197 protein-coding genes, 12 tRNA genes, 1 pseudogene and 1 riboswitch (1 of these 211 only partly in view) are annotated in these 230686 nt (G+C 45.2%); of the genes and pseudogenes, 84 read left to right on the forward strand and 126 right to left on the reverse strand.

The features are described from left to right. A protein-coding gene (locus MJ595_RS18535; protein ID WP_263322541.1) for a tRNA isopentenyl-2-thiomethyl-A-37 hydroxylase MiaE crosses the window boundary here: on the reverse strand, positions 1 to 431 show its 5' portion. 181 nt of this gene lie to the left of the window's left edge; the window shows 431 of its 612 coding nt (coding positions 1-431); the start codon lies at positions 429 to 431; its stop codon lies off the left edge, out of view. Positions 432 to 657: 226 nt separating this feature from the next. Between MJ595_RS18535 and MJ595_RS18540 the strand changes: the two genes are divergently transcribed. The 5 genes from MJ595_RS18540 to MJ595_RS18560 all read left to right on the forward strand — a co-directional run bounded on the left by MJ595_RS18540 (position 658) and on the right by MJ595_RS18560 (position 8749). Next, positions 658 to 1518, forward strand: a complete 861-nt coding sequence (locus MJ595_RS18540) for a universal stress protein (RefSeq protein WP_263079541.1) — start codon at positions 658 to 660, stop codon at positions 1516 to 1518. A gap of 478 nt (positions 1519 to 1996) precedes the next feature. After that, positions 1997 to 4279 carry a type I secretion system permease/ATPase gene (locus MJ595_RS18545; RefSeq protein WP_263079542.1) on the forward strand — a complete coding sequence of 761 codons (2283 nt, stop codon included), beginning with the start codon at positions 1997 to 1999 and terminating at the stop codon, positions 4277 to 4279. Between the two features lie 102 nt (positions 4280 to 4381). Next, complete coding sequence (locus MJ595_RS18550) at positions 4382 to 5671, forward strand: HlyD family type I secretion periplasmic adaptor subunit (RefSeq protein ID WP_263079543.1); 1290 nt, start codon at positions 4382 to 4384, stop codon at positions 5669 to 5671. Between the two features lie 312 nt (positions 5672 to 5983). After that, a complete protein-coding gene (locus tag MJ595_RS18555; protein WP_263079544.1) occupies positions 5984 to 8401 on the forward strand; it encodes a hypothetical protein in 2418 nt (805 codons plus the stop codon). Positions 8402 to 8476: 75 nt separating this feature from the next. Then, positions 8477 to 8749, forward strand: a complete 273-nt coding sequence (locus MJ595_RS18560; RefSeq protein WP_263079545.1) for an HU family DNA-binding protein — start codon at positions 8477 to 8479, stop codon at positions 8747 to 8749. Positions 8750 to 8827: 78 nt separating this feature from the next. Here the strand turns inward: MJ595_RS18560 and MJ595_RS18565 are convergent, their stop codons facing one another. Continuing rightward, positions 8828 to 9157: a helix-turn-helix domain-containing protein gene (locus tag MJ595_RS18565; RefSeq protein WP_263079546.1), complete on the reverse strand. Its 330-nt coding sequence runs from the start codon at positions 9155 to 9157 to the stop codon at positions 8828 to 8830. A gap of 376 nt (positions 9158 to 9533) precedes the next feature. Between MJ595_RS18565 and gltS the strand changes: the two genes are divergently transcribed. Then, on the forward strand, positions 9534 to 10736 hold the full coding sequence (gene gltS, locus MJ595_RS18570; RefSeq protein WP_263079547.1) for a sodium/glutamate symporter: 1203 nt from the start codon (positions 9534 to 9536) through the stop codon (positions 10734 to 10736). On the opposite strand, the gene MJ595_RS18575 is transcribed toward gltS, so the two are convergent. The 7 genes from MJ595_RS18575 to MJ595_RS18605 all read right to left on the reverse strand — a co-directional run bounded on the left by MJ595_RS18575 (position 10720) and on the right by MJ595_RS18605 (position 18456). After that, positions 10720 to 11229, reverse strand: a complete 510-nt coding sequence (locus MJ595_RS18575; RefSeq protein ID WP_263079549.1) for a GtrA family protein — start codon at positions 11227 to 11229, stop codon at positions 10720 to 10722. The two genes, gltS and MJ595_RS18575, sit on opposite strands and share 17 nt — an antisense overlap. A 44-nt stretch (positions 11230 to 11273) precedes the next feature. After that, positions 11274 to 12740, reverse strand: coding sequence for a glycosyltransferase family 39 protein (locus MJ595_RS18580; protein ID WP_263079550.1), 1467 nt, complete (start codon positions 12738 to 12740; stop codon positions 11274 to 11276). Positions 12741 to 12817: 77 nt separating this feature from the next. After that, on the reverse strand, positions 12818 to 14062 hold the full coding sequence (locus MJ595_RS18585) for a NupC/NupG family nucleoside CNT transporter (protein WP_263079551.1): 1245 nt from the start codon (positions 14060 to 14062) through the stop codon (positions 12818 to 12820). 364 nt (positions 14063 to 14426) lie between these two features. After that, on the reverse strand, positions 14427 to 15329 hold the full coding sequence (gene mmsB / locus MJ595_RS18590) for a 3-hydroxyisobutyrate dehydrogenase (RefSeq protein ID WP_263079552.1): 903 nt from the start codon (positions 15327 to 15329) through the stop codon (positions 14427 to 14429). 15 nt (positions 15330 to 15344) lie between these two features. After that, positions 15345 to 16121: an enoyl-CoA hydratase gene (locus MJ595_RS18595; RefSeq protein ID WP_263079554.1), complete on the reverse strand. Its 777-nt coding sequence runs from the start codon at positions 16119 to 16121 to the stop codon at positions 15345 to 15347. After that, positions 16121 to 17278 carry an acyl-CoA dehydrogenase family protein gene (locus MJ595_RS18600; protein ID WP_263079555.1) on the reverse strand — a complete coding sequence of 386 codons (1158 nt, stop codon included), beginning with the start codon at positions 17276 to 17278 and terminating at the stop codon, positions 16121 to 16123. Before MJ595_RS18600 ends, MJ595_RS18595 begins: the two co-directional genes overlap by 1 nt. Positions 17279 to 17280: 2 nt before the next feature. Continuing rightward, a complete protein-coding gene (locus MJ595_RS18605) occupies positions 17281 to 18456 on the reverse strand; it encodes a thiolase family protein (protein WP_263079556.1) in 1176 nt (391 codons plus the stop codon). Positions 18457 to 18798: 342 nt separating this feature from the next. Here MJ595_RS18605 and MJ595_RS18610 point away from each other — a divergent pair, with 342 nt between their 5' ends. Together MJ595_RS18610 and MJ595_RS18615 are read left to right on the forward strand one after the other, a co-directional pair. Next, entirely contained in the window at positions 18799 to 20067 is a 1269-nt protein-coding gene (locus MJ595_RS18610; protein WP_263079558.1) for an aromatic amino acid transporter, read from the forward strand. A 241-nt stretch (positions 20068 to 20308) separates the two neighbouring features. After that, entirely contained in the window at positions 20309 to 21817 is a 1509-nt protein-coding gene (locus MJ595_RS18615) for a peptide MFS transporter (protein WP_263079559.1), read from the forward strand. Between the two features lie 36 nt (positions 21818 to 21853). On the opposite strand, the gene MJ595_RS18620 is transcribed toward MJ595_RS18615, so the two are convergent. Continuing rightward, positions 21854 to 22252: a phosphoribosyltransferase family protein gene (locus tag MJ595_RS18620; protein ID WP_263079560.1), complete on the reverse strand. Its 399-nt coding sequence runs from the start codon at positions 22250 to 22252 to the stop codon at positions 21854 to 21856. 275 nt (positions 22253 to 22527) lie between these two features. On the opposite strand from MJ595_RS18620, the gene MJ595_RS18625 reads away from it, so the two are divergent. From MJ595_RS18625 to MJ595_RS18645, 5 genes are all read left to right on the forward strand, one after another. Continuing rightward, entirely contained in the window at positions 22528 to 23853 is a 1326-nt protein-coding gene (locus MJ595_RS18625; RefSeq protein ID WP_263078492.1) for a transposase, read from the forward strand. Between the two features lie 298 nt (positions 23854 to 24151). Beyond that, a complete protein-coding gene (locus MJ595_RS18630) occupies positions 24152 to 24316 on the forward strand; it encodes a hypothetical protein (protein ID WP_263079561.1) in 165 nt (54 codons plus the stop codon). 137 nt (positions 24317 to 24453) lie between these two features. Further along, positions 24454 to 24927, forward strand: a complete 474-nt coding sequence (locus MJ595_RS18635) for a helix-turn-helix domain-containing protein (protein ID WP_263078037.1) — start codon at positions 24454 to 24456, stop codon at positions 24925 to 24927. Beyond that, a complete protein-coding gene (locus tag MJ595_RS18640) occupies positions 24849 to 25502 on the forward strand; it encodes an IS630 family transposase (RefSeq protein ID WP_263322427.1) in 654 nt (217 codons plus the stop codon). Before MJ595_RS18635 ends, MJ595_RS18640 begins: the two co-directional genes overlap by 79 nt. Before the next feature lie 125 nt (positions 25503 to 25627). Continuing rightward, on the forward strand, positions 25628 to 26032 hold the full coding sequence (locus MJ595_RS18645; RefSeq protein WP_263079562.1) for a hypothetical protein: 405 nt from the start codon (positions 25628 to 25630) through the stop codon (positions 26030 to 26032). A 75-nt stretch (positions 26033 to 26107) separates the two neighbouring features. On the opposite strand, the gene MJ595_RS18650 is transcribed toward MJ595_RS18645, so the two are convergent. From MJ595_RS18650 to MJ595_RS18675, 6 genes are read right to left on the reverse strand one after another with little or no spacing between them, the layout of a single operon-like run. After that, the gene (locus MJ595_RS18650; RefSeq protein ID WP_263079563.1) at positions 26108 to 27361 is read right to left on the reverse strand and encodes a beta-ketoacyl-ACP synthase; all 1254 of its coding nucleotides are present in this window, start codon (positions 27359 to 27361) and stop codon (positions 26108 to 26110) included. After that, positions 27361 to 28101 (reverse strand): 3-oxoacyl-ACP reductase FabG, encoded by a 741-nt coding sequence (gene fabG, locus MJ595_RS18655; protein ID WP_263322542.1) that lies wholly within the window; start codon positions 28099 to 28101, stop codon positions 27361 to 27363. The genes MJ595_RS18650 and fabG overlap by 1 nt, the downstream gene beginning before the upstream one ends. A 2-nt stretch (positions 28102 to 28103) precedes the next feature. Further along, positions 28104 to 28571 carry a hypothetical protein gene (locus tag MJ595_RS18660; protein WP_263079564.1) on the reverse strand — a complete coding sequence of 156 codons (468 nt, stop codon included), beginning with the start codon at positions 28569 to 28571 and terminating at the stop codon, positions 28104 to 28106. Beyond that, complete coding sequence (locus MJ595_RS18665; protein WP_263079566.1) at positions 28568 to 29752, reverse strand: beta-ketoacyl-[acyl-carrier-protein] synthase family protein; 1185 nt, start codon at positions 29750 to 29752, stop codon at positions 28568 to 28570. Before MJ595_RS18665 ends, MJ595_RS18660 begins: the two co-directional genes overlap by 4 nt. Next, entirely contained in the window at positions 29749 to 30372 is a 624-nt protein-coding gene (locus MJ595_RS18670) for a DUF3261 domain-containing protein (RefSeq protein WP_263079568.1), read from the reverse strand. The genes MJ595_RS18665 and MJ595_RS18670 overlap by 4 nt, the downstream gene beginning before the upstream one ends. Beyond that, entirely contained in the window at positions 30369 to 32651 is a 2283-nt protein-coding gene (locus tag MJ595_RS18675; protein ID WP_263079569.1) for an MMPL family transporter, read from the reverse strand. The genes MJ595_RS18670 and MJ595_RS18675 overlap by 4 nt, the downstream gene beginning before the upstream one ends. A 329-nt stretch (positions 32652 to 32980) precedes the next feature. Here MJ595_RS18675 and MJ595_RS18680 point away from each other — a divergent pair, with 329 nt between their 5' ends. Together MJ595_RS18680 and MJ595_RS18685 are read left to right on the forward strand one after the other, a co-directional pair. After that, complete coding sequence (locus MJ595_RS18680) at positions 32981 to 33154, forward strand: hypothetical protein (RefSeq protein WP_263079572.1); 174 nt, start codon at positions 32981 to 32983, stop codon at positions 33152 to 33154. 39 nt (positions 33155 to 33193) lie between these two features. Then, positions 33194 to 33373 carry a hypothetical protein gene (locus tag MJ595_RS18685; RefSeq protein WP_263079573.1) on the forward strand — a complete coding sequence of 60 codons (180 nt, stop codon included), beginning with the start codon at positions 33194 to 33196 and terminating at the stop codon, positions 33371 to 33373. Between the two features lie 51 nt (positions 33374 to 33424). Here the strand turns inward: MJ595_RS18685 and MJ595_RS18690 are convergent, their stop codons facing one another. The 12 genes from MJ595_RS18690 to MJ595_RS18745 form a co-directional block, all read right to left on the reverse strand. Then, a complete protein-coding gene (locus MJ595_RS18690) occupies positions 33425 to 34090 on the reverse strand; it encodes an outer membrane lipoprotein carrier protein LolA (RefSeq protein ID WP_263079576.1) in 666 nt (221 codons plus the stop codon). Then, positions 34081 to 34500 carry an acyl-CoA thioesterase gene (locus tag MJ595_RS18695; protein WP_263079581.1) on the reverse strand — a complete coding sequence of 140 codons (420 nt, stop codon included), beginning with the start codon at positions 34498 to 34500 and terminating at the stop codon, positions 34081 to 34083. Before MJ595_RS18695 ends, MJ595_RS18690 begins: the two co-directional genes overlap by 10 nt. Positions 34501 to 34507: 7 nt before the next feature. Beyond that, entirely contained in the window at positions 34508 to 36031 is a 1524-nt protein-coding gene (locus MJ595_RS18700) for an aromatic amino acid ammonia-lyase (protein ID WP_263322543.1), read from the reverse strand. A 504-nt stretch (positions 36032 to 36535) separates the two neighbouring features. Continuing rightward, positions 36536 to 38212: a glycosyltransferase family 2 protein gene (locus MJ595_RS18705; RefSeq protein ID WP_263079582.1), complete on the reverse strand. Its 1677-nt coding sequence runs from the start codon at positions 38210 to 38212 to the stop codon at positions 36536 to 36538. Continuing rightward, on the reverse strand, positions 38209 to 38553 hold the full coding sequence (locus MJ595_RS18710; protein ID WP_263079583.1) for a hypothetical protein: 345 nt from the start codon (positions 38551 to 38553) through the stop codon (positions 38209 to 38211). The genes MJ595_RS18705 and MJ595_RS18710 overlap by 4 nt, the downstream gene beginning before the upstream one ends. Next, a complete protein-coding gene (locus MJ595_RS18715; RefSeq protein WP_263079584.1) occupies positions 38546 to 40000 on the reverse strand; it encodes an acyl--CoA ligase in 1455 nt (484 codons plus the stop codon). Before MJ595_RS18715 ends, MJ595_RS18710 begins: the two co-directional genes overlap by 8 nt. Beyond that, a complete protein-coding gene (locus tag MJ595_RS18720) occupies positions 39982 to 40581 on the reverse strand; it encodes a hypothetical protein (RefSeq protein WP_263079585.1) in 600 nt (199 codons plus the stop codon). The genes MJ595_RS18715 and MJ595_RS18720 overlap by 19 nt, the downstream gene beginning before the upstream one ends. Further along, positions 40578 to 40826, reverse strand: a complete 249-nt coding sequence (locus MJ595_RS18725; RefSeq protein ID WP_263322544.1) for an acyl carrier protein — start codon at positions 40824 to 40826, stop codon at positions 40578 to 40580. The genes MJ595_RS18720 and MJ595_RS18725 overlap by 4 nt, the downstream gene beginning before the upstream one ends. A 23-nt stretch (positions 40827 to 40849) precedes the next feature. After that, positions 40850 to 41104 carry a phosphopantetheine-binding protein gene (locus MJ595_RS18730; RefSeq protein WP_263079586.1) on the reverse strand — a complete coding sequence of 85 codons (255 nt, stop codon included), beginning with the start codon at positions 41102 to 41104 and terminating at the stop codon, positions 40850 to 40852. A 2-nt stretch (positions 41105 to 41106) separates the two neighbouring features. After that, positions 41107 to 41913: a 1-acyl-sn-glycerol-3-phosphate acyltransferase gene (locus MJ595_RS18735; RefSeq protein WP_263079587.1), complete on the reverse strand. Its 807-nt coding sequence runs from the start codon at positions 41911 to 41913 to the stop codon at positions 41107 to 41109. A 5-nt stretch (positions 41914 to 41918) separates the two neighbouring features. After that, a complete protein-coding gene (locus MJ595_RS18740) occupies positions 41919 to 42644 on the reverse strand; it encodes a beta-ketoacyl synthase chain length factor (RefSeq protein WP_263079588.1) in 726 nt (241 codons plus the stop codon). 19 nt (positions 42645 to 42663) lie between these two features. Beyond that, positions 42664 to 43713, reverse strand: a complete 1050-nt coding sequence (locus MJ595_RS18745; protein WP_263079589.1) for a methyltransferase — start codon at positions 43711 to 43713, stop codon at positions 42664 to 42666. Between the two features lie 313 nt (positions 43714 to 44026). Between MJ595_RS18745 and MJ595_RS18750 the strand changes: the two genes are divergently transcribed. Both MJ595_RS18750 and MJ595_RS18755 read left to right on the forward strand, forming a co-directional pair. Further along, positions 44027 to 44866 carry a lysophospholipase gene (locus MJ595_RS18750; protein WP_263079590.1) on the forward strand — a complete coding sequence of 280 codons (840 nt, stop codon included), beginning with the start codon at positions 44027 to 44029 and terminating at the stop codon, positions 44864 to 44866. A gap of 33 nt (positions 44867 to 44899) precedes the next feature. Next, the gene (locus tag MJ595_RS18755; RefSeq protein WP_263079591.1) at positions 44900 to 45757 is read left to right on the forward strand and encodes a phytanoyl-CoA dioxygenase family protein; all 858 of its coding nucleotides are present in this window, start codon (positions 44900 to 44902) and stop codon (positions 45755 to 45757) included. Positions 45758 to 45902: 145 nt separating this feature from the next. Here MJ595_RS18755 and MJ595_RS18760 read toward each other — a convergent pair whose 3' ends face one another. The 3 genes from MJ595_RS18760 to MJ595_RS18770 form a co-directional block, all read right to left on the reverse strand. Then, complete coding sequence (locus MJ595_RS18760) at positions 45903 to 47921, reverse strand: hypothetical protein (RefSeq protein ID WP_263079592.1); 2019 nt, start codon at positions 47919 to 47921, stop codon at positions 45903 to 45905. Between the two features lie 506 nt (positions 47922 to 48427). After that, positions 48428 to 49645 (reverse strand): beta-ketoacyl-ACP synthase, encoded by a 1218-nt coding sequence (locus MJ595_RS18765; protein ID WP_263079593.1) that lies wholly within the window; start codon positions 49643 to 49645, stop codon positions 48428 to 48430. 165 nt (positions 49646 to 49810) lie between these two features. After that, positions 49811 to 49887: transfer RNA gene (locus MJ595_RS18770), tRNA-Val, on the reverse strand. A 410-nt stretch (positions 49888 to 50297) separates the two neighbouring features. Between MJ595_RS18770 and ppk2 the strand changes: the two genes are divergently transcribed. Further along, the gene (ppk2, locus tag MJ595_RS18775; RefSeq protein WP_263079595.1) at positions 50298 to 51134 is read left to right on the forward strand and encodes a polyphosphate kinase 2; all 837 of its coding nucleotides are present in this window, start codon (positions 50298 to 50300) and stop codon (positions 51132 to 51134) included. Between the two features lie 162 nt (positions 51135 to 51296). Here the strand turns inward: ppk2 and uvrB are convergent, their stop codons facing one another. Continuing rightward, complete coding sequence (gene uvrB / locus MJ595_RS18780) at positions 51297 to 53309, reverse strand: excinuclease ABC subunit UvrB (RefSeq protein ID WP_263079596.1); 2013 nt, start codon at positions 53307 to 53309, stop codon at positions 51297 to 51299. A 222-nt stretch (positions 53310 to 53531) separates the two neighbouring features. Between uvrB and MJ595_RS18785 the strand changes: the two genes are divergently transcribed. Further along, positions 53532 to 54680, forward strand: a complete 1149-nt coding sequence (locus MJ595_RS18785; protein WP_263079597.1) for a pyridoxal phosphate-dependent aminotransferase — start codon at positions 53532 to 53534, stop codon at positions 54678 to 54680. Between the two features lie 294 nt (positions 54681 to 54974). Here the strand turns inward: MJ595_RS18785 and MJ595_RS18790 are convergent, their stop codons facing one another. The 23 genes from MJ595_RS18790 to MJ595_RS18900 form a co-directional block, all read right to left on the reverse strand. Next, positions 54975 to 55700, reverse strand: coding sequence for an outer membrane beta-barrel protein (locus tag MJ595_RS18790; RefSeq protein WP_263079599.1), 726 nt, complete (start codon positions 55698 to 55700; stop codon positions 54975 to 54977). 285 nt (positions 55701 to 55985) lie between these two features. Beyond that, on the reverse strand, positions 55986 to 57146 hold the full coding sequence (locus tag MJ595_RS18795) for a hypothetical protein (RefSeq protein ID WP_263079600.1): 1161 nt from the start codon (positions 57144 to 57146) through the stop codon (positions 55986 to 55988). Positions 57147 to 57297: 151 nt separating this feature from the next. Further along, positions 57298 to 58272 (reverse strand): ATP-binding protein, encoded by a 975-nt coding sequence (locus MJ595_RS18800; protein ID WP_263079602.1) that lies wholly within the window; start codon positions 58270 to 58272, stop codon positions 57298 to 57300. Further along, positions 58269 to 59153, reverse strand: coding sequence for a HAMP domain-containing histidine kinase (locus MJ595_RS18805; protein WP_263079603.1), 885 nt, complete (start codon positions 59151 to 59153; stop codon positions 58269 to 58271). Before MJ595_RS18805 ends, MJ595_RS18800 begins: the two co-directional genes overlap by 4 nt. A gap of 14 nt (positions 59154 to 59167) precedes the next feature. Further along, on the reverse strand, positions 59168 to 59719 hold the full coding sequence (locus MJ595_RS18810) for a heme NO-binding domain-containing protein (RefSeq protein WP_263079604.1): 552 nt from the start codon (positions 59717 to 59719) through the stop codon (positions 59168 to 59170). A gap of 179 nt (positions 59720 to 59898) precedes the next feature. Next, on the reverse strand, positions 59899 to 60099 hold the full coding sequence (locus MJ595_RS18815) for a hypothetical protein (RefSeq protein WP_263079605.1): 201 nt from the start codon (positions 60097 to 60099) through the stop codon (positions 59899 to 59901). Positions 60100 to 60216: 117 nt separating this feature from the next. Further along, positions 60217 to 60498, reverse strand: a complete 282-nt coding sequence (locus MJ595_RS18820) for a ComEA family DNA-binding protein (protein WP_263079606.1) — start codon at positions 60496 to 60498, stop codon at positions 60217 to 60219. 211 nt (positions 60499 to 60709) lie between these two features. Then, positions 60710 to 62692 carry a polysaccharide biosynthesis protein gene (locus MJ595_RS18825; RefSeq protein WP_263322545.1) on the reverse strand — a complete coding sequence of 661 codons (1983 nt, stop codon included), beginning with the start codon at positions 62690 to 62692 and terminating at the stop codon, positions 60710 to 60712. 127 nt (positions 62693 to 62819) lie between these two features. Continuing rightward, entirely contained in the window at positions 62820 to 63368 is a 549-nt protein-coding gene (locus MJ595_RS18830; protein ID WP_263079607.1) for a sugar transferase, read from the reverse strand. Positions 63369 to 63376: 8 nt separating this feature from the next. Then, positions 63377 to 64333, reverse strand: coding sequence for an NAD-dependent epimerase/dehydratase family protein (locus MJ595_RS18835; RefSeq protein WP_263079608.1), 957 nt, complete (start codon positions 64331 to 64333; stop codon positions 63377 to 63379). 334 nt (positions 64334 to 64667) lie between these two features. Continuing rightward, a complete protein-coding gene (locus tag MJ595_RS18840; RefSeq protein ID WP_263079609.1) occupies positions 64668 to 65888 on the reverse strand; it encodes a glycosyltransferase family 4 protein in 1221 nt (406 codons plus the stop codon). A gap of 196 nt (positions 65889 to 66084) precedes the next feature. After that, on the reverse strand, positions 66085 to 67974 hold the full coding sequence (locus MJ595_RS18845) for a hypothetical protein (protein WP_263079610.1): 1890 nt from the start codon (positions 67972 to 67974) through the stop codon (positions 66085 to 66087). Between the two features lie 545 nt (positions 67975 to 68519). Further along, the gene (locus MJ595_RS18850) at positions 68520 to 69668 is read right to left on the reverse strand and encodes a hypothetical protein (RefSeq protein ID WP_263079611.1); all 1149 of its coding nucleotides are present in this window, start codon (positions 69666 to 69668) and stop codon (positions 68520 to 68522) included. 543 nt (positions 69669 to 70211) lie between these two features. Continuing rightward, positions 70212 to 71534: an oligosaccharide repeat unit polymerase gene (locus tag MJ595_RS18855; RefSeq protein WP_263079612.1), complete on the reverse strand. Its 1323-nt coding sequence runs from the start codon at positions 71532 to 71534 to the stop codon at positions 70212 to 70214. Next, on the reverse strand, positions 71531 to 72889 hold the full coding sequence (locus MJ595_RS18860; RefSeq protein WP_263079613.1) for a polysaccharide deacetylase family protein: 1359 nt from the start codon (positions 72887 to 72889) through the stop codon (positions 71531 to 71533). Before MJ595_RS18860 ends, MJ595_RS18855 begins: the two co-directional genes overlap by 4 nt. A gap of 6 nt (positions 72890 to 72895) precedes the next feature. Then, positions 72896 to 73849: a GNAT family N-acetyltransferase gene (locus MJ595_RS18865; RefSeq protein WP_263079615.1), complete on the reverse strand. Its 954-nt coding sequence runs from the start codon at positions 73847 to 73849 to the stop codon at positions 72896 to 72898. 32 nt (positions 73850 to 73881) lie between these two features. Further along, entirely contained in the window at positions 73882 to 74835 is a 954-nt protein-coding gene (locus MJ595_RS18870) for a sulfotransferase (RefSeq protein ID WP_263079616.1), read from the reverse strand. Beyond that, positions 74822 to 76075 (reverse strand): oligosaccharide flippase family protein, encoded by a 1254-nt coding sequence (locus MJ595_RS18875; protein ID WP_263079617.1) that lies wholly within the window; start codon positions 76073 to 76075, stop codon positions 74822 to 74824. The genes MJ595_RS18870 and MJ595_RS18875 overlap by 14 nt, the downstream gene beginning before the upstream one ends. Positions 76076 to 76816: 741 nt before the next feature. Next, positions 76817 to 77911: a DegT/DnrJ/EryC1/StrS family aminotransferase gene (locus tag MJ595_RS18880; RefSeq protein ID WP_263079618.1), complete on the reverse strand. Its 1095-nt coding sequence runs from the start codon at positions 77909 to 77911 to the stop codon at positions 76817 to 76819. 22 nt (positions 77912 to 77933) lie between these two features. Next, a complete protein-coding gene (locus MJ595_RS18885) occupies positions 77934 to 78638 on the reverse strand; it encodes a formyltransferase family protein (protein ID WP_263079619.1) in 705 nt (234 codons plus the stop codon). Between the two features lies 1 nt (position 78639). Beyond that, entirely contained in the window at positions 78640 to 79689 is a 1050-nt protein-coding gene (locus tag MJ595_RS18890; protein WP_263079622.1) for a Gfo/Idh/MocA family oxidoreductase, read from the reverse strand. Positions 79690 to 79699: 10 nt separating this feature from the next. After that, positions 79700 to 81013 carry a nucleotide sugar dehydrogenase gene (locus MJ595_RS18895; protein WP_263079624.1) on the reverse strand — a complete coding sequence of 438 codons (1314 nt, stop codon included), beginning with the start codon at positions 81011 to 81013 and terminating at the stop codon, positions 79700 to 79702. 13 nt (positions 81014 to 81026) lie between these two features. After that, positions 81027 to 81269 (reverse strand): hypothetical protein, encoded by a 243-nt coding sequence (locus MJ595_RS18900; protein WP_263079626.1) that lies wholly within the window; start codon positions 81267 to 81269, stop codon positions 81027 to 81029. A gap of 19 nt (positions 81270 to 81288) precedes the next feature. Here MJ595_RS18900 and MJ595_RS18905 point away from each other — a divergent pair, with 19 nt between their 5' ends. Next, on the forward strand, positions 81289 to 82614 hold the full coding sequence (locus MJ595_RS18905; RefSeq protein ID WP_263078492.1) for a transposase: 1326 nt from the start codon (positions 81289 to 81291) through the stop codon (positions 82612 to 82614). 100 nt (positions 82615 to 82714) lie between these two features. On the opposite strand, the gene MJ595_RS18910 is transcribed toward MJ595_RS18905, so the two are convergent. The 13 genes from MJ595_RS18910 to gyrA all read right to left on the reverse strand — a co-directional run bounded on the left by MJ595_RS18910 (position 82715) and on the right by gyrA (position 101898). Further along, positions 82715 to 83956, reverse strand: a complete 1242-nt coding sequence (locus tag MJ595_RS18910) for a Wzz/FepE/Etk N-terminal domain-containing protein (protein WP_263079627.1) — start codon at positions 83954 to 83956, stop codon at positions 82715 to 82717. A gap of 469 nt (positions 83957 to 84425) precedes the next feature. Beyond that, a complete protein-coding gene (gene lapB, locus MJ595_RS18915) occupies positions 84426 to 85598 on the reverse strand; it encodes a lipopolysaccharide assembly protein LapB (protein ID WP_263079629.1) in 1173 nt (390 codons plus the stop codon). After that, on the reverse strand, positions 85591 to 85917 hold the full coding sequence (locus tag MJ595_RS18920) for a lipopolysaccharide assembly protein LapA domain-containing protein (protein WP_263079630.1): 327 nt from the start codon (positions 85915 to 85917) through the stop codon (positions 85591 to 85593). The genes lapB and MJ595_RS18920 overlap by 8 nt, the downstream gene beginning before the upstream one ends. Positions 85918 to 85989: 72 nt before the next feature. After that, on the reverse strand, positions 85990 to 86280 hold the full coding sequence (gene ihfB, locus MJ595_RS18925) for an integration host factor subunit beta (RefSeq protein ID WP_263079631.1): 291 nt from the start codon (positions 86278 to 86280) through the stop codon (positions 85990 to 85992). A 314-nt stretch (positions 86281 to 86594) separates the two neighbouring features. Further along, the gene (gene rpsA / locus MJ595_RS18930) at positions 86595 to 88271 is read right to left on the reverse strand and encodes a 30S ribosomal protein S1 (protein ID WP_263079632.1); all 1677 of its coding nucleotides are present in this window, start codon (positions 88269 to 88271) and stop codon (positions 86595 to 86597) included. Between the two features lie 168 nt (positions 88272 to 88439). Next, on the reverse strand, positions 88440 to 89129 hold the full coding sequence (gene cmk / locus MJ595_RS18935) for a (d)CMP kinase (RefSeq protein WP_263079633.1): 690 nt from the start codon (positions 89127 to 89129) through the stop codon (positions 88440 to 88442). Next, positions 89126 to 91366 (reverse strand): bifunctional prephenate dehydrogenase/3-phosphoshikimate 1-carboxyvinyltransferase, encoded by a 2241-nt coding sequence (locus MJ595_RS18940; RefSeq protein WP_263079635.1) that lies wholly within the window; start codon positions 91364 to 91366, stop codon positions 89126 to 89128. The genes cmk and MJ595_RS18940 overlap by 4 nt, the downstream gene beginning before the upstream one ends. After that, complete coding sequence (gene hisC / locus MJ595_RS18945) at positions 91367 to 92470, reverse strand: histidinol-phosphate transaminase (RefSeq protein WP_263079638.1); 1104 nt, start codon at positions 92468 to 92470, stop codon at positions 91367 to 91369. A 20-nt stretch (positions 92471 to 92490) separates the two neighbouring features. After that, on the reverse strand, positions 92491 to 93600 hold the full coding sequence (pheA, locus tag MJ595_RS18950) for a prephenate dehydratase (RefSeq protein ID WP_263322546.1): 1110 nt from the start codon (positions 93598 to 93600) through the stop codon (positions 92491 to 92493). A 104-nt stretch (positions 93601 to 93704) separates the two neighbouring features. Beyond that, positions 93705 to 94823 (reverse strand): 3-phosphoserine/phosphohydroxythreonine transaminase, encoded by a 1119-nt coding sequence (serC, locus tag MJ595_RS18955; protein WP_263079639.1) that lies wholly within the window; start codon positions 94821 to 94823, stop codon positions 93705 to 93707. Positions 94824 to 95051: 228 nt separating this feature from the next. Beyond that, positions 95052 to 96950, reverse strand: coding sequence for an F-box/WD repeat-containing protein (locus MJ595_RS18960; protein WP_263079640.1), 1899 nt, complete (start codon positions 96948 to 96950; stop codon positions 95052 to 95054). Beyond that, a complete protein-coding gene (locus tag MJ595_RS18965) occupies positions 96910 to 98883 on the reverse strand; it encodes an ankyrin repeat domain-containing protein (RefSeq protein WP_263079641.1) in 1974 nt (657 codons plus the stop codon). The genes MJ595_RS18960 and MJ595_RS18965 overlap by 41 nt, the downstream gene beginning before the upstream one ends. A 456-nt stretch (positions 98884 to 99339) precedes the next feature. Further along, a complete protein-coding gene (gyrA, locus tag MJ595_RS18970; RefSeq protein ID WP_263079642.1) occupies positions 99340 to 101898 on the reverse strand; it encodes a DNA gyrase subunit A in 2559 nt (852 codons plus the stop codon). A gap of 333 nt (positions 101899 to 102231) precedes the next feature. Here gyrA and ubiG point away from each other — a divergent pair, with 333 nt between their 5' ends. The 3 genes from ubiG to MJ595_RS18985 all read left to right on the forward strand — a co-directional run bounded on the left by ubiG (position 102232) and on the right by MJ595_RS18985 (position 104520). Beyond that, complete coding sequence (ubiG, locus tag MJ595_RS18975; RefSeq protein WP_263079643.1) at positions 102232 to 102957, forward strand: bifunctional 2-polyprenyl-6-hydroxyphenol methylase/3-demethylubiquinol 3-O-methyltransferase UbiG; 726 nt, start codon at positions 102232 to 102234, stop codon at positions 102955 to 102957. 20 nt (positions 102958 to 102977) lie between these two features. Then, positions 102978 to 103685 carry an HAD-IA family hydrolase gene (locus MJ595_RS18980; RefSeq protein ID WP_263079644.1) on the forward strand — a complete coding sequence of 236 codons (708 nt, stop codon included), beginning with the start codon at positions 102978 to 102980 and terminating at the stop codon, positions 103683 to 103685. Positions 103686 to 103776: 91 nt separating this feature from the next. Continuing rightward, positions 103777 to 104520, forward strand: coding sequence for a YciK family oxidoreductase (locus tag MJ595_RS18985; protein WP_263079645.1), 744 nt, complete (start codon positions 103777 to 103779; stop codon positions 104518 to 104520). A gap of 49 nt (positions 104521 to 104569) precedes the next feature. Here the strand turns inward: MJ595_RS18985 and MJ595_RS18990 are convergent. The 5 genes from MJ595_RS18990 to MJ595_RS19010 form a co-directional block, all read right to left on the reverse strand. Then, a tRNA-Arg gene (locus tag MJ595_RS18990) sits at positions 104570 to 104646 on the reverse strand. A 19-nt stretch (positions 104647 to 104665) separates the two neighbouring features. Continuing rightward, a tRNA-Ser gene (locus MJ595_RS18995) sits at positions 104666 to 104758 on the reverse strand. Positions 104759 to 104794: 36 nt separating this feature from the next. Beyond that, positions 104795 to 104871, reverse strand: a tRNA-Arg gene (locus MJ595_RS19000). 13 nt (positions 104872 to 104884) lie between these two features. Continuing rightward, positions 104885 to 104961: transfer RNA gene (locus MJ595_RS19005), tRNA-Arg, on the reverse strand. A gap of 141 nt (positions 104962 to 105102) precedes the next feature. Next, positions 105103 to 109245 carry an autotransporter outer membrane beta-barrel domain-containing protein gene (locus MJ595_RS19010; protein ID WP_263079646.1) on the reverse strand — a complete coding sequence of 1381 codons (4143 nt, stop codon included), beginning with the start codon at positions 109243 to 109245 and terminating at the stop codon, positions 105103 to 105105. A 235-nt stretch (positions 109246 to 109480) separates the two neighbouring features. On the opposite strand from MJ595_RS19010, the gene MJ595_RS19015 reads away from it, so the two are divergent. Beyond that, positions 109481 to 110386, forward strand: coding sequence for a hypothetical protein (locus tag MJ595_RS19015; protein ID WP_263079647.1), 906 nt, complete (start codon positions 109481 to 109483; stop codon positions 110384 to 110386). A gap of 248 nt (positions 110387 to 110634) precedes the next feature. Here the strand turns inward: MJ595_RS19015 and MJ595_RS19020 are convergent. The 10 genes from MJ595_RS19020 to MJ595_RS19065 form a co-directional block, all read right to left on the reverse strand. Continuing rightward, positions 110635 to 110711, reverse strand: a tRNA-Arg gene (locus MJ595_RS19020). A gap of 19 nt (positions 110712 to 110730) precedes the next feature. Beyond that, a tRNA-Ser gene (locus MJ595_RS19025) sits at positions 110731 to 110823 on the reverse strand. A gap of 496 nt (positions 110824 to 111319) precedes the next feature. Next, positions 111320 to 111523, reverse strand: a complete 204-nt coding sequence (csrA, locus tag MJ595_RS19030; protein WP_263079648.1) for a carbon storage regulator CsrA — start codon at positions 111521 to 111523, stop codon at positions 111320 to 111322. Positions 111524 to 111987: 464 nt separating this feature from the next. Next, positions 111988 to 113229 carry an aspartate kinase gene (locus MJ595_RS19035; RefSeq protein ID WP_263079649.1) on the reverse strand — a complete coding sequence of 414 codons (1242 nt, stop codon included), beginning with the start codon at positions 113227 to 113229 and terminating at the stop codon, positions 111988 to 111990. A gap of 221 nt (positions 113230 to 113450) precedes the next feature. Next, entirely contained in the window at positions 113451 to 116078 is a 2628-nt protein-coding gene (alaS, locus tag MJ595_RS19040) for an alanine--tRNA ligase (RefSeq protein ID WP_263079650.1), read from the reverse strand. A gap of 40 nt (positions 116079 to 116118) precedes the next feature. After that, positions 116119 to 117006, reverse strand: coding sequence for an NAD(P)-dependent oxidoreductase (locus tag MJ595_RS19045; RefSeq protein ID WP_263079651.1), 888 nt, complete (start codon positions 117004 to 117006; stop codon positions 116119 to 116121). A gap of 68 nt (positions 117007 to 117074) precedes the next feature. Next, the gene (recA, locus tag MJ595_RS19050) at positions 117075 to 118124 is read right to left on the reverse strand and encodes a recombinase RecA (RefSeq protein WP_263079652.1); all 1050 of its coding nucleotides are present in this window, start codon (positions 118122 to 118124) and stop codon (positions 117075 to 117077) included. A gap of 81 nt (positions 118125 to 118205) precedes the next feature. Further along, positions 118206 to 118706 (reverse strand): CinA family protein, encoded by a 501-nt coding sequence (locus MJ595_RS19055; RefSeq protein ID WP_263079654.1) that lies wholly within the window; start codon positions 118704 to 118706, stop codon positions 118206 to 118208. Positions 118707 to 118741: 35 nt separating this feature from the next. Further along, positions 118742 to 119383: a hypothetical protein gene (locus tag MJ595_RS19060; RefSeq protein ID WP_263079656.1), complete on the reverse strand. Its 642-nt coding sequence runs from the start codon at positions 119381 to 119383 to the stop codon at positions 118742 to 118744. Positions 119384 to 119485: 102 nt separating this feature from the next. Beyond that, a complete protein-coding gene (locus tag MJ595_RS19065) occupies positions 119486 to 119665 on the reverse strand; it encodes a hypothetical protein (RefSeq protein WP_263079657.1) in 180 nt (59 codons plus the stop codon). 78 nt (positions 119666 to 119743) lie between these two features. Here MJ595_RS19065 and recJ point away from each other — a divergent pair, with 78 nt between their 5' ends. The 5 genes from recJ (at position 119744) to MJ595_RS19090 (ending at position 125320) form a co-directional block, all read left to right on the forward strand. Next, positions 119744 to 121489 (forward strand): single-stranded-DNA-specific exonuclease RecJ, encoded by a 1746-nt coding sequence (recJ, locus tag MJ595_RS19070; RefSeq protein WP_263079658.1) that lies wholly within the window; start codon positions 119744 to 119746, stop codon positions 121487 to 121489. 336 nt (positions 121490 to 121825) lie between these two features. Continuing rightward, entirely contained in the window at positions 121826 to 124156 is a 2331-nt protein-coding gene (locus MJ595_RS19075) for a TonB-dependent hemoglobin/transferrin/lactoferrin family receptor (RefSeq protein ID WP_263079659.1), read from the forward strand. A gap of 68 nt (positions 124157 to 124224) precedes the next feature. After that, the gene (locus tag MJ595_RS19080; RefSeq protein WP_263079660.1) at positions 124225 to 124485 is read left to right on the forward strand and encodes a hypothetical protein; all 261 of its coding nucleotides are present in this window, start codon (positions 124225 to 124227) and stop codon (positions 124483 to 124485) included. Continuing rightward, positions 124482 to 124856 carry a nitrous oxide-stimulated promoter family protein gene (locus tag MJ595_RS19085; protein WP_263079662.1) on the forward strand — a complete coding sequence of 125 codons (375 nt, stop codon included), beginning with the start codon at positions 124482 to 124484 and terminating at the stop codon, positions 124854 to 124856. Before MJ595_RS19080 ends, MJ595_RS19085 begins: the two co-directional genes overlap by 4 nt. Positions 124857 to 124954: 98 nt before the next feature. Then, positions 124955 to 125320, forward strand: coding sequence for a YbaN family protein (locus MJ595_RS19090; protein WP_263079663.1), 366 nt, complete (start codon positions 124955 to 124957; stop codon positions 125318 to 125320). A 17-nt stretch (positions 125321 to 125337) separates the two neighbouring features. Here the strand turns inward: MJ595_RS19090 and cysG are convergent, their stop codons facing one another. From cysG to asrA, 4 genes are all read right to left on the reverse strand, one after another. Next, positions 125338 to 126747, reverse strand: a complete 1410-nt coding sequence (gene cysG, locus MJ595_RS19095; protein WP_263322547.1) for a siroheme synthase CysG — start codon at positions 126745 to 126747, stop codon at positions 125338 to 125340. A gap of 76 nt (positions 126748 to 126823) precedes the next feature. Next, a complete protein-coding gene (asrC, locus tag MJ595_RS19100) occupies positions 126824 to 127843 on the reverse strand; it encodes a sulfite reductase subunit C (protein ID WP_263079664.1) in 1020 nt (339 codons plus the stop codon). 12 nt (positions 127844 to 127855) lie between these two features. After that, a complete protein-coding gene (asrB, locus tag MJ595_RS19105) occupies positions 127856 to 128704 on the reverse strand; it encodes an anaerobic sulfite reductase subunit AsrB (RefSeq protein ID WP_263079665.1) in 849 nt (282 codons plus the stop codon). Then, entirely contained in the window at positions 128697 to 129734 is a 1038-nt protein-coding gene (asrA, locus tag MJ595_RS19110) for an anaerobic sulfite reductase subunit AsrA (RefSeq protein WP_263079666.1), read from the reverse strand. Before asrA ends, asrB begins: the two co-directional genes overlap by 8 nt. Before the next feature lie 379 nt (positions 129735 to 130113). Between asrA and MJ595_RS19115 the strand changes: the two genes are divergently transcribed. After that, entirely contained in the window at positions 130114 to 131289 is a 1176-nt protein-coding gene (locus MJ595_RS19115) for a hypothetical protein (RefSeq protein WP_263079667.1), read from the forward strand. A gap of 206 nt (positions 131290 to 131495) precedes the next feature. Here the strand turns inward: MJ595_RS19115 and MJ595_RS19120 are convergent, their stop codons facing one another. Then, complete coding sequence (locus tag MJ595_RS19120) at positions 131496 to 131657, reverse strand: DUF4156 domain-containing protein (protein WP_263079668.1); 162 nt, start codon at positions 131655 to 131657, stop codon at positions 131496 to 131498. A gap of 48 nt (positions 131658 to 131705) precedes the next feature. Further along, entirely contained in the window at positions 131706 to 133025 is a 1320-nt protein-coding gene (locus tag MJ595_RS19125; RefSeq protein WP_263079669.1) for a hypothetical protein, read from the reverse strand. 159 nt (positions 133026 to 133184) lie between these two features. Between MJ595_RS19125 and MJ595_RS19130 the strand changes: the two genes are divergently transcribed. Next, positions 133185 to 133820 carry a paraquat-inducible protein A gene (locus MJ595_RS19130; protein ID WP_263079670.1) on the forward strand — a complete coding sequence of 212 codons (636 nt, stop codon included), beginning with the start codon at positions 133185 to 133187 and terminating at the stop codon, positions 133818 to 133820. Here MJ595_RS19130 and MJ595_RS19135 read toward each other — a convergent pair. After that, entirely contained in the window at positions 133768 to 134160 is a 393-nt protein-coding gene (locus MJ595_RS19135) for a DUF2721 domain-containing protein (protein ID WP_263079672.1), read from the reverse strand. The two genes, MJ595_RS19130 and MJ595_RS19135, sit on opposite strands and share 53 nt — an antisense overlap. Positions 134161 to 134223: 63 nt before the next feature. Further along, entirely contained in the window at positions 134224 to 135339 is a 1116-nt protein-coding gene (dinB, locus tag MJ595_RS19140) for a DNA polymerase IV (protein WP_263322548.1), read from the reverse strand. Positions 135340 to 135418: 79 nt separating this feature from the next. Here dinB and MJ595_RS19145 point away from each other — a divergent pair, with 79 nt between their 5' ends. The 14 genes from MJ595_RS19145 to MJ595_RS19210 all read left to right on the forward strand — a co-directional run bounded on the left by MJ595_RS19145 (position 135419) and on the right by MJ595_RS19210 (position 146193). After that, positions 135419 to 136030 carry a 1-acyl-sn-glycerol-3-phosphate acyltransferase gene (locus MJ595_RS19145; protein ID WP_263079674.1) on the forward strand — a complete coding sequence of 204 codons (612 nt, stop codon included), beginning with the start codon at positions 135419 to 135421 and terminating at the stop codon, positions 136028 to 136030. Positions 136031 to 136065: 35 nt separating this feature from the next. Next, on the forward strand, positions 136066 to 136746 hold the full coding sequence (locus MJ595_RS19150) for a response regulator transcription factor (RefSeq protein WP_263079675.1): 681 nt from the start codon (positions 136066 to 136068) through the stop codon (positions 136744 to 136746). A gap of 704 nt (positions 136747 to 137450) precedes the next feature. Continuing rightward, positions 137451 to 139403, forward strand: coding sequence for an acetate--CoA ligase (gene acs / locus MJ595_RS19155; RefSeq protein WP_263079676.1), 1953 nt, complete (start codon positions 137451 to 137453; stop codon positions 139401 to 139403). Between the two features lie 267 nt (positions 139404 to 139670). Further along, a tRNA-Met gene (locus MJ595_RS19160) sits at positions 139671 to 139747 on the forward strand. Between the two features lie 57 nt (positions 139748 to 139804). Next, a tRNA-Met gene (locus MJ595_RS19165) sits at positions 139805 to 139881 on the forward strand. A 57-nt stretch (positions 139882 to 139938) separates the two neighbouring features. Continuing rightward, positions 139939 to 140015, forward strand: a tRNA-Met gene (locus tag MJ595_RS19170). A 57-nt stretch (positions 140016 to 140072) separates the two neighbouring features. After that, positions 140073 to 140149, forward strand: a tRNA-Met gene (locus MJ595_RS19175). A gap of 57 nt (positions 140150 to 140206) precedes the next feature. After that, a tRNA-Met gene (locus MJ595_RS19180) sits at positions 140207 to 140283 on the forward strand. Positions 140284 to 140333: 50 nt separating this feature from the next. After that, positions 140334 to 141218, forward strand: coding sequence for a patatin family protein (locus MJ595_RS19185; protein ID WP_263079677.1), 885 nt, complete (start codon positions 140334 to 140336; stop codon positions 141216 to 141218). 267 nt (positions 141219 to 141485) lie between these two features. Further along, complete coding sequence (locus MJ595_RS19190; RefSeq protein ID WP_263079678.1) at positions 141486 to 141962, forward strand: hypothetical protein; 477 nt, start codon at positions 141486 to 141488, stop codon at positions 141960 to 141962. 49 nt (positions 141963 to 142011) lie between these two features. After that, entirely contained in the window at positions 142012 to 143487 is a 1476-nt protein-coding gene (locus MJ595_RS19195; protein WP_263079044.1) for a hypothetical protein, read from the forward strand. Between the two features lie 2 nt (positions 143488 to 143489). Beyond that, positions 143490 to 144641: a hypothetical protein gene (locus MJ595_RS19200; RefSeq protein WP_263079679.1), complete on the forward strand. Its 1152-nt coding sequence runs from the start codon at positions 143490 to 143492 to the stop codon at positions 144639 to 144641. A gap of 222 nt (positions 144642 to 144863) precedes the next feature. Continuing rightward, positions 144864 to 145442 carry a DJ-1/PfpI family protein gene (locus tag MJ595_RS19205; protein ID WP_263079680.1) on the forward strand — a complete coding sequence of 193 codons (579 nt, stop codon included), beginning with the start codon at positions 144864 to 144866 and terminating at the stop codon, positions 145440 to 145442. Between the two features lie 349 nt (positions 145443 to 145791). Next, on the forward strand, positions 145792 to 146193 hold the full coding sequence (locus tag MJ595_RS19210) for a hypothetical protein (RefSeq protein WP_263079681.1): 402 nt from the start codon (positions 145792 to 145794) through the stop codon (positions 146191 to 146193). A gap of 136 nt (positions 146194 to 146329) precedes the next feature. Here the strand turns inward: MJ595_RS19210 and MJ595_RS19215 are convergent, their stop codons facing one another. Continuing rightward, the gene (locus MJ595_RS19215) at positions 146330 to 148027 is read right to left on the reverse strand and encodes an AMP-binding protein (RefSeq protein ID WP_263079682.1); all 1698 of its coding nucleotides are present in this window, start codon (positions 148025 to 148027) and stop codon (positions 146330 to 146332) included. Positions 148028 to 148639: 612 nt separating this feature from the next. Here MJ595_RS19215 and sctD point away from each other — a divergent pair. From sctD to MJ595_RS19235, 4 genes are all read left to right on the forward strand, one after another. Next, a complete protein-coding gene (sctD, locus tag MJ595_RS19220; RefSeq protein WP_263079683.1) occupies positions 148640 to 150145 on the forward strand; it encodes a type III secretion system inner membrane ring subunit SctD in 1506 nt (501 codons plus the stop codon). Next, the gene (locus MJ595_RS19225; RefSeq protein ID WP_263079685.1) at positions 150120 to 150392 is read left to right on the forward strand and encodes a hypothetical protein; all 273 of its coding nucleotides are present in this window, start codon (positions 150120 to 150122) and stop codon (positions 150390 to 150392) included. The genes sctD and MJ595_RS19225 overlap by 26 nt, the downstream gene beginning before the upstream one ends. Before the next feature lie 59 nt (positions 150393 to 150451). Then, entirely contained in the window at positions 150452 to 150730 is a 279-nt protein-coding gene (locus MJ595_RS19230; protein ID WP_263079687.1) for an EscF/YscF/HrpA family type III secretion system needle major subunit, read from the forward strand. Between the two features lie 80 nt (positions 150731 to 150810). Further along, on the forward strand, positions 150811 to 151170 hold the full coding sequence (locus MJ595_RS19235; protein WP_263079688.1) for a hypothetical protein: 360 nt from the start codon (positions 150811 to 150813) through the stop codon (positions 151168 to 151170). Between the two features lie 72 nt (positions 151171 to 151242). On the opposite strand, the gene MJ595_RS19240 is transcribed toward MJ595_RS19235, so the two are convergent. Together MJ595_RS19240 and MJ595_RS19245 are read right to left on the reverse strand one after the other, a co-directional pair. After that, the gene (locus tag MJ595_RS19240; protein ID WP_263079689.1) at positions 151243 to 154692 is read right to left on the reverse strand and encodes a DUF4135 domain-containing protein; all 3450 of its coding nucleotides are present in this window, start codon (positions 154690 to 154692) and stop codon (positions 151243 to 151245) included. Between the two features lie 110 nt (positions 154693 to 154802). Then, positions 154803 to 155495: a hypothetical protein gene (locus MJ595_RS19245; RefSeq protein ID WP_263079690.1), complete on the reverse strand. Its 693-nt coding sequence runs from the start codon at positions 155493 to 155495 to the stop codon at positions 154803 to 154805. Positions 155496 to 155655: 160 nt separating this feature from the next. Here MJ595_RS19245 and MJ595_RS19250 point away from each other — a divergent pair, with 160 nt between their 5' ends. Genes MJ595_RS19250 through MJ595_RS19265 form a run of 4 tightly spaced genes read left to right on the forward strand, consistent with a single transcriptional unit; the run spans position 155656 to position 157782 of the window. Then, positions 155656 to 156129, forward strand: coding sequence for a helix-turn-helix domain-containing protein (locus MJ595_RS19250; RefSeq protein WP_263078037.1), 474 nt, complete (start codon positions 155656 to 155658; stop codon positions 156127 to 156129). After that, positions 156051 to 156704, forward strand: a complete 654-nt coding sequence (locus MJ595_RS19255; RefSeq protein WP_263322427.1) for an IS630 family transposase — start codon at positions 156051 to 156053, stop codon at positions 156702 to 156704. Before MJ595_RS19250 ends, MJ595_RS19255 begins: the two co-directional genes overlap by 79 nt. A gap of 29 nt (positions 156705 to 156733) precedes the next feature. Beyond that, positions 156734 to 157207 carry a helix-turn-helix domain-containing protein gene (locus MJ595_RS19260; RefSeq protein WP_263078037.1) on the forward strand — a complete coding sequence of 158 codons (474 nt, stop codon included), beginning with the start codon at positions 156734 to 156736 and terminating at the stop codon, positions 157205 to 157207. After that, positions 157129 to 157782: an IS630 family transposase gene (locus MJ595_RS19265; protein WP_263322427.1), complete on the forward strand. Its 654-nt coding sequence runs from the start codon at positions 157129 to 157131 to the stop codon at positions 157780 to 157782. Before MJ595_RS19260 ends, MJ595_RS19265 begins: the two co-directional genes overlap by 79 nt. Before the next feature lie 431 nt (positions 157783 to 158213). Here MJ595_RS19265 and MJ595_RS19270 read toward each other — a convergent pair whose 3' ends face one another. Further along, positions 158214 to 158642 carry a CesT family type III secretion system chaperone gene (locus MJ595_RS19270; RefSeq protein WP_263079691.1) on the reverse strand — a complete coding sequence of 143 codons (429 nt, stop codon included), beginning with the start codon at positions 158640 to 158642 and terminating at the stop codon, positions 158214 to 158216. 74 nt (positions 158643 to 158716) lie between these two features. Next, positions 158717 to 160315 carry a Na+/H+ antiporter NhaC family protein gene (locus MJ595_RS19275; protein ID WP_263079692.1) on the reverse strand — a complete coding sequence of 533 codons (1599 nt, stop codon included), beginning with the start codon at positions 160313 to 160315 and terminating at the stop codon, positions 158717 to 158719. A gap of 135 nt (positions 160316 to 160450) precedes the next feature. After that, positions 160451 to 160623, reverse strand: a riboswitch (Lysine riboswitch). Between the two features lie 158 nt (positions 160624 to 160781). Between MJ595_RS19275 and MJ595_RS19280 the strand changes: the two genes are divergently transcribed. Genes MJ595_RS19280 through MJ595_RS19290 form a run of 3 tightly spaced genes read left to right on the forward strand, consistent with a single transcriptional unit; the run spans position 160782 to position 164033 of the window. Beyond that, on the forward strand, positions 160782 to 160940 hold the full coding sequence (locus tag MJ595_RS19280; protein WP_263079694.1) for a hypothetical protein: 159 nt from the start codon (positions 160782 to 160784) through the stop codon (positions 160938 to 160940). A gap of 13 nt (positions 160941 to 160953) precedes the next feature. Then, the gene (locus MJ595_RS19285; protein ID WP_263079695.1) at positions 160954 to 162762 is read left to right on the forward strand and encodes a sulfatase-like hydrolase/transferase; all 1809 of its coding nucleotides are present in this window, start codon (positions 160954 to 160956) and stop codon (positions 162760 to 162762) included. Between the two features lie 47 nt (positions 162763 to 162809). After that, the gene (locus tag MJ595_RS19290) at positions 162810 to 164033 is read left to right on the forward strand and encodes an anaerobic sulfatase maturase (RefSeq protein WP_263079696.1); all 1224 of its coding nucleotides are present in this window, start codon (positions 162810 to 162812) and stop codon (positions 164031 to 164033) included. Positions 164034 to 164127: 94 nt separating this feature from the next. On the opposite strand, the gene guaA is transcribed toward MJ595_RS19290, so the two are convergent. Continuing rightward, positions 164128 to 165705, reverse strand: a complete 1578-nt coding sequence (gene guaA / locus MJ595_RS19295) for a glutamine-hydrolyzing GMP synthase (RefSeq protein WP_263079697.1) — start codon at positions 165703 to 165705, stop codon at positions 164128 to 164130. Positions 165706 to 165873: 168 nt separating this feature from the next. After that, positions 165874 to 167343 (reverse strand): IMP dehydrogenase, encoded by a 1470-nt coding sequence (gene guaB, locus MJ595_RS19300; RefSeq protein WP_263079698.1) that lies wholly within the window; start codon positions 167341 to 167343, stop codon positions 165874 to 165876. Between the two features lie 219 nt (positions 167344 to 167562). Here guaB and xseA point away from each other — a divergent pair, with 219 nt between their 5' ends. Next, positions 167563 to 168861 (forward strand): exodeoxyribonuclease VII large subunit, encoded by a 1299-nt coding sequence (gene xseA / locus MJ595_RS19305; protein ID WP_263079699.1) that lies wholly within the window; start codon positions 167563 to 167565, stop codon positions 168859 to 168861. 18 nt (positions 168862 to 168879) lie between these two features. Beyond that, a complete protein-coding gene (gene elyC, locus MJ595_RS19310; RefSeq protein ID WP_263079700.1) occupies positions 168880 to 169644 on the forward strand; it encodes an envelope biogenesis factor ElyC in 765 nt (254 codons plus the stop codon). Positions 169645 to 170078: 434 nt separating this feature from the next. Here the strand turns inward: elyC and MJ595_RS19315 are convergent, their stop codons facing one another. Next, positions 170079 to 171548, reverse strand: a complete 1470-nt coding sequence (locus MJ595_RS19315; RefSeq protein ID WP_263079701.1) for a hypothetical protein — start codon at positions 171546 to 171548, stop codon at positions 170079 to 170081. 299 nt (positions 171549 to 171847) lie between these two features. Further along, positions 171848 to 172132, reverse strand: a complete 285-nt coding sequence (locus MJ595_RS19320) for a hypothetical protein (RefSeq protein WP_263079703.1) — start codon at positions 172130 to 172132, stop codon at positions 171848 to 171850. A 114-nt stretch (positions 172133 to 172246) separates the two neighbouring features. Here MJ595_RS19320 and MJ595_RS19325 point away from each other — a divergent pair, with 114 nt between their 5' ends. Next, positions 172247 to 172987, forward strand: coding sequence for a glutathione S-transferase N-terminal domain-containing protein (locus MJ595_RS19325; protein WP_263079705.1), 741 nt, complete (start codon positions 172247 to 172249; stop codon positions 172985 to 172987). A gap of 15 nt (positions 172988 to 173002) precedes the next feature. Continuing rightward, complete coding sequence (locus MJ595_RS19330) at positions 173003 to 173914, forward strand: rhodanese-related sulfurtransferase (protein ID WP_263079706.1); 912 nt, start codon at positions 173003 to 173005, stop codon at positions 173912 to 173914. Between the two features lie 58 nt (positions 173915 to 173972). Here MJ595_RS19330 and MJ595_RS19335 read toward each other — a convergent pair whose 3' ends face one another. Then, on the reverse strand, positions 173973 to 175400 hold the full coding sequence (locus MJ595_RS19335; RefSeq protein WP_263079707.1) for a hypothetical protein: 1428 nt from the start codon (positions 175398 to 175400) through the stop codon (positions 173973 to 173975). Between the two features lie 387 nt (positions 175401 to 175787). Between MJ595_RS19335 and MJ595_RS19340 the strand changes: the two genes are divergently transcribed. Further along, positions 175788 to 177125 carry a dicarboxylate/amino acid:cation symporter gene (locus MJ595_RS19340; RefSeq protein WP_263079708.1) on the forward strand — a complete coding sequence of 446 codons (1338 nt, stop codon included), beginning with the start codon at positions 175788 to 175790 and terminating at the stop codon, positions 177123 to 177125. Between the two features lie 62 nt (positions 177126 to 177187). Here MJ595_RS19340 and MJ595_RS19345 read toward each other — a convergent pair whose 3' ends face one another. From MJ595_RS19345 to MJ595_RS19360, 4 genes are all read right to left on the reverse strand, one after another. Continuing rightward, positions 177188 to 179239, reverse strand: a complete 2052-nt coding sequence (locus MJ595_RS19345) for a hypothetical protein (protein ID WP_263079709.1) — start codon at positions 179237 to 179239, stop codon at positions 177188 to 177190. Between the two features lie 637 nt (positions 179240 to 179876). After that, on the reverse strand, positions 179877 to 180437 hold the full coding sequence (locus MJ595_RS19350) for a cytochrome b/b6 domain-containing protein (RefSeq protein ID WP_263079710.1): 561 nt from the start codon (positions 180435 to 180437) through the stop codon (positions 179877 to 179879). Positions 180438 to 180734: 297 nt separating this feature from the next. Then, the gene (locus tag MJ595_RS19355; protein WP_263079711.1) at positions 180735 to 180956 is read right to left on the reverse strand and encodes a hypothetical protein; all 222 of its coding nucleotides are present in this window, start codon (positions 180954 to 180956) and stop codon (positions 180735 to 180737) included. 17 nt (positions 180957 to 180973) lie between these two features. After that, positions 180974 to 181366: an RHS repeat-associated core domain-containing protein gene (locus MJ595_RS19360; RefSeq protein WP_263079712.1), complete on the reverse strand. Its 393-nt coding sequence runs from the start codon at positions 181364 to 181366 to the stop codon at positions 180974 to 180976. A gap of 106 nt (positions 181367 to 181472) precedes the next feature. On the opposite strand from MJ595_RS19360, the pseudogene MJ595_RS19365 reads away from it, so the two are divergent. Beyond that, positions 181473 to 181691, forward strand: a pseudogene (locus tag MJ595_RS19365) (IS481 family transposase); the annotation flags it as partial. A gap of 11 nt (positions 181692 to 181702) precedes the next feature. On the opposite strand, the gene MJ595_RS19370 reads toward MJ595_RS19365, so the two are convergent. The 3 genes from MJ595_RS19370 to MJ595_RS19380 all read right to left on the reverse strand — a co-directional run bounded on the left by MJ595_RS19370 (position 181703) and on the right by MJ595_RS19380 (position 185470). Beyond that, positions 181703 to 182269 (reverse strand): hypothetical protein, encoded by a 567-nt coding sequence (locus MJ595_RS19370; protein ID WP_263079713.1) that lies wholly within the window; start codon positions 182267 to 182269, stop codon positions 181703 to 181705. A 71-nt stretch (positions 182270 to 182340) separates the two neighbouring features. After that, entirely contained in the window at positions 182341 to 183588 is a 1248-nt protein-coding gene (locus MJ595_RS19375; protein WP_263079714.1) for a hypothetical protein, read from the reverse strand. A gap of 544 nt (positions 183589 to 184132) precedes the next feature. Then, complete coding sequence (locus MJ595_RS19380; protein WP_263078015.1) at positions 184133 to 185470, reverse strand: IS1380 family transposase; 1338 nt, start codon at positions 185468 to 185470, stop codon at positions 184133 to 184135. Positions 185471 to 186191: 721 nt separating this feature from the next. On the opposite strand from MJ595_RS19380, the gene MJ595_RS19385 reads away from it, so the two are divergent. The 3 genes from MJ595_RS19385 (at position 186192) to MJ595_RS19395 (ending at position 188242) form a co-directional block, all read left to right on the forward strand. Continuing rightward, positions 186192 to 186665: a helix-turn-helix domain-containing protein gene (locus tag MJ595_RS19385; RefSeq protein ID WP_263078037.1), complete on the forward strand. Its 474-nt coding sequence runs from the start codon at positions 186192 to 186194 to the stop codon at positions 186663 to 186665. Further along, positions 186587 to 187240: an IS630 family transposase gene (locus MJ595_RS19390; RefSeq protein ID WP_263322427.1), complete on the forward strand. Its 654-nt coding sequence runs from the start codon at positions 186587 to 186589 to the stop codon at positions 187238 to 187240. Before MJ595_RS19385 ends, MJ595_RS19390 begins: the two co-directional genes overlap by 79 nt. Positions 187241 to 187447: 207 nt before the next feature. Next, a complete protein-coding gene (locus MJ595_RS19395; RefSeq protein ID WP_263079716.1) occupies positions 187448 to 188242 on the forward strand; it encodes an NPP1 family protein in 795 nt (264 codons plus the stop codon). A gap of 95 nt (positions 188243 to 188337) precedes the next feature. On the opposite strand, the gene MJ595_RS19400 is transcribed toward MJ595_RS19395, so the two are convergent. Next, positions 188338 to 189399 (reverse strand): LysR family transcriptional regulator, encoded by a 1062-nt coding sequence (locus MJ595_RS19400; protein ID WP_263079717.1) that lies wholly within the window; start codon positions 189397 to 189399, stop codon positions 188338 to 188340. Between the two features lie 676 nt (positions 189400 to 190075). On the opposite strand from MJ595_RS19400, the gene gspC reads away from it, so the two are divergent. The 13 genes from gspC (at position 190076) to MJ595_RS19465 (ending at position 205211) form a co-directional block, all read left to right on the forward strand. Beyond that, a complete protein-coding gene (gene gspC, locus MJ595_RS19405) occupies positions 190076 to 190963 on the forward strand; it encodes a type II secretion system protein GspC (protein WP_263079718.1) in 888 nt (295 codons plus the stop codon). Then, positions 190960 to 193122 carry a type II secretion system secretin GspD gene (gene gspD / locus MJ595_RS19410; protein ID WP_263079720.1) on the forward strand — a complete coding sequence of 721 codons (2163 nt, stop codon included), beginning with the start codon at positions 190960 to 190962 and terminating at the stop codon, positions 193120 to 193122. Before gspC ends, gspD begins: the two co-directional genes overlap by 4 nt. Next, positions 193100 to 194596 carry a type II secretion system ATPase GspE gene (gene gspE / locus MJ595_RS19415; RefSeq protein ID WP_263079721.1) on the forward strand — a complete coding sequence of 499 codons (1497 nt, stop codon included), beginning with the start codon at positions 193100 to 193102 and terminating at the stop codon, positions 194594 to 194596. The genes gspD and gspE overlap by 23 nt, the downstream gene beginning before the upstream one ends. A gap of 2 nt (positions 194597 to 194598) precedes the next feature. Beyond that, positions 194599 to 195825, forward strand: coding sequence for a type II secretion system inner membrane protein GspF (gene gspF, locus MJ595_RS19420; RefSeq protein WP_263079722.1), 1227 nt, complete (start codon positions 194599 to 194601; stop codon positions 195823 to 195825). A gap of 197 nt (positions 195826 to 196022) precedes the next feature. Further along, entirely contained in the window at positions 196023 to 196460 is a 438-nt protein-coding gene (gene gspG / locus MJ595_RS19425; RefSeq protein WP_263079723.1) for a type II secretion system major pseudopilin GspG, read from the forward strand. Between the two features lie 8 nt (positions 196461 to 196468). After that, complete coding sequence (gene gspH / locus MJ595_RS19430) at positions 196469 to 197056, forward strand: type II secretion system minor pseudopilin GspH (protein ID WP_263079725.1); 588 nt, start codon at positions 196469 to 196471, stop codon at positions 197054 to 197056. Next, positions 197053 to 197430: a type II secretion system minor pseudopilin GspI gene (gspI, locus tag MJ595_RS19435; protein WP_263079726.1), complete on the forward strand. Its 378-nt coding sequence runs from the start codon at positions 197053 to 197055 to the stop codon at positions 197428 to 197430. The genes gspH and gspI overlap by 4 nt, the downstream gene beginning before the upstream one ends. Further along, on the forward strand, positions 197430 to 198080 hold the full coding sequence (gspJ, locus tag MJ595_RS19440) for a type II secretion system minor pseudopilin GspJ (protein WP_263079727.1): 651 nt from the start codon (positions 197430 to 197432) through the stop codon (positions 198078 to 198080). The genes gspI and gspJ overlap by 1 nt, the downstream gene beginning before the upstream one ends. Continuing rightward, positions 198077 to 199045, forward strand: coding sequence for a type II secretion system minor pseudopilin GspK (gene gspK, locus MJ595_RS19445; protein ID WP_263079728.1), 969 nt, complete (start codon positions 198077 to 198079; stop codon positions 199043 to 199045). Before gspJ ends, gspK begins: the two co-directional genes overlap by 4 nt. Further along, positions 199042 to 200286: a type II secretion system protein GspL gene (gene gspL / locus MJ595_RS19450; RefSeq protein ID WP_263079729.1), complete on the forward strand. Its 1245-nt coding sequence runs from the start codon at positions 199042 to 199044 to the stop codon at positions 200284 to 200286. The genes gspK and gspL overlap by 4 nt, the downstream gene beginning before the upstream one ends. Beyond that, a complete protein-coding gene (locus tag MJ595_RS19455; protein WP_263079731.1) occupies positions 200283 to 200789 on the forward strand; it encodes a type II secretion system protein M in 507 nt (168 codons plus the stop codon). Before gspL ends, MJ595_RS19455 begins: the two co-directional genes overlap by 4 nt. A 107-nt stretch (positions 200790 to 200896) precedes the next feature. Next, a complete protein-coding gene (locus tag MJ595_RS19460; protein ID WP_263079732.1) occupies positions 200897 to 201673 on the forward strand; it encodes a type II secretion system protein N in 777 nt (258 codons plus the stop codon). 97 nt (positions 201674 to 201770) lie between these two features. Beyond that, the gene (locus tag MJ595_RS19465) at positions 201771 to 205211 is read left to right on the forward strand and encodes an NADAR domain-containing protein (RefSeq protein ID WP_263079733.1); all 3441 of its coding nucleotides are present in this window, start codon (positions 201771 to 201773) and stop codon (positions 205209 to 205211) included. A 71-nt stretch (positions 205212 to 205282) separates the two neighbouring features. On the opposite strand, the gene MJ595_RS19470 is transcribed toward MJ595_RS19465, so the two are convergent. From MJ595_RS19470 to MJ595_RS19480, 3 genes are all read right to left on the reverse strand, one after another. Beyond that, positions 205283 to 207964 carry a M14 family zinc carboxypeptidase gene (locus MJ595_RS19470; RefSeq protein WP_263079734.1) on the reverse strand — a complete coding sequence of 894 codons (2682 nt, stop codon included), beginning with the start codon at positions 207962 to 207964 and terminating at the stop codon, positions 205283 to 205285. Between the two features lie 523 nt (positions 207965 to 208487). Next, on the reverse strand, positions 208488 to 209993 hold the full coding sequence (locus tag MJ595_RS19475; RefSeq protein ID WP_263079735.1) for a hypothetical protein: 1506 nt from the start codon (positions 209991 to 209993) through the stop codon (positions 208488 to 208490). Then, a complete protein-coding gene (locus MJ595_RS19480) occupies positions 209980 to 210939 on the reverse strand; it encodes an ATP-grasp domain-containing protein (protein ID WP_263079736.1) in 960 nt (319 codons plus the stop codon). Before MJ595_RS19480 ends, MJ595_RS19475 begins: the two co-directional genes overlap by 14 nt. Before the next feature lie 661 nt (positions 210940 to 211600). Between MJ595_RS19480 and MJ595_RS19485 the strand changes: the two genes are divergently transcribed. Next, positions 211601 to 212689 carry a M20 family metallopeptidase gene (locus tag MJ595_RS19485; RefSeq protein ID WP_263079738.1) on the forward strand — a complete coding sequence of 363 codons (1089 nt, stop codon included), beginning with the start codon at positions 211601 to 211603 and terminating at the stop codon, positions 212687 to 212689. A gap of 212 nt (positions 212690 to 212901) precedes the next feature. Here the strand turns inward: MJ595_RS19485 and MJ595_RS19490 are convergent, their stop codons facing one another. From MJ595_RS19490 to MJ595_RS19510, 5 genes are all read right to left on the reverse strand, one after another. Further along, positions 212902 to 214161, reverse strand: coding sequence for an O-succinylhomoserine sulfhydrylase (locus MJ595_RS19490; protein WP_263079740.1), 1260 nt, complete (start codon positions 214159 to 214161; stop codon positions 212902 to 212904). A gap of 236 nt (positions 214162 to 214397) precedes the next feature. Next, on the reverse strand, positions 214398 to 215909 hold the full coding sequence (gene purF, locus MJ595_RS19495) for an amidophosphoribosyltransferase (protein WP_263079741.1): 1512 nt from the start codon (positions 215907 to 215909) through the stop codon (positions 214398 to 214400). 260 nt (positions 215910 to 216169) lie between these two features. Continuing rightward, entirely contained in the window at positions 216170 to 216688 is a 519-nt protein-coding gene (locus tag MJ595_RS19500; RefSeq protein ID WP_263079742.1) for a CvpA family protein, read from the reverse strand. Between the two features lie 301 nt (positions 216689 to 216989). After that, positions 216990 to 217955, reverse strand: a complete 966-nt coding sequence (locus MJ595_RS19505; RefSeq protein ID WP_263079743.1) for a KpsF/GutQ family sugar-phosphate isomerase — start codon at positions 217953 to 217955, stop codon at positions 216990 to 216992. A gap of 140 nt (positions 217956 to 218095) precedes the next feature. Then, on the reverse strand, positions 218096 to 218551 hold the full coding sequence (locus tag MJ595_RS19510) for a YaiI/YqxD family protein (RefSeq protein ID WP_263079744.1): 456 nt from the start codon (positions 218549 to 218551) through the stop codon (positions 218096 to 218098). Positions 218552 to 219020: 469 nt separating this feature from the next. Here MJ595_RS19510 and MJ595_RS19515 point away from each other — a divergent pair, with 469 nt between their 5' ends. The 5 genes from MJ595_RS19515 to MJ595_RS19535 all read left to right on the forward strand — a co-directional run bounded on the left by MJ595_RS19515 (position 219021) and on the right by MJ595_RS19535 (position 223799). Beyond that, positions 219021 to 219398 (forward strand): hypothetical protein, encoded by a 378-nt coding sequence (locus MJ595_RS19515; RefSeq protein WP_263079745.1) that lies wholly within the window; start codon positions 219021 to 219023, stop codon positions 219396 to 219398. Between the two features lie 102 nt (positions 219399 to 219500). Beyond that, complete coding sequence (locus MJ595_RS19520) at positions 219501 to 220835, forward strand: transposase (RefSeq protein WP_263078000.1); 1335 nt, start codon at positions 219501 to 219503, stop codon at positions 220833 to 220835. Positions 220836 to 220947: 112 nt separating this feature from the next. Then, positions 220948 to 221841: a hypothetical protein gene (locus MJ595_RS19525; RefSeq protein ID WP_263079746.1), complete on the forward strand. Its 894-nt coding sequence runs from the start codon at positions 220948 to 220950 to the stop codon at positions 221839 to 221841. A gap of 103 nt (positions 221842 to 221944) precedes the next feature. Further along, entirely contained in the window at positions 221945 to 223282 is a 1338-nt protein-coding gene (locus tag MJ595_RS19530) for an IS1380 family transposase (protein WP_263078015.1), read from the forward strand. Between the two features lie 232 nt (positions 223283 to 223514). After that, on the forward strand, positions 223515 to 223799 hold the full coding sequence (locus MJ595_RS19535; RefSeq protein ID WP_263079747.1) for a hypothetical protein: 285 nt from the start codon (positions 223515 to 223517) through the stop codon (positions 223797 to 223799). A 117-nt stretch (positions 223800 to 223916) separates the two neighbouring features. Here the strand turns inward: MJ595_RS19535 and MJ595_RS19540 are convergent, their stop codons facing one another. The 9 genes from MJ595_RS19540 to MJ595_RS19580 form a co-directional block, all read right to left on the reverse strand. Then, positions 223917 to 224411, reverse strand: a complete 495-nt coding sequence (locus MJ595_RS19540) for a gamma-glutamylcyclotransferase (RefSeq protein WP_263079748.1) — start codon at positions 224409 to 224411, stop codon at positions 223917 to 223919. A 44-nt stretch (positions 224412 to 224455) separates the two neighbouring features. After that, entirely contained in the window at positions 224456 to 224848 is a 393-nt protein-coding gene (locus tag MJ595_RS19545) for an MAPEG family protein (protein WP_263079749.1), read from the reverse strand. A gap of 19 nt (positions 224849 to 224867) precedes the next feature. After that, complete coding sequence (locus MJ595_RS19550; RefSeq protein WP_263079750.1) at positions 224868 to 226205, reverse strand: esterase; 1338 nt, start codon at positions 226203 to 226205, stop codon at positions 224868 to 224870. A 46-nt stretch (positions 226206 to 226251) separates the two neighbouring features. After that, on the reverse strand, positions 226252 to 227001 hold the full coding sequence (locus MJ595_RS19555) for a DUF4824 family protein (protein ID WP_263079751.1): 750 nt from the start codon (positions 226999 to 227001) through the stop codon (positions 226252 to 226254). Continuing rightward, a complete protein-coding gene (locus MJ595_RS19560; RefSeq protein WP_263079752.1) occupies positions 226998 to 228080 on the reverse strand; it encodes a DUF2157 domain-containing protein in 1083 nt (360 codons plus the stop codon). Before MJ595_RS19560 ends, MJ595_RS19555 begins: the two co-directional genes overlap by 4 nt. 8 nt (positions 228081 to 228088) lie before the next feature. Continuing rightward, positions 228089 to 228922 carry an SDR family oxidoreductase gene (locus MJ595_RS19565; protein WP_263079754.1) on the reverse strand — a complete coding sequence of 278 codons (834 nt, stop codon included), beginning with the start codon at positions 228920 to 228922 and terminating at the stop codon, positions 228089 to 228091. A 192-nt stretch (positions 228923 to 229114) separates the two neighbouring features. Beyond that, a complete protein-coding gene (locus MJ595_RS19570; protein WP_263079755.1) occupies positions 229115 to 229891 on the reverse strand; it encodes a YwqG family protein in 777 nt (258 codons plus the stop codon). A 12-nt stretch (positions 229892 to 229903) separates the two neighbouring features. Then, entirely contained in the window at positions 229904 to 230332 is a 429-nt protein-coding gene (locus MJ595_RS19575) for a DUF2809 domain-containing protein (RefSeq protein WP_263079756.1), read from the reverse strand. Continuing rightward, complete coding sequence (locus MJ595_RS19580) at positions 230322 to 230675, reverse strand: hypothetical protein (protein WP_263079758.1); 354 nt, start codon at positions 230673 to 230675, stop codon at positions 230322 to 230324. The genes MJ595_RS19575 and MJ595_RS19580 overlap by 11 nt, the downstream gene beginning before the upstream one ends. Between the last annotated feature and the right edge of the window lie 11 nt (positions 230676 to 230686).

Genomic DNA, 230686 nt, shown 5'->3' on the forward strand with positions numbered 1-230686 from the left:
AATTTTTGCAGCTCTGCATCCAGATAAGGAGCCAGGGCATGAAAGCGCTCGCAGGAGCGTGCCTCAATAAATGCCCCAATAATCAGGGTATCCACCAGTCGGGCAGGTTCATGGGTTCTGGCGGTCTGACGCAACCGGGAGGCATAGCGGGAAGCGCTGACAGGGCGGTAGAGAACTCCCCTTTTGGTCATCAGCGCCAACACCTGCTCAAAATGACGCAGCTCTTCCCGGGCCAGCCTTGACATTTTGTTCAGCAAATCACTGTTATCGATATAACGAAACATTAAATTTAGTGCTGTTGCGGCTGCTTTTTTCTCACAGTTGGCATGATCTATCAGCAGAATTTCGGGATGTTCCAGGGCACTACCCAGCCATGCCTGCGGTGTCCGGCAGGGTAAAAAATCCAGTAATTCTTTCGGCAGATCAGCCATTTCAGAATTTCTCACGGTGGAGAACTCAACACAAACTTCCTTCATTAACAACATTCTCTTTGGAAGGATTTAGAAACTGTTCGAAAAACAGTCTCTTCCGGATTGTCCATAAGCATAAGAAAACTCAAAGCAGGCCAAAAACTTGACCCATATCAAATAGCACTTTTGTTACATGTTGCATCATTATTTTACACCTTCACTACATATAACAACAGAAGGCATAAATATGTGGAAATTTACTGATATCTTGGTGGTTCTTGATACCCGAAAAGAACAGCAAATGTCTGTCAATCGTGCCTTACAGGTAGCACAGACCACCGGTGCACAGCTGCATGTATTAGCGCCCAACCCTAATGCCACCACTGAATCCTGGGAAAAACTGAAAGCCATTACTGCCCCTCTCAAACAAGCAGGCCTGACCGTTAACCTTCATGAAACCTGGCATAGAAGTATCAATGAAACCATTATTCATGTCAGACAGATGGAAGGCTGTCAGCTGGTCATAAAAGACGCAAAGCCCGAAGGCATGCTAGCACAAACCTTTGGAACGCCAAAAGACTGGAGTCTTCTACGTCAGTGCGAAGTCCCGGTGTTATTGGTCAAACATGACCATTCCTGGGAACAGGCTGCCATGATTGCTGCAGTCAACGCTGACCAGGATGACTACCAGCATATCCAGCTCAACCAGGCCATCCTCGATTATGCGGGCTGCTTTGCCCGTCAGTTTTCTTCAGAACTGCACCTGGCTTCTGCTTATCCAACCGTTCGATTACCCTTCCAGGACAAAGGCAATGGCATCACAGCTGACCAAAGCTATAAGGCAACCTGTCTTCACTATGCCAGGGACTACCCGATCCTGGAACATCACATTCATGTTGAGCCCGGTTCAGCGGAAGCCTTGATCCCCCATCTCGTAAAAACCCAAAAGGCCCGGCTATTGATTATGGGAACCCACGCCCGGACCGGTATCAGCGCACTGGCAATTGGCAATACTGCCGAGCAGCTGATATCAGAGGTGGATACCGATATGCTTATTCTTCAGCCAAGAGACCATATGCCACCACTGGAAGAGGAACTGGGGAGATAATAGTGAGCAAGCCGTGACTTGACTGAGTGAGCGCAAGGCACGATCCAGGAGCTGGCGCTTAACGGATAGAGCGTTTGATGCTTTATCCGTGGATCTTTAGTTACAGGGTGCCACTCTATTTTCCCCTTACCTTATTTCCACAAGACCTCCACATCTCCCGTTTTAATTCAAAACCTACTAGGGGCTGTTGACGTTTGATCAACAATTTTGACTTCGGATATCCCTTCTCTGTCCTTCTCTGTGATTGATCATTAAATAAAAAGGTCGTCAAACTTGCACTATCGCCATCACCGTCTAAATTTCTTTCAATTACACCATCTCTTAGAACCACTTATCTATTAATGTGGTTTTGAATATCTGCACAGAGTAAAAACAGGAATGAGTGAATAAAAAGTCAGTTTTACAAAGTAAGCCAAATGACTATTTCACGATAGAACTGACCTTTTCCATTATCTGCGGATTTAAAGTCATGCTATGAGTGGCACGAACTGCAATCCCGCCAATTGATACTGGCGATACAGGCAAAGCACACCACAGGATTATCCCTGTTGATTTTTATAAGAATTCAGGGAAAACAAAGGATATTCCAAAGGCAATGAATGATGAAGTGATAACCCCGGCAGACTATCCTGCCTGGGAGGAAGAAGAGCAATCCAGTCATACAGATGAACGGGGCCTCCATTTTTGTCCCCTGCTCGACAGCCTGGTAGCCATCTGTAAACATTTCCGGATAGCAACAACCCGGAGCAAGCTCTCTGCCGGGCTTCCCCTGGAAGAGGGCAGGATGACCCCTGCCCTCTTCCTGAAAGCAGCCGGTCGGGCTGGCCTCTCTGCACGAATACTGAAAACCCCTCTGGAAGACCTGAGTCCCTTAGTGCTACCTGTCGTTCTTATTCTGAAAGATAACAAGGCCTGTATTATCACATCCATTGACAAGGTAAAAGGCCAGGCCCGCATCATATCGCCTGAGGCAGGAGACGGCTCAGAAGATGTCAATTGGGACGACCTTGCCGACCATTATTCAGGAAAGGCCATCTATATAAAGAAAAAACATCTTTATGATGAGCGCAGTGAAGAAACACTAAATCTTGGCTCCAGGCACTGGTTCTGGGGAACCCTGCTCCGCTCCTCCCTCATCTATCGGGACGTCCTGATTGCTTCATTTGCCATCAATTTATTTATCATTATTTCACCCCTGTTTGTCATGAATGTCTATGACAGGGTAATACCCAATAATGCCATGGAAACCCTTTGGGCACTGGCAATTGGTGGAAGTATTGCCTATATCCTGGATTTCCTGCTGAAAACTGTCCGCTGTCACTTTATTGATTTGGCAGGTAAAAAATCGGATATCCTGTTATCTGCCCGGCTGTTTGAGCAATCCATGGGCATTGAAATGGCACACCGCCCGGTGTCAGTGGGTTCCTTTGCCAAACACCTCCAGGAATTTGACCATATCAGGGAGTTTATTACCTCATCGACCGTGAGTACATTGGTAGACCTTCCTTTCAGCCTGCTCATTCTTGTGGTTATTGCCTGGCTTACAGGGCCTGTTGCCTGGATAATCGTCGGAGCCATGGCTATTTTAATTCTTTACAGCCTGGCCATACAGCCCGGCCTGAAAGAAGCCATCGAAAACACCCAGCAGGCTGGTGCTCAAAAACATGCCACACTGGTGGAAATGCTAATAGGCATTGAAGCAGTGAAAGCCCAAAGCGCTGAAGGCGAACAACAAGCCAAATGGGAAAGGCTCTGTGGTCATATTGCGCAGTGGGAAATCCGGTCAAGACGACTGACCAACACCGCCGCCAATCTTTCCGGCTTCCTGATCCAGTTTACGACAATTGCCGTAGTGGTCTATGGAGCCTACAGAATTGCAGACCAGCAACTCTCCATGGGTGGGTTGATTGCAACCGTTCTGTTAGCAGGTCGATGCCTTGCCCCCATTGCCCAGCTCTCCAGTCTGGCCACCCGCTTCTATCAGGCAAAATCTGCTTTCAAAGCCCTTGAGCATGTGGTCAGGCTACCGCAGGAACGGTTAAGTCATGATAGCACCATTACAACCCCGAACTGCACAAACAATATTGCCATAAGCAGTGTTAACTTTACCTACCCCAACCAGCCGGCCCAGGCGCTCAACAGCATTTCCCTTGAAATCAGGGCAGGGGAAAAAGTAGCCATTATTGGTAAGATGGGTTCAGGAAAAAGCACCTTGATCAAACTGCTGATGCGCTTTTACAGACCTGATTCTGGCCACCTCCGCATTGATGGCATTGATATCCAGCAAATCTCCCCTCACGAATTACGACAAGGAATAGGCTACCTGCCTCAAGACCCGGCACTTTTCTTTGGTTCCGTAAGAGACAATATTGCTTTTGGCCGAGGCTATATCGAAGACGCTGAAATTTTGTCTGCCGCCCGGATTGCAGGGGTTACAGAGTTCACTGACCTCCACCCCATGGGACTGCAAATGCATGTGGCTGAAAGGGGAGCCAACCTTTCTGGAGGACAGCAACAGGCCATTGCCATTGCCAGAACCCTGGTCACTCACCCCAACCTGCTGTTACTGGATGAGCCCTGCAGCTCCATGGACACCTTGACAGAACAAGCTGTCCGGCAGCGCCTTATGGCCATTGGCAAAGATAAAACCGTCATTATGACAACCCACCGTTACTCCATGTTGGAAATGGTTGACAGACTCATTGTCCTGGAAGGTGGGCAGATCATTGCTGACGGCCCCAAAGAGCAAGTATTGAGTTAAGGAGATATACCCTTGAATTTCTTCAGCACAATACGCAACCCGTTTTACAAACTAAAAAACTATTTCGAAAAAAGAGCGTTATCGAAAAAAACGCTGAATTATATGCCTGATACCAGTGCTGCCATCCTTATGCAGACTCCCACTGGAGGCAGGGCACTTATTTATCTCTCAGTACTGACAATCGTTGCTTTTATTATCTGGGCTTACTTTGCCAGGATCGATGTCAGAATCCAGGGTTCCGGAAAAGTCATTCCCGTCTCCCGGGTTCAACTGATCCAGAACCTGGAGGGCGGTATTATCTCTGATATTCTGGTCACAGAGGGCGATCAGGTTAATAAATCCCAGCCATTAATGAAACTGGATAATACCTTATTCCAGTCCAGCTACAAGGAGCATGAAGCAGAACACAGAAGCCTGGTAGCTGCCAGTCAACGCCTTACCGCCGAGATCAACAACATTCCTCTGGTCTTTTCCCACGAGCCCCCAATTCCTCCTGAAGACCAGCAAAAAGAACAGGCGCTGTTTGAAAACCGTCAGGCATCCCTGAAAGCAGAACAGGCCATTGCCCATGAACAGGTCAACCAGGCACGGCAACAGCTGAAAGAACTGCAGTCAAAGGAAACCTATTTATCCCATAATCTAAGCCTTGCCAGCAAAGAGCTTGAGCTAACCCGTCCCCTGCGTCAGGAAGGCGCTGTCTCTGAAGTTGACCTCCTCAGGCTGGAGCAAGGCGTCAGCCACCTGCGAGGAGACCTGGAAGCCACCAGGCTGGCCATCCCCCGCCTTCAATCCTCCATAGAGGAAGCCGAAAAACGCGAGCAGGACGTTACCCTGAAGTTTCAGCAAAAGGCCATCAGTGATCACAAAGCCGTACTATTAAGAATTGCCCAGATTAATGAAATCATGACGGCTCACCGTGACCGGGTCAATCGAACAACTGTCCGCTCGCCGGTCAAGGGCACCGTAAAAAAAGTGCACTTTAATACACTGGGTGGCGTTGCCCCACCGGGAAGGGAGCTGATGGAAATTGTTCCGTATCAGGATCAGCTGCTGATTGAAGCCAGGATCCAGCCCAAGGACATCGCTTTTCTAAGACCGGGCCTTCCCGCCGTTGTTAAGATATCCGCCTATGATTTCGCCATCTATGGAAGTCTGAAGGGGGTTGTAGAGCATATCAGTGCCGATACAATCCAGGAGGAGGGTATAAAAGGAGCACAAAGCTATTACCTGGTACGTATCAGGACAGAAAAAAATCACTTGGGAAACCAGGATAAGCCGATCATACCTGGTATGGTTACGACCGTTGATATTATCACCAACAAACGATCAATACTGGCCTCTATCTGCAAGCCTGTACTAAAAGGTAAGGAGCAAGCTTTACGGGAAAGATAAATTAACTCTCTCATCAAAAAAGATTGGGCTGGTATTGGAAAAAAACAACCAGAAAATTATCCTTTCTTTTTTACATTAGTAATTTTTCAACTATATAAATCTTTTGGGCTAATATAGTTATCACTCGAAGCTTGTGAAAAGCTGAACGAAAATACTAAATACTAAAGAAACGGTTAAATTAGAAATAGCAGTGTTTTTATTTAGCTAACAACCGATCAAGTAGTTGGCAAAATTAAAAATCAACCCTTAGTGCAATAGCTAACAATATGCCCGGTTGATTTGATCACCCTATGACGTTAAGAGGTATTGAACATGGCGACCTTAGCCGAAATTCTTCAGCAATCACCAGCAGAGACTAACTTAAAGCAGTTTTTCAGTGTCGATAATACCGGCAATCAAGTTTTTACTAAAGGGGGAGCTCTAACAGCTGCTGCACAGGCTGAGGTGGTAACTAGTTTAGCCGCTAAAGCCGATGGTAACCCTGCTTCTTCTGTATTTGAGAATCTCCATAAAAAAGCAGTTGAAGCATGTAAAATAGGTGATCCTGAAATCTCTTTTACAAAGGAATCATTGACTGCAAAGTCAAAGGTAGTAGCAGATGAGGACAGCGATGGTAATGACACCCTTTACACCGTTATTACACATAAAGACACACCAGATAAACCTATAGCAGCAGTTCTTCTAACTAAGCAGGGAGGCCAGTCCCTGTTAGTCTTTGGTGTCACAAATAAGGAATATCCTGGCAAATTAGCTGAAGTCGCCGCTACTGAAGCTGGTAAACCTCGTGTGGAGGTATTGAATGAGTGCATCATCGACGTTGCATCAGATCCACAAGGACTGCAACTTCTTAAGAAAATGGAGGAATCGGGTAATCTAAAAGCTTCTTTAGATATCCCCCCTCCTGAAAAAGGCGAAGATACTACTGCTCCCGGGAAGCCTGGAAAAGTCGAAGATACTGCTGCTCCCGGGAAACCTGGCAAAGTCGAAGATACTGCTGCTCCCGGGAAACCTGGAAAAGTCGAAGATACTGCTGCTCCCGGGAAACCTGGAAAAGTCGAAGATACTGCTGCTCCCGGGAAACCTGGAAAAGTCGAAGAAACTGCTGCTCCCGGGAAGCCTGGCAAAGTCGAAGAAACTGCTGCTCCCGGGAAACCTGGCAAAGTCGAAGAAACTGCTGCTCCCGGGAAACCTGGCAAAGTCGAAGAAACTGCTGCTCCCGGGAAACCTGGCAAAGTCGAAGAAACTGCTGCTCCCGGGAAACCTGGCAAAGTCGAAGAAACTGCTGCTCCCAGCAGGCCAGATAGTGAGGTAAGCTATAAAGAAAAATTAGAAAAACTAACAAAAAAATATGAAACGGAAAACAAGCTTAACCCGAAAGCTGCAAAAGCGGCAGCTGAAGCAGACCTTGAAGGAGAAAAGGAATCACCCCAGCCTGAACCTCCCAAACCACCTAAAATCTCCGTAGAGATAAAAAAACCACTGCATCTGGAAGACGATAACGATACTGTTCAATGGCTTAATAAAGCCTTATCAGATAAATCATCAGATGCTTCTGGCGATTTAGCAATCACATTATTAACGCCTGAAACCACGCTCAAAGATGCTCAAGGGATCTGTAAGTGGTTAAGTGATAGAGGGCGTTTAAAATTATTCGAAAATGTAGATGAACCAGAAGCCACTAAGCAACTATTGAAAGACTTAGATTCTGTAAAAGCAAACCTTCAAAAAGCACCAGAGGCAACAAAAACTTTAGTGCAATGCTTTGGTCCCGAAGAGTTATTAAAAGACTACAACGACCAGGGAACACTCACGGAATCTGAAACCCTGACAGTCAAAGTACTACAAATGGGAACAGACCAGCTTGGAAAATTTACTCCTGCCCAAGTGCAAGAAAGTCTGGAGTTAACCAAAAAGCTTGTTAGCGAACTCCATAGTGAAGAGGGCGTACTTCAACAGGCAATGACACTTCAGTACAAGGCTCCGCAGCAGGTTACATTATCGAATTTGCTTCAAGACCTAGGAACCAAGCATCATACCCCCGATGCATTAGCCATCAAAAACCTGATATCCCAGCCTCCTAAGGATAGCTCTACATTAAGAGCAAAGTCTGGAACAAAATCTTTGCTAGAGGCTAATAAAGAGGAATCATGGATGGAAGTTAAGTTCCCCCAGGATTCCTATGTACATATCAACGTTAAATTTATACATTTGGTTATGGAGCCAGCAAAAGCAATCACAGAGGGTCAGGCCACTGTACACACAACCAAACTCTCCTCTGAACAGGCAGGTGCATTACAAAGCTTACTAGGTGCACTTAAACAGCAAGCTGGACAAAGTGAATTAAAAGATACGAAATGCGTTTCATCAATGAAAGTGGCAGCAGCTGTTGATATGAAGCCCGGTAAAAATATTTTCTTTACAGAAGATACAACAAAAGCACCTGATGTCGCGCTCCATTTAAAAGTCGAAAACCCCAAGGCCACTTCTGTCATGATGAAGGGCAAGACCCAAACGGATCTGGATCCGCAGGATCCGGGCAAAACACAAGAGAACGCCTTCCATGCCCTCATGGCTAAAACCCAAGAGGGAGAAACCACAGCCATTATACAGGGCGGCGCAAAGTCTCCTGTTCCTGTTGACCTTATGGATTATGGTTATAACCCAATACCCCATGCCACAAGTAACACGGCTTCTGAAGTCTTTGCAGTAGGTACGGTAGCAACAGCCTAATGACATTGTAACAACACGGGAAAACCATTGGTTTTCCCGTGCCTACCTCTCCTTTTCCATAAAAGTGTAATTCCCATGAACAAAAAAGAGCTGGTTGAGCAGATTGCCGAGTTATCCGGCCTTTCGCGCAACAAGGCAGAACTGGTGGTCAACGCCTTTGTCAATAATACCCAAAACACCCTCGCCAGAGGTAATACCCTGCAGCTTATCGGCTTTGGCACTTTTTCCGTAGCCGACCGGGCTGCCAGAAAAGGGCGAAATCCACAAACAGGACAGGAAATCCATATTCCAGCCTGTAAGCTACCTCAATTCAAGGCGGGGAATAAGCTAAAAGATGCTGTTCGATAGGCAGACCAGGTAAGGATTACAGCGTTTTCAGGGAATTGTTGATGATGAGCGATGGGCAACTCTATTCTCTATTCCCTGTTACCCCATTGCCCTCATTACATTAAGAATGGCTCGCTTCTTCTTCAGGTTCATACGATTCAGTTCCCTGATGATTTCCCCATCCACTTCAGCGTCACACACAGTATCCACGGGTGTAGACAGGTATTGATTACCACGGCCGGTGGCAAGCCATTCAAAGGATACTTCCAGCAATTCTGCCATTTTCCTGAGATTGGCAAGGCTTGGACTACTCATTTCAGTTTCCCATTGTGCCAGCGCACTGCGGGAAACACCGATCAAATCTGCAAGAGCCTGCTGCGACAGTTTTTTTTCCTTGCGCGCCCGAAGTATTCTTGTGGTAAGGTTCATTTGCCCTTCTCAGCCCAAGCACCCCTGATGATTCTATCTATCGACGGAGTTAATCAAATCATAAGTCAATTTTCATTTCTCCTGCCCCTTTCTATTTGCTTTTTAACAGTGCTATCTTCTTAGTAATACCCTGTTAAGGTACTTGTTTCCATTGCTGTTTATAAAATGGCAAAAAAAGCTCTTGCAGAAGATATTTGGATTAATCATAAAGGCACTAAGAAACAGAGATTTATCAGAGGGCATTGCCATTATAAAAACTTCATACCTCTGTAGACAGCTAGCCATTAATAATGAATCAGGTTTACCAGGATGACAGCCTGGCTACCGTAAAAACAGTACTTTTCAAAAAGTATCAGCTCTATAAATAGGTCGCTCTATGACTCATATTTCGGGTATTTATCTGCTGTTCATGGCTCTAGTCATCCTGTTTTTAGGGCGATTTGTTACTTCTTACGTACCCTGGCTTAAACGCTGGCATATTCCCTCACCCGTGACAGGGGGGTTATTATGCAGTCTGTTGATCACCCTGGTTTCTTATTTCACTGCAACCCGCTTTAGCTTCGACCTTTATTTAAGGGATATTCTGTTACTCTGCTTTTTCAGTACCATTGGTCTTTCCGCCAGGATAAGGCTGCTCATTAGCGGTGGCAAAACCCTCACAACCCTGATGGTTATCGCTGTCCTGTTTCTAATTGTGCAGAATACCGCCGGCGTTGCCACTGCCCTGGCCCTTGGCAGTGACCCGATCCATGGCCTGCTGGCAGGAACCATCACCTTTGCAGGAGGTCATGGTACAGCCATCACCTGGGGTACGTTTCTTGAGGGAAAAGGCTATGAAGGCGCCATGGAGTTTGGCCTGATTGCAGCAACCCTCGGCCTGATCCTTGGTGGTCTGGTTGGTGGCCCGGTGGCTAGAAGGCTCATTCACCATTATCAACTCAGAGGGGATTCCCAAAAGAAGGTCACCACCCCCACCATTGAGCAAGAAAATCAGCCCGTCACTCTCAATGGCCGCCACTTACTATCCGCTATTTTTTGCATTTGCACCTGCATTATTGTTGGCCTTGCCATCCAGGACCAGTTAAAAGCGCTGGGGGTTGTTCTCCCGGACTTTGTCCCTGTCCTGTTTACCGGTATTTTAATCACCAACCTCTGTGATAGCTTCAAACTATCCATGAAGCAACCTGAACTCAATATGCTGGGTGATATCAGCCTGCAATTATTTATTGCCATGAGCCTGATGACCTTGAAGCTACACTATCTGGCCAGTGTTGCCGGTGTACTTATTGCAATCACTGTAGTTCAAGTCATTGTAATCATTCTCTTTGCCTGGTTTGTGGTTTTTCAGGCGGCTGGACGAAACTACGATAGCAGTATCATCACTGCCGGATTTATTGGTATGGGCTTGGGAGCTACCCCGGTTGGCATGGCGAATATGAATACACTGGCACACCGCTATGGCCCCTCCCCCAAAGCCTTTCTTGTGGTTCCGCTTATTGGTTCATTTTTTATTGATATAGCCAATGCACTGATTCTCAAGGGCTTTTTACTGCTACCTGTTTTCACCGCTGGCGGCTGAATATAAACAGTGAGGCAATGGTGAAATTAAACATCATCCCAGCGGCTACCCCGGCTACCAGTGCCAGCGGCTTATATTGGTAAAAAAAAGGGATGTAGGTTGTTAACAGATAATAGGTACCCCAATTGGGAACAAAACTGATAGTACACATACCCAGGTATTTCCCCCACTGAGGCACCTTTCTTGCCCTGGTGGCATCTGCGAAGGTAAAGACCCGGTTCCAAAACCAGTTCCAGGTGGCCGCCCCCCAATAGGAAGCTCCCCGGGCCAACAGGTGAGGCACACCAATCGCTGAGGCCAGCAGGGTATAAATGGCCATATCAATAACAAAACCACTGGCTCCCACCAACCCAAACTTAACGAACCGCTGGGCCAGTGACCACACCCCTGGCCATCGCTGCATAACATCAACAAGCCAACCCGGTTTCTGGCCATTAACCCCATTGGCTGGTGACTTATGCAAGGATCGGTTTGGCGGTAAATCGAAAGGCACCCGTAGCACTCCTGAAAAAAACGCCAAACCAGAGGTTAGCAGGGTTAGGGTTCTTCAACCATAGGCGTATCAGGTTGACAGGTGTAAAAATCAAAGGTATTGACTGTCACACCATCCATCTTACCTTTCTGCTGCTCAATATAGTGACACACCAGACCCCGTTTTCGATAAATGCCATTGACAGGGCGCTCCTCATTGTCGCGAATCAATATTCCCCGGCTGCTGTCACCGGCATCACCAAACCAGTAACTGAACTGTGAGTTTCTTCCTGATAATACCTGTACCGGCAATGGTTTGGCATACCAGGCAATGCGGCTGGCCCTGGACCAGTTTTCCAGCAGCAGTACCGGAGCTTGATCATTAACGGTATCCACGGTTACCAATAACTCTTTGGCCCGGTTTGCCGCCTGATCCCAGCCAACCAGATCCTTAACCGCAGCTTTCATAAAGGGAAACACCGATAAAGGCTGAATGGCTAAAAAACCAAAAATAAAAAGGATCAGTCCCATGGATAACAGGCTGGAAACCAGGGCCAGAATCTTCACCCATAATTTACCCCAGGCCTGACATAACCAATGCGCCGTAAGCGGTGTCAACAACGTCCAACCCAGAGCAGGCCAGTTAGGCAATAGTTCACCGTTGCCGGCAGACCAGCTGGTTACCAGTAAAAAAGGCCAGGCACTCCAGATCACCAGCCAGTCTGCGGTTTTTCCCCGGCGAAGGGCAAAAAGAGTGGCAACAATTCCAGCAACATAAGCCAGAATTGAATAACAGAGCATCTGCACAGCCTGCATGGCCAATGCATCTTTTAATTCCCAGGTACTGCCTGAAGCATGATCCAGCTGATAAGTAAAAGAGGCCCAGTCATGCTGACTGTTCCAGATCAACACCGGCGAAATCAACGCCAGGGCAATCATAGCCGCCAGCCAGGGAGCAGGCTGTCGAAGCCACTTCACCCCCTGCTGCTGACAAAGGAATATCACCAGGCCAAAGGGTAAAAAAACAGCGGTATATTTACTGAGCCCCGCCAGGCCATAGACAACTCCCAATAACAACCAGTCCTTCAGCCGGTTATATTGATTAATTGACAGTGTTAACTCAACAGCCAGCAATGCCAGAACGATCAGGGGCGCATCAGGTACCAGTCCCCAGCCCATCAACTGTAAAATTGGCGCCGTGTTAAGCAGAAAGACAGCCACTGCCGCTTGATGGCTATTACCACCAGGGAACAGTCTATTGGTTATACGAAAGACCAAAAAACTGGCAATGGCATAAAGGACAGCGGGCACTAATCGGACAGAAAACTCGCTGTAGCCCAGTGGCGCAACCACCATTTGTAGCCAGGCCACCATGGGGGGATGATCAAAATAACTTAAATCCGGATGCAGGGCATACAACGCATAATGGGCTTCATCCACTCCCAGGGGAACCAGCGGCGCAATCACCAGGTGAATCAGAAAAACCAGGGCAATCATTGACCAGGCCAGCAGCCCGGACCTTCTTAGATCCATTGAGAACTCCCTATAATAAAAAAAACCACGGTTATACTACCGTGGTTTTTACAAAAGAATCAGGATTCAATAATACGCTAGAGCGCCAGAAATAAGCCTGCAATAGTGGCACTCATTAGATTGGAAAGGGTGCCCGCAGCCACGGCCTTCATTCCCATCCTGGCAATATCAGCCCGGCGGTTTGGTGCCATCACAGCCAGCCCCCCTAACAAAATAGCCACTGACGACAGGTTGGCAAAACCACATAAGGCAAATGTAATAATCGCCTGCGTGTGCTCGGACAACACCTGCACACCCGCTGTTACTGCTTTTTCCGGGTCGACATAATTGACAAAATCCATAAACGCCACAAACTCATTAAGAATCAGTTTCTGACCAATAAAGCTGCCTGCGGTCATAGCCTCACTCCATGGCACACCAATCAAAAATGCCAGTGGGCTGAAGACAACGCCGAGTATGGCTTCCAGGGTTATGTCAGGCTGACCGAACCAGCCGCCCAGCCAACCGATAATACCGTTCAACATGGCAATCAGGGCAATAAAGGCCAACAGCATGGCACCCACATTGGCTGCCAGCTTTAGTCCGGCAGAAGCACCACCGGCAGCCGCATCAATCACATTGGCTGGCTTTTCATCACCTTCATCCTGTATATCGCTGTCATCAGGCGTTTCAGTTTCAGGCTTGATGATTTTTGCCATCAACAGGCCACCCGGTGCAGCCATAAAGCTGGCAGCAATCAGGTATTTCAGTTCAACTCCCATAGCGGCATAGCCTGCCAGAACAGAGCCAGCAACAGAAGCCAGTCCCCCCACCATTACAGCAAAAAGTTCAGATTGCGTCATTCGGCTGATATAGGGACGTACCACTAAAGGGGCTTCGGTTTGACCCACAAAAATATTAGCGGTTGCTGACAGGGATTCCGTACGACTGGTGCCTAGCAGTTTTTGCAATCCACCCCCCAAAATTGCAACCACTTTCTGCATAATGCCAAGATAATAAAGAACCGCTACCAGCGATGAAAAGAAAATAATTATTGGCAGCACATTAATTGCAAAGATAAACCCAACCTTGAAATGACCCAGGTCACCAAAAAGAAAGCCTATCCCCTCATTGGCATAATTAATAACATTGCTGACTGCATTAGATACATTACCCAATAATTCACGCCCTACTGGCACATAAAGAATAAATGCCCCCAGGCAGGCCTGTATCGCAAAAGCCCCTCCTACAGTCCTTAATCGAATGGCTTTACGGTTATCAGATAATAATACGGCTATAGCAAGCAGGGCCGTTACCCCCACGAGGCTCATCAGAATTTGCATGAGAAATAGCTACCTAAAGGATGATCTGCCACGCATTATACGTATACAAACGAAGATAAACAGAAAGTAGTTTCCGAACAGCACCTTTCTGTAACAATTTGTGACCCTGGTCATGCCAACTTTGACGCATACCCCATAGAAAAATCCGGACAGTAACTACCCGGACTCATTTTAAATAACACCAAGCATTCAGAATCATGCTTAATTGTTATCTCAGATTTTTACCAAACCGCTCTGTGTATAGTTCAGTTTTAATGTAAACGCCAAAATTAATGGTTTAGGGGCTGTTGAAGCGGGGGAATGGGGAACAGTATGAAGTCCCACTGAATAGTTTCCGCTACCTGCTCCCCAAAAAACAGGTCTTTTAATTTTGATCCTGGTTATTGGTGTACAGCTGATAAATACTGGAAAAATCCTGCTTAAACCCTGAGCTTTGTGCATGCAGTCGATAGAGATTTTCCGCCAGTGCCGACATCGGCACAGCGGTTTTACTATTGGCGGCAGTACCAAGTGCCAGCCCGAGATCCTTGGCCATCAACCCCACCATAAATCCTCCCTGATAGTTATTGCTGGCAGGCACCTTCTCCATGACTCCCGGCACAGGATTATATTTATCCAATACCCAGTTCCCCCCTGAACTGCTTTTCATAATATCTGACAGCACGGCGGGATCCAGGCCATTATCGATTCCCAGTTTCAAGGCTTCAGAAGTGCCCGTCATTAAAACTGCCAACAGCATATTGTTACAGATTTTAGCCAGCTGACCGGCACCGGGACCACCGGCATGAAAAACCGCCGAGCCCATAATCTCCAGATAGGATCGCGCCCTTGCCAGTGCCTCACCAGAACCACCCACCATAAAGGTTAAGGTTCCAGCGGCAGCCCCGGCAGTTCCACCGGATACCGGGGCATCAATCATATCAATCTTCTTTTCTGTCGCTGCCGCCGCAATTTTTTTGGCCACATCAGCTTCAATAGTGCTGCACTCAATCACCAAAGTACCTGCGGGAAGCACACTTAACAGGCCCTTGTCGCCCAGGTAAAGAGATGCAACCTGATGACCCGCTGGCAGCATACTAATAATGACATCAGCCCCATCAACAGCCTGCCGTACTGACTCCGCCGGGAAACCTCCCGCCTTCTGGTGTCTTATGATGGCCTCAGTCACCAAGTCATAACCGCAAACATCATAACCCGCTGCCACCAGGTTCCGAGCCATGGGTGCCCCCATATTACCCAACCCAATAAATGCAATTCTGGAGGTCATTTTCCCTATACCTTGCTAGTTATACATCCATTCTGGTTTACGTTTTTCCAGAAAAGCGGATACCCCTTCCTGCTGATTTTCCCCGGAAAACAACTTCACAAACATTTCACGCTCCAGGCCAAGGGCCGAACGAATAGGCATGTGTCTCCCCATTTGAATCAACCGTTTACAGGCTCGTAAGGCATCCGGGCTTTGCTCTGTGGTTTTTGCTGCCAGCTGTTTGGCTGAATCAAGACTCTCTCCCGTTTCTGTCAGGACATCCACCAACCCGATAGCCAATGCCTGCTCACCTCTCAGCTGCTCACCGCATAAAATCATACGCTTGGCCCACCCCTCTCCCACCAGCCAGGTAAGATTTTGTGTTCCCCCTGCACAGGGCAGTAAACCCACCGATGCTTCCGGCAATGCCAGTACCGCCTGTTTTTCTGCCACCCTCAGATCACAGGCCAGGGCAACTTCCAGACCACCGCCCATGGCATAGCCATTAATAGCCGCAACAGATAATCCGGAGAAGTCACTCAGGGCTTCAAAGGCTTCACCAAAGGCATCCGCCATAGCCCTGGCCTCCTGCTCCGAAACCTTATCGAAGCGGTTAAGATCTGCCCCGGCACTGAAAAATTTATGGGATGCAGAATGAATAACCAGTGCCGTTACCTGGCTGTTATTATTCAGCTCAATAACCGTATCCTTCAGGGCTTTCAGGTTCTCCAGAGTCCAGGTGTTGGCCGGTGGATTATCCAGAGTGATGATGGCGGTATGTTCAATAATTGTTATATGTAATGTGTCGGACATTATCCCAGCTCCGTAACATGCTCTGACAATAACCTTCTGGCAATAATCAGTCGCATAATTTCATTGGTACCTTCCAGGATCTGGTGAACCCGGGTATCCCTGACATAGCGCTCCAGCGGATATTCCCTGATATAGCCATTGCCACCATGAATCTGCAGGGCCTCATTGCAGACATTGAAACCCACATCCGTAGCCAAGCGCTTTGCCATGGCACAATAGGCCGTTGCTTCCGGATGCTGCCCATCCAGTTTGAAAGCAGCCAGCCGAACCAGTTGTCGGGCAGCCACCAGTTCCGTATTCATATCTGCCAGCTTGAACTGAAGCGCCTGAAATTCTGATAATGAACGGCCAAACTGTCGCCGATCCAGCATATATTGGCGGGCAGTATTTAAGGCTTTTTGCGCGGTACCCAGGGAACAGCTGGCAATGTTTATCCGGCCTCCATCCAGACCTTTCATGGCAAGCCGAAAGCCTTCTCCCTCAGCTCCCAGCCGATTGCTATGGGGAATACAGACATTATCAAAAGACACTAGACGTGTAGGCTGGCAATTCCAGCCCATTTTCTCTTCTTTACGTCCGTAACTGATTCCCGGAAGGTCTGCCGGTACGGCAAAGGCAGAAATTCCTTTTGCCCCTTGCTCCCCTGTTCTTGCCATGACCACCAGCAAATCGGTACTACCTGCCCCGGAGATAAACATTTTTGCGCCATTTAAAAGATAAGTATCTTTTTCCCGCCGGGCCTTCGTTTTCAGCGAAGCGGCATCACTACCAGAACCGGGTTCCGTCAGGCAATAGGAAGCCAGTTTAGTACCCGTCGCAAGATCATTTCCCCAGGCCTGTCGGCATTCATTACCGGCGAACTCACCTATCATCCAACTGACCATATTATGGATGGTTAGATAGGCTGTGGTGGCCGTACATCCCATGGCCAGCTGTTCAAAAACCAGACTAGCATCCAGTCTTGACATGCCCAACCCACCAATAGCCTCATTAGTATATAAAGAACAAAGCCCCAGCTTGCCCGCAGCCTTAATAACATCAACAGGAAAAAACGCCTCCCGATCCCAGTCAGCGGCTCCGGGTTCAAGTTCCTGATCAGCAAACTGCCGGGCCAGGTTACAGAAAGCCCGCTGTTCTTCTGTAAGGTTAAAATCCATGGCTAAATCCTTTCAACTGCAATGGCTGTTGCCTCGCCACCACCAATGCATAAAGAGGCAATTCCCCGTTGCCCTCCAGATTGCTCAAGCGCATTCAGCAGGGTTACGATAATTCGGGCGCCACTGACCCCTAAGGGGTGTCCGAGAGCACAGGCACCACCATAAATATTGACCTTGTGATGACTTAAATTCAGTTCCTGCAGTGCTAGTAACGCAACCACTGCAAAGGCTTCATTAATTTCATAAAGGTCCACCCCGGCATGATCCCAACCCACCTGGTTAAGCAATCCATTGATGGCATGAATGGGAGCCAGGGTAAATTCGGCAGGTTCACCGGCATAACTGAAGTAGCCACAAATTCGGGCAAGAGGTGTGATGCCTGCTGCCATTGCTTCATCCTCACCCATGAGTAATAAAGCGGCAGCACCATCAGAGATAGAGCTGGAATTAGCTGCCGTTACCGAGCCTTTTTTATCAAATGCCGGCTTCAATCGGGAAATTTTTTCTGGCTGCGCTTTTTCAGGCTGCTCATCGGTCTTAATCGTACTTTTTTCTGTCTTAATAGCTACGATTTCATTATCTAGCAAACCACCGGCTTTAGCCTGCTTCACCCTGGACAGGGATTCCAGTGCATAAGCATCCATGGCTTCCCGGGTGATGCCATAATGCCTGGCCACCTGTTCTGCAAACACCCCCATTAACTGACCGCTATAGGCATCTTCCAAACCGTCTGTAAACATGTGGTCTTTTATGATCCCATGCCCCAGCCTTAAACCGCTTCGAAGCTTTTCCTGCAGGTAAGGGGCATTACTCATGCTCTCCATACCGCCAGCTAACACGCAATCCGCTTCACCGGTCATTAACTGGGCACAACCCAGCATCACAGCTTTCATCCCTGAACCACAGACTTTATTAATGGTTGTGGCCGGAGTTTGTACAGGTATCCCAGCCCTTATTGCCGTCTGGCGTGCCGGAGCCTGGCCACAACCTGCCGGCAATACACAGCCCATGATAGTTTCGGAAATATCGCCCGATGACAAACCGGCTTTGGCAAGGCATCCCTTGATGGATTCTGCACCTAACTGTGGTGATGAAAGGGAGGCAAGAGAACCCAAAAATGCCCCTATAGGCGTCCTGGCAGCAGAAACAATAACAATTTTCTGACAACGAAAAGACATTACTGGCTCTTATTTTTTATCTTATTTTTTACGACCATAACAAGCAGTCGTAATTTAGGCAAACAGGTTCTGCTGACATACGACCGCAGATACTCACGAATAACAATAGGATTTCACAGACAATGAGCTAGTGCAGGTAAGCGTGAATATCGATACAGCTATTGAATAAGTTCAAACATCCTTATGCATTCCCAGCGGGGAACGAGGCACTTACCTTGTATAAATATTAATACTTAGCGGCACTCGATATGCACCGTCACTCTAAAAATATAATTTATATATGCATTTATTTTCTTAAAATCAGTAGAATATACAGCATACCTGCAGCAATGGAGTAACAGTATGACCCTACAGCCAACAGTCGACGGAACGGCATCCCCTCCTGAAGACAAATCGTTGCCCAGTGTTTTCGGAGGGGCAATGATTATAGCCGGAACCAGTATTGGCGCTGGTATGTTTTCACTGCCCGTTATATCCGCAGGTATGTGGTTCGGTTATGGCATATTACTACTCTTATTTGCCTGGTACTGTATGTACAGCTCTGGCCTGATGTTACTGGAAACCAACCTGCACTTTGCCCATGGCAGCAGTTTTGATACCCATACCCGGGAAACCCTTGGTCACTGGGCCAGAATTGTTAATGGCCTGTCTGTCACCTTTGTTCTTTATATCCTCACTTACGCTTATGTATCAGGTGGCAGCTCTATCCTGGCTTATACCCTGGCTGAAACATTAGGCGTCAACTGGCCTCAATGGCTATGCGGCTTGGTATTTGGACTCACTTTAGCAGCGGTTGTATGCATTAGTACACGCTCCGTAGACCGAATCACTACCATCATGCTGGCAGTTATGGTGATCTGCTTTGCCATGGCCATGGTTACCATGATGGATTATGTCACACCAACGGCGCTCCTTCCGGCTGATAGTATCAGCTATTGGCCCTATACCTTTATGGCACTACCTTTTATGCTGACCTCATTTGGCTATCACGGCAATGTGCCTAGTCTGGTTAAGTATTATCAAGGGAATGCCCAGGCGGTTCGTCAAACCCTGTTGTATGGCAGCCTGATCGCCCTTGCCTGTTATATTCTCTGGCTGACCACTTCTCTGGGAGTGCTGGGCCGGGGTAACCTGCCAGCTATTATTGCCGCAGGGGGTAATATGGGAGTAGTCGTTGGAGCCATAGAGGCTGCAGTTAACAACGACAGCCTACAGACGGTACTGAAAACCTTCTCCAACATAGCGGTAGCCTCCTCTTTTCTTGGCGTAACCCTGGGATTGTTTGACTATATTGCAGATACCTTCAAGTTTCAGGATACAGCTTCCGGTCGGATAAAAACGGCACTGATCACCTTTACTCCACCCATAGCCTTGGGCATTATCTTTCCCGATGGATTTATCATGGCCATTGGCTTTGCCGCCATCGCTGCCACATTATTTGCTGTGATTATTCCGGCCCTGATGGTCATTGCAGCGCGTCGTAAGCTTGGCCCTACGACCTACCGTGTACCCGGAGGCTGGCCAAGGCTTATTATTGTAATTCTTTTCGGAGTCCTGGTTATTCTTTTTCATATTCTTTCCATAATGAAACTGTTACCTCAGTTTGGCTGATTTTCAAACAACAGCCCCTAGCACATCATTTCTTATTTCCTGGCTCTGTATGGGGTCAGGGTTACCTGTTGCAGCAGATCAATATTTCAGATTAGCGACTGTGGTAGTTTACCAATGCCCGTGCCGGATGCACCATGCATAAAACAAGAAATAGTTGTCTGTTTGTGGAATATCCAGGCCTGGTTAAAGCCGGCTCAGGCAAACCGCAACAATAAACCACAAATACCGCAAGGAGTAGTCTGTGCATACTTCCGGCCAACGTTTCCCGCTAACGGCGAAGGTACTGATCCTTCGTCAACTACTATGGGGGGCTGCATATTATGGTGTCTATGTCCTGCTCACCAAATATTTTCTTCTGGAGCTGAATTACAGTGAAGCAGACACCATTATGATGCTCGGAGCCTTTGGTGCTGTTGGCCCGGTATTTTCTGCGGTGGGCGGATTCGCTGCGGATCGCTTTATCGGATCCTTCAGGGCGGTATATATCGGCTATGTGATTTATGCCATCGGCTTCTTCCTGCTGGGTATTGGAGCCTCTACCCTGAATATTCCCGTAAGTATCTTCGCTATTGCCTTGATAGGCTATGCCAGGGGACTTTCCGCCACCAGTCCCACCGTACTCCTGGGACGATCATTTCCAGAGGATCAAAGGGAGGTCTTTCAGCAAGGCCTTACCATTAACTACTCCATTAATAATTTAGGTTCTTTTTCTGCACGGTATCTATTCCCTTTTATTGTGGTATATGCGGGATATCAGGGAAACTTTTTCATTTCCGGCTTATTAATGGTTATTAACCTGGTGCTGTTCTTTGTTTTCAGGAAACAACTGACGGCAGTGGGCAATAATATTGACCAGCAGCCTGTCAACCTGATGGTTTGGCTGGGTTTTACTGTAGCGTCCATGGCCATGCTGGCATTGGTTTATTGGATATTCGCCAACCTGGATGCAGGAAAATACCTGCTTTATAGCCTCGGCGGGCTGGCCATTGCCTATTTTATCTTTGAAATCACCCGGGCGACCACTGCCTACAAGTTCAAGATGTGTGGGGTACTCATAGCCATTTTCATTCTGATTACTTTCTATTTTTACTACGGTCAGATGAATACCTCTATGAATATCTATGCCATTAATCTGATGGACAATCAGATTTTTGGATTTATTCCCTTCAAACCAGAGTCCAATTCAGCCTTTAACCCCTTCTGGTGCTTCGTGATGGGCGGGCCAGTGATCTATACTTATGCCTGGCTGGAAAAAAAGGGGTTCTCTCCTTCCATTCCGACAAAATTCGCCATTGCCTTTGTTTTTACAGCCATCGCCTTTACCGTGCTATGGCTCTCCACCAGCCATGTGGGAGCCAATGGTAAGATTGCAGCGGAATGGATCATCTCCGTACATTTCTTCCAATCCATTGCCGAACTCATTGTAGGTGCTCTGGGAGCCGGCTTTATCTTTGAAATGGTGCCACGGCACTTATCCGCCTTTGCCATTGGCCTGCGCTCGGTTGCCCTGTCTCTCAGCGGCATTCTGGCGGCAGTTATTTCTACCCGTATAGCCTTGCCAAAAGACCAGGTACTGACTCAGGAGGTCATTGAGGGCGTTTACTCCAGTTACTTCTTTAATCTGGCTATGTTAGCCATTGTTATGGCGCTTATAACGCTGGTTCTTTCCAAGGTTATCAGCAAGCTCATCGCAAAAGGGGAAGCACTGGAAAAAGAAAGCAGTGTAAAGTCAGTGGCAACCGCCCACTAACAACCTCAACCAGGTAGCCTGTATTTACGGGCTACCTTATTCCCAGGGGAAAGGAATCCTGTACCCTAATTCCTGTAACATAAAATCAGGCTTAAACCCCGCATTCGCCAAAATATAAAGACAAGCCGTTTTAACTTCAGCACCCTGCGCCTTAAGATAGCCTTTTGCTTCATTCATGCGTATACCAGACTCTATCAAGTCAGTAACCAATAGCACCTTTTTTTCAGCCACACTTTCCAGGATTTTTGTTTCCAGTCTGGCGGCAACCCCATGATTACTCACAGTCAGTCCATATATATCATTAACAGATAAGGCACAGGCTAATAACTGGGCCGGAACCATTCCGCCAGGAACCAGGCTAACGATAATATCCGGCTGCCCTTCAATGCGTCTTGCCAATAAAGACATTTCTTCAACAAAATGTTGCCATATCATAAACAGGCCTTTTTATATAAAAATATTTTGAAAATTTTATTTTTAACTGTCTATTAAATATAAAATTCATTGAAAGAAGAGTTTGATACCCTCATAGCTAAAAGGGTAGAAGGCATTTTCCGGATTAACCATACCTGCTTACAAAGCAAATCGTTTTGTATATTTCAATAAACACGATTAATACTATTTACTCGACTTTAGAGTTACCAAAGAACAATAGTACGATTTTCATCTGAAATCGGTTAATAGCAACCATCTCCAAACAAAATACAAAGATGGTTGCTATGCTCACTTCAGATCATAAAGAGATCCTCCGGGAGCTTGCCTTATATACAACGTTTCTTGCTTCAGCGCTATCCCCAACAGCAGTACCTACGTTCTGCGAACTTCTTTTTGGCTGCATGCTATCCGGGCAAGGCTTTGTCACTCAGGCGCTGTTATCTATTAATAACTTTCAATGCGTATGGAGCAGTTACCACCATTGGCTCTCTCAAGGCAAGTGGCGGTGGAGGAGCCTCGCATGCCGGCTCATTCAGCTGGTATGCTCAAAAGTACCACGGGGTGAACTTATCAACATTGGTCTTGATGATTGGGTGGTGGAGCGTTTTTCTGACAAGGCTCCCGCTTGCCGAACCCATCACCAGCACAGTAAAAAAAGGAACCGGCCAACGTATATCTGGGGACAATGCTGGGTATCCCTGGCTGTTGTATTTGAGCGGGCTAAAGATGAAGTATTTACTGCCATCCCTGTGCTTTCCTTTCCATCTCCTGCTTCAGGCAATGCCAGTAAGCTAAAAATCGCTGTTGCCATGCTAAAAGTAGTGAGGCAAGAGGTGAAGGTGCAAGGACTGCGCTTGCTGACAGACTGTTGGTATATGAACTGGACGCTAATGCAACCCGTTCTGGAAATGGGCTATGAAGTAGTAGGGCAAATCCCGTTAAACCGGGCATTGTATGCCTTACCGTTGGAGTCCACTGCAAAAAAACGTGGGCGACCCAAAAAGTATGGCATCAAAATGACGCCCCCGGAAGTGGAGAAGCTACCGGAATATCAAACAACCGTAAGAATATACGGCAGATTTCGAAAGATACGTTATCGCACCCGGGTATGTCGGGCTCGCTTCCTGAAAGGCCGCAAGGTTCGGGTTGTCTGGGGTCGGTTTGAAAATGATAAAGGACTGACAGAAAGCCGTATATTCATTGCAACCAATACTGGACTTGAAGGTATAGACATCCTTCGTATTTATGCGAAAAGATGGCCGGTTGAACCCATGTTTCAGCAAATTAAACATTCATTTGGTTGCCGCCAGTTATGGCAGCAAAAGCTGAGAACTCTGTTGCGGTGGATGCATCTGAAGATGGCTGGATACGCATTATTGCAACTGTTGACCGTCTGTAAAAATCAAGCAAGCGTGGGCATTTCAAGGATTCCTTGGCGGGATCAGGATACAACCACCGCTGGCATGCTAAGATTTGCACTCGCAGGAATTATCCCCAGATTACCTATTCGTGAGGGCTGGAACCGATATAGCCAAAAATATGAGTTCAATTTTAATAGTTTGACTGACGGAATAGTCAAAGAAAAGAAAAAAGCGGCATAAATAGCGGCAACAACGCAATAATCAAGAATAATACCGAATCTGAAAAAACGTTTGGATGTATTTTTGCACACAATTTTTAAAATATAACCAAACGTTCATGTCATACTAACTCTAAAGTTAAGCTATTTATTTCATTAAATATTATCCTCTGTTTTCTTATTATTTGAACTAAAGTTTCTTAGTAGTGGTCGAGAATACTCATTCAGGCCAAGCCCACTGTCTTACCGATGTCATTTCAGGCAGTTAAAATACATAAGCACTTCATAAATAAAATAACCTTCGATAAGGATTCGATAACATGACCTCCCCTTCAGTCAAAATCCTGGCAGAAGCCCATATTGATGACAACGGGTTACTATTTCAATTACTGGAACACCCTGACAACCAGCGTTGGCTACAATGCCTTATTCTTGACATGAATACCGCCAGTGAGTGGTATTCCCTGAAGCTGGATAATAAGTAGGTCATAGTTTGGTTTCAAATAAACTGGATGTTCGGCCAGTACGAGAAATCTACTTCTTGATCTAACGATCAGATAGCTATTGAATGATACATTTACTCTATTATAAAGAGAGTACTGGTCTTTAAATCCCTCTCCCTATGAAGTACGTCACTACAATCACTGATGAAGCTGTTTTATTAACTTTGAAATTCGCCAAACACTACGGACCTCTGAGATGTATAAGGGAAAGAGCCCATAGCCTTTTATTGAGCAATCGTGGCTTTACCCTTGAGCAAATTGCCGAAATACTTGAAATTAGATATCAAACTGCTTCTCAGTGGATTGATGATTGGGAAGAATATGGTATTCGTGCCTTGTACAAGGGGCATGGTGGCGGTAGGCCGTGCATATATGACGAATCCGAAGTGCAACGCATAAAAGAATTAGTGGCTGAAGAGCCTCGTCGCTTATCGTATGTCAAATCCAAGATCGAGGATGAAACCGGTAAATCTTCATCAAAAATTACTCTGGCAAACATTGTAAAAAAGCAGGGCTGGTTTACAAAAGACTCCGTAAATCATGCAAACATAAACGGGACGAAGAGCAATTCCATGACTGTAAAACTGCTCTGAAAGATGCCCAGGAAGCCGAGAGCAAAGGGTTAATCAATTTATTTTATTTTGATGAGTCCGGCTTTACCCAGGAACCTTGTGTGCCATACGGTTGGCAGGAAAAAGGAAAGCAGCTCAGAATACCATCAGTCAAAAGTAAACGCATCAACGTACTGGGGTTTATGAACCGAAGCTGTGAGCTATTTCATTATCCTGTTGTGGGTTCAGTGAATAGCGATACGGTGATTGCGGCCTTTGATGACTTTGCAGAGAAAATGGCAGATGAAAAATACAGCTCAAATGATCGTTACACGGTAGTTATGGTGGATAATGCCAGCATTCACACCAGCAAAAAGTTTTGTGCCAGAATTGATGACTGGATGATTGAAAAGAAATTGCTGGTCTGCTTTCTGCCAACATATTCACCTGAGCTCAACCTGATTGAAATCCTGTGGAGGAAAATAAAGTATGAATGGCTCAACCTCTTGTCAATCAAGAGCTTTGCGGAATTTGAAAAAGAAGTTGAACGGGTGCTTTTTTCATTTGGAGAGGAGTATATGATCTCATTTTCTAATACTGTCCGACTGGATGGTTAAATTATTCGAAAGCAATCTATACACTACTTATTCCTTTTTCCGGCACACGATTTAAGCTTCAGTTTATCAAAAATCAGGATAATTTAGCCCAGACCAAGGAACTCACTGTAGGAGTATCAGAAATAATGAAAATAAAAACACTGGCTGCCACATTATGCCTGGGACTGGCCTTAACCGGATGCGCAAGGTTGCAGCCGGTCAATAATATAAACAATACCACCCCGGCAGCCCTGTCAGAGTATAAATTCAGTACCCATGACGTCGAACAGGCCATAGTCCGTGGTGTTACCCTCAAAGGCTGGACCATAGAAGAGTCCACTCCGGGGAAAATCGTAGCCAGGATTAATGTCAGGGGCAAGCATATGGCTAAAGTGGATATTGACTACAATCAGTCAGGTTATAGCATCAACTATAACGACAGCAACAATCTTCTCTTTAATGGAAGTGCCATTCACCGCAATTATAATAAATGGGTGGTTTTGCTGGATCGGACTATTCAGAGCGAACTGGTTAGCTTAAAAGACATCTAGTTTTTATACCCCCTGAAGCTGCTTGCTCCCTATTGATGCAAGCAGCTTTTCTATCTATTAATCCGCAAAAATGATTTACCTCCACCGCTTAAAAATCAGTGACGTATTCACACCGCCAAAAGCAAAGTTGTTAGACATCACGTACTCGTTCTGCATCTGACGCCCGGAACCCTGTATATAATCCAGCCGGGCACAGGCTTCATCAACATGATCCAGGTTCAGGGTTGGCATATACCAGTCATGGTTCATCATATGGACACAGGCCCAGGCTTCAATGGCACCACAAGCCCCCAGAGTATGACCAAGATAACTCTTCATACTACTGATAGGCATTCTTTCTCCAAATACCCCGTGAGTTGCAGCCGATTCGGCAATATCGCCTCTATCCGTGGCAGTGCCATGGGCATTGATATAACCAATAGCATCGCTTGATACCACAGCATCTTCCAGTGCCAGCTTCATGGCAACAGCCATGGTTTCCGCGGTGGGCTGGGTAATGTGGATGCCATCCATGTTGGTACCAAAGCCTACAACCTCAGCTAATACGGTAGCGCCCCGTGCCAAGGCATACTCGAGATCTTCCAGAATCAAAGTCCCGGCCCCTTCGCCAATCACCAGGCCATCGCGGTCCCGGTCGAAAGGTCTGGGTGTTTTGTCTGGCTGGTCATTGCGGGTACTGGTGGCAAACAGGGTATCAAAAACCGCTCCCTCAGTAATACACAGCTCCTCACCGCCACCCGCAATCATCACTGATTGTCGGCCATCGGCAATGGTTTCATAGGCCAGTCCGATGGCCTGACTGCCGGAGGTGCAGGCACTGCTGGTAGGGATCAATCGCCCCCGGATGCCAAAAAACAGGGCAATATTAACCGGGGCAGTATGGGGCATCATCTGAATATAACTATTGGCATTAATACCCCCAACCTCATTATTCTCCAGCAAATGACCAAAAGCCCGGATCGGGCCGGTGCTGCCAATAGACGAACCATAGGCAATACCGGTATGACCACCGGACAACACCGGATCACCCAGTAACCCTGATTGCTCCAGAGCCCGCTCGGTGGCCACAGTGGACATCAACGCCAGTCGCCCCATCCCCCTGATTTTTTTTCTGGGATAATGGGCTGGACGGAAAAAATTCATCACAGGCCCTGCCAGGGCAGTATTAAGACCTTCACATGCCTGCCAGGCAGGTATATGGCAAATCCCCGAACGACCGGCCTGCAAACTTTCAAATACTGAATCCCAGGTATCACCAATGGAGGTGATAGTTGACATGCCGGTGATGACAACCCGACGTTTGCCCGAGCCTTCCCTTGTAAAGCGCATTAAGCCAGCCCTCCATTGACGGAGATCACCTGTCGGGTAATATAGGCTGACTCAGCGGATAGCAGAAAGTTAACCAGCGCGGCTACTTCCTCAGGCTGGCCAGCACGCCTTGCCGGGATCATTCGGGTTATTTCCTCAACCGGAGTCTCTTCAATAATATCGGTTTCTATTAGCCCGGGAGCAACACAGTTAACGGTAATTTTGCGCTTGGCCAACTCCAGGGCGAGGGCTTTGGTGGCCCCTATAATGCCTGCTTTAGAGGCGCTGTAATTCACCTGACCACGGTTGCCTATCAGTCCGGAAACCGATGCCAGGGTTACAATTCTTCCTGGCTTTCTCCTGCGCACCATTGGCATCACCACTGGCTGAAGCACATTGTAGAAACCATCAAGATTGGTATGAACAACGGTATCCCAGTCTTCACCAGTCAATGCCGGAAAGGCATTATCCCGGGTAATGCCTGCATTACAGACCACACCATAATAAGCACCGTTGCTCTCAATATCTTCTTCCAGTTTTTTACGACACTGCTCCCGATCCGCAACATCACAGGCAATAAGCCTGCCCCGGCCGCCTTGTTCCCTGATTTGGGCCAGTGTCTCTTCAGCCTGATCCAGGCGGCTACGGCAATGAACAATCACCTCATAGCCCTCAGTTGCCAGGCGCATGGCAATGGCTTTGCCAATCCCTCTGCTGGAACCGGTTACCAGCACGCTTTTATCATGATGTTCTACTGCAATGGTCACAGCCTGCTAGCCTCCATAAAGTCTTCCAAATGTTCGGGCTGGTAGGTATTAATTGTCGCTGTAGCCAGGCTCACACCACCTTCCAGGCTAATTGAGCACTCAAAGGCACTCAAGCCATTATCCTGATACAGCTGCTGAACCCTGATACGGTAAATATGCCCGGTTTCAAACTGGTCAATTCCGATGGTGTATGCCCGGGTTCCCAATAAAAAACCGACGCTTATCGGCTCACCGGCACGCTGGGCCTGCACTCCGGCAAATGCCCCAATGGCCTGGGCCATATACTCCATTCCAACCCAGGAGGGTACACATCCATTGTCGTTGGCAAAAGGCTTGCCCACTGCTGGCCTCACCTCTGCTATAAGGTAATCACTGCCGCAATCAATAACAGAGTCAATCAGAATCATCGGGTGTTCATGGGGTAGCAGAGCCTCTGGGCTCAGATCAATATTCTGGCTATTCACTCGGCACACCTTCCCAATATCAAAGAGACATTACTACCACCAAAGGCGAATGAATTACTCATAATTACCGCTTTGTTTTCTGCCAATACATCACCTGGCACTGTAAACCGTAAATTCGGAAGTTCCGGATCAACCTGGCCATCCCAGTAATGAACCGGCAACTGCCGTTTTTCATTACAGGGTGATAACAATAACCAGCTTAAAGCGGCTTCTACCGCACCTGCTGCCCCCAGGGTATGCCCGGTGAATGGTTTCGTTGAGCTACATAAGAGACTCCTGCCAAGTAGTCGCTCAACGGCAAGGCTTTCCATGGCATCATTCAGAGGCGTTGCCGTGCCATGAAGGTTCAGGTACCCCATATCACCAGCTATCATACCTGCATCATTCAAGGCTCCCTTCATGGCTGCCACTGCTCCCCTGCCTTCCGGATGAGGGGCTGAAATATGCCAGGCATCGGAAGACTCCCCTACCCCCAATAAAGCAATATCCGCTGTTTCACGGGTCAGCGTAAATAATGCTGCACCTTCCCCCAGATTAATGCCATTACGATTGCTACTAAAAGGGTTACAAAGCTCTGCTGATACCGATTCCAGCGCAGAAAAACCATGAATGGTCAGTTGGCATAAGCTATCTACGCCCCCCACCACTAACGCATCACAGAGACCCGATTGAATCAGTCTTCGCCCGGCACTAAAGACCTTTCCACTGGATGAGCAGGCAGTTGAGAGCGTATAACAGGGACCTGTTATTCCAAAAGATTTTGCCAGAAAACCACTAGGGTCACCCATTTCCTGTATGCGATAGTGGTAATCTTCAGGAAACACCTGCCCCATTTGTCGCAGAGTCATGGCTGCCTCTGCCTCTAAGGTTCCCGAGGTACTGGTGCCAAGAACAACACCTATTCGCTCCGCACCATAACAGCTTTTCAGGCGTTCAATTTCCGGCGCAATCTGTGCCATTGCCGCACTCAGAAGCCGGTTATTTCTGCTATGACCACACCATACGTCTAGACCTTCATCGGGTACAACTCCCTGGTATGGGCATAATTCACTGCCCATGTCACCAGCGCTTACCCTGTCTATGGTTGAGCTTTCCAGCAGATTGCCCAGCACCTCCTGATGCCCTGCTCCCAAAGCACATATAATCCCCATGGATGAAATAAATAGTGCTGGCTCTCTCATAGCGGCTCCAGACTTAATAGGGTGATATCCAGTTCGTAATTCAGTGCTTCGTGACGGTACTTCACTGACTTTGGCCAGTGACCCAGGGTTCCACTATAGGTAACAGTCACCAATGGATCGTCATTTAAATACAGGGAACGGGCTTTGCCCGGTTTGTCTTCAAGGCGAAGGCCGGAATAAAGCTTCAGGTATGGCAATAGGTTGTCAACCTGGCCAAATGCCAGCAAAAAGTCGGAAATCAGATAGGCCGGTTTAATCCCGCCACCCAGTAACGGACTCACCTGACTGGTTAATACGCCACCGCGGTATTCTACCTGTAGCAACTGCTGCCCCATTGGCGTCACAGCAACTATCACCAGATCATCAGCCTTTTTTTCCAACTGAAAAATCATCTCAAACGAACGATCACCATAACGCCCCTTAACAGACTGAACAGCCGCGAATGATCCCTCTACCACACGGGCATGTGGTAATTTCCAGGCAACACTACGGGATAAATACACTTCAGGCGGTGTCACCGCCATGGTGACATCAGCTTTATTGACCGGCTTGATTTGCCAGCTCCTCCCGCAGCCTGACAGCAATAAAACACTTAAAACAATAGTCAGACAACCTTTCATTGGCGATTTTCACCGATAGCAAAGGGGGCAAGGATATAGCAGCCGGTAATACCCGTCAGGACAGTCAGGCCAAAGCCACTAATCGCTGCGGTATTGGAAAGCGCCAACAAACCAAACGACAATAGCGTAGTAATGGCGGATAGGGTTATGGCCATTAATGTATAGCGGTTTTCTCCCCCCGACTCTTTGAAAAACAAGGTATAGTCAATACCTATACCTAAAACCATTAACAAAGCCAGAATATGAAACAGGTTTATTGGCTGACCCAATACACCCAGCAGGGATAAAGTCATTAATCCCGCCAGCACTGGCGGCAATAATGCATCAATAGCACCAGCCAGTCCGTAACGGAAAAAAAGCACCACACCAATCAAGGCATACGCCACAACCAGCAACCAGGACATCAACACCCGATAGCGGCCAAACAACCCGGATGTTTCGCCTGTTTTATCGATCAGGACCACATTATCCAGTGAAGAAGTCACGCTGGCCGGGTTCCACTCAGGAGAAACACCGGCAAGCAGCACCGCTGAAAAATAATACCCCTCTACTTTCCCCAGCCATAAGTGACCATGGGTCTTTATTAAAGGGCCATCAAGCCAGGCCTGGGGGGACATAACATTTTCGGATACTTCCGCAAATACTTTCTGAGCCTGCCTGATAGCATCATCCGTTAAAGAGAGGTCTGCCATAAAGTCCGGCAGCTGGTTCCGAAATATATTCGCCAGCTTTTTATTATTCAGCTGCTGTTGATAGTGTGAAGGCAAAAACTCCGATACCGCCTGAAAACTTCTCAGGTTTCCACTGTCCACCTGTTTTGCAAGCAACCGTACCAGCTGTTCTTCGTTCCGGAGCAAGCTTTCAGGGTCTTTACCCTTTACCAGGAAAAACCGGTTTTCTGAAAAATCGCCCACTATATCCTGAAATGCCCTGTCAGCCGACACCTGTTCAGAAGAGCGGCTCTGTAATTGCCGGATATCATCATTGGCGGTTAGCAATAATAGACCCGAACAAAGCACAATCAGCGCGGCTACCATGTACCAGCGGTTTATGCCATGTAGAGGCTTCTGCCAAAAGGAAAGAATCTCATCAACCCAACCAGTAAGCCAGCCCTCTCCCGGGTAATCCCTTTTTTCATAACGGCCTCGTTTTATCAGCACTGGATATACCAGGATCACCGTAAGCCATGAAGCCATTAAACCAAAGGAAGAAAACAGTGCTACCTGTTTCAATCCGGGAAAAGGCGTTATCAGCATGGGGGCATAACCCAACAGGCTGGTAATAAGACCCAGGCTGATCCCTGGAAAAATATGCTTGAGGCCCCTTACTGGTGACCAGCGCCTGCCTTGACGGTTCCACTCAGTCAAGTAGTGAAACGAGTAATCAATGGAAACGCCTATCAAACTGGCTCCAAAGACCAGGGTAAAAATATGGACAGGCCCGGATAACCACACTGTTACCGTATACCCCACCAGTACTCCGGCCCCTATGGAAAGCAAACACAACAACAGGGGAGCCACTGAACGAAAGACCGTAACCATAAGTAGCAAGATGCCCAGCAGCGAGCCAAGCCCGATAGTACTGACTTCTTTTCGTGCTTCACTAGCCCCGGCACTGGCATGAAATATCATGCCACTGCGAATAACCTCTACCTGCCCTGGCTCTGTCGCTTTTATGATTGCCTGATTAATGGCATGGATCACCTTCTCCTGATTTTTCAGGGATAACACACTGCCGTGTAAAAGCCCGGTTATCAGAACGTAATAACGACCGTTCTGATGCACTTCAAGATAACCCTTATGGGCCTCTATATGAGCTCCACCTTTTGGCAAGGACTGCAGATACCTTTGCAAAACAAACAACGGGTCATTAATCAGCCGTTGACTACTCAGCAAGGTCGTAGGACTGGACAACCGTTGCCAGGCCCGATCTGTCAGGACACCACCGACTTCTTCTGCATCAAGTGACTGATCGCGGGGTTCCAGTAACTGATAGCGATAGGGATAATAAAAAGCCGCTACTTCTTCCAGCCAGCTTGGCTTTATCTTCGCCATTAATTGATCAAAATAACCACTGGATCGCAATTGGGACAATACTATTTCGACAGCCTGGTGCACCGAGTCCTCAGCATCCCCCCCTACCAGCAAGAACACTCTATTGCTGAAATGTCGTGAAAACTGTGCAGAAGCCATAGCTGTGGGCCGATCCAGCTCAGCCTTGGGCAACAGCTCAAACAGATCTGTTGCGATACGGGGTACGCCTTGCCAAACATTGATCAAAATGACAATAGCGGTCAGAAAGCACCATAATAGTAGCCCCCTTTTCCTGCCAATTACTCTGTTAACAACGGGTATGTTATCGGACGTCATAGCAGCCTTGTATAGAAAGCACTCAGCTCTGGGAATATATCTTGCGTAAAAAAGGTGCCCATGCTGGAACAGTGGTGGGAACCATTATCGGGGCTGGAATTGTAGCTTACTTCATTGATGATATTAACTGGTTTTGCTTCTGCGTTAAGACTTTTGTCTGAATACTGTAATTGAACACTTTGTGTATTAAAAAGTCTGATTTATTACAGGATAAAAATAGTTAACAAGGAGGTTTCCCCGTGAAAATCATTCAAAATATATCCCAAGCATTTGAAACCATAAAAGAAACCTGTAGCCAAAAGGCAGCAAGGTTTAAGGGCTGGGCTTGCGAGGTCAAAGACAACCTATGTAAATATGCTCGTAACCTAAGCCGTGAGGAAGCGATAGAAGGACAACCCATAAAAGCACGGTAGGTTGCAAAAATTGCATGTGGCTTCTATTTTGCCAGCTGCATGATTAATAAAATAAGAAGTAAGCTTTCAACTCACCATTTGCCAAGAGAAGTATCTGCCTCAAGATTTGAACTACCTGATGATATGGAAATATTATTAGATGATTCTGACAGAAATGGTTTCGTTGACATACCATTAGGTACTATTGTTATAAATAAAGACAGCGGTCCAGTTAACTAGAAAACACTCCATCTTAAGCAGGCATAGCTAATGCCTGCTTACCCTCTAATCCTACATAAACCAGGATAATTGCTCCACCGTTGCTGGCCGGTGACTTATTTCAATATCCTCAAAGGTAATATGGGTCGTGTCCCCTGCCGCACCATACAGGCTGGCCTGGTTAATATGATTCCCCTCGCCACTGATAACCACTGATTTTATCAACTCAGCCAATTTCTCATTGATCGGCTTTAACTGAATTACCCAGCCCTTAATAGTTCTATCACTGGTTACAAAAAAATACCGGGATAATAGCTCCATATCTCCTTTAAATAGCGCCGGCAGCAGCACTCCCATTCCGTCATAGGCCGTGCCCGTCGCCTTAAGCTCTTGAACTCCGTGGTCGGTGTACTGCTTTAATACACCTGGCATTAATACCATTTTTGACGATACCGGTTCATTCACTTCCCATAAGACACCACGATTCCGCACAGAAATAAAAAAACCTGAAGATTTCAGTGGACGACTAAATACCGGTAAGTTTTTTTCCTGCTGAAAATGGCCCTGCATCACCTCCACCGACTTGAAAGCGGAGAGAATGCCGCAGACATCATGCTGTAATATCTCTTCCTCTTGAGGTTTCTTTCCCTGTAAAGAGTAGGCTGTTGATGCCCCTGCCCCCAAAGCCAACAACAGAGTTCCCACAATGCACAGCTGTTTTGCACTGATTAGCCGCATATAGAACCTTCCACCTTTTCCCTTAAGGCAGCAGGGGAGACAAGCTGCAATTCGCCAGTATCAATAGAGACGGCCACCTGAATAGTTTGCCCTTTGGTCAGTTTCTCCCCGCTGGCCTGATCACAGATCAAATAATCCAGAACCAGGCGATTCTCATATTCTTTTACCGATGCCGTGACGCAAATATCCTGCCCAAACCGGGCGGGACGAACATACCTCACCTTTAAATCAACCACGGGCCAGACATATCCCGAAGCCCTCATTGCTTTGTAGTTATAGCGAATTTTATCCAGCAATGCACAGCGTGCCAGCTCAAAATATTTGACATAGTGTCCATGCCAGGCCACTTCCATCATATCCACATCATGAAAGGGAATATGAACTGCAACGGTTGCCGATAGTGTTGCCATGATTCCCTCAGTACAGTGTCCAGTGTTTTTTTCTAATGCCGGCAATATGTCGGCGAAGATCCGCTTCTAATGGACGGTCTTCATCAACAAATGCAAAATCGGCCATGATTCTTTCATGCTGCTTCAACAAGTCAGAATGAATACGGTCATGCTCCAGCTCCCCTGCACGCAACCGAAGCTCAAGTGCCTGATGGACGGCCAGTAAAGAAGCGGCCGCCACCTGTTCTGTTAATTCCAGCACTCTCAGACAGTCTCTGGCCGATATGGTGCCCATACTCACCTTATCCTGATTGTGGCACTCTGTTGAGCGAGAAAACACGCTCACTGGCATGGTATTTTTCAATGCTTCAGCGGTCCAGGCCGAGATGCCTATCTGTACTGCCTTAAAGCCATGGTTAATGGATGCCCGCTCCCCTGTGGCTCCTGAAAGATTGGCAGGCAACCCATTATTAAATTTGGTATCCATCAACTGCGCCATTTGCCGGTCCATCAAGTCAGCCAGGTTGGCCACCGCATTTTTCATGGAGTCCATGGCAAACCCGATATGTCCACCATAGAAATGCCCTCCGTGCAGGACATGCTCACCCTCGCCGTCAATGATTGGATTATCATTGGCGCTATTCAGCTCATTTTCAATAAAGCTTCTGAGCCAGGGCAGACTATCCTGCAACACCCCGATAATATGGGGTGCACACCGGATGGAATAACGGTCTTGCAGTCGGCTGGAGTTACGGGGTGCTGCTTTATGTTCCAGATCCCGGCGTATCCAGGAAGCAATTTCAATCTGTCCCGGATGGGGTTTTACCGCAAACAGCCGCTCATCGAAATGATTGGCATTACCCTTCATGGTGAGGGTCACCAAAGACGTGATTCTTGCACAGAGCCTGGCCAGGTATTCAGCCCTGTCATAAGCTTCACAGGCCAGCGCAGTCATAACCGCAGTGCCATTCATCAAGGCCAGCCCCTCTTTTGGCCTCAGTGTTAACGGTGTAATACCCAGCGTTTGATAAACCTCTGCCGTTTGACGAATATTGCCTTGATAATACACATCCCGTTCACCCACCAGCATGGCGCCAATATAGGATAAGGGGGTAAGGTCACCGCTGGCTCCCACCGAACCCTCTTCAGGGATTACGGGTAGAATACCAAGATTCATCAGTTCAACCATGCGCACCAGCAATTCCTCACTGACACCGGATACCCCCTGACAAAGGGAGTTCAGGCGAGTGGCCATCACGGCCCTGGACTGGCTTTCATCAAGGTATCGCCCCAGACCGCAGCCATGAAAACGGGTTAGGTGAAGTGGCAACTCATTGACCAATGCCTGGGGAACCCCGCGGGTACAGGAGTCACCATATCCGGTGGTCACGCCATAGATAACCCCATCCTCTGCAAGCAGCCGGTCGAGGAATTCTGATCCTTTCCTTATTTTTTCACGAAACCGGGAAGACTCATTTAACAGTAATGTCTTTTCTCCCGAGGCTACACTATTGATATTTTCAATAGTTAGTCTTTTTTCCCCAAGAATCACAATATCCAAACAGCCGCCTGTTTCAGTTGGATGAAGGTATCCAGTCATTCGCACACTCTATCCATTTTTACTTCAAGCAGCCCGGATTGAAGAAGGTCCGGTTTCTACAAAACATACTGCCAGTTAATTTCATTATTTGGTTTATATAGCTAAACTAATAATCTTTAATTGTGTCCAAGCATTGTTTTACTCATGCGATAGCGTATAAAAAACCATTCACGCCATATCATTGTCTCACCCTGCCTTTTTACGACAATGATGGTATACCCATATAGCAACGCGGAATCCCACAGTATTTTATTTAACCAAGGCACTATCCAATGCCAAAACAGCCAAGAATTACATATAAAGCAGCAAAGCCAGTGGGTTAAAACGCAAGGATGGTCAGCTAAACCAAAACTCGTTTGAAAACCGGATATTCCTGACTTGTGCATTAAGCGAAGCGATTACTAAAGCGCGCCCATCACAGCTCTATCAAATTGCGGTTCTCTAACTGGGCGCGGTTTAGTGCTTCTTCCAGAAATCAAAAAAGTTAAACCATTCCAGTGGCGATCGCCGGCAGGCCTCTTCCAGGGTATGTGCATAATCCTGTACCACTGCCTGTAGCCTTTGCAGCCGCTCTTTACGTGGCAGCCTGAGTGAATCCGCAAAAGGGGCAATTACCAGCGAGAAGCGACTATTACCACTACGGGTGCAAGACAGGGTAAACACAGGAGCCTTTAACAGGGAAGCCAATATAAAGGGGCCTCGGGGAAACCGGGCTTTCTCCCCAAGAAAGTCCGCTTCAATACAAGCGTCTTTATCCCCTTCCGGCAAACGATCGGCAGCAATAGCAACAATTTCACCCTGCTCAATCATTTCACTCAGCATCATTGAAGTATCCGGCCCAATTTCACTCACCTGGATCAGCCGGACAGCCACATCAGGGTTAATCTCGCCGAGCAACTTATTAAACATGGGAGCATGATGGGTATGCACCAGCACATTAACCCTCAGTTTCGGCCCGGTTTTTTTAAACTGGGTCAATGCCCGACATAACTCAACATTGCCATGGTGAGACACCAGCATCACCACACCTTGTCCCTGAGACAGCTTTTCATCCAATTCAGCTTGCCCTTCAATATCCAGCTGACTTAAGGGTATCTTGCCCAGCCAAGAGCCAAAACGCTCCGCAAGGGAGTGCCCAAAAGAGAGAAAATGCTGAAAGGATAAACGCCAGTCAGGACGCCTTGCAAAAGCCTCCGGGTAAACCCTGTAGAGTCTTTCCAGATACTCTGTAGATGCCTTGCGGGCTGTCCGTCCAGTGAGAAAAAAGTACAGCATCACCGGCCATAGCATCATACCAAACGCCTTGTGTCCTAATAAGCGATAAGTTCCCAAAAGAAAACGGATACCCAACTCGGAACCCCGCTCCTGGATATGAGACCAGTGTCGGGAGTCTCCCTTTGTGATATTTCGTTTTAACAGGGCTGGCAGCCGCCTTAACATACCAAAGCACAGACGGGCATGCAGTAGACTGATACGAACATTGTCTTTGAACGCATCAAAATGTGACAACCCATCCTCCGGGTATAGGATGCTCACCGGCACTGGCCTGACTTTTATTCCAGCCCAGTGCAGTCTGACTACGATTTCAATATCAAAATCCATCCGGCGGGTTAGATCCACCGTCCTGATCAAACCACAGGTACTGTCCAATGGATAAACCCTGAATCCCACCATTGCATCATGAATATCCCGGGACAGGGTTTCAATCCAAACCCAGAAGCGGGTAATCATTCGACCATAAAGTCTGGATTTCGGGGCACTGTTATCATACTCCGGCAGACCACTTATTAGCGCATGGGGGTGACTCTCTGCCTCAGCCAGCAAGGCAGGCAAGGCACCACAATCATGCTGGCCATCGGCATCCACTTGCACCGCATGACTAAAACCCGCCTCCTGCGCTCTCATTAAGCCTTCCATCACCGCTGCCCCTTTGCCCTGATTCCAGGAAAGTCGGTAAAGGCTTAAATAATCCTTTCCTGCTACCAGGGATTCCAGTATTTCTCTGGTCTCTGGCGCACTGCCATCGTCCACCAGGATGCAATGCAATTGATGATTATGCAGTGACTGAATCACCTGTGGGAGCTGCCGGTGGTGGTTGTAGACCGGAATAATTGCACAGGGATTAAAGCTCATTTCTGCCCCCGAAAAACGATCCGGCCAGAGGACATTCTTTTTTCATCACACTGGTAACTGAACTGGAGCTTACCATTAGCCTTTAGCTCCAGGGTCAACACCAAGTCCATGCCTGGCAAAATCAAATTTTGAAACTTAACCACTTCAAGCTTTTGAATGGTCTCAGGGGTTCCCAAATACTCACAGGCAAAATGGATGGCCCAATGGGTCTGTACCACACCGGGCAGTACCGGATTACCGGGAAAGTGACCTTTAAAATAGGCCAGTCCAGCAGGAATGGACAGCTGCATCACCACCCTGTCATCCTGCTTTTCGACACTTCTAATAACGGGTTTATGCATGCTGTTTTTCCACATTATCAAACAGGGTGGCCAACGCTTTACGCACGACTTTTCCCTGGCTGTTAACTGGCAGGCACTTTGGAAAACGCCACTTCCTGGGTAAGGTGACCGCTTCAAGATACTGACCCAAAACAGTCTTTAACTGCCTGGATAAGGCCAGTTTTCCCTGCTTCTGAAGAAAGTCCCTGCCATGATCGGTTAAAATCACCACAGCGCCCAACTGCCGTCTGTCTCGCTCTAACACCACCATTTCAGCAGATGCCACCAGCGGAGAGGTTTTCAGGTACTTGGCTATTTCTGTTAATGAGACCCGCTTGCCCTCAATTTTGACGATCAGATCTGCCCGGCCATGGAGCAAAAACCGGTTTTCATCCAGCAAAGAGGCCCGATCACCCATCACAAAACCTGCCGCCGGATCTTCCAGCCAAGGGCTATACACTTTTAGCCGGTCATTGCTGAGTATGGCGGTAACACCGTCAATGGGCGTCCAGGCATTCACATGTTGGCCATCCTTATTAAAATCCGGATTTTGCTGACGCCAGGCCACCCCGCCGGTCTCAGTACTACCCAACACCTCAACAGGATAATGACCAAAACATTGATGGACCTGTATGGCATGACCAGAGGCCAGCGGCGCACCTGATGAAAAAATAGTGGAGACCTGTTGTTGTATGACCTTCCAGTCCAGTTCCATCGGTAATCGACCCAGCTGGGCTGGCGAAGCAACAATAGCCACTTCAGGATAGTGCCTTATGGCCTTAAGCAGCTGTTCCGGATACTCAAACTGCCGTGTATCAATTATTCGCCCGGTTAATAAGGGCCACAACAAGCGAAATAACACACCATAGATATGCTGATGGGAAACACAAGAAAGGATGACTGAAGACCCAAGCAGGCTTCCCCACCGACTTTCCAAAGCAAGAATTTCGGCTTCCAGTTGATGCAGGGATTTTGTCACCGGTCTGGCATGGCCGCTGGAACCGGAAGTAAAGAAGACCAACTCTGACTGTTCAGTCTTCGGAAGGAACCCATTCAGGCAAGCACCCTTTGCTTCACTATTCCCGAACCCTAGAACAAAGCCCTCAAAGCCCTCTCCCTCACCATCCGTCAGCAGTGCCTGGCTATATTCACTGATTTCCTTTAGCGTTCCCGGTTTATCATTGGGTGGTAGTAGCACCCGCCTGCCAGCCATAATCAAAGCCAGCAGTCCGGTAAGGAATTGCCCTGAATCCCGGCAAGCCAGCACCCAATTTGTATGACCTGTACTCTGTATTTTCGAAGTCAGTTTATGGATGCTATGAATTAGATCGGTCCGGGAATAAACCCTTTCGCCATCCGCTAAAATTATTTTTTCCGATCCTTCCCTGCCCTCGACAGCCTTTACAAGGAATTGATGGATGGTTTGCCTGATAGAATCGCAGCCCATTGTTAAATCTTCAGCACCCACTTTCTATAGATCCATTCCAGTCCGAATAACAAACCCATCAAAATATAAGACAGAAAACCATTATAAAGCGCCCACAGTGACTGGTCGTCACTCATTGCCGTGTAAAAAGCCACCAGTCCATTTAGCAAAAAAAACAGGCACCAGACTATTGTGACCTTGCGGGTATACCGCACTCCTTGCTCTGGCAAGTCGCCCTCCATCAGTCGGGCAAAACACTCAATCATGCTGGGAGGCTTTATAATCGTCCAGCCAAAGGCCAGCAGTCCCGCCAAACTTACCAAACAAGGGTAAAACAACAAGGCACGGCTGCTATTAAATCCAAGTGTCGCCAGCGATAACAGTAATCCACCTGCTGCACCTGCCATAACCATGGGCTTTAAACACTGTAACTGCGCCCTTTGGGCATTGCTTTCCTTAAGGATCAACGCCAGCCTGATACCAAACAGCAGCAGTACAACCAGAGCCAGCGTCTTGATTGAAAACCATTTCAGCCCGAAAAAAACAACCACCGGATAACAGACCAATGCCGCCAACAAAATGACTTGCAGGATTCTTCCAGTTAATCTGTTAATACTGCTCAAGCGGCTTCCAGTAAGCTGTATGTGGCATCTACAACATCTGCAACCGTTCTTACGGCCTTAAATTCTTCCGGCTTGATTTTTTTGCCTGTCAATCCTTGCAGGGCAACCACCAGATCCACGGCATCAATACTATCCAGGTCAAGATCCTGATACAGTCTGGCATCAGGAGTGATCGCCCCAGGCTCAACTTCAAAATTATCCACCAGAATCTCTTTCAGGGCGGCCAGAATATCGTTTTTAGTCATCATGATTCATTCCTCCCTGTTAATCAGGCTGCCGCCTTAACAAATTCAGCCAGGCTATTGATAGAGGCAAAATGTTTTTTATTATCCCTGGAGTTAGCATCCAGCTTGACCTGATACTTCTTTTTAATGGCCACACCCAGTTCCAGGGCATCAATGGAGTCCAGTCCCAAACCATCAACAAACAGAGGCTCATCATCAACAATATCTGTCGGTGTCACATCTTCCAGATCCAGGGACGTAATAATCAGTTCTTTCAGTTCCTGCTTTAAAGTTTCCATTGTCAAAGGGTTTCCTTATTAAATTGCGATTCAAGAAATCGGGTTAACCGGCGCGAGCCAATGGCTGATACCATATGGTGTTGCTGCCATTGCTCCGTATCAAGCTGCTCACCAACATGCAAGCTAAAGACAAAAGGACGTTCAGGCACTTGATACCATTTATGGGATTTCGATAGCGTCGCCGGGGCACAATCAAGGTGTATCAGCCGTATTGGACACTTTGCCTGTAAAGCAACCCGGGCCACCCCACGCTGAAACCTGGGCGGCTTACCCGGTGTGGTCCGGGTACCCTCGGGAAAAATAATCAAGTTCCTACCCTGCTCAAGACTGGCACAGCAACGCTGTATTAAAACAGCCGGGTCTGATGAGTTACTGATATAGCCGGCAGCAGAAACAACCCCCTTGAGAAAAGGGTTATGCCAAAGCCCTTCTTTTACGACACAATCCACCTGTGGTAAATACGCCATGATGACCACCACATCAATGAGTGTCGGGTGGTTAGCAATAATTAACGAGCCTTTCTCATGGGTAAGCAGCTCAATGTTTTCCAGCCGGAGTTTCATAATCCCCAACCACTGCATCATTTTCAAAAAAGCCCGGAAATGAACGCTGATAACGCGTTGCATAAACTGTCGTCTTTTCTGTCCACAGGGAGTCAATAGTAAAATCAGTGGGAAAATCAAAAATGCCAGATCCAGGGATCCCAGGCCAAAAACCAAAAAACTGAATGCCGTTGCCAGGGTTCTCCAGCAGCGCTTCAGCCAACCATCCGGTTGAGCCTGTTGTGCCGGTAAAGATAAAAAAGCCATTAAATTTATTTAAACTGCAGAAGGCACTGTTTGCTTTCTCCAGTGATTACTCCAGACTGTTCAGTTAGCAAAGTGCGAACCAGGGTGGTTAGCTGAATATAGGTAGACTCTGCTTCAGAAAGACTGCCTATCCCTGAGGATATCTGCAACTGAAGCTGTGGTTCACTTCCCTGACTCAAAATCATTGCCAGTACCACCGGGTAGTCTTCTGCCAGTGCAAATGCCTGGTATACCTCGGGCATCTGATCCTCAAAAAAAACCAGTAATACACGCTCTTGTCCACTATTTAGTTGAGCGTATGCTTCTGTAAGGCCGGCAATAACCGTGTCAGCGCCTGCTGCAATGGCCGTGGACGGCTGCCGGTTATCGGTGTATATGGAAAATAATCCGGACGAGGCATTGTGCACAGACAGGCTAAAGTCAGTGGGAGAGGCATCTTCTCCAGAGCAGATATCCTGCAGTATTGTTGCCATTCGGCTGACCTCACCACGGCGGGAGGCAAAAATGGCTGGAATGGATACCACACCCTCAGCGCAACAACCTGCCACATCCAGAGTCATTTTACTGATCATACTGAGCCGCCTTCGCTGGCGTGGCTTCAACCATAAAAACTCAGGGGCAGCTGTTAAATCCGGCTGCCGCACACCTGTTATCAATGCCTGCCACTGCCGTTTTTCCCTAATATCGGGAACCCAGCCTTCCCAGCGTTCAACGCCCACCGTCAATTTCATATTAATAGTGTCTTTAAGGTCAGTCTTGGGCCAGCCTGCATTTCAACAGGCTATGGCAAAATCCAATATCATCCCGCTGTTGCTCAATAACCAGTCCCGCCTGCTTTATCAGAGTTCTTAACTCTCCAGCGCTATACATCCGGCTATTGCCATTGGCCAATGCGGTAAAATACAGTGAAGTGGCATTTAAGCTATAGGCCGCCGCTTCGTATTGCTGGCGACCCCAGAGAGTCTCCATAATGAAGAGCCGGGATGTCTTATACATAGCTTTGGCAGCACGACGCAGAATACTGACAATCTGCTCGGCAGAAAAGCAGTCAAGAAACTGGCTCATCCAAATAACATCTGCCTGACCCGGCCATTCAGCCTGCTCATCCAGCATATTAATGCCGTAGCAGGTAATGCGGTCTGAATAACCCGCCTGATGGATATTCTGGCCTGCTATTTCCAGCTGGTTAGGTAAATCCAGCAAAGTAATGCGGACATCTTTATTATACTCAGCACAGGCCAACGACCATTTACCGGTATTCCCGCCAATATCAAACAGTGTTGCAGGTTGGGTAGCAAAGACCTCCTTCAGGGCTTCAGGAAAAGCACCGTCCGAATAATAATGATCAAAGTCATACCAGCTTTTTCGTGCTTTTTCCGGCAAAACCGTTAATCCCTGATAGAGGTTTTCCCAATCACCAAACACTTTCAATCCAGCCGGCCTACCCTCTCTAATGGCTTCTTCCAGATAAAACATCGCTTGATAGCAAACATCATGGGTAAAGGCCATATTGATACGGGTCATTTCATCATTCAGCAGAAAATAGCCCACTTTAGTAAGGGTATATTTTTGGTCTTTCAAACAAACCAGACCCGCACTGAGTCCCATGGATAGCAGCACATCAATGCCATACTCCGAAAAACCTGTTTTCCGGGCTATGGTCTGCACATCCATACCCTCTGAATCAGCTGAGCTGACCTGCTTTAAAATACCCAGTTCACAGAGCAGTCTGGCTGCTTGAAACATAATGGGCGCATAAGCAATTTTCTGAGCTTCAGAGATGGCATCAACCGCAGACATCTCCTTTTCCTGGTCATACCAATTCAAAGACTACCCACTCCGGTCTCACTTCAAGACCTGTCACCATAATAAAGGAAGGACATGCATTCTAGCGGCCTGCTATTACCCTGTCACTACGAAAGATTAACCCACCACCCTTTTTTTATGAACCTGATATTACGGTAAAAAAAATAAACAGGAGCTAAACGAACATAGGCGTATATACTGAAGAAAAAATAACAATAACCGAAACAAAGAGGTTCTGGTCGTGAAATTACCAAGGACGCTCATTCAGCAAAAACCAAAAGCCGTAACGTTAATCCTATTGGCTCTTATGGGTTTATTTTTACTCACCGGCTGCAATTCCACCTGGTTTTACCGACCCAATGATAAAACCTACAAAGCCTTAAGTACTATCTCCCCTTACCCTCCCTATTTTGTTCAGTCCAGATCCGGTAATCGCCTCCATACCCTGCTAATTCCGGCACAAATAACATCCCCCAAAAAAAACACGTTAGTCATCCACTTTCATGGCAATGGGGCTAATATTACCTGGACATCACAACGCTATGGCTGGTTGACAGAGCATGGCTATGATTTGCTGGTTTTTGATTACTCTGGCTATGGCAAATCCAGCGGCAGGCCCACTCCCAAAACGACGGTTCAAGATGCCCAAACCCTGCTGGATCATGCTCTCGCCCTACAGAAAGCTCATGGCTGGAAAAACATTATCTTAATGGGGACTTCACTGGGAGGGACTGTCTTACTACAAGCCCTTAGCCAATATCCCACTGAAACGTCCTCCTTTGGACTGGTTTTTATTGATAGCAGTTTTTTAAGCTATAGTGATGTAGCTGCCGCAATGATTCGAAAAGGCTATGGTGGTTTCGCCTTTGACTGGATTGGCAGACTATTAATCAATGATCACCATGCGCCCATTAGACATATTCATCAAATACCCGACATTCCCATGATTGTTGCCCACTGTGAGGATGACCAGCTGATTGATAGTGAGCTGGGTCACGCCTTGTTTAAACAGCTTCCTGTCACCAGTAAACACTTCTGGCTCTTAAATGACTGCCAGCATGCCAAAGGGTTTACCAACAAACACCCGGATCACCAAAGAGAGCTGGTTATACTCTTTAACAGTATCAGGAACTCCTATCACCCTTGATTCAAACCAGAGCACTAGCTGGAGCATTTACCAATGAAACCATGGCTGTTATTTATTGCATTACTGCCAGGCTTGGCAGTGGGGGCAAAATACCCTTTAACGGATGAAGATCTGAAAACATATAGTAGAACAGGCTGCTTGCTTGTTGAGGGAGTATTTTCAGAAGATGAAATCAGCCCCATCAAAGAATTAGCATTGCAGATGCTGCAATACGGCTATCAAATAAGAGAAGAAAGTCACAATACTGAAAGGGCTGAAATCAGGCTTGATAGAAATGGCTCCCAGTTTGTGTATGATACAAACACATTGGTCATCAAACGTATTGTATGGGCTTGTGGTATGCATCCCGAGTTCAGGACTTTAGGCGCAGATAAAAAACTGAAAAACATGGTATTCCGGGTATTACAGACACACCATGCTCACCATTTAATTAACCAGCTACACCCCAAAATGCCTAATGATGGCGTGGAGTTTAAATTTCATCGAGACATTGAAAACAGGCGTAATTTCGACAAAGGATGGGCTGGCGAGAATATGCACAATGGCGGGTTTGTCCAAACCCTGACCGCGCTGGAAGCAATGGACGAATGGAATGGTGCCATTGAAGTTTACCCCGGCTCCCATAACGACAGCACTCCGCTTAAAAACCGGCCTGAGACACAAGATATAATAGCGGGAGAATTACAACAACAATACCCCCCGGAATTCGTTAGAATGCAACCCGGAGATGTCTTACTGTGTCACCCAAATCTGGCTCATCGAAGCCTTCCAAACCAATCCAACAACTCAAGACTACTATTTATTAACGGTTTTGCAGCCCAGGGAGCCCATCAGCCAGAAGTGAAATACCCCGGTGATGATAGTGGTTATCTGCTCAAGATATCAGAATAATCAAATCAACTACTGCAGCCAGCGTTTAAATATCAGTGAGGTATTCACTCCGCCAAAAGCAAAATTATTGGTCATCGCATAGTCTATATCCAATCTTTTCCCGAATATCTATATTCTGAATTCTGCCTGCTTTTTATGGGTTAAATTATTTTTTCCCCTTGCCAAAGCTGCTGAAGAAACCTTTTTGTTCTTTTGCTGCCAAAAAGCTATTTAATAACTCTCTCAAGGCATCTATTTCCTTCCTTAAATCACAGCCAAGACTCGCTTGGTTGCCCACCCTGTCATACAGCTCCTGAATTCTTTCACTGAACTCACCGCTTATATCAACAAAACTAAGGTTTTTCATCAATTTTACATTTTCTGCCTCAACAACAGCCAATCGCTTTTCTATATTGGAAGTACTGAGCTGATTAGCAACACTGGCAGCTTGCCCAGAGTGTGATGCTGTATCGGACGCTGATCTAGCAGATACCCCCATACTCAACAAGGTATTAACGGTTTCTGTGAGCATCTTAATTTCGCTATTGATGCCTGCCTGAGCGAGTTCTAACTGTTCCAGCCTTTCAGTTGTGTGGTCCAGCCTATCTGCCACATCCATGATCATCGTTGTTACTTCCTGATTATCTACAGCAGCAGTCCCTGTGGCAGGCGGGCTTGCCTCAATGTTTCTGCTATGCTCATTAGCCCGCATGTAAGTAAATAAATCCTGAACCTGCCCTGTTAAAATCTGAACCTGCCCCGTTAAAACCTGAACCTGTCCTAATAACTTGGCATTATCCTCTTTTAATACGCTACAGGCACAGCCTGAATGTTCATCAGGCTCTTTCTTCCGATATTTATTTTCTACACAAAACATCAGGATATCCCCGACTGCACCTTCCAGGCCAGCAGGTAAATCCGGACACTCCCCTACATGCTGAATAGCCATATCTGACATCAGTTCATTATAACAAAAGGGACATTGAGTTGGCTTTTTTTCACACAATACCTCATGAGAAAAAAGTTCCCTGCCTAACATTTCTTTCTGACAGTACTGGCATTGCTTCAATGCGTAGTCACACGTTTTTTCATGACGCTGCATCAGCATAAAGGCCATTTTTTCACCACAACCTTGATTAGTACAAAAAACCTCTCGATGAGCACATTCGTTTTTTATGTGAGAAAGCATACGCTGTAACTTAACGATATCCTGACAACCCTTTTCTTTATAGGGACAAAAAGCCTCCAATAAATCAATTAAGTTCCTGATAGCCGCTGGCGCTTTTTGAATACCTGTAACAACCTTTCTACATGTCATACAGTGATGCGGCTCAGTTTTTCTATCGCATGTCCGGCAATAAACATCTTCTCCGATTTTTTTCAGGTTATTATCAGATACTGCACCGCAGGCATGGCATACTTCTGTTTGCATTTGTTGTTCCAGGCATGCTCTGCACCCCAGGTGAGCCTCATCACATCCAACTAAACAACTGGCATTCTGGGAAAACCCAAAGCATATTTTACATTGCAAAGGTTCCAGGGAGTCAGATAAAACTAAAGTACAAACGTATTTCTTGCCATCATTATCTGATATTGTGCAAGTTTCCTCAGAGGGCTGCCTGGACTGCTGTTGTGCGCCAGCTTCACCCTCATCGTTACTTTCTACAGATGCCGAATGGCTGTTGGATACATTATTTCCACTATCCGGTAAAGGACAAGAAATCATCATGATATATTGTTGATGAGTCTGAAGTAGAGTCAGTATATACTTACCAATACCCTGAACAGATAAAATAGCGGTATCTGTGTTATTCACTTCACTGCCATCTTTCTCTTCAAAAGCTAAAAATAGCTCATCTCCCTGCTGGCTAAAAAAATATTGTGCCTGTCTGGCATCATAGTTCATCTGTTCACGCTCATTGTCACTGCCATCCTGATAGTGGTTGCCACTGTCTTCTGCTGACTTGTCAGAAAATAACTCATCCGCAATCATTGATTCATACAGTCGGTCTTCACCAATATCAGCCCTTGCCTTTCGCAACAATAACTGAAGCTGAACAACTGTTACCTGCAAAGTCTGCAAAGCTTCATACACTCCCTGCTGCTCTTGATGTGCCTTGCCATCGAGTCGCTCTGGGACTTGCGGTTCAATAATTATAGTTTCCTCTTTGCCTGTCGTATCCATAGAAAAAGCCTTTACGACTGTTGATACAAAGGGAAATAAAACCATGATAAAAAGTGCGCAAACGCATAAACAGGACCAAACACAGCGCATGCCTACCTCCTATAATTCATGTTTATTGTTAATAGGAATAGAACGCTAATTTAAACTAGCACTTACTGGTGAAATCGCGAGCAGTTTCCTTATGTTGTCCAGTACTCTTTCTCAGGCTAGACATTAAGGAACTGTCTCAAAATAGCTCCCATATTTGACTATGCTTGTTGTACGCTGATATCTGCTTTAGTGCTTTATCTTTTCAGTGTATTCATGGAATGATTATTCAGCTCAAATTAAAACACACATGCTTTGCTTCTACCTGTTTCTGAATGTAAGAGGCCATCGTCGATATGGTTGAAGCCAGTGAACTGGATCATGGCGCATACCCAGACTACTGAAGTGTGATTGTAAAATGGAACTACACAGCAGCACCCCAAACAGGATGAAATAGGGGAGTTATTTTCGGAAAAATCTTAATGTGACCAGCGCTTAAATATCAGTGAGGTATTCACTCCGCCAAAAGCAAAATTATTGGTCATCGCATAGTCTATATCCAACATTTTATGGTTATGCATAATATGCTGGATTCCACCACAGTCATCAGCCACTGACTCCAGGTTCAGTGTCGGTGCAACCCAGCCTTCATTTATCATATTGATGGTTAGCCAGGCCTCCAGCGCACCACAACCACCTAAGGTATGGCCTATGTGTCCCTTGGAGCTGGTCACTGGAACGCGGTTTGAAAAAACCTTCCGAATGGCCTGAGCTTCCGCCCTATCTCCCGCCGTTCCCGCAGCATGGGCATTAATATAGCCAATATTTTCCGGGGCAAGAGAAGCTGCAGAAAGCGCTTGTTTCATAACCAGGGCCATAATGTCACTATCAGGACGGGTAATATGGCTACCATCCATATTGGTGGCAAATCCTGCAACTTCGGCAATAATAGGTGCCTTACGGGCCAGGGCATGATCCAGGTCTTCCAGAATAAACGACGCAGCCCCTTCACCAACCACCAGACCATCCCGGAGACTATCAAAGGGCTTCACCGATTTATGGGGTGCTTTATGATTCAAGCTTGCAGAATAAAAGGAATCAAACACCGCCACCTGAGTGGGGCAAAGCGCCTCAGCACTACCTGCAATCATCCAGGGGGTAATACCCTGCTTAATCATTTCATAGGCATAACCCAGTGCTTGCCCACCGGATGCACAGGCCGCACTGGTAGGAATCATTCGTCCCTTGATACCAAAAAAAATGCTCAGATTGACCGCTGCTGTGTGGCTCATCATCTGAATATAGCCAGTGGGCGAAATACCTCTAGCCAGGTTATCTGATAATACCCGGCCAAATGGCACAAACTGTTCAGTGGCACCAATGGAAGAACCGTAGGCAATGCCAAGACGGGTATAATCACAATGGTCACCGCTAATACCACTGTCGGCCAGACTCTGCTCAGTGACCCGGGTTGCCATTAAAGACACCCGGCTCATTCCCCTGACTTTTTTCCGGGGATAATGGCTATGTTTAAACGTCACTGGAGCCGCTAAATAACAGTTAAGACCCTGGATGAATTTCCATTCATCCATAATAGCAACGCCACTGTTACCTGCCAGCAGGTTATCCCTGACCTCTCCCCAGTGATTCCCGATAGAGGTCAATGCTGACATTCCGGTAATAACGACACGTCTCACGGCATTCTTCCCATTACTTTGCGACGGTTTTCACCCGTGCTATTGGTGACGGGCAGCCAATAATATTAAATCAGGGGGTTGATGAGAAGGGGCTACCTTAACGACATATGATTGGATATTTTCATACCAAAAAAAAGCCCATCAATAATGATGGGCTTTAAAATTTGGTAGGCGGTACTGGAATCGAACCAGCGACCTCTACGATGTCAACGTAACGCTCTAACCAGCTGAGCTAACCGCCTGAAGATGCGGTGTATAATATCAACCCAGATCAAAAATGCAAGTCTCATATAGCCATAAAATGTATAAATAGGCTTTACAATACTTGTCACGTCCTTAGGGGCTGTTGATGTTTGATCGTGAGTTCAGTGGCTCGTAAAGCGGTTTTCCGCAATACCCAATGGGGCACACCGGGAGGACTGGCGCAGGCATAGTTATTCTACGTCAAGCCAGTCCAACGCAGTCGGAAAGCCGCTTTACGAGCCACCCGAAGGGCCAAAACCAGCGATTCCGTGCCGTCGTTGCAGTAGCTTGAAAGACATGAGTCTTCCTGCGCTACTGCGTCTAGCCACGAAACCGCTGGTTTTGGCTGAGCACACGAGCAAACATCAACAGCCCCTAAGCTACAGAAAAAACAAACCGGGAAATAATAATGGCCCATCTCCTTCATAGTTCCTCTCCAATACCCTCTCAAAACGCCACCTCCTTGAAAAAAAGCCATTCTGGCAAGCACAAAAAAGAAAGCAAAATGGCAGGCCCAGACTATGAACACCAAAAGAAGCTTCTACAGATAGAGCTACTGAAACTGCAAAAATGGGTAAAGGAAACAGGCCAGAAAATACTGATCCTGTTTGAAGGCCGGGATGCTGCCGGAAAAGGAGGCTCCATCAAGGCCTTGATGGAGCACCTGAATCCGAGGGGAGCAAGGGTCGTTGCACTGGAAAAGCCCAACAGCGAGGAACAGGGGCAGTGGTACTTCCAACGCTATATTAAACATTTGCCGTCTTGTGGTGAAATCGTGTTATTCGATCGATCCTGGTATAACCGGGCCGGGGTTGAAACAGTGATGAACTTTTGCACAGAGCAAGAACGACAGTTATTTTTCAAGCAAGTACCTGATCTTGAGCGTATGCTGGTGCAAAGCGATATTCACCTGTTCAAGCTCTGGTTATCCATTAGCCAGAAAGAACAGGCGCACCGATTAAAGAAACGTTACTTCGACCCACTAAAACAGTGGAAACTAAGTCCTATTGACCGGGCTGCCATAGATAAGTGGGATGACTATACTGCCGCCAAAGAAAACATGTTTCATCATACCAGCACGCAAAGTGTACCTTGGACGATTATCCACTCAGATGATAAAAAGCGGGCCCGAATTAATATTATGCGCTTCCTGTTGGATACTTTGGATTATCCTAATAAAGACAATGATGTAGTGTTAAAACCTGAACCCACTGTCGTGGAATTCGCACAAAAGCATCTTGATTAACCACGGAGGCACAGAGACACGGAGCTTTTTAATTTTCAAACAATCAATCTCCGTGCCTCTGTGCCTCTGTGGTTAATCAAAATAACTTTTGAACAGTCTCGGGGCGCTGGGAACGAGGTGGATATAGGGTTTCATCAGGCTAGGTACTAGCGCTTGGCAGCACTAGTGTTTTAACACCCTTTCCCTCAGGGATGAAATATCATCCCTGAGCTGGGCGGCCTGTTCAAATTCAAGGTTTCTGGCATGTTCCATCATTTTCTCCTCCAGCTCCCTGATTTGTTCAGCCATTTGCCCGGGTTTCATATCAACAGAGTATGCCCCTGACGGTTCCGCCACCCGCCTGCTCGTCTGTTTCCCTTTTTTCTTACCCGGCGTTACAGCCCCTTCCAAAATATCTGCCACGGATTTTTTGACACCTTTCGGGACAATACCATGCTGCTGGTTATAGGCTAACTGCTTTTCACGACGGCGTTCTGTTTCATCAATGGCTCTCTGCATAGAGCCTGTTATTTTATCGCCATATAAAATGGCGCGGCCATTAATATGTCGCGCCGCACGACCAATGGTCTGTATCAGTGAACGATCTGATCTCAGAAAGCCTTCCTTATCCGCATCCAGAATGGCCACCAGGGATACCTCAGGCATATCCAGCCCCTCCCTTAGCAGGTTAATACCCACCAGCACATCAAAAGCACCAATGCGTAAATCCCGGATAATTTCAACCCGTTCTACGGTATCAATATCCGAGTGCAAATAACGGACGCGAACCCCCTGCTCATTGAGGTATTCCGTCAAATCTTCTGCCATTCTTTTGGTGAGCACTGTCACCAATACCCGGTCACCTGTTGCAACTGTTTTATTGATCTCGGATAACAGATCATCCACCTGGGTAGAAGCAGGCCGCACTTCAAGACCTGGATCAACCAGGCCAGTGGGCCTGACCACCTGTTCCACTATCTGTCCCTGATGTTTCTTTTCATAATCACCCGGAGTTGCCGTAACAAAAACAGTCTGTGGCCGTTTATCTTCCCACTCCTCAAACTTCATAGGCCGGTTATCCAGTGCCGATGGCAGGCGAAAGCCATACTCCACCAGGGTTTCTTTGCGGGAACGATCTCCCCGGTACATACCACCAATCTGTGGTACCGTTACATGGGACTCATCAATCACCAACAAGGCATTATCAGGAATATAATCAAACAGTGTGGGAGGAGGTTCTCCAGGGGCATTACCCGACAGATAACGGGAATAGTTTTCAATACCTGTGCAATACCCCAGCTCCAGCATCATTTCGATATCAAAACGGGTTCGCTGCTCCAGTCGTTGCGCCTCCACCAGCTTATTATTTTCCCTAAGCGCCTGAAGTCGTTCAGACAACTCCCCCTTAATGGCCTCCACAGCATCCAGTATGGTTTGCCGCGGTGTTACATAGTGCGTTTTAGGGTATATGGTGACCCTTGGCAGGTCTCTCAACACCTCTCCGGTCAACGGGTCAAATGCGCTGATCTTCTCCAGCTCTTCATCAAAAAAATCCAGCCGGATCGCTTCACGCTCGGATTCCGCTGGAAAAATATCGATCACATCTCCTCGCACACGGTAGGTTGCCCGCCTTAATTCCGCATCATTACGGGTATATTGAAGCTCGGCCAGTCGCCTTAATAAGCTGCGCTGCTCCACCAGGTCTCCCCGATCCAGGTGCAGCATCATTTTTAAGTAGGATTTCGGATCCCCCAGACCATATATCGCAGAGACGGTTGCCACAATAATGGCATCATCCCGTTCCATCAGTGCCTTGGTGGCGGAGAGCCGCATCTGCTCAATATGCTCGTTAACTGAAGCATCCTTTTCTATGTAAGTATCTGAGGTGGGTACATAGGCTTCGGGTTGGTAGTAGTCGTAGTAGGAAACAAAATACTCCACGGCGTTATCGGGAAAGAATTCCTTAAATTCCCCATAAAGCTGGGCGGCCAGGGTTTTGTTATGGGCCATGATCACTGTGGGTCTTTGCAGCTGCTCAACCACATTAGCCACGGTAAAGGTTTTACCCGAACCTGTCACTCCCAGCAGTGTTTGGCATGCCAGCCCTGAATTCACGCCGGTTACCAGTTGTTTAATAGCCTCTGGCTGATCACCACTTGGCTTGAACCGGGATAAAACCCTGAATTGTCGTCCCATAAATTCTTTTACCTGCTCAACCTGTCGTCGCTGTTAACTACAGATTTGTGTATGATACCTATGGTTCTGCCACAGCCTGGTAGTAACCACTTATTAGAGCTTGCGGGTCCATTAGAGGCTATGAAAGCCAACCGCCTCTAACAGCAGAACCTATTATAATGACGTATTCCAAAGCAAGAAATGAGGAACACTGTGAGCGCTCATCCTTCCCAACGCGTACAGATGGTCAAGCCTTCCCCAACTCTGGCTGTAACTGCCCGGGCTGCCGAACTTCGAGCTGCCGGCCATGATATTATTGGTCTGGGCGTAGGAGAGCCAGACTTTGATACGCCAGAGCCTATTAAAGAAGCGGCCTGCCAGGCGATTGCTGCCGGACAAACCAAATATACCGCAGTGGATGGTACTCCCGAACTTAAGAAAGCCGTTATTGAAAAGTTTAAACGGGATAATAACCTGGACTATAGCCCTGGCCAGATTCTGGTTTCCAGCGGTGGCAAGCAGAGCTTTTTCAATCTGGCATTAGCCCTTTTGGATAAGGGGGATGAGGTGATAATTCCCGCACCTTACTGGGTATCCTATCCCGATATGGTGGTGATCGCTGAGGGCGTGCCAGTTATTGTTGAAACAGACCTGAGTTCCCGTTTTAAACTCACTCCGGAACAGCTGGATGCCGCCATTAATGACAAAACCAAACTCGTGGTTTTGAACAGCCCTTCCAATCCCACCGGTACAGCATATACCCGTGGAGAGCTGGAAGCCCTGGGCAAAGTGCTTTTAAAGTACCCTCACGTTATGGTAGCCACGGATGATATGTACGAACATATTCTCTGGAGCCATGAACCCTTCTGCAATATCCTGATGGCCTGCCCTGAACTTTATGAAAGGACTATAGTTCTAAATGGTGTTTCCAAAGCCTATGCCATGACCGGCTGGCGTATTGGTTATGCTGGCGGACCCGAGTGGCTGATCAAGAATATGAAAAAAATTCAGTCACAGAGCACCTCCAATCCCTGCTCTATCGCCCAGGCTGCTGCCGCTGAGGCCCTTTCCGGCTCCCAGGATTGTGTCGCCATCATGTCAGAGGCATTCAAAAAACGCCATGACTATGTGGTTAAGCGGTTAAGACAGTTACCCGGTGTTGATGTTGTTGAAAGTGACGGCACATTTTATTCATTTCCTGATTTCAGGAAGGCCATGAAAAAAGGCGGTTTTGAAAAAGATACAGACTTTGCAGAGATGTTGCTGGAAAAAGGCGTGGCACTGGTACCCGGTTCTGCTTTCGGCGCAGAGGGCTATCTCCGCCTTTCCTTTGCCACCAGTGAAGATATTCTGGAAAAAGCGCTGGATCGACTGGAACAGGCCTTGGCTTAAATGACCTGAAGATAGCAGAATCAGGCGCTGATTCTGCTGCCCACTTGAAATCAACTTATCTCTTGACTCAACACTTCATGTGGGCAACATCATCAAAAATAGATCGGGTCTTTGTACGGAATCCGAAGGTGAATATCCCAGCCCGGATGATACATGGGATGAGACTGCCTTCCATGGCCGGTGGCTGTACAATTCTGGCAACTGCTCCCTCTGCGTTGCTCTACCTCTATACAGGCAGTCGCCTGTACAGGATGATAATAGCATTGAGTCTATTCAGGCTTTCGCAACAGCCTGTTAGAACCTATAGGATACAGCGAAATACGCAGTCTGGGAGTTATCCATTTTCCATTCACCAAGCTCCTCAAATTCAAATTTGTTTTTATGCATCAGATACCGATAACCCAGTTCAATATCGAAATCTCCGGCCTGACCTAAAATACCTGCCTGGATCCCATAAGCAAAGGCAGTATTTGACTTAGAGTCATCAGTTCCAGGCACTGTCTCAATTCGACCTGCAGCAGAGGCTTTCATTTCTTTTTTTACCTCAGCCCAGTTAACACCTAATGTGCCGCCTATAAACGGTTTAACAGGTATCCCCAAACCATCACCAATATCAAATAGGTAATCCCCAGAAACCGTCAACTGCCGATTTGTAATTTTAGACTCAAACTCTAAATCTCCATCTCCATCTCCACTTGATACATGAAGCAAATTCTTAGACTCACTACCACTAAGCTGGTTAAGATTGATATAAACCCTGACATTTTCATCAAGGTAAGCACCAAAGCGAATACCGTATTGAATAGGATTTTTATATTTAAATTCAGAATCTTTTTCTTTTATACCAAGTGCTCTGGTTCGATCGTCTTCAACAAAATCAGCAGACTTTACCTTAAGCCAGGTCTTCCCCAGTTCACCCCCAACAAAATATTTCACATCACCATCCATCCAATCCGCCATAACTGGCGCAGATAGACCGGTGACCAAAGTGATGGCGACTGCTGCAAGATACTTGCTCATAGTTACTCCTCTATATTTAGCAGCTGGTTACTCATAACAAGCGTGTTCTGCCGGTTGACACTCTATTTTCTGCTAGTTCTACAGGCTGAAAAACTAAATAGTTGTTTGAGCGCTAAAGTATAGACAAGACTTTAGAAGTCGCTTGAAAAATTAAAAATAAATAGAAGATAGGTTGAAGGCGGTATGCATCTTTAGTGCTCAGTCCCCCCTGAGCTTTTTAGAAAACTGCAACCGTTCATAGCTGCATACCGTTCGAATTCAATGTGGCCCTGGCCACCTTCAGGATTAAACATTGCCGGTTTGACTGGTATGACATTGCAATTCAAAGGATGCCATCAGCTCGGCAGGAGACAATGTTTCAAAGCGGGTAAAATCCTGGGATTGCCATTCCTGGCGGGAAACCTTTACGGAGTATAATGATTCATCTCCAGAATGCCTTATGGTTTGGCCTGATTTTTTGTAGCTGGAAAAAATAATAGTCTTGACAGGAAGAGTCCTGAAAACCTCGCCTACCAAGCGTAATCCAATGCCATAAATATAATGCCTGTAGTTTTCCTTTCTCTCGGAAATGCTCAAATATTTTGACGTTAAGCTGAAGTCTTTTGCTGAAATTTCACACTCCATAGCGGGCAGCTCATCAGGTTCTGACAGCCATGTATCCAGGCAAATAGTGTCCAGGTTATCATCCACAGTCACCTGCACTGCCAGCGGGAGGGGCCAGTCCAGCTGATCCAGTGTGTGCTGCAGGAACTCCAGAGCATTAGCAGTATTTGCCAGACGATTATCCCAAAACTGGCGTTGCCGATATTCATGGTGATCAACCTGACGTTGCCAGGCGATCTGTTGGCACCAATAACTATTTCTTAATTTGTTATTTTCAATTTCTATTGCACGAACCTTCCAGGGAAACAATCGATCAAACCAACCTACAGGCTGATAAAGGGGTTCTTCGGGTTCAGATAGCTGCAATGGTTCATAATATTTTTTCCAATCCAGAGGGGTGTCTGGTAATGGAGTACCCCGATAAATTGTCAACATCCGCAAAAGTAAATGATTGCAATGCTGACATACCAGGTTAAGCAGATGAAGCAGTTCTCTGAAGTAGTTCTGCCTGATCCACTCCTCTTTTTCAGGCTGAACTACCTGCCCTTGGTAGTCTTGTATTCTTAACTGGCAGTTATGATCCATTACAATATTCACACCGGGATCTAAAGAAGAAAGCCCTTTTATTTCATGTTTAAATTTATTGACAATACCATTAAAGAATTCCAACTCACCCACATCACCATTCAATGAAAGACCGGCTGCAAAATGAGTCTCTAAATCACCACTTAGTAAGAGTATAAGCTTGTCATAAATATCAAATTTACTATCATCTTCTTTACTGGAAAAATCGAGTTCAATAGCAGATTTCAGTTTAACTGTACGATGAAAGTTAACACCCATAACAACCAATCCATTCTTATATTAATCCCTTATATCATTATATTATTTTTACCCAACAGGATAATCAACCAGTTAACACCCTTTTTCAAAAAAACAGTGAAGACCATATAGCATCAACGCATTAAGTTATTATTAAACTAATCACAACTGATTATGTTGCATTATTAAATATGGGCAGGTGAATAGAAAATTCTGAGCCACTCTCTGGAGTACTTTTTAAATTGATAATCCCCCCCATTAACTCTATTAACCTTTTGCAAAGAGACAGCCCTGTTCCTGTACCACCATGAGCACGCCCCATGCCACCCTCCACCTGGAGAAATGACTCAAAAATAATAGTATGGTTTTCTTCATTAATACCAATACCGGTATCCTTAATCTTTATTACCCACTGCTGACAGGGTTCGTGATCAACACTAATAGATAGCCCTATACTGCCCTGATCTGTAAATTTTAAGGCATTATCCAGCAATCCATCCAAAACCTGTATTAAACGCACGGCATCCGTATCAATACTTGCCGGTATACCTTCACCCAGCTCAAAGTTAAACGCCAGGCCTTTTTCTGCTGCCTTCTCCCGATAGCGTGAAACCAGTGAGTCGGTAATATCCTCCAGAGGAACAGTACCCTGGTGAATTTGCAGGCGTCCTGCCACCAGCTCAGACATATCGAGAATGGCATTGATCAAAGCCAGTAAATCCTCTGTATTACTTTTAATCAATAGTAACGAGTCTTTCTGGGAAGGTGTGGGTTCTTCACTACCGGCCCCCTCAATCAGCAAGTCGGTTAGAATCATTAGTGCATTAAGCGGTGTCCTTAACTCATGGGAAATTGACGTCAGAAATTCGTCTTTATAGCGATTGCTCTTTTCCAGATCCCTGGTTTTTTCTGCCAGCTCCCGCTTCTGGATCATCAGCTCTTTTCGCGATTGCTCCAGCATCACATTCTGAAATTCCAGATTTTTTGTCCGTTCCTGAATAGTCTGCTCCTGACTATGAGACAGTTCAAGCAACTCCTGATTACGCTGAAACAGCTCCCTGGTTTTTTCCTCTGCAATCCATTCTGCTTGCTTCCGCGCTTCCTTTTGCCTTCGCAGCCGCCTCTTCAACCTTGCTATTTCATTCATATTTTATCCCTGGGAATAGTCAGTACAAATTCAGCGCCCTCCTGGTCAGGCGAACCTTCTGCCAGATAAATATCTCCCCCCAGCAGTTCTGCCCGTTTTTTACACAGAGCCAGCCCCATTCCCAAACCACCGTATTGCCGACAGGCACTGCCATCCCCCTGGCGAAAGGGTTCAAATATATAGCTCTGATGGGCTTCTGAAATGCCGATGCCACTGTCTTTCACTTTAAATAGCCACTGACCATCAGGAGCGTCCGTTACATTCAGTGTCAATTGAACCTTTCCTTTCTCGGTAAATTTAATGGCATTATCCAGCAAGTCCCCCAGGGCACGTCTCAATTGTACCGGATCGGTTTCAATACTATCGGGAACTTCACCCCCTATATCACAGGTTAACTCAAGCTTTTTATCGCTTGCAGGCTTTTGATATTTATTCAGCAGCTCACTTATTATTGCTGTAACTGCCACCGTCTCCCGACCTGCAGTGAGGCTACCTGCGGTCAGCTCTGACATATCAAGAATCGCCTTAATCAAGGCCAGTAATTGGTTTGCACTGCCTTTGATGTATGCCAGTAACTCTTTCTGGGAGTCTGTGGGTTTATCATCCCCCTCACCCTCCAGTAAAAGCTCGGTAAAACTGATTTGCGCATTTAAGGGTGTTCTCAGCTCATGGGATAAGTTCGCCAGAAATTCATCCTTATAGCGATGACTCTGCTCAAGCTGCTTTGTTCTTTTGGCCAAAAGCGCTTTTTGAGCCTTTAAAACCTCATTATTTTTAAATAGCTCCCGGGTTTTCTCTTCAGTAATCGCCTCTGCTGTTTTCCTGGCCTTTTTCTCCCGCTCCAGGCGCTTTCTAAGGCGCAATACCTCATTTTCATCCATAGGAGCTGTCCCTATTAGCTGCTATGCCTTACTAGCACAAACCTGGCTTCCGTTCCGGGCCCGGCACCCGGTAAATCTTCTCTATCACAGGTGGTATTTTCTTTAAAGTGAGCAATGCAACCATTGATCAACCCTTCTGCAAGGTCAGCAAATGGACGGGTTGAGCGATAATGCATGGTCATATGCTGATCATCAGGTCTTTCACAGATTAAGGTGGGGAGTTCCGCATCAGGATAGAGTTTTCTGACTTCCAGGTGGATATAGCCATCGACTTTCTCCAGAAAATCCATTGCATAATCAATCCCCTGGAAGAACTCTGCATGCATTTCCACAAACCGGGAAAACAAATAATCCCCAAAGGCTTTAACTAAAACTGAAGCGTCGGTTTTGGTAACCCTACTCAAATGCCCCACTAACTCGATAATTTCATCATGGTCATAGGTTCCCAGAGAAGTATAACTCCCCCCGGACTTGAGGTTTGCCGCATCAAGAATTTCATCCGCAACCTCTTCAGAAAACTGGGCCTCCACCATTTCCATCAATTCAGTAAACACGATTCCTTTCATAGTTCCCTCATCAACTATTCGTTATCCATACTGATCAAAACAGCCTGGCTTAATTAAAGATTATCGACACCTAACTGATCCAGATCATTTATCCGTGTTAATTTTTAAAATATCACTCCATTGCGTAGTATAACAAGGGCTTAATAATCACATCGCTATCTCTTGCCTCCAGAGACCGGTCAATAACAAACACCATGATTAGAATCCCCCTGGATCTGAACAAAGAATGTCGCTGCCGGGTGCTGGATCAACCACTCATCAAGGGAAAGAGTATCCTGCAGATAATCTGCCGCAGGACTGGTAAATCCACAGGCGGCAGGACTCTGGTAGAAAGGGAGTGAATGGGCGGAAGCCCTGGAATCCATGATCTTCAAGGTCATGAGCTGATATTAAAATACTGTATTTATATACAGTCTATAACGTAGATCGTTTTCACGGTTTTTCCCAAAAAAAAACCAGCAACGAGTTGCTGGTTTTCTGGAGAGGTTGATTAACTATTACTTAAATGAAATTTTAGACCTATTCTTCTCAATCAGAGAAGCCCCTACATACTTAACCTTATCCAAATCATCAACGGACTTGAACCGGCCATGCTCTTCACGGTAATTGACAATTTCCTGGGCAATCCTTCGCCCAACACCATCAAGCCGCTCATCTAGCTCCTGTACAGAAGCATGGTTTATATTGACAGAGTCTTTAGTGGCAGACTTACCGGCAAAAGCCAGCATAGGGAGAGAAAGAACCAGGGGAGCTAATAGAGCAACAATATTTTTATTCATGACCGATTACTCCTTGTATTACATGAATATCCATTGTGTTAGTCCGACGCCTTTCAATGATTGATACTGTTCATATGAAAGGCTTACTTCTAGGTTTAGATCAGGCGGCCAGTCTATTCAATCCTTTTCTACAGATAATTATGCTCTAAACAATATGTTATTATTCATGAAACTTATTAAAACCAAACGCCCCCCTTCAGACCAACAAAAATCACTGAACCGAAGATATTGTTTTCTCTGCATTATTTGAAACGGGGTAAAGCCAGTCCACCACAACCGATGTTGGGTGATAGCCATTCACATAACGCAATAAAAGATCCCGGGTTTGCTTATAATCATGCCCGTGAAGGGAGTCAAAAACCTGATCCAGTGCCAAACACAGCTCCTGCCAACCTAACATCTCCTCTTTTGCCTGGAAGATACGGGGATGATTAGTCTTGTTAATAGCACCCCCAATCAGTAATTCTTCATACAGTTTTTCCCCCGGACGAAGACCGGTATACACAATTTCAATATCCCCCTCCGGGTTATTGTCTCCCTTAATGCTCATCCCGGATAAAGACACCATTTTCTCAGCAAGGTCTGCAATCTTAACAGGCTCCCCCATATCCAGCACAAACACCTCCCCGCCACTGGCCTGGGCTCCAGCCTGAATAACCAGCTGGGCCGCTTCCGGGATTGTCATAAAATAGCGGCAGATATCAGGGTGAGTGACAGTAACAGGACCACCGTTCTTTATCTGCTCACGAAACACAGGAATAACAGAACCACTGGAACCCAGAACATTACCAAAACGCACCATGGTAAAACAGGTATGATTACTAACGGGGCTGACACGTTCTGATAAAAACCTGTCCGCATGGTAAAAATCAATGCGCTTTTCTTGGCTGAGCCCCTGAAGCACCATTTCCGCCAGACGCTTGGAAGCCCCCATAACATTCGATGGCCTGACCGCCTTATCAGTGGACACCAGCACAAAGCGCTCCACCCTGGCCAGAATGGCAGCCTGTGCTGTATACAGCGTCCCCATAACATTATTACGAATACCCTGAGACAAATTATATTCAACCAGGGGTACATGCTTATAGGCAGCGGTATGATAGACCGTATTAACCCGGTATTCGTTCATGATATCCAGTAAACGTTCAGGGTCGTTCACGGAACCAAGAACGGGTATAACATCAGCATTAAGCTGTTGCACGGCCAGTGTTTTTTTCAATTCCTGATCAATGCTATACAGTGCATACTCCGACACCTCAAATAAAATCAGCTTGTTGACATGATTATGAACAATCTGACGACATAGCTCTGAGCCAATAGAGCCGCCAGCCCCGGTCACAAGAACCACCTTATTTTTGACACACTTCTCAAGAAGTTCCGGCACAGGCGATACCTGCTCCCGTCCCAGTAAATCCCCAATATCAACATCCTGAACTTCCTGCACGTTTAAACGACCGCTGGCGATATCAGAAAGACTGGGCATAGTACGGATGGGTAAACCATACTGCTCAAGGTTCTGGATAATTTCTTTTTTCCGGGCGCGTGAAGCCGAGGGAATTGCCAATAAAATTTCTTCAATCGACTGGTAAACCAATACCCTGGGCAAGCTTTCCATACTGTAAACACGAATGCCAGAAATCAACCGGTTATGTAGCTGGTCATTCTCATCAATAAAAGCAACCGGACGATACTCCTTACGCTCTTTCAGCGCATTCAATAACTGCTGGCCTGCCTGCCCAGCACCGATAATCACAACAAGCCTTTGCCCTCTGGTATACACCTTTGACTTATGTCCTAAAGCTAACTGGCATAGCGCTAAAAGGGAATAACCCGATAAAATACCTCGTATGATAAATCGCACCCCAATAATCAACACCATCGTCAAAAAAAGAAAAATCAAAGGCACAGATCGGGGTACAGCAGCAGAATCCCCCATAAAAAAATTAGCCGAAAATAAAAGGCAACAGGCAACAAGGCAGCCTTTACCCAAAGCTAAGATGGCATGATGATCAATATACCTGACAACAATATGATAGAGACCAAACGCTAAAAACACAGGTACAGATATAAAAGGAACAAGCCAAAAAAGCGTTGAAAAATCATGTATTATATTTAATGCCTTACTCGGTAGTAATCGAATATAAAAGGATAAAAAAAGACAACTCCAAAAAACTAGAACATCGCCTCCAATCATAATCCCCCATTTATATAAGCGGGGAAGCCTGAATATAAACTTTTCCATAAGTGTATAGTTAATTCCCGATACTTTATATTTAAAACAGGCCAAACAGAAGCAGCAAATAATTCATCCAGACAAGTTCTCAACGTACTTGATCTCCCTGACCATGTCCTGTCACCGTCATCAAAATATACCTGAAATAATCCTGGATAGTTAAGGTTTCAATCATCTGCCTATCCGTTTCAGCCAACAATTCAGGAGTCGACATATCAATACCGTTAACCTGTGCCAGCCCTGTTACACCAGGCAATACACCATAAACGCCAAGGGCATCCCTGGCTGCAATCAACTCTTCCTGATTAAAAAGATTGGGCCTGGGACCTACCAGACTCATATCGCCTTTTAGGACATTCCAGAGTTGAGGCAACTCATCCAGTTTTGTCTTTCTCAAGAAATGCCCTAATGAAGTGATTGAAGACGATGAAGCCAGGTGACTGGCAACAGACTCTGTACCCACCTTCATAGTTCGGAACTTAACCAGTGTAAACGACTTTTTGTTTCGGCCGACACGTTCCTGCAAAAAAAGAGGTGAACCCGTATCAAACCAGCCAATAAAATAAAGCAGCAACAGGATTGGAAAACCTAATAATAATCCAGTCAAAGCAAATAAAAAATCAACAATTCGAAGCATAAAAATACTTAATCACAACAATATTTTCTTTTTTTATTCTTTAAAAAATCAGCCCCTGTTTGCTTGAGTGCCTCATCAGCAGTAACAGGAGGAATCCAACCAAGCAGACTTCTTGCTTTAGATATATCAATCGATAAAGAGCCATAAAGCTGTTGATATAATTTTTTCTTACCAGTAATTGCAGCTACTAACTTTATAATAAATTCAGGTAATTGAAACAAAGCAACACTATGCTCCATTCCCAACGACAAAAAAGTTACCAATTCAGAGGTGGAAATAGATTGATCATCGCTTATTAAAAAAGTCTCACCGGCTGCGGCAGGATGATCTATGCATGTAGAAATAAAGTCTGTCAAATTATCCAAAGCCACAAAGCTTCGTTCATTATTTACCCGAGCAAATGGAAGAGGTAAATGTAAGCTAACTAATTTTAGTAATCTTCGGAAATTACCAGGTGCATTTGCACCATACACCAAAGGCGGACGAATGATAACAACCTCAATTCCTGATTCCTTTTCAATCTCCCTCAAACCAGACTCTGCTTCATGTTTGGAAAGAGCGTAAAGACTTTTAGGGTGTTTTTCACTCTGTTCTGTAAACTGTCCAGTAGTGCTTTCTCCATTAACACCAATAGAACTGATAAATACAAACCGTTTAACTCCTGCACTTACTGCTTGTCGAGCCAAGTTTAATGTACCATCTACATTGGCCCTAAAAAAGGCCTCTCTGGGATCCAAGGATTTTTCATTTAAAACATGAACTCTTGCAGCCAGATGCACAACGCAATCGATTCCACTTAGTACAGAGCGCCAGTCTGTTTTATTATCGATACTACCAACAGCTGAATATCCACTCCGCTCACTTCGGCTAACCCGAATTAAATCGCAGCCCTTTTTATCAAGAAGTTCACAAACAGCATGTCCAATAAAACCTGTTGCTCCTGTGATACACACTGTTTTGATCATCTTTCACCTCTCTCAATTACGATTTTTTTTCAAGATAATTGTCCATATAACCATATTTAAGGGTATTTTTACAGGCACAGAACCTCTTTAAGATATTGCATTACGCCGTAAACTATACAACACCATATTAGAGATAGCATTTTCACGTACCAATTAAAAGATAGACACATTAATAGGTAACATTATTCCCTAAATAACACTTTTTTCAGATTTTCTAAGTAACAAATCATTAACCGCCTATTAACCACCCATTGTTAAGTTTTAGAAAACCAGAAAATATAGCAACTTTCCTGACACAATTAGTATAAACAATTCTTATAATAACAACTTATATTCATTGACCATTAAAAATAACATCTTCAAACTCACAAGCTAATTTTTCATAAGATCTATTTTCAAACAACCATTCTTTTCCTTTCTGACCAATAGCGCTACGCTCTTCACCGCTTAAAGCAGCGTAATATTTAATTTCAGACACAAGAGCTAACACATCACCAGCAGGAACAAAGCTACCACAGCCAGACTCGTTTATCATTGATTTAAACCCTGTATAAGAGGCAATAATAGGCTTACCTGATGACATGTAATCAATCAATTTATTAAGAGACTGTCCATAATTCCATACTTTAGAAGGGTATGCTGAAAAACAAACAATATCACATTCGTTTAATACTGACTGAACACTATTTTTATTAACTTTTGGTGCAAAAACTAGATTATTTAGATTGCCATATAATTTGATATAACGCTCTCTCAGTGGTCCATCCCCAACAATAATAAACTCAATATCCTTATTACCCTCCAAGTGTTTTGCTGCTTCAAAAAAAACGTCTAGAGCATTAGTAATACCAATAGTACCGGCATAAACAATTTTAACCTTATCGCTTGATAAATAAGTGTCTTTATAGCCTTTTTCCAATGAAATAATACTTCTATAATTATTAACATCAACACCCATAGGTATACAATATACAGGCTTCTCATAACCCAATATATTATTCACATGCTCTAAAAGATTTGGCATTGTACCAATAATTACATCAGCATGCTTATACCCTAGTTTCTCAACCAAAGCTAGTAGAATAATCAGTGGATTCCTTCTACTAAACCCACCTTCTTCAACAAGAGTAAGAGGCCATATGTCTCTTATTTCAAATACAAGTGAGCATTTAAACTTCCTTTTAATTAAAAACCCATTTAAAATAGTAAGTAGTGATATACTTGATACAACTACAACATCTGGAGGGTTTAGAATTTTTTTATCCAGTTTAAAAAGCTGCCACTCAAAATGAAACCAACTCAGCACTCTTAATAATGATTTCGCAATAGTATATTTTAACGTTCTTAGCCAAACCACTTGAACGCCATCAACATCATCAATTTTAAACGAATTATCAAGAACTGGGGTTTCTGCCAAAACATTAGAGTCAGAAGTAATCACCGTGGCATTATAACCTCGCTTTACCAACTCATATAAAAGACACCAACCTCTCCCTCCATTTGAACCTTTATTTTTTTGTTCAAAGTATTTTGATATATACCAGACTGTTTTCATAATAAAGACTTAAAATTATTACTGATAATGGTAATTCAAACAGCATCCATAAGAAAACCTATTAGAAATAACCACCCATTCCATCAAGTATTAATAATGCTATATTAAACAAGATGCGCTACTTTAAAAAAACCACTTTATATAATAAAATAAAACAATAATCATACCCATACTCAAAACCCCAGGTCAAGAAAATCTAAACAAGTTCTTTAAAAAACCTCTCGTTTTCTTTTTGATATTTTAAGTTAATCAACTTCTTACTATCTTCGCTATATAACCTTGGAACTGAATTAACAACCTTAATAACCTCAGAAAAATCCATACCTAGAGTATCTAGATACCAACGTATATTTTCATATCTAGGTTTATTTTCATCCATTACAAATCTTAAAGCTTCTTGTCGACTTATGTTTCCTTCACGAACTTGATTACTACGAAAAGTATCATGCTCTGAAAACCCGGCAACAAGATAATATATGTAATTATAAAATGCTGCCGTACCATCACCAATACGCCAAGTGGTATTTGTGTCTACAGCCGTCTCCCAGCCATACTGATAAATTAAGGTTTCATCAATTAATCTTTCATCCCATTGCCAATAATCAAAAACATGGTAGTAATCTTTTTTCTCTGTAAAACTTCGATAGTACTCACCTGAAAGAGTATCCCAAAGGGATAGGTTAAAATAACTAGGATTTTCTAGCATAGCCTTAAATCTTAATTTTTGATAATCAATTTGTTTTTTCCAGCCATTCATATAAACTTTTTCTTCACCAAAGTCAGGTGGAACCCCCAAAAATCCTGCCTTAAAATGAGTAATCTCGAGAGGATTTATTCCCCATAAGTTTAAATTAACACCTACCTGTTTTTTTATTTTTTCTACATATTTAAAAAAATGCTTATCTCCTGCCGTTAAAACACTAATCATACCCAGATGAGGGGATTTAAGCCATGCTTTAAGATTTTTTTTAATATTTCTACGCTTCTTCTCGATATCTGCTGCAATAATAATATTTTCAACACCCAGCTCAGAGCACATACGACTAATATTTCTACGACCGAGATCAGTTACCATTCCCCAATCATAAGTATAAGTTACCGGCTTCAAATTTAATTCTTTTGTAATAAGGTGCAAAGCATAGCAGCTATCCCTTCCTCCTGAAAAAGGCACGATACAATCAGTTTTATCCTTTTTACGATAGGACTCTAACAGAGAAAACATCTCTTCCTTCGGTCTAGGCCTGTTTCTTGGCACATAGTGATGGCAATAATTACAAATACCATCATGATCAAATTTTATAAAAGGCATTGTTTCGGGAAGAATACATCTAGAGCAACGTTTAAGTGAATGCACAGGATACTGAAGCATCTTCTTTTCTGAGATACTATCATTAAAAGAGGGAATTAAATTGCGAGATCGACCAGACTGCTGTGATACTATAATTTTTCTTGATGCCGGTATATCAAATATTAATTCTTTCTTTTTAACCTGTCTAATATTATCACAATTTAACTTTTTTAATGGATAATATTCGGAAGCAAAATATATAGAACTCTTAACCTCACCAAAGTATAGACTACCATTATTTGATAAAAGAATAACTTTTCCTATATTAGGTACAGCAATCGCACAAGATATAATTCCTTTACAATAAGAAAATATTTTTTTTGAAACACCTTCAATACTCTTATTCTCCTTGACATGATTTTCAGTAATAGCAGCAATCACCTCAGTATCAATTTTAAGATGGCGATTAAACCCTGTTTTACACCAAACTTCTTTATCATTTACAACAATACCATTATGAATAACAATAATTCCAGACCGTGATACTGGCTGATTATCTGTAAGACCATTAGTAATAAGTCTACTATGCCCCATCACAACTGAGGATTTTACGGGATTAACCTTCGATAAAAGTTTATTTATATCAAAATCAGCCTTATTTATTTTATAACCATATTCAGGTTGATAATAAAGCAACCCACTAGAGTCTCTTCCACGTTGACGAGAATGATTAGCTAAAAACTTTAACTGCTTATATTTTATAGCTTTATCCGAGATAATTCCAAATATTCCACACATAAATAGCCTATATCAACTATTTCCGCATTATTATGCGAAAATAGTCGTTTATATTAAGAAAAGGTAGAAAAAATAATAAATCCCACTAAAAATATACCACTAGTTAATATAACAAAGTAGCACCTTAAAAATAGAATACTATTCTTGAGTATTTAGTGCATTTTTACCAGTGATGAGTCATCAAAGGAAGTAACATTAATTTATTCAATGCCATAAATAAAAACATAAAATAGTCCTAGATAAATAAGCAGAGAAAAAGCATAAATTGAGAAAGAAAAACAATCCAGGCTTGATGGCAAAGAAAATCAGTTTTAAACTATTTAACTAATGAGCTGATGCCTTCCATGTATGACTACGGTAACTTTATGGAGGTAAGAAACCATACAGATTAATACAATTTAATAGTAAAACCTAACTTCATCACTTCTTTGTAGCTAATCGTCGATACTTATTCTTGATAAAAAGCTACTTATTATCTGAATCATATCATACTCTTCAATCTTATTATAAGAGCTTTTCAGCATCTTACTATCAACTCACCAATATTAGCTAGTCAATTCATGCTGGTATATTTTTTTCAGCTTTTCTTCCTGAGCTTTCCAGCTATACCGTTCAAGTGAAGAAGTTGTAAAATCAACAGTCACATTACCTCTAATGTAGTTATCAATTGCTATTTTTATACTCTTAACATCTAACCTACAGGTTATACCCAACTTATAACGATCAATGATATATTTAACATCAGGTATATCTGAGGCTAAAATAGGAATACCAGAAAAAATATATTCGAATAATTTATTGGGTAAACAATAATAATCACTTAGCGACACATTCTCAATAAGGCACAACCCAGCATCAGCCGTGCTCGCAATAGGAACAACATCTTCATGTGCTACAGATTCATGAATATAAATATTATCAAAATTTTCAGAACAACATTGAAGGTCATCTATAAGCTCTCCATAACCTAAAAAAACAACAGAGGCATTAATGGTACTATCTTTAAAAACCTCTAGAATTTTTTCAATACCTCTACCTTGACAAAATATACCAATATAAATAAATATTTTATGGTTATCTGGTATTCTATATTTATTTCTTAAATAGTTACTATCAATTTTTTTACGCTCTTCTTTCAAAAATGGTGAATTAAAAACAATAGTTGATGGTTTCTGACCAACATTTTCGCTATACCAATTTTCAATTGAAGGGCTAACCACAATCAAATGATCAACAAAACGCCAAAGTTTTCTTTCAATAAACAAGGTTGCCTTTCCCAGCATTTGAGAAAGTCCATTACGATCCGACTCAAGCTCATGAGCATCATATATAATAAATGACTTTTTAAATATTTTACTTAACACGGCAACAGGCAATACCACAATATCATGACAATGAATAATTATTGGCCGTTTTTTTACAATTTTAGGCAACATTCTTAATATTAACTCAAGTAAAACACATAAGTGTCGTATAAATTTTGGTAGTATTCTCAATTTTTTTGATAACAAGTTAATATTTTCAGTTGTAAACTTATAGTTTTCCCCTGAATATTCTGCCCCTTCATCAAACTCAATTCCAATACCTAAAAGATCAATATCTTTATCATAAACTGCATTCATTTCTTTAAGAATACGTGAATCACAATCAATATTTGTATGTGTTAAATGCAATACACAAGCTTTATTATTCATGCACCCTCTCAATATCGAACAAAAAATAGAAACCCAACTAAAAGCTTTGCTTGAGAATTAATAAAAAATCATAAGAATAAGTCAAGTAAAGTCAGAACCACTTGTAAAGTAATTCGTGTAATGTCCCCTAAGGAGGCTATAGTAAAATGTCTACACACATCATTTGCTCCTGACATTTATCTTCTGCTTCTTGATTCCTAATATATTTACGCAGTAACCTCTAGCCCGAATATAATCTTGTATCCCATATCCTTCAACCAACTTCCCCTCCCTGTTGAATATATCCTGTTAACAACATAGTTCACTCAATATTTTCCCAATATCTCAACGCAGTGCTACATAATATATATCTTAATTCAATATTTCGGAACAATAACAGCCTGTAATATTTACAATAATGCTTTACGTGAGTTAACTTTGCCAATCTGACATGGATCCTCCAAAGAAATTGCCGGTTAAAAAGAGGTTTATTTTCCTACTTTGCACACCATTTCAGCAGGGTCTATTCGAGTCTAAGTGCCAGATGCAGTGATTTACCATGACTTAATTAAAGGAATTATAGAACCTACCTTTTAGGCAGCCAGATAATAGCAAAATCACTAAAAATAAAAAAGTAACAATTATCAAATAGAAATCAAAAATAAAGCCAAACAAACCAGTAACACTCAAATCTTTATAATGCAGCAGACACCACACATAAAATCCAACCTTTAAAGAACTATCTGCCAGCAGTGAAAATAGATAATCTAAAATATATAAAAATACCCCAATAAAAAAAGAAAAAATAACTATTCCTAAAAAGCCAAAATTGGCATAAAGCTCGCCCCAAAATACTGTAGGCATTGTTCCTATTACACCACTATCAATATGATATGGATAAACCCAATTCATAACCTCAATTGTTAAATTATATGGCTCATAGGGAAAAATCATTCCAGGGTTAGGAAAACTCTTTCCATAAAGATACTCATGCTCAGAAGGAAAATATTCCAGGTAATGGTATGCTGGCTGAATAGATCCTGCAAAAGCTCTCGACATTACAGAAATAATAGAGTCAACAATATTAGAAGCGCCCATAAAGAACATATAGAATATTGCCAGAATTAAGATCAACATGAAAGAAAGGGCAATAAGGTGCTTAATTGGATATTTAGAATCATATATTAGTATTATGTATACTAAAAACAATCCAATCAACAAATAAGCAAAAGGAGCCTTCTCAGTAGTCATGATAGCAATAAAACTGCTCAACAAAAAACTAAATAAAAAAGAAACTTTATACCTGTGATTTTTATTTATTACAAACAATGAAAATAATGAAAAAGTAACGATATTACCAAAATCACGCATTATAACTTTATACCAATGATAATTTTCAAAGCCGTTACTCATTAAACTTCTTGCCACTTGTGACTTACTTAACCCTTCTTTAAAAGCTACAACTAAAGCCACATCATCAACCTTATTTAAATAAATAAAAAGAATAAAAAATACAAACACCAATGAAAATACAAGCATTTTAAATTCACTAGTACCAAGCCGCATGCCTGAAAAAAAAACAAAAACTTTCCTATGGCTAATAACTTGCTTTGCAACCAACCCACCCAAATACACAAGAAATATTGTTACTATTGAGAAAGAATAGACCTTCAATATAATTTCTTTATTATCAACACCTGAATCTAGACGATATTGATCCCACCCCATGTACAAAGGTAGTATACCTAAATATGAGTACATAAATAGTGATAAAATAACAAACTGAAGAATTCGAACATTTAAAACAGAAAACCCTGTAACTTTCATTAAGATTAACAAAGTTATGGGAAATAAAAAGAAAGCTGCTAAAAAAAGAAAATCAATCACAATAAAATCTGTTCAAATAAATCCTTCAACTTTTTATTATGAAGATTAGAGTTATGCCATAATAAATTAAAATGCCCACTAACTTTCTTGCATTTATCCTTAAGCTGAGTAAGCTTCTTATTAGTTTCTTCTGATACTCCAAGACCTAAATACATATTATCCAATATCGTACACTCCATCACAATTAAAGGACGAATTCGCACGGATAGCCTTTTCTGCATCTCTGGATCAAATGCCAGGTATTCATGACAAGTTCCACATCTAAAGCCTGGACGATCAGCATAACCTAGGGTTGAGTCGTAATCCATACCTGCCAAGTCCCAGGCACGCAAAGTTATAGGGTGTTGCCAGCGAAGATAATGCATTCTTCCACCCCACTTCTTTTGAAAAACACCTTCTTCCTTGCATATTTTTTTTAGATATTCAGCTTCTTTCTTAATTAACTCAGGTTTTTGGTAAGTTAAATAGCTTGGATGAAGTCCAATCTCATGACCTCGAGAATGAATATGACGTATTAAATTTCTAATTGCAGGATGGTCTATATGGTAATCACCATCATAATTTTCATGAGTTTTCCCACTAATAAAGTAAAAAGCACTTTGCAACCCATTTTTCTCTGATACATCCATTATCCATTCAAATGTATTAAAAGAGTCAGCTCTATGCAGGCTATTATTTGTTAAAAGTTTATTATAAGGTGCTCTAATAAAAGATTTTAAATCATACTGTTTTAAAAGATAGGATGCCATTACACGATAAATAGCACGCCATGATTTAAATCCATGAAAACTTGGAGCATCTACATCATGGGAAATATTAATACAATATTCATGCTCTTTAAGCCTTAAACTAGGCCAAACACGCACTATAACCTGTCCTAATATATCAAGCCATTCATCTACAAGAGGCCTTTCGAGATAACCATTCTTGAAAGCATGCGAGGAGGTTGCAGGGAAACGATTATGATGATCAAGATCAGTACGATTAACTTCTTCCATTCGAGACAACATCCAGTACGTCAGACCAAGTATATCATAATGAATATATGCTCCTTCTTTAGTAAACTCTATTAAAGGCATTTGTAAATTAATACTGGATGGAGCAGGTAAAAAATCACTTATAAGTGAATAATACTCATCGGCTGGAATACGCCAAAACATACAAGGAAAGTCAGAACTAGATTTATGAAAAACCGGATCCAGGCAGTCAAAAGATACTAAAAGATTACTTCCCTTCAGACTTAAAACAATAAGTTCACTCCCTTTATACGTCAAAGTGAATGAGTGCCCAAAACGATTTTCAATCAGCGATTCTAACCATCTCAATGCTTCAAAAGAAAATTTTCTTATGCTCAAGATAACTTAACCTTTGATAGAGCGTATAAATTTTAATGTTTTTGCAAGTCTGGATGGCGTATGACTTACATGATTATACGGAGTCTGAGTAGCTCCAAAAGCTCTAAAAAAACGCTCTACTTCCTCAATCATGGAACCTTCAAAGTCAAAACACTCAGTCACCTTAGAAGAATATTTTATTGCTTCCCACATACATAAACTAGTAGCGCCACTATTGCGCAATTCAGGATCGCCTCCTCCCATCAAATAATAAGCACTATTAGAATCCCAAATTATATATACACCAGCATGTTGTCTTCCTTGTGAATCTTCGGCAATAAATATCTTACGTGCTTGTTTCTGAGATGCTGCTTTGTCAATTCTTTCAACAAAAGCCCTTGTATATGGAAGACTCTTACCCTGACGAAGGAATACTTTTTCATTTAATTTTAAAAAGTCTGTAACACAAGCATCAGACCTTACGATCAATCCTTCTCTTTTTTCAGCCTTTCTAATATCTCTCCGTATATTTTCTCTAAATGACTGCCAAATAAGATCCAATTCATCAATATTTTTTAAACGATAAGTATATCGTGTGGTTTGCTCAAATCCTTTCCAATAAAAAGGAAGCCAGTTAGTAATATTCGGACTCCAATTCTGAGAGAAGCTAGCATAATCAGGTAGCTGGCAAATCAAAGCATTCATTAGAGCTTTTTCACGAGCTAGTTGTTTTGTATATTTAATATTTGTTGATCTTATCCACGGTCCTAAATTCTGAGTGAGTTGTGGTTGTGATAAAATATTAAACCCATATTTTTTTCTAAGAGTATAAGGTAATGTTGCTTCTATTTGGCCATTTTTACTAATTATTACCACATCCCATTGCTTTTCTGCTACTGCATCTAGCCACCAAGCTTGGGAAAATATAGGTATACTCGACTCTCTACCACATAGCTCCTTATATCTTTCTTGATTTCTCATTTCTTAATTTCTTATCTTTATATTGATAATTCTTAAAACTCATATTTTGAAGATGCTTCTCTCAAAATTATTTGCCGCATCCTTTCTATGCTTCTGATATCATCTTTGACAAACTCTGGTAATTGCCCAACTTTAGCATCAAATTTCAGCCAGCCTATAAGCTCATTTACTATATCATTAGATAAATGTGCAAAATTTAACTCTTTAAAATTATTGCTATATAGTATTTGAAGATCATCTTTTATCTGTCTCTCCAAATAAAAAACCTGAGCCATACACATATCAACCTCATCAAGCTGTAACAGATCACGATAATTCTTTGGCTTTATACTCCACCATTCACCTGTAGCAATATTATTTTTCACTCTGGCATTTATAATAGAATTTACCGTAAATATAGAATCTCTTTTTATAAAAATAAATTTTGCATTAGGAAAAGCCCTTTTTAATAGCCTTAACCTCTGGCCGGCATTAAGATTTTTAAATACGATAGGCCTCATATGATAGTTAGATATAGCTAGAATCTCATCCCTGATTTCACTAACTACTTTCTCACATATATCATCCTCAGCAATAAAATGCTGATCTAATGGTAACCAGCGATACCAGAAATCACCACACTCACTCGGTGCATGCATACCATACTTGGTGGTCCGACCATGATCTGCCTTAAAATTATTATGCGGTTTAATTCCAAAAACTTTCCGGCTTAGCCAGATACCAAAGAACAAGTTTCTATAAAATCTATGCGCCAAATTATCTATATACAAAACATCTGCCACATTTGTTAATACTTGATAAAGAATAGTAGACCCTGTTCTTGGTGCCCCGATGATAAAAACCGGTTGGTATTTAACTACCCCCTTGGAGTATTTTTTTATAAGTAATTTCTCAACCGGTCGAACTACTAAAAAAAACACTCTCAACAATAATTCTATTATTTTTTCAATCAAGAAATCAATTTTAAAACACTTAACATTCATCATTAATTGACTGATATATTGAAAAAAGAAAAGAAAAATAAAAAACAATCTGGCAAATCACCAGCAATATTAATAACTTAAAAAATTCAAACTCCATCAAACCAGAAATCATATATACACCACTAACGATTAAAAGAAAAATTATATTAAATATAAGTCCTTTTTTATTCGCTCCAATAATGCTATTAGATACAGTTAATGGTGCAACAATAAACCTGATAAAAAATAATGGAACAAGAATTTTGCAATACTCACCTGCAACAACCCAGTCTTCACCAAAAACAACTCTAAATAAATCTTCAGCTATAAAATATATAGCTGTAAATGGCAATACACTAATAAGTATTAACTTTTTGAGGGTCTCTAAGAATATTTTTTTTATATTTCCAACTTTTTTACGCGATGAACTAGCCATTTCAAAGTACACTTGACTTATTGTTCCTCCAATAATTGTCATGGGTACTTCAAGGACGCGTTGGACTAAAGAATACATCCCAAGAGTTGTCACATTATAAAATATTGAAATAAAAACTCCATGTAAATTAAGCGAAAGTGTATTTGCCAAGCCTGCGGCTAGCGAGTATTTCGGAAATTTACTATATTTTACTGAAACATATTTTAATTCACTAATTAAAATTCTGGTTTTTCTAACTGCCCCCTTAAACATTAAGCAAGCAAACATACTGGAAAAAACGTAACCTAATATTAATCCCGCCCCACCACCTTTTATCAGACCCACACCCAACTGAAAACTTGATAAAACGATAGATCTTATAATATTAGCTTGCGAAATTCTCTTATATTCTCTTAGCCTGGTATTCATATAATTTAATACATTAAACAAAGAAATTATCCATATAGAAACAGGTGACAAATATAACCATGGAGCAATTTCTTTATTACCTAAAATTATTGCTATATCTTCACTGTAGAAGAAAACAACTACCAACAGGATAATAGATAGAAATGATGATATCACCATTCCTAACACTGCAACAGTATATGCCTCATCTTCCTCCTCTGGCAGCATAATAGCCATCTCATACCGCGCATTAGCTACAGAAGCAAATATTGTGGTTATAGAAGCAAATAGTGCCAAAATCCCGAAATCTTCAGGTGTATAAATTCTTGTGAGAACAGGACTAATGGCGATAGGTATCATCTGGGCAATTGTTGTGCCCGTCATTAGCGTTAAAATATTTTTATTGAAAGAACTTAATGAATTAAGTCTATTTATTATCATTTCACCAACTATTTTTTATACCACTATTTACTACTACACCGAAACCCTACAATCAATAAAGTTGCAACTCAACTATTTTTTATTTTTAGAGTACTGTCAGATAGTAACTTCTCTAATAATATAAATACTCTCTACTTCAAGTTACTACGATTGAGTTATTCGATAATATTTATCATTAATTTTATTTCATTATAAAAAACCAACAGCATTTCAACTAATGCCTTACTCGGAAAAAATAAAATACTCTTAATCATCTCCACTCAACAAATCAATCATTAATCGTTGGAAAAATATAGCCTTTAATCTTTTCTTTCATCAATTTTACATAATGCAAACTTCCTACCTCGTTTAAATGATGACCATTAAAATAGCTCATTTTTCCATTCAACCGGAACTTTCTTTTCAAGTTTATATAGTGTTATTATGCTGCCAGCAATAAACTCAGGGATTTTAGCATAAAGAGCATAATAACTTTCTTGAACATTCCCTCTAACGTGCAAATAGAACTCTGTTATTACTAAAAAACCAATATCACTAGAGGTAAAAATAACTTAAACTTATCTAAAGGAAGCAACAACAATGCCAACAAATCCTCAGGCAACATTTTTGAATTATAGTGATAAATAATAGCCGCTAAAACACTAAGAGCTCTTAAGCCTTGAATATCATTACGGTATAAAGCATTCAAATACATTCAATAATAAAATTTAATGATAATTAAAATATATTTAATGTGAGTTTTTAAGTTATTAGGGAAATATCATTTAACAAGGTTTTGATTATTAAATTTTGACTCTCAAGCGTTATACTAGGATAAAATGGCAGGCTAATAACACGACTTGCCAAATATTCACTCACAGGAAAAATACTGGCCATTTCTGCTACTGCTGGCTGGCGATTCAGTGGTATAGGATAGTGAATCACTGTTGGTAGACCTGCTTTTTGTAAGCTAAGCTGAAGCTCCTCTCTATTTTCCACTTGAATAGTATACTGTGCATAAACAGAGGTGCTATTATTTTCTATAAATGGTGTAATAATATTATTACACGATAGTAAGTTACTATAACGCTCCGCTGCGTTTGCCCTTTGTAAGATTTCCTGATCAAATATTTGCAATTTTGCTAATAATACTGCTGCTTGAATGGTATCCAGCCGACTATTTATACCAACCCTAACATGGTGATAGCGACGATCTTGTCCATGGCGTGCTATCTGCCTTAAAGCAATTGCTAGCCCTTCATCATTAGTAAAAATAGCCCCACCATCACCATAACAACCCAACGGTTTAGAAGGGAAAAAGCTGGTACAACCAATGGTTGTTAGTCCGCAGGAACGTTTACCTTTATAGGTGGCTCCAAAACTTTGGGCCCCATCTTCAATCACCGGAATATTATATTTATTTGCAATGGTATTGATCACATCAAAATCTGCACACTGCCCATAGAGGGAAACAGGAATAATTGCCTTAGTTCGCTCAGTAATGGCTTCTTCCAGCAGCGATGGGTCAAGATTATAACTTCTTCGATCAACATCAATATAAACAGGCTTTGCCCCTAGTAATGCAGTCGTTTCTGCTGTTGCAATATAGGAAAATGCTGGTGTAATCACCTCATCACCAGGTTGAACACCCAGGGCCATCAAAGCAATCTGTAATGCATCCGTTCCATTGCCAACAGTGATGCAGTTTTTTACACCCACATAATCAGCTAGTTTTTCTTCTAGCTCGGCAACTTCGGGTCCAAGAATATATTTGCCATGCTCTAAAACAACTTTAATGCGCCGATCGATATCATCCTCAATCTGATGATATTGAGACTTCAAATCAATAAATTGCATATCAATTTACCCTGTTAAATCATCATATTTCAAAGTTAACTACTTTTGTTTTCCAATTATGAAAATCTAACATAACTTTTTCTTTCTCAATGATACAAAGACTACTATTTTTAAAGGGCCTATCAATTGGAGCACTAATAACCTCAGAACCATCCTTTATCTTTTCAAGAACACTCTTTAAGGCATCTATTTGAGTTTTATATATTTTTTCTTTAACTCCCCCTTCATCATCATTAATATTTATTTCAGTATCATAAAAAGATAAAATCCTGCCAGCATCAACCTTATGATCAATAAAATGAGCTGTCACTCCTGGCTTAACATTCCTCTTTATCATCCAGTAAAAAGAATCTAGTCCACTTGTAGCTGGTATCAAACCAGGATGAAAATTAATCACTCCTTTTTCAAAAATATCAATGATGTTTTTTTTTAATATTCTAGCACCAGAGATTATAGCTATACTTTTACATTTGGCTTCTGACAGAAACTTTTTTATACCATCCACATTATCATGAGCTAATTTAATGTAATTAAATCGATACTCACTACAAATTCTTTCAGTTCCATTATCAGCACATAAAACTTCTTCCCCACTTTCTAGATCAAGTTTTGGTGCTGCAACAACAGAAACATTAATAAAACCCTTCTTATATAAAATATTCAAAAAATCAGTTGTTTTTCTATGATTAAAACTATAAGCAAAAACAGCTATTGGTATATTATTCATTCTAATACACCAACGGTAAAGATACAGTTTTACTATCTCTAGCAGAATAATATGCAGCAATTAACAACTCAAGAGATTTCAACCCCTCTCTACCATCAGTTTCAGGCTCAGCTACTCCCCGCATTGTATCAATTACATTTTTGTAATAAAGTGGATGACCAAAACCGTATACAGAGGTTGTTTCATAGTTTGCAGATTCAACTTCAATATCATAAGCTGCTGGCTCAGAGAACTCCCACTTCTGAATTTCATTCACCGCTACTCCTCCAATACGGACTGTACCATTTTCTCCAAGAACTGTAATAGAACCTTCTAAGTTTTTAGAATATGTGCACATGGTAACAGCCATTGATCCCAATGCACCATTTCTCCAACATACATTCATTACACCTGTATCTTCTACTTCTATATTTCTATTTGTAGATGTTATACATTGAATATCTGCAATAGGCCCTATCAACCAATCCATTAAGTCAACATAATGGCTGGCCTGATTCATAAAAGCACCACCATCAAACTCCCATGTTCCACACCATTTGGCACGGTCATAATATTCCTGAGGCCGACACCAGAATACGTTAATATGAACCATATAAATCTTGCCAAAGCGATTTTCTGATATCGCTCTTTTCAGTAGTTGAAGTGTTTTATTTCTACGGTTTTGCTTTACAACAAATAGACGCACCCCAGCTTCATCACAAGCTTTTACCATTTGCAAACCATCATTCCATCGGGTTGCCATAGGTTTTTCGCTCACTACATGAACCCCAGCTTTAGCTGCCTTAATCGCATGTTCAGAGTGTAACCCACTTGGTGTACACAGTACCACCACATCAAGCTGCTCATTTAGCAATAACTCATCTAAATTAAGATATCCCTTTACTTCATACTTGCTTGTCTTTTCTTCAAGTATTGAGGGTGCAATATCACAGACAGCAACCAGCTCTATATCTTTTTTATGCTTATGAATAGCTTCAAAATGTTTACTGGATATTCGACCACAGCCAATAATTGCCATGCGAATTTTCCGTTCATTTATTTTTTGAAACATCAGAAAACCCTCATGCTTTAACAACATTATCAGCGGGATCAAGGTATATCCCGCGAGTATCGACAATCAGTCCTGCATTTTTTTGTATCATTGGAAAATCAAAAGCATCATGATCTGTTGCAAGGAGAATGCAGTCATATTCAGAAATAGTATCAGGTGTTAGCTCCACACTTGACAGATCAAACTGATAATCACGAAGCTTTGGAAAGATGGGTACATGAGGATCAGAATAATCAACCAAGACTTCTTTTTTAATCAAGCGATCCATTAAATCAACCGAGGGTGATTCCCTCATATCATCAACATTCTTTTTATAAGCAACACCTAATACCAGAACCTTAGAGCCTTTTAGAGGCTTACCCCTATTATTTAGAGCATCTGTCACCTTATCAATCACAAATCTCGGCATTGATGTATTAATTTCCCCTGCCAGCTCTATAAAACGTGTATGCAAACCAAATTCTTTAGCTTTCCAAGTCAAGTAAAATGGATCTATTGGTATACAGTGACCACCTAAACCAGGTCCAGGGTAATAAGGTGTAAAACCAAATGGCTTCGTTGCTGCCGCATTAATCACCTCGTGTATATCAATATCCATACGGTCTGCAACTATTTTCATTTCGTTGACTAAACCAATATTAACTGCACGATGGATGTTCTCCAATAACTTGGTCATTTCTGCTGTACGAGTTGATGTTACTGGCACAACTTGATCAATAGCTGCTTCATATAAGACAATGCCCACTGACTGGCAAGCCTGTGTATGTCCTCCACAGACTTTTGGAATCATATGAGTTGCAAAATGCGGGTTGGCAGGATCTTCCCTTTCTGGAGAATAAACTAGAAAGATATCCTCCCCTACAATAAAACCTGACTCTTCCAGCCTTGGCAATAGTTCTTCCTCTGTTGTTCCTGGGTAAGTAGTACTTTCTAAAGAAAGAATCTGCCCCTTTTTTATGTGAGGAATGAGTGAATCCATAGTACTTAATACAAAGCTCAAATCTGGCTCACGGTATTTATTAAGTGGGGTTGGAACGCAGAGGATAAGAGCATCAGCTGCTGATATTTGTGAGAAATCAGTTGTTGAACGAAAAAGACCTTTTTTTATAGCAGTATGCACTGCTTCAGATGAAATATGCTCTATATAGCTTGAACCATCATTCAGTTTATCTACTTTAGCTTGATCAATATCAACACCAATAACATTGTATCCCTCATCAACATAACGAAGTATTAATGGAAGGCCCACATAACCCAGGCCAATAACAGCAACTACAGCCTTTTTACTTTTTATTTTTCCAATTATTTTTTTTTGATAATCCATATCTTTAATACGTCTATTTATTGAGTACACAGCCCGAAATATTCACACCTGCTAGCTCTAACCGCTGACCAGCCTCCACCACCTGTTTAACAGATATACCCTCTGACTGAATAACCATTAAGGTTATATCACTTTTACTTCCTACAATAGCCGCATCAGTTGTTTCCAAAACAGGGGAAGTATTAATTAACTCGACTTTAGAGTTACCAAAGAACAATAGTACGATTTTCATCTGAAATCGGTTAATAGCAACCATCTCCAAACAAAATACAAAGATGGTTGCTATGCTCACTTCAGATCATAAAGAGATCCTCCGGGAGCTTGCCTTATATACAACGTTTCTTGCTTCAGCGCTATCCCCAACAGCAGTACCTACGTTCTGCGAACTTCTTTTTGGCTGCATGCTATCCGGGCAAGGCTTTGTCACTCAGGCGCTGTTATCTATTAATAACTTTCAATGCGTATGGAGCAGTTACCACCATTGGCTCTCTCAAGGCAAGTGGCGGTGGAGGAGCCTCGCATGCCGGCTCATTCAGCTGGTATGCTCAAAAGTACCACGGGGTGAACTTATCAACATTGGTCTTGATGATTGGGTGGTGGAGCGTTTTTCTGACAAGGCTCCCGCTTGCCGAACCCATCACCAGCACAGTAAAAAAAGGAACCGGCCAACGTATATCTGGGGACAATGCTGGGTATCCCTGGCTGTTGTATTTGAGCGGGCTAAAGATGAAGTATTTACTGCCATCCCTGTGCTTTCCTTTCCATCTCCTGCTTCAGGCAATGCCAGTAAGCTAAAAATCGCTGTTGCCATGCTAAAAGTAGTGAGGCAAGAGGTGAAGGTGCAAGGACTGCGCTTGCTGACAGACTGTTGGTATATGAACTGGACGCTAATGCAACCCGTTCTGGAAATGGGCTATGAAGTAGTAGGGCAAATCCCGTTAAACCGGGCATTGTATGCCTTACCGTTGGAGTCCACTGCAAAAAAACGTGGGCGACCCAAAAAGTATGGCATCAAAATGACGCCCCCGGAAGTGGAGAAGCTACCGGAATATCAAACAACCGTAAGAATATACGGCAGATTTCGAAAGATACGTTATCGCACCCGGGTATGTCGGGCTCGCTTCCTGAAAGGCCGCAAGGTTCGGGTTGTCTGGGGTCGGTTTGAAAATGATAAAGGACTGACAGAAAGCCGTATATTCATTGCAACCAATACTGGACTTGAAGGTATAGACATCCTTCGTATTTATGCGAAAAGATGGCCGGTTGAACCCATGTTTCAGCAAATTAAACATTCATTTGGTTGCCGCCAGTTATGGCAGCAAAAGCTGAGAACTCTGTTGCGGTGGATGCATCTGAAGATGGCTGGATACGCATTATTGCAACTGTTGACCGTCTGTAAAAATCAAGCAAGCGTGGGCATTTCAAGGATTCCTTGGCGGGATCAGGATACAACCACCGCTGGCATGCTAAGATTTGCACTCGCAGGAATTATCCCCAGATTACCTATTCGTGAGGGCTGGAACCGATATAGCCAAAAATATGAGTTCAATTTTAATAGTTTGACTGACGGAATAGTCAAAGAAAAGAAAAAAGCGGCATAAATAGCGGCAACAACGCAATAATCAAGAATAATACCGAATCTGAAAAAACGTTTGGATGTATTTTTGCACACAATTTTTAAAATATAACCAAACGTTCATGTCATACTAACTCTAAAGTTAAGTTAATTAATACAACATCATATTTATCTGAAGCCTTTTCTAAAAACAAATCAAAAGATTCACTCATTAACAATTCAGATGGATTATCTGGATATTTTCTTCCAGAAATAACATCTATATTTTTTGCAATATTAATCACTGATAAAGTAGAGCAATCAGCTAAACAGTCGGATAACCCTTTATCATTTATAATATTAAATCTTTCAAAAATCTTTCCATTCCGAATATCAGCATCTACTAAAAGAGTATTCTTTCCTGCTTTTGCAAGCAAAATAGCAAGCTGACTAATAGCATACTCCTTTCCTGTATCTACAAAAGGACTACAAACCATTACTCGATTACTATCCAACTTACTAATTTTAAATAGTAAATTTGTACGCAAAGCCCTGATAGCTTCCAAACTACTATTATTTTCCACATCGTTTTCAATCTTAGCCTGCTTTTCAAAATTTGGAATGACTGCAAGTACATCTATACCCGTTTTTCTTTTAACTTCTTCTGGAGTTCTAAACTTGCTTCTAATTGCTTCACAAGTAAAAACAAGTACTATTCCGAGCATCCCGCCAAGGATAATGGCCATAATCACTATCATTGTAGATTTTGGCCTTATAGGCTGACTATCAACTAGCGGACTTTTAAGCACGAAAAAGCTTGATGCTACCATTTCTTTTAACTCATCAAATGCAGTCTCATTACCTCTTACATCCAGCCTAAAATGACTCATCACATTTTTAATTTTATCTAGATTATCAAAAATTCTTTCTTTTTTCTTACTCAAATAATAGTTATTAATTGCATTTAAAAAAGCAATCGAAGCCATTGAATCTTCCGAAGAATAGGCTATCTCAATAATACCTGCCCCTCTCGCCTTTTGCTTTACTGAGAGGTTATCAATAATATTGCGAACATCCATATCGGAAAAAGTAAAATCTTTTTTACTTTCATCAATTACCTTATCAATAAAACCTATACTTTTAATTTCTTCCACATCTGATGCTATTGCTGTACCACGGATATCCTTTATATCCAACATAGAATAAATCATCGGCTCTATATTAGGGTCAACTTTTATTTCTGTACTTACTCTATAAACAGAATCTACAACCGAAAGGTATAAGCATGCGCCTAATAAACATGTTAATACAGATCCTATAATCCATTTTTTACCATTTAATAAAATAGAAACTATATCAGATAGACTGATCATATCATCATCTATCATAGGCGCCCGAAAGGACTCAGTGTGTTTTTTCATAAACCAAAATACTTTTCAATTTTACGAGCAATTTTTTTCAAATTTCAGAACAGTAACCATTCACATTGATCGTACTACTGAAAAAATATATCCCTACGCTACCGCTCGAGGAAACTGGCTGTACGCTTGCCCGAGCACTATCCCAAAGGCTCGACACAGATGACAGGTACAGCTCTGTCACTGCATAATCAGGCTGCATAGAATAGACGCAGCCTACAGATTGTAGATACCAGATAATAAAAAAGCTGAAAAAGGAAGACGTTTACCGGAAACCCATGCAATAGTTTATTGATTAAAACATCAAAAACTGCATTGTTACTTCATGACATCTGTATACGACAACTTCCATTTGTCCAGTTTTATTATATTTATTATGTATTTATAGTATTACGAATTTATTTCCCTGCGACAAGCGTCTTTTTATTTTTTTTCATACTTACTCGCCCTCAATACCTTCAATAGGTGCTACGGTTCCCCATTCCCTGCACCCTGGACACTGCCAGTACATTTCCTTACTGGTGAAGCCGCAGGATGAGCAGGTAAATACTGGCTTTAGGGCCAGCATTTTTTTTGTGAGTTCCTGAAATAGATGAAAACTGTCTTCTTTATCAGCTCTACCCAATAACTGTTGGAGCTCAATCAGTTTATTCAATCCACTCAGGGTAGGGCGTTTGCAAAGCTGTTCTGTCAGAAAGCCAATAGCGTACTGCTCCCCCCTGTCAGCTTCCAATAACCGGGTCATAGCCAGGATTACTGCACTACCAGGCTTTTCATTAAGGCATTTCGCCAGATAGGCACCCAACCCTTTAAAGTTAGGCATGTTGTTATAGCTGCGTTCCAGTAATGGTATTGAAAGCGGTATATACCGTATATCCTGCTTGGCTATTCGCTCAAGGGCACGTACAGCATCACGATAACCGCCTTCCTCATACTCCATTCGCCCTAGCAGCAAACTAGCCCTGACACAATTCTTATCACGACCGAAAGCGCTTTTAATATAGCGACGGGCCGACACTCTGTCATTGCTGTTCAGGTAACCTTCAGCCTGCTCACAATAGTAAAAGGCCAGCGTCTTATAGTAAGAAAAATCCTGGTTGCGTCTCAGACTCTCGGCCACATCAATAGCTTTTTGCCATTCCTTTTCCTGCTCATAAATCTTTAACAGCAGTTGCAGCGCCTCTTCCTTGAACTCATGGCTATGACCAATCAAGTCTGTAAGCATGGCTTCAGCTCGATCCAGCAACCCAGCAGTCATATAGTCTTTGGCTAGCGCCAGCTGAACTTTTATGGATTGCGCAGTGGTCAGACTGGGTCGAGCCAGAAGATCCTGATGGACTCTGATAGAGCGCTCCACCTCCCCTCGCTTACAAAATAACGAGCCAAGAGCCAGATAGGTATCAACCGTATCACTGTTAATATCCAAAGCACCAATAAAGGTCTCTATGGCCTCATCAGGTTGCTCATTTAACAGGTAATTCAGACCAACAAAATAGTCTTTTGAAACAGGGGAGCTTTCATGCCTGTCAGCACGTTTAACACTGTATCGCCCTAAAACATAACCAATCAATATTGCTACAACCAGCAAAATCAGCAATAAAATATCAGGCATCCGTGAGCCCTTTCAGCGAGCTGCTCCGTAATTTTTGTAGTTCTTTATCCCGCCTGGCAAGCTTTCGCATCAGGCTTGAGTTTTTCAATTGAAGACGGGAGATGGATACCACAGAAACAATTATTCCTACTACCCCCCCGGCTATAAACGACATGACAGCAAGGCTTGCTGTCTTTATGGACATCAGATCCCAGCCCAGCAGTTGTAAATGAACCTCACTGGTGTTTGATGTAGCGAAGCTGACCATAAACACTAACAGGATTAACAGCAAAACCAATAACAGACCACGCTTCATCCATACTACCAACGCTGTCATCATGGCAATTCTCAACTCCCCGGCACATCATTACATTAACAACAAAAATACTGTATCTGTGTTCAATAACAACCATTATGCATTTCGGGAGTTATTTACCCGATCCCGCATATCTTTACCCGGCTTGAAATGAGGGACATACTTTCCAGCTAACTGCACTGTTTCACCCGTCTTCGGGTTTCGGCCTGTTCGCGGTGCACGATAATGGAGTGAAAAGCTGCCAAACCCCCTTATTTCAACGCGTTCACCACATGCCAAAGCCTGTGACATTTGATCAATAATTGTTTTGATTGCCAGTTCAATATCCCTGACAGATAGCTGAGGTTGAAGCTCCGCTATCTGTTCAATTAGCTCAGACCGAGTCATAGCCATTTTCCTTTCCCTGCCACTCCCTGAAAATAGTACCAATTCAGCCAGTCACTGCGAGTTTCTGCCATCCTGAATAATCCATAACAAATCTCCGGATTATCATGCCAGAACCCCAGAAAGCCTATCCAATGCCTCAATTACAGGCTGTAACTGGTATCTGGTAAAAACCAGAAACTTCTACACTAGCTAACCCCTATCTATAAATCAAGCAAGCCATTGATAGCTATAAAAAAACCGCGGGAAAACCCGCGGTTTTTTTATGCAGTGCCTATTCATATAGAATAAGCACTTGCAAACAAGCTCTTTCGAACTTATTTACCTTCCATCTGAGCCTTGATCAGGTCACCGATGGTGGTAGGGCCAGAAGCTTCTACTTCCTGCTTGCGCAGTTCTTTCATAGCTTGCTTCTCTTCAGCCTGATCCTTCGCTTTGATGGACAGACTGATGTTGCGGTTCTTGCGATCGATGCTGATGATGCGAGCCTCAACTTCATCGCCTTCTTTCAGGACGTTAGAAGCATCTTCAACGCGGTCAACACTGATTTCGGAAGCCTTCAGGGTAGCCATCACGTCTTCAGCCAGCTCTACAGTAGCGGCTTTAGCGGATACTTCCTTAACAACACCCTTAACAATAGAACCTTTCTCGTTCAGGCCAGCGTAGGCATTGAACGGATCTTCGGACATCTGCTTGATACCCAGGGAGATACGCTCACGCTCAGCGTCGATAGCCAGGATCAGCGCTTCAACCTCTTCACCCTTACGGTACTGGCGAACAGCTTCTTCACCGGCTTCGTTCCAGGAGATGTCAGACAGGTGAACCAGACCGTCAATACCGCCATCCAGACCAATAAAGATACCGAAGTCAGTGATAGACTTGATCTTACCGGAGATGCGGTCACCCTTGTTGAAGTTTCCGGAGAAATCTTCCCATGGGTTAGTCTTGCACTGCTTGATACCCAGGGAGATACGACGACGCTCTTCGTCAATATCCAGAACCTGAACTTCAACCTCATCACCCAGGCCAACAACCTTGCTTGGGTGGATGTTTTTGTTAGTCCAGTCCATTTCGGATACGTGTACCAGACCTTCAACGCCTTCTTCCAGCTCAACGAAGCAGCCGTAGTCAGTCAGGTTGGTTACGCGACCGGATACACGGGTACCTTCTGGGAAGCGCTTGGTGATAGCAACCCATGGATCTTCACCCAGTTGCTTCAGACCCAGGGATACGCGGTTACGCTCACGATCGAACTTCAGGACCTTAACATTGATTTCATCACCAACGTTTACGATCTCGCTTGGATGCTTGATGCGCTTCCAGGCCATGTCAGTGATGTGCAGCAGGCCGTCAACACCGCCCAGATCAACAAACGCACCGTAGTCAGTGAGGTTCTTAACGATACCTTTAACTTCCAGGCCTTCCTGCAGGGAGCCCAGCAGCTGTTCACGCTCAGCGCTGTTTTCAGCTTCCAGAACGCTACGACGGGAAACAACAACGTTGTTGCGCTTCTGGTCCAGCTTGATAACCTTGAATTCGAGCTCTTTGCCTTCCAGGTGAGAAGTGTCGCGAACCGGGCGAACATCAACCAGAGAGCCGGGCAGGAATGCGCGGATAGTGTTAACGTCAACAGTGAAGCCACCCTTGACCTTACCGCTGATAACACCCTTAACGATGTCTTCTGCCTCGAATGCTTTTTCAAGCTCACCCCAGGCTTCCATACGCTTGGCTTTTTCACGGGACAGACGGGTTTCACCAAAGCCATCTTCAACCGCATCCAGGGCCACCTGGACTTCATCACCCAGGGCGATAGTCAGTTCACCGTTTTCATCCTGGAACTGAGCCTTGGGGATAATACCTTCAGACTTCAGGCCTGCATGCACAGTGACCCAATCGCTATCGATATCAACAACCACGCCGCTAACAATAGCGCCTGGCTTCATTTCGATATTTTTCAGGCTTTCTTCAAAAAGTTCAGCAAAGCTCTCGCTCATGATCTTTCCTGTAACAACATACTCACAATCCTGTCATCAGAGATTTCTTTTGCTCAGGACTGCTCATAGTCCACACTGCCAGCCAGTGTGGGTTGGCTTAATCGGGTGTGATAGCTGGAATGCTGGCTGTCTGCCGACTTCACACCATCGTAAAATAAATAAAGCAGGTTATACCAGGCCGCGCTGACGTAGCTCCGTCATGACTCTGTCAAAAACCTCCTGAATGCCAATCTGGCTGCTATCAATGACAATAGCCTCATCTGCCGGCTTAAGAGGTGCTACAGACCGGTTGGTATCCCGCTCGTCTCTGGCCTTAATATCAGCCAAAAGACGATCAAAACTACCATCAATACCTTTCGCTTGCAACTGTTCCATGCGTCGCCTTGCCCGTTCCTCGGCACTGGCTGTCAAGAAAAATTTGGCACTGGCATTGGGGAAAACCACGGTTCCCATATCACGGCCGTCACAAATAAGACCCGGCAGGGTGGCAAAATCCCGTTGCCGTTGCAACAATGCCGCCCTCACCTTGGGCATGACTGCAACCTTTGAAGCCATGGCTCCCACCTCTTCAGTGCGCAGATGGACTCCCACCGACTCACCTTCCAGTATAATCACCAGACTGTCACTACCTGGCTGAAACTGAACATCCAGTTGAGCAGCCACTAGAGCCACGGCACTTTCATCATCAAGGTCAATCCCGTGATTACTGGCCGAAAGCGCCGTTAACCGATAAAGTGCACCACTGTCTAATAACTGCCAGCCCAGGGTTTTAGCCAATAAAGCTGCGATGGTACCCTTACCGGAACCGCTAGGCCCGTCAATGGTGACTATGGGTGCAGAAACCACTTCACTACTCACTCATTACTTCCTTCAACAGAAACCGTCATGCCTGCCTGTTCAGCCAGCATGACAAAATTAGGAAATGAAGTGGCCACATTAGCACAGTCAAGAATACGAATCTCACCTTCTGATTTAAGGGCCGCTACGGCAAAGGCCATGGCAATACGGTGATCACCACAACTATCTACCGTACCACCAGACATCTTACTACCATGAATAATCATGCCATCGGCCAATGGCTTGGCTTCCACTCCGAGGATCTGTAAGCCGTCCGCCATAGACTGAATCCGGTCAGATTCTTTAACCCGCAGTTCCTCTGCACCTCTCAGCACAGTCCTGCCATTGGCACAGGCGGCTGCCACAAATAACACCGGAAACTCATCAATGGCTACAGGAACCAGCGCCCGGGGAATCTCAATCCCCTTAAGAGGCGCCGATTTAACCCGGATATCCGCCACCGGCTCTCCGCCCACTTCCTGCTCATTGGTGAGTGTAATATCAGCGCCCATCAATTTGAGGATCTCAATAACACCGGCACGGGTAGGGTTGATGCCCACATGGGTCAGCACAATATCAGAACCTTCCGCAATACTGGCCGCCACCATAAAAAATGCAGCGGAAGAAATATCGGCAGGCACATCGATATCAGTGGCAATTAATGAACCACCGCCGCTTATCGAAACAGTATCATCTTTAACCTGAACCGGATAACCAAAGCCTGCCAGCATGCGATTGGTATGGTCACGAACAATACCCGGCGACTTAACAGATGTGGTGCCCCTGGCATACATACCCGCCAATAGCAGGCAGGATTGCACCTGCGCCGAAGCCACCGGCATATCATAGTGAATGCCCTTGAGAGTACACTGCCCTTTAATATTCAAAGGCGGTGTTCCACCTTCTGCCGTTTCAATCCCGGCCCCCATATGGGATAAAGGCTGAGTCACACGTTTCATGGGACGCCCTGATAAGGACTCATCACCCGTCAATGTCACATCAAAAGACTGGGCCGCCATCAAGCCTGCCATTAATCGCATGGCTGTTCCGGCATTACCTAAATATAAAGGCTCAGAGGAAGGCTTCAGGCCATGCATGCCTACCCCGTGTACCACCACCCTGCCATTATCCGGGCCTTCGATGACAACACCCATGTTTCTAAATGCCTGCAAGGTTGCCATGGCATCTTCGCCCTCAAGAAAACCATCAATAACCGTGGTTCCCTCAGCCAGCGCTCCCAGCATAATTGAGCGATGGGAAATGGACTTATCCCCGGGCACCCGCAAATGACCGCACAAGCTACCTCCCGGCCCTGCCACCAGGCTTTGCATTTTCTCTTTACAACTGGCCATATACATCCGTCTTGACAATAACGTGGCAAAGTGATTCCTTGCACTTCGGGCACGTTCGAAAATTCCTGATAACGCGCTGCTATCACCCTTTGCAATAGCCGTACGCAATCGATTCAGCCCTTCAGAGAAGGTATCTATTGACTCCAGCACAGCCTCTCTGTTGCTCAGGGCAATATCATGCCACATCACCGGATCACTGCCTGCAATCCGGGTAAAATCCCTGAAGCCCCCGGCAGCATAACGAAAGATCGCCTGATTCTCAGGCTCTCCCGCCAGGGTGTCCACCAGCGAAAATGCCAGATAATGCGGCAGATGACTGGTCAAAGCCAGCACCTGGTCATGATGCTCCACCTCCATACAGCTCACCCGGGCCCCGCAAACTTCCCACAATTTTTTCACCACAGCCACGGCTAACGCATCGGTATGGGAAAGCGGGGTCAGCAAGACATTGTGGGCCACAAAAAGATCATCCCTGGCGGCAGTCACACCGCTTTTTTCTGATCCGGCAATGGGGTGACCGGGCACCAGCATTGCCGGAATCTCCTGAAAAGCAGCCAATGCTGACTTGACAAAAGCCCCTTTACAACTGCCGGCATCGGTAATCATTTTCCCGGAGAGCTCCAGCCCTGCCAGTTGCTTCAATAATGGCTCCATCGCCAGCATAGGCACTGAAAGCATAATCACGTCAGCCTGGGACACACCTTCAGATAGAGAGTTCGCACCCTGATCGATAATCCCCAACTCACTGGCTTTCACAATACTGGAGGGTTGCCGGTCAAAGCCAATCACAGACCGACAAAATCCGGACTTCCTTAACGCTCTGGCAAAGGAGCCACCAATAAGTCCCAGCCCAACTACCAGTACAGAAAGCTGTCCGGAAAATGATTCGGGATTATTATCCGCCACTTACAAGACCGCCTCCAGCGCGTCAAGACAGCGTTGATTTTCTTCCGGCAATCCCACAGAAATACGCAAATGCTGAGGCATACCATAGTTACCAACGGGTCGAACGATAACCCCTTGGGCCAACAGCTCTTCATATACCGGCAGAGCATCACATCCCATATCCACACAAATAAAGTTTCCTGCTGAAGGAATCCACTTGAGTCCCAAAGCATTAAACCCTGTGGTCAACTGAACCAAGCCCTCCCTATTCAGTACCCTTGATCGCGCCAAATACTCATCATCCGCCAGGGCAGCCAAGGCAGCCGCCTGCCCCAGGGAGTTAACATTGAATGGCTGCCTTAACCGGTTGAGAATATCCGCCACCTGCGGGTTGGAAATGGCATAACCCACCCTGCATCCTGCCAGGCCATAGGCTTTTGAAAAGGTTCGGGTCACCACCAGATTCGAATACTGATCTATAAGGGCAATACTGTTGTTGCTGTCAGCGTCAGCGCTATATTCAACATAGGCTTCATCCAGAATAACCAGCACATGGGAAGGCACTTTATCCAGAAACCATCTCAGCTCGGTTTCATTAAAGTGAGTGCCTGTGGGGTTATTAGGGTTGGCAAGAAATACCATACGGGTATCCTCACGAACCGCATTTGCCATGGCTTCCAGGTCATGCCCCCAGTTAATGGCTGACACCACAATACCTTCTGCTCCTGTAGCACGCACCGCCAGGGAATAAACAAAGAAGGCATACTCTGAATAGACCGCTGAACACCCCGTATTCAGGTAACATTCCGCCAGCAGTACCAGTAGGTCATTGGAACCATTACCGAGGGTAATCTGTTCCATTGGCACATTCAGTCGCTCTGCCAATGCCTGCTTTAATGCAAAGCCATTGGCATCAGGATAGCGTGATACACTGGCCATGGCATTATTGACTGCAGCTGTCACCACTGGCGACGGCCCCAGAGGATTCTCATTACTGGCCAGTTTGACAATCGAAGTTTCATCCAGCCCCTGTTCACGAACCAGTTCCTCGATCGGCTTACCCGGCTGGTAAGGTTGCAGCGATTGAATAGCTGGCAATGCCTGTCCAATAAAATCACAGGACATAAATCTCCCCCCATTACACGTCAAAGGACACCTTTTGGATAAGACCCTAAAATCCTTAAATCATTCGCACGTTCTCCAAGCCGCTCCAGCACCTTATGAACCACCGGATCTTCCTGGTGCCCCTCAAAATCAATGAAAAACACATAATTCCAGATGCCGCTACGGGAAGGCCGGGTTTCTACCCGGGTAAGGTCTATATCATGCACATGGAAGGGCTCAAGAATGGCATGAAGGGCGCCGGGCTGATTTCTCATACTAACGACGATAGATGTTTTATCATTGCCCGCCACCTCACTGCTGCGAGGAACGGTTTCATTGCCAATAATCAGGAATCGGGTGGAATTGTCAGGCTGGTCTTCAATTTTTTCCGCTATTTTTTCCAGACCATAAAGCTCTGCCGCCATATCTCCCGCAATGGCCGCTGAATTCCACTCACCCCGAACCCGCTTGGCCGCCTCAGCATTAGAATTTACCGCCACCCGTTCGGCCATGGGCCAATGGGCATCCAGCCACTTCCGGCACTGGGCCAGGGACTGGGCATGGGAATAGATGCGGGTAATATGATCCCTGCGGGTGTTTTCAGAAACCATCAGATGCTGATGAATTCTTAGTACCACTTCTCCACAAATTTGCAGTGAAGAATCCATAAAACTATCCAGGGTATGATTAATAACCCCTTCACTGGAATTCTCCACAGGCACCACACCATAACTCACAGCCCCGGCGCTGACCTCACGGAAGACCTCATCAATGGCTGACATCGGTGTGCAGACTGCTGAATGCCCGAAATGCTTGATGGCCGCCTGCTGGGTAAAGGTGCCTTCGGGTCCCAGATAGGCCACTCTGACAGGAGCCTCCAAAGCCAGGCAGGCTGACATAATTTCCCGGAACAGACGCCCCATCTCTTCATCATTCAAGGGGCCGTTATTTCGCTGCATCACCTTACGAAGTACCTGAGCCTCCCGCTCAGGACGATAAAACACCGCCTGTTCACCGCTGGCCTGACACGCCTTCTGTTTAACCTGAGCTACCTCCTGGGCACAACGGGCCCTTCGGCTAATCAGTTCCAGAATGTCATGATCCAGCGCATCAATCTGGTGACGCAATTCATTCAGCTTTTCTTCTGCCATTTTCCTATCCACTTTTGCCGTGAAAAACATTTTGCTTACCCGTTTTTCATAAGCTCGGGTGGCACAAAATATTTTTCTTTCGCTATGGGCATTTGATGATTGTTTTAACCATGTCCTCGTTCAAACTCCCCCATAAAATCGATCAGGGCATCCACATGGGATTCAGGTATCGCATTGTAGATACTGGCGCGCATGCCCCCCACAGCCTTATGGCCTTTCAGCTGTAAAAACCCCGCTTGTTCGGATTCCTTCAGAAATAAATCATCCAGGGATGGGTCAGCCAGAGTGAAAGGGACGTTCATTTTGGAGCGCCAGTGACTGTCTACGTTATTTTGATAAAAGCCGGTTTTATCGATCATGGCATACAACTTTTCAGCCTTGCGTTTATTGATGATTTCCATAGCCTCAATCCCTCCCTGGTCTTTTAGCCATTTAAAGACCAGACCGGCCAAATACCAGGCAAAGGTGGGCGGCGTGTTATACATAGAGTTTTTTTCAGACTGCAGCTTATAATCAAGCACCGCCGGACAGATATTTCCAGTTCTTTCTAACAGATCCTTTCGAACAATGGCCACGGTTAAACCTGCCGGCCCTATATTCTTTTGGGCTCCCGCATAAATAATACCAAAGCGCTCAATATCCACAGACCTTGATAAAATGCTGGAAGACATGTCGGCCACCAACGGGACTTCACCGGTATCAGGGACAAATGGAAACTCAAGGCCCCCAATGGTTTCATTAGGTGTATAATGGACATAGGCTGCCTGACTGTCCAACCGCCACTCCTGCTGCTCAGGCATACTCCCAAAACCAAGGGCCTTGCCATCCGCAGCCACATTCACACCAATATAGCGCTGGGCTTCCTTGATAGCTGACTGGGCCCAGTAACCACTGTTAATATAGTCCGCAGACTGCCTCTCCCCCTTTATATTCATGGGCACGGCGGCAAACTGCCCTCGGGCTCCCCCCTGCAAAAACAGGACGCTATAGTGATCGGGGATAGCCAGCAACGCCCGTAAATCCTGCTCAGACTCTTCTGCCAACTTGATAAATGCCTTAGTTCGATGGCTTACTTCCATCACCGAGGCTCCACAATTGTGCCAATTCAACAACTCATCCCGAGCCTGCTCAAGCACTGCCTGGGGAATGGGTGCCGGGCCTGCACAAAAATTAAAAGCACGCCCACCCAGCTGGCCTAATAGCTCATCAACAGTTTTGTCCACTTAGCCTGTCTCCTTCAAACGGGCAGCCATGACCCGGTATCTGCTCCCTCTATCTCTATAGGAATAAAAGGAGTAAGCACACACCCGGCAGCATCATGGGTTAGCCCGAATCATCATATTGATAGCAGTCTGGAGAGTAAAAGTAACACAGGGGGGCAAAAATAAAAGGTTTAGGCGTCTATGAACTCAAGCAACAAACCTGGCTGAATCACCATTAACCAGTCCAAATCAATAATCAGCATCTGCTGATTCCTTTTGCGGTGCCAAATTCCATATTATCAACTCACCATCTTCAGCGCCTGACACCAGCCGCCCATCGGTCAGCTGAATAACAAAATTGACCGCAGTTTTATGTCCTATCAAAACGCCGACACAATCACTCCCATCTGCCCTGGTCAAATCCCATACCCTTAAAGTATGATCCCTGGAGGCCGATACCAAGCGTCCATCAGCAAGCTGGATGATCGCACTCACTTTGTCTTGATGCCCTTTTAGAAGTCTTACAGGCTCCTGCTTTTCCTGTTTTCCCAAATCCCACACAGCTAGTGTGTTCTTTTGATAGCTAGACACCAGCTCCCCTTCAACCAGCTGGATCAGCGAAAAGTCAGAGACATTCGGATATAGGTCAATCATAAACATTGGATCATCTTCCTGTTTAGCCAAGTCCAATACATGCAGTGTGCCGTAGTCATGGTTGCTCAATGCCAGCCGCCCATCAACCAGCTGGATGATCGAATGCACCCTTCCACCTGCCCAGAAACTTCTCAGCCTCTCCGGTTCAGCCAAATCCCGCACTTTTAATAAGCTCGCAGAACCTGAAGCCAATCGCCCATCAGACAATTCGATGATCGAATACACAACATCCTTATGTTCAGCCAGGGTTCTCACGCACTCTTTACCATCCGGCCTGGTCAAATCCCACACTTTAAATGTACGGTCATCAGAGCATGAGACCAATCGCCCATCAGACAACTGAATGACCGAATACACCAATCCGTTATGTCCAGACAAGGTCTTTATGCACCGAACCTCTTCAGGTTCATCAAAATCCCACACTTTCAATGTGTAGTTCTCAGATTTCGAAACCAGCCATCCATCAGATAGCGGGACAAGCCCGAAGCACCCAGTCAGTTTTTTCACACATTGTTTTCCTTGTGGCTTATCGATATCCCAGACTCTTAATGTGTAGTCCTTAGCACTCGAAACCAACAGTCCATTAGCCAGCTGGATAACCGAATTCACCTGTTTGGTATGCCCAACCACACAGCTATCCCTTAGTTTTTTAATCTGATCCTGCAATAATCTCAAAAACCTGGCTTTTCTATCATCGCTATCTCTGCAAAGCTTTTCTAGACAACTAATAATTTGTTCTTCATCAGAGAGCTGGATCTGTCCTTCATCAGAAAGCTCGGTTAAAAACAAGGATACAATTTGCTCCTGAATGGATTTCAAATATTTATCGCTTTTCATCCTATGAAATGCCAGCCTTATTAGTGGATCTCTACATTTCATGTCCTCAATAGGTGGAATTTCAAAATTTGCAATAAACTTTCTATAACCTTTTTCATAGTCCCCATAAAAATACTTTGCCATCCTTCGGTATTCCAATAAGTAATCTTTAAGCTTATTATTGACTTCCTTGCAGACCAGATGTAAAGAAAAAACATCATTAACGGAAAGATAACTTGCTATTTCTGAAATCAATTCAGCGGGAAGATCATAAAGCCTGAAAGAATTTTTATTGCCACAGAAAGTGTGGCTAGAAAAAAAAGAAAAAAGAAAAATAAAAACTAACCTCCCAAAAATCGTATGTGATCGGTGAAACGCATATACCTCACCACTGGTACGCATAAAACGAGAGCAACAGGCATTTTTTTTGATTGCTAAAACGACGTTTTTCAATTCAGTAAAGCTCTTAGTGAAATACGAAGTTCCAGATGGCATCTTTGATGTATTCACATCTTTCTTATGAAGATGATTTTGTCCACCCCACCCACAGCATAGACAATGCAACAGATTGTGCAAACCAGTGCTGGATTGGATATCCATAAAATATTCACCACAAAAAACAAACAAAACTTCTTGCTTAAGAAATGGAGCAATCAGGCATATTGATCTCAGCTCCATTACTTTGTAGTAATTCAACAATATCAGAATGCCCTTTATAAATCGCTACCCAAAGGGGTGAAAAACCCTTAGCAGAAGAGACATTGGGGTTTGCCTTATGCTCAAGCAGGCATCTGACCATTGACATGTCTCCCTTCTCGGCAGCCAAATAAAGAGCTGTACAACCACCGGCTTTTTTATGGGAACAGGCATCTGCATTAGCCCCCTTTTTTAGCAAGGCAGTGGCTATACCCACACTCCCGGTCTCTGTAGCCAAGTGAAGGGCTGTAACATCGTTAGGCATACAAATATTAGTATCTGCACCGCCATCAAGCAGAGCTTGAGCAGTCTTTTTATCCTTTCTGGCAACAGCCTGATGAAGAGCCGTGCGCTGATCGGTTGTAAGCGCATTGACACTGGCTCCGGCATTGATCAATAACTTGACCACCTCTGTATGCCCTTTATCGGCAGCCATAAAAAGTGGAGACCTGTTATTTGTGGTACAGAGACTAAAATCTGCTTCATTTTCAAGTAAAAACTTAACCGCCTCAGTCTTCCCCTCTTCAGCAGCCCAGATAAGACTGGTGTTATTGTAATCGGGTGTACAGGCATTAATATTAGCTCCCTTATCCAGCAAAAACCTGCCCATATCCAGGTCACCTTTCAAGGTAGCCATCTGAAAGGCCGTCATATGGATAGGGGTGAGAGGCATGTCAATATCAATCCCTTTCTCAAGCAAAGATTCAATTTCTTTCTTATTACCATTCAACACGGCATCATGAAGTGCTTTTTTATGATCCAAGCCATAGCTATGACCCACTTTATCTTTAGCTCCGACCTTGCTGGAATGAGTACGTTTATGTTGCAAGTGAGTCACAGCCCTTTTTTTCCGGTGAGTGGCATTTTCCAAAGCACTGGCCTGTGCGTTTTTTTTCTCTGTCCCCTTTACAATGCACTTAACTTCTAACACCGGGTAATCAGATTTCTGCTGATTTATTTCATTAAGCTGCGCACGATTAAATTTATTCTTATCAAAAACACCAAACCCAACACGTTGGCTTGATCCACCAAACTGTAAACAATCTCCCTCTTTCAATGCCTTTAAACTTTCGCAAACCTCTTTATCCAACTTTATTGCCTGAGTGTAAGACACATTTAAATCTTTTTTGGAATGAACGGTTAATATGAATTCAGCCTCTACTTCAGGAGACAAATACACCTCCCCCTTTTCTTTTCTACAAATCTCAAATGTCTCACTACCCAGCTGAAGCCAGCCCTTTTTTCCTTTCTTGACTTGAAAGCCAAGCCGAATTAAATGGTCTTCCCCCAGCTCAAACCAATCAGATTTTTTGATGCCATGCTGCTCGACCCCGCCTGTAGCACTTTTCTTCGAAGATAGTGCAGCAGCAAGCTGCTGGAAGGAGATTTTTTGCGTTTTTTCCATCGCTGGAGCTGGGGCTTCTGCACCCGTTAGCGGATTACTTTCTTTTTTGTTATCAGCCCCTTCTGGCAAGGCAGCTTCGGCAAGAAGCTCAGGTTTCGATATATCCCGATCAGACAGGTCATGCGGATGGGCTACCGCAGTAGGAATCCGCTCATTGGCAGGTAATAGCGCCCCCCTACAGTCTCTACTATCAATTGCTATATTCTCTACCCCTGACTGCACACAGTTATCATTATGCTTAAAGCCTTTCAATGCCCCCTGAGACTTTCGGCAGTGCTGACAGGTATAACCAAATACAAGTTTAGGCCCTTCAGTATTTTCATTCAGTTCACAGTATCGAAAAACACCTTGCCGGGATAATGTCTGGCGCTCATCGTCAGACAGTTGTTTTTCTGCTTTCATAGAGTCATAACACGCATCCTCAGATGGGCTGGCATGTTTATTAAAAAACGGCCTGCGCGAATCATTGGCAGGCTGCATTGCTGCTAATTGTGATTGACCGACACTCATGCAAGCTCCTTTCGACTTCAGTTTATTGAATAATTATGGGCAGCTTAAATAAAAAGTCCGCTTTGTTATGACCATTGTTATCAAAAAAAATTCATTCCTCCCAGAATCGACCACACCTCGTATTCTCTATAAAGAACTGGAAAGCAGCACGTAATATCCATATTTATATCCGTAAAATATAACCTCCCCAGCCAATTAGAGACTTTCAGAAAAACGCCTAACCATTTTGTACAGCCAGACTGAACACTAAAGCAGGAACCATTGCAAAACACAGTGAGTCAAAAGAATGATTTTATTTTAGTTAGAACCAATTAGATTGAGGAATGTAAAAAAGTAGAAAATAATTATAACGATAAGTATAAAATCAATGAATACAATAAGCCTGAACCCATCAAAAAACGCCGATCAATAAAGATCGGCTTTTTTACTATTTATAATGAAGAGCAAACCGGTTAATTACTCTTCAGTGTCTCCCGTCAAATCCTCATCAGGCTCTTCCACCCGGGCAACACCCACCAGTTTTTCATCATTACCTACCTTAATCAGGGTTACACCCTGGGTATTCCGTCCCTGGGAAGACACTTCCCCTACCCGGGTTCTGACCAGCGTACCCTGATCAGAAATCAGCATAATCTCCTCAGCCTCTGTTACCTGGACGGCACCGACAATTTCACCATTACGTTCAGTGCACTGCATAGAGATAACGCCTTGCCCACCACGCCCGGTAATACGGAAGTCTTCCACCGGGGTTCGCTTGCCATAGCCTTTTTCACTGGCGGTCAGAATCTGGGCATTATCCTTCGGAATAATCAGGGAGATAACCCGCTGATTATCCTGTAACCTGATACCCCTGACGCCCCGGGCTGTCCGCCCCATGGCGCGAACATCGGTCTCTTCAAAGCGAATGGCCTTACCCGCATTAGAGAGCAGCATGACCTGGGCATCACCAGTGGTGATTTCAGCGCCCACAAGGGTATCCCCCTCTTCCAGGGCCAAAGCAATCAAGCCACTGGTACGAGGACGGGAGAACTGTTCCAGCGGCGTCTTTTTCACTGTACCCTGCATAGTGGCCATAAAGACATAATGCCCTTCGGCGTAATCGTCCACCGGCAGTACGGCAGTAATACGTTCCTCCTGCTCCAATGGCAGGATATTGACCAGAGGGCGCCCCCTGGATGTTCTGCCAGCCTGGGGAATCTGGTAAACCTTCAGCCAGTAAACCTTACCCTTACTGGAAAAGCACAATAACTGGGTATGGGTGTTAGCCACCAGCATGTGCTCCACATAATCCTCTTCCTTCACCGATGCTGCGGACTTTCCGCGTCCGCCCCGGCGCTGGGCCTGATAGGTATCCAGTGGCGTGGTTTTGGCATAACCACCATGGGACAGGGTAACCACCATGTCCTCTTCATCAATCAGGTCTTCAACGGTCAGGTCACGGCGGGAGCTGGTGATTTCAGTACGACGGTCATCACCAAACTCATCACGAACCGCTTCCAGCTCTTCGCGGATCACCTGACGAAGCTTTTCCGGGTCCGCCAGAATCAGGGCCAGTTCAGCAATACGTTCCAGCAGCTCACGGTATTCAGTGAGCAGTTTTTCGTGTTCAAGGCCGGTGAGCCGGTGCAAACGCATTTCCAGGATCGCCTGAGCCTGGGCTGGCGACAGGTAGTAACTGCCTTCCCGCAAACCATATTCAACAGGCAGCTCATCAGGGCGACAGGCATCCGCCCCCGCCCGCTCCGCCATGGCCATCACATGACCGGGGTTCCAGGCCTGGCTAATCAGCTTTTCCTTTGCCTCAGCGGAAGAAGGAGAATCCTTGATAAGCTGGATCACCGGATCAATATTGGACAGGGCAACCGCGAGTCCCTCAAGAATATGGCCCCGTTCACGGGCTTTCCGCAATTCAAAAACGGTTCGGCGAGTCACCACCTCGCGGCGGTGACGAATAAAGGCCTCAAGCAGTTGCTTCAGGTTCAGCAGCTTGGGCTGACCGTCCACCAATGCCACGATATTGATGCCAAACACAGACTCCAGCTGGGTCTGCGCATACAGATTATTCAGCACCACTTCCGCATTTTCACCACGGCGTAGCTCAATGACCATCCGCATGCCATCTTTATCTGACTCATCTCTCAGCTCGGAGATGCCTTCAATTTTGCGCTCCTTAACCAGCTCGGCAATTTTTTCTATAAGCCGGGCTTTATTAATCTGATAGGGCAGCTCAGTAACAATTATGGTGCTTTTATTACGTTTCTCGTCAACCTCTATATCCGCCCGGGCGCGGATATAAATACGGCCCCGCCCGGTACGGTAGGCCTGAAGAATGCCAGCCCGGCCATTAATAATGGCCGCAGTAGGAAAGTCCGGGCCCGGAATATACTCCATCAGGTCATCGATGGTGAGGGAGTCGTTGTCCAGCAGGGCCAGACATCCGCCAATCACTTCCCGCAGGTTATGGGGCGGAATATTGGTTGCCATACCTACGGCAATACCAGCGGAGCCATTGACCAGCAGATTGGGAACGCGGGTAGGTAATACCTCCGGGATTTGCTCCGTGCCGTCGTAGTTTGGCACATAGTCAACGGTCTCTTTATCCAGGTCAGCCAATAGCTGATGGGAAATCTTGTCCATGCGAATTTCGGTATAACGCATGGCCGCAGCAGAATCGCCGTCAATGGAGCCAAAGTTACCCTGCCCGTCCACCAGCATATAACGCAGGGAGAAAGGCTGGGCCATCCGGACAATTGTGTCATAAACGGCAGAGTCACCATGGGGGTGATATTTACCGATGACGTCCCCGACAATACGGGCAGACTTCTTGTAAGGCTTGTTCCAGTCGTTACCCAGCTCGCTCATGGCGAACAACACCCGCCGGTGAACAGGTTTCAGGCCGTCCCGCACATCAGGCAGGGCACGCCCAACGATGACGCTCATGGCATAGTCCAGATAGGACTGCTTAAGCTCATCTTCAATATTTACCGGTAAAATCTCTTTGGCGATATCAGTCATGGAAAACCAGTCGTCCTTTTGCTTGCGCCCACCGGATAAGAGACAGCATCCTTTCCAGATCCTCAGGGCCAGGAGCTACTTGCCACGAGGCAGCTTTTCTATCAAATAAAGCGACCCATAGTCTGCCTGCACAGACTATCCCCGGCCATCATTTCCAGTTAGCCAGCAGCATTGATATTCAAAAGCCTAGAATACCATAATCCAAGTGCTTCCGGCGAGTCACCCGCACGAAAGAAGCGCAATTTAAATGCCCATTTACCCGGCTGCTGCGAAGCCCGTCCTGCAGGGGTATAATTCAGAAGCAGCCTTAAATACCAAGAATGGTTAACAAACATGACCGAAATGCGATCAGCACAGAATGTCGACCCGGAAGAGGTGGCCAAATTTGAGCAACTGGCCAGTCGGTGGTGGGACCCTGAAAGCGAGTTCAAGCCCCTTCATCAAATTAACCCGCTTCGCCTCAACTATATTGATGAACGGGTTAGCCTGGCTGGTAAAAAGGTTCTGGATGTAGGTTGTGGCGGTGGCATCCTGAGCGAGTCCATGGCCCTGCGCGGGGCAACAGTGACAGGCATAGATATGGGAGCGGCCCCTCTGTCAGTGGCTCGCCTGCACAGCATGGAATCAGGGGTTGAGGTGGACTATCGGAGAATCCCCGTTGAAGAGCTGGCTGAAGAAATTCCGGGGACATTTGACGTCATTACCTGCCTGGAAATGCTGGAGCACGTTCCCGACCCTGCCTCTATTGTCACCGCCTGCCGCAAGTTATTAAAACCAGGAGGGAAAATCTTTTTTGCCACATTAAACAGGACACCCAAATCATGGCTTTTTGCCATCGTTGGGGCAGAGTACATCTTAAAGCTATTACCCAAGGGTACCCATGAACACAGCAAATTCATCAAACCTCACGAGCTGTGTGAATGGATGAGACACTCGAACCTGACTGTAAATGATATGACCGGCATGACCTACAACCCCCTGACACAGGTCTACCGGCTTAATAAAAATGACACCAGTGTTAATTACCTTATCTATGGCAGTCTGGAAGAGTCACTTTAACGCACCGGAACACAGGAATTATGAGTAAAAACCAAGCCATTGAAGGCGTATTTTTTGATCTGGATGGCACCCTGATGGATACCGCCAGTGATTTTATTTCTGCCGTCAATCAACTCCAGCTCGAGCATAACCTTCCCCTGTTAGCGGCAGATATTATCAGAAAAAATGTTTCCGCCGGCTCAAAAACACTGACCAGCCTGGCATTGGGAATAGCCCCCGACCACCCCGACATAGAGACCTGCAGGCAGCAACTGCTGGCTCACTATGAAAACCATGTCAATAACAGCCAACGCCCCTCTCCAGCCACTCTTTACCCCGGTATTTCCAGCCTATTACAAGACCTGGAACAACGACAAATCCCCTGGGGTATTGTCACCAATAAACCCCTGGCTTTTACCACCCCCCTTCTACGGCAAGCCAAACTGGATAACCGGTCGAAATCCACTGTTTGCCCAGAGCATGTCAAACAACCAAAGCCCGATCCCCAAGCGCTCCTCCTTGCCTGCCAGCAGGCCAGCTGCCTTCCGGAACGCTGCGTCTATATTGGCGACCACAAGCGGGATATTGATGCTGGCAAACAGGCGGGCATGACCACCATTGCAGCCCTGTACGGTTATATTGCTGACGATGACAACCCGGAATACTGGCGAGCGGACTACCAGGCCCCCACCGCCAGCGATATCCATCAATGGCTAATTCGCAATCATTGGAAAATCCCGGCGGCCTGATACCCGAAGACCAATAGCCTGCTCCCAACCACACCGTATACAAACCCTGAGCAGGCTTTGGCGTCAAATACTAACTATCCAGAGTACACCTATGTTTGAATACCATGCTTCTTCCAACCTACTGGCTAACAGAAACATTCTGGTTACAGGTGCCGGCAGTGGTATTGGTCGCGCCGCCGCCCTTTCTTACGCAAAGCATGGAGCCACCGTGATTTTGCTGGGACGCACCACAACTAAACTTGAAGCGGTTTATGACACCATTGAAGAAAATCAATGGCCACAGGCCGCCCTGTTCCCAATGGACCTGGAAGGTGCCACAGAACAGGACTACACCCATCTGGCAGAAGCCATTAGCGAAGAATTTGGCCATCTGGATGGTTTACTGCATAATGCAGGCTTACTGGGCGAACTCAAACCTCTCAGCCAATACGATACAGACACCTGGAACAAAGTTATGCAGGTGAATCTGAACGCCCCGTTTCTAATGACCCGCGCACTCCTGCCCCTGCTTCGAAAATCCACAGATGCGTCCATCATCTTTACCTCATCCGGAGTTGGCCATCAAGGCCGGGCCCACTGGGGAGCCTACAGTGTCTCCAAGTTTGCCACCGAAGGATTGATGCAAACCCTGGCCGATGAAGAGGACGGCATTAGCTCTGTCCGGTGCAATAGCCTGAACCCTGGAGGAACCAGAACCCCTATGCGGGCAAAGGCCTTCCCTGGAGAAGACCCCTTATCACGCCCTACCCCTGAAGATATCATGCCGTTGTATCTCTACCTTATGGGTCCTGACAGCCAGGGGAGCAGCGGACAGGCTTTTCATGCCCAGCAATAGAACAGGAAACACAAAAAAACCCGCTTCAAATGAAGCGGGTTTTTTCATATGGCGCGCTCGGGAGGATTCGAACCTCCGACCGCCTGGTTCGTAGCCAGGTACTCTATCCAGCTGAGCTACGAGCGCGTTACATAACTACCTTAAATGGCGGTGAGGGAGGGATTCGAACCCTCGATACGGCTACAAACCGTATACTCCCTTAGCAGGGGAGCGCCTTCAGCCTCTCGGCCACCTCACCAGAAGCATCAACAGACAGCTCTGTCATTGCTTGAAATGGCGCATCCGGGAGGATTCGAACCTCCGACCGCCTGGTTCGTAGCCAGGTACTCTATCCAGCTGAGCTACGGATGCACTCGTCGATAAATGGCGCGCTCGGGAGGATTCGAACCTCCGACCGCCTGGTTCGTAGCCAGGTACTCTATCCAGCTGAGCTACGAGCGCCCTGTCGACGGATGCGAACTATAGAGATATCCCACCCTGGAGTCAAATGCGGTTTACCGCAACCAGCTATAAAGCAGCCATAAAAAAACCCCGCTATAAAGCGGGGGATAACAAGCTCAGGTCTATAAAAGACACTGGTGGTTAAAAGCTATAGCTCACTTTCGCCATGATGGAGTGATCTTTAAATCCTCCACTAAAGTTATAGTCATAGTTTAAGCCCAGGGATAAATTCTCATCCATGGCATAAACTACGCCCAGCCCCGCAAGAGCACGCCCCTGCTCTCGCTTCATGCCGACAAATTTACCAACACCACCAAGGCTCAAAGACTTCACTTCTCCCTCATACTTTTTATTATTGAAGTCATAGTACCCCATTAACCGAAATTCAGGCTTCAGATTACCCTGCTCCATGGCTATATCACCCATAACACGGACACCCGCACCCAGCTCGGTAATCTGCACATCTTCCGTTTTAATCTGCTGCTCAAAGGCACCGCCCGAATTTTCCAGCTTGTAATCATCCACCTTGACGTTATAGAAGTTAAATTCAGCCTTGGGTTGTAACGTCCACTCATCACTCATGGGCAGGTTATAACCTCCGCCGAAAGTTACGCCCCAGGTACTGGTATCACCCTTTCCCTTATAGGATCTGGCCACACTCGATCCTGCATTATCCTCAGTAACCGCAGACTTGTAATCATTTTTGCCCGCAGCATAGCTCAACATTCCATCCATAAACCAGGGACCATCATTCCAGCCGGCATAAAAGGTTCCCATGTAGTGATCACCTTTGGTTGACTGGGACACATCATCCTTGGTTTTAATGTCACTCTTGGCATAAGTGAAAGCAAAACCAACCGTCAGCTGTTCATTGACTTCGGCATCAAGCCCCAGCGTAATGCCATCCACCTTAGAGGAGAATCCACTGATATCGTCCTTGTTGTTCTGACTACCGTCATTATGAATATACTGACCCCAGAAACCCTGGGACTCAAAGGTATCACCCGTAGCCACCATATCATTTTGACCATGGCGGTGCTGATCAACAGACCTGTGAACCCCTGCCAACAAGTTACGACTCACCTTGGGAAGCGCGCCACTGGCGGCCACATGAGGTGTCAATTCACTACCCAGCTTTTTCAACTTACCTTCATCCGCGGCAGTTTGCACCGCATTCAGGACATTAGCATCCTTCAAGGGCAACATGTTGCCACTGATGTTATGGCCTACATTCTTCAGGTGAGCAGCCAGTATGCCAGCCCCCAGTGGGGTCGCTCCATTTTTTACCAGGTTAGCGTTTACATTGTCAGTACGCTTAATGGTACCTGCCAGCTGCCTTACGCTGTACTTCTTATCATCCACCTTATCCCCCCTGGATATTGTGGTATCAAACAGTACAGAATGGCCTTCAATACTAGCAGCATCATCACCATCAGAGAAATCAGCATCCATACTTTCTGCAAACAGGAATTTCTGCTCCGCATATTTACCGTCCTTGTTCGGCTTCAATAAGGCCGCCTGGACAGCTGTCAGACTCACCCCCTTTTGCTTCTTATCTTTCTTGGCATCAGCAAGCTTTTGCTTATCAATGCCCACATCAGCCACTATGTTTACATCGCCAACACCTTCAACCATCTTACCCAGATCGTCACCCCTCAGGGAAATGAAAGGCCTTTCAGTATCAGCTATAGCAAGCACTAAGCGGGAACCAAGCTTCAACATCCCCTTACTATCGCCGCTGTGATCAACTGTAAGCACCGCCTTCTTATTATCAGCAGTATCACCGGCAATACCACCCCCTGGCTGGACAAGTACCAAGGTTCCTTCACTACCATCCAGCGTTTTAGTCAAAATAAAAGGAACTGCCTTGCCTTTATCTGCCGAAGCGGTGTTGTAATAGGCAGCATCAGCCAGTTTTTCAGGCCACGTAGCAGGCTTCAGAGTCAATACCGCGCCACTATCCAGCTGGGCATCAACATCAAGAGTTCCACCCTCATAGGTACCTCCCTTAAAAATCACCCTTGGCTGCAAATCAGTAGGAGCATCATTCCCGTCTCCAATATCACCCAGAAGGCGAGCACCTTTAGCAACCTTTAATTCTTTAAAGTCTCTAACAACACCTATGAGCGTACCCTCAACGACAACCAGCGAACCACTATTATCAGCCTCGGAAGGAAGCAAGCCATTAACATCCACGAAAGCTGTCTGGTCTACACCTATACGAAGCTCACTATCAAATCCATTTTCAGCAAGACTTTTAACCACCTTGGGATTGTCAATCGACTTGCCGGAAGCATCTACCGCTATATTTTTCACAAGGTCAATATTAACAAACCCTTCCTTCTTGCCATCAGCACTAACGGCCTTAAAGTCCTTCTTACTATCCAGAATCACCTTATGGCCAGTATATGTTGCAGATTCCAACCCTCCTCCAGAAGACAGATCCACCTGCGTAATAAATTCACCGGTTTTATTCAGGGTAATTTCTACAAACCGGCCAGTATCTTTTCTGTCCGCTTTATCCTGGTGTACCACCAACTTACCATCAACAACCAGTTTGTCTTTAACGCTATTATCCAAAGCCACACGCACATCAGCCTTATCACCGATACGAATGACCCGCTGTATACGAACCGGATCTTTTACTTCAATCAACACATCCTGTTCAACGCCATCTTTATCCTTCTTCTTAGCCTTTTCTCTTAAAAAGTATTTACCATCATCCCCCAACTTTGCCTGATAGAACTTCCCTCCCTCCTCTATTACCGGCTTACCCTGACTATCCACATACAGCCAATTACCAACAGTAGAGTCTTGAGTAGAGCCTTGGGTATCCTCACTTTCCATAAAACCGAGGATCACAGGCTCATTGTAGCGGGCATTCCATTCATCTGATTTTGTCTTTCTTTGTTCCTTCTCTAAATCAACAGCGTCCTCATCAAAGCCTGTCACAGTACCGTCAAAAGAAAAGGTTCCGGCAACAGTCGCCTCATTAGCGCGCAGCACCGAACCCTCCGAGACGGTTACTGTTGTACCCATCAACATACCAGCGGTGATATCACTTTTATCCTTGACAACAACATGACCATCAGTAGCCGGAAGCAAATGCATATCCTTGATGTCTGTTCCATCATCTTTTAACGTCACCATACCCAACGGGTAAATCAGCCCAAGACGTTGAGGCACTTTTTTGCCCTCTGTCACGGAAGAAGATTCCTTGTTATTTGAGCTATTTGAGAATTCAAGCCGGCTACCACCAAACCCTATGGTGCTACTGGCGGTATTTACAGCCAGTGCCTCGCTATTATTATTCTGACTATCAACCGCATAATTTTGTAATTCTTGAAGCTTTTCTATATCACTCTTACTTCCGGTAAAATTAGACAGCGTAATGCCCTTAGCCAACACATCATCCTTCCCTTGAACCTTCTTAACAGTTACCAGACTGGATAGCCCCTGCTTTGGAGTCTTTGAAAGGTCTATTTTCGACATATCAACGGCAGCTACACTATCGGTTCCCGGTTTTAGCTCTTTGGCTGCAGTATCAAGCATCCTAATTGATTGATCTTGACCGGGTAATGGAGCCGCAAAAAACGTGGATCGCCCCCGCCTCCCTGAATCAAACATAGATGACCACACATCAGGATACTTATTCTTTAAACCCTTTAGTTCAGCGAAAGTTTCATTCGCAACCTTCACCAAATCCGGTATATCCGTCTTTATAGCATCACTACTGTCAGGGAAAAGTGAGAAAAACTCCTTCATCTCCTCATCAGACAGCTTGGTAATAAGCTGACCAACCACCTCCTCAATGTAGACATCATCATCCAACGACATAGGCTGCGGCGGCAGTTCCAGCTTTGCAACAAGCGCGGCCTGCCTGGCCTTTTTACCAGCATCAGCAGATAAATCCAACTTTTCAAATTCCACGCCAATCAAGGCAAAAGTCTGCATCTGCGCCTTAACATGCTCAACCTGATCACGCATTTCTTTAAGCTGAGATCGCATTTGATCCTTTTGCGTATCATCAACGGTCAATTGATCAATGCGCTTAAGATACTCCCGGTCAAACTCTTCAAAATGCACGGCGTTCCTTATCGCATGGTTTAGCTTAACCCACACGTCAGCCGTAGGCTTACCCGTCGGCAAGCTGTACCTCGCCATATCAGCAAAGTCGCCAGGAATCACTGCATATGACTCCACCACAGAACCACCCAGTGCTGCAGCAACAGCGACACATAGCAGTTTTTTCTTAAAACTTTTAACCACCTGAACTCGTTTCATTACTCCAACCTCTATTATTCAGAACCCTTTGCCATTGCTTGTATCATTAGAAATAAACACGGGGAGGCCTACAGCCTCAGAGGTGGGTATACTACAGAGACAAGAAAAATAACTTAAATACCGATTACTAATTAAAATAAAAATTTTTTTCTAAAAAAATTATATATTAGAATATGGAAATCCATTTTTAAAAAACTATGATTATTTGATTTTATTTTCAATCCACTTATAAAAAATGATAAAAATGATTTTTAATTTATATAAACCTAGGCAATCTAATAAGAAGAAACATAAAAGGCTCATTCAATTAAGATATAAAACCATAGCAATTTCTTATATACTCATCATATTCTTGGGCGGATGCCAATCAATAGATCCCTATACCCAACAACTCAACCAGTCTCATATAAAAACAAACTTTCTAAGCTCGACACAACTTCCCATTACTGCCTGGATCCCCAAAGCAGGTTCAAAATCTGACACCCTAAGACTCTATATAGAAGGAGATGGTCGCGCATGGGTTAAAAGAAACAAAATATCTCCCGACCCAACCCCAACAAACCGACTTGTACACGCTCTGATCCTAAAAGACAAAAAAAATGATGTTGCCTATATTGGGCGACCATGCCAGTTCAATAAAAACAGTTACTGCACCCCCCTGCTATGGACTTTTGCCCGATATGATGAACAGTCAATTCAGGCTATTAACGAAATACTGGATCAAATCAAGATGGAAAAACATTATAAAAAGATAGAATTGGTTGGGTTTTCTGGCGGAGCCACTATAGCTCTGCTACTAGCATCAAGAAGAAACGATATTTCCTCCGTAAGAACAGTTGCCGGCAACCTGGACCCAGAATACACCAACAAGCTTCACCAGGTAAGCAAAATGCCCACAGCATTAAATCCCTCACTAGAATCAAGTAAGCTGCAATTTATACCACAGTGGCATTTTATCGGCACCAGGGACAACATCATCAAACCATCCATTCTGTCACACTACCGATCCCACTTCAAAAATCAAACATGCATTAACAGCACTCTGGTTAATGGTGCCAGTCATAATAGCGGCTGGATAGACAAATGGCCCAAGCTACTGGAGTTACTTCCAGCCTGCCAACAGCGTCAAAGCGAGAAATAAGGAAATAAAAAGCAGTATCGATTTATAAACACCGATTGCAGCTTAAGTACCCAGCCTGATGAAACCCTATATTTCTGACTACTTGCTCAGATGTGCTGCTTCGCTGCAACTCTGGTTACATAGGCCAACTATGCGCCCGCCGTTGCGCCTTGCATCACACCTAATCAATCAGCCAGAAATATAGGATTTCATCAGGCTAGGTACTTAAATAAAAAAAACCCGCCTCAAATGAAGCGGGTTTTTTTATATGGCGCGCTCGGGAGGATTCGAACCTCCGACCGCCTGGTTCGTAGCCAGGTACTCTATCCAGCTGAGCTACGAGCGCGTTACATAATCATCTTGAATGGCGGTGAGGGAGGGATTCGAACCCTCGATACGGCTACAAACCGTATACTCCCTTAGCAGGGGAGCGCCTTCAGCCTCTCGGCCACCTCACCGGGAACGAGAGCTATAGTACCTTGCTAAATTTTGATTGCAAGTTTTTTTGTCCGGATATTTTATAAACGAGCGAGGCTAAGAGCCTATTTATGAAATATCCGGGCTAAGCCGCGCCCGTTAGAAAACCGCAATTTGATAGCGCTGTTATGAGCGCGCTTTAGTAATCGCTTCGCTTAATAAACACATCAGGAATATCAGGTTTTCAAACGAGTTTTGGTTTAGCTCCGCCAGAAAGAGATAAACTGACGTATACCTCCCCCCGATAAAACTTCATACAACTGGATACAGGCATGGCGAGGAGCTCCAACGAAGGGCCGGGGTTCAGGTTACCGATACAATACGTAGCCAGAATGGGTAACTGGTATTAGTAGCGCCCTGCACCACTAACAGGCATAAAAAAACCCAGTTAACAAACCAGGCATTCAGAAAGAGAATCTATATCAACAATCAGCTAGAAATACTGATTTTTTTATAATCAAGCCGCACCTGTTACTTCTAATAGTTCTCAGAAATAATCGAGGTATCACCGTGCTCTTTTTCCTTTTGAATACGTTGGTAAATCTCTTCCCGATGTACAGCCACTTCCTTTGGTGCATTAACACCTATGCGCACCTGGTTACCCTTCACGCCCAGAACAGTGACAGTGACCTCGTCCCCAATCATCAGGGTTTCTCCTACACGACGAGTCAGAATCAGCATTACAATCTCCTTATTTACATCTCTGTAAGTCAACAACCGTCAATCCTGAGCACAGCAGCATTGATACATTTGCGTGCCTGAGATCTCTTTGTATCAGGAAAGCCTTTGAAGCCTTAAAGTCACGGCTTCTTAGCCTGTTTTAATACAGAAGAGCAGACAGCATAGCTTACTGCCTCAATACTGCCTTATACTCAGCTCAGGCAAAGCAGTATATGCCACCTCACCAGTTCATGCTTAAGAATCTTTTTCTACACAAGAAGTCTAGCGAGCAAAGTCAACATTACCATGCGTATTTGTACTTGACGGACACTTTAATTAAAACCTTTAAAAATCAAGCAATTATAAAATTAATACAGAAAAAACACACAATAGCGCAGCAAGCGCCAAGCAATAGCCAATCCTGTTAGCAGGCAGGGATGAACGTAACACCCCCAGCCTCACAATTGCCTCAGCTCTTGATAAAATTAGACATCTTTTGTCTCAACAGGTTCCTGATCCAGCTCAAACGTTGAGTGAAGCGCCCTGACAGCCAGCTCCAGGTACTTCTCGGCAATAACCACAGACACCTTGATTTCCGAGGTAGAAATAATTTCTATATTAATGCCTTCTGCCGCCAGTGCCTCAAACATCCGGGTAGCCACACCGGCATGGGATCTCATGCCGACACCAACAATGGAAACCTTGGCAATCCTGCTATTGCCATCATAGCGGCGAGCACCGAGTTCTTCAGCTATTGCACCCACCACCTCCATAGCCCGGTCATAATCATTGCGATGGACGGTAAAGGTAAAATCGGTAGTCTGATCCTCACCCACATTCTGGACTATCATATCCACTTCTATATTAGCCCGGCTTACCGGACCCAGGATACGGGAAGCGACTCCGGGAATATGTGGTACACCCTTGATAGTCAGTTTCGCTTCATCCCGGTTAAAAGCAATGCCCGAAACAACGGGTGATTCCATGGCATAGTCCTCCTCAAGGGTAATCAGGGTTCCCGGTCCCTCCTGAAAGGTATGAAGAACCCTCAAATTAACATTATATTTTCCTGCAAACTCCACTGCGCGGATCTGTAGCACCTTAGATCCCTGACTGGCCATTTCCAGCATTTCCTCAAAGGTCACCTTATCCAGCCGACGGGCCCCTTCAACCACCCGGGGGTCAGTGGTATAGACACCATCAACATCAGTGTAAATCTGGCATTCGTCAGCACTCAATGCTGCCGCAAGCGCCACCGCAGTGGTATCAGAGCCACCACGTCCCAGCGTCGTGATATTACCTTCCGCATCTTTTCCCTGAAAGCCGGCCACCACCACAACTCGCCCTTTATCAAGATCCTGGCGAATATTCCGGGTATCGATATGTTTGATTCGAGCCTTATTGAAAGCACTATCGGTGGTGATAGCCACCTGGGATCCGGTATAAGAACGTGCCGGACAGCCTATTTTGTTGAGGGCCATGCTTAATAAAGCGATGGTTACCTGCTCTCCGGTAGAAAGAATAACATCCATTTCCCTGGGCGTTGGATGGGGCTGTATGGTTGTGGCCAGATCAACCAGCCTGTTGGTTTCACCACCCATAGCGGAAACCACCACCACAATATCATGTCCTTGCTCCCTGAATCCCTTTACTTTTTCGGCGACGCGCTGGATACGTTCCAGGTCACCCACCGAGGTGCCACCAAATTTTTGTACTAACAGCGCCATTTTTATATCGTTCTATGTCTTTAAGCCGGATTTGGACTGTACCATGAACATCAGGCCCAGAAAATGACCTAACCTGTAAAAAAACGGGCCATCAACCCGTTTTTTCAGCGAATACCAGCCCGGATAGTTATAGCTTGCTTAATCCAGCGAAGCTGTTTCCAAAACGCAACTTCACCTGATCCATCAAACTACGATTTTCTAACCGGGCGCAGTTTAAAGGCCTATACCCGCTCTTCCAGCCATGCCGGAACAGATTTCAGGGCAGAAGACAGGTGCTCGGGCTGAGAACCTCCACCCTGGGCAAAGTCCGGACGGCCGCCACCTTTGCCACCTACCTGGGCGGCAACCATCTTCAGCAAATCACCGGCCTTTACCTTACCGGTCAAATCCGCTGTCACGCCCGCAGCCAACGGCACCTTGCCATTGCCCGGAGCAGCCAGCAGAACAACACCAGACCCCAGCTTGTTTTTAAGTTGATCCACCATATCCCTGAGAGATTTTGGATCAACCCCTTCCAGGGCAGTTGCCAATAGTTTCACTCCTTTAATATCCGCTACCCGGGACATCAAGTCAGCACTGCCACTGCTGGCCAGCTTCTGTTTGAGCCGGGCAATCTCCTTCTCCCTTTCCTTAATATCTGCCACTAACTGACTGATTTTTGTCGGTAGCTCTTCTGGCTTAACCTTCAGACTGCCACTGGCCTGCTGCAGCTCCTTAAGACGCCCCTGAACCCAGTGATCAGCTCCCTTGCCGGTAACCGCCTCAATACGACGAACCCCGGCTGCAATACCGGATTCACTGACAACGCGGAAAGCACCGATATCACCTGTTCGACTGGCATGGATACCACCACACAATTCCACAGAGAAACCGTCCACACCCATGGAAAGCACCCTGACCTCATCGGCGTATTTTTCGCCAAACAACGCCATGGCCCCCTTGGCCTTGGCGGTTTCCATATCCATCAGCTCAGTTTCAACGGGAGTATTGGCCCGAATCTGCCCGTTAACGATTCGCTCAATTTCACGCAGCTCTTCCGGCTTAACCGCTTCAAAGTGGGAGAAGTCAAAACGCAGGCGCTCCGGATTCACCAGAGATCCTTTTTGGGTGACATGATCCCCCAGAACACGTCTCAGGGCCGCATGTAAAAGATGGGTAGCAGAGTGATTCAAAGAGGTATCACCTCGCTGGTCTACCGCCACTTCCAGCTGAACCGTGTCACCTACCTGAAGGCTTGCCGTAATCCCCCCGAGCTTATGAACAAACACATCCCCCTGCTTTTGTGTATCCCGTACCTGCGCTGAACCGGTATTCCAGGTAACAGTACCGGTATCACCCACCTGGCCTCCGGATTCCGCATAGAAAGGCGTACGATCAACAATGGCAATGACACTGGCATCCTGACTGGATACCTGTTGCACCGCCTGCCAGGAACCCTCTTTCTTTTCTTTCTGTTCAGCAAACAGACCGGTAATCACTGCCTCACCGGAAACCTGTTCATAGCCGGTAAATTCCGTTTTACCATCAAAGTTCAGCTGGTCGTTATAATCCACGCCAAACTTACTGGCAGCACGGGCACGCTGGCGCTGGGCTTCAAGCGCCGTGTCAAACCCGGCTTTATCCACGATCATATTGCGCTCGCGGGCAATATCTTCAGTCAAGTCAACGGGAAAACCATAAGTGTCGTATAAGGTAAAGACGGTGTCACCGGGAATCACATTACCCTTCAGGCTGGCAAGACTTTCTTCCAGCAGGCGCATGCCTTTGCCCAGGGTCTTGGCAAACTGTTCTTCCTCCTGAAGCAAGGCCCGCTCAATAAGCGCCTGCTTGTTTTTCAGTTCCGGATAGGCGTCGCCCATAATCCGGACCAGAGAAGCCACCAGTTTGTGAAAGAACGCCCCTTCTGCTCCCAGTTTATGACCATGACGGCAAGCCCTGCGAATAATACGACGCAGTGTATACCCCCGGCCATCATTAGATGGCATCACGCCATCAGCCACCAGGAAGGTGCAGGAGCGAATATGGTCGGCAATCACGCGCAGGGATGCTTCTGTGGTATCCACACCGCCCACCAGCTGCGACGCATCACCCAAAAGCTCCTGGAACAGGTCGATCTCATAATTACTATGAACGCCCTGCATCACCGCTGCGATACGCTCCAACCCCATACCGGTATCAATGGAAGGTCTGGGTAATGGATGCATTTCACCATCGGCCGTCCGGTTAAACTGCATGAACACCATATTCCAGATTTCTATATAGCGGTCACCATCATCGTTTGGGCCACCGGGGGGATCCCCTGCAATATTTTCACCGTGGTCAAAGAAAATCTCACTGCAAGGGCCACAAGGACCGGTATCACCCATGGACCAGAAGTTATCCTTTTCACCCAGGCGGGAAAAACGGCTGGCATCCACTTTCATTTCTTTCAGCCAGATATCTTCCGCTTCCTGGTCATCCTTATACACTGTAATCCAGAGTTTCTCTTCCGGCAGTCCCAGCTTTTTGGTCAGGAAATCCCAGGCAAAGCCAATGGCCTCACGCTTGAAATAATCACCAAAGCTGAAATTACCCAGCATTTCAAAAAACGTATGGTGGCGAGCTGTATAACCGACATTTTCCAGGTCATTGTGCTTACCACCCGCCCGCACACACTTCTGGGATGTTGTGGCTCTGGAATAGTCACGCTTTTCCCGGCCAAGGAAAGTATCCTTGAACTGGTTCATTCCGGCATTGGTAAACAACAAGGTTGGGTCGTCGGCAGGTACTAGTGAACTACTGGTTACTACCTGATGCCCCCTTTCCCTGAAAAACTCAAGAAAGGCAGAGCGTATCTCAGAACTCTTCATACAATTTTTTCCCACTGGGGATATCTAAAGCAAAGCGGCATTATATAGCAGCAATGGCTTCCAGACGAGCCAGCAAACTGGAAGTATCCCAACGTCCCCCTTTCATATTCTGGACATCCTTATAAAATTGATCCACCAGTGCCGTCAACGGCAGTGAAGTCCCGGTGCGCTCTGCCTCATCCAGGCAAATGGCCAGGTCTTTGCGCATCCAGTCCACAGCAAAGCCATGATCATAGTGACCCTCCAGCATGGTTTGGTAGCGATTTTCCATTTGCCATGACTGGGCCGCTCCCTTGGAGATCACATCAACCACCGCGGCACCATCAAGCCCTGCCTTTTTAGCAAAATGCAGTCCTTCAGCCAGCCCCTGTACCACACCAGCAATACAGATCTGATTAACCATTTTAGTCAGCTGACCACTACCCACCTCACCCATAAGCCGAATGCTTCGGGCATAACACTCCATTACCGGAAACACTGTCTCAAATACCGGCTGGTCACCACCGCACATAATGGTCAACTGGCCATTTTCTGCCCCGGCCTGCCCTCCGGATACCGGTGCATCAATAAAACTAAAGCTTTTATCCTTTGCCTCTTTATACAGCGCCCTTGCCACTTCTGCCGAGGTGGTGGTATGGTCAACAAAGACACTCCCGGCCTTCATGCCATAAAAGGCACCTGCTGAACCCACAGTCACCTGTCGTAAATCCTCATCATTGCCGACACAGCAGAAAACAACGTCTGCTCCTTCTGCAGCCTGTTTTGGTGTTTCAGCCAATACCCCCTCATTTTCAGAAACCCACCGCTCGGCTTTTGACAGCGTTCTGTTATATACGGTTACATGATGACCTGCCCTGGCCAGAAATCCTGCCATGGGATAGCCCATGACGCCCAAGCCAATAAAAGCAACTTTTAACATCTTATACATCCTGATTTTTCAACATAGACACAGGAGACCACCGCCTCCCATGTCCTTATCAATCAGCCATTGAATGATTAAGCAGGCAGCTCATCCTTGCTTTTTTTACCTTTGGTTTCTTCGGCCTCTTCCGCAGTGGAAACCCCTAACAGCTCATTACGAATCAATCCTTCAATTTCAGCGGCAATTTCCTGGTTGTCTTCCAGGTACTGGCAGGCATTGGCCTTACCCTGACCAATCTTACTGCCTTTATAGGCATACCAGGCACCGGACTTATCCACCAGCTTCAGTTTAACGCCCAGATCCAGCACTTCGCCCATACGATAGATGCCCTTACCATACAGAATCTGGAACTCTGCCTGACGGAATGGCGGGGAGACCTTGTTTTTTACCACCTTGACCCGGGTCTCGTTACCCACTACTTCATCCCCGCTTTTTACCGCTCCGGTACGACGAATATCCAGACGTACAGACGAGTAAAACTTCAGGGCATTACCTCCGGTGGTGGTTTCAGGATTCCCGAACATCACACCGATCTTCATTCGAATCTGGTTAATAAAGATAACCAGACAGTTGGCATGCTTGATAGAACCGGTAATTTTACGCAGTGCCTGGGACATCAGCCGTGCCTGCAAGCCAACATGGGCATCGCCCATATCACCTTCGATCTCGGCCTTGGGCACCAGGGCAGCTACAGAGTCAACCACCACCACATCAACAGCACCGGAACGCACCAGCATATCGGTAATTTCCAGCGCCTGTTCGCCGGTATCCGGCTGGGATACGTAAAGGTCATCCACATTGGCACCCAGCTTTCTGGCATACTCAGGATCCAATGCATGTTCGGCGTCTACAAAAGCACAGGTGGCTCCCTGTTTCTGGGCCTCGGCAATCACACTGAGGGTCAGGGTGGTCTTACCGGATGACTCCGGCCCATAAATCTCAACAATCCGGCCCTTGGGTAAACCACCAATACCCAGTGCAATATCCAGTTGCAGTGAGCCGGTGGAAATCGCAGGAATGGCTTCCAGCTTCTGGTCACCCATACGCATTACAGCGCCTTTGCCGAACTGGCGCTCAATCTGACCCAACGCCGCCTGTAGTGCTTTTTTTCTATTCTCATCCATTGTTAAAAACCCGCCTCTACCTATTCAAAACTGTAAAATGCCATTTAAACATATACTGTATATTTGTCCAGTTTCCACAATTTATTCACCATCCCCCAGATTTTCAAGCAGCGCCACCAGTTCCTGCAAAGCCATAACCACTGACTGCTCACGAACAGCCTGCCGATCTCCCTCAAACAGAAACTGCTTAGCCACCACGCCAGATGGCAGTGCCCAACCGATCCAAACCAAACCTACGGGCTTTGTTTCACTACCGCCGCCAGGGCCGGCAATACCTGTAATAGCCAGGGCAATATCACTGCCAAGACAGTTAACCGCACCCGCTGCCATAGCCTTGGCCACCGCTTCACTCACTGCACCCCTTTTCTCAAGCACAGACCGGGGGACGCCCAATAACCGATGCTTAACGGCATTGGAGTAAGAGACAACCCCTCCCTCAAACCACCGTGAACTTCCCGGCATAGCAGTCAGCACTTCACTCACCCAGCCTCCCGTACAAGATTCTGCCGTGGCCAGCATTAAGTTCTTTTCAAGCAGCTGATTAGCAACCTGAGCCACCAATGCATCCAATGTAATACCCATAGATTTACCTGCTACAAAACATGGACTGTAGCGTGTTATGAATCATTGATACCATCAAAAATCCGGAAAAAAAACACCGTCATCAGCACCATAAAAACCACTGAAACAACCTGCGATAACGTTCCGGCAAGCAGCTCACTGGTTGTCACCCAGCCAGCAGCATTTGCCATCAGCCTATCCAGCGCCAGAGAGACCGTCCCCAGAAGCAATCCACCACCCACCAAGGGCCAAAAACAGGATCTGGTGCTTTCCCAGCTACGCTCAATACTATCAAGGGGACTCTTGCCGTCCAGGATGGTATAGAATTCTGAGAAGCCCAGCCGAATGGCAAAACAAATCCCGGGTAAAATCAGCAATACCAGCCCAAATAATACGGCCAGACTATACAGGATATAAACCAGAAACAGGCGCCACCACTCCTGGATCGAGATAAATAGATCACCTTCCGTATGATTAACGGCTTTATTAATATATTTAATCAGGCGACCCAGATAGACAGGCTGAAGCAAGGCAATCAGCAGAAACTCCAGCCAAAGCAGTGATGGAAAACTGCCAGCAAAATAACGAACGGTTAAACTGATTATCAACATGGCTACCAGATAGGGCATCAATAAAGTAGCAATAGACCACCGATGGTTATATGAAAAGACAAGGGAGTCTTTGAGCGCATCTTTCATAGGGTTTTATTATTCTGTTCATTTTATCGCTTTTATACCACCTATGGACTGGCCAGGACACTGCCAGTGCAAAATATAGCTGATTTGGCTGTTGAAGGCTTATCATACGCTCAACAGCCCCTGAACAATCTGGACAATGATCAATAAAAAAACAAGCACGGTAATAATGCCGGATAATTTTGCCTGACGGGCGCGACTCATGGGTTTTGCATACCGTTCAGTGACATGGATAACCACTATTAATGCAATCGCCAGTAATAATAAAATTCCCAATAGCTTCATAGCCTAATCACTCCAGCCCATCCCCATCTACAGAGTGTGATACTCTGAACACATCTTTACAATAGCGTCATCACCACCATGCACAAGCAGATTATCAACCGTCCCTTTAACCTGGAAAAGTGCCAGTTCCCTGCTGAAATAACACCTCTGATGGCGCGAATATACAGTGCCCGGGGCATTTATGACGAGAAAGGGCTCAACCGAAAGCTAAAAGATCTTCCTCACTATCAACAGCTAAAAGATATTGATAAAGCCACAGAAATCCTTGCCACCGCTATTACGTCACAGCAAAACATACTGATCGTGGGTGACTTTGACTGTGATGGCGCCACCAGCAGTGCCCTTGGCATCCTGGCTCTACAATCAATGGGTGCCAAGGCTGATTACCTGGTTCCCAACCGCTTTGAATACGGCTATGGGCTAACACCGGAGATTGTGGATACCATAGATACCCGTAAAGTGGATGTGCTGGTCACCGTAGATAATGGTATTTCCAGTATAGAAGGGGTAAAAGCCGCCAAAGCCGGAGGCATGAAAGTGGTTATCACCGACCACCACCTGGCCGGTGACACCTTGCCAGAGGCTGATGCCATTGTTAATCCGAATCAACCTGATTGCAGTTTTCCCGGCAAAAATACGGCAGGTGTCGGCATTATCTTTTTTGTCATGTGCGCCTTGCGCACTCAACTTCGGGAGCAAGGCTGGTTTAATAACCGGCCAGAACCCAACCTGGCAGAACTGCTTGACCTAGTGGCCCTGGGTACTGTTGCGGATGTAGTAAGTCTCGATGCCCATAACCGTATTCTGGTATTTCAGGGGCTGGCCCGAATCCGGGCTGGCCGCTGCCGGCCTGGCATCAAGGCACTGATTGATATTGCCGGTCGCGATCCAGGCAGGCTCTGTGCCGCAGACCTTGGCTTTGCCCTTGGCCCTCGCCTGAATGCCGCAGGCAGGCTTGATGATATGTCCACCGGCATTGAGCTGCTATTGACCGAGTCAGAAATCCGTGCCAGGGAACTGGCGGTAGAACTGGATTCCCTTAACCGTGAACGCAAAGATATTGAAGCCAGTATGCATACGGAAGCCATGGCCGAACTGGAGCAACTTGATTTAAAGGATAAGGAGAATAGCCCCTGGGGAGTCGCACTCTTTCAAAATGACTGGCATCAGGGTGTTGTGGGTATTCTGGCATCAAGAGTCAAAGAAAAACTCAATCGTCCGGTCATTGCCTTTGCTGAGGCGGATAATAATGAGATAAAAGGCTCTGCCCGTTCAATAACAGGTCTGCATATACGGGATACCCTGGACAGCATTGCCCGGGAACATCCCGGACTTATCATTAAATTTGGTGGACACGCCATGGCTGCCGGTCTTTCCATAAAAAAGGATGACTTTTCCCGGTTTAAAAAAGCATTCGACCAGGCTGTGAGAGCACAGTTAAATCCGGAAGATTTAAAGGCCACTATTTACACCGATGGTGCACTGGATTCGCAGGATATCACTATGGCAACCGCCATCACCTTGAGAGAAGGTGGCCCCTGGGGGCAAAATTTTCCAGAACCTACCTTTGATGGTCGCTTTCAGGTCATTCAGCAACGCCTGGTTGGACAGAAGCACCTGAAGCTAGTGCTAAAAATCCCCGGATCAGAAACCTGGCTGGATGCCATTGCCTTTAATATTGACACCCGCCACTGGCCAAACCCTTCAGTGTCCCACCTGAAGGTGGTCTATAAACTGGATATTAATGAATACCGGGGTCAACAAAATCTTCAATTGATGATTAACCACTTCCAGCCCGCTGCGGATAAAGCCAGCACTTCTTAGCATCATTCCTTTATATAACAGTTCCTTCAGAGTGCTGTAGGAACTGGCTACAGCGCTTGTAGTTATTACCCCATCACTGCCCGGGATTCCATATTTTCCTCAACAGCGATACCACCCATAAAAATAAATGATAATTATTTGCATTTAGCAATCACTATAAGTAACATAATCTACACCTTAACTGGCAAGTCAATCCAGTCCATATCAGTCCCAATAGGCACCCGTATTTGCAGCAAGGATTCCAGAAAAATTAAAGACTGCACTGGCAACCCTGTTGAGCCAATAGAGAACCCTTTACTTTCCAACCATCAGGCCCTGAAGTGGTAGCCGTAAAAAATGAGTTTATTCCAACATCCCAAAAGCCAGTTAGCGGTTGCTATCATGGCAGTGACTGCCTCTATATCCCAGGCCGGAGAAACCCCGACCCTGCTTGATAAGGTGACGGTTACCGCCACCCGAACTGAACGCACCCTGGATGATGTTGCCAGCAGCGTGTCCGTTACCACAACTGATGATGCCGAGAGGAACATGGCGCAGGATATCCGCGACCTGGTGAAGTATGAACCTGGTGTCAATGTCAGCAGTGATAGTCGCTTCGGGCTTGGCAGTTTCAACATACGGGGGATGGATCAGAACAGGGTCAAGATTACCGTTGATGGTGTGGATCAGGCCAAAGCCTTTGGTTATGAAAGAACCTTACAGTCCCAACGCAATTTCTTTGATATTGATAACATGAAAGTACTGGAAATTGTTAAAGGACCTACCTCCAGTGTGCATGGCAGCGACGCCATCGGTGGTGTTGTGTCGTTTATAACCAAAGATCCTTCCGACTACCTTAAGATTGAAGGGGATGATAGCTATGCCTCTATAAAAGCAGGTTACCGTGGTGCTGACTCCAGCTTTAGTGAAACCCTTACGCTGGCCAACCGTACCAATGACCTTGAAAGCCTTCTGGTGTACACCCGCAGGGATGGAAAAGAGCAAAAAACCTATGGTGGCCGAGGGGGCGATGGAGAAAGCCGGGAGCAGGCTGATCCATTAAAGTATTCAAGCGACAGCCTGCTGGGCAAACTCCAGTATCAGCTCAATGATAGCAACCGTATCGGGTTTACAGGAGAATGGCTGGGTCGCCGCTCTCAATCAGATTTGCTGTCTATGCAGGATTACACCATTGTTGATGTGGCTATAAACGGCACGCCAATGGTTTCAAGGGTCTACAGTGATAATGTAGCCGATGACACCGTTGAAAGAACCCGCATGGGATTTTTTCATGAATGGGATGCTAATCTGAAAGCCTTTGACAGAATGAAGTGGTCAGTAGACTGGCAGGAAAGCAACACCACCCAGAAAACCTCAGATACGTTTGAAAGTATTATTAAATTTCCCGGAGGCACCCACACCAAAAGAAATCGACACAAGACGTACAGCTATAATGAAGAATCCATTCAGGCCGACTTTCTATTTAATAAATTACTGCCCTTTGGATCAACCGATCACTATCTGACCTATGGCACTAATTTTGAGCAAAAACAAATCAGCAATAAAAATAAAATCATTAATGGCATTACACAGAATGTAGACACCGGTGAGATCACCAAGCCTGAGGATGTTACCTACGAAAACTGGATGCCCAAGGTAACCATTAACCAATATAGCGCCTTTTTACAGGATGAAATGGGGTTCTTCAACGATCAACTGCTGGTAACTCCCGGAATTCGCTATGATCATTTCCAGGAAAAAATAAAGTCAACAGATCACTATGATAATAACGGTATCAGTAGCGCTGATATCAAAGATGCCTCCTATGACAGCTGGACAGCCAGGCTGGGAAGTGTGTATGAGCTAAATGACACCTGGTCTGCTTTTGCACAATACAGCCAGGGCTTTAGGGCCCCTGATATGTTCTCCAAATACTTTGCCTATTCCCCCTCTGAAATGCCTGGCGTAAAGGTCATCGCCAACCCAGACCTGAAACCCGAGAAAAGCGATACCTTTGAGCTTGGCCTGAGAGCTAACAATCAGCTGGGCAGCATGGAAGTGACCGGTTTTTATAATCAGTACAAAAACTTTATTGAAGAGCGCTGCATAGAGAATTGCGGCGCAGTATCCGGGACATTCCAATACCAGAACCTCAGTGAAGCCACCATTTACGGGGCTGAATTTAAAGGAATGCTCTGGCTTGACCAGATGCTTTCAGCACCTGTTGGAACACGACTCAATACAGCTATTGCCTGGTCCAGGGGACGGGGAACCAAGGTGGATGACAATGGCAATATTCGCAAGGATGAGCCATTAAATACTATTTCGCCATTAACCGCAGTGATTGGCCTTGGCTACGATGCACCTTCAGGAACGTGGGGGTCAGATCTTGTCTGGACACTGGAGGCAGGCAAGGATTCCGATGACATATCCAGCCTCGGCGATGTTAATACTGACGGTAATCAGGGTGAAGAACATTTTGCATCACCAGGCTATGGTTTAGTTGACCTCACCGTATACTACAAACCCTACAAGGGTATAACCGTTAATGCCGGTATTTTTAACATAACCAATAAGCAGTATTGGGTATGGAACGATGTTAGAAACCTCACCACTTCATATCAGGGCCTGAATCGTTATACCCAGCCCGGCCGTAATTATTCCGTCAGCATCAAGTGGGAAGTTTAACCACGCCATTTTTATCCATAGAGGCAGGTACTTGAACCTGTCCCTGTGGACGTCAGATTATTTTTATAGTGTCGATAGGAGGCAAGAAATTCGGTTACTACAATATGAGCGACCGGGATACCCCTCTGAAAGGTCATCTTAAGCTGGATGGCTTCAGTAAAATTGCCCTGGTATCCAAACCTTTTCATGGCGTCAATACAAAGTCCGTGCAATTTTTCAGTCATAGCGGTAAAACCGTGTTCAAATTGTATATTCGTCGCAACAAAGACAAGAGCTTTGTTGCAGAACAACTGAAAAAATTTGAAGTGCTGAAACAACTGGCTGTATGAGAAAACTGACTGAGCCGCTGACCGGTGCTTTGCTCTATGAGCATCGCACGATCATCGCAATGACCCATATTTATTGTGCCCATCATCATAAGCAGGCACAAAAAACCGGCCCTCTGTGTGATGACTGTGGTGAATTTATCGATTTTGCCGGTTTCCGGCTCAGTAAGTGCCCTTATGGTCAGGCTAAGCCTGTATGCCAGCACTGCCCCATTCATTGCTATAAAAAAGACATGAAGGAAAAGGCCAGGATCATTATGCGCTACGGTGGCCCCCGAATGCTGCTAAAACACCCCATCATGGCCATCAGGCATTTATGGCATGCCCGTAAGCCTGTCCCTGAGCTACCTAAAAAGCGAAAACGCGCTCACTAAGTGTATACTATGAAAAAAACCGCCCACGTTGGCATTCCTGACTATGCCTTCAAGTACCCTGATCCTCTGACAGCATTATAGAAAGGACTGTTACCACTATGCTTCGTCTTTTTCTGGTACTAACAGGCACCCTATCCCTGGCTCTGGGCGTGTTAGGGATCGTCCTGCCCCTGCTACCGACCACACCCTTTATACTTCTGTCAGCCTATTGTTTTGCCCGATCCAGCAACCGGTTGCACCGATGGTTGCGATCACACCGATGGTTTGGCAAGCTACTGACTAACTGGGAAAAGCATAGGGGTATGCAGGCTTCCCATAAACGCAGAGCCCTATGGCTTACGGTGTTCAGTTTTGCACTCAGTATTTATCTGGCCCCCCTCCTGGAAGTTCGGCTGTTACTGGTATTTATTGCTATTTGTGTATTAACCGGAATTTCAAGGATTTCTGTTATTTCTGAAACCTGAAAAACTTGCCATGCTCATTACTGTACCAGGGGCAAGTCATACGCCTCAGCGGGGCGATACCAGTCCAGATTTTTATGTAACCGCACAACATCACCAATAACAATCAAAGAGGGCGGTTCTATTTGAACCTTTTGGGCAATACGGCTGATGGTTGCCAAGGTTCCTGTCACCGTTTTTTGTCTCTCGGTTGTACCACGATGAATAATGGCCACTGGTCGTTCAGGAGAGCACCCCTCAGCCATCAGGTTTTGGCATATTTTCTCCAGATTTTTTATACCCATATAAAAAACCAGGGTTTGCTGAGTATCCTTCAGCTCTGTCCAGGGCATTTTTGTAGAACCCGCTTTACCATGACCGGTAATAAACCGCACTGAGTGGGCATAGTCCCGATGGGTTAAGGGGATTCCAGCATAACTGGCACAACCTGAAGCCGCGGTAATACCCGGCACTACCTGAAACGGTACATCATGTGCCGCCAACACCTCCAGCTCTTCGCCCCCCCGGCCAAAAATAAAAGGATCGCCGCCTTTTAATCTAACCACCCGTTTTCCGTCTCTGGCAAATTCAATCATCATGCTGTTTATTCGTTCCTGAGGTACGGCATGGCAACAGCTTTTTTTACCGACATAAATAAACTCGGCATCCCGACGGCACAACTCAACAATTTCATGGCTTACCAAATTGTCATATAAGACAATGTCAGCTTTTTGCATGAGTCTCAGTGCTTTAAACGTCAAAAGATCAGGATCACCCGGTCCAGCTCCCACTAAATAGACTTCACCAGAGTCTTTTTTGTCGGGATTCTGTAGCTTTTTCCGGATTAATTGTTCTGCCGTGTGGGTATTCCCCGACAAAACAGATTCAGTAATTTCACCATCATAAACCGCCTCCCAAAACCTGCGCCGCTCGCTAAGGTGCTTAAATCGCATTTTCACCTGTTGGCGAAAGCGGGCGGAAAGCTCGGCCAACCTGCCCAGCCCCTGAGGCAACAATCCCTCAAGCCGGGTTCTGATATTCCTGGCTAGTACCGGTGCCGTTCCCCCACTGGAAACAGCGACCATAATCGGTGAACGATCAATAATGGCTGGCATTATCACAGTACATAACTCTGGCTGATCAACCACATTAACAGGTTTCTGCTGTTTAGATGCCAATTCTGCCACTTGCTGATTGACCATAGGCTGATCGGTGGCAGCAATAACCAACGCCATACCCTCTAAATCAGAGGGTTGAAAAGCACGTTTCTCCAGGGTGACTGATGATTCTGCGATAATTCTTAGCATTTCGTCGCAGAGGTAGGGGGAGACCAGATGGATAGTTGCTCCGGCACTTATTAATAGTCGTGCTTTACGACAGGCAATACTACCGCCACCCACTAACAGGCAGGGGCGGCCATTTAGATCATGAAAGAGGGGAAGGAAATTCACAGGCAGACTTATATAGAATAAAGAAGAAGAAAACACCGGGTAAAGGCAACCCGGAGTCAATAGAAGCAGAGAGCTTTTAATGAGTGGCAGTGGCTTTTTTAACATGCATATTGGCAGCATACTCATTTTCGAGCCAGTACATCCGATCAGCCACCATGGCTTCAGGATTCAGCACCACATCCTTCAAAGCCCACTCTCTGAACTTCTTATATCCTGCTTTATCAATCAAGTGCCCCATATGCAGATATTTTGGTGAGCCATCCAGCATGTGGGCAGAGAATTTCCAGATATTATTGATAACACCAACAATAACATCCTCTGTTACCCAGTTAAGAAAAATCTTGCCAATGCGTGGGGTCATTTTCGACGTCCGGCCTCCCAGCTTGACCATATATAATTGCTTGGGATCACGACGCCAGGCCAGCATGGGACAAACCGTGGCACACTCACCACAGCCAATGCATTTGGTAACTTCCTTTGCTACTTTTCCCTGATCCATATGCAGACAGTTAACCGCATGATGACTGCAAACTTCAACACACTTTGCACAACCAATGCAGCGATTGCGGTCATAAATCATTTCAGCAACGCCGAAAATTCCAATATCCGCCACATTTGCTTTTGCACAATCCTGAGGGCAACCGGCAATAACCGTTTTCAGGTGATAGGCTTGGGGGTAAATTAGCTTTTCCATTCGCTGGGCAAGCCCCGTCGTATCAATATTAGCTTTGACACAAATACGATTTCCCATACAGGCAACAATATTACGTCCCCCAATGGTCTTGTATCCAGCGTCAATGTCATCCTGCTTTACCCCGCAGAGATCCACTGTCATCTCTTTGATAAACGGCGCAATCATCGCATTGACTTTATCCACATCATTATAATGTATGCCTGGTATTGCCAGCTTTTGACGAGTATTCAGGTGAATAGTGCCGTTGCCGTATTTCTGTGCCACATCTCTGGCAATATCCAACAAATGGGCAGGCATGATACCGCCGGGGATGCGCAGGCTTAGCATGGCTTCCCCCCGGGTTTTGGTAAATCGGTACTCGTTGTTGGCCCGCAGTTTAACAATATCTACATCTAAAGGCATTTTGTACGTCCCCTAATCCACAAGATGTTTAGCCTGGTCATAACGGAATACGGGACCGTCAATGCAGATATATGTATCACCTACACGACAATGACCGCATTTACCCACAGCACAGGCCATACGACGCTCATGAGAAACCCAAATACGATCCTCTCGTGCTCCGCGTTCAAGCAGGCCTTCAACAGTACAGTGAATCATCATGGGTGGACCTACCACAACAAAGTGGTGACTCATGGGGTCTTGATAGTTTATTTTATCCAAATGAGCCGTCACCAAGCCTACCGTTTCACCTAAACCCGGATCTCCGTTATCCAGTGTAACAATGGTGTTAAATTTTTCTTGCCAAACAGAAATATCATCATGGAACAGAATCATATCCCGATTTCTGAATCCCACAATCACATTCATCTCCCTGATGTGATCACGATTTCGCATAAAATAATTAATCACCGAACGGGCCGGGGCAACACCGGTTCCACCGGCAATCACTGTCAGGTTTTTGCCAATATACTCTTCCTTAACCGGATAACCATTCCCCATGGGGCCACGGAGAAAAATAGTATCCCCCTCTTGCAGTTCAAAGAGTTCACTGGTGACCTTGCCAACATTACGGATAACCAGCTCCACCCAACCTTCACCAAAGTCTGAAATAGAGATCGGACATTCCCCCACAAGCGGCAGGGATACTTCCACAAATTTATCAAACCCTCCCTCAAAATCCACGGGTACCCGGAAAGTCCATTCCATGGGAGTATGCCGTATAATTTTCTCAATGGTATAAGGCCTGGGAATATAGTGATTCTGGGCTTCAGCAACAGCCTCAAGTGCCTGTGCCGGATCAAAATTACGAACGCTATTCATCACAGCAGGCCTCCTTTAGTGCCTCTGTAGTATTCTGAACCATCTGAGCAAAGGAAATATATTGAGGACAGCGATCATCGCAGCGGCCACAACCCACACACATGGTTTCCCCAAAACGGGCCTTGTGGTCTACCATTTTGTGCATTAACCGATAACGGAGACGCTCACCTTTACGATCACGATAGGAATGCCCCCCCGCCATATCAGAAAAATGAGGGATTATACAGGATGACCATACCCGCTGACGCTCACCGACTCTTGCATTCTCGTTATAAGTCACATCGTTAACACTGTAACAGCTACACGTCGGGCAGGATGTTGTACAACGACCACACTCTATACAACGATGGTCGTACTGATCCCACAGGGGATGTTTTATCAGAATATCCCGAACTTCCTGACTACTCAGGCTCAGGCTATCAGGCAGATCAACCGAAAAAGTATTTTCCCTGACAAACTCCGGTTCAAAACCATCTTCTAGACCCTCAACAGAAAAGGCATTCATTAGCCCTTCGTCTTTGGCAAGAACTGAAGCACCGTCCTTGTTGAAACGGAAGGCAACATCATAGTTTTCAGAGACATTGGCTCCCATGGTGACACAAAAACAGCTGTCCCAGCTTTCCTGACACTCCAGCAGCGCAAACTTAACCTTTTCCCGTAGCCGTTGATAGTAAAAGTCCGCATTACCACCATTATGCAAAAATATATCATCCAGGCGCTTTATACCATGCATATCGCAGGAACGAAGGAATATCAGAATTTTTCGGGGATCCACCGTTGAAGCAATCAAACGGTCTTCATTAAAATGAAACAACGTTTGAGTGATTGGGCTAACAATTTCCTTTGGTGAAAAGTGTGACTTTTCATCCCAAACAATATCCTCGACTCTTTTAACCTCACCATATTGAATGTTATCCGTATTGGAAAATCGGCCACCCGCCTTAATTCTAACAGGCGCAAACACCTGAAAATCATTATTCAAACGTTTAAAAACGCTATTAATTTCAGCATTATTGAGATATACCCCCATATTTTATTATTTCACCTCATTAAAGAAATACAACAAAAATCACTTGAAAGAAAAAACAAAGAAAGAAGCATGAAGATTAAACTTAACCTGAAAACAAATAATCCATTTTAGACAACCAAGCACGTCTAAATACTAAAATTTTTAAAATATAACGCTAACAATTAATAATAGCAAAAAATACATATCTAAATTTTATATAATACCGCTAAGTTTTCCTTATTACTAATAACTTAATAAGAAAAAAAGCAAGCGCTTTATTGTAGAAAAATAAAACCGCTGGCTGAACAGAAAGCCCGGAAGCTTTTATCATGAGAAAATAAGAAGTATCTAATGTGACTTTTGCTATTCTTAACCCTATCTAAAATGTCAGATACCTAAAATGACTACCTCAATCACCAAGTTTTTTTTGTTAGTACTGATATATTTTGCCTTGATTAATGCACATGCTCACTGTACCGGAGAAAGCTGCCCAGGATGCCAGGAGTGCCGTTCCACAGTTGAGCAAAATATGTCTGAAGAGGAAAACACGTGTGGCGTATGCAAGCTTTCTTTTACGTGTACCGCTGTTGAGCCTTTTTGCTGCAAACAACCTTTGCATAAAGAGTGTGCTCAGGGTGCTCAGAATAGTACAAATAAGTGCCCCAACTGCCTGGCTAACTGGGGGCCGGTTATGGTTTGTGAAGAAGATACCTGTAAAGAACAACTTATTACACTCGAGGAAAGTAATGCAGAAGCCCATATCAATAATCAGCATCATCGTTTAGCCCATGTAATATGCGGAGAAACTGAAGTTTGGAGCTGGGATTCAACATTTGAGCAGTATTCTCTAGTTAGCTGCGGATTATGTGAAATGACACTGCCAAGACATACAACAATTATTGACTATGAGATACATATAGCGGAGGCTCATTCCGACGCTGATTTAGGCATTAGATATGCATGCCATCAATGTGTTAATCCAAATGCCCGGGGATTAACATTTGAGCAGCTTATATTACACCTTAAAAATAAATACCCTAACAGTGATCGAAAATCCCTTACAAGAATGGCCAGAGAAAATGCTCTATGGTACTGTCTAACCTGTAAAAAAAGCACTAAAGCAAAAAGTCAAACACCTTACCAAGTACAAAAACATATTGTAAAAAACAAACATACCAACATGGATTTCAAATTTTTATTTTCTTGCAATTTTGAACATTGTAGAAATAGTAATATTGCAAGCAATCAAAGTATTTCTAATATAGAAGAGCACATTCAAATATCACACAGTGCCTTCACTTGTGGTTTATGTGATCCATTTCCCGTAGGTGAATTTTCCCAAAGCATTCAAGTATTTTATCATCATTTTCTGTTACATCATATCAAATGGGTCTGCCCAATCGGTCACTGCGAACATTTCCCGGATAAAGAAGATGCCATCTCGCATATTAATAATGAACATGAAAAAGAACTATTTATAGATCTGGAAAAATGTAAGTATTGCCCAGCGTTATTAAATAAAGCAAATCCAGAAACTGTTGGTAATCATGAACATAAGTGCCCTGGCGTACAATAATGATCTATACCCTGCATAGATTAGAAATAGACTTTAAGTACCTTTTATTAGGACACTTAAGGATGGACTTGAAGGGCGGACAAGATGCCCGTAAAATGTTATCAGCTTGTAAAGAATTGATAAATGACAGCCACCGCAGCGACGAACTAAAAAGCAAACTTATGCATACTTATACCCATAATATTTGTGTTGTAGAGTAATGTGTATTATGCATCAACATGAGATCCTGCTATTTCTCCTAAAAACTGGCATTCTGCTTTATTTGGAGCCTCATTAACAAGCTCGATCCGCTCTGATCCCGGAGCCGTCTTCGTTGCTGAACAGGCTGTCAGCATACCCATGGAAAGACCGGCAAAAATATACTTCATATTGAACATTTTTCATCTCTTTTGAATATACTTAAATATAGTGCCAGATCAAGCACAAACTTTCAGGATTGTTTGTATATTTTTTCTTACTGTTTGAATATCACCTTCAATGTTTGCCCCTATGACATCGGAACGACTGATTTTTTGACAAAGTTCAATATAACCACTACTTAGCCTATTAAGCTTTTCAGCGATAGCTCGAAATTTACACTGATCATTTGCAGGATCAACTGTCTTTGACTCAAGAAGCTTTTGATATATGTCATTGAGCTTGTCCAACTCGTCACACAGATCCACACTCATCGAAGTCACTTGCCTTCGAAAATCTTTATCAACAGTACCATCTCCGGAATGGTTCAAAATATAATCCACTGACTTTCTGATTTTTTCTAACCCCTTAACGCCTTCAACAATAAACTCTTTAACTTTACTCACTTCAAGAGGAGGTAAAGGTGGTTCACTTCTATATAGGTTTTTTATTTTTTGTCCGGCATAAGATATAGCACACTTAGCACCTTTGTAAGCTGTCGAGGTCACAGCTGCTGCAACACCAAATAGCGCGATGTTTGCACTGAGTTCATTGGCCGGGTTTTCCTGAATGCCATTAAGTCTTTCTTGCCCCCATATTTGCAATCTTGCCCCAATCGAATCCGCCTCACCATAAGGCTTTCCTGCCAGGAGCATATACGTATTTTGGATACCACTATTTTTCGCCAATTGTTCATCAGTGAACTGGCTGAGCCAATGACCTTGCTGCCCCGCCCATTGATATACATCCTGGGCAAATCCAGCACAATTATGCTTTATTGGACTATAGAGGCACTCTTCATCACCCTCTTTACACTTAGATTTATAATCTTTCACCTCCCTTTCCACATTTCTTGCCTGCTCTTCTGTCAAATCAATACTCAGGGTTGGCCACCCCCCTTTAACAGCTTCATCCAGATAGCTTTCCTGCTCAATGGCACCCTTTCCACCCATTGTTGCAGCCATAATTCCACTGGGATAGAAGCCTAAAGATTCTTTTCTTCCTCCATTTTCATGCAGTTCTACTGTTGCATGCCCATCATACCAATACATTTTAAGCTGATTAGATATGACATTAAGCTGTTTAGTACCTGAAGACCGAATAGAAGGCAATTTAGAATTTTTTTTATGGACTTGCGTTATAGTCCGAACGTGAGAGAATGAGTCCAAAAATGTATCTGTATAGGAATCATTACCAATAATCGCTTTACCTTTAGCCGTTAAAACAACATTTTTTCCATGATAAATTCCACCACTGCTTGCGCTAGTCTTCTCACCTTCATTAGAGGGGATATTTTGCAGATTTAAGCCAGATGAGGGTCTATTTGATTCTATTGGCATCAATTAATATCCTTATAATCATATCTCTAAGTGTAGACTCCAAAGTTCCAAACCCATTATTTCAACTATAGTAATTGAACAAAATTTAAACCCAGCCTGGCTCTGTCTACCTTCATAAGGTTCTGCTGGCAGTGTCAAAGAATGTGATGGACTTTCAGAATGCAATCAAAAAAACCATTTCTATTCCTCTCCTGTCTGTTATCCCTTGCCCTACTGGTTCCCGGCATTACCCTGCCTTTCATCAGCCTTCAGGCTGATATGAATCGCCAGGCAGTTGTTAATGAAGGAAAAAAACTGATTAATGAACAACAGTTACATCCGGCTATGGCCTCTATGGCTAACCAGTTTCTTGATGGAATGAAAGTGCAGGGAAAAACCCGGTTATATGATAAAACACGCTCTATTCTGAGTACCGCAACCGTTCTATGGCAGACAGGCTACCTCCTGGTAGCCCTGATGATTATTGCTTTCAGCGTCATTATCCCTGCTCTCAAATTATTACTGCTAATAGCCGCCTTAATCGCCAGAAAGCCAGAACCACTGATTGACTTGAACGGCATACTGAGTAAGTGGTCCATGGCTGATGTCTTTGCTATGGGCATTATTATTGCGTGCCTGGCAGCCAACGGCACTTCATCACAAAAAGCCTTGCTTAATTTCAATGCCGAATTACATTCAGGCTTTTACTGGTTTGTGGCATACAGCCTGTTCTCAATTGCCTCCGGCCAGCTTCTGAGCCGCTTTAATGCTTCATCTCTTCAACCTGGAGTTCCAGAGCGTCCACAGAAATCTTGATCTCTGTCAGGCAGATCAAGAGGGATAGCAGGAAAAAGGCAAGGCACAAACCAAAGATCAGGAATGCCCACCACTGCTGACCAAGGTGTAGCAAAAACATATCTACAACACAAAGGATAAAACTCATAATGCCTGCCCCCTGCATATGCTTGATCAGTTTCATCCGCCTGCCGAGGTTTTCCAGCTGCTTTTTAATCACCTGGTTGCCAGGGTCCTTGATGTAATCACCATGCAGGGTACGGATCAATGAGGCCAGGGCCAGAAATTTATTGGTATAGGATAGAAATAACAAGGAGATGGCCGGGAAAAGCAACGCCGGCGTGGTTAACGTCAGTTCCATAATACGTACAGGCAGAAAATACCTGATTATAGTCCCCTCCTTTATAGAGAGACATCAGTAAACCTACCGGAGACTCTGATTTCCGCCTTTTTTCTCAAAGAGTTCTATCTGCCTGGGTTCCTTATCCTCCTCATTCCTGAATCGAACCCCTATCCCCAGCAGACGGACGGGCTTCTCCCCCCTTTCCCAGGCCTGGATAAACAGCTGCCTGAAGCGTTCTATATCCGCCAGCCCTTTCTGATCTGTCACTTCCTCCAGGGTTGTCTGGGTAAAATCCGCAAACTTTACCTTCACAAACCGTTTATTAACAATGTAGCGCCCTTTTAATGGTTGGTATCGCTCCTCCAACTCCTTAAGCAACTGCCCAACCTGTTCAAGCACCGCTGCACTATCGGGCAAGTCCTCTCTATAGGTATGCTCTAATGACAACGACTTTCTACGCCGACTGCTTTCCACAGGGCGATTATCAATTCCCCGGGCTCGCTCCCAAAGGCTATGACCAAAACTGCCAAACCACCGACTGAGCTCTATTTTGCTGTACTGCTGTAATGTCCCACAGGTTTCCACCCCTTTTTTATGAAGTTTGGCCGCCGTGACCTTGCCGACCCCGGGAATTTTGGCAACAGGTAATTCAAAAATAAAACGGTCAACCTGATCCGGGGTAATCACATAGAGACCATCCGGCTTTTGCCAGTCACTGGCAATTTTTGCCAGAAACTTATTCGGAGCCACACCCGCGGAAACCGTCACTCCAATTTTTTTGAAGATCCGGTGTCTCAACTCTTTTGCTATTAATGTGGCACTACCAGAACACTGTTTACTATCAGAAACATTCAGATAAGCCTCATCCAGGGAAAGCGGTTCAACCTGCTCCGTATATTCATAAAAAATATCGTGAGCTTCTTTTGAAATATCTTTATAAACAGAAAAACGAGGTGGAATAATAAGCAAGTCAGGACATAATCTTTTTGCATAGCCTGATGCCATTGCCGAATGTACCCCGAAGCGACGAGCCTCATAGCTACAGGTAGCAATAACCCCACGTTTTTCAGGGGTACCCCCAACAGCAATTGGCCGCCCTGACAACCCTGGATTATCACGTATTTCAATTGCAGCAAAAAACGCGTCAAAATCGATATGAATGATTTTTCGTTGAAGTTTCACACCATTATCAGCCATTCCTGAGAAACGTTCCAAAGACACAGACTCATGTTGATTAACGTTAAAATACCCGCCGTAAAAAATAAGGCACTGATCCATGCGTGTTACACTTTATAATACTCCGGTAGTCAGCCACCTTTTAGTTTTGCTGGCAAAAATTTTCCTTCATCTCACAGGTTGGAAAGTCAATGGCCCCCCTCCAAGAGTTGCCCGATATATTATCATTGGAGCGCCTCACACGAGCCGCTGGGACTTTATCTTTGGCATCGCTATTGCGTTAAAATGCAAGATCCGGTGCCACTGGCTCGGGTCATCAGCACTTTTTTGGGGTCCCTTTGGTATCGTTCTGCGATGGCTGGGAGGCATTCCCGTCAACAGAAAACGCAAAAACAGCCTGGTTAACCAAACTGTATGTGCCTATAAACAGCACCATCAGCTCGGTATTGTTATTTGTCCTGAGGGTGGAATGAACAAAGGTGAGCGCTGGCACACCGGCTTTTATCATATCGCCAGGAATGCTGAAATTCCTATTATTCCAGGTTATCTGGATTTTAATACCAAGACCGGGGGATTTGGTTCCGCTATTAAACCATCCTGCAATATGTCTAAAGATATGGCTGAAATCGAAGCATTCTATGCCAATATCTATGGAAAATTTCCCGAGAGCTTCAGCCCGGTTAATTCCAATGCCATTTCCTCATCTGGCTGATTGACCTGCCACCACAAAAGTGGCAATCTCAGGATATGGCTAAAACAATAATCATAGCAGACGACCACCCCCTATTTCGCACAGCAATGCAAGCCGCCCTCGGCCAGGTTTTGGAAAATCCTGCCGTGTATGAAGCCGGCACCATTGCTGAACTGCAAAATATAATGGATCAGGGGCACTCTCCCGACCTGATCCTGCTTGACCTTCATATGCCCGGCGCCCATGGCCTTTCCGGACTGATATTCCTTCGAGGCCAGCACCCTAATATTCCTGTGGCCATTGTTTCTGCTACGGAAGACGCCGGTGTCATCAAACGGGCAATACATCATGGTGCCAGTGGTTTTATTCCCAAGTCACTGCCCATGGAAACCATGAATGAAGCCATAAACACCCTGCTATCCGGTGCCAAATGGCTACCACCAGAATTATCCTCACTGCCAGACGACGAGGTCAAGGCTCCTGATATTGAATCCCGACTGGCTAGCCTGACTCCACAACAGTTCCGGGTTCTGGGCATGATCAGCGAAGGGTTATTGAATAAGCAAATTGCTTTTGAGCTTGAAGTTTCCGAAGCCACCATAAAGGCCCATGTCACGGCTATTTTCAAAAAGCTCGGCGTACGCAGCCGAACCCAGGCCGTAATTGCTATACAGGAGCTGGAAATCGAACCTCCCTCTTCTGAAACCAACTCTGGAAATACTGAAGGCCCGCAATAAAAGCTCAATAAACCCTTAATACCCATAACACACCTGCATAAACTGAAACCTCCGCATGCACTCCCGGCAGGATGCCGGTAATCTGATGTATACCCGTTCAGATAGTAAGACGTGTTACACCAACGGTGTACTCCCCAGCCACAAGAGGGTGTCGCAAAAGGTGTTTTGATTCACCACAGCACCCGGTTTTTCACGCTGAACTAAGTTTCGCGACACCCTCACAAGCTGCAAAAAATTACAATTCACCTTATTCCTTTCCCTTGAAGAATTCTCACGCTTTATTGAGAATACCCACCTGTAACAAATGATTAGGGGCTGTTGACGTTTGATCATGAGCTCAGTGGCTCGTAAAGCGGTTTTCCCCAAGGAGGACTGGTGCAGGCATAGTTGTTCTACGTCAAGCCAGTCCAACGCAGTCGGAAAGCCGCTTTACGAGCCACCCGAAGGGCCAAAACCAGCGATTCCGTGCCGTCGTTGCAGTAGCTTGAAAGACGTGAGTACGTGTGACCTTTAGGTTATTCCTGCGCTACTGCGTCTAGTCACGAAACCGCTGGTTTTGGCTGAGCACACGAGCAAACGTCAACAGCCCCTAGTTTCTAGCGTTTTTTTATGGGCGGCAGTTTTGCTCAAACGTTAGGACGGTGCCGATGATGCAGGCAAAACGTTTGTTAACTATAAAGAATAAAAATCAGAAAGGAATTACCATGACCGAAGCCACCCTTTATCCGGTAAAGCCAGAGGTTAAGGAAAAAGCCCTGATTGATAATGACCAGTACCTGGATATGTATCAGGAATCCATTATCAACCCCGAAGGTTTTTGGCGGAAACACGGTCAACGGATAGACTGGTTTCAGCCTTATAATAAAGTTCGCAAGGTCTCCTTTGACGAACACCATGTCAATATTAAATGGTTCTATGACGGAACCACCAATGCTTCCTACAATTGTCTTGACCGCCACCTTGAAGACAAAGGTGACCAGGTTGCCATTATCTGGGAACCTGATGATGACAATCAGCCCGGCCAAAAAGTCACTTATAACGAACTCCATGAAAAAGTATCCCGGTTTGCCAATGCGTTGAAAAGCCAGGGTGTCAGGCAAGGTGACGTGGTTGCCATCTATATGCCCATGGTGGTTGAAGCAGCGGTTGCCATGCTGGCCTGTAGCCGGATCGGTGCCATTCATTCAGTGGTTTTTGGTGGTTTTTCCCCCGAAGCACTGGCCGGACGAATTATTGACTCCAGCGCTAAAGTGGTAGTCACTGCCGATGAAGGGGTTAGAGGAGGAAAGAAAATCCCATTAAAAGAAAATGTGGATGAGGCCCTTACCCACCCTGAGACCCGATCCGTTGAGAAAGTCATTGTTTTCAAGCACACCCATGCGGATATTCCCTGGCATCACCACCGGGATGTCTGCTGGCAGGATCTTGCCCGGCTAGCCTCACCCCATTGCGAGCCCCGTGAACTCAATGCTGAAGACCCGCTTTTTATTCTGTACACATCTGGCTCAACAGGAAAACCCAAAGGCGTTCTGCATACCACAGGTGGCTATCTGGTTTACGCCTCAATGACCTTTGAATATGTGTTTGATTACAAGGATAACGAAGTCTTCTGGTGTAATGCCGATGTGGGCTGGGTCACCGGGCATTCCTATGTGGTTTACGGCCCCCTGCTTAATGGTGCCACCATTGTCATGCATGAAGGCCTGCCCAATTATCCGGAAACCAACCGACTCAGTTCCGTTATTGATAAACACCAGGTCAATATCCTTTATACAGCACCAACGGCTATACGCTCCCTGATGGCCCAAGGCAATAAAGCTGTAGAGAACACCCATCGAAGTAGCTTAAGGTTACTGGGAAGTGTCGGTGAGCCCATTAACCCTGAAGCCTGGAACTGGTATTACAACACCATTGGGGAATCCCGGTGCCCCATCGTTGACACCTGGTGGCAGACAGAAACGGGTGGCATTATGATCACCCCGTTTCCCGGAGCCACTGAACTCAAACCGGGCTCAGCCACTCGACCTTTCTTTGGCGTTCAGCCTGCACTGGTAGATAATATGGGGCGTATTGTGGATGGACCTGCCGAGGGCAACCTGGTCATCATTGATAGCTGGCCCGGGCAGGCGCGCACTGTCTATAACGATCATGAACGGTTTATCCAAACCTATTTTTCCACATTTAAGGGCCTTTATTGTACCGGCGATGGAGCCCGTCGTGACAGTGACGGGTTTTACTGGATTACCGGACGTGTCGATGATGTGTTGAATGTTTCCGGCCATCGAATGGGAACCGCCGAGATAGAGTCTGCCATGGTCGCTCATATGCAGGTGGCCGAAGCGGCTGTGGTTGGTTTTCCTCACCACATAAAGGGTCAGGGTATTTATGTTTATGTCACGCTGAACAGCGACTCAGTTTATTCAGAAGAGCTTAAGGATGAATTAAGGAACTGGGTTAGAAAAGAGATTGGCCCCATTGCCACCCCTGATATTATCCAGTGGGCTCCCGGCCTTCCCAAAACCCGTTCCGGAAAAATAATGCGGCGGATCTTACGAAAGATCGCAACAGGGGAAAATGACAACCTGGGCGATATTTCTACCCTGGCTGATCCTGATGTTGTTGATCACTTGATTAAAAACAGGGCATTAACCAGCTAAAGGCTTTTGAAGGGCTTGATGGTTTTACTGTATAAACGTCAACGCCCTTTTATAGCAGTGGACAGTGAGCAGTGATTATAGTTTTTTAGCTTTGTCTGCGGTGGGAAACGGAGTATTTAACAAATTAGTCTTATCTATCTATTGCCATTTGTTTATTGACATTACAAATAACAAACCTATAATGCAGCCTCATTCGAGACAGAGCCAAGCCATCTCACATTGATTAAGCAGCGTGAGATTAGCGGGGTACTGTCCAAAAAGATTTGTCGCGGGATGGAGCAGTCTGGTAGCTCGTCGGGCTCATAACCCGAAGGTCGTTGGTTCAAATCCGGCTCCCGCAACCAGTTTTAATGCAATAGATAAGTCAGACAGTTATCTATTGTCAGCAAGAGAGTTTCTGTCGCGGGATGGAGCAGTCTGGTAGCTCGTCGGGCTCATAACCCGAAGGTCGTTGGTTCAAATCCGGCTCCCGCAACCAGTTTTAGCGCAATAGATAAGTCAGACAGTTATCTATTGTCAGCAAGAGAGTTTCTGTCGCGGGATGGAGCAGTCTGGTAGCTCGTCGGGCTCATAACCCGAAGGTCGTTGGTTCAAATCCAGCTCCCGCAACCAGTTTTAGCGCAATAGATAAGTCAGACAGTTATCTATTGTCAGCAAGAGAGTTTCTGTCGCGGGATGGAGCAGTCTGGTAGCTCGTCGGGCTCATAACCCGAAGGTCGTTGGTTCAAATCCAGCTCCCGCAACCAGTTTTAGCGCAATAGATAAGTCAGACAGTTATCTATTGTCAGCAAGAGAGTTTCTGTCGCGGGATGGAGCAGTCTGGTAGCTCGTCGGGCTCATAACCCGAAGGTCGTTGGTTCAAATCCAGCTCCCGCAACCACTAATATAAACCGGCTAGCAAGCCGGTTTTTTTTTGTCTTGAAAGCACGAATGCAACCAACCATTACCCCTTGCACAAAAAAGAGAGCGCTGGTCGTCGAAGGTGGCGGTATGCGCGGCGTGTTCACAGCAGGCGTGCTCGATGCCTTCCATGACAAAAGATTCCGTCATTTCGATGCCTATTATGGCGTTTCCGCTGGTGCACTCAATCTGACTTCATTTATCTCCGGTCAACGGGGAAGAAATCTTGAGATATATACAGGTCTTTGCCAGAACCCGAAATTTATTAGCCTCTCACGTTTTTTGAGAGGTGGTCATTTATTCGACCTTGATTTTTTCTTTGAAAAGATTAATCGCCAACACTCCCTTGATTACAGACGGTTTAAACAAGGGCTGGCCTCAAGGGCTTTTTATACGGTAACCACCTGCACAGATACAGGCGTACCCACATACCTTGATATTTCAGAAGATACCCGGCAGGAAACACTAACGACAGTTCTCAAAGCAAGCAGTGCCCTGCCAATGATTTACCGGAATGCCATTAAGGTAGACAACAAGTATCTCATGGATGGCAGCCTTTCGGATCCATTACCCGTCATGAAGGCTATAGAGGATGGTTACAACGATATTATTATCATCAGAACGCGGCCAGTTAATGAACATAAAAAAGCATCAACCACTGGAAGGCTACTGGCCTGGCAGTACAGAAGCAAGCCCGTTATATCCGAGCTGATTCAACAGCAAGACTCCATCTATAATAACAGCATTGATGATTTGCATGGCTTTAATGAAAAAGAGGGTATAACCATCACTCAGGTAGCCCCACAAAGCCCATTGAGCAGTTCCCGTAACACACGAGACAGAGCCAAGCTTGTGGCTGACTATCATTTGGGCTATACCGAGGGATATGCCCTAACAGAGAAAATGGCAAAATAGAAACCGCTGAAGGCTAATGAATTTAAACCTTATGGCGGCTTTATCATTGGATGAAACTCTCATGTTGACCAGTGGTGAACCCTCTGCATTTCTTATTCTGTATGGGGTTCCAATATTTTAACCATCAGCAAGAATATCGAAAGCTACCCCCAGAGACAAAACCACCATTTTGGTTTTACTGACAAAATACGTCCTGTGAACTTATTGGGAACTTATTGGGAACTTATTGGTCAGAAAAGCAATTAGATAAAAAATTCTGGTTTATTTATGCGTAACATAAAGCTTCTTTTACTTGTTCAATTAGTATTATTTCAATATTTTTCCACCACAGCCAAAGCATTTCCCGTGACAAATGACCCTATTACGATTGTCACTTCCGATAATGTTAACCTAGGCTATAAAGCCTATGTTCAGAACTTAGCTGATTTATTTAGTCATAACTTTAAAGACAGGAAGATAAGAGTCATTTTTGAAGGTTCAGGTGGATCAGTTGGACATGAAAGACCTATCGAGAATAAAGACTTATTTCAATTTTCAAATGATGTTGAGGTATTATGGCTACCTTCTTATTATCACAATCATCATTTTGGCTATTTATGGGAAGATGATTTTAAAAAGGCTCAGCAGTGGATTGACGAATCATCAACAGTAATAATAGGCATCTTCTGGGTGGCAGATAATATACAAATGGGTGAAAGTCTCAAATTGACCGAGCTTCTTCAGCTTGCCAACCGGGGAAAGTAGTAGGCAGCTATTTTTTCAATGCTTAAACAGAAGGCAGCCAATCACAGGTATGATGTTGATAGCACACAACACCTTGCCAGTGAGAGGCCGCCCCATGGAAGTATGTCAGCTACGGACTGAAGCCGCCACCATTTCTTGTGATGCGATTCAACGGTTAGGCCACCAATTGCAGGCTCTGCGAGAGTCTGGCAATCCTATCAGGCACTTTGAAGAGTTTGAGCAGACCGTTAATGCTCTCTTTAATCAAGCTCAGCAAGATTTTTTAGCAGAGGCGCTGGCTGAGCTTGATATTGATACCCCAGCTATTGAGGTCAGCGGGATCACTTATAAGCAGGTGTTGCGCAGTTATAAAACCTACCAGACAGCGGTTGGTTCAGTCCGGGTTATGCGAACACTTTACCGTAACGGCAAAGAGCCGTGTATCGTGCCCATGGAGTTGAAAGCCGGGATCGTGGAAGGCTTCTGGACGCCTCGGGCTGCAAAGCAAGCTGCCTGGGTTGTTGCTCAAATGTCTCCCGGTGAAGCAAAAAGCCTCCTTGATCTCATGGGAGGTATGTCTCCCTCAGAAAGCAGTCTTGCTCGTTTCCCCAGGCAATTTAATACTCAGTGGGAACAGCACCGTGAGCCTTTTGAAGAGATGCTTATTGAGAAACTTAACGTGCCCACCAATGCGGTCACAGTAGCCGCCTCCCTGGATGGCGTTATGCTGCCCATGAAAGATGGCAAACGAGTAGAAAAGCGAGCCAGGAGCGCTTCTGAAGGCAAACGGACTCAAGGGCCAACAGGTTGCAAGGAGGCCAGTTGCGGAACTTTGTCGTTTTACGATCAACAGGGGGAGCGTTTATCAACAGTCCGCATAGGACGAATGCCAGAAACTAAAAAACTCACACTCAAGCAGTCTTTGTCAGCACTATTGCAAGAAGCGTTGCGACAAAAGCCACAGCTGTCACTGGTCAAAGTCGCTGATGGCGCCAAGGACAACTGGTCATACCTTTCCCAGGAACTACCAGCGGGTGTTGAGGTTATTGATTACTACCACGCAGCCGATCACCTGAAGAAAGCATTTGACCAGGCTTATGGAGAAAACAGCATCAAGTCCAAAGAAAAGTTTGTCACTTACCGACACGTCCTAAAAGAGGAACTCGATGGGGTTGAGCGCATTATTAAAGCCCTGGCTTATCAGCATAAAAAGCATCCGCGCCGCTCAAAATTAAAGACCGAGCTGGAGTATTTCAGAAAAAATCGCCAGCGTATGCGCTATGCTGAACACTTGTCGAATAACCTTCCGATCGGCTCTGGTGTGGTAGAGGCAGCCTGTAAAACCTTGGTTACCCAGCGGATGAAGTGCTCAGGTATGCGCTGGCGAAATCCGGGTGGTCAGGGCGTATTGACGCTTCGGTCATTAGTTCAGAGCCACTGGTTTGAAAATGGCTGGAAGTTATTTGCTGCAACTTATTGCGGGAAAGTCACCAAGGCTGCTACAAGCAATGTCATACCATTCCCAGAGAAAGGTGGCAGTGTTTAGTTGTGGTCAATATGAGACTTTCACCCATACAAATCCCCAGAAATAAATGTATAGATGTCGGCGTAATAGAAAGCCCTGTACGCCCTTGCAAATGCAAGGACTCAGTTAAACTGGGTCTTGGTAAAGATCGTGATGGAATATTGATAGCCCCTCACGTTCTAAATAAAGTGAGGAAAGGCAAAGACATGAGAGGGTTTTCAAAGGATTTCAAAGCCGCTTTAGACCAGCACCCAAAACTTGGCGATATTCTTAATCAGTCAAAAAGAAGTGATGGGAAACCTCATTATTATATGGCATATAAGCATACAGAAGATGCATTCGGTGAATTCGTTGCATTAGCGGGTTATATGGAAGAGGATGAACAGGACTTTTGGGTGTTGTCCAATATGGATGAGAGTACAGTGAATCATCCGGTATTTAAAAAATTACTTAGAGAGAATGGTATAGCAAACGTTGTATTTCACACCCAGTCATATGAGGTTAAAAATATATCCCTGGAAGAAAACCCGTCAGGAAAGACAGCCCATCTTGTTCATTTACCACTACTGGTTGACAACCAGTATACCGCCCTTTTTGCCTTATCAGAAGAAGTTGTGGGAGTAACCAGCAATCAAAGCCTTTTCCTGGCCATTACATTAAATAAACTTCCCATCTACTCACCTTTTGCTCCTTTTCAAGAGCGGGTAAATCCTGAGCTTGCAAAATTTGGGCAATCTGTATTTGCCGGTGTTTTTAAAAATGAAATTGACCCTTACCAAAAAGCATTGATAGCAAAACAAAATATCCAACACTTAGCGCGGTGGCGTAAAGACATTATGACCAATAAAGTTGTTAACAGGATCCTTGTTAACAAAACTAAAAATTTTAATCGTGCCGAGGGTTCGGGATACCCTGCCGGCCTTCCTGATAGCAACTGCCGTAACGTCACCGGTGAAAATTTACGGCTGCTGACTCACCCGCCCTTGCAACCGACGCCTGCTACTATCTCTACATTCAGTGCTGCTAGGGATTATTCAACGCCATTTACGCCAGAGCATCAGTTATACCTTCCTTCCCATAGCCATAACATTAGCAGCGCTGCAATGCCCTTCGCTACGGTTATAATAACGGCAATGATTGCTATCTATGTCAAATGGTTCAAGAGACGAGCATAAGCAACGGATAAAACATATGCTCTGCACCCAGCGTGCACTAAAATTCTATCGCATAGCCTGTCATAACAGAAAATCCCATTTAGCGCATAAAGACATAGACCCTCTATACTTCTTGCCAGGAGTTGTTGAAGCTTCCCCATAAAACCGGATCCTGGTGAAAGCACCCTATAACACCTCCCTGAACAAAAAAAACTGGATATTCATCAATTGTGAGGACCGATCATGAGCAAACAGGTTCTTGTCCCCATAGCCGATGGCTGTGAAGAAATCGAAGCTGTTACGATTATCGACACACTGCGACGGGCAGGAGCCCGTGTCACAGTGGCAAGCTGTCAAGCTGATGGCTCAATGGATATTACCGCATCCCGGGGAGTACAGCTGAAAGCAGAGTGTCATATAGAATCATGCGGACAGGCACTGTATCAGCTTATTGCACTGCCCGGCGGAATGCCTGGTGCTGAACACTTAAGGGACTGCCCCCATCTAACTTCACTGCTAAAAGCACAGCAAAAAGCCAATCGCTGGTATGCTGCGATTTGTGCCTCACCAGCAATAGTACTTTCTCACCACGGCTTACTCGACAATGTCAAGGCAACCTGCTATCCGAGCTTTCTTGATGAACTGGAAGGCGCCATGCCCCAACTTGGAGCTTCAGTGGTGGTTGACCAGCACAAACATGTTATTACCGCCCAGGGCCCTGGCAATGCCTTTAGTTTTTCCTTCAAACTGATTGATATGCTATACGGAAAAGATACTTATCGGCCAATCGCCAAACAGCTGATTGCTGATTGGGCTCTTTAGTACCCTCAATGCTAAACCGCGCCCAGTTCGAGAACCGTAATTTTATGGAACTGTGAGGGGCGCGCTTTAGTAATCCCTTCGCTTAATGAGCACGCCTGGAATATCCTGCCTTCAAACAGGCTTGAGTTTAGTGCGACACCAACCTTGTGTCGTACGTTTGGTATACTCCCCTTGGTATCACCTCACCATCTATGACCTCATAACTCATTGAGTCCTTCATAATCACTCTGACTTTAATTTTCTTTATTCATACTTGAACGCAACCCAATAACTATGTGTAAAATACGTATAAGGGTTTACCGAGACAGCAGGGAAGCCTGGAGCAAAATCCTGATCGAGAGGTATGAATATGGAAAGTATATTAGTGATGATTTTCTGCGCCCTGGCCCTGTACTACCTCAGCCGGAGGCAAGACCAGGTAGCTGAATCCCTGATTGGCGAGGAATTTGATCGTTTTGAACGCATTTATAATAGTGTCACCTATTCCTGTCACGATGCTACCGTTGTTAGGAAATCGCTCCACAGCTCAGTGGCATTACCCATAGTTCCTTCACCCAACTACCATGCCAGGGCTCTTTGCCTGACAGAAGAAGGACACTGGTTCTGGTTCGATGCCAGTATCCGCTACATGAAATTAAGCCACACCCGCATTACCCCAACAACCCAGGATGAAGCTCTTGAAGCATTGAAAGATGACCCGGAAATTCTGCAGAGATACTTTCCGAACTTTGGCCAAAAGCCTTCAGCATAATCCGAATATTTCATAAGGCCTCTGATAGCCCATCAAACGACCAAATTAATATCGTTTTATGAAATATCCGGATCACAAAATAAGCCGCCAATTCTGGCGGCTTATTTATTCCCTGTCTGAAAGGCTACCAGGAGTCCTAAGCTGTTTCCTGCTGCCTCAAATCCTTCCGAAGAATTTTACCCACCGGGGTCATGGGCAGTTCATCCCGAAACTCAATATCCCTGGGCACTTTATAAGCTGTTAAATGAGAACGACAATATTCAACCAACTCATCAGAGGTCAGGCTTTTATCAGCAGGCACCACGAATAGTTTTACCTTCTCCCCGGTTTTATCATCAGGCACCCCGATGGCAGCACAGTTTTCAACCTTCTCGTTTCCTGCCACCACATCCTCAATCTCATTGGGGTAAACATTGAAGCCCGAGACCAGTATCATATCCTTGATTCGATCCACAATCTTTACAAAGCCATCCTCCTGTATAACAGCCACATCACCGGTTTTCAACCACCCCTCAGCATCAAGGACTTCCGCGGTAGCCTCTGGTCGCTGCCAATAGCCTTTCATCACCTGAGGCCCCTTGACGCATAACTCTCCCGGCTCCCCCACCGCCATTTCCTGACCATCATCACCAACAACCTTAAGTGCTGTGCTTGGCACGGGCAATCCCGCCGTTCCCAGTTGAGACAGATCTCCTGCCGGATTCATACAGACTGCCGGAGAGCACTCAGTCAGGCCATAGGCTTCAGAAACCTTACAACCGGTGAAATTTTCCCAACGATGTCCAATCTCTTCTTTCAGGGCAGTGCCACCGGAAAGCGTGAACTTCAGCGCTGAAAAGTCACACTTGGCAAACTCCGGGTGGTTCAGCAAACTGACGAACAACGTATTCAAACCAATGAATCCGGTAAACCGCCAGGGTTTCAGGAAGCGAATAAAGGTACCGGTATCCCTGGGGTTGGCAATTAATATACTGTGATTACCCAAAAGAGGCAGGCATAACAGATGCACAGTAAAGGCGTAAATATGGTAAAGAGGCAAAGGGGCCACAATAACCTCTTTCCCAGGCTGCAAAATCTTTTTACCATCATCACCTTCCTGGGCCAGTACCCCCCCGGCTTGAAGCATATTGGCAATGAGGTTTCTATGGGTCAGGATAGCTCCCTTGGCAACACCGGTCGTTCCACCGGTATATTGCAGAACTACCGCATCTTCCAGAGAACTCGGAGGTGGTGGGCTATAACGGGACTTAACACCTTGTTTTAATGCGGTGGCAAAGGGAACAACACCTTTCAGGTTAAAAGGCTTAACCATTTTCTTCACATGCCTGGCAACAAAATTAATAAGCTGCCTCTTAGGCGTTGGCAGCATATCTGCCAGGCGAGTGCAAATAAGGTGCTTAATCCCCGTATCAGCAATAATATCCTCAACCAGATGTCCAAACACATCCAGAAAGACTAATGCCTTGGCGCCCGAATCATTAAACTGGTGCTTCATTTCCCTGGCGGTATAGAGGGGGTTGGTATTCACCACTACCAGCCCTGCACGAAGAGCACCGTAGACTGCAATAGGGTATTGCAGGAGATTTGGCATCTGGATGGCAATACGATCACCCGGTTTCAAATCCGTATGATTCTGCAAGTAGCTGGCAAAGCGTTTACTGTATCGATCAATATCAGCGAAGGTTAAGGTATGTCCTATTCCGGTATAGGCTGGCCGGATCGCATGATCAGACAAAACCTTTTCAATAACAGCCAGGACACTGGAATGCTCATCAGGGTTAATAGTGTCCACAACACCTGCCGGCCTTTTACCACTCCAAAAAGTTCCGTCCATACACTATCTGCTCTTTATTGTGATTATTTTATTGTTACAATGTCAGACAATCCTGACTATTTTGATTTCTAAGACAGTTACTAGCAGCCTGTCGGACTTAGCTCTGACCTACTGCGAAAAAGCCGGATTTGGCCATTTTTTATGCTGATTCTCGTTAAATAGAACCACTATTCGCCTCGAATCAGCACAAAAAATGGCTCAAACCGGTCTTTTTCTCGCTACGATCGGCTAAGTTCGACAGGCTGCTAGCCCGTTAAATTGTACCGTTTTACAAACAAAAGTGAACAAAATAATCAATAAAACACCTGATAAACAGAGTCCTTTTGTCATATTTTGTTCAATACATTATCTCAACCCCATTGATCTGCTGGCAATCAGATCAGGATTGACTTAATCTAGGGTAAAGAATAGCCAATACCCATTCTCAGGATTTATCCCAATGCATGAGCGGGTTATTGGTAAAGGCCCTGTTGTTCATGGCGGTCGAGGGCATCTCTGACAGAGACCTGAAAACCTGAAAAACAATAGGATCCTGGCTTTGCAGACATTCCTGAAAACTTACAGAAAAACCGGGAAGACATTTCCTGAACCCCTTTTCTGGAGTTTTAGCCCATGACAGAGTTTTACCTGAAAATTCTGTCAGGCAACCATCTAGGCGCAGAAATTCCGCTGGAACCCGGAAGTTACTCTCTGGGTAAAGGGGAAAACTGTGACCTGATATTAACTGATGCCAGCCTGGCTGACATCGAACTGATCATTGATATTGCCGAAGATGGATCATTAAAGGTCAGCACCGAAACCCAGCACCCCCTTTATCTCAATGGCAGTCCTGAAGGTGAGAAATTAATACCAGGGTTCTTTGATGTTTTCACCACCAGCAGTATTCATTTTGCGCTTGGCCCGGCAGACCAGGACTGGCCAGAAATACAGGTGCCCAAATTACAAAAGCCAGCAGCCGAATCTTCACCCGGCACTTCTGAAGACAACGACTTTCCGGATCCTGATGCAGACGAGGGCCACACAGAATCCTCTTTTTCTGAAGAAGAAGGCGATAAAGAGGACGATACTGAAGAAGAAGCTCAGGACGCCCCCCTGGAAATTGACAAAAAATGGCTGATCGGTGTTCCCGTTGCCATCATCATCTTAATGACTGTCTTCGCCATATTGCTCTTTTCCGGACCTGATGAAAGTGCCAGTGTCAGAAAAACACCCCCCCTTGAACAGGCACGCTTAATTAAAAATCAGCTGCAACTTCCAGATATCAAAATCCGTCAACTGCCTGATAACACACTGCTGGTCACAGGCTATACCCAAGCCCGGAGTAAAAAAGAGCAGCTCCTCAACCTGTTTAGAGAAGAAAACCTGGCTTTCAGATCCCAGGTTGTGGTGATGAATGATATGCGAGCCAATGCGGATGCCCTGTTAAAGAACAGGGGCTACAAAAAACTGAACATTGAGCTTGATAATACTCCAGGTTCTTTGGTTTTAACCGGTTATGTGGTGTCATCCGATCAGCTTGATAAAATTACCGACATGCTCAAGGAAGAAATTTATGGCCTGAATTCTGTGGTTGATCAGGTGGAGAACCAGACAGGGCGGGTGAATTCCTTGAAGGCCATGATAAAAGAAAAAGGGCTGGCCAGCCGGGTTCATTTGATCGAACGCCCCGAAAAAATACTGATTCAGGGCTTACTGCTTGATGAAGGCCAATTCTATAAATTGAAAGAGGTCGTCAACCGTTTTACAAATCGCTTTAACAACCAGCCTGAGGTCATAATCGCCACACGCAACGCCCAAAACCCCCAACTCACTTTCCAGCAACCTCAAGCAACCGATCAGTCAAACAGTGCGAATGTATCGGATACCTCAGGTGTACTAGTTGCAGCCAATACTCCAAAGAGTCCGCTACAGCCTGCCATTACTGTTCGGGGGGTGAGCATGGGACCTATACCCTATGTCATTATGGAAGACGGGGGCAAGTATTTGATAGGCGCAAAACTTGATAACGGCTTTATCATTGAAGACATTAGCCTCGACTACCTGTTATTGAGCAATGGCAAACAAAAAATAAAATTCCAGCTAGGAGGAAAACGTGGCGTCACATCAGCACGAGAATGAAGCTATTCGTATATCCGACCTCGAAGAACGCTTGATTACCGATGAAGACGGTAGTTATAGAGACCAGCTTATGAGTGAGCTGTTCGACAAAATGGTCGAATTGAAGGCACTTCGCGACCAGTCGCTATCGCCAGAAGAATTCAATAAAGTGGAATCACTGATACTCGCTATTGCCGCTGCGGGAGAGACCGTGGGTAAAACCTGGAAAAAGCACCATAAAAACAAGGCAGTAGACCCCCAAGACTAACACTGAGCAGGCAATAGAGCACTCTCACTGACTTCAACCAATGGAATGGGAGAAGAAACATGGCTGGAGATTACCGATCCACGTCCAACTCCACTGAAAGTCAGCCTGGCCCGGCTGATGGATTTAATTTTGATTCCGTTCAGGAACAGTTTGGCAAGCAAGCCCAAAGGCTGGACCAAAACCTGAAAACCCGTATCAATAATATGGACCCCAATAGCACCCAGGATATGGTGAACTTTCAGGTGGAATTTAATAAATACATGATTGTAGAAGGCCTGCGATCCAGTATCATCAAATCCATTAAGGACACAATCCAGAGTATTATCCAAAAAATCTAAACGGGTTTATTCAACTTATCGGATGCCATTATCCAGCGCACCACTGAACAAAAGAGGCCAATAAAATGATATCAGATAATATGATCAAAACCCTGGCTGATATTGGTTTTATGGCCAGCAGCTCCGGACAGACAAAACATGCTTTCGCCATATTCACCGGGATAGAAGCGGTAAAACCCGACAGTATTCTGCCCGATATTGGCTATGCCCTGGAGTTTATGAATAAAAAGAAATACCAGGAAGCCATTAGTATCTTAACCAAACAGGCACTACAAAAAGAACCTGACAGCGCTGCGGCCAAAGCCTTTATCGGTCTGGCCCTTATGCTGGATGGCCATAATAAAAAAAGCGAAGACTGTCTGGAGGCCATTAAAAATAGCGATGACAGTGCCGCCTCTAAAATGGCTAAAGAGCTGCTTGATCATATTCGCAGCAACTGAGCTTTAATGGATGATGGGAATGGCATGAGCTTCTATTTGTTCATTTGCCATTCCCTGTCTAAATAATACCCATCATCCTATCCGGGACAGCAGCTTTTTCCTTATCTCAGCGGGCAAACCAATACCAGGCTGCAACTCTTCTCTTAGCCAACGCTGTATCATCGTCGTCAACTGCTCAAGAAAGACTCCGCCTGTTTCCAAGTCAGCCACTAGCTGCTGAAACAGAGCCTTTGCTTTATCGATCGCATCAACCTGAAAATAATCGTTACCCAGGTAAACCGGCTTGAGTCCCCCAAGTAAGTTTCTGGTGAGAACCTCAGACTTCCCTGGATACCTCACCAGTGTAACCAACTGTCCCGCCATCCATGGCGCCACAAAAGCATCTGATAATCGGACCATCGGTTCACGCCACTCTTCACTCAACCAGCACTGGCTTTCCTGTCCGGACAAACAGAGGTGGGTGGCTACCCGCTGTAAATAGTACCGGGTTCTTTTCAGTGAGAATTCCTGAAACCCCTTAAAGACATGTAAATCCCGTAACTGTTGTCGTACAGCCAGCAGGCCAACCATTGGCTGAAATCTTACCTGGACATCTTTGCATCGTTCAAGAAAACCAAGCCATTGCCCGGAATGATCACTCAGGGTACGAAAAACCACTGCAATCCCTTCCGTGATATCCATTGCATAGCGAGCCGCCATCCCTGACTGATTGAGCAGACTGTGAGAGGTAGCCGTTTTGATAATATTGCTATAAATCCCCTCTATCTCCCCAGGTTCAGCCTCCTCAAACACATCTCGGTTAACACTCACTGCACTGAGCTTTGGCCTGGTACTATGAAATAGTTGCCAGATATCCGTCAGTCTGGTTTTTTCAAAGCTGGTGTCTGTTATACCTTGAATAAATGCCGTTGCCGGCGATCTCAACTCCTGTTCCAGAGCCTTGAATACACCGCCATGGAAAGCTTTTTCCAGATCAATCAGATAAGGTGTGCCTTGTGCAGATATCACATTGAGCTGATGTAAATCTGAAAGCCCCAGCAGAATGGCAAGTCCGGTAATGACTCCCAGCTTCCGGTGATAATCCCTTGCTTCAGCATCGGACAACGCCTGTATTTCCTGTTGGGAACCAATGTACTGGGTATAGCCATAGAAACCCGTCTTTTCTGATAGTTGCTCCTGTTTTGGCAGCATTTTATAAGCACCAAGGCCCGGAAAATCTCCCAGCCAATGATTAAGCTCACTGGCTAAACTGTTACTGTCATCACCGACAATCAGGGCATCTATTCGGATATCCCGTGCCTTGTATACCAGTTTTTCATTGTTATCAAAGGAAATAATGACCGTCGATGCCCCTTTTTCTATAGCAGGAAACACCATATCAATAACCCTGGTGGCTGGTTTATCCCATAACGCCCCAAAACAGTTATTAATTTCAGAGAGGTCTGTTTGTAAACGCCGAAACAGGTGTTTGACGCCCTGGCACAGAGTGACCAGCATTTTTTTCCCCACCCTTGACCAGGCCGGATAGGCCTGCTCCAGGGTATAAAGCCCTCCTTGTTTATTGAGCAGATCCAAAGTCTTCTGATAGCTGGAAAGGCCATTGTCTTCACCGTACCAGGCTATTGCCTGCAACACCTTTTCATCAATAAGGTCAACCTGGCTAGTCAACAGCGATTTAATCAACTGCCCCCCTGAGCCATCTAAAGATTGAATTAATGGTAAAAGCGTCTTCGCTATCCAGTTCAGCACCGGTGCCAGATAGCCCTGCCTTTCCGGGGCACTATTTTTCAGTGTCTCTTTCACACCCGCCTGATCTTTAATATCCGCTCTTTTTAAACAAGATGACGCCCTATTAACTGAATCATGTTGAGTCTCGTAATCATATTTTGAAAGCAGTTGGTATTTACACATCCACAGCAACACAAACGGCAATTGTTCTTTACTATCAGGAAACTGTCGCCTCACTTCCTTTACCGCTTTTCCTCGGAGACAGAAAAGAACAATATCCCTCACCTGCCGCTGATCCAGTAGATGGTGAACCTCCCTGAAATGAAAGCCTTTCTCCATCATCAGCAGAACCCTGATCGCCCTGTCTGTGGTCAATAAATAATGACTGTTGTTTAGTACTACAGATGGATAATGGCCAAATACTTTTTCAAATGAAAAACCAGCCGGTTTCCCTGACTGATAATCCAGTTCAGCGGCTTTTTTGTTAAGTTGCTCAACAATCTCGTGATACTGGTTAATCACTAAGGGCCAGTGATAATAATCCAGAACCCGGCTTTTAGCGGCCTGGCCTATTTGGATTCGCAGTGACTTATCCCTGATCAATCGTTCGAGGCTATGCACCAGGCTGTCAATCGCAATAGCCGTTCCCTGCGCTTCAATCAAATGAGCCTGCTGTGGCTGGATAACAGAAATCCCCTGACTCAGGCTATCGTGATCGGCAGAAAGGGTTTCAATTAAAAAACCACTTTTGCCATGCTCCACCAATTCCCGATAACCATTCCATTCAGAAAGCACCACTGGCAAGCTATAATTCATAGCTTCCAGAGGAGCCAGGCCAAAGCTTTCCTGAACATTATCCGCTACGGAAACGAAGATATCAGCCGCTTGCAACAGCAGATCCTTTCTTTCTTCATCTACTGAAAGCTCAAAGCGGATGCGTCGCTCAAGGTTCAACTCATAGGCCTGAGTCAGTAAGGATTTTATGTAGTCGCTGGAGGCATCCCCATTGCCTGCGAGAATCAATATAAAATCAGAAATTCCATGCTCTTCCACTATCTCGTTAGCAGCCAGAAGCAGTGGGTGCAAATCCATCTTGTCAAAGGGAGAAAAACGACCAATACATAACAGCAGGGTTTGATCTGCCGGATAGCCTAAAATATCCCTTGCCTGATTTTTATTATCCAGGGAGCATGCTAAATCTCCGTTTTCTCCCAGTGGTAACACACTTAATTGCCCTGAAAACGCCACTGTTTTATTGGCAAACACTGAAAGCTCTTCAGCCGCAGAACCCAACAAACGATCCATAACCCGCTGCTGGGCCTGTGAGCTGCATAAAATAGCATCACATGGTTTTACTGGTGATAAGATCAAGTCGCGGGATTTTGACAGATAGCTATCAAAACTCAGGGTATGCGCCCGGCCGGTAATTGGAAACAGAACATCGGAATACTGCTCCCTTAAACCCGCCAGATCAGAAATATAAGGGTCTCCCTTATGAAAAACACTGTATTGATAGCGGGAAAGATATTCTGGTAAGTGGCTGACAGGCACAATTCTAATTTGCTTATCTCTACCATACTTATCTATATAAGCCTGCCATTCTTGTCGAAAAAAAGGAACTTGCTGATCTTCAAGAAAAAAATGCAACTCCTTAAAATGACTGCAACAAACAATAGCCTTCAGGAAGTCTTCATTGGCTTTTTGCAAGCCATTATAGTTAGTTTGATATACATCATTACACCTGGAAACCAACACACCAAATAAAAAACAAAAATCTTTATTATTAAATTGCATTCTGCCACTCCATGAAATATTTCATTAACACTGAGTTAAAATTCTCTAAATTTAGACATCTTAACTAATTTCAAAAAAACGCACCATTTATATTATTTTTAATAAAAATATCATCCTGTGCTCCCAAGACATCTTATAAAAAAATCCTTTAACACCTCATCATTTTTATATTTTTTGCCACTCCCTTTACCTCCTGTAATATTTTGAAAAAACTCCTTAGCACTCTTATTTATATGCTTATCTGGAGCATATAAAGCTTTTTTCTTTGCATTTTCACCCACCCAAACAACACCACAATCATCCCATACTAAATCCTCGTCCTCAAAAAAACCATAATTATCCCATTCTAATTCTTCATCGGGAATATAAAACTCTAACGAATCAGGCTCGCCATCATCCTCAATAAGATCATAAGCGTTAATGACTTTAAAATTTTCTCCGACTTTATCGTCAAACTCACCTTCCTTTTCTAAAATTATCCTACTACCATCTAATTCAATACATTTCGTAGATTTAGGTTCTTCTTGAATTTTAACCAACATCATAACTTCTTCTTTTTTATCAAAATCAAGCTTATAACATAAGCCATCTCTAAAAAAAACAATACTGTCAGATGAAGCCTCATGACCTTCATAAAGACCAGAAATACAACCATCACCCCCCTTAAAATCATTCTTTCTATATATATTTTTTTCAACAAAAGCACACTCAAATAACCTTCGACTCAAAAGATACAAAGAACTTTCATACTCTTTAAAAACATATTTCAATGCAAAAAAAGATGGATTATCAATTGAAATCACATAAGCTGAAAAAACATAAGTAGGTCATAGTTTGGTTTCAAATAAACTGGATGTTCGGCCAGTACGAGAAATCTACTTCTTGATCTAACGATCAGATAGCTATTGAATGATACATTTACTCTATTATAAAGAGAGTACTGGTCTTTAAATCCCTCTCCCTATGAAGTACGTCACTACAATCACTGATGAAGCTGTTTTATTAACTTTGAAATTCGCCAAACACTACGGACCTCTGAGATGTATAAGGGAAAGAGCCCATAGCCTTTTATTGAGCAATCGTGGCTTTACCCTTGAGCAAATTGCCGAAATACTTGAAATTAGATATCAAACTGCTTCTCAGTGGATTGATGATTGGGAAGAATATGGTATTCGTGCCTTGTACAAGGGGCATGGTGGCGGTAGGCCGTGCATATATGACGAATCCGAAGTGCAACGCATAAAAGAATTAGTGGCTGAAGAGCCTCGTCGCTTATCGTATGTCAAATCCAAGATCGAGGATGAAACCGGTAAATCTTCATCAAAAATTACTCTGGCAAACATTGTAAAAAAGCAGGGCTGGTTTACAAAAGACTCCGTAAATCATGCAAACATAAACGGGACGAAGAGCAATTCCATGACTGTAAAACTGCTCTGAAAGATGCCCAGGAAGCCGAGAGCAAAGGGTTAATCAATTTATTTTATTTTGATGAGTCCGGCTTTACCCAGGAACCTTGTGTGCCATACGGTTGGCAGGAAAAAGGAAAGCAGCTCAGAATACCATCAGTCAAAAGTAAACGCATCAACGTACTGGGGTTTATGAACCGAAGCTGTGAGCTATTTCATTATCCTGTTGTGGGTTCAGTGAATAGCGATACGGTGATTGCGGCCTTTGATGACTTTGCAGAGAAAATGGCAGATGAAAAATACAGCTCAAATGATCGTTACACGGTAGTTATGGTGGATAATGCCAGCATTCACACCAGCAAAAAGTTTTGTGCCAGAATTGATGACTGGATGATTGAAAAGAAATTGCTGGTCTGCTTTCTGCCAACATATTCACCTGAGCTCAACCTGATTGAAATCCTGTGGAGGAAAATAAAGTATGAATGGCTCAACCTCTTGTCAATCAAGAGCTTTGCGGAATTTGAAAAAGAAGTTGAACGGGTGCTTTTTTCATTTGGAGAGGAGTATATGATCTCATTTTCTAATACTGTCCGACTGGATGGTTAAATTATTCGAAAGCAATCTATACACTACTTATGAAGTACGTCACTACAATCACTGATGAAGCTGTTTTATTAACTTTGAAATTCGCCAAACACTACGGACCTCTGAGATGTATAAGGGAAAGAGCCCATAGCCTTTTATTGAGCAATCGTGGCTTTACCCTTGAGCAAATTGCCGAAATACTTGAAATTAGATATCAAACTGCTTCTCAGTGGATTGATGATTGGGAAGAATATGGTATTCGTGCCTTGTACAAGGGGCATGGTGGCGGTAGGCCGTGCATATATGACGAATCCGAAGTGCAACGCATAAAAGAATTAGTGGCTGAAGAGCCTCGTCGCTTATCGTATGTCAAATCCAAGATCGAGGATGAAACCGGTAAATCTTCATCAAAAATTACTCTGGCAAACATTGTAAAAAAGCAGGGCTGGTTTACAAAAGACTCCGTAAATCATGCAAACATAAACGGGACGAAGAGCAATTCCATGACTGTAAAACTGCTCTGAAAGATGCCCAGGAAGCCGAGAGCAAAGGGTTAATCAATTTATTTTATTTTGATGAGTCCGGCTTTACCCAGGAACCTTGTGTGCCATACGGTTGGCAGGAAAAAGGAAAGCAGCTCAGAATACCATCAGTCAAAAGTAAACGCATCAACGTACTGGGGTTTATGAACCGAAGCTGTGAGCTATTTCATTATCCTGTTGTGGGTTCAGTGAATAGCGATACGGTGATTGCGGCCTTTGATGACTTTGCAGAGAAAATGGCAGATGAAAAATACAGCTCAAATGATCGTTACACGGTAGTTATGGTGGATAATGCCAGCATTCACACCAGCAAAAAGTTTTGTGCCAGAATTGATGACTGGATGATTGAAAAGAAATTGCTGGTCTGCTTTCTGCCAACATATTCACCTGAGCTCAACCTGATTGAAATCCTGTGGAGGAAAATAAAGTATGAATGGCTCAACCTCTTGTCAATCAAGAGCTTTGCGGAATTTGAAAAAGAAGTTGAACGGGTGCTTTTTTCATTTGGAGAGGAGTATATGATCTCATTTTCTAATACTGTCCGACTGGATGGTTAAATTATTCGAAAGCAATCTATACACTACTTAGGAAGAATAAAAAGGAAAAAGAAAAAGAAAAAGAAAACCATATTTCATACAAGGCTCCTCATGCTAACTTTAGTTGCTAATTAGCGGCCTAGATACTAGTATTTCCTGCTATCAACCGGAAGCAATCCACACTCTAGAAAGTTGTTTTGCCAGATTTTAGTATGCTTGGAAACCGCTTGCTGTAATAGCTTCCAGGTTCAATTATAGGTCACTTCTGAAACAATCCGTGCCATAAACTGACTCATATCCGCGCCTGATATTCATTTAAAAAATAGTCAGGGAATGACCTGGAGTCACAGGATAAAACCAGAAGAGGGAGTAAACATAAGAAAAATAAGCGAACCATTGAGAAACTATACCTGACGAGTACAACACCGTCAGGTCGTTTCCGTATAGAGTCCTTAGGGCATCAACATCATAGGCCCTGAAGCGGTAAAACGTTGTTGCTGATCGATAACCTGCTTGAGCACTTCGTAGGCATTAATAAATTCTATCAGGGCATTTTCCAGTTCAATCTCATCAAATTCACGCAAAGGACGAATCAGGTATAGAGCCAGCTGCTTGCCATCAGGTTCAAGGCATAAACTGACCCGATGACTGTAAATAAGCGCCAGGCTGGTTTTTAACAGATCCACAAGTAGCTGCTCCCGGGCACTATTACCTTCGGGCAAAGAAGCTAATATTCCATGTATGTAGCAATTGCCATTGGCCTGAAAACAGGCAGCTTCAATGGCATCATCAAGGGTAAGGAAATAAGTGTTATCACGGAAATCCAGCTCATCCATATCATTCTGGCTGGCAAAGGATTTCATTACAGTGTCAAAGCTCATAGCATCCCTGCTCCGGAGAGATAAAGGCATCCATGCCTTAAGAAAAGAGTCATTACTCTTTCAGTGTAGCTGAATCAGTCTTCTATCAGTGCCCCGGAACGATTCACCCTGACCACACTGGTGGATGACAATTTTCTAAAGATCGTAACCACTACCAGGAATGCAGCCAGAGCCGCCATAAAGCCTGTAAAAACAGAGTCAGTCACTCCCATCACCAGATAACCACAAACAGAGACCAGGGCAATGGATAGCGCATAGGGCAGCTGGGTGGTCACATGATCGATATGATGACAGGACGCCCCGGTTGAAGACAGGATCGTGGTATCGGAAATAGGCGAGCAGTGATCACCAAACACTGCACCGGCAAGCACTGACGCCAGCATGGGCAGCATCATGGTTATATCCGCAGCCGCCGCCATATCACCAGCAATGGGCAACATAATCCCGAAAGTCCCCCAGCTGGTGCCGGTGGCAAAGGCCATAATGCCAGAGACCACAAACAGGATCACAGGCAAATACCCCGAATCAACGGAATCACTCACCAGACTGGCCAGATAACGGCCTGTTTCCATATTGCTAATAACACCGATCAGCACCCAGGCGAAAACCAGGATATAAATAGCTGGCAACATGGAGTGAATACCCTCAGCCACCGCCTTATACCAAAGCGAACCACTCAGGTTATGGCTCATCAGCATACGTCCAGCGGTTAACACCAGGCCTATAACAGCCCCATACACCAGGGAACCCGCCACATCGGTATGTTCAAAAGCTCCCAATACAGAAAAGGCAGAACCCTGCTCCTGTAGCTCCTGGGCACCTGTCCAGATTAATGCCCCCAGGGTGGCCAATACCAACGCTATAATCGGCACAACCAGATCAGAAACCCGACCCCGCTCATGGTCTCCCAACTGGGCAGCACCTGGAGGCGTTCCCTTGGACAAGTCATATAATTCGCCAGCATGAGCCCTGTCTTCATGACTGCGCATGGAGCCTACATTCAGATCCAAACAGGCTGTTGCCAATACCATGGCCAAACCAAATACTGCATAAAGATTCATGGGGATCATATTGAGGAAAGCCTCAATTGCACTCATATCTGTTATGCCATGGGACATCATGATAGAGCCAATCAAGGCAATAATATAAGCGCCCCAGCTGGATACCGGTGTCAGCACACAAACCGGTGCAGCCGTAGAGTCAATCAGGTAAGCCAGCTTGGCCCGGGAAATCCGGTGGCGGTCAGTGAGGGGACGACTGATATTACCTACGGCCAGGCTATTAAAATAGTCATCAATAAAAATCAGGATACCCAGCAACACGGTCAGCAGCTGCGAGCCCTGACGGGTCTTGACGCGGGCTCTGGCCCAGTCACCAAAAGCCCTGGCTCCACCAGACAGGCTGATGAGGCTGGTAATAACACCCAATAATAAAAGAAAGAGCAGAATAAAGACGCTGCTTTTGTTAAAGCCATCATTCCAGAAGACCTCAACAAAGCCCCGGGCAATATAAGCCAAGGCATCCAGTGGGTTAAGGCCAGTGAGCAGTAAAGCACCCACCACAATACCCGCACCGAGAGATAACAAAACCTTGCGGGTCAATACCGCAAGCAGGATGGCAACGGCAGGCGTCACCAGGGAAAGGGCAGAGTCACTATAGCTCAATAGTTCCATAAACTGATCTCGTCATGCATGCCAGACCAATGACTAAATATCCTTATCAGTTATCAGTATACAATTGGCGGTATCGGATCAGGAGGCAGAAGGATAGGCAGGGAGGAACACATCTGGGAATGTGCTTTTCTTCTGGTACCCGGTAGCTCTCCACAGTAAAAACTGCGACAGTGATACACTTCTTCAATGCACCACCAGCGGACTGACCTGACAAATCAATCAGCTTCGGCGCTGTTGCCTTTCAACCGGACTCAACGGGCGTCACCCTTATCCGTACTACTGATCAACAGCGCGCCTCTACCTAGAGGATCACATCCAGATAATAGCAAGAATATCCGCTCCTGCCATGTCTGATTATGCATTATTATGCACATTAAATCACAAGATACAACTCATCCCCCAGGACGACCTCAGCTGGCGGGAGGCCGACACCACTGAACCCGGAAGCGAAAATAACAGACTTTGAATGTTTGATATCCCCACCTTAAAAAAGATAAATACCGTATCAGGAAAGGGTAAAGGTGCTGAAAAGAGGGGTGAAAAATGTGCTTTCAGGATATTATGCTATACCCATACTTTTTATAAGCCTATCAGCGACTTACAAGCCGGTTTACGCTATTTTTGAAGGGGGGGGGCAGATGAGTCAGTTTGATAAACCCGGTGAACAGAATAATACCGGGATAACCCGACGGGACTTTCTTGGAGCAGCAGGGTTAGCCACACTGGCCCTTGGTATGGGAAGCATAGGAGGAGCATCACCAGCAAAGGCTTCCACAACCCCCTACATTGGAAAGCTCCCGCCCAATACTCCGCTTAAATCCAAGCGCTATAACATCCTTTTTCTAATGACCGATCAGGAGCGTTATCTTCCCGAACTGGTGGGGAAAGGACACTGGCCAGGCAGGGATCGCCTGGCAGCCATGGGGACAACCTTTGAAAACCACCAGGCCTGCTCAATGGTGTGCACCTCTTCCCGCTCAGTGATTTTCACCGGCCAGCATGTTCAGCATACCCGGATGTTCGACAATACCGACTTTCCCTGGGTTAATGATATGTCTTTCGATATTCCAACCATTGGCCATATGATGCGGAAAGCCGGATATTACACCGCCTATCAAGGGAAGTGGCATCTTACTCAAGCACTCCACGAACACGCCAATGAGGGAAACCCTGAACCCAGGGCCGATCATGATATTATGGAGCGGCATGGTTTTTCCGACTTTACCGGTATTAATTATGTGGCAGGTGCCGCTCAATTTGGCTACCTCACGGATCAGTATGTGACGGCAGCATCCCAGGCATGGCTAAGGCAAAAAGGCAAAGCACTGAACAAAGCAGGACAGCCCTGGTTCAAAACCATCAGCCTGGTTAATCCCCATGACATCATGTTCTATAACACAGACAAACCCGGAGAAAAGGTTCAGAAGTCCGGTCCAATGATGTTCGATATTCAAGGTGACCCTGATGATGAGATATACAGCAAACACTGGGACGTACCACTTTCACCCAGTCGCAATCAATCCATGACTGAACCGGGGAGACCCAAGGCTCACCAGGACTACCAGCAATCCATGGCCATGCTATGCGGCAAGATACCTCATCAGGATGAACGCTGGCAAAGGTTGCAGGACAACTACCTGAATTGCATCAGTGACAATGACCGTTCAGTGGATGCCATTCTCACAGAGCTGGAAAACCTTGATCTGCTGGATAACACCATTGTTATCATGACCTCTGACCATGGTGAGCTGGCAGGCGCCCATGGCATGTCCGGCAAAGGGGCAAATGCCTATCGGGAACAAAATAACGTACCCTTTGTTATCTATCACCCGGATATATCCGGTGGCAGAAAATGCAAGGCAGTGACTGCCCATAACGACATTGTACCGACCATTCTGGCAATGACCGGGGCAGATTCCAATCAAAGCAAAACCGTTTCTGGCAGGCTTAAAGGGCAAAATATTTCTCCATTATTAAACAACCCTGAAAATGCCCCCTTTGATGCTATCCGTGAGGGCGCACTCTACTGTTACAGTATGTGGGCATTTATGGATGCAAACTGGATTGGCAGTATCGCCAAACTAATAGAGGCGGGTAAACAAGTCACCCTGGATAACATACCCAAACCTGACATAAAAAAACGATCCAATATCAGAACGGTCTTTGATGGCCGGTATAAATTAAGCCGTTACTTTAACTCCCGTGAGCATAACCAGCCCAAGACCATCAATGAAATATTCGCTGCCAATGACGTAGAACTCTATGACCTTGATAACGATCCGTTTGAAATGGATAACCTGGCTATGAAAACACAAAATCAGGAACTGCTTCTGGCAATGAATGACAAACTCAACCGGCTGATTGACAGTGAAGTGGGTAATGACAATGGCTTCCACCTTCCCGATATAAGTGGCGTGAATTGGGCCATAGAAAGCTTTAGTCTTTAAATGCTGCCCAGGTGGGAAAAACATCATTTCAATAAGGCAAAGGTAATATGCAGTTTCAAGTCATGGCCAAACCCTCCGGGTCTCGCTGTAATCTGGGATGTAGCTACTGCTTCTATACGGAAAAAAAAAGCCTGTACCCCCACCAAAAAAACTGGCGCATGCCACCGGAAGTACTGGCAAGCTTTATCAAACAGTCCCTTGAGTGCCATGATGGCCCCGAGTGTCATTTCAACTGGCAGGGTGGCGAGCCCACCTTACTGGGAGTGGAATACTTTAAAAATATCATCAGGCTGCAAAAGAAATATGCCGGAAACAAACACGTCACCAATAGCCTTCAGACTAATGCCACACTTCTCACCGATGAATGGTGCCGGTTTTTAAAGCACCATGATTTTCTGGTTGGAGTGAGCATTGATGGCCCGAAGGCATTACACGACCGCTACCGAATAAAACGCAATGGCAAAGCCACTTTTGAGCAAGTAATGTCCGGTATCACGCGGCTAAAAAAGCACCGGGTGCCTTTTAACACCCTTACCGTTATCAATAGTGACAACGCACGATACCCCCTTAAAGTCTATCGGTTTCTCAGCCAAATAGGTGATGGACATATGCAGTTTATACCGGCTGTTGAGCGGCTGCCGGACCAGACTACCCTCAAGCAGGGATTAGAGCTGGCACCTCCACCCTGTGATGGCTCCACCCCTGACAATTACCGCATCACCCCATGGAGTGTAGAGCCACAGCAGCTGGCCACCTTCTATACAACACTTTTTGACTATTGGGTACGGAACGATATCGGTAAGATTTTTGTCCAGTTCTTTGAGGTGGCACTGGGTAACTGGCTTGGCGCAGGAGCAGGGCTATGCCAGTTTTCACCAACATGCGGCATGGCTGCTGCCCTTGAGCATAATGGTGACCTTTACTCCTGTGATCATTACGTTTACCCGGAACACAAGCTGGGTAATATTATGCAGACGCCGCTTCGCCAACTCATACAATCAGAGGCACAGCAACAATTCGGCAATGCCAAATTGACAACACTTCCACCCTCCTGCCTCAGTTGTGAAGTCAGGCCCGCCTGTCATGGAGACTGCCCTAAGCACCGGTTTGTGAAAAGCGCTCATAGCCAGTGGGGTATCAGTTACCTTTGCCCTGCTTACAGGAAGATATTCAGTCATATGGCTCCTTACCTGGATGGATTAGGTCGACTGATTCAATCCGGAAGAGTCCCTGGCGAAATGATGACTTTTCTGCGCCAACGCGAAATTTGATGAGAAATGACAGTAATTATTAACATGACTACCCCGGAACAGAGCCCGGGGCAAGGAGGGATCTCAATTAAAGCTATTTATGAGACAGGAAAAACTATTCCCATTCGATGGTGGCCGGTGGCTTGCTGGAAACGTCGTAGGTCACCCGGGATACCTGTTCAATTTCATTGATAATCCGGTTGGACACTTTCTCCAGTAACTCATAAGGCAGGTGTGCCCAGCGAGCGGTCATAAAGTCAATGGTTTCCACAGCCCTGAGCGCAATAACATACTCATAGCGACGACCATCGCCCACAACACCCACTGATTTCACCGGCAGGAAAACCGCAAAGGCCTGACTCACCTTGTGATACCAGTCAGCATTGTGAAGCTCTTCGATAAAGATGGCATCCGCCTGGCGCAGAACATCCGCATAGGACTTCTTCACTTCACCCAGCACCCTGACACCCAGTCCCGGACCCGGGAATGGATGACGGTATACCATATCGTAAGGCAATCCCAGTTCCAGGCCAATTTTGCGCACCTCATCCTTGAACAGTTCGCGCAGAGGCTCCACCAGCTCCATTTTCATATCTTCCGGCAAGCCACCCACATTATGGTGGGACTTGATCACATGAGCCTTGCCAGACTCAGCACCGGCGGACTCGATGACATCCGGATAGATAGTGCCCTGGGCCAGAAAATCAACACCATTAAGGGCTGTTGCTTGCTCATCAAACACCTCAATAAAGGTGTTACCGATGATCTTGCGCTTCTGCTCAGGGTCATTAACCCCTTTCAGTTTGTTCAGGAACAACGCTTCTGCATCAGCACGAATAACGCGAACACCCATATTTTCTGCAAACATGGCCATCACCTGATCCCCTTCATTGAGGCGCAGCAGACCATTATCCACAAAAACACAAACCAGCTGGTCACCAATGGCCTTATGGAGCAGTGCCGCAACCACACTGGAATCAACACCGCCAGAAAGGCCCAGCAACACCTGCTTGTTACCTACCTGGTCGCGCACCCGCTGAACCGCATCTTCAATAATCTGGCCCGGTGTCCACAGGCGCTGGCAACCGGCGATATCAACCACGAAACGTTCCAGAATCCGGTAGCCCTGCTTGGTATGAGTCACTTCCGGGTGGAACTGCACACCATAGAACTGCTTCTCTTCGCAGGCCATGGCCGCAATCGGGCAGGATGGCGTGGAAGCTGCCTTAACAAAGCCGGCAGGCATGGCAGATACTTTATCACCATGACTCATCCAGACATCCAGGCTCAGCTTACCCGTTTCATCCACATGGTCTTCAATGCCATCAAACAGACGAACAGTTCCTTCCAGATCCACCCGGGCATAACCAAACTCCCGGAGATTTGAGCAAGAAACGGCACCGCCCATCTGCTCAGCCATGGTCTGCATGCCATAACAAATACCCAGCACAGGTACACCCAGGTCAAATACCAGCTCAGGAGCCCTGGGGCTATCGGAACCGGTCACAGACTCAGGGCCTCCGGATAAAATCACCGCTTTAGGGTTAAATTCCCGGATGCGCTTATCATCCATATCATAAGGATGCAGCTCACAGTAAACACCGATTTCCCTGATACGCCTTGCAATCAACTGGGTGTACTGAGAACCAAAATCAAGAATCAATATGCGTTCAGCATGAATATCCTGGGACATCTTTTCTACCGATAGACTGGGAAGCCGCTTTTTAGAGGCAGCCTTAACCGTTAAGGCTGCCTCTTAAGACCGCTTCTGGATAAAATATGGCGAGGCCGGGTTTAACCCGGCCCCTGAACAATGCTTATAATCACTGCCAGCTCTGCAATTACAAAGTGGCGGGAAACCTTAACCTACGCGATAGTTAGGCGCTTCCTTGGTAATGGTGACATCATGGACATGGGATTCACTCATACCGGCACTGGTCACCCGGACAAACTCCGGCCTGGTGCGCATGGTATCAATATCGCCAGACCCGGTATAACCCATCGCCGCACGCAATCCACCCACCATCTGGTGAACAATGGCACACAAAGGCCCTTTATAAGGGACACGACCTTCAATACCTTCCGGCACCAGCTTTTCTGCGCCGTTTTCAGCAGTCTGGAAATAACGGTCACTGGAGCCGGAAGCCTGCGCCATGGCTCCCAGGGAACCCATACCACGATAGGCTTTATAACTACGTCCCTGGTAGAGTTCCACTTCACCGGGTGCTTCCTCGGTACCCGCCAGCATACTGCCCAGCATCACCGTTGAAGCACCGGCTACAATGGCCTTGGCAATATCGCCGGAGTAACGGATACCGCCGTCAGCAATAACCGGAACCCCGGTACCTTTCAGGGCTTCAACCACATTGGCCACGGCGCTGATCTGGGGAACACCAATACCGGTAACAATTCGGGTGGTACAAATAGACCCGGGGCCAATGCCCACCTTCACGCCATCTGCACCTGCTTCAGCCAAAGCCTTGGCAGCAGCTCCCGTGGCAATATTACCACCAATAACCTGAACCTGGGGGTAGGTTTCCTTGACCCACTTCACGCGATCAATAACCCCTTTGGAATGGCCATGGGCGGTGTCTACAATAATGACATCCACACCGGCTTCAACCAGTGCGGCTACCCGGGCCGGCGTCTCAGGACCTGTACCTACGGCAGCACCTACACGCAACTGCCCCTGCTGGTCCTTGCAGGCATTGGGGTAATCCTGGGCTTTCTTGATGTCCTTTACGGTCATCATGCCCACCAGACCAAACTGGTCATCCACCACCAGCACCTTCTCAATACGGTGCTGATGCAGCAGTGTGCGCACATCGTGCTGACTGGTACCTTCCCGAACGGTTACCAGACGCTCTTTTGGCGTCATAATCTCGGAAACACTTTTTCCCAGATCAACCACAAAACGCATATCACGGCTGGTTACAATGCCCACCAGATCCTGTCCGGACAGCACGGGCACACCGGAAATCCGATGACGGGTGGTCAGTTCCAGCAGATCCCGAACGGATGCAGAGGCATCAATGGTAATGGGATCCTTAACAACACCACTCTCGTACTTCTTCACTGCGCGAACTTCGGCAGCCTGCTGCTCTACCGTCATATTCTTATGAATAATACCGATCCCCCCTTCCTGTGCCATGGCAATGGCCAGGCGGGCTTCAGTAACAGTGTCCATGGCGGAGGAGATCAGGGGCAGGTTCAGCTCGATGTCCCGGGTCAGGCGGGTACTCAGGGAGACATCTTTGGGCAGGACTTCGGAATAACCAGGGAGGAGGAGAACATCATCAAATGTAAGTGCGTCTTGAGCAATTCTTAGCATTGCCAATTACCGGGTGAGAATGGTGGATAAAATTCGCGAAAGCATAACAAATAAGACATCTTCAGGAAAGACCAAAAGAAAATATTTCACAACACCATCAAAACCTTTCATAGCCAACCATTCCCCATTTAATATTAACCTTCAACACACCCTCAAAGAGACATTACCGGCATGCACACTACCCCAACACCGCAGCCGCCTGAAGCCCAGGTTCTGTCAGTGAGTGAACTGAACAGCCAGGCCAGGCGACTACTGGAAATCAGCTTCCATAACATTCGGGTGGAGGGTGAGATATCCTCATTGGCACGTCCCAGCTCCGGCCACTGGTATTTCACCTTAAAAGATGAGCGGGCACAGATCCGCTGTGCCATGTTCCGTAACCGCAATCAATCATTAAGGTTTGTTCCATCAGAAGGGATGCTGGTGCAGATCCGTGGCCGGGTCAGCCTGTATGAAAACCGGGGAGACTACCAGTTAATCATTGACCATATGGAGGAAGCAGGCAACGGAGCCTTACAGAAAGCTTTTGAACAGCTTAAGAAAAAACTGGCCCAGGAAGGCCTGTTTGACAGCGAGCGTAAAAGAAAGCTGCCAGCCTATCCAAAGCATATTGGTGTTATTACCTCACCAACCGGAGCAGCCATTAGGGATATTCTATCCGTACTTGAACGGCGGGCGCCTTTTATTCCAGTCACTGTGATTCCCAGCCCTGTCCAAGGCAATGAAGCCACCGGACAATTAATACAGGCCCTGAACACCGCCTCAAAAGCCGATTTTGACGTTATCATCCTTAGCCGGGGCGGCGGTTCACTGGAAGATCTCTGGCCTTTTAATGAAGAAGCCCTTGCCAGGGCCATTGCCAAACATCCCGTCCCTGTTGTTAGCGCAGTGGGTCATGAGATTGATTTTACCATTGCGGATTTTGTGGCTGACTACCGCGCCCCCACCCCTTCTGCTGCCGCTGAAATACTCAGTCCTGACCGAAAGACCCTGCTGGAAAGAGTTAATCTATTAAACAGAAAACTAACCACAATGACTCTTCATAAATTACAAATGGCCCAGCATCAACTGCACAGTATCAGCAAGCGTCTAAGGCATCCCGGGGATCAGTTACGGGAGCATAGCCAAAGACTGGATGACCTGGAAATCAGAATGCAACAGGCTCTCTGTCTACAGCTGGAGCGAAAAAAAGCTGATTTACAGCGGCATCACAATAAGCTGGTGCAACTCTCTCCAGTGGCCAAGCTGGGGCAGATTAAACTACAAACAACCCACTTTGAAGAAACCCTCCATAACCAGATCAGCAGGAAACTGGAAACCCAACAACAAAAGCTGCAAAACCTTTCCGGCCAGCTTCATCTAGTGAGTCCGCTCTCGACAATGGCACGGGGTTATTCTATAACCCAAAAACAGGGACAGATCATTTCCCGTGCCAACCAATTGCAACTAGGCAACCAAATCACCCTTCGCTTGCATAAAGGTTCTGCTGATTGCACAGTAGATCAAATACACGAGTGAAAACGTGAGGCAAACCCTATGTTTGCACTAAAAAAGACCATAGCCGCCTTTCTTATGCCTTTGCCTTTTATGCTTTTTATTGGGCTAACAGGCCTGCTGGTGCTCTGGTTTACCCGCCATAAGTTCATTGCCTCACTGCTTATACTTATAGCTTTTACAGGCATTTTTCTGGCCTCCCTGAAACCTGTTTCTTCAGTTCTGCTGGCTCATATGGAACGGCAATATAAAGGCTATATTCCATCCACACAGCCCGTTGACTATATTATGATTCTGGGTCATGGCCATGTTATGGATAACCACCAACCCATCACCTCAAGGCTGTCCCGCACAGCATTGGTACGCCTGACGGAAGGCATTCGAATTCTCCGCTTACATCCTGAAGCAAAGCTGATTCTGTCGGGTTACAAAGGGGGGACATCCATTAGCCAGGCCCGTATGATGGCAACAGCGGCCCAGTCCCTGGCGGGGATAAACCCGGATGACACAATTCTTCTGGAAACGCCTCGCAATACCCTGGAGGAAGCCACCCAGGCGGTTGCTGTTGTGGGCAACAAAAGACTGGTTTTAGTGACTTCTGCCAGTCATATGCCCAGGGCCATGATAGATTTTCAGCAACAAGGATTGCAGCCTATACCGGCTCCCACTGAATTCCTTGGCAGTGATAGTGATATCAGCCAATTTTGGAGATATGCCCCCAACGCCAGGAACCTTGAACAAACTGAACTTTTCTGGCGTGAAACTATGGGACTATGGTGGCAAAAACTCAGTAACTGGCTACTCTAATTGGCTGTATTTTATATGCGACAATGATTTTTTACTTGTAATAAAAAGCCAGATATAGAATAGTTTGTTGACATTAGAGGTTTTCATTCATGTCAAACATCTTTACCTCTACATCATGCATAACAATAACAGAGGAAGAGGTATGCAAAAGGTCAAATTAAACCAGGAACTGGACAAGCTGCAAGAAGTGCTTAACCAGCTTTCTACGTTTATCAAGTCAGAGCTGGTGAAAAAAAAGCCGCCAAGGAAAAGGCAAAAGTAATCACTATTCCACAATCCAGACTTCTCCTCTGGATACCGGTGAGTTTATGCACAATATTAAAAGTCGGCCTGAATTTTTTTCAGGCCGGACTATACAGTCAATATTGTGATATTGACTCATAATCAGCCAATAAACATCCAGGCTATAATACCAACCCTCTTTTCTAGCCATGCTATGGCCTAGCAGCCCCATCATCATCAGAAACTTTTTTCCTGCCAATCCTTTGATAATAACTTCTTGATTTATCATCCAACTTTGTCACCCTCACTTCCTTTCCTGCAAGCTGAGCCTGTTTTTCGATATCTTCACCTGTTGTCATTAATTCCTTTTGCACATAGTTTATGATCTCTTGTTCTCGCCCCTGCTCATTAGGATTAAACCCAAGCTTAGCTTCGGTAACCAGTACAAATGCTTTATTTCGATGCACAGTACCATGGGAAGAAACCATCTTCTTAAGACTTTCTTCTTTAATATCCATCGTTCTCTTCTCAGCGGAGTCATCTTTTATTAATTTATTACCCAGGGCAAATGCCAGATTAGGATCCCAGGCCCCTAGTGACGAACGACTCTCATTAAGTCGAATAACAACATAAAAATCAGCATAGGCATGGGATACCAAATATTCCATATCGGTTAATGTTAGCCCCAGTCTTTTGGCATCCCCTTCAGTGGCAAGAAAAGGCAAAACCATATACCGGTTATAGACCTCATGACGATCAATAAATCCTTCCGGAAAAGGTTCTCTATAGCTTTTTACTATATTCCAGTCAGGATACCTGTTATCCGTACACCATACTTTCTCGGCAACAACCCATCGTGCCGAGTGATCGACGACATAGTAAGGGTTTCTTGCGGGATCTTTGTGAAGATCCATGGACTCCGCTTCAATCACTATTTCAAATTTAACACTATGGCTTGATGCCGTTTCCTCAATAGGTTTAAATTCAGAGTACCCACCCCTAACATCCTCAACAGTATCCTTATCTTTCTCCTTTCTGTGCACCCCGGGCATTTTATGTTTTTTTAGTACCATATGAGTGCCAAGAAATTTTTCATCTCCTGATTTTAAAAGACTGCCTTTGCCTTCCGGTAAAAGCTTTGTATAAAAATCAACTGAATCAAACATTATTTGATCACCAGGCGCGGCCTTGCCTGATTTCATCAGTAAACTTTCCCATTTGGCGACCGTAGAACGAACTAACAGCGTATCGGACTCTCCATCACTCTTATATTCCTGCCCATCCCTATTTTTAAAATAACAAACGGCACCTTGCTCACTAGCATCTAACTGAAGAATCCCATAAAAAAATTCATTTTTTGCCGGATCTTTTCCGAAACAGACATAATCATGAGTTTTTATCATGGTTTTTACAAAGTCAGCTTTAAATGCTTTTTCCTCTTCTTCATTTTTAACTCTTGGCTTCCACACTGGTTCAGGATTTTGTTGATTAGCCTCCTCTTTATCCAGGTCGGGATGAGGTACAACAAGCATACCAGTATCCACTTCAGACATAGCCTGGAATAAACTTTCAAATTTACTGGATACCCATTGAAATTCGGGGGGACTTGCTGCAAGCAGTCCACTAAAGGGTAAAAAAACAACACATAAAAAGAATAAAAAAGATTGTTTTATATGACTCATTTGCACAGCCCTCATAAGAACAAGAACCCCCAAAAAGACAGTCAGCATCAACAAAAAAAGCAGAAGAAACTCTATTAAAATAATTATAAAGCCATATTCATTCAATCAGCTCGACAGGCTTTCAATCCATTGTATTTAATTCATCAGGCAGTTATAGCAGTCACACTAAAACCTTTCCAGCCAGCATTATTTTTTTTATTACACGCAGCATCCATGCTTATCAGCTTATTTATCCTGTTAATACCTGCCCTCGGGCATATAGCTTCTTGCTTTCAGGGCTGCATAGTATCCAGCACTTTTCAGTCTTTATCTGTCGTCTTTGATTCCATCATTCCATTGAGTTTTTTCTCTCCGGCATCAATCAGGTCACTTCCTTTATCCCTAGCTTCCTTACCCCATTCCTCAGCATTGTCCATCATATCCGAGCGCCAGTCTTCGCTATCATCCCAGGCTTCTTTTGTTGTGCCAACCACCTCATCGCCCAGCGCACGGGCCTTTTCTTTAATAGATTCCCAATCAGCATGGGCAGGCAGCCCTATTGAGCAGGCCAGAATAGCCAGTGCCATAACGGCTTTTTTCATCATACTGCAACCTTTATTAATGTAGAGTTCACCATTATACCGTTAACAGGGATTTAGATGTTACTTGAGTCTAATTAAGTACTATTATGCAGCAAAACAAAAGGGAACCTTCTAACAATGTTAAACCTGTTTACATCAACACTAGCTTCATCCACCCGATTATGGAGAGGCACTTCCAGCAGTAAGAGCACCGTACAACCACTGCTTCCCCTGGTTCTTTACGACCGGGAAGCCTGCCCTCGCTGTCGGCTGGTACGAGAGGCATTGACAGAGCTAAACCTGGATGTGGAAATCCGTCCCTGCCCTATAGATGGCCAGCGCTTTCTCCAGGAAACACCCAAGGGTCGGCTCCCCTTCCTGGTTGACCCCAATACTGAAAAAAAACTCTCCCGTACCGGTCAAATCATGGACTATCTTTTTGGTCAATATGCGGATAGAAAACCACCCTCCAAATTCAACCCGGGACTTTTGAATCTTGCTGGCTCCAGCCTGGCAAGCTCACTCCGGCTTAACGCCGGCAGCAGGAAAGTGCCTTCCAGAATCCCGGAAAAACCCTTAAAACTCTACAGCTTCGAGTCCAGCCCTTATTCTCGTCTGGTTCGTGAACAACTGTCCGAACTGGAATTACCCTACTTACTAATAAACCTCGGTAAACAGCAGTGGGCAGACATGGGACCTGCCTCATTCCGAATGAGCATCAGGCCCTATAAGCCACTACCAGGCACCAAACGAAGCCTTTTCTTTGAAGAACATGGTGATGTGCAGGTACCCTATCTGGAAGACCCCAATACCGATACAGCACTTTTTGAATCCCGTGCTATTGTTAAATACCTTCAACGTACCTATCAGGCTCAATAGAGGATCAAGCTTTTGATGAAGCCTATCGCAGTCTGCGCCCTGTACAAGTTTGTTACACTGGAGAACTATCAGGATCTACGCCAGCCCCTGCAACAAGCCATGGAGCAGCACAATATTAAAGGAACGCTGCTACTGGCCAGGGAAGGCATCAACGGCACGGTTGCTGGCCTGAAAGCAGACATCGATACCCTTCTTGCCCTGTTACAATCCGATCACCGTTTAAATCCACTGGACTGTAAACTGTCCTATCACAGTACCTGCCCATTCCTGAGAACCCGGGTTCGTCTGAAAAAAGAAATCGTCACCATGGGGATTGAGAACATCAATCCCGCCCAAAGCACCGGCACCTATATCAAGCCCGGGGACTGGAATGCACTGATCTCTTCACCTGACGTGCTGGTGATTGATACCCGTAATAAATATGAAACCGCCATTGGCTCCTTTAAAAACGCCAAGGACCCACAAACTGCAAGCTTCAGGGAATTCCCCCGTTATGTTCGGGAACACCTGGACCCGGTAAAACATAAAAAAATTGCCATGTTTTGTACCGGGGGGATCCGCTGTGAAAAGTCAACGGCTTATCTCAAGCAACAGGGATTTGAAGAGGTTTACCACCTGGAAGGCGGCATATTGAAATACCTTGAAGAAGTCCCCGAACAGGAAAGCCTCTGGCAGGGTGAATGCTTTGTCTTTGATAACCGGGTTTCCATCAATCATTCACTGGAAAAGGGCCAATACGACATGTGCCACGGCTGCCGCCAACCCATCACGGAGGCAGACAAGTCCAGTCATTATTATACCCCCGGTGTTTGCTGCCCTCACTGCCACCACAAACTAACTGACTCCCAGCGAAAACGCTTTACTGAAAGGGAACGGCAAATACAGCTGGCTAAAGCCCGGGGTAGTGTTCACCTGGGCAAGCAATAGCCATAACCAGGTCAAGACTATCTCAGCTGACAGCCCCTCTACTGGTTCAATACCCTCTTCAATGCGTTTGGCGGACTCTATGGGCCTCGTTATAAAAACGGAACCTTGTTCCACTTTGTTGTTCCTTGTTAGCATCCAGTTTAAGGCCTTCTTTGATTTCACTTTTTCCAATATTATATTTACTGATATTTTCGTTATCAAAACTCCAAACATAGGAATAATTTCTGGGAGCCTCAACCTTGACAACTCCATCCTCTATTGAATATTCCCGTCCTTCCAAAACCTGTTCAACAGTTTTTATCTCAAGGTCTGTTTCGAGCTTTTTCATTCCCCGCTCTAAAGGATTAAGCTTTTCCCCAAAAAACCAGGCAAGGTTAAAGTCATGACTATAGACATCTGCCCCTTCCCTGAGAGACTGATACTTTCTGAGATTACCTGCGGCCGCTCTTATATGAGTATTAAATCCGGGGTCAAGCAGCTCTAACTTTTTTCGATGATACATTTTTCCATCTACAATCTGTGGAAATTCTGTTTTATAGTCTGCTTCCTGCCATAACCTGCTTCCTCCAGACACATCCACCTCAGCGATAGCCCAGCCTTCAACAGGTTGAAGAACCACATGATCATGAATAGTGAGCAACGATGTTCTATCAAATGTTTCTGTCAAGAGAACACCTTGATGATTAGCCGTGGACACCACAGAAACATTCCAGGCCTTTTCGTACAGGCTTCCTTTTCCTGGTTGATCCACTACCCGCCCATCCTGATAGATACGTTTTGTTTTATTAATATAGGAGACTGATAGATCAACACTACTGTCTGAGCTACTCAGCTTGTTAGCTGATTCACCGAAAGTGTGTTCAAAGACACCATCAACATCCTCTACAGCCTGATAAAACTCCGATACAGAAAAAGTTCCCAAGTATACAGACTCTATGGGCTTAACTGGAGAAGGACTGTCATAAAATGACATCATGTTATCTATGGAATCCATATCAACAACCACATATTTATTATAAAAAGCGGATAGGGTTTCCTTTATATTTGCCTTTTCGACATTATTAACCAAAGCAATAAACCGGTCTGCCTTCAACCCATCAGAGAGCACACAACGAGCCTTAAGCCCCGAATCAACGTTTGTTTTTCCTACAAAAAAATCAGAGTTATTGTTAGCCTGGCCGATGCAAACACTTGAAAACTGATCAAACCAAACCTTAAAAATACCAATAGCGTTTTCTTTTTTTTCACCCGCCTCGATATCACTCTCAACAAGCTCTACCAGACCCGCAGGAAAACCTGCCGCTAACAATATCTCATCACTTTCACCTTTAACCCATTGAAATGCTTTTTTATCATTAACCTTCTGGTTAAAAGAATCCTGACTGTCCATTGCATAAAGAGAATTTACTAAAGACAATGCACAGGATAAGGCTAACACGACACCAGCGACCAGCTTAATGCCAATTAAATTTACTTTTTTATTCATCTAAAACACCCTTATTTTTTTATTAGCAAGATCGGATTTATAAGGATGTTGACATTAAATCTGTTTATCTTATTCAAATAGTCAGAGAAACTAACTCTGCTGTAAAGTTCTGCTTTCAGGGCTCCTTCTTCACATTCATACCGGCAGCCTACCAGATAAAACCCACTATTTATTGACATAGATCATAAGTAGTTTTACCGGTCAGCTATTACTCTCCGGACTGCCTAAAAATCCATACAACAAAGGAGTCAAACCCAACACAGTTCCGACTACTGCTTTTTTATAGTCCGCAGAATCTCCCTCCTGAAGCATCCCCGCCAGAGCTGATGGACAAGCACCATCAGTAGCGCGAGAAATGATCATGTCAGGCAACAAAGGATAATTATTATGATGAAACGCTGGTCTCAACTTTCCCTCACTGCCAAGGTCCTTATTGGAATGGTGGCAGGTTTATTGATGGGGTTACTTTTCCGCAATCTTTTTACTGGCCACCCTCTGATAGAAGATTACCTGATCAACGGCCTGTTCCATATGACCGGTCAGATATTTCTAACCGTTCTGAAAATGATAGTGGTACCACTGGTCTTTACATCCATTGTGTGCGGTACCTGCTCCCTGAAAGATATCACCATTTTAGGTCGCCTTGGTGGCATGACCCTGGCTCTTTACCTGCTAACAACCGCCATCGCCATCTCCCTGGCCATGTCTGTAGCCTTGTTAATCGGCCCTGGCAAAGGTGCCAACCTGGAAAGTGCCGCCAATTTCGTTGCCGGTGAAGCACCTTCCCTGGTTGACGTATTGATCGGGATGTTTCCCAGCAATCCAATCAGCGCCATGGCATCAGGAAACACCCTGCAAATTATTGTCTTTTCTATTCTGTTTGGTATTGCCATTGCCGCTGCCGGAAAGCCCGCCCAACCACTGGTCAAACTGTTTAGCGCCCTTAATGAAGCCATGCTGAAACTGGTGACCCTGATTATGAACCTGGCTCCATACGGAGTGATGGGGCTAATGGGCAAACTATTCTACAGTATTGACTTAAGCGCCATCTTTAGCCTGGTGGAATATTTCTTTGTTGTCCTTGGCGTTTTAATACTCCAGGTACTGATCACTTACTGCGGCCTGTTGAAGTTACTGACTGGACTGAACCCCCGCATTTTTTTGAAAAAAATGCGTGACGCCTTTATGTTCGCCTTCAGTACAGCATCCAGTAATGCCACCATTCCCGTTACCCTGGAAACCGTAACCCGTCGTATGGGAGCCTGCAACCAGGTGTCTTCTTTCACCGTCCCCTTAGGCAGCACCATTAATATGGACGGCACTGCTATTATGCAGGGGGTTGCTACCGTCTTTATCGCCCAGGCATTTGGTATCCACCTGGCCTTCAATGATTATATGATGGTGATTGTCACTGCAACACTGGCTTCAATCGGCACAGCCGGGGTGCCTGGTGTTGGGCTGGTGATGCTGGCAATGGTACTACAACAGGTGGGGCTGCCATTAGAAGGCATTGCCTTGATTATGGGGGTTGACCGCTTACTGGACATGGTTCGCACAGCGGTAAATATTACCGGGGACAGCGCGGTAACCTGTATTGTTGCAAAGCAGCAGGGAGGGCTGAATACCGATATCTATAACGATATTCATGCAGGTGAACGTGAAGAGCATATTGATTTTCATAAAATCAACATCGGAGAGCAAGACCGTCCTGTAACCAATCACTAAAAACGTCCAGAGCTGTTATTAACAGCTCTGGATTAACCGCTGCTTACAGAAATTCAAAACCTTCACTTAACCGGGCACATTTTTGCCAGCTCGCTACTATTCAGCCGGGTACGCAGGTTAGTGTTGGTTCTGAAAGGGTTGCTCCGGGCAGACTCTTTCCTGATGCTCTGTGGCAGCATTGCAAAGCCTCCTTTCTCTTTAACCTTCATAGCATATGCTGTTTTGATTCTGGGATCCCTGTAAGGGAATGTCACTTTATTTAATTTAATGGGATACGTCAGCATTTGTGCCGATGCCGCCAGCTCCTCACGACTAAGGGATGAAATATCCCCCTGATAGTCTTCCATAAGATGCTTGGGCACCAACCAAACCTTTAAGTTGAGGTTGAAGTTTCTGAACGTATATTCCGATGTACTGCTATGACTGGGGTTGCTCAGCTTAGGCAATGAAAAGTTAACGGATTTAAGCCCAAAGCTTGATTCCCACTGGTCAAATTCTACCAAATCAGAGCTGACCACTTCACGGGTGAGTCCCTCATCCTCAGCGCATTTAAAATAGCCACATACCTTCTTAGGTTGATTTTTATCAATCACCTGACCATCAGCGGCTTGAGTGGTCTGAGTTCGTGCTTCCAGCCCCACCAGTACTTTATAGCCGTTTTTCTCCGCCAGTGGTGACAGGACACCGCCAAGCTGCTGCAAATTAAATGAAAGAATCGGACCTTTAAAGAAACGGTAGCGATAGTCTTCGGACTCATCATTCCAGAAGGCTGCCCCTTTTATGGTATAACCGTCATCGGCAATGTATGAATAGTCTCCTGTACCAGGGACTTCAATAGTAAAGACTTCAGCGGTTGGCACCTCTATCAAATTAAACAAACCAGGCAGCTTACCGGCACTGTCCTTTGAACCCCACAGTGGAAATGACATAGTACGAACGGAGGACTCAACCCTGGCGTTGCCTTTTAGAGCCAGTTCACCAATGCTCAGATAACTGGAAGGCTCTGGCAGTTTAAAACCATCCAGGGTTCTGGTTGGTGTGAAATTCAGATAATTCAGCCCTTCAGATGCAGCACTGAGCACACCCGGAGCAACAGGTACTCCCATCATGGTGGCTCCTGTTGAACCGACTTTAAAACCAGCCTGGAATATCTTCACCATGGTATCCAGGGTTTCATCCCCTTCTTCCTTATAAACGGCCTTGGCAAACCGTTCCGTATCCATCTGATTGACCATCTGGCTGTAATTGTTGTAGGTCAGCACTCCCAGATTATCAATATCCAGATTGTTACCATCTTTCAGGTAGGAGGCCAATAACCCATCATCCATATACTGCCCCCCTCTCACCACGGGAACATCCGTAGACATCTGCTTACCACCAAGCACCAGGGTGGCATCTTGCACTGGAGCAATTTTTACATCGAGATTATAGGGCGCCAGGGCTGCACATGGGTCAAAGGTAATAGGGATGTCCCCATAAATAAACTGGCCTGAGTCGTGGGCATACAGAGGCGCCAACGCTGTAGCCTTAACCGGATAACTGGCTGAATCCACCAGTCCTGTCGGTTTATAGGTGGAGAACAGATTAACCCGCTTACCCTGATTACCGGCAACGGATGAGGAAAGCGATATTTCGATGCTATTAAAGGTATAGGGAGCATGATTAATGTAGGCAATCACCCGGGCAACCCCCCTCGCCCGGTTATAGAGAACCAGATAGGGATAACTATAGTCTTTATGGGTTTTAACCTTCCCCTCTTTATTGAAACCCATATTACGGCTAACCAGTTCCCACCCCTCTTCAGGAAAAAAGTCCGGCACAATGGATTCATTACCACCATTAGCAAAAGGAAATTTAGTGGTATCCTCTGAATAAAAAGGACTTAAAACCCTAATGACTTCCCCATAGTCACTATTTTGAAAGCTATTTAATAACCAATGCTTTTGCTGCCAGTTAAATGCAACATCGCTATAGTCCTTTGCTGTATCAGGAATATCAGGAACAGCCTGAGCAAAAGCAGATGATGCAACCATTAGTGATGTTGCCAATTTAATGGCAAAGCTTAATCGTTTCACTACTACACCCTTAATTACAGTACACTTATCAATAGGCACCAGCTATAAGCTGGCTCCTATTATTTTTAATAATTTAAACCAGCCACCTTACAGTGCCTTGCCCCAATAGCCTTGATGCAACTGTTTTTATCTATGATAACAGTCATACCCCACAAGATATTCATAGTTACAACCTTGAATACTCCATCAGTCTAATTGAAGACTTCGATTGTTTGAAAAGCAATCATCCAATTAAGATTCATTAGGGTACATAAAGGCTTTTATATCTAAAACAAACAAGAAAGATTGCAAAGGAGCAGCCACAGTAAAGGATAAAATAATAATTCTTCACGCCTCCTTAAACTATTCACTAGCCAACCTCTCTTACAATAACTGGACACAAATCTTACAAAGGATTGACGTTTATTTATTGATATAGAGCAACACAAAAACAAAAAAAACTGAAAACCGTCATTTAAAAACTTAAATTAACAAAAGATTATCAGGAAAAGTTAATAAATACAGTAATACCTAATAATTCATAAAATAGCGATAGAATTAAAACAACTTTATTGACTAAAAATACACCAGATAAAAAAAGGCAGCCCAAAGGCTACCTAATATATCTACTTATGTTTTTTTGATAAGTAATCCCAATCTCTGGCTAAGAGCTGAAATAGACGTACCCACTAACCCATTAAGCACGCCACATCCTTCTCATTACCAACCGCCCCAGACATTCATGGTAAAGCACCGCAGCCACATGACCAAAAACAAGAACCCCCAGAATCATACAACTAAATTTATGAACCAGGTTAAATTGATGGGTCAGCACAGCATCTGTTAGCGGCTGAGAGAACTGAATAATATTAAAGACATTGATGGGCCTTTCCATCATTAACACACCAGAAACCATCACGATAAGGATATTGATATAAATCAGTACATGAACAGTATAAGCCAGCTGGTGCCCCTTCATTTTTTTAGACACTGTGGGTTTTCCATATCTGAAAAAGAACCACGATCTTAGAATAAAAAAAGGAATAAACAGCGTAGTGGCAGAGACATTAATAAAACCAATCCAGTTAGCAATAAATGGATCCGGCTTGGCAAATGCTGCATAAAACCCGGTAAATAATCCCCAAAAAATGACAGCTGCCGAAATCCAGTGCAGATAAATCTGCTGCCATTTATATCTAGAGTCTTCCATGTCATGGCCGTTATTATAATCATCAAAACAGGCTGTTGAGCTGTTCATCGCCCTATCCTTCATCAAAAAAAATGGTGGCCGGAGGTTACAAATTATTTGCATTTTTGCATTGACATAGAGCAATACAGAAAACAAAAAAACAAAAACCTAATGTTTTTAACCCAAAATTAACAAGTGCTGCCAAAAGGAATTTCAGCCTTTGTCAACACCAGCTATCCATCAGGACTTGTGGAGAACCTCCGGCATCCCCCACAAGATCCGAATGAACAGTGCTCTCTAGGGTCTGTTGACGTTTGCTCGTGTGCTCATGATCAAGCGTCAATAGCCCCTACATTTACCCTACAATTAAGCCGCAGACCGTATCTGCAGATCCTGCATATACGCCTCAACACTACCGTAGAGTTCTTTTGCCGCAAACACATCATCTACAAAGCCATTGACAAACCCCAACATATCACTTGCAAACTTCATATCCCTTTCTTTTGTGTTATATTCATAACCCTCAAGCCCCGCCAGACCAACTCCCAACTCCTTTGTCCTTGTTGGCGTTGCTTCAGGTTTAGCCAATAAACTGGAACCTAAACTTAGACCACTTCACCTATCGCAATTAACAAGCCTGCAATACCTTGTCCTATAGCGGCCCAATCCGGTGAGCGGCCCGTGGGATCATAAAAAGTAACGGGGTTACTAAAGCAGTAAAGATAACCATTGACCCCTCCCCTTCCAAAGGGTGAGGCATCACTATCAAACTGATGAAAACGCTTCAGGGCAGGATTATAGGTTCGGTAACCCTGCCCCAAGTGGTAAAGCCCCGTCGCAGGGTCAATCCTTTCGCCATTAAAACCGATAGCTTCTAACAGCAGGGGTGAAATCTCCATATCATCCTGCCTGGAGGGTATTAACAGACCAAAGGCCTTATGGCTGGACCCAAGACACAAAATAGAGGCGGCAGTGGAAAAAATAGAGCCTTTTAGCAAAAATTGCCGCCGGTTCAGGGAAGGACAACTATCCAGTAAAGTGTGTGATTCATAGACATCATTTCACCATTATTCGGTGTTATGAACAGAGAAGTACAGCAGCGTCTTGGATGATCTGCTAGCTGAGTGGCAACACTACTACAACTAGCAGCAGCCTCATAACGCCCATTACTGAAAAACGCCGATGGATAGACTATCTGAGCTTATAGATAAAACGCCATATACAGAAGAAGTTCAAGCTGAATACGAACCTGCACTGGAGCGCATTCAGCATCCTGTTTACAAAGTGAACCTAGAGCTTAGAAAGTTGAAACGATGTCTATGAATCACACAATTTTAATAAACCTTTAATACCATTGCACGATCGTTTACATTTTCCCCTTTACCATTTGTTCTAATTCTTCCACGCTCGGTATCTTTGGTATAAAAACCACGCTCGCTCATTTTTGAAAAGTTGTGAAACATTTCTGAATGGGCATACTGATAGGGTGTAGCCTTTAAAATACTGGCATCTGCTTTTTGTGCCTCTACAACCCTGGGCGTAGCCTCAACACGCCTTTCTTTATAATGTTCAAAATAAAGATAATCATTATTTGTTATAACAATATAATTTTTATCATTTATACCTTTATTATTTATTGGATCATATACTGTGGCCCCTTTATAGCTAAACGATGGCTGCACATAAAATTGCGCAAAGCTATTTCCTAGACAACTTGAACTATCCGCCCATACATCAGGTGTATTTTTTTCAGCCGTGATGAATTTATTTGTGGCAAATGAATAAATGCAAAATGTAGTGTGTGTAGGTATGGGCTCACCTTCCCTTAACCGCTCAATACCCATTTTTTTTCCGTGCCAGTCAGGGTTATAGTCGGCATAAACACTTTGAATTACACTCAATAGTAAGCAGGAACTCATTAGAAGCGTATTCTTAAATTTCATTTTTCAGCTCATCCGGTTAAATAGAATTATTAGATAGACAAACCAAGGTCCCAACCATTGCTAAATATGGACCCATTAATTTCATTGCCATAATTATCATGAATGACCAGCTTTCCCCCATTAAATGGAAGAGGGTAGTTAACGGTTAAAGGCATTTTCCTTTTTGTTTCCATTGACTCACTTCCCACCTCAAACCTGACACAGTTCAAGCTTCCACTACTCAGGGTATTCGCAGGTAAAATATTCTCACTCCATATTGGTTCATCTTTTACATTACCCCTTGGTCTAGGTAACCTAACAGGTCTGGTTGCCCAGTTTATTTTTGAATCAATGGTACTGTAATACGCTTTATTTCCCGGCTCAGGTATCCAGCACCCTGCCATGGCGGGTCGTATTCCGTAATTAGCTTCAGGTTCGTTTTCATAGAGATGAAGTGGACGCATCAAGTAGTTAGCCGCCTTATCCCCTCCGGCACTACCATCCACCTTTTGTCCAGACTGAACCTTAAAGGCCCCCCTCAGCATAATCCCCTCAGGTAGCTTACTGGCCTGGGAAACATTCCCTATAATTCTGGCATCAACTATCTTGGCATTGGGGAATTGATTGTTCCGGATTCGTATTTGATATACCCGGTAACTCAGGCCATCTCTTCGCTGGATATCCTTTTTTTCTACACTCAGGTCATTCGAGCTGTATTGAAAACTCTGCCGAACCTTTATCTTTGGCGTGTTTTCATCATTACAGGTATTAAACTCAGTACCGCCATAGGATTTCCCGGAGTCAACCATGGCACAAACTTCCATATCATCCTGGGATACTCCCGTTGAAGTAATATAGCGGTAGACGGTATCTCTGGCACCGTGCTTTACTCCGGCAGCAGCAAATTTACTATTGCCCCCTCCAGCAACAGGCACCGGATCAAAATTATTTTCTATTTCCTGTATATAAAATTGGTTTCTATTCGATGCTATATCATCATCCGTTGCGCTACCTTCCTGAACATTAGCTCTGGACTTATTATGTATGGTAAGTCGCCTGCCAAGATCATCAAGCTCATCTGCCGTTAAACTCATTCCAGGAATAAGATGAAATTTCACCCTTATTTCTGCCTGACTTCGCCCATTATTAAATATCACAGGCGTCATACTATTAGATGTCCCAACAGTAACTGAAATATGATCAACTTTATCTAAAGAATCAATGTTGGCAATAGACAACTGAGGTAAAGAAATAGCCCCCACCCCAAAGAGAGCCATTGTTATTTTTTTCATATTCATAAAGGAATGCCCCTATGCATAGGTAAGTAGAATAATAATAAGACCTTTCAGAATACAACGGCTCATTTCGAGCAAAAAACACTCACCATCAAATAACACCAACCGCACTCTCTAACTATCATAATGGGCATAGTCATTTAGATACCAAAACAAGGTGGAAAGATGAGTAGTGCCCAGCTACTCTGTACCCCACAGGGATTGTGAGAAGCCTCAATGAGTACTTTCCTTCAGGTCAGAGCAGTAGCGTAGTTAGAATGTGTGGTTGATATATCCTTTCAGGTAGCAAGGCTTATTTAGTTATATTCTAAAATATTTATTACCTGAATCCGTGATTTCTTGATTTGCCCGGCAGTTTTGAAAATGTGCTGATTAATTTTTTCCTTTGAAAATAACTCGGGTTATTGATTGAAGTGTTTTTATGTCGTTTTTAAGCATAAATGCTGATCAAAATATCATCAAACTTGAAGACAGGTTGAAAGAAGCCCTACCGTTATCAATACAGTACTTTCTCATTTATGGCATTTTTTTCTATCTCGCTATTCAATCAACAAAGTGCATGCTGGCTTATTAATTGATGGAAAGACCTGAAACCAGGACAGTAACGACCAAAGCGTAGCCGGTATTGATGTCCTTTTTTCAGAAGACGGGCAGCCAGGTAGATGAGTTCCTGTATCACGGTTTTTAACCGGCGTCGTTTGGCTTTATGACGTACCGGCGCATCTGGCCCGAGCAAGCAACTCTGCCCCATGTAGCGCAGAATGTTATAGACCAGTGCACCCAAACACATCACCAGGTCGTTGGTGTCAAACTTGCCTGAAGGCAGGCGCTCTAAATCCATATCAGTCTTCAACTCACTGTGAAACTGCTCGCTGGTCGCATGATCCTCATAAAGATTAATGATCTGATCATCGCTGTAGTCAGCTTCGCTGAGTGTTGTCCACCATCCTTCCAGCTCATAATCGGGTGTCAGAAATCTCTGCCCTACAGTATCAGTGGTACGCTTGATAATGCGAATAATCAGACGCTGGTTACCATAGTTGGTTTCATAGACGGTTGAGAGTGTCGCATAACTCTTTCCTGGACGCGACTCCTCCCATTTGACTTGCTTTTCTTCAAAAATGGGGAGCCAGTGTTCCTTGGTGTGATACTTTCTTGGGTTGAGCTTGATAATGTGATTCACACCTTTGAACCCGGCGATTTCCCGGCGCGATTCCTCAGCATCGTGGCCACTATCAAGGCGAACCAGAATAGGCGCTCGGGTCAAACGTCGGCTGCGGTGCAGCACTGCTTGTAAAAAGCCAATAAAATCATTCTGGGAGTGCTGAGAGCCTGGGCGTAATTCACATCCCAGGCACCAGCCTTCGCAGCCAAAGTAAGCGGCAATAGGGGCATAACCAAAGAATTTTTTATACGTGTACTCGACCCCCTCCTTTTTGGTATTGCTGTTATCCATAGGGAATACGTCGATATCCAGTGGTATGTGCTGCTTCTTATCGAGTTTTTTCGGAAGGGGTGTGACGGGCACCTGAAGATTAACCAGGACATCGGTAAGGCTGTCCTCGATGAAAGGAATCAGTTGGGCGGCATCTTCATTGAAACGCTGTCTTAAGCGGCTGGCTGAAGGCATTTGTTTAATGCCCATTGCCAACCGGAACCAGTCGTTATCCCGGTTATTATCAACATTATCAAAATCACTTTTACCCTGAGCCAGTTGGCCGCAGTAAGCTCTGATCAGGTCGATATGAGTGATACGGTGCCTTTTTTTTATTTTGCGCAGGGATTTGCTTAACGCTGTCTTTTTGTTGAGTGCATGACCAACGAAATAAAGCCCTGCGACCGGTGTATAAAATTCCGTCTGTGATTGTTCAATTTTCAGTTTCACAAAAATGCACCCAGGTGGTGAAAATTAGAGTGGGTGCATTTTAACTTGGAACTTACGTTTTGTGGTTGATCCAGAGGAGTTGGGCTACAGTGAACTCACGGATTCAGGTATTATTTAACCCTGGTACAATTAAGCCTACACAATCCCCTATGTGATACTAACCGAAAAAGCATAAACAATTCATTAACAAATATCTGCTTTATAAAAAAACAGTTAAATTATATATTCTTCTTATAATTTTCAAAAAAAATATATTACCAATAATAAAAAGTAAGATAAAAAAACCACAAACCCTAGAACCCTAGTTCGACATAAGCGACTTATTTTATAGCGCATAGCTGCCAGGCTAATTGGGGATGGAGTAGCATTGCGCTGGCTTCATCTTATTATCAATGGTTGATCTAGATTTTTGACCATTACATCAAACTAAGGTCTCTCAGGTCTTCAGGTTGATACAATCGCCCTGAACCACCCTGGATATGAAAATATCAAAGCAGGCGAGCATACAAAAAAACAATAACTTAATTAGAGCACCTTAATTTATATAAAAACCAAATATATTTATTTATATTATTGATAAGTAGGTCATAGTTTGGTTTCAAATAAACTGGATGTTCGGCCAGTACGAGAAATCTACTTCTTGATCTAACGATCAGATAGCTATTGAATGATACATTTACTCTATTATAAAGAGAGTACTGGTCTTTAAATCCCTCTCCCTATGAAGTACGTCACTACAATCACTGATGAAGCTGTTTTATTAACTTTGAAATTCGCCAAACACTACGGACCTCTGAGATGTATAAGGGAAAGAGCCCATAGCCTTTTATTGAGCAATCGTGGCTTTACCCTTGAGCAAATTGCCGAAATACTTGAAATTAGATATCAAACTGCTTCTCAGTGGATTGATGATTGGGAAGAATATGGTATTCGTGCCTTGTACAAGGGGCATGGTGGCGGTAGGCCGTGCATATATGACGAATCCGAAGTGCAACGCATAAAAGAATTAGTGGCTGAAGAGCCTCGTCGCTTATCGTATGTCAAATCCAAGATCGAGGATGAAACCGGTAAATCTTCATCAAAAATTACTCTGGCAAACATTGTAAAAAAGCAGGGCTGGTTTACAAAAGACTCCGTAAATCATGCAAACATAAACGGGACGAAGAGCAATTCCATGACTGTAAAACTGCTCTGAAAGATGCCCAGGAAGCCGAGAGCAAAGGGTTAATCAATTTATTTTATTTTGATGAGTCCGGCTTTACCCAGGAACCTTGTGTGCCATACGGTTGGCAGGAAAAAGGAAAGCAGCTCAGAATACCATCAGTCAAAAGTAAACGCATCAACGTACTGGGGTTTATGAACCGAAGCTGTGAGCTATTTCATTATCCTGTTGTGGGTTCAGTGAATAGCGATACGGTGATTGCGGCCTTTGATGACTTTGCAGAGAAAATGGCAGATGAAAAATACAGCTCAAATGATCGTTACACGGTAGTTATGGTGGATAATGCCAGCATTCACACCAGCAAAAAGTTTTGTGCCAGAATTGATGACTGGATGATTGAAAAGAAATTGCTGGTCTGCTTTCTGCCAACATATTCACCTGAGCTCAACCTGATTGAAATCCTGTGGAGGAAAATAAAGTATGAATGGCTCAACCTCTTGTCAATCAAGAGCTTTGCGGAATTTGAAAAAGAAGTTGAACGGGTGCTTTTTTCATTTGGAGAGGAGTATATGATCTCATTTTCTAATACTGTCCGACTGGATGGTTAAATTATTCGAAAGCAATCTATACACTACTTATAGCTTTCAAAAAAAGCTGGATTGAGTTTTAAAGGACTAGTCATTTGAGCATTTAATAGTTACTATGCAAAAAAATCCACCTTAACATAAATGACATAGGACGATTTCAGCTAACCCAGCCGTTCAATAAGATTAAATATTAACCATACAGCTTTCCGCAGCATTTGAGAAGTCATAGTGAAAAAAGATATTATTTTAGCCATAATTGCCGCTACAACTATCACCACAGCACAGGCTGCTAAATTTGCACATTTGGATGAAGCAACGCCACAAAATGGGATCATTGACAATGTATACCCGGTTTTTGACTTCGATGACGATGGGTGCTATCCAGCCACAGGCATTAGCAGAAATGGAGAACAAAACCCTGGCTTAAAAACCACCGGAGCTTTAAACGGTCATTGTCATGACCCGGGATTCCTCGATATCTCAAACACATTTCATCGATATGCCTGTAAAACAGGTGCTAATAACTCAGAGTATTGCGGCCATTTTTATGCCTTATACTTTGAAAAGGATCAGGCTCTAGCCGGCCTGGATGCTTTTGGTCATCGCCACGATTGGGAGCATGTAGCTATCTGGACCACAGATGGAAAAATCACCCATGCCAGTGCCAGCGCCCATGGTAAATTAGATACCAAAAACAGGGCTGACATACCATTTGAAGGTGAGCATCCAAAATTTGTTTACCATAAAGAAGGAGTATCTACTCATTCAATGCGATTTGCCATGCCAGATGAAACTGCTGAAAACGATTATGGCTATTGGGTTACACCAACGATTGTCAGTTGGTATGAAATACAAGGCAACGGTCTCAATAATGAGGTAATGAGGTATAAGCTCAATCGCTTTGACTATGGCAACGCCATACTTCCAATCAAAGACAGCAACTTCAGAACAAACCTGAACTCCTTCAGACCAAAGGGCTACCCCGAATTCTCTGATAGCGATATCGTAGCATCTAAACCTTAATCCCGCTCAACAAGGTTGACTCGGAGGTGGTTTAAAAGTAGGTCGTGAACTTCCCATTTTTCCACCGCCTCCGGACAATTTTTGATATATGATCTTTATTCACAGACTCCCTGTATGCCGTGCACTTTGAGGAAAAGATCAAGACATACCTTCCTTAAACGACGATGTTCAAAATCATCATTCCAACATTTGGGCCACACGAAAGCACTTTCAACTTCATATGAATCCCCGGGCAGTGCCTTAAATACTAAATCACTCGACCCCGGCACCTCTTCTGGCAAATTATTTGCCGCTATCACGGCACTATTAGCAACAGCATAATTATTATATGCATTACACAAAGCCCTGGATGATATATCCCCACCAGAGGCAGAGTAACCATGCTCCCCTGTTGCCAGTACCATACCATTACCCGCCTTCATCATACCAAGCACTGCACTAAATAAAGGGTAATTGATGATTTCCACTCGCTCTAGCTGCCTGTCATGCCCGTAGTCAACAAAAAGCCCTTCCAAAGCGGTAGAAGCCGCGTAAAGCGGGTATTGCCCTAAATCCGAGAAAGTCATTGACCTGGAAGCCAGAGGATGACTATCAAGCACTAAAATTCCCAAAACACTGGTTATTTTTTGCGCAGAATACACAACACCCTCTACTTGCTCAACCTCCTGCCCAGCTCGCTGCGGCATAACTGCCAAATCATAACCACCATCCAGTACATGCTTGAGGATATTGCCATCCCTTGCTTTTATAAGCACCCGATTATTTAAACCCTCCCTGTATAGACTACTCATCAATAATGATTGATAGCGCTCAATAATATGTTGAGGCAAAGCTACTGTAAATTTTCTCTCTTTATAATCATCATGCGCTACATCCATAAGCGCTTTCGCTGAAATCACCATTTTTTCAACTAGAGGTAATAATTTCTGAGCTTTGGCCGTCCTGAAACAATGGCCATTATTTCTAACTAATAAATCATCTTGAAATATCAACCGCAACTGCCCAAGATTCCGACTCATGGTTGGCTGGCTGACTCTAACCATTACTGCTGCCGCAGATACACTCTTAACTTTTAGCAATGCATACAGGGAAGGCATCAAGTTTAAATTTAGCTGAACCAGCGGATTTATACGATTATGATCTATAACCTCACTCATGGATTCTCACTATTTTGAACAAATATTTCAATGCACAGTCCCCCAGCCATATTTCGCTGAGATCCTACTCTATAAAATACATATCATCTAACCCTCACAGTCATGGCAATGTAATTAATTTTACCAAATCAAAAAATTTCATTGTTCTAATAATCTAACCCCTGATTTATTTAGGTATATTTTTCCAAAAAATAACGACAACATAAATAAACTTTACAGGAAAAATATTCCTCTCAAGCTGGATCTGAAAAATCACCAGAAACACAACTCTGACAGCTTGACTATTATCATCAATTAGACATACTAATCTAAACAACAGTTAATAAATTTCTATTTTACTGATAAAAAAAATTTAATACCACCATAGCTCCATTTGATTTTACCTCATATAAATTGCAATCCACACCATAATTTATTGATCTTAATCAATCCATATATTTGCACAAAAATGGTAGAGTACACCGCTAATCTTCTGATTGATTTTCAGACAGGGTGCTGTATAGCCTTAGAAGGGATATCTCTCTGTAGTACCACAAGCAGTAAACAAACAAGGAATAAACCCTGATCAACTTATCAAAACCCCCTATAGAAAGCTTGAAAAATCCAGAGTAGTTTATTTCCACCTTTCTTTCTGATTAACAAAAACCATCATTACGTTACGTATAGCAAAATAGCGATGTTAGCAGACCTTAAACTATCAGAGCCTTATATATCCTGGCTGACCCGGGCTGAACCTGTATTCCGCTATTTCAGAAAGATTCCCCAGCGTCGCTGGATATTATTATGCCAGATTATTCTTGTAATTTTTCTGGCCCGGCAACTGGCATTATTCACCTGGCAGCTGGTTCCTGTAGAAACCAGCGAGCCTGCGTGGCAGATAAACCATCTGGCATCCGGAAACACCCAACATAACAACCCCTACGCACAGCTTAACAAACTTCATCTCTTTGGCATTCCACCACAACAGGAAGAAACCAAACAACCCACCCCCGAGCGAGTGCCTGTCTCCCGGCTAGCCGCCCGAATCACCGGCATTGTTGCCAGCTCGGAGCCCTCCCATTCACTAGCCATTATCAAGGTGGGAGGTAGTGACAAAACCTACCACATTGGTGAAACCCTCAAAGGTACCCGGGCAAAAGTCCATGAAATTTACCCGGATCGGGTGATACTCCTGAATGGTGAGCAGTTTGAATCCCTATTGATGTACCCCGATGAGGCTGGTAAAAAACCTCGCCCTGTGGCCCGCTACCAATCTAAATCCGTAAAACAGGCCATAGCCCGGGTTCGCAGCAATCCGGCATCATTATCAGAAATTGTCAGTATTTCACCCATGAGAAAAAATGGTGAACTGCAAGGTTATCGAATCAATCCCACCGGGAATCCGGCACTGTTTAAGAAATTGGGACTTAAGCCCGGTGACCTGGCGGTGGCCATTAATGGCCATGACCTGACGGACCAGAGTCAAGCCATGAAGATTCTTACCTCCCTTCCGGAGTTGAATCAGATCTCCCTGACCGTTGAACGGGAAGGCCAGCAGTATCAGATCGATATACCAGCATCATGAAAAAACGCAGATATTTTAACAGCAAACGTCCGGGGGGAGCTATCAAGGCCAAAGCATTGATAGCAGGACTGATAGTGTTGACATCACCGGTGATGGCCAACACCCAGGTAGGCAAACGAATCGAATCTACAGCCTATAATTTAAGCAATCAATACTCTGCCAGTTTCCAGAATGCAGATATCAAAGAGTTTATTAATACTGTCAGCAGCAATCTGAACCGCACTATTATTGTTGATCCTACGGTGCGGGCCAATATTACCGTTCGCTCCTACGATACCTTAAATGAGCAACAGTATTACCAGTTTTTCCTTAATGTACTGCAAGTCCACGGTTTTGCCGTAATAGAAGAAGCCAATGGCATACTGAAGGTTGTCCGTGATAAAGACGCCAAAACCTCTGCCATCCCGGTAATAGGCAAATCAGGCACGCATAATAGCGATGAAATGGTCACCTGGGTACTGCCCGTAAACAATGTTCCCGTTCGTGAACTGTCGCCACTTTTACGACAGTTGATTAATACTTCCGGTAACGTGGTACATTACGATCCATCTAATGTTCTACTAATGACAGGGCGTGCAGGTAATCTTGAAAGACTGGCAGAAGTGGTTCGCCGCATTGATAAAGCCGGCGCCGAAAGCGTTAGCATTGTGCCTTTAAAATATGCCTCTGCCGCAGAAATGGAGCGGATTCTTGTTGCCATTTACGGCGGCAAGGGTCGCAAAACCACCGGTAACAACCCACCTATTATCGTGAGCAACGAGCGCACGAACCAGATGATTCTCTCCGGTGATAGAAAAATATTGCAGCGGATGAAGCACCTGACCCTGCAACTGGATGCGGAGCAAGAGTCCTCCGGTAACACCCGGGTCTTTTATCTGAAGTATGCCAAGGCTGAAGATATCAAACCCGTCCTGGAAGGGGTCAGTAAAACCGTTCAGGCAGAAAAACAGAGTAACACAGTCAGAAAAAACCCCAGCGAATTCAGCATTGAAGTACACGAGCAGACCAATGCCGTGGTGGTCTCTGCCCGCCAGGATATTATGCAAAGTGTCGAAAAAGTTATTAAACAGCTGGACATTCGTCGGGCCCAGGTGCTGGTAGAAGCCGTTATTGTGGAAGTGGCTGAAGGTGATGGCATTAACCTGGGGGTTCAGTTTGCCAATGAAGACGCATCCACCATCATGCAATTCCATGACGGTGGCGTTCCCATTGGACAAATGATGCTGGCTAAAAAAGAGGCCGAGGATACGGAGTCAATCCATTACGATGAAAACGGCAGGATTACCCAAAAAACCACAAATCGAGGGGATTATTCCAAACTCTCCGATGTCATGAACAGCCTTTCAGGTGCAGCACTCAGCATTGCTGCCGGTGACTTCTCAGCACTGATCCAGGCTGTTACCAGCGCCCAAAACTCTAACGTTCTCGCAACACCGAGTTTGATGACCCTGGATAACCATGAAGCCACCTTTATGGTAGGTGAGGATGTCCCAACCCTCACAGGCTCACAGGCATCAAGCAATGGCAATTCAAACCCCTACCAAACCGTTGACCGTAAAAAAGTGGGAACCATGCTGAAAATTACCCCTCAAATTAACGAGGGTGATGCGGTTATTCTGAATCTGGAGCAGGAAAACTCCTATATCAATGGTACAACCCCTGTTGATATTAAATTTGCCGAACGAAAGATTACCACCTCTGTCCAGGTAAAAAGTGGTGAAACCATTGTGCTAGGCGGGCTGATCAGCGAACAGGTAAAAGACAGTGTGTCCAAGATTCCTCTTCTTGGAGATATCCCCATTCTCGGCCACCTGTTCCGCTCAACCAATAGTAAAAAAGAAAAAAGCAACCTGATGGTATTTATCCGGCCCACCATTATCAGAAGCGATGATATGATCACCGCTATCAGTGGCAGGAAGTACAGCCTGATGCGTGCCGCCCAGCTGGACAAAAGAGAGCGCGGCGTACCACTGATGCCAAATGCCCTGACACCCATATTACCTGAAAAAGCCAACAATGGTGAAGCCTGGTTCAAAAAAGCCCGTGAACATATGGGGCAAGGAGCTGAACCGGAAACCATTGATAGCGAAGCATCCAAACAAGAATCAGCATCCATAGACGGCGAGGACAGTGACAATGACTCACGCCTTGCCAGCTGAAACCATAGACCGAGTCATTGAACTGCCCTTTGCCTTTGCCAGAAAGTTTAACCTGTTTCTGGCAACGGATGAGCAGGGAAAGCCCAGCGTTTACTTCAAGGGGAAACCTTCCCATATGGCCCTGATGGAAGTACGCCGCCGGGTTGAACAGCCAATACAGGCAATCCAGCTAGATGATAAAAGCTTTGAAACCCGGTTGGAACTTCACTACCAGAAAGATTCATCAGCCGCACGACAGCTGATGAACGATATTGGCAATGATGAAGAACTTCACTCTTTGGCGGAAGAGTTGCCAGAAAATGAAGATTTACTGGAAGCCGATGACGGGGCCCCGATTATTCGCTTGATCAACGCCATGCTCGGTGAAGCAATCAAGGAAGGCGCCTCCGATATCCATATCGAAACCTTTGAGAACTGTCTGGTGGTTCGTTTCCGGATTGATGGCGTCCTGCGGGAAATTCTTCGTCCCCAGCGCAAACTGGCCTCGGTACTGGTCTCCCGTATTAAGGTGATGGCCAAGCTGGATATTGCTGAAAAACGTGTCCCCCAGGATGGCCGAATCTCTCTGCGATTGGGTGGTCGGGCAGTGGATGTCCGGGTATCCACCCTGCCTTCCCGTCATGGTGAACGCATTGTCCTGCGTCTTTTGGATCGCAGTAGCGTTCAATTGAACTTATCCAGCCTGGGCATGACTGAAAGCATCTGCTCGGATATCGGCGAACTGTTAAAAAAACCCCATGGTATCCTGTTGGTCACTGGCCCTACTGGCTCGGGTAAAAGTACTACCCTGTACGCGGGCATCAGCTCAATTAACAGCATTGACCGCAATATCATGACCGTCGAAGATCCGGTGGAATATGACCTGGAAGGGGTTGGCCAGACCCAGGTTAACCCGAAAGTGGATATGACCTTTGCCCGGGGACTAAGGGCCATTCTTCGACAAGACCCTGATGTGGTAATGATTGGTGAAATCCGGGATCTTGAAACCGCAGAAATTGCGGTCCAGGCATCACTCACAGGCCACCTGGTATTAAGCACACTGCACACCAACACCGCTGTGGGCGCAGTAACCCGTATGCGGGATATGGGGATAGAACCCTTTTTGCTGGCTTCCAGCCTACTGGGCGTACTGGCTCAGCGATTGGTTCGTACCCTCTGCCCCGATTGTCGAGCCCTGCGACAACCCATTGAATCCGAGATTCGGTTAATGGGCCTGAAAGATGGCGAGACACTATGGCAGGCTGCCGGTTGCAGTAAATGTAACCATACCGGTTATAGAGGCCGAACAGGTATTCATGAACTCTTCCTGGTGAATGACAACATCCGCCGCTTAATACACGACGGTGCTTCTGAGCAAGCCATTGAAGAAGCTGCACGTCAACAGTGCGCCAGTATACAATACGACGGATTTCGTAAGATTCGGGCAGGAACCACTTCACTCGAGGAAGTACTGCGCGTCACAAGGGAGGAATAATCTTGGGGGTTTTTACTTATGAAGCCCTTGATAACAAGGGGCGTAAACACAAAGGAGTGCTTGAAGCTGACTCTCCTCGCCAGCTTCGTCAAAAACTCAGGGCGGATGGTCTTGCCGCCGTCGCTATTAACCAGGCAGAAGAGAAGCAGGCAAAGGCAGGGAAGTCATCAGGACAGTCCCTATTTAAGCGAAATGCCAGTGATGCGGAAGTGGCTCTACTCACACGACAGCTGGCCACGCTTGTAGCAGCATCCATTCCATTGGAAGAGTGCCTGCATACCCTGGCCAAACAAATACAAAAGCCTCACCTGAAATCACTGATTTCATCGGTACGTTCCCGGGTGCTGGAAGGCCAGACCCTGGCGGACAGTATGGCAGCCTACCCCAAAACCTTTGATACCCTGTTTCGGGCCATGGTGGCCGCCGGGGAAAAATCAGGTCATCTGGACACTGTGCTGGAAAGGCTGGCAGATTACACCGAACACCGGCAAAAAATTAAGGGCCAGTTGATTCAGGCCATGATTTACCCCGCCATTTTGACGCTGGTTGCCATTGGCGTCGTAACTGCTTTGCTGACAGCAGTGGTTCCCACCGTTGTGGATCAGTTCACCCATATGGGCCATGAGTTACCGGCAATGACCCAGGCGCTAATCGCCGCTAGTGACTTTACCCGAGACTATGGCCTTCATATCGTTATCACCATTTTAGTGCTACTGATTCTCCGTCAGCGACTGCTTCGTAAACCAAAGCACCGGCTAACCCATGACCGGATTCTTTTAAAATTGCCTGTAGCAGGCTCTGTCTTTGGTGGCGTTGACTGTGCCCGTTTTGCCCGCACCTTAAGCATCCTCACCAGTAGTTCAGTGCCCTTACTGGAAGGGATGAAAATCTCGGCAGATGTATTGGTCAACACCCATATGCGGGAGTCATTACGACAAGCTGCGGATCGGGTGCGGGAAGGCACCAGCCTTTGGCGAGCCCTGGATCAAACCCTATTGTTCTCTCCCATGATGCTGCATATTATCGCCAGTGGCGAAAAGTCCGGAGAGCTCACCGCCATGCTGGCCAGAGCAGCAGATAACCAGGATCAGCAGTTTGAGTCCCAGGTCAATATAGCCTTGGGGGTATTTGGCCCACTGTTGATTGTGGTCATGGCTCTGGTTGTGCTTTTTATCGTCATGGCCATTTTGACGCCAATGCTCGACCTGAACTCACTGGTTTCAGGTTAACCCGGCATTTAGGAGACTCCACGAGAATAGACTGCCCTACTCCGGCGGCAGCAAATTGGTCTAAAAGTTCGGTTTTGTTCGGTAAATAGAACCACTATTCACCTCACAAAACCAAATTTTTATCCTCAATTTTCTGCCATCCTCGCTACGGGCGCTATTCCCGACCAGTCTCCAATTTGAAACATAGAGGTACAACAGTGAAACAACAGCAAAGAAAACGTCAACAGTCGGGTTTTACCTTACTGGAAATTATGGTGGTTATCGTTATTTTGGGTGTTTTGGCCAGTATGGTTGCACCCAATGTCATTGGTAACAAAGACAAGGCTGACCACCAGAAGGCCGTCAGCGATATTGTCGCCCTGGAAAATGCCCTGGACATGTACAAGCTGGATAATAATATGTATCCCTCCACCCAACAGGGGCTGGAAGCATTGGTAAAAAAACCTTCAGGAACCCCTGAGCCACGCGCCTACCGCAAGAATGGCTATATCCGTCGTCTACCCCAGGACCCATGGGGCAACGACTATATGATGCTGAGTCCGGGCGAACATGGCCCTATCGATATTTTCTCTGCTGGCCCTGATGGGCAAGCTGGCACCGACCAGGATATCGGTAACTGGGATATGAATTCCTGAGGCCTGACATGAAGCTCCATCAATATTCTTTATATACACGACAATATCAGGGTTTTACCCTGCTGGAAGTACTGTTAGTGCTGGTATTGATGGGGCTTGCTGTCTCTATAGTTCTACCCAACCTGAAACCCGATGACAGCGATTCAGTCATTAAGACGGAAGCCAGGCGTTTTGCCGCCCTGGTCCAGGTAGCTCATGAGACTGCGTTAATCAGTGGCAAAGACCTTGGTATCAAAGTCACGGACCATCGCTATGAGTTTATGGTCTGGCAGAAAGGACACTGGGAACAGCTCACCAGGGACAGGTTGCTTGTGCCTGTAACCCTGAAAAAAGCGCTTAAACTTTCCATACGACCCGGTGAAAGTGTCTGGAAGGAGGCTCTAGAGCAAGAGTCTAAAAATAATGGCATTCTTTTATCCGAAAAAACGGATAGCAAGAAAAAAGAACCCAATCTCTTCATCTGGTCCAGTGGTGAGCTATCTCCTGCTGAAGTCACCTTTGCCGCCGACAAAAAAAACGGACACCAGCAACGTATTATTCTCCATGAAACGGGACAAATAGAGCTGAAAGACGCACTTGCAGAGGCCTACCTATGAGCAGGCCAAGACTCCAATCCGGTTTTACCTTAATCGAAGTGCTAATGGCTCTGGCAATTCTGGCCATAGCGGGAATGACCATGCTGCGACTGGCAGGTGAAAACATTCGCAATACAGGGTATATCGAACAGAAAACCATCGCACGCTGGGTCGCTGACAATCAACTAACCAGCATCCGGTTATCCCGCAAATGGCCGGGCACTCACTGGAAAGAAGCTCGGCAGGAGATGACCGGGCGAACCTGGTATATCCGATATCGCAGCATAAAAACCACCCAGGACGACTTCCGGGCAGTAGAGGTGGAGGTCAGGACCTCCCGCGATGACAAAGAACCTCCCCTGGCTTTTCTTCAGACTTATATGGTGCAGGGATAATGACCAAGTCCCAAGCTTCTGCCTGTCTCAACTTTAAACGCCGTAATACTGGCTTTACCCTGCTGGAAATGCTGGCAGCCATCGCCATATTTGCCATTGTCAGTCTGGCATCATGGCAAATTATGCAGAGCCTGCTCCGTGCCCATGATATGGGTACAGCCAAGCATCAGCGTATGGAAGAACTCCAATATGCAATGCTGATTATTGACCAGGATCTGCGGCAAATTGTTGATCGTGGCCCCAGGGTAGATGGCAAGGTGATACAACAAAGCCTCTTTTCCAGCGACGATATGCTGGAAACCGATGACCAGGCCCTGGCATTTGTCCGGGAAGGCTGGCATAACCCAAGCCAGCGCTTGCCACGCTCTGAATTACAACGGGTTTACTACCGGCTCAAAGATAACCACCTTGAACGACTGCACGACTATGTTCTGGATAAACCCTCAGCCACAGAACCGGTTAAGCGGCTTCTTTTAAGCAATGTTAGCCACCTGAAATTCCGTTTTTTTATTAACGGTACCTGGCAGGAAAAGCTGGATGACAGCAAAACCCTGCCAGAAGGGCTGGCCCTTGAGCTTGAATTGAAAGATCTCGGAAAGATTGAACGGTTGTTTATCTTACCCGGTAACTGGAAGGGAGAGGCTGCATGAAACATTCTCCTTGCCTCAGGCAACAAGGGATAGCCCTGCTGAGTACTTTGCTGGCATTAACCCTGATGACCCTGCTGATTTCCGAGCTCACCTTTTCGTTCAGAGCCCAACTTCGTCGGACAGAGAGCCTGCAACAACTGGATCAAGCCCGCTGGTATGCCACCTCCACCGAAGACCTGGCCAGAAAAGTACTTAAGCAGGACTTTAAGGATAACTCTGAAGTTACCCATAACGACCAAAACTGGGCCAAACAGAATGTGGTCTTTCCTGTTACCAATGGTAAAATTGCCGGAAAAATTCGTGACATGCAGGGCTGTTTTAACCTTAATGCCTTGGCTAAACCCGTGGAAGAAGGCAAGCCAGCGGTAGAACTTGATGCTTTCCGCCAGCTGCTGGAATACCTCAATATAGACGACACTAGAACTATAGCAAATGCTACACGCAACTGGGTTACTGAGCGAACCGCCACCGGAGCCGGTGCTAATGATGCAGACTATCTTGCCCTGCCCGTACCCTACCTTGCCAGCCACACCCTGATGCGTGATGCCAGCGAGTGGCGAGCCGTCAGTGGCGTAACACCAGCAATAGCCAGGAAAGTACTTCCTTACTTGTGCGCTATCCCCATAAGCGAACTACAGCTGAATGTTAATACCATTCCTGCCGATCAGCCTGAGCTATTGGCCGCACTTTATGACCAAAACCTGCCTGTGGAGCAAGCCCGCAGCATTCTGGAAAACCGTCCTAAAAAAGGCTGGTCTGATGTCCAGGATTTCACCAGCCAGTCATTGCTGGCTAATTTTAGTAATACCAGTGCAAGTAAAATGATGGCCGTCGTCAGCTACTACTTTGAAGTGGATACCCTGGCTCAATTTAACGATGCAGAAATGCGTCTCCGCAGTCTGCTTATACGCAATAAAGAAGATGAACTATCGGTTATTCGCCGTAAGTTCGGAGGAGTGTCATGAACCCTCACCTGATAATCAGACTGCCTGAGTACCCAAATCAGCCCGTTCACTGGCAATTGTGGCCTGTATCAAATACCGCCGCTGTCGGGGACAGTAGTGGCCAATTGTCCGCTATCGAGCAGCTTTCAGATTTAAATCAACAATTTGGTGATACCCCGACCATTATCCTGGTTCCTGCCGCACAGATAACCGTTCACAGTGTTGAAATTAGCGGCAAAGTGAACCAGACAGTACTTCAATCACTCCCCTGGCGACTGGAAGATGAATTTAGTGAAGATGTTGATAATCTCCATTTTACCGTACTAAACAAAGAAAAAGTTGAAAATGAAGATTCGGAAGAGGAGCACACCCGGCTTGATATTGCCGTTGTCTCTGATACACAGATGACCATTTGGCAACACTGGCTGAAGCAGGGCAATATCGTCAGCAAAAAATGGTTGCCCGATGCACTGACCCTGCCCTGGAAAAAAGACACCTGTTCGCTACTTAAACTTAACAATAACGTACTGATAAAAAACGGCCCTTACCAATTTGGTCATTGCGACCCTTCCTGGCTGGATCTCTACCTGGATAGCCTGAACAGTAATACAGAAGGCCTTACGGCTAACGCCCTTAACCCGGTTTGCAACGATAAGGTTCAATCCCCCAAAAAGGAAATAGAACAACCTTTAACATTAATGGCTTCCGAGGCAGTAGCCAATAAAACCAACTTACTTCAGGGTAAATGGAAACAGGCATCACCCTGGATCCAGAAAATAAAGCCCTGGCGGTCAGCGGCTATCTTGCTGTTGGCTACCCTGATAGTGGCGGGAGGGCAATCCCTGGTTAAAACCATTAAACTGGAACAAGAAGCACAGAACCTGCAGGCTGAAGCCAAAGCCATCTATCACAAACTTTTTCCCGGAGAGCGTATTCAAGTAGTTCGCTCCCAAATGCGTCAGAAGCTGGCAGCACTGCAAGGCAGTGGTGAAAGCGACAATGGTTTTTTGGATACCATGGCAGGCTTGCAACCCCTATTTACGGTATTTCCAGAGCTTAAACCCATTAGTCTGTCCTACGAAAACAACCGTAATACCCTGCGTATTGAGGCCGCTGCCAAAGACTTTGAAACGTTCACCCGCTTTCGGGATTTGTCCGGAGAAAAACTATCCGATGACTTTTCTGTCAGTGTCGATGCTGTGGAACGCAACGGTGAAGACCAGGTAACCGGCGTTTTGATTATTTCGGGTAAGTCCGCATGAATACATTAGAACACACACTTCAAAACCTGAAAGAGCGCTGGACTCAACTTTCCAGAAGGGAACAGTATCTAAGCATAGTGGGTGGTGGTGCCATTTTACTTTGGCTAATCTGGCAAATGCTGGTAATGCCACTGGCCAACCGCCAGCAGATGGCTGAAAACCGGCTGGCCGCAAACTACAGACAGCTGGAACAGATCAAGCGGCAGGCAAACCAAATTGTGCAGTTAAAAGCTTCAGGTTCCAGATTAGCACCGAATCTTAACACTCCCATGGACAGGGTTATTAACCAGACGGCTTCAGTATTCCAGCTGACAATCGAACGGGTGAAAAACCGACAGGATGGTCTTGAGGTAGCCATGGGTACAGCCCGCTTTGACCGGCTTATGGGCTGGTTGATAAAACTGGAACAGGAAAGCCGGATTCAAGTGGCCGAAATCCAGCTGGATTCCACAGACCAGCCAGGTATTGTTGAAGTTAAACGTTTACAGTTGGAAAGACTTTAACTGACTGATTAAGGTTTGATCAGCATTCTATAACTTTCTGCTGGTCATTCCTGCAAAATTTATTGGCTCGATGAATCAGCCAGTGGCGTTTTTAGGGTATTGAAGTAATGAGCAAACGAAAAGGTATTATCTTATTAAGCGCTATTGGCCTGGTCGCTTATACAGGCTTTCTCCTTGCAACCTTGCCTGCTACCTTTGTCTGGCAGCACCTTCCAGCAAACAACAAGATAGTGCTCCAGGGTATTTCTGGTACTCTCTGGTCAGGCCAGGCCAGGCAGGCGGTAATAAATAATGGCCCCAATAGTATACAGCTGCCATTTATTTCATGGAGTTGGCAACCCGCCTCATTATTCAATGGTCATATTGGTGCTGATATTGAAATGGGTAATATGAGCTCTGTTATTGAAGGTAAGGGTTCTGTTGCCTACGGTTTTGATGGTATCACCCTGAATGATGTCCAGATTGATACTTCTGCCAGTTGGTTGGCTCAAACCCTTCCACAAAACATACCCGGTGAACTATCAGGGAGCCTCCATCTCCTTGCCAGCAGCCTCCACATACAAGACAAAAGATGCATGTTTCTAAATGGCTCTATAAAACTAACCGATAGTGAGTTTTCAGGGCCTGTAGGAAAAATAGACCTCGGCAACAGCAATGCCTCTGTCAAGTGCCGTGGTAACAAACTAATGATATCCCTGACCCAGTCTTCACCTGCCATTCAGACCACGGCAGATATTACCCTTTCACAAACAGGTCAGTACACACTATCTGGATACATTAGCAAAGGGGAAGCACTGGACAGTAAACTGGAGAAAGGGCTCGCACTCTTGGGAAGCCCTGATACAAAAGGGCGCTACCCTATTGACTTGCGAGGTCGAATTTAACCTTCAATCAAACCACCACAGTTTATAATTGAAAGGTAAGTGAAAATAACCAGTTATACTGTATGAATACACTATAAAAAATTAAGTTAATAACGCTATGCCAGACCATGGAAATTTACCAGGAGCCTATCCGCTTTCCCTACCTCCGAATGCTGTAGGCTACAGTGAACCGGTAGATATTCACACAGCCAAAGCCAGGTATGGTCGATTTTATGTAGCCCCTGCCGCTCCATTTGGCACCAGGCAGTGGCTACAGCCTTGCCATTTTTTTGCCCAGCCTTTGGCCGGATACTCAGTGAGCAATATCCTTATTCCGCGCCAAATTTTTGGCGTAACCATACAGCCAGCGCCCTGTTTTATGATGCCCCAAATGCTTTTTGGCCAAGGCTATCCCTGCTGGTCACGACCTCTTGCCATTCCTCTGCCATTAACAATACCGTTTCCCTACATGCCTTGGGCCGCAAGTCCTGCCTATTTTCCAGGCCCTTACCAACTGCACAGTGCTTTAATTCCTGCAATCCATCAGAATACTCCGGAAACAGAGCAAGCATACAAGGTCAATCCATATCCAGCTAAACAGCCGACACCAGATCAACCATCCCAGCCTGGATATCCCGGGAATAAACCGGCAAAGGGTGAACTCCCCCCAGATAAACCCTCAGGCCATATAAAAACCACCTTGCTTGGGCCTGGCCGTCACTCTTCATTCAGTGATATTTACATTAAGGATAAGTCAGGCACAGCGCCGATAACCTCCGTTAATGCAGGAGACCCCGGACTCTATGTTGGCAGGGGAACCATTAACGCCGCTTTCGGAAAAATCCTTCACCGCCCGGATGAGTATCAACAGTTGCACCACCATCTTCTGCGCCATTCAAATATTGGCGACGTTACTCACTTTGATGAACCCGGACACACAAGCACCGTGCAATTCTGTACAGTATTAAAAGATGACCAGTCAGGCCAGGGGAAACGGGACGGTACCATTATTGTTGATCTGTTCAATGATCGTCATTGCCCTTTTGGCAATACCCATAACCGCTCCATGACTTATGTAGTCCCACCAGAACGAAGCGATTATGAAACTGATCAAGCCTTTCTGGCTGCCGTAGAGCAAACCGCGGCCAATATGATCAGGGCTGTGGACAGCTGCAACCACAGGATTGCTGGCGACCACCGCCCTGGGCTGGTGACCCCTATTCTACGGGTCTGTGGCTTCAGCAGTGGCGCATTTGCAGGCCAGGTTCCTGCAAAAACCATTGCCGCAGCTATTCAACGTGGTATTGACCGGCAAATAAAAGCGCCTGGATACCATCATACTATTAGAAAAATTGAGTTTGAAAATGGAAGTAGCCAACTATTTAAGGGGCAGCAAACCGAGCCTCCCCAGCCACCACATCCGGAGAAAGTGAAGCCTAAAGCCGATGTTAAGCCTAAAAAACACCACTCTGCTTTGCAGGCACAAAACCAGCAATTTATTGATTTTTTTTCTGGCACAGGAAAAATCAATGGCCATTCATTAAATGATATTTTGAAGGCATCAGACGGTTTTCTTGAAGGCAAGCATAACTATATCCAGGCACTTTTTCCCAATTTCGAAGAAGGACAGGCACCAGCCCCCCTTCTCAACGCCCAGCTCATACAGCTACTGACATCTGATTCCTATAAACCTCATTTAAAAACCTATATTGATGATGTTTTGGTGAAAAAAATGCTCCCCTTTTGGGGTATTGAGCAAGCCAATCTCGACAAATCTAAAATGGTCACTGATTTTGAACAGTGCCGATGGCAAGTCAAGGATTATAAAAAGGCTGGAAAATGGATAGGCGCATTTGATCACAACCATAATCGAATCAGTCGCGTTTTAATCTTTTTAGAGGCTCTGGGGTACGATCATTACGCCCAGCGGCTTTCAAAATTTCTACAGAATGAACGAATTAACAATGGTTACACCGAAAATCAATACTGGAACAAACCCTATGGTGAGCCTGCGTCGCACACAGCCCCCCAAAAAAAGCCAGCGCCGGCTGGCAAAAATTTTAAACTACCACCTATCCCGCCTGTTAAAGGCAATTTTCAGCCAAAGCAGGCACAAAAAGCAGAACGACATGAATCAAGAGACACTCAAAAAATAAAAAAGATATATGCGAGTAAAAAACCCTGTTCCACTTCCTGCGAACTGGAGGTATGGAAAAATACAGGAGGAGCAGGAACGGCAGCTTATCTATTGGAAACAGACCCTTCATTTGATCTTGCCAAAGGCCATAAAGTCGGCACAGTTGTTGCTGCTAACCATGGCCTTCCACTAGGGAGCCTATCCGCTTCGGATAAACTTCACCATACAGTAACCGAAAATGATCTAACCAAGAAAACACAAGAAGAAGCGGTTGCGGCTAACTGGCTGGTGACAAGTTGTGGTGTACATCGAGGAAAACAAGAAACTCTTTTCAAAAAAACTGTCTGTAAACAATGGGGTTTAAAAATTCCTCCAGGCCAAGGTAAAACCGATACTAAAACCATTCAAAAGATTGATTATACCCAATCAACAAACCCCGAAGATTACAGTGATTCCTGGGTTGTGGAAGATGCTTGCCTATCTGCTAATGCCAAGCACCATTTAATCCAGGGTACTGAATGCTCCACTAACCTGATATTCAGCGCAGGCCCTAACGCCAATCAAGGCGCGGGCAAATCTGATGGTTCAATGCAACGAACCTTAAACAAAAAATCAATTGATAATTACCCGCACTTTCGAAAATGTGTCGAGTGTACTTTGAGAGCTGCACTGGATGCAGCAGCGGCATCGGGTAGCAGCCATGTACTTATGGCAAAGATAAGCTGTGGCGTTTATGCCCAACCAAAATTTCAACAACAAATAGAGCAAGATCTTCAGCAAATCATTAATGATGTCCTTGATGAACCAGTTGGCCCAAATCAAAGGAAAAGAAGAAGTTACTTTGTTAAAGTCGTTGTATCAGATATTGATAAAAAACCACCAAAACAAACACAAACTAAAGTGACAGACTACACCTATTACTTAAATACTTACCCTTATAGCAAATATAAAGATCAGGGGTTCTGTTTCTATCACAGTGATGCCCCTAATTATGTATTAGCTAATTTTTCACGGGCTCCTGTACAGATAGATGGATACACATGGGCAACGACAGAGCACTACTTCCAGGCCAGTAAGTTTCATGAAGGCAGCGAGCCATGGCTACATATTCTGAATAGCACAGAACCTGGCGAGGCTTTAGAGTATGCCAATAAGGAAGAAAACAGTAAATATTGGAAATATTCCTATGCAGATTGGAATAAAATCAAGGATAAAGTGATGCTAAAGGCCCTGAGAGCTAAAGTCCAGCAGGTCCCGGCAGCGCGTAAAGCGCTAATCAAGTCAGGAAACCAGCCTATTTTTGAAACATCACCTCATGATAGCTACTGGGGTACCAAACCCGAAGATGGCAAGGACGGTCAAAACCGCCTTGGTGCTTTATGGATGCAAGTCCGGGATGAAATGCTGGCTGGACTCCTGTAACGGTCCGGTTTTCAAACGGGTTGTGGTGTAGCCCGGATATTTAATCAACATACGGGCTACATCGTTTACCGTTAAACCGCTTTATCGGTCGCCAGTGTTCCCTCTTTCCGCAGACGCTCTTCCTCTTCCTCCTGGGTTTCAGGGAACTCATCCTCAACAAGCGGAACCACTTCATCAATACTGAACATCAGGGTTGAAGGCACTGAGTGATTCGGTACATCGTCATAGCTAAAAACCGAGTAATACTTTGGAATATTGGGATTACCAAAATCATCATAGGTGTATTCATCCGGTCCACCGTAAAGCTTTACCCCATCCAACGGTGAGCGAGGGGGATGGAAACGGTTACGCACCACATAACAGCCTACAAAATCAGCATCTTCCGGATTTTTCCAGGTCAGCTTGACTTTATCTTTATCAATAACAGCAGATAAATCCGTCGGTGGAAGCAATGCCTGTTTGCGCCGCTCAATGTATTTAATCACCAACTGAGCCTGATAGGCATCACCTTCCCCGTGCCAGTCAATAATGGCACTGCTTTCTTTAGAGGGTGTGGTTGGCCTGACAACCAAATAAACCGGTTTATCCTGACCATGCAGTTCCTCTAGTATGGCCCGACAGTAACTATCAAACATAAAGTTATGACTGGCATTTTCCCTCAGCTGGGCATTGCTCACCTCATAGCCCACATACTCAATTTGCTGGCGACTTTGCACACTGTGATAATCCAGCTCTTCCAGTTCTGCCAGTTCAATGGTAAAGCGAATATCCTTCTGGGTCTTTAGCTGGTTTTTTGCCCTTAGTTGCACATAGGCTGAAGTAATGACTGTCCGCTCCGGATCAGGCAGGGTTTCCAGATTAAAGCACAGGTGGCCGTACACCTTTTCCCCTTTTTTATCAAAACCGGATTTCAACTTGCCTGGCAACACATCCTTTCTGTTAATAGTGTGAATGGCTGAAGGCTCAAGGTTCAGTTGCTGGCTGGAACGGGTATAGATGATTTCAAGATTAGGCCGATAATGTATTCCACCACCAAATCGACCATAACCAATATCAAACTGCATCATCTGGGAGTCATGTCCCAAAGGCAAATGATCAGGGCCTTCAACCCGGAATATCACCCGGCCCCGATCAATTTGCTTCTGCATAATACGACGCTCAACCTCGGTAAACAGCCACTCGGACCAGATACCCTGAGTTAAGCGATCGGACTCAATGGCATCACCCAGTGTTTGCACAACAGTGGCATTGGCAATCTGGTCATAGCTGGTGATGTCATTTATTTCACTGGCATCGAGAATGGAAATAGACCACTCGCCATATTTTTCAATCTTGGCATTAACCCGATTCATGGGGTACAGGGAAAACGCTGCCTTTTTTATTTTGGTGTCTACAGGAAAGTGATCAAGATTGAAGGCAATCACGCCATAACAACAGCCTTTGTTGCGATTAACGCCAACAAACAACGAGTTATAGCCAAAATGGCCGGTATTTAATGCGCCTGTCTTTTCTCCCACATACCCCACATCCCGCTTGGCTGGAAAAATAGTATGCAAAAACTCATCATGAGATAGCGTCGTGCGAAACTTCAACACCGGAGCAAAAGGAGACTTAATACCTGTAACACGGTCTACAGCGCGAATATGGTAAAAGTAACGCTGTCCACTCTTTAACTGCACATCGCTATAAGTCGTTGATCGTGTAATAGCAATACGGCTATCTTCTGAACAGGGGCTTTTAGCCTGCTCACTGCGATAAATCTCAAAATAGATATCCGCTTCGCTATCGTGCTCCCAACTCAAAGTTGCTTCATAAGCACTTATATTTTCAGCCGTAAAATTAGCAACCCGGGCCGGGGCGTGCTTAGAGTAATTGATGGCAGATTCCAGGGCACAAACCAGTGCAGGAATATTCTCATCAACACTTTGGGACATATTAACCAGGTAATCCGGGATGTTTCGTGTACCTACCTCCACAACGGTGGCAAGAATTCCTTTATTATAATAATACTCACGACCACTGCCGTTGATTAGATTAAAAGGAGGCTTGCCCCGGTGAATACCATACTGACGCCCGGTTACCTTGCGAATTTCACTGGCCATGTTAGCACACAGCATATTAAGGTCTGCGCCTTCTATCTCTTCCTCATGATTGAATTTATGGGCAGGGAAGAAAACATTACCCTGGGAGTGATAGTCAAGGGCTATGGTGATATTGGCATGACTATCAGCAAAATCTTTGATTGCCCGGGTCTCTGGCTCTGAAAAGGCCTCGGGTCCCCCATAAATATTGGAGCTGGTATCTGCTCCTTTCTTGAAACGAACGGAGAAGTTACGGTTAAGGTCTACACCGAAGGTGCCATCGCCATTATCCCTGCGATTTTTCCTCCAGAACGAGAAATGCCGCCTTGAATACTCAAACCCGTCAGGGTTCAGACAGGGAACCATATACAACGTATTACGGGTCAGGGCGCTTAAAAGCCTGGGATTAGTCTTATAATTTTCAATGATATATTTAACAAATTTGTTGGCTAATTCGATGCCGATCCACTCTCGGGCATGGATTGTGCCTGTATACAGAAGGGCTGGCTTTTCATCAGCATAGGCGACATCCTGGGACAGGATCACCATCATTATCGGGCGACCTTCCCACGTCTCCCCAATACTTTGCAGACGAATCAGATTGGGGTGTTCCCCCATGGCGTGTTTCAGGAAGTCGATGGTTTCCTGATAAGAAATATATTGTTGTTTCATAGGGCCTAATGCTTGTATTTATCAGGTATCCGTTAACCCTGTTACAGACACTACACCATCCATGGTGGAAAAATCCACTTACCGGCTATAAGTTTCCAGGGGCTCGTAAAGCAGTCATACGCATTGAAAGATGTACTAAGGGCTGTTGACGTTTGATCGTGAGCTCAGTGGCTCGTAAAGCGGTTTTCCGCAATACCCAATGGGGCACACCGGGCGGACTGGTGCAGGCATAGTTATTCTACGTCAAGCCAGTCCAACGCAGTCGGAAAGCCGCTTTACGAGCCACCCGAAGGGCCAAAACCAGCGATTCCATGCCGTCGTTGCAGTAGCTTGAAAGACGTGAGTCTTCCTGCGCTACTGCGTCTAGCCACGAAACCGCTGGTTTTGGCTGAGCACACGAGCAAACGTCAACAGCCCCTAGCCTACCCCGCCCCAATTGCCCAGACAAACTTCCAGGAAGTGTTGAGTCCATCATAATGAACATCAACACAACTGGCCAGAAGCCGGTAACTGAACCTCCTTGTTAACAGGCTTTCAGATGAGTTTCCCAACACTCCATAATGTTGGATAATCTTTTCGCCTTGATGTTTTTGACCTCTGTCAGCTTTTCCGGATTATTCTGGAGAGCATCAAGAACCCCAGCCAGGCCCAAAGTTTCAATGATCAGTTTGGCCAGGTTTTTACTGACTCCCCTGGCACCTGCCAATAAATCCACCATCAAACTCTCTGAAAACTGAGGTTTCACTGGCTCCTGAATCTCAGGCTTTGATATTTTTTTTTTAAGCTCAACGTTCTGATGCACCTGATGTACCGGTGCGTAAGCTTCTTCAATACCTGTATCCACCGCTTGCTGGCTAAGCAGCCTGGCACTGGCCATAAGCTCGGCTACAACAGCGTCGATACCTCCCCGGGCAACCAGGGATGCATAGTTATCCTGGCGGTTCCAGATTTCACTGGGCCATTCTTCCTGGTGACGATCCCGGGTATCCAGAATCGGATAACCTTCCGGAGTCATCTGATGGAAGGTTTCACAGGTATCCGTCATAGGTCGGGTATCATGGCTCTGGGCAAAGGTAATATTGCGCATGGTTCTCAGCACAGACGATGAAATCTTGCCCAGTTCTTCCCAGTTGTACATGGGGATATGGGGACAGGGCATCCTGCCAGCAGAAAGTTTCCACATCAGGTATTGCCCAATCCAGTCACGGATATAGGGGAATGCGGCAAAGGCTGTGGCGCACTCAAGAATCCGGTATTCATCATCATGGCTGACCGCAATATCACAGGCCCAGTACTCGGCATTAGCCGCTTTCGATGCCCTGACGGCAACCTCCAGAGCTTCTTCAGGCACATTCATATAGTCCATGCTGCCACCCTGTGAGGTATTGGTGAGCCATTCCCCTTCAGGGGGGCGACGCCAGAAAGCACACACAGGCTTATGACCGATCAACATGACCCGAATATCCGCCTTCATAGGCACAAAGTCCTGCAGGTAAACCGGGTAGTAACGCTTCTCAGCCAGCAACTCCAGCGCTTCAGCTTCACTATCTACCTTATGGACATAATAACCGCCATAATTAGATGGGCCGTAGGAACGCTTAATAATCTTTGGATAGGTAGCTGCCCTCAGAAATGTCCTGGCTTCATCCTTTTCATAGAAAATATGGGTCTTGGGAATGGGTAACCGATATTTTTCACAGAAATGGGTTACATTCTCCTTGGACTTATTGGAAAACTGGGTGTCCATGGATGGAATAAACTGCACATGGGGTAACTCCCTGGCAATATCCCTGAAGCATTCATAGGCAGTGGCAGGAATATTACCAATCAGTACATCAATATTCTTACTCTTCACTTCTTCAATGAAGCGCTGCTTATCATTACCCCAGTGATAGACAACGGTTTCAATCTTATTGGGCCAACCCTTAAAATTGGACTTATCAAAAAAACGCAATACATGATCAAGATACAGCATCCCAATAGTGGGCAGCTTTCCATTCACAGATGGCGCACCATTAGCAGACAGCATATCCAGACTCCTTCACTTCAGCAGGTGCATCATAGAGCTTCTTCACAGTCACTTTTCTTTCGATAAGATCAGCAATTTTTTCAATCTTCTTATCATTGAAATCGAGACCAAACTCTTCCTGTTCAGGGGTAGCAAATGCAGGGATACCATTTACTTCCAGAACAACATATTCTTCCCGTTCCTGATCATAGATCAGGTCAACACCGGCAATTTCCAGTCCGGTCACTTTTGCTGCCTTGATGGCAAGGGCCACCACTTCATCATTAGGCTCGCGCTTGATCACACTACCACCGCTGGTGATATTGGTTTTCCAGTCATCTTTTGGTGCCTTGCGGCCATAACAACCCACAAAATCACCGTCCACAATATCAATACGGTAGTCGCTATGGTCATTTTTAACATAGCGTTCAACAAAGAAGTGCTGTACTGCCAGCTGGTTAATGAAAGGCTGAAGCATATCCAGGGCTCCTTCATTTTCAAGTCTGACAATACCAGTACCACCCCAACCATCAGTGGGTTTATAAACGGCCCTGCCTCCCCAGTTTGCCATACTGGCGCGCAGTGCATCCAAGTTATTATGGCGACACAGGCAATAGTCAGGCGTATTGATACCGTGGCGGCGAAGCAAATGTGAGGTTTTGAATTTATCTTCCGTCAATGCAAAAGACTGAAAATTATTGATAACCGGGATCTCCCGATCCAGCATCTCGTACAGGTACATCTGATACTGAGTCTGCTGGCCCGCATTGTATGAAAAGAACAGATCCAGGTCTTCCATTACAACGCCATTGCAGACTATCGAGCCCTCATGAGCCATCGCTTGAGCCAGATTCAATCCGGAAATAGCCCCTATATCCCTCTCTCTCAAACGGTCAATAAGCTTTCGTTGGATGGCATCACCCCCACCATTCTGGTACAACCAGAGTCCAACGGTGTACTTAGACATGATCAGTTCCTGTAATAATGCTTTATATATTAATGTAGATATTGACGACAACTGTTTGATGCCAGAAGGAATCATTGTTAAGCCTGCTTTCAACTTTCTTGAAGCGTTCTTTATTTACGCTCCTAGGGGCTGTTGATGTTTTATCGCGAGCTCAGTGGTTCGTAAAGCGGCCTTACGCAAGGCGAACTGGTGCAGCGCGTAGTTATTCTACGTCAAGCCAGTTTAACGCAGTCGGAAGGCCGCTTTACGAGCCACCCGGAGGGCCAAAGCCAGCACTTCCGTGCCGTCGTTGCAGCAGCTTGAAAGGCATGAGCATTCCTGCGCTGCTACGCCTAGCCACGAAAACGCTGGCTTTGGCTGAGCACGCGATAAAACATCAACAGCCCCTAATACTGAAAACACCCCCACAAAAACCAATGGAAATCCCTCAGGGCAATTTGTGATATGCCTTATCAAGTCAGGCAAATATACCTAGTTGGCAAATAATTGTTAACCGGACGACCCACTAAACTATAAAACAGTGATACAAATCAATTTTTACTTAAACTGGGTAACCCATTTACACTTATACAGTGTAGTATTTGCACCATCAGAAAAATGCCGGAACCCCTCAATTCAACCTGTTCCGGTGCGTATAAACCCCAAAAAATGAACTAAAAAAGTGGACTTTAAAGAACTCGCCTCAATTATTGAGCTGAACTCTCACACCAATAATAAAGCCGGTGTTGATGAGAATGGACGAATTTTTGCTCAATGGATGGAAGAACTGGGCTATGAAAACCAACGTCATGCCAGAGGGCATATCGGTGACCATCTGCACTTTATTTCGCCCAAACGCAATGGTAGGAAACTGTTGTTACTGGGACACCTGGATACCGTGTTTCCTGAAAATACCTTCGAAAAATTTAGCGAAGACCAGAACTGGATCTATGGGCCTGGTGTTTGTGATATGAAAGGGGGAAACTATGTGGCCCTGAGTGCATTACGAGCTATCTATAAAAAACAGGGTAGTATTCACAATATCGATATGCTGCTGGTAAGTGATGAAGAAACCGGCAGTGATGACAGTAAGTTTCTAACCACTGAAGTAGCTAAAAACTATGATGCTTGTCTGGTGTTCGAAGCAGCGGGCATTAACAATGAAGTAGTAACCGCTCGCAAAGGTGTTGCAACAGTCTATATTGATTATCAGGGCAAGGCTGCCCATGCTGGCAATAAATATACTGAAGGCTGTAATGCCAATCTCGCCGCCGCTAAAGCCCTGATTGCCCTGACAGCACTAACAAACCTTGAAAAGGGCACCACGGTGAACGCCGGTAAAATGTCTGGCGGCATTGGTGCCAATACCATCTCTCCTAAAGCACAGCTGGCCGTTGAATTCCGCTTTACCTGTGCCCCTGAACGAGATCGGGTACTGGCAGCCATTGATCATTTAGTGGCTAACCCCGGGGTTGAAGGTGTAACCGCAGCCATGAGTGGCGGAGTCCAACGGGATGTGATGGAAAGCACTGAACAGCAGCAGGCTTTGCTAAAAGAAATCGAAAGCATTCTGGGTTATGCTCTGCCCACTGAAAAAAGGGGCGGTGTCAGCGATGCCAATACTGCTTCCTCCGTAGGCATACCCACCCTTGATGGCTTTGGCCCTTTCGGTGATGGCGATCACACCGTCCACGAGAGAGCCTGTAAAGCCAGCTTTGAAAAGCGCATTAATGAGGTAACCCGCATTCTCAGTCACTTTAGCCAAAATTAAAACCGTTTAACCCGGTGATATAGAGACGTTTCTCTTTTTTCACCACGGAGACACAAAGACACAGAGAAAAGCGTTTTTTTTATCCTTTTTGCTCCTGATAAGGGACAAAACAAGAAAACTTTGTGCCTCTGTGTCTTTGTGGTTAAAACAAAGCATACTTTTGCGACAGCCTCAGGACGCTGGGAACGAGGTAACACTGGTAACAAGCTAAATTAACATTTAATACTCGATAACCCTTTATCTAAATCCTTTTTAATATCTTCAATATTTTCCAGGCCTACAGCGATCCTGATCAGATTCTCCGTAATTCCGGTACGGTCTTTATCTTCTTCTGAAAGACGACAATGAGTTGTTGTTGCCGGATGAGTGATGGTAGAACGGGTATCACCAAGGTTAGCAGTACGAGAGATGAACTTAACCTGATCTATCACCTTCCAGGCTTGTTCACGGCCACCTTTTACCTGAAATGACAGGACACCGCCAAAACCCTGCTGTTGTCGAAGCGCCAGTTCATGCCCGGGATGATCTTGTAACCCCGGATAATGAACCTTTTCAATAACGGACTGCCCTTGTAACCATTCAGCCAGTTCAACAGTGCCCCGACAGTGAGCCTCCATTCTTAAGGATAAGGTTTCCAGCCCCTTATTAAAGACCCAGGCATTAAATGGACTGATACAGGCCCCTGCTGCCCTTTGCCATAACTGCAGTTCGTTAATCTGCTCTTCCCTGCCCACTGCAATCCCCCCCAAACAACGACCCTGGCCATCTATATATTTAGTGGCTGAATGCACCACAATATCAGCTCCCAGGGTTAAGGGTTGCTGCAATGCAGGTGTACAAAAACAGTTATCAACCACCAGCAATGCCCCAAAATTATGGGCCAGAGCTGCCAGCGCCTGTATATCGGCAATATCACCTAAAGGGTTTGAAGGGGTTTCCAGAAACAACATTTTCGTTTCCGGTCGAATGGCTTCCCGCCACTGGCGATAATCAGTGAGATCAACAAAACTGGTTTCTATGCCAAGGCGAGCCAGGTACTTGGCAAAAATAGTCACCGTAGTGCCAAAGACACTGCGGGAACAAATTACATGGTCTCCTGACTGCAGTAACGCCATACAGGTCCCAAGAATGGCCGCCATTCCTGATGAGGTAGCACAGCCCGCTTCCCCGCCCTCCAGGGCTGCCATTCTCTGCTCAAACAGGATTACGGAAGGATTGGTATAACGGGAATAGACATTACCGGGTTCATCACCGGCAAAAACCGCTTGAGCCTGGGCCGCACTGTCATAGACATAACTGGACGTTAAATAGAGTGCTTCACTGTGTTCTCCTTCACCACTGCGAATACAACCGGTTCGAATCGCCCGGGTTGCAAAGGCCCATTCATCAGTTTCGTGAGAATTTTCAGGCTGGAGAGGGTTATTTAAAGGCAAGTGATCTGATGTTGTTTTTTTTATTCTTTTATACTTCATCTGACTTATATCCTGAATAACGGGTATAAGTACTTACCCTAGCGGACTTTATAGCTAAATCATAGACGGGTTAATGGTTAATTCATCTTCTTCCCAACATCCCGAGGATGTCGCGAGAGTCTCAGCGCAATGCCCTATTTTTTTCGAACCACAAAGGACACTAGCAGTATGTCGGACTGAGGTCACTTTAAGTGACCTCAGTCCGACACGCTGCTAGGGGCTGTTGAAATGATACGCTAAGCCATTTCATCCTCATTATGCAAGTCAATCAAAGAGGCTCCATGCTCCCCTTCCCCGGGCTTTCTATTACGATTTTTTGCCAGTTTCTTCAGGTATTTTTGATCAATATGGCCAGCAACATATTCCCCATCAAACACTGAGCACTCAAAATCAGTAATCTCGGGTTGAAGAGAGGATACCGCCTTTTTCAGGTCATCCAGGGTCTGATAGATCAGGCGGTCAGCACCGATTAACGCCTCTACCTCATCCTCTGAACGACCATAGGCAATCAGTTCTTCACTGGTGGGCATATCAATGCCATAGACATTGGGATAGCGAATGGCAGGTGCTGCGGAGCAGAAATAAACCTTTTTAGCCCCCGCTTCACGGGCCATTTCAATAATCTGCTGGGAAGTGGTGCCCCGAACGACAGAATCATCCACCAGCAAGACATTTTTTCCTGCAAATTCCTGGCTGATGGCATTCAGCTTCTGCTTTACTGATTTCTTGCGAACCGCCTGTCCTGGCATGATAAAGGTGCGGCCAATATAGCGATTCTTTACAAAACCCTCCCGATAGGGCAACCCCAATCGAGTCGCCAGTTCCAGCGCTGAATTTCTGCTGGTGTCCGGAATCGGCATTACCACATCAATATCATGGTCAGACCAGTCACGAAGAATCTTATTAGCCAGGGTTTGCCCCATACGCAGCCGGGATTGATAAACGGAAATACCATCAATAATGGAATCAGGACGGGCAAGGTAGACGTATTCAAACATACAGGGACGTTTGATGCCTGGCACGCACTGATGGGTAAACAGCTGGCCTTTTTCATCAATATAAATGGCCTCCCCCGGCTCAACGTCCCGCACCCGTTCATAACCCAGGGCATCCAGCGCTACCGATTCAGAGGCAACCATATACTCCGTGCGCTTGCCTGCCTTGCGCTTACCATAGACCAGTGGCCGAATACCATAAGGATCCCGGAAACCCACCAGGCCATGACCATTGATCAGGGCAATCACGGCATAGCCTCCCTCACACCGCTCATAAACCCGGGTCAATGCCTGAAATACGTCATTGGCTTCGAGCTCATGGCGATTTCCCTTGGAAATCTCATGGGCAAACACATTCAGCAGGATTTCAGAGTCAGACTGGGTATTAATATGGCGCAAATCACTGGTAAACAGGGATTCTTTAATGGACTCTGCATTGGTTAGATTGCCATTATGGGCCAGGGCTATACCGTAAGGGGAATTAACATAAAAAGGCTGGGCCTCTGCCGAACTGGATGATCCTGCCGTTGGATAACGGACATGGGCGATTCCTGTATTACCATGCAACCGGGTCATATGGCGGGTACGAAAAACATCCTTGACCAGCCCATTGTCCTTACGCAGAAAAAAACGGTTATCCTTATTGGTTACCATCCCTGCCGCGTCCTGTCCCCGATGCTGAAGCACGGTCAGTGCATCGAACAACAGCTGGTTGACATTGACTGCTGCCGAAATACCGACAATTCCACACATGAAAAAACTTCCTCAGGCTTGATCAGCAAAAATAATGCCACTCCCTTGCCTGAATCAGGCAAGGGAGTGACTGTAGTACCGAAACAACAAGGGTTCAATCCTGACAGGTGAGACCATTGAATTCCGGTTTTTAAGGCCACTTCCAAGACTGCCACTGGAAACCATCAGATCGCTACTGCCAGCCATGGGTGGCCACAGCTGTGTATTGCCTGTTTGCAGTGCTGTTCTAACGGTATATTCTCCAAGGATGTTAGGGGCTGTTACACCGAGCCAGAAAAATGCACTTCCTCCAATAAAGGCCCGACAAAATGCATGGCGGTTTCCTTGGACCAGTCTGCCAGCATCAAAAAGTGCGGCAATAGTACCGAATTTTTCCAGGCACTGTCTTGCTCCAAAGGCGCAAAAGTCATTATTCCCACCAGGACAACCACCACCAGACAACCCCGAAGCCCGCCAAATACCATCCCCAGAAGGCGGTCGGTGCCAGACAGGCCCGTTGCCTGTACCAGCTCGGAAACAATCCGATTAACCAGTGCCCCCACCAGTAATGTGGCAACAAATAGCATGGCGCAGGCAGCCATCACTTGAACGGAAGGGGTTTCAATATAGTCTTTTAGCCGGGCGGCCAAAGCTCCCCCAAAGGTCCAGGCTACGAAAAGAGCTGCCAGCCATGTTAATAAAGAAAGTACTTCCTTAAAAACCCCCCGTTTAAGGCTAAGCAGCGCTGAAATAGCTACAATTGCTGCAATAACCCAGTCAATCCAGGTAAAACTCACCATTCGATCCCTCTATCAATGACCTAACCCGGCTATTTTACCTGAACATCAAATAAAGAACCTCCCCGAGCCGGGCAAGTGGAAAATGGAAGGCAATCAATAAACATCACCTCCATTGACTATCAACCATTAACTGCTCTCTAGGAGCCTGTCGGACTTAAGTCTGTCCTACTGCGGTCGAAGCAAATTGGTCTAAAAATTCGCTTTTGCTCGGTAAATAGAACCACTATTCACCTCACAAAAGCGAATTTTTATCCTCAATTTTCTACGATCCTCGCTACGGACGCTTAAGTCCGACAGGCTCCTAGTCAGCCCAATCAAGCAGCCCTACCACATGTTCATGATCATCTACAGCAATCAGGCACTTAACATGTGAGTCACGCATTTTCACTTCAGCGTCAGACAGCTTGGTATCCTGGGAAATGCGCAAGGGGTTACGGGTCATGATGTCACTGGCCAGCACCCCTTTCAGGCTATCATGGTTCAGCAAATAGCGCCTGAGGTCACCGTCCGTAATAATACCCTGAAGCTGATTGTTGGCATCCATCACCAGGGCCGTCCCGGTACGGGTTTCAGTCATCACCAGAACCACATCTGTTATGGCTGTATCAAGGGAAACCAGAGGTAAGCTGTCTTTGTTCATAACATCCCTGACCCGGGTCAACAGGCGACGTCCAAGGCTACCTCCCGGATGAAACCGGGCAAAGTCCTGAGGCTGGAAATCCCGGGCTTTAATCAGGGACACCGCAAGTGCATCACCAATAGCCAGAGCCACCGTTGTTGATGTGGTTGGTGCCAGGTTATTCGGACAGACTTCCTGGGTGACGCTGGCATCCAGCACAACGTCTGCATTCTGCGCCAGGGTGGAATCCAGCCCACCGGTAATCGCAATAATTTTAGTGCCAAAGCTTTTCAGGGAAGGAATCAGCTTTAGCACCTCATCTGTTTCACCACTATAGGAAATCAACACCACAATATCAGCGAGTTCGTCAAATCGTACCATACCCAGATCCCCGTGAAAGGCTTCACCAGGATGCATAAAAAAGCTATAAGTACCAGTAGAGGCCAGGGTTGCGGCAATTTTTTTGCCAATCAGTCCTGATTTACCCATGCCTGAGATAATGACCCGCCCCTTGCAATCCAGCATCAGGTTTACGGCCTGTACAAACGTACTATCCACTCGCTCGCTTAAAGATAAAAGTGCTCTTCCCTGCTCCTGCAGGGAGCTGGCTATAATCTGCTGAAAATCCAGCATACCATCCTGTGTCATTCTGATATCCACTGACTGGTCTGAAAATTCGCAAGATTATAACCTGATGACAGGCAATGAAGCAGTATATATCCGGTCTTCCTTAGAGCCGTATCATAATATTTGAAAATAGTAATGATACTGCCACCTGACTTCACACGTTATTTTGACTGTCCATAACCGGTAATAATTCTATCCAGATGGTTGGCAAAGGCTTGCCTATCGCTCTGACTAAGGGCTGCCGGGCCACCCGTATGCACCCCACTGGCACGGAGGGTATCCATAAAGTCCCGCATATTCAGGCGAGTCTTGATGGTATCCACAGTATAAAGCTCTCCCCTTGTGCTCAGTGCCAGCCCCCCTTTTTCCAATACCTCTGATGCCAGGGGAATATCACTGGTAATAACCAAATCGCCGGTTTCCAGACGCCTGACAATTTCATTATCTGCCACATCATAGCCAGCAGAAACCTGAAGCATCTTTATGTACCGGGATGAAGGTGTACGTATATATTGATTGGCCACCAGGATAAGCTCTATCTTCGCCCTTTCCACCGCCCTGAACAAAATATCCTTGATCACGACGGGGCATGCATCCGCATCTACCCATATTTTCATTTCATATCCTTGCCCAACTGTACCCGGTTGGAGATTAACACTTAGCGGCACGAGCACATCATTTTAATGCGTTTGACGCATCAGTCTGAGCTAACATCCTCTCGTTCCCAGCGTCCTGAGGATGTCGCGAAAGCCAGAAATAGACTCAATAGCGTCATCCTGTACAGGGATTGTACAGGATCCATCTTCCATGGAAGGCAGTCTAACCGCACGTATCATGCAAGCTGAGAGATTCACCTCCCTGTGATATGGATCCCGTACAATCCTTGTACGGGATGACGACGGAGAAAATTCAGACTTTCGCGACAACCTCTGGAGCCTGGAAACGAGTCTAATGGCTCTGTAATTTCAATGTTAAGGTAAGCATGACTAACAAAATCGTTATTTTTTAATCTTTTATGAACTTTCAAGTTAGAACTCAATCTACATGGAATAACAAATAACTACATCACTGAGGTGTGACAAGCACATGTATACTCTTTCAATACCTGCAAGCTTTCCAAAAACTTTAGGGTCAACTGAACTTGATGAGTGCACAATAGCAGTGCCTCATAAACAAAATACTGATTGCAGGCAAGCGCCCTGTCAGATGTCAAACAGATGGAGTGACACATACAACATCAAAGTGGATCATGGTGATCTCGTCCAGCTAGACCTTTCCTCCCAACAATTCTGTAACAGATGGAAAGGAAATATTAAAATCCAAAAACTGGAGGATGAAGGACAGCATTTTTTACTTGTTAACAACCCTGACAACAGAGAAACAGCCGAAGCAATATCTCACTGTAAGAAGACATTAGATAAAAAAAATATTACAGTTATATCTCAGCAATTCCCGCAGACTTGATTAAAGCCCTTAATAACAAGGGCTGTAGCTTGGTAGCCTCTTGCTAAAATCGCAGACTATCCGGTAGAATTTCACCACAATAATAATAACGATGCTCATGTTGTGCCGCTAACGAAACCAAGAACCATTGCTGAAAAACTGCTCAAAATAGTCTCTGATGAAGCGGGTCAAATTCCAGACTTTCGCAAGAAAAGCCAACATGACAAAATTGTCCTTCATGATGCGGTCATGAGTGGCCTGGCAGTCATGCACCTGAAATACCCTTCATTACTGGCTTTTGATCAGGATTGTGTCAATAACCCAGATAGGCTCAAGAACTTAAAGTCGATGTACAATGTCAGCTGTGTCCCCAGTGATACCTATCTGAGGGATCTGATTGACCCTATCGAAACACGCTATTTAAGGAAGTTCTTTACCCGCCTGTTTGCCTTTGTGCAACGATCTGGGCGGCTTAAGCAGTTCACTTATTTTGAGGAAGGGTATCTTGCGCCTATCGATGGTACGGGGCACTTTTGCTCAGGGAAGATTAGTTGTCCTGAGTGTTGTGTAAAAAAGCCAGGCAGCAAAAATCCGCAATACTACCATCAGTTACTGGCCTGCTGTCTGGTAAAGCCGGGCAAGAAAGAAGTATTACCTTTAATGCCTGAACCCATCATCAAACAAGTTGATGCGTCAAAGAATGATTGTGAGAAGGTAGCGCTCAAGCGGCTATTGGCGAATTTATCCAGAGAGCATCCGCACCTGCCACTGGTTCTGACTTTTGATGACCTGTACTCAGATGGACCGACCATCAAGTTGGTAAAGTCCTTTGGCTATAGCTTCATTATGGTGGCAAAGGATTCAACCCATGAGTCGTTATACCAGGCCGTCGATGAGCTGGATTGTGCAGACAAAGTGGTGCGCTATGAATATACCGATGATAAAGGGTTTACGCACTGGTTCCGGTTTGTGAATGGTGCCCCCATTAACAAGTCACACCCGGATGTGCTGGTTAACTTTCTCGAATATATAGAAATTGATCCAGAGGGCAACAAGAAGTACGTCAACACCTGGGTCACGGACATTGAGCTTTCAGCCGAGAACGTGAATAAATTCATGCGAGGAGCACGCGCTAAATGGAAAATTGAAAACGAAACGTTCAATACACTGAAAACACAGGGCTACCATCTCGAACACAATTACGGGCACGGAAAGCAGCATCTGGCCAGCAATCTGGCATGCCTGACTTTTACGGCCTTCCTCATCAACCAGATAGAACAACTGTCTTGCAAGCTCTTCCAGGAAGCGCTCAAGATAAAAAAGTCTAAAAAGGCATTCTGGCATGCCATACGAGGGCTGTTTGACTGGTTCTGCATTGATAACTGGACAGACGTATTTACAGCTATCATTGAAGGGCGAAGTGTGAGCTTGAAGTTGCTGACTGTCGATACGACATAGAGCGTTGATGTTAGCCCTGTGACCTGTGTTACCTGTCATTAAAACCGACTGCCGATATAGCAGCAGTCTGGCTCTGTTCATCCGCGATAAAATCATTTTTAATTAACTGAAAATGTGCCAGCCGGAATCTGGTTTGCGGGAATTGCTGGTTATATCTCCAGATCAGCAATGCCGTGCCGGAGGTGACCGAAAAAAATCTTTTTACAATTTAAAATCAAAACCAAAGCATCCTGAATTTGAAAGACCCGACTGGAATCCTGATAAACTTGCAGAACAGGGTTTTTTCCTGAGAGGTAATTCCGAAGTAGTATGTACTGGTTGTAATTACAAAAACAAACTCGATAGTTACACATCTTTTAAAACAAGCCATTCACCTCCCTCTTCAGACCAGTTCTCCTGGATGGGAAAATTTAAAGATTATATGGGAACATGGGCCACAGGGTTAAAACCAACGGCAGTTTGCAGTGCTAAATATTCGTCTACTCCTGAAACACCTGAAAAAGATCACTCTATATATACAACTCATCGGAAAAAAAAGGGTAGCAATTTTAAATGTCACTATAAAGATGACCAGAGAGAAACGCTATTCGATCTTAGGACTCACTATGGCAAGGGTCATTATGGCCTTCCTCAATACCGTATAATTACCAAACCTAATGAACCAGTACAATCAAACTCAACTAATAATCTAGCTTTAATGACAATAGTGGAAGACGAAAACTATCAACCTCAATTTATTGATGAAGGACACCTTTTTTATTGGGGTTCGAAATTATCTGAACCATTTAAATCATTTACCGAGGAACTAGAAAGAGCCAGTAGAGGTAAAGAATTAGCTCTTATTAAACAGCTAAACAGTCATTTTCGTCAGATTATTAATATCATCAAACCATGCCCTGCCACAGGATATTCATCTGATGAGCTAGAAATGTTGAAAGAGCTATTAAAAACCATTAGAAATGAACTTAATCAAAATCACGTTAGAGATATTATTACACTGTCCTGAATCCGTGAGTTCACTGTAGCCCAACTCCTCTGGATCAACCACAAAACGTAAGTTCCAAGTTAAAATGCACCCACTCTAATTTTCACCACCTGGGTGCATTTTTGTGAAACTGAAAATTGAACAATCACAGACGGAATTTTATACACCGGTCGCAGGGCTTTATTTCGTTGGTCATGCACTCAACAAAAAGACAGCGTTAAGCAAATCCCTGCGCAAAATAAAAAAAAGGCACCGTATCACTCATATCGACCTGATCAGAGCTTACTGCGGCCAACTGGCTCAGGGTAAAAGTGATTTTGATAATGTTGATAATAACCGGGATAACGACTGGTTCCGGTTGGCAATGGGCATTAAACAAATGCCTTCAGCCAGCCGCTTAAGACAGCGTTTCAATGAAGATGCCGCCCAACTGATTCCTTTCATCGAGGACAGCCTTACCGATGTCCTGGTTAATCTTCAGGTGCCCGTCACACCCCTTCCGAAAAAACTCGATAAGAAGCAGCACATACCACTGGATATCGACGTATTCCCTATGGATAACAGCAATACCAAAAAGGAGGGGGTCGAGTACACGTATAAAAAATTCTTTGGTTATGCCCCTATTGCCGCTTACTTTGGCTGCGAAGGCTGGTGCCTGGGATGTGAATTACGCCCAGGCTCTCAGCACTCCCAGAATGATTTTATTGGCTTTTTACAAGCAGTGCTGCACCGCAGCCGACGTTTGACCCGAGCGCCTATTCTGGTTCGCCTTGATAGTGGCCACGATGCTGAGGAATCGCGCCGGGAAATCGCCGGGTTCAAAGGTGTGAATCACATTATCAAGCTCAACCCAAGAAAGTATCACACCAAGGAACACTGGCTCCCCATTTTTGAAGAAAAGCAAGTCAAATGGGAGGAGTCGCGTCCAGGAAAGAGTTATGCGACACTCTCAACCGTCTATGAAACCAACTATGGTAACCAGCGTCTGATTATTCGCATTATCAAGCGTACCACTGATACTGTAGGGCAGAGATTTCTGACACCCGATTATGAGCTGGAAGGATGGTGGACAACACTCAGCGAAGCTGACTACAGCGATGATCAGATCATTAATCTTTATGAGGATCATGCGACCAGCGAGCAGTTTCACAGTGAGTTGAAGACTGATATGGATTTAGAGCGCCTGCCTTCAGGCAAGTTTGACACCAACGACCTGGTGATGTGTTTGGGTGCACTGGTCTATAACATTCTGCGCTACATGGGGCAGAGTTGCTTGCTCGGGCCAGATGCGCCGGTACGTCATAAAGCCAAACGACGCCGGTTAAAAACCGTGATACAGGAACTCATCTACCTGGCTGCCCGTCTTCTGAAAAAAGGACATCAATACCGGCTACGCTTTGGTCGTTACTGTCCTGGTTTCAGGTCTTTCCATCAATTAATAAGCCAGCATGCACTTTGTTGATTGAATAGCGAGATAGAAAAAAATGCCATAAATGAGAAAGTACTGTATTGATAACGGTAGGGCTTCTTTCAACCTGTCTTCAAGTTTGATGATATTTTGATCAGCATTTATGCTTAAAAACGACATAAAAACACTTCAATCAATAACCCGAGTTATTTTCAAAGGAAAAAATTAATCAGCACATTTTCAAAACTGCCGGGCAAATCAAGAAATCACGGATTCAGGACTGTGTATGCCCAATGTAGCCTCTAACAACTGTGAGCCACTAACTGAAAACCAGAGGGTATTAATGGAAAAAGGTAGTGATTATTTAGCTGCCGCCAGAGAAACCATTACTGATCCATTAAGTGAAATTTTCAAAGACGACGAACATGTAACTGAAATGATTTGGTCAATAATAGGCCAGCCAGATGGTAGTCATACCATAAGCCGTCCTCCCCGGACAGGCTTAAAAAGAACATACTCCGATTCAGATATTAGTCATCCAAGCACATCAAAGTATATGAAGAAAGCTTAGTGCAGCCAAATGCCAACCTTCATACCGTTCACTCTAAGCCTGTCGAAGTACATTGACTCATTCCTTCGACAAGCTCAGGGTAAACGGAGGCTGTATGGATATTAACGCTTGGCGACATCAGGATGAGTATATTTCCAGCTGCCGGGCTTCCCTGCCTTTATCCAGGTCATCAATAGCATGCACTGCCGCTATTTTTTTGATATACCACTGGGGAAATTCCGCTTCCCAGGCTCCAACCAATACATGAAACTTATACCATTTATAAGGAACCAGAGTGGAGTCTATTTTTATGGCATAATAGGTAAAGGCCTGCTCAATATGTCCGTCTTCGTCCATAACAGACACTAACTTTTCACCATACCCATAACCCAGACTTTCAGCCTGATCCAAGGCGCCTTTCAATGCAGGATCAAATTCGTACAGAATGCCTATCACACAATCAGATGATATCCCTGTGTAATAAGCGTCACATTTTCCTGTCCCATCCGTCCCTATTTTATGGAATTGAAGATCGTGTTTTTCTAAAAAGAAAGTACCCAGTCTCTTTGCACAGGGAACCCGTTTCAGCAAACGTGCAAACGACAGGTTTGAACCATATGCAAAGTATTTCATATCACCCTCATCCATAATGTGAATACCAGGGGCTGTCTCTTCAGTCAAAGACCTCCCAACTGACTATAAAGGACATAAAAAATATTGAATATTGATAATAAAAATAACGTGCCAAAGGTTATTTTCATTCCAAGCACCCTTTTTTTAAAGCTTCCTGATAGTAATCCCCTTGCATGGAGCACTCTTCCCGCAAGCAACGCAATACCCAGCAGGTTAACCACTATAAAAGCTCCCTGATTCAGCTCCAAAGCAAACAGCAATAACAATGAAATGGGGATATACTCCACAGCATTTGCCTGTGCAGCCCGAGCTACTTTCAGCTCCCTAACATCACCATCACCAAGACTCACCTGATGTTTTCTGCGTAACTTGATCACATTGAATGATAACCAGCCAATCAATAGCGCAGCCAATGACGCGTAAATAGCCGAAATCATGAACATATCCTTTTTGTAATTATTTTGTCTGGCTACTAGGGGTTGTTGAAATGATAATCAAATCCCGTATAAATGACTCTACCTCTTTTCCCCATATATCATTGTGTCCATCCATAAACTGTTTATCTACTTTAATATTCAGATAAGGGTTTCTTGGACTGGTTCGTCCCAGGGATTTCAACCTGCTACCATCAAAATCCAAACTGGCTGCATAGTTCTGTGTTGCCCATAGGGTCTGGACATTCTTTAACCGGAATGATTTTTCCAGCGTAGTTGATACGGGTGCTGGCGACAATGTATGCGTCAAATAAGAATCAAAGTGCCCAACGGCTGTTCTATCTGCTTCACCTCCACTAACCCTCATGGGGTCTATTCCTTTTGAACCGGGAGCTAAACAATAATGCCGGTCAAGTTTTCCATGAGCCTCAAAAAAGGTTGAAAAAAATCGTCCCGCTGGAAAGGCATACCGTGTAGCAAAGTCGGTTTCAGACGTCAAAATCGCAAGCTTAGGCACCTGGTTTCGAAAGTAGTCCCTGCAATATTCCTGAGAAAGATTATAAAGGGTTGAGAATCTTAAAGCCTCAAATGCCGGATTCACCAGCACCACCAGATCACCAAAACCATTGGCATTGCCCTGATAGGTTTTCCCCTGGCGGCTATCCACAAAACGATCCACCAGAATATTTTGTATCGAGCTATATATAACCGCCCCACCAAAGCTATGCCCTATCAAAACCATACGACTGCTATTGTGCGCTGAATCAGCCTCATCAATCCCTTTCTTAACATTAACAATCTCTTCCAGCTTAACCAGAGTTTCGGTCACTCCCTGCTGGCCTACTTTATGGGCTGTACTCTTACGATCCCAGAAAGTGATGGTATTTAAATAGGGAATGGCGAGTGAATCTCCACGCCAGCCAATATAAACACCCAGAATCTTGCGAGGTTCACGCCCCTGTTGGGCACTGGTATATCCCTCCACTTCAGATATATGGCTCAATAAGCGGCGAAATGAAGCAATATTCCCATCGCCTGGCTGGGCACTGTGATGCCAGCCATGAACAAAGGTAACCAGTAGGACATCATTCGTACCAGCAATCTTTTGGTATTCATTAAGCATGGTATTGAGTTGTTCAGGTTTTTGAAACTGTCCCTGATCATCAAATTCAACAAAAGCCAGCCGATATAGCGCTTTCTTTTTATGCGAAGCCACCTGAATGGCACTCTTGTTACAGTCCCCCTCTTTTTGATACTGACAGGTTAACAAGTCAGTTCGATAGGGTTGATAGCTTGCACATCCAGAGATGACCAGTAACAGCTGAAAGGCCAGCCCCCATTGCAAGAGATGAGTTATCATAAATTCCCCCTACTACTATTAAAATTTTTATTCGCCCATAATAGCCTTAATCCGTCTTCTTTTTCTGTAACTGCTTCACCCACCCTTCGCCTAGCTTGCCAATAGCCAATTCCACTTGATATTGTTCCGGCAGAGCAGCCAGACCCGCAGAAATTCTCCTTGGTAAATGCCATTGTTTAATAAATAGCTTTCCTATCACAAGTTCATTATTGCAATTATTACTTTTTCCAATGATACCCCTGGTCACAAATTGATTCTTTTTAGCTGCAACCCTTTTCTCCAAGCTTTCTTTATTGTCGCTTACAGCAATGACATATAAACGAGAGTCTGATTTTTTAAGGTTATTTAGCTCAGTCTTGATTCTTCCGACAGAAATCTGGTGGTTTGTTTTATCCGGGTTATCTTTGGCTTCCTTTAGTTTTTCTTCTAAATAGATTATATCGTTATGATAGGCCTCTCCCGCCAATTCCATCAGCACCCAGGCCTCTTTTTCTTTACGATGTTTTCTATAAACACCAGGATGACAGACTTGATCATCAAATCCCAATTCCTGAAGCTGTTCATCAGATACCCTTAGCCGATGATAGCCGGATTGCCCTTCCCCCGGAGTACGCCACTTCAACCGCAAAGACTGCCCACTGTTTTCCCGGGCTGAATAATGACTCTTTCTCAGTTCCCTTTCCGTTAACGTAATGGTTACCACTTCATCGCTTCGGTTATAGACAACATGTGCCAAAATAAAAGTATTAGTAATAAACAGCAATAAAAAACCAATAATCAGCAGCTGTTTTCTCATGCCCTAATCTCCTGCTGCTTTTGTTTCATTTGTTCCCGCAAACGACTAAAAATAAATAGAAACAGTAGCGCAGTCAGGCCCAGTATCAGGAAGAACAGGTATTTAGGCATTAGCTCCCACCACCAGTCACAAAATTTGGTGAAGAGATAAAATATAAAAAACAGGCTGCCCGTATTCACCACTGCCGGCCAGGCCCTGGCAATGCCCAGGGCAATAAGGCTGGCACTGACAATAAAACCGAGCACTTGATAGCAGCCTTCAATAACATCGGAATTACCATTGATATAGCTGGCCTGACCTGAATAGCCTAATCCCCAAAGGATAACCAGCAACCCACCTCCCCCTAAAACCCGATAGACGGTTGCAAAACCTTGCCATTGTTGCTGTGGAAACAGAGATGGGATCACAAATACCAGCACTGCGGGCAGTATAAAGTTCTCAAGCCTATTTCCCATGGAAAGCCAATAAAACCCGAACCAGGAGCTCACCTGGGCTGCAATAAAGCTATAAGAAAAGCCAATGGCAATGGCTAGCAAAAGGCGGCTATCAAACAGATAAGCCAATACACCGGCATACAAACACCAGGCTAACAACGCATTGGCACTGGGAGGTATATTAAAAATTTGCCCCAGCATATTCAGGTTCAAAATAAAACAGGCCATACTGATTAATGCCATAAGCTTGGCAAAATAGCCTGTCTGCTCTCTTCGTGAAATCAACCCGCTGGCAATAAACGTCACTAGGGGTGCCGTTATCAGGATGGTCACCTGAGCTGCCGTATCAAAGAATCCCCAATATTGATAAAACAGGAAAAATATACTGCTGGCTAATGCCAAAGCACCCAATAAAGAGGCCAGCTGCATTCCCAGGGTCAATTTTTTAGCAGGCTGATATAAATCAACATCATATTGCTGACTAAGCTGTATTAGCAGGTTCCGATGATAGTCATCCAGCTTTTGTTGTTGCTGTTCAGTCAACACCAAAACCTGTTCATATTCCAGCTGTGAAAGTTCTTGCTGAAATGCAGTCACCCGGTCAACCCTTTGCTGGGCTTCCAGCCTGGACGAGACTGTATCCATCACGCCTCCTATGGTTTCAACTTATCAAGGCTAAACATTTTCATCAGGACTTTTTCCAGAATAGCCACAGGCAGGCATGCCTTAAGTAATGGAAATAGTTTGCTGCCATTGGCAATTCTAATAATATTCGATGCTTTACCAGACTCAATCCGGTCAATGAGTTGTTTACAAAAAAAATCTGTTTCCGTGGGATTATCCTGGGATGCCCGGGCCCTTTTCCTGACACCTTCTTCAACTGTCTGATACCTGGAGCCTTTCGCCATAACCCGATCAACCACTTTACTGGCGTTGTCGGCAAAGTTTGAACGCACGGCCCCAGGCTGTACTGTTATTACCCGAACACCAAAGGGCTTAAGCTCCATCCGCAAAACATCTGAAAGGGTATTTAACGCCGCTTTACTGGCACAGTAACTGCCAGAAAATGGTGTGGCGAAAACACCGGATATGCTCCCGATGTTGACTATAGTACCCTGCCCCCTGTTGCACATAGCTGCTCCCACTAATCTGATCAGAGACATGGGGGCAAAAACATTAGTGGCAAATTGCTTCTCCAGCTCCCGGGCAGAAGTTTCCAGTAACGGGCCCATACTGCCATAGCCCGCATTATTTACCAATATATCGAGATGGCCATCTATATCGTATATTTGTCTAACGACCTCCTCTATCTGTTGTTCTGAAGTAACATCCAATTCAGCAATTTGAATACCCTTTGCGGCAAGGTCATTAATGCGCTCTTTATTTCTTGCCGTTGCCCATACCCTGTAACCACGGTTATGGAAGCTGTCTGCAAGAGATCGCCCTATTCCCGAAGAACACCCGGTAATTAATACGTTCTTTTTCATGTCCGAGGTAACTGCTCCTATTTAGGCCAGAATACTTATTATACCAAGGTCGTTCATACGGCCTATTCCCTGTTATTGTTCACAAGCCAAGGGAGTAATAAGGAATGGATGCCTCCATATGACTCCCCGTCATCTATTTCCTAGTTCCATTAGCAGCGGAAATACAGCCTGACTAAAAACCGATTATTATTTTCAGTAACAATCCCAGTTATACCAGACTCGGGAAAAGTCACATCGTGCCAAGGCCTCAGGTTCAATAAAGAAATTTGCCACTCCGGAATCACCCCACATAATATCAATATCGTCTGAATACTCTGTATCCATCTGAAACAGCAATACCCAGTCACCATTATCTTCTATACCCCTGGGGTCGTCCTGGGTAAAGTTGGCATACCCCCCTACTTTGCTACCACCGGCATCCAGATGCTCCCACAGGTAGTCCTCAACCTCATCTTCCAGAAAATCGCCTGCAATTTCACCAAACCGGTAATCTGTTAGAGCAGGTAGCTCATGAATCAAGGTAAACTCAAGCGCATACTCTCCCGATAAAGGTAAATAATCCTGTGAGCCAATCTCTGGTAACCCTGTTTGAAGGCAACTCACATCGTTAGAAATTTCTGGATGATATACCACCCGATAACCATCAGGCTTGTTTATTAATTCCTCTACAGGCTTATCAAAGTCCAATCCATAATGATCATTATTAGCAATAAAAAACTGCAAAATTCCCTTGTTTGGGTATCCCTTCAAAGCGGGCATTTCTTCAAAGTTCAACTGAGCCAGCAACAATAGCGGCTTACCATTCAATTGTTGAGGATATGGCTGACTGACTGGCCAATAAGGCTGCCCACCAAATTTGCTACTCCAGATAAACTCCAGTGTTTTTCGCTTGGGTGTTAATTTAATAGTTTCAAGTTGGTAGGGTGTTATTTTCTCAAGAATACTATCAATGGTTTGTTGAGCGCTCACTGCATCTGTCCTTTAGCTGTTACTTCTTGCCTGGCTGTCATTTTTACCACATGAAGTCACAATGAGCCTATCAATAACCGCCCCAAAAGCTATTCCAGCGCTGTAACACAGCAAGTCACTTACTTGAAAACCAAATCCCAGAACCAGCCCACCTAACCGAATGGCTCGGATACTATCAATCCACAGTGCATGGTAAAGCTGAGAGCACTCAATAGTAAACGCAAATAAAATAGCGAACACTGAGATACGCCCTGTACTATAACCAGGCTTGAGACAACAGAACATCCAGAAAACCATAAGCGCCCACAGTGCATCGCCAGAGTACAGTGTGAAAAACTCAGGCAAATCAACCCATGATGAACGCGACAGAAGGCCACAGGCAATGGTTACAAAAAACAGGGCAATATAAACTGTCCTATTACGAATAGTACTAACCCGCACGGCTACCATTGGGTACTTCTTTTTCCGGTACAGCCAGACAAGGGATCAGTTTATCCGCATAACCAATATCAAACAGCATACCCTGGGATAACTCCCCCGCCATTTTTCGCTCTGGCAAGTTCACAACAAACAGGGCTTGCTGACCCTCTAACTCTGCTGGATTCTCTCGTTCCTGCTTTATTCCTGACAAAATAGAGCGAACATGATCCCCAAAATCAACTGTCAACTTCATCAGCTTTCTGGATTCTTTCACCTCGGAGACTGATGTAATAGTACCTACCCTGATATCCAGTTTTTCCAGATCTTCAATGGAAATAAGCTCTTTGATGGCGGCCTGTTGCATATTATTTCTCC

Source organism: Endozoicomonas sp. Mp262, from assembly GCF_025643335.1.
Classification (GTDB): Bacteria; Pseudomonadota; Gammaproteobacteria; order Pseudomonadales; family Endozoicomonadaceae; genus Endonucleibacter.

Coding starts and splice junctions, on each gene's coding strand:
- MJ595_RS18540 (WP_263079541.1), top strand. CDS start 658: ATGTGGAAATTTACTGATATCTTGGTGGTTCTTGATACCCGAAAAGAA.
- MJ595_RS18550 (WP_263079543.1), top strand. CDS start 4,382: ATGCCTGATACCAGTGCTGCCATCCTTATGCAGACTCCCACTGGAGGC.
- MJ595_RS18555 (WP_263079544.1), top strand. CDS start 5,984: ATGGCGACCTTAGCCGAAATTCTTCAGCAATCACCAGCAGAGACTAAC.
- MJ595_RS18560 (WP_263079545.1), top strand. CDS start 8,477: ATGAACAAAAAAGAGCTGGTTGAGCAGATTGCCGAGTTATCCGGCCTT.
- MJ595_RS18565 (WP_263079546.1), bottom strand. CDS start 9,157: ATGAACCTTACCACAAGAATACTTCGGGCGCGCAAGGAAAAAAAACTG.
- gltS (WP_263079547.1), top strand. CDS start 9,534: ATGACTCATATTTCGGGTATTTATCTGCTGTTCATGGCTCTAGTCATC.
- MJ595_RS18580 (WP_263079550.1), bottom strand. CDS start 12,740: ATGGATCTAAGAAGGTCCGGGCTGCTGGCCTGGTCAATGATTGCCCTG.
- MJ595_RS18585 (WP_263079551.1), bottom strand. CDS start 14,062: ATGCAAATTCTGATGAGCCTCGTGGGGGTAACGGCCCTGCTTGCTATA.
- mmsB (WP_263079552.1), bottom strand. CDS start 15,329: ATGACCTCCAGAATTGCATTTATTGGGTTGGGTAATATGGGGGCACCC.
- MJ595_RS18595 (WP_263079554.1), bottom strand. CDS start 16,121: ATGTCCGACACATTACATATAACAATTATTGAACATACCGCCATCATC.
- MJ595_RS18600 (WP_263079555.1), bottom strand. CDS start 17,278: ATGGATTTTAACCTTACAGAAGAACAGCGGGCTTTCTGTAACCTGGCC.
- MJ595_RS18605 (WP_263079556.1), bottom strand. CDS start 18,456: ATGTCTTTTCGTTGTCAGAAAATTGTTATTGTTTCTGCTGCCAGGACG.
- MJ595_RS18610 (WP_263079558.1), top strand. CDS start 18,799: ATGACCCTACAGCCAACAGTCGACGGAACGGCATCCCCTCCTGAAGAC.
- MJ595_RS18620 (WP_263079560.1), bottom strand. CDS start 22,252: ATGATATGGCAACATTTTGTTGAAGAAATGTCTTTATTGGCAAGACGC.
- MJ595_RS18625 (WP_263078492.1), top strand. CDS start 22,528: ATGGTTGCTATGCTCACTTCAGATCATAAAGAGATCCTCCGGGAGCTT.
- MJ595_RS18630 (WP_263079561.1), top strand. CDS start 24,152: ATGACCTCCCCTTCAGTCAAAATCCTGGCAGAAGCCCATATTGATGAC.
- MJ595_RS18635 (WP_263078037.1), top strand. CDS start 24,454: ATGAAGTACGTCACTACAATCACTGATGAAGCTGTTTTATTAACTTTG.
- MJ595_RS18645 (WP_263079562.1), top strand. CDS start 25,628: ATGAAAATAAAAACACTGGCTGCCACATTATGCCTGGGACTGGCCTTA.
- MJ595_RS18650 (WP_263079563.1), bottom strand. CDS start 27,361: ATGCGCTTTACAAGGGAAGGCTCGGGCAAACGTCGGGTTGTCATCACC.
- MJ595_RS18665 (WP_263079566.1), bottom strand. CDS start 29,752: ATGAGAGAGCCAGCACTATTTATTTCATCCATGGGGATTATATGTGCT.
- MJ595_RS18670 (WP_263079568.1), bottom strand. CDS start 30,372: ATGAAAGGTTGTCTGACTATTGTTTTAAGTGTTTTATTGCTGTCAGGC.
- MJ595_RS18685 (WP_263079573.1), top strand. CDS start 33,194: ATGATTAATAAAATAAGAAGTAAGCTTTCAACTCACCATTTGCCAAGA.
- MJ595_RS18690 (WP_263079576.1), bottom strand. CDS start 34,090: ATGCGGCTAATCAGTGCAAAACAGCTGTGCATTGTGGGAACTCTGTTG.
- MJ595_RS18695 (WP_263079581.1), bottom strand. CDS start 34,500: ATGGCAACACTATCGGCAACCGTTGCAGTTCATATTCCCTTTCATGAT.
- MJ595_RS18705 (WP_263079582.1), bottom strand. CDS start 38,212: ATGAGCTTTAATCCCTGTGCAATTATTCCGGTCTACAACCACCACCGG.
- MJ595_RS18710 (WP_263079583.1), bottom strand. CDS start 38,553: ATGCATAAACCCGTTATTAGAAGTGTCGAAAAGCAGGATGACAGGGTG.
- MJ595_RS18725 (WP_263322544.1), bottom strand. CDS start 40,826: ATGACTAAAAACGATATTCTGGCCGCCCTGAAAGAGATTCTGGTGGAT.
- MJ595_RS18730 (WP_263079586.1), bottom strand. CDS start 41,104: ATGGAAACTTTAAAGCAGGAACTGAAAGAACTGATTATTACGTCCCTG.
- MJ595_RS18735 (WP_263079587.1), bottom strand. CDS start 41,913: ATGGCTTTTTTATCTTTACCGGCACAACAGGCTCAACCGGATGGTTGG.
- MJ595_RS18740 (WP_263079588.1), bottom strand. CDS start 42,644: ATGAAATTGACGGTGGGCGTTGAACGCTGGGAAGGCTGGGTTCCCGAT.
- MJ595_RS18745 (WP_263079589.1), bottom strand. CDS start 43,713: ATGTCTGCGGTTGATGCCATCTCTGAAGCTCAGAAAATTGCTTATGCG.
- MJ595_RS18750 (WP_263079590.1), top strand. CDS start 44,027: ATGGGTTTATTTTTACTCACCGGCTGCAATTCCACCTGGTTTTACCGA.
- MJ595_RS18755 (WP_263079591.1), top strand. CDS start 44,900: ATGAAACCATGGCTGTTATTTATTGCATTACTGCCAGGCTTGGCAGTG.
- MJ595_RS18760 (WP_263079592.1), bottom strand. CDS start 47,921: ATGGATACGACAGGCAAAGAGGAAACTATAATTATTGAACCGCAAGTC.
- ppk2 (WP_263079595.1), top strand. CDS start 50,298: ATGGCCCATCTCCTTCATAGTTCCTCTCCAATACCCTCTCAAAACGCC.
- uvrB (WP_263079596.1), bottom strand. CDS start 53,309: ATGGGACGACAATTCAGGGTTTTATCCCGGTTCAAGCCAAGTGGTGAT.
- MJ595_RS18785 (WP_263079597.1), top strand. CDS start 53,532: ATGGTCAAGCCTTCCCCAACTCTGGCTGTAACTGCCCGGGCTGCCGAA.
- MJ595_RS18790 (WP_263079599.1), bottom strand. CDS start 55,700: ATGAGCAAGTATCTTGCAGCAGTCGCCATCACTTTGGTCACCGGTCTA.
- MJ595_RS18795 (WP_263079600.1), bottom strand. CDS start 57,146: ATGGGTGTTAACTTTCATCGTACAGTTAAACTGAAATCTGCTATTGAA.
- MJ595_RS18800 (WP_263079602.1), bottom strand. CDS start 58,272: ATGAATGAAATAGCAAGGTTGAAGAGGCGGCTGCGAAGGCAAAAGGAA.
- MJ595_RS18805 (WP_263079603.1), bottom strand. CDS start 59,153: ATGGATGAAAATGAGGTATTGCGCCTTAGAAAGCGCCTGGAGCGGGAG.
- MJ595_RS18810 (WP_263079604.1), bottom strand. CDS start 59,719: ATGAAAGGAATCGTGTTTACTGAATTGATGGAAATGGTGGAGGCCCAG.
- MJ595_RS18815 (WP_263079605.1), bottom strand. CDS start 60,099: ATGACCTTGAAGATCATGGATTCCAGGGCTTCCGCCCATTCACTCCCT.
- MJ595_RS18820 (WP_263079606.1), bottom strand. CDS start 60,498: ATGAATAAAAATATTGTTGCTCTATTAGCTCCCCTGGTTCTTTCTCTC.
- MJ595_RS18825 (WP_263322545.1), bottom strand. CDS start 62,692: ATGATTGGAGGCGATGTTCTAGTTTTTTGGAGTTGTCTTTTTTTATCC.
- MJ595_RS18830 (WP_263079607.1), bottom strand. CDS start 63,368: ATGCTTCGAATTGTTGATTTTTTATTTGCTTTGACTGGATTATTATTA.
- MJ595_RS18835 (WP_263079608.1), bottom strand. CDS start 64,333: ATGATCAAAACAGTGTGTATCACAGGAGCAACAGGTTTTATTGGACAT.
- MJ595_RS18840 (WP_263079609.1), bottom strand. CDS start 65,888: ATGAAAACAGTCTGGTATATATCAAAATACTTTGAACAAAAAAATAAA.
- MJ595_RS18845 (WP_263079610.1), bottom strand. CDS start 67,974: ATGTGTGGAATATTTGGAATTATCTCGGATAAAGCTATAAAATATAAG.
- MJ595_RS18850 (WP_263079611.1), bottom strand. CDS start 69,668: ATGAATAATAAAGCTTGTGTATTGCATTTAACACATACAAATATTGAT.
- MJ595_RS18865 (WP_263079615.1), bottom strand. CDS start 73,849: ATGAGAAATCAAGAAAGATATAAGGAGCTATGTGGTAGAGAGTCGAGT.
- MJ595_RS18870 (WP_263079616.1), bottom strand. CDS start 74,835: ATGATGAATGTTAAGTGTTTTAAAATTGATTTCTTGATTGAAAAAATA.
- MJ595_RS18875 (WP_263079617.1), bottom strand. CDS start 76,075: ATGATAATAAATAGACTTAATTCATTAAGTTCTTTCAATAAAAATATT.
- MJ595_RS18880 (WP_263079618.1), bottom strand. CDS start 77,911: ATGCAATTTATTGATTTGAAGTCTCAATATCATCAGATTGAGGATGAT.
- MJ595_RS18885 (WP_263079619.1), bottom strand. CDS start 78,638: ATGAATAATATACCAATAGCTGTTTTTGCTTATAGTTTTAATCATAGA.
- MJ595_RS18890 (WP_263079622.1), bottom strand. CDS start 79,689: ATGTTTCAAAAAATAAATGAACGGAAAATTCGCATGGCAATTATTGGC.
- MJ595_RS18895 (WP_263079624.1), bottom strand. CDS start 81,013: ATGGATTATCAAAAAAAAATAATTGGAAAAATAAAAAGTAAAAAGGCT.
- MJ595_RS18900 (WP_263079626.1), bottom strand. CDS start 81,269: ATGGTTGCTATTAACCGATTTCAGATGAAAATCGTACTATTGTTCTTT.
- MJ595_RS18905 (WP_263078492.1), top strand. CDS start 81,289: ATGGTTGCTATGCTCACTTCAGATCATAAAGAGATCCTCCGGGAGCTT.
- MJ595_RS18910 (WP_263079627.1), bottom strand. CDS start 83,956: ATGATAGATGATGATATGATCAGTCTATCTGATATAGTTTCTATTTTA.
- lapB (WP_263079629.1), bottom strand. CDS start 85,598: ATGCCTGATATTTTATTGCTGATTTTGCTGGTTGTAGCAATATTGATT.
- MJ595_RS18920 (WP_263079630.1), bottom strand. CDS start 85,917: ATGATGACAGCGTTGGTAGTATGGATGAAGCGTGGTCTGTTATTGGTT.
- ihfB (WP_263079631.1), bottom strand. CDS start 86,280: ATGACTCGGTCTGAGCTAATTGAACAGATAGCGGAGCTTCAACCTCAG.
- rpsA (WP_263079632.1), bottom strand. CDS start 88,271: ATGAGCGAGAGCTTTGCTGAACTTTTTGAAGAAAGCCTGAAAAATATC.
- hisC (WP_263079638.1), bottom strand. CDS start 92,470: ATGTCCTGTGATTTTATTGGACAGGCATTGCCAGCTATTCAATCGCTG.
- pheA (WP_263322546.1), bottom strand. CDS start 93,600: ATGGCAGAAGAAAAGCTGAATGAATTGCGTCACCAGATTGATGCGCTG.
- MJ595_RS18960 (WP_263079640.1), bottom strand. CDS start 96,950: ATGGAGCTGAGATCAATATGCCTGATTGCTCCATTTCTTAAGCAAGAA.
- MJ595_RS18965 (WP_263079641.1), bottom strand. CDS start 98,883: ATGAGTGTCGGTCAATCACAATTAGCAGCAATGCAGCCTGCCAATGAT.
- gyrA (WP_263079642.1), bottom strand. CDS start 101,898: ATGACTGATATCGCCAAAGAGATTTTACCGGTAAATATTGAAGATGAG.
- ubiG (WP_263079643.1), top strand. CDS start 102,232: ATGACCGAAATGCGATCAGCACAGAATGTCGACCCGGAAGAGGTGGCC.
- MJ595_RS18980 (WP_263079644.1), top strand. CDS start 102,978: ATGAGTAAAAACCAAGCCATTGAAGGCGTATTTTTTGATCTGGATGGC.
- MJ595_RS18985 (WP_263079645.1), top strand. CDS start 103,777: ATGTTTGAATACCATGCTTCTTCCAACCTACTGGCTAACAGAAACATT.
- MJ595_RS19010 (WP_263079646.1), bottom strand. CDS start 109,245: ATGAAACGAGTTCAGGTGGTTAAAAGTTTTAAGAAAAAACTGCTATGT.
- MJ595_RS19015 (WP_263079647.1), top strand. CDS start 109,481: ATGATAAAAATGATTTTTAATTTATATAAACCTAGGCAATCTAATAAG.
- csrA (WP_263079648.1), bottom strand. CDS start 111,523: ATGCTGATTCTGACTCGTCGTGTAGGAGAAACCCTGATGATTGGGGAC.
- MJ595_RS19035 (WP_263079649.1), bottom strand. CDS start 113,229: ATGGCGCTGTTAGTACAAAAATTTGGTGGCACCTCGGTGGGTGACCTG.
- alaS (WP_263079650.1), bottom strand. CDS start 116,078: ATGAAGAGTTCTGAGATACGCTCTGCCTTTCTTGAGTTTTTCAGGGAA.
- MJ595_RS19045 (WP_263079651.1), bottom strand. CDS start 117,006: ATGTATAAGATGTTAAAAGTTGCTTTTATTGGCTTGGGCGTCATGGGC.
- recA (WP_263079652.1), bottom strand. CDS start 118,124: ATGGATGAGAATAGAAAAAAAGCACTACAGGCGGCGTTGGGTCAGATT.
- MJ595_RS19055 (WP_263079654.1), bottom strand. CDS start 118,706: ATGGGTATTACATTGGATGCATTGGTGGCTCAGGTTGCTAATCAGCTG.
- MJ595_RS19060 (WP_263079656.1), bottom strand. CDS start 119,383: ATGAAAGATGCGCTCAAAGACTCCCTTGTCTTTTCATATAACCATCGG.
- MJ595_RS19065 (WP_263079657.1), bottom strand. CDS start 119,665: ATGAAGCTATTGGGAATTTTATTATTACTGGCGATTGCATTAATAGTG.
- recJ (WP_263079658.1), top strand. CDS start 119,744: ATGCACAAGCAGATTATCAACCGTCCCTTTAACCTGGAAAAGTGCCAG.
- MJ595_RS19075 (WP_263079659.1), top strand. CDS start 121,826: ATGAGTTTATTCCAACATCCCAAAAGCCAGTTAGCGGTTGCTATCATG.
- MJ595_RS19085 (WP_263079662.1), top strand. CDS start 124,482: ATGAGAAAACTGACTGAGCCGCTGACCGGTGCTTTGCTCTATGAGCAT.
- MJ595_RS19090 (WP_263079663.1), top strand. CDS start 124,955: ATGCTTCGTCTTTTTCTGGTACTAACAGGCACCCTATCCCTGGCTCTG.
- asrC (WP_263079664.1), bottom strand. CDS start 127,843: ATGCCTTTAGATGTAGATATTGTTAAACTGCGGGCCAACAACGAGTAC.
- asrB (WP_263079665.1), bottom strand. CDS start 128,704: ATGAATAGCGTTCGTAATTTTGATCCGGCACAGGCACTTGAGGCTGTT.
- asrA (WP_263079666.1), bottom strand. CDS start 129,734: ATGGGGGTATATCTCAATAATGCTGAAATTAATAGCGTTTTTAAACGT.
- MJ595_RS19115 (WP_263079667.1), top strand. CDS start 130,114: ATGACTACCTCAATCACCAAGTTTTTTTTGTTAGTACTGATATATTTT.
- MJ595_RS19120 (WP_263079668.1), bottom strand. CDS start 131,657: ATGAAGTATATTTTTGCCGGTCTTTCCATGGGTATGCTGACAGCCTGT.
- MJ595_RS19125 (WP_263079669.1), bottom strand. CDS start 133,025: ATGCCAATAGAATCAAATAGACCCTCATCTGGCTTAAATCTGCAAAAT.
- MJ595_RS19130 (WP_263079670.1), top strand. CDS start 133,185: ATGCAATCAAAAAAACCATTTCTATTCCTCTCCTGTCTGTTATCCCTT.
- MJ595_RS19135 (WP_263079672.1), bottom strand. CDS start 134,160: ATGGAACTGACGTTAACCACGCCGGCGTTGCTTTTCCCGGCCATCTCC.
- dinB (WP_263322548.1), bottom strand. CDS start 135,339: ATGGCTGATAATGGTGTGAAACTTCAACGAAAAATCATTCATATCGAT.
- MJ595_RS19145 (WP_263079674.1), top strand. CDS start 135,419: ATGCGTGTTACACTTTATAATACTCCGGTAGTCAGCCACCTTTTAGTT.
- MJ595_RS19150 (WP_263079675.1), top strand. CDS start 136,066: ATGGCTAAAACAATAATCATAGCAGACGACCACCCCCTATTTCGCACA.
- acs (WP_263079676.1), top strand. CDS start 137,451: ATGACCGAAGCCACCCTTTATCCGGTAAAGCCAGAGGTTAAGGAAAAA.
- MJ595_RS19185 (WP_263079677.1), top strand. CDS start 140,334: ATGCAACCAACCATTACCCCTTGCACAAAAAAGAGAGCGCTGGTCGTC.
- MJ595_RS19190 (WP_263079678.1), top strand. CDS start 141,486: ATGCGTAACATAAAGCTTCTTTTACTTGTTCAATTAGTATTATTTCAA.
- MJ595_RS19195 (WP_263079044.1), top strand. CDS start 142,012: ATGATGTTGATAGCACACAACACCTTGCCAGTGAGAGGCCGCCCCATG.
- MJ595_RS19205 (WP_263079680.1), top strand. CDS start 144,864: ATGAGCAAACAGGTTCTTGTCCCCATAGCCGATGGCTGTGAAGAAATC.
- MJ595_RS19210 (WP_263079681.1), top strand. CDS start 145,792: ATGGAAAGTATATTAGTGATGATTTTCTGCGCCCTGGCCCTGTACTAC.
- MJ595_RS19215 (WP_263079682.1), bottom strand. CDS start 148,027: ATGGACGGAACTTTTTGGAGTGGTAAAAGGCCGGCAGGTGTTGTGGAC.
- sctD (WP_263079683.1), top strand. CDS start 148,640: ATGACAGAGTTTTACCTGAAAATTCTGTCAGGCAACCATCTAGGCGCA.
- MJ595_RS19230 (WP_263079687.1), top strand. CDS start 150,452: ATGGCTGGAGATTACCGATCCACGTCCAACTCCACTGAAAGTCAGCCT.
- MJ595_RS19235 (WP_263079688.1), top strand. CDS start 150,811: ATGATCAAAACCCTGGCTGATATTGGTTTTATGGCCAGCAGCTCCGGA.
- MJ595_RS19240 (WP_263079689.1), bottom strand. CDS start 154,692: ATGCAATTTAATAATAAAGATTTTTGTTTTTTATTTGGTGTGTTGGTT.
- MJ595_RS19250 (WP_263078037.1), top strand. CDS start 155,656: ATGAAGTACGTCACTACAATCACTGATGAAGCTGTTTTATTAACTTTG.
- MJ595_RS19260 (WP_263078037.1), top strand. CDS start 156,734: ATGAAGTACGTCACTACAATCACTGATGAAGCTGTTTTATTAACTTTG.
- MJ595_RS19270 (WP_263079691.1), bottom strand. CDS start 158,642: ATGAGCTTTGACACTGTAATGAAATCCTTTGCCAGCCAGAATGATATG.
- MJ595_RS19275 (WP_263079692.1), bottom strand. CDS start 160,315: ATGGAACTATTGAGCTATAGTGACTCTGCCCTTTCCCTGGTGACGCCT.
- MJ595_RS19280 (WP_263079694.1), top strand. CDS start 160,782: ATGTTTGATATCCCCACCTTAAAAAAGATAAATACCGTATCAGGAAAG.
- MJ595_RS19285 (WP_263079695.1), top strand. CDS start 160,954: ATGAGTCAGTTTGATAAACCCGGTGAACAGAATAATACCGGGATAACC.
- MJ595_RS19290 (WP_263079696.1), top strand. CDS start 162,810: ATGCAGTTTCAAGTCATGGCCAAACCCTCCGGGTCTCGCTGTAATCTG.
- guaA (WP_263079697.1), bottom strand. CDS start 165,705: ATGTCCCAGGATATTCATGCTGAACGCATATTGATTCTTGATTTTGGT.
- guaB (WP_263079698.1), bottom strand. CDS start 167,343: ATGCTAAGAATTGCTCAAGACGCACTTACATTTGATGATGTTCTCCTC.
- elyC (WP_263079700.1), top strand. CDS start 168,880: ATGTTTGCACTAAAAAAGACCATAGCCGCCTTTCTTATGCCTTTGCCT.
- MJ595_RS19315 (WP_263079701.1), bottom strand. CDS start 171,548: ATGAGTCATATAAAACAATCTTTTTTATTCTTTTTATGTGTTGTTTTT.
- MJ595_RS19320 (WP_263079703.1), bottom strand. CDS start 172,132: ATGATGAAAAAAGCCGTTATGGCACTGGCTATTCTGGCCTGCTCAATA.
- MJ595_RS19325 (WP_263079705.1), top strand. CDS start 172,247: ATGTTAAACCTGTTTACATCAACACTAGCTTCATCCACCCGATTATGG.
- MJ595_RS19330 (WP_263079706.1), top strand. CDS start 173,003: ATGAAGCCTATCGCAGTCTGCGCCCTGTACAAGTTTGTTACACTGGAG.
- MJ595_RS19335 (WP_263079707.1), bottom strand. CDS start 175,400: ATGAATAAAAAAGTAAATTTAATTGGCATTAAGCTGGTCGCTGGTGTC.
- MJ595_RS19340 (WP_263079708.1), top strand. CDS start 175,788: ATGATGAAACGCTGGTCTCAACTTTCCCTCACTGCCAAGGTCCTTATT.
- MJ595_RS19350 (WP_263079710.1), bottom strand. CDS start 180,437: ATGAACAGCTCAACAGCCTGTTTTGATGATTATAATAACGGCCATGAC.
- MJ595_RS19375 (WP_263079714.1), bottom strand. CDS start 183,588: ATGAATATGAAAAAAATAACAATGGCTCTCTTTGGGGTGGGGGCTATT.
- MJ595_RS19385 (WP_263078037.1), top strand. CDS start 186,192: ATGAAGTACGTCACTACAATCACTGATGAAGCTGTTTTATTAACTTTG.
- MJ595_RS19400 (WP_263079717.1), bottom strand. CDS start 189,399: ATGAGTGAGGTTATAGATCATAATCGTATAAATCCGCTGGTTCAGCTA.
- gspC (WP_263079718.1), top strand. CDS start 190,076: ATGTTAGCAGACCTTAAACTATCAGAGCCTTATATATCCTGGCTGACC.
- gspD (WP_263079720.1), top strand. CDS start 190,960: ATGAAAAAACGCAGATATTTTAACAGCAAACGTCCGGGGGGAGCTATC.
- gspE (WP_263079721.1), top strand. CDS start 193,100: ATGACTCACGCCTTGCCAGCTGAAACCATAGACCGAGTCATTGAACTG.
- gspH (WP_263079725.1), top strand. CDS start 196,469: ATGAAGCTCCATCAATATTCTTTATATACACGACAATATCAGGGTTTT.
- gspI (WP_263079726.1), top strand. CDS start 197,053: ATGAGCAGGCCAAGACTCCAATCCGGTTTTACCTTAATCGAAGTGCTA.
- gspJ (WP_263079727.1), top strand. CDS start 197,430: ATGACCAAGTCCCAAGCTTCTGCCTGTCTCAACTTTAAACGCCGTAAT.
- gspK (WP_263079728.1), top strand. CDS start 198,077: ATGAAACATTCTCCTTGCCTCAGGCAACAAGGGATAGCCCTGCTGAGT.
- gspL (WP_263079729.1), top strand. CDS start 199,042: ATGAACCCTCACCTGATAATCAGACTGCCTGAGTACCCAAATCAGCCC.
- MJ595_RS19455 (WP_263079731.1), top strand. CDS start 200,283: ATGAATACATTAGAACACACACTTCAAAACCTGAAAGAGCGCTGGACT.
- MJ595_RS19460 (WP_263079732.1), top strand. CDS start 200,897: ATGAGCAAACGAAAAGGTATTATCTTATTAAGCGCTATTGGCCTGGTC.
- MJ595_RS19465 (WP_263079733.1), top strand. CDS start 201,771: ATGCCAGACCATGGAAATTTACCAGGAGCCTATCCGCTTTCCCTACCT.
- MJ595_RS19470 (WP_263079734.1), bottom strand. CDS start 207,964: ATGAAACAACAATATATTTCTTATCAGGAAACCATCGACTTCCTGAAA.
- MJ595_RS19475 (WP_263079735.1), bottom strand. CDS start 209,993: ATGCTGTCTGCTAATGGTGCGCCATCTGTGAATGGAAAGCTGCCCACT.
- MJ595_RS19480 (WP_263079736.1), bottom strand. CDS start 210,939: ATGTCTAAGTACACCGTTGGACTCTGGTTGTACCAGAATGGTGGGGGT.
- MJ595_RS19490 (WP_263079740.1), bottom strand. CDS start 214,161: ATGAAGTATAAAAGAATAAAAAAAACAACATCAGATCACTTGCCTTTA.
- purF (WP_263079741.1), bottom strand. CDS start 215,909: ATGTGTGGAATTGTCGGTATTTCGGCAGCAGTCAATGTCAACCAGCTG.
- MJ595_RS19500 (WP_263079742.1), bottom strand. CDS start 216,688: ATGGTGAGTTTTACCTGGATTGACTGGGTTATTGCAGCAATTGTAGCT.
- MJ595_RS19505 (WP_263079743.1), bottom strand. CDS start 217,955: ATGACACAGGATGGTATGCTGGATTTTCAGCAGATTATAGCCAGCTCC.
- MJ595_RS19510 (WP_263079744.1), bottom strand. CDS start 218,551: ATGAAAATATGGGTAGATGCGGATGCATGCCCCGTCGTGATCAAGGAT.
- MJ595_RS19515 (WP_263079745.1), top strand. CDS start 219,021: ATGTATACTCTTTCAATACCTGCAAGCTTTCCAAAAACTTTAGGGTCA.
- MJ595_RS19525 (WP_263079746.1), top strand. CDS start 220,948: ATGTGCCAGCCGGAATCTGGTTTGCGGGAATTGCTGGTTATATCTCCA.
- MJ595_RS19535 (WP_263079747.1), top strand. CDS start 223,515: ATGCCCAATGTAGCCTCTAACAACTGTGAGCCACTAACTGAAAACCAG.
- MJ595_RS19540 (WP_263079748.1), bottom strand. CDS start 224,411: ATGAAATACTTTGCATATGGTTCAAACCTGTCGTTTGCACGTTTGCTG.
- MJ595_RS19545 (WP_263079749.1), bottom strand. CDS start 224,848: ATGATTTCGGCTATTTACGCGTCATTGGCTGCGCTATTGATTGGCTGG.
- MJ595_RS19550 (WP_263079750.1), bottom strand. CDS start 226,205: ATGATAACTCATCTCTTGCAATGGGGGCTGGCCTTTCAGCTGTTACTG.
- MJ595_RS19555 (WP_263079751.1), bottom strand. CDS start 227,001: ATGAGAAAACAGCTGCTGATTATTGGTTTTTTATTGCTGTTTATTACT.
- MJ595_RS19560 (WP_263079752.1), bottom strand. CDS start 228,080: ATGGATACAGTCTCGTCCAGGCTGGAAGCCCAGCAAAGGGTTGACCGG.
- MJ595_RS19565 (WP_263079754.1), bottom strand. CDS start 228,922: ATGAAAAAGAACGTATTAATTACCGGGTGTTCTTCGGGAATAGGGCGA.
- MJ595_RS19580 (WP_263079758.1), bottom strand. CDS start 230,675: ATGCAACAGGCCGCCATCAAAGAGCTTATTTCCATTGAAGATCTGGAA.